Genomic DNA, 221,186 nt, shown 5'->3' on the forward strand with positions numbered 1-221,186 from the left:
GGCGTCGGTCACGAGAGGGAGGCCGAGGCGGTTCGCCACGGCGGGCGCGTAGTCGAGACCGTTCACCGAGTTCGGCGCGAGGACGTACTGCGGGTCGAGTTCGTCCGCGAGGGCGCAGACGACCTGCGTGTACACGTCGTGGTTGAACTCCTCGCCGTAGTCGACGGTGTGGATGCGGTCGACCCCCTCGAGGTCCAAGCGCGTCGTGAACTCGTCGATTCGTCCGCTTATCACGGCCAGGTGGAGGTCGCCGCCGGTCGCGTCCGCGAGTTCGCGCCCCGCGGTCACGAGTTCGTAGCTCACCTCGCGCACGTCGCCGCGGCGGTGTTCGGCCACCGCGAGCACGTCCGGACTCATTCCGCGCCCACCCCCTTCTCCCGCAGGGCCGTCGCGAGTTGCGACGCCTGCTCCCCGGCGTCGCCGTCGAAGTACGTCGCGTCGGACTCAGCCTCGGGTTCGTACATCTCGGTCAGGAACAGTTCGCCCGCGACGGCCTCGTGGTCGAGGCCGAGGTCCGAGAGGGTCTTGTGGGCTATCTCCTTCGACTGCGCCTGCCGGATGCCGCGGAGGCTGGCGTAGCGTGGTTCGTTGATACCCGTCTGGATGGTCAGCACCGCGGGGAGGTCGATTTCGGTTATCTCGTCGATGCCGCCCTCTAGCTCGCGGTGGACGTGCGCGACGCCGTCCGCCAGGACGCCCTCGATGTCGAGATGGTTCACGACCGCGCCCCACTCGAAGCCGACGGCGTCGGCGAGGGCGACGCCCGTCGCGCCGAATCCGGTGTCGTTCGCCTGCACGCCCGTGAGGACGATGTCGGGGTCCTCCTCCGCGACGACGGCTTCGAGGAGGCGAACCTTCGAGGCCACGTCGAGGAACTCGGCCGCCTCCACGTCGTCGTCCCAGACGCGGACCGCCCGGTCGACGCCCTTCGCGAGGGCCATCCGGACGGTCTCCTCGCTTCGCTCGGGGCCGATGGTCGCCGACACGACTTCGACCTCTTCGTCGGCCGCCTCGGCGAGTTGGACCGCCGCCTCGACGGCGTACTCGTCCCACTCGTTCAGGTCGTATTCGAGGTACCGCGGGTCGATATCGAGGTCGGCTATCTCGAAGTCGTCCTCGACTTCGGCCACCTCCTTGACGGTCACGAGAACCTTCATCATCGTTCCTTCCTTCAGAGACCGGTAAATCCTTTCGGAACCCTCACCCGAACCGACGGCTGTCCGTCCGGAGGCTACCTCGCGTCCGCGCTCCCGTCTCTGTCTCCGTTCCCGTCGTCCGCGCTGTCGCCGCTTCCGCCCCCGTCCTCCTCCGGCAGGGAGATGAGGTTCTCCCGGCCGAGGCGGAGTTTGTCGACGCGCCCCTCCTCGGCCATCGCCGACAGCAGTTGCGAGACTTTCGCGTCCGACCAGTCCGTCTCCGCGACGATGGTCGCCTGCTTCATCCGTCCCCCGTTCCGTTCGAGCAGGTGCTCGATCCGCTCCTCGTCCGAGAGCAAGGAGAGGTCGACCGCGGGTTCCTCCGCTTCGGCGGCGCCCTCCTCGGACGTCGGGGCGGCCCCCGCGCCCTCGCCCGCCGCGGCGGGTCCGGCGCTGACGCCGCCGTTCGTCGTTTCCCCCGTCGCGCCGGACACCGCGTCGTCGGGTCGCCCGCCGCCCCCGCTCGGACGTTCTCCCGCCCCGGACTCGGTCCCCGTCGCCGTTCCCGTTCCGCTCTCGCCCCCGGTCCCCGACCGCCAGCGGAAGAGGACCACGGCCAGGAGAACAAGGAGGGCGATGACGACGCCCCCGCTGACGACGAGCGTCCACGGGATGCCGCCCGGGTCGGTGATATTCGTCGGCCGGTACGTCACCACGAGCGCATCCTCGCCCTCGAACGCCGATGGCCCGTCGAGGATGATGGCGTTGTTCCGCTGGAGCACCTCGATGCTCGTGGTGTCCGTCGCGTACCCCGGCGGCGTCTCGACGTACAGCCGCTGGTCCTCGCTCAGAAGCGACAGCCACGACTCGGGCTCCCCGTCGCTCGGCAGTCGGAAGGCGTCGCCCAGCGCGAGGTTGCCGTCCTCCATCTGCCGCAGGAAGTTCGTCCAGACGAACTCGACGGTGAGCGTCCCCGTCCCGGCCTCACCGTCGACGCTGTAGTCGTACGTCGCGTTCTGAATCTCCATGTCGCGGCCGGTCGCTTCGCTCGTCCGCGCGGCGATTCGCTCGAACAGGTCGGCGCGGACGCCGACGTCGGTGTTTCCGTCGACGTACTCCTCGCCCAGGCGTCTGAAGGCGTCGGACTCGTTCGGCGAGTCGAACCGGTAGTGCATCTCGACGCGCCACTCCGCGTCGCCGTCGTCGCCGAGGCCGATGCGTATCACGGTTCGCGGGTCGCCGTCGAACGGTCCGTCGATTTGGGGGCTGACGGCGGTTCCCGGCGCTTCGACCCGGGGAGCGCCGCTCTCGGCGTCGGCCGCCGCAGCGGTCGCGGGGACGACGCCGGAGAGCACGAGGAGGAGGGCAACGGCCAACGCGGATATCCGCATTAGCTGGTGGTTGGACGTGGAGCGCTCAAAATCCTTTCCATGCCGGGAGAGTCGAGAAAACGGCCCGTTCGGCGGTTCCGAACGAGCAAGACGTTTTAGTAGTCGTCCGCAGTAGGTGTCGAACATGAGAGCCCTCCCCGCCGTGTTCGTCGCGGTCCTCGTGCTTTCGACCGTCGTCGGAGCGGCGGCGCCGGGGGCGACCCCGGTCGCGGACGGGACCGGCGTCGCCTCCGCTACTCCCGCCGCCCCTGCCGCCGCCGACTCCGACTCCGCTCCCGCAACCGTCGGCGCTCCCGCCGCGGGCGCGTCGGCGCAGGTCGGCGTCCCGACGACGCAACTGGCCTCGAACGAGACGGCGAGCAATGCGACCCTCCACGTGCTCGGGGTTCCGCCCGACCGGGTGAACCGAAGCTCCCTGGAGGGGCGAACGGTCGACTTGGGTCCGGCGCTCGCCTTCGAGGACAACGAGACGAAGCTGACCATCGAGACGCTCGCGGCCGTCGAGCGGATTCGGTCGGCCGACACGGAGGACCGCCGACAACAGGTGATTCTCCAGGAACTGACGACCATCGAACAGCGCATCATCTCGCTGCGCTCGCGCCAGCAGGCGGCCATCAGCGCCTACGGGGCAGGGGACCTGACGCCGCGGCGCTTCCTCGTCCGCCTCGCCGTCATCGACCTGGAGGCGCGAGCGCTCGACGAGCGCAGACAGCGAATCGACGCCTCAGCCGAGTCGATATCCGACTTCTCGGTCGAGTCTCGGTCCGCGACGCTCGAACGCGAACTCGACACGTTCACCGGACCGGTGCGACAGCACGCCGTCAGCGTCCTGCAGGGGGACGCCGAGCGCGCGCGCTTCTTCCTCCAGACCGGCCCCGACAGCGTTGTCGCCACCACCATCAGAAACGAGACGTACGTCCGCGAGGCGTACCGCGAGGACCTGCGAGCGCGCGGCACCGGAATCATCACGCTCGACGAGGCCCTCAACAACACCACGCAGGCGTACCCCTACATCAGCGCGCTGGGACTGCGCGAGAGCGGAACCAGCGTCTCCGGCACCCGACAGGGCGACAACAGCGTCCTCGTCCGCATCCAGCACGAACGCGGACAGTTGTACGCGTTCGTCGACAGCGGCTCGAAGCAGGTGTTCAAGGAGTTCCAGTACCGCCCGCTCGACACCCTCCGGACGACGCCCACCGACGGCGCGGTGAAGGACGGCCTCGAACTCACCGCCCACCAGACGTACGCCGGCGGTCCCGTCCGCATCCAACTGAACCGGACCGACTCCGACCGACCCGCGAACGCCCGCATCACCGTCGGCCCGCAGAACGGACAGAGCGCCGTCGTCGGCGAGACGGGCGACGACGGAACGCTGTGGACGATGGCGCCCGGACGGACCTACCAGGTGACCGCCATCAGGGGGAACTCGGTCGTCGTCCTGACCGTCCGGCCCGAGGCCCCGCCGCTCGTGAACCAGACGACGAGCGGCGCCGAGAACGCCACCGCGTCGCAGGCCCCCCGGTCCCCGTCCGACGCCTGACGCCCGACGGCGTCCGACCGTTCGGAACGCCTCCCACCGTCCGAACCTTCTTATCGGAGTGCGCGGCCAGCGTCCTCGTGACCGACCGCGCGCTCTCGCCCGTCGTGGCGACGTTGCTGCTCGTCGTTCTCGTCCTCTCGATGGCCGTCGTCGTCGGGGCGGCGAGCGACGCCCTCGTCACCGACGCGTCCGCCCGCGCCGCGGCCGCCGGCCCCGACCCCGACCCGAACCTCGCGCCGACGGCGTTCTCGCTGTCGGCCGTCGGCGACGAACTGGTCGTGACGTACGAGCGCGGCCCGACGCTCGACGCGTCGTCGCTCCGACTCCGCGTCGCCGTCGACGGCGACCCGCTGGCGTTCCAGCCGCCGCTCCCGTTCTTCGCGGCCCGGGGGTTCCGCTCGGGTCCGACCGGCCCGTTCAACGTCGCCGCCGACGGCGCGTGGACGGCGGGCGAGACGGCGACGCTCGCGGTGGCGGAGACGAACGACCCCGAACTCAAACCGGGTCGGACCGTCACGGTTCGGCTCTTCCGGGGGTCCTCGTCGCGCCCGCTGGCGACGCTGACGGCGTCTGTGAGCGCGGCTCCGGGATAACTCGGCGAGACGGGGAAAAACGCGGGAGCGGACGGGTCGGCGAGCGCTCGCTTCGGCGTCCCGTCGGGGTTCGTCCGACGTTCAGGCTTCCAGTTCGGTCTCGGCGTCGGCGTCGGCCTCGGCGTCGGTCTCCGGCACGCGCGCGACGGTGGTGATGGCCCGCGGCGTCCCGGGGGCGGCCTGCTGGATGTGGTGTTCGACGTCCACGAAGCCGGCCTCCTCGAACATCCGCTGGGCCTCGTGCTCGTCGTAGAACAGCATGATTGCGTCGGCGAGGTGCTGGAACGGCCCCGTCTCCGGGTAGTCCGGACCGACGACGAGGACGCGGTGGCCCGGCTTGACGACCCGGCGGAACTCTTCGAGGGCGTCGACCGGATTGGGCCAGTACTCGATGGACCCGGAGGACCACAGCACGTCGAAGGCGTTCTCCTTGAACGGGAGGCGCTCGGCGTCGCCGCGGTAGAAGCGTACCCGGTCGTTCCGCCCGAACTTCGCGAACGCCTTCTGCATCTGGTGGATGCTCTGGTCGAGAGCGTGGACGTCGTCGGTGTACCGCAGGAGTCCCTCGGTGGCGAACCCGGTGCCGGACCCCACGTCGAGTACCCGGTCGCCCGGTTGGATGTCGAGGAGTTCGAGCGCCTCGTCGCGCATTTCCTCGTTCCAGATGAAGGGGTTAATCCGGTCGTACACCTTCGAGAGGTACTTGTAGAACAGGCGCGCCCGTGACTTGTTCTCGAGGACTCCCATCGTCCGGACGTTCGGACCGGGCGGTGATAACCGTGCGGATTCGCCCCGAGAGACGGTCGGGACGCCCCTGTCGCCCCGAGAGATTTCCGCAAACACCTTATACGGCCGTGGTGCAACTTTCTGACGATACGAGTATGCCGAGACCAGAGGTTCTCGAACGGATCAAAACGGCCGAATCCGAGGCTGACGATATCGTCGCCGAGGCTGAGGCGGACCGCGAAGAGCGGATCGCCGACGCGCGTCAGGAGGCCGAAGAGATCCGTCAACAAGCCGAAGAGGAGGCACGTGAGTACGAGTCCGAGCGTCTCGAAGAGGCTCGCGAGGAGATCGAGGAGGAGCGGGAAGCCGTCCTCGAAGAGGGCGAATCGGAGCGCAGACGACTCATCGAAGAGGCGGAGTCGAACGTGGAGGAGGCGGTCGAGTACACCATCGACCGGTTCGAGGAGGCGGTGAATGCTCAGACCTGAGCAGATGAGCAAAGTCTCCGTGACCGGGTCCAAGCGCGTGATGGACCCCGTCATCGAGACGGTCCACGACCTCAACCTGCTTCACGTGACCGAGTACGACAACTCGTGGGACGGGTTCGACCCGGGCGACCCCGTCGCGGGCGCCGAGACGGCGTCGGACAAACTCGTCACGGTCCGTTCCCTCGAGAGCATCCTCGACGTCGACGAGGAGGACGCGGGGCCGACCCGCATCGTCACCGACGACGCGTTGGAGGCCGAACTCGAAGAGATCCGCACGAAGGTCAACGAACTCGACGACGAGCGACAGGCGCTCCGTCAGGACCGCCGCGAGATCGAAGAGCGCATCGACGCGATGGAACCGTTCGAGGACATCGGTATCGACCTCAATCTCCTGTCGGGGTACGACTCGATACAGGTCGCCGTCGGGCGGGGCAACCGCGACGCGATAGAGCGCGCCGTCGTCGACTCCGACCACCTGGTCGAGTACGAGATATACGAGGGCGACGACGCGCTCGCGGTGTTCGCGCGACCGGCGTCCGGCGCCGACGACTCCGCGCTCACCGACGCCCTCGTCAGCGCCGACTTCGCCACGCTCGAAGTCCCGGACGCGAAGGGAAGTCCGCAGGAGTACATCCGCGAACTCGAACACGAGCACCAGCAGATCTCCTCGGAGCTTGAATCCGTCGAGGACGAACTGTCGAACATGAAGCTCGACGCGGCGGGCTTTCTCCTCGCGGCCGAAGAGAAACTCTCCATCGACGTCCAGAAGACCGAGGCGCCGCTGTCGTTCGCGACGACGGAGAACGCCTTCATCGCCGAGGGCTGGATTCCGACCGACCGATTCACAGAGTTCAAGGCCGCGCTGAAGGACGACATCGGCGAACGCGTCGAAGTCGAGGAACTCCAGCGTGCGCAGTTCTCGAAGGACGGGAGCGACCACGTGCGCGAGGACCCGGCCGCCGGCAGCGGCGGGACCGGGAAGCCGGCCGCCGCCGACGGCGGTCACGCGAGCGACTCCGCGTCGGAGTCGTCCGACAACGAGGCGCGCGCCGACGGCGGGGCCGTCGTCATGGACGACGACGAACCGCCGACGATTCAGCGGAACTCGGGGCCGGTCAAACCGTTCGAGGTCCTCGTGCAGGCGGTCAGCCGACCCAGCTACTACGAGTTCGACCCGACGGTCATCCTCTTCTTGACGTTCCCGGCGTTCTTCGGGTTCATGATCGGTGACCTCGGCTACGGGCTCATCTACACCGCAATCGGCTACTTCCTCTACGCCAACTTCGACGACCGTCCGGCGTTCAAGAGCATGGGCGGCATCACCATCGCGGCCGGCCTGTTCACGACGCTGTTCGGCATCCTCTACGGCGAAGTGTTCGGACTACACCTCATCGCGACGTACCTCTGGGAGGGCGTCGTCGGCCTCTCGCACGCCCCGATAGAGAAGGGACTGTCGCCGGCCACCTCCGAGTGGGCGCTCGGCTGGCTGGTCGTGAGCGTGCTCGTCGGCGTCATCCACCTCAACATCGCGTGGATATTCGACTTCTTCGAGAACCTCGAACTCCACGACGCCAAGCACGCGGTCTACGAGAGCGGGTCGTGGCTCCTGATGCTCAACGGCCTCTGGATCTGGATCTTCAGCGACGCCCTGCGCGGTACCGCCCCCGAGTTCCTCTATGAGACGTTCTCCGCCGACGGCGTCATTCCGCTCGGGTTCTCCAGCTTCCCGGCGATGGAGCTGTTCACCATCCCCGGCCTGGGTCCGTTCACCCTGCCGCTGCTGGTGTTCGTCATCGGGTTCGTGCTACTGTTCGTCGGCGAACCCGTCGAGGCGGTCGAGTTCCTGAACGTGCTGGTGAACGTGCTGTCGTACACGCGTCTCGCTGGGGTGCTCCTGGCGAAGGCGGGGATGGCCTTCACGGTCAATCTCCTGTTCTTCGGCGTGTACGTCGACGACCACGGCGGCTGGCACTTCGGCCTCAGCGGAATGCCCGACGCCGCCGCCGTTGCGGCGCTCGGTCCGGGCGAGACGCTGAGCTATCACGGCTACCAGGTGACCGAAATCATGTTCGGCGGCCTCGTCCACGGCGGGGCGGCGACGATTCTCGTCGGCCTGCTCGTCCTCGTCGTCGGCCACATCGCGGTCCTCGCACTCGGCGTGACCAGCGCCGGTCTGCAGGCCGTGCGTCTCGAGTACGTCGAGTTCTTCAACAAGTTCTTCGAGGGCGGCGGCCGCGACTACGAACCGTTCGGCTACGACCGCCAGTTCACCACCGAGGACTGAACCCCCTCGTCTCGGTACGCTCTTTTCGATTCCGTTCCATCCGTTTCGGCCGTCCCGCTCCCCCCTCGCGCCAGTATAAACTCCCCTCGTACACAACCCGCGCGTTGAGGGGGTTCGTCGGACCAGTAGGTTGCGTCCGTCGGGGCGGGCCATCCGGCGCATTCCACGGAGAATCACTCACTCTCGGTCCGCCCTCCGACGGACGCTATCCGACTCCCGTCGTGTGCCGGACCGCAGATAGCTTCTCGGACGCCCGGTTCCTCGGCGTCGCCGTCTGTGTCCCCCGTTCGCATCCGCCGGCATCTTTTTGCGGCCGGCGCGAATATGTCCCAGTTGGGACAACTAATTCCGTAGTGTGCGGTCTCACCGTGACCACGGGACCCAGTCACGCCCGCCGGCGTCGTCCGGCGGGACGGGCGCATACCCGACGCACGCATCCCACGAGGCTGCTACCATGCACGAGACCACGTTACTGCGGACGCGACGAGCAGGTACCGAGTCACGACGGCGCCGAATGGGTCCGACGGCGCCCGGTCCGCGCGACGACGGCGCGACACGGGAGGACGGACGATGAGCGCGTTTTTGGACTTCACCGTCCCTCGAGAGGCGTTCGTCCTCGGGCAGGTGCTGGACGTTGACCACGTCGGCTACATCGAACTCACCCAGTTCGTTCCCGTCGGCGAGTCGCTGGTCCCCTTCTTCTGGGCCGAGACGGACGACGCCGAGGCGTTCGAGGCGGCGGTCACCGATTCCCCCCGCGTCGCCGACCTCGTCGGACTCGACGGCGTGACCGGACAGACGCTGTACCGGGTGCAGTGGGAGTCGGGCGTCGACGGTCTGCTCGACGCCCTGCAGGCGCACGACATCGCGGTATTGCACGCCAGCACCCGCGACGGCGACTGGTGGTTCAAGACCGTCGCGGCGGACCGCGAGGTGTTCACGCGGTTTCAGGCCGCCTGTCACGAGAAGGGTCTGCCCATCGAGGTCCGCCGGCTCTCGAACGGTCGGACCCGCGAGCGTGCGCTGTACGGTCTCACCGAGAAACAGCGGGACGCGCTCTTGCTGGCCTACCGAGCCGGGTACTTCGAACCCGGAACGGACGTGCGGTTGGGGGACATCAGCGAACGACTCGAAATCAGCCAGCAGGCGCTCGGCGGACGACTCAAACGGGGGACGCACGCGCTCGTCCGCAACACCATCGCGTTCGGCGACGCGTGACGGCGCACACGCCGACTCGACGGCGCGAACTCGGTCGTGAGTTGCTTCAAACTTCGCCGCAACTCGGTTTCTTTTTATCTGTTGGGCTCCAACCGCGTCGGGTCGGCATTTCTGCGATTATCCGGGCGTATTGAGGCCCCTTCTCACCGTTTTACGAAGTCGGTTTGGGAAGCTTTATGAGATGCCCCCGGTGACATAGGCGTGTTCGGAGACACAATCCGGTACTAAGAGGACACAACACAAATGCTCGATAACATGCTACTTCAAGCTCAGTCCAGTGGTCCGGCTATCAGTCAAGGTGCGGCGGCGGCTCTCGCGGTCGGTCTCGCCGCCTTCGGTGCGGGATACGCGGAACGCGGTATCGGGGCGGCGGCGATGGGCGCTATCGCCGAGGACGACAGCCTCTTCGTCAACGGTCTCATCCTGACCGTCCTGCCGGAGACGCTCGTCATCCTCGCGCTAGTCGTCGTGTTCATCGGCTAAAGCACCCCCCCTCTCCCTTTCCATCATATGAGTTTGGACAACGTCGTCGAAGACATACGAGACGAAGCCCGCGCGCGTGCGGAGGAGATTCGCGAGGACGGAGAACAACGCGCTTCCGAGATCGTCGCGGAGGCCGAGTCCGACGCGCAGGACCTCCGCGAATCGCGCAGGAACGACGTCGAACGTCAGGTCAAACAGGAACGCGAGCAGGCGCTCTCCAGCGCGAAACTCGAGGCCAAGCAGAAGCGCCTCGAAGCGCGCCGGGACGTCCTCGAAGACGTCCGCGAGGAGGCCGAGTCGGAACTGGCCTCGCTCTCCGGTGACCGTCGCGAAGCGCTCACCCGCTCGCTGCTCGACGATGCGGCCGAGGAGTTCGACGCCGGCAACGACGTCGTCGTCCACGGTCGCGCCGCCGACAAGGCGCTTCTCGAAGACATCCTCGAAGACGAGACGTACGACGGGTACAGCTACGGGGACAGTTACGACTGTCTCGGCGGCGTGGTCGTCGAGAGCACGCAGTCACGCGTCCGGGTGAACAACACGTTCGACTCCGTTCTTGAGAGCGTCTGGGAGGACAACCTCAAGGAAGTGAGCGCGCGACTGTTCGACCAATGAACGCCTCCGGCGGTTCCAACCCCGAGTACGTGAACACGCGCGTCCGGTCGCGCCAGAGCCAACTGTTCAGCGACGAGGACTACCGCAAGCTGATCCGGATGGGGCCGGCCGAGATAGCCCGATTCATGGAGGAGTCGGCGTACGAGGCGGAGATAAACGCGCTCGGGTCGCGGTACTCGGGCGTCGACCTCATCGAGTTCGCGCTCAACCGGAACCTCGCGAAGCAGTTCAACGATATCCTCAAGTGGGCCGAAGGACGGCTGTACGACCTCATCGCCCGCTATCTTCGCAAGTTCGACGCGTGGAACGTGAAGACAATCATCCGCGGCATCTACTCGGACGCCGGTCGCGACTCGGTCGACGTCGACCTCATCCGCGCCGGCGAGTTCGACGACCGCTTTCTCGACCGGTTGCTCGACGCGACCACCATCGAAGAGGTCGTCGAGCGTCTCCACGGGACGATGTTCGACGTGGGTCTCGTGCAGGCCTACGAGGACTACGAGGAGACGGACGTGCTCGTTCCCCTCGAAAACGCCGTCGACCGCGCCTACTACGAGAACCTGCTCGAAGGGCTCGTGGTCGACGAGGCGACCGAGCAGTACCGCGAGTATCTCGAAGCGGAGATCGACTTCCGGAACGCCCGGAACGCGCTCCGCCTCGCGCGGAGCGGTGCGGACATCGACCCCGCCGACTACTACATCGAGGGCGGGTCGCTGTTCTCCGCCTCGGAACTCGTGACGCTGTCGCAGAACACCGACGAACTCGTCTCGAAGATACGCGACTCACAGTACGGCGACGAACTCTCCACCGCGCTCGACGAACTCGAATCGGTGAACAGCCTCATTGGCTTCGAGCGTGCACTAGAGACTGCGTTGCTCGAGTACGCTGACAGCCTCGGTAACGTCTACCCGCTGTCGGTGAGTCCGGTCATCTCGTACATCCTCTCGAAGGAGCAAGAGGTGGACAACATTCGGGCCATCGCCCGCGGCCGCGAGGCCGGGCTGTCGGAAGACGAGATAGAGGAGGAGCTGGTCATCCTATGAGTCAGGAGATAGCCGTCATCGGCAGTCCGGACTTCACGACCGGGTTCCGACTCGCGGGGGTTCGGAAGTTCGAGAACGTGCCCGACGAACAGAAGGACGAACAGCTCGACGAAGCCGTCAGCCGGACGTTGGAGGACGAGGACGTAGGCATCATCGTGATGCACAACGACGACCTCGACGACCTCTCCCGGCAGGTCCGCCAGTCCGTCGAGACCAGCATCGAACCGACGCTGGTCACCCTCGGCGGCGGCGCGGGCGCAGGCGGCCTCCGAGACCAGATCAAACGAGCCATCGGTATCGACCTGATGGAGGAGGACGAAGACTAACATGAGTCAGACACAACAGACCGTCCGTGAGGACGGCATTATCGCAAGCGTGAGTGGTCCCGTGGTGAGCGCCCGCGACCTCGACGCCCGGATGAACGACGTCGTCTACGTGGGCGACGAAGGCCTGATGGGCGAGGTCATCGAGATAGAGGGCGACATCACGACGATTCAGGTGTACGAGGAGACCTCGGGCGTCAGTCCCGGCGAACCCGTCGAGAGCACGGGCGACCCGCTGACCGTCGACCTCGGTCCGGGCCTGCTCGACACCATCTACGACGGCGTCCAGCGCCCGCTGGACGTCCTCGAAGACAAGATGGGCAGCCCGTACCTCGACCGCGGCGTCGACGCGCCCGGCATCGAACTCGACAAGGAGTGGGAGTTCGTGCCCGAGGCCGCCGAGGGCGACACGGTCGAACCCGGCGACGTGCTGGGGGTCGTCACCGAGACAGTCACCATCGACCTGAAGGTCATGGTCCCGCCGGACTACGAGGGCGGCGAAATCACCGATATCAAATCCGGCTCCTACACCGTCACCGAGCCGATTGCGACGCTCGACAACGGTGAGGAGATTACGATGCGACAGGAGTGGCCGGTCCGCGAGGCCCGACCCTCCGAGACGAAGAAGACGCCCCGGAAGCCGCTGGTGTCCGGACAGCGCATCCTCGACGGCCTGTTCCCCATCGCGAAGGGCGGGACGGCCGCGATTCCCGGTCCGTTCGGGTCGGGCAAGACCGTCACGCAGCACAGCCTCGCGAAGTTCGCCGACGCGGACATCATCGTCTACGTCGGCTGCGGCGAGCGCGGCAACGAGATGACGGAGGTCATCGACGACTTCCCCGAACTCGAAGACCCCTCGACGGGCAACCCGCTCATGGCCCGGACGTCGCTCATCGCGAACACGTCCAACATGCCGGTCGCCGCCCGCGAGTCCTGCGTGTACACGGGTATCACCATCGCGGAGTTCTACCGCGACATGGGGTACGACGTGGCGCTCATGGCCGACTCCACCTCCCGGTGGGCCGAGGCCATGCGCGAAATCTCCTCGCGGCTGGAGGAGATGCCCGGCGAGGAGGGCTACCCCGCCTACCTCTCCGCGCGCCTCTCGGAGTTCTACGAGCGCGCCGGCGCGTTCGAGAACATCAACGGCTCCGAGGGTTCCATCTCCGCCATCGGCGCGGTGTCGCCGCCCGGCGGCGACTTCTCCGAGCCGGTGACGCAGAACACCCTGCGCATCGTCAAGACGTTCTGGGCGCTGGACGCGGACCTCGCCGAGCGGCGTCACTTCCCGGCCATCAACTGGAACGAGTCGTACTCGCTCTACAAGGAGCAGCTCGACCCGTGGTTCCAGGAGAACGTCGACCCCGACTGGCCCGAGGAGCGCCAGTGGGCGGTCGACGTGCTCGACGAGGAGGGCGAACTGCAGGAAATCGTTCAACTCGTCGGTAAGGACGCGCTGCCGGAGGACCAGCAGCTCACCCTCGAAGTGGCGAGATACCTCAAGGAGGCGTACCTCCAGCAGAACGCGTTCAACCCGAACGACATGTACTGTTCGCCGGAGAAGACGTTCACCATGCTCACCACCATCCATTACTTCAACGACGAGGCGTTCCGGGCGCTCGAAGCCGGCGTCCCCGTCGAGGAAATCATCGACATCGACGCCGCGCCGCGGCTGAACCGGATGGCAGTCCAAGAGGACTGGAAGGAGTACATGGCCGACCTGCGAGACGACATCGAAACGCAACTGCGGGAGCTGTACTAAGATGAAAGAGTATCAAACGATATCCGAGATCAGCGGTCCGCTGGTGTTCGCCGAGGTCGACGAGCCGATCGGATACGACGAAATCGTCGAGATCGAGACGCCGGAGGGCGAGACCAAGCGCGGTCAGGTGCTCGAATCCTCCGAGGGCGTCGTCGCCATCCAAGTGTTCGAAGGCACCACCGGCATCGACAAGAACGCGTCTGTCCGGTTCCTGGGCGAGACGCTGAAGATGCCCGTCACCGAGGACCTCCTCGGACGGGTCCTCGACGGTTCCGGACAACCCATCGACGGCGGTCCGGAGATCGTTCCCGACGAGCGACACGACATCGTCGGCGCGGCCATCAACCCCTACTCCCGCGAGTACCCCGAGGAGTTCATCCAGACCGGCGTCTCCGCCGTCGACGGGATGAACACCCTCGTCCGCGGGCAGAAGCTCCCCATCTTCTCGGGGTCGGGGCTGCCGCACAACGACCTCGCGCTCCAGATCGCCCGTCAGGCGACCGTCCCCGAAGAGGCGGCCGAAGAGGGCGAGGACGCCTCGGAGTTCGCCGTCATCTTCGGCGCGATGGGCATCACGGCCGAGGAGGCCAACGAGTTCATGGACGACTTCGAGCGCACCGGCGCGCTGGAACGCTCGGTCGTCTTCATGAACCTCGCGGACGACCCCGCCGTCGAGCGGACGGTCACGCCGCGGATGGCGCTGACGACCGCCGAGTACCTCGCGTTCGAGAAGGGCTACCACGTGCTGGTCATCCTCACGGACATGACCAACTACTGCGAGGCGCTGCGCGAAATCGGCGCCGCCCGCGAGGAGGTCCCGGGCCGCCGTGGCTACCCCGGATACATGTACACCGACCTGGCGCAACTGTACGAACGCGCCGGTCGTATCAAGGGCCGCGAGGGGTCGGTCACGCAGATTCCCATCCTCACGATGCCGGGGGACGACGACACCCACCCCATCCCGGACCTGACCGGCTACATCACCGAGGGACAGATCATGATGGACCGCGACCTCAACAGTCAGGGCGTCCAGCCCCCGGTCAACGTGCTGCCGTCGCTCTCCCGACTCATGGACGACGGTATCGGCGAGGGCCTGACCCGCGCCGACCACGCCGACGTCTCCGACCAGATGTACGCGGCGTACGCGGAGGGTGAGGACCTGCGCGACCTCGTGAACATCGTCGGCCGCGAGGCGCTCTCGGAACGCGACAACAAGTACCTCGACTTCGCCGACCGCTTCGAGGACGAGTTCGTCGACCAGGGTTACGACACCAACCGCTCCATCGATGAGACCGTCGAAATCGGCTGGGACCTCCTCTCGGAGTTCCCGAAACAGGAACTCAACCGCATCGACGAGGAGTTCATCGAGGAGCACTACCGAGAAGACGGGGCGGACGAAGAGACCGAAGAAGAAGTCACCGCCGACTGAGACGAACTCCGTCGTGCGGTTTTTTCCGTTGTTTCCGCCGTCCGACCACGAGCGCCGTCTCCGCGCACAACCGATAACCGTTCTGCGGCCCTGCAGAGGGTATGCCGGACGAACGTCGCCCGCGACTTCTCGTCGCCGTACACGACGACGACCTGTTCGACCGAGTCGAGCGATGCCTCCGGTCGACCTTCGACGGCGACTGCGGCATCGTCCGACGGCACGGGGACGTCGAGGCGGTCGACTTCGACTCGTTCGACTGCGTGGTCGTCGCCGACGACCTGCCCGACACCGACCCCGAGGCCGTCACCGCCGCCGCCGGCGACGTTCCGGTCGTCGCACTTCTCAGCCCCGAGGGCGACCACTCGGCCGAGTCCGTCCTCGCGGCGGGCGCCGCAGACGTCGTCCCCGTCACCGACACGAACCTGTTCGACCGCCTCGGCCGTCGGACCGCGAGCGTCCTCGCGTGGCGAAGCGACTACGCCACGGCGGAGCGACGAGTGACCGAGGACCTCAAGGAACGGGCGATGGACGAGGCGCCCGTCGGTATCACCATCGCGGACGCTTCGCTCCCCGACGACCCTCTCGTCTACGTCAACGACGCGTTCGAGTCGCTGACCGGGTACGACGAGTCGGAGGCGCTGGGACGCAACTGTCGGTACCTGCAGGGTCCCGGAACGGACCCCGAACCGGTCGCCGAACTCCGCCGCGCGGTCCGCGCCGAGGGGAGCGCGTCGGTCGAACTGCTGAACTACCGGCGCGACGGCGAGACGTTCTGGAACCGCGTCGACATCGCGCCCATTCACGGCCCCGAGGGTGACCTGAGCCACTACGTGGGGTTTCAGACCGACGTTACCGACCGGGTCCGGGCCGAACGGGCGGCCGAACACTACGCTTCGGTCGCCGACAGGGAACGCACGCGTCTCCGGGGACTCGTCGACCAGGTCGAAAACCTCCTCGTCGACGTGACGGAGGTTCTCGTGCGCGCGGAAACGCGCGCGGAACTCGAACGCGAGGTGTGCGAACGGGTCGCGGACTCGCCCTCGTACGCCTGCGCGTGGGTCGGGGACTGCGACCTCTCGCCGGACGCCATAGTGCCGAAAGAGTGGGCGGGAGAGGCCACCACCGCGGTCGTCGGACTCCGGATCGACCGGCGGGCGGTCGACGACCCCGTCGCCCGCGCGGTTGCGACCCGGTCCGTCCAGACGATGTCGGACCCCGACGGCCGGTTTCACCCCGGCGTCGTCCTTCCGTTCGGGAGCGTCGTCGCCGTACCCTTGGTGCATTCCGAGACGCTGTACGGCGTGCTCACGGTGTACCGCGAGGGCGACGCTCCCGGCGAACCCGAACGGGTGGCGTTGGAAGCACTCGGAAGCGCCGTCGCCGCCGCCATCGACGCGTTCGAGAGTCGCCGGACGCTCGTCACCGACAGTCGCCTCGAACTCCGGATTCGAATCTCGGACGCGAACACCCCGCTGGCTCGTCTCGCACTGGCGAACGAGTGTTCGCTGCGGTACCGGGGCTCCGTCGCCCGCGACGACGGGACGGTGCTGCTCTTCGTCTCGTCGACGCCGGCCGACGCCGAACTCGTCGCCGTCGACGTTCCCGGCGTTCAGCGGGTTGTTCGCCTCAAACGCGGCGGCGGCGACACCCTCGACGAGATTCACCTCGGCTCGGGGTCGCTGCTGTCGCTGGCCGCCGAACGCGGCGCCCGCCTGACCGACCTCTCGGTCACCGAGGACGGAACGGTCGAACTCCTCGTGACCGTCACCGACCGGTCGGCGGGGCGGACGCTCCTCGACGAACTGTCGGCCGTCGCCACCGGCGTCAGACTGGACGCGATTCGGGAACGCGCGGGGCCGGCGTCGACGCCGCGGGAGTTCGTCTCGACCGTCGAGAACGAACTGACGGACCGACAGCGGACGGCCCTCCAACTGGCTCACCTCGGCGGGTTCTTCGAGTGGCCGCACGGCGTCTCGGGCGACGAACTTGCGGCGGCAATGGACATCTCCCGGTCGACGTTCCACCAGCACCTCCGAGCGGCCGAGCGGAAACTCGTCGCCGCATTTTACCGGGAAATGCCCAACTAGTTGGGTACACCCGACTTGTCCGCAGACGCCCCAGTAACGGATGTAGTATGGCAACACCAGGCAGCGAAGCGATATGGCTGTGGATAGGCACGGCGGGGATGTTCGCGGGGACGATGTACTTCGTCGCCCGCGGGTGGGGCGTCACCGACCCGAAACAACAGTTGTTCTACGTCCTGAGCATCTTCGTGACCACCATCGCGTCCGTCTCGTACCTGATGATGGCCACGGGGTTCGGCCTGACGCAGGTCGAGGTGGGCGGCGTGATGTTGGATATCTACTGGGCGCGGTACGCCGACTGGATATTCACGACGCCGTTGCTGTTGCTCGACCTCGCGCTGTTGGCGGGGGCGAACCGTAACACGATGTACACGCTCGTGGGCCTCGACGTGCTCATGATCGCGACCGGAGCCATCGCGGCGTTCGCCGCGTCGGCACCCGTCCGCATCGCGTGGTGGGGGGTCAGCACCGTTCTGCTGCTGTTCCTCCTGTACTTCCTCGTTCAGGCGCTGAACGAGGCGGCCGACCGGCAGACCGAGTCGGTCCGCAGTCTGACCACCAGGTTGCGCAACATGCTCATCGTGCTGTGGTTGGCCTACCCGGTCGTCTGGATACTGGGGACCGAGGGGACCATCGGCCTCCTCCCCCTGTACTACGAGACGGCCGCGTTCATGGTGCTGGACCTCGTGGCGAAGGTCGGGTTCGGCTTCATCCTCCTGCGAAGCCACAGCGTGCTCGACCAAGTCGGACAGCGGAATCCCGCCGCGACCCCTGCGGACGACTGAGTCGTCCGCACGGGCGGGCTTTCGGGACTGAGAGACGACCGCAAGCGACTGTAACTCCGACCACCCGATGACAACACTTCACCGCGCCCACCGCCGGAGGCACCCGTGACGGCGAGACTCACGTACCTCGGCTTCCACGCCGTGTTCGTTCTCCCACCGCTCGCGGTCCTCGGACTCGTCGTCTACCGCCGCCGCGACCGAATCGCCGCCCGCGACTGGCGGGTCCGAGCGGTCGGCGCGGCCGTCCTCGCCGCCATCGCCCTCGTCTACACGACGCCGTGGGACAACTACCTCATCGCCCGCGGCGTCTGGTGGTACGGCGAGGGGACCGTCGCGGCGACGCTGTGGCGCGCGCCCGTCGAGGAGTACCTGTTCTTCGTCCTCCAACCCGTCGTCGTCGCCCTCTGGCTGTACGCCCTCCCGGCACCCGCTGGTTCCGTGGCGACGGACGGGAGAGCGGCGACGAACGGAGAAACCGTGACGGACGGGGGAGCGACGACTGCGGACGAGTCGGCGCGGGGCGGGACGCCGGCGACGACCCGGAGGTCGGCGACGACGGTCGGCGTGACGGTCCGCGACCGACTCCTCGGCGTCGCCGCCGGTCTCGCCGTCGGCGTCGTCGGCGTCGCCTGCCTCCTCGCCGGCGACGGGACGTACTACCTCGGCGCCATCCTCGCGTGGGCGGCCCCCGTGTTCGCCCTCCAGTGGGGGTTCGGGTGGCCGTATCTGTGGCGGGTCCGGCGGACGCTCGCGGCGGCCGTCGGAGTCCCGACGCTGTACTTCTGGGTCGCCGACGCGGCGGCGCTCGGACTCGGCGTTTGGCACATCTCGCCGGCGCACACCGTCGGTCTCGCCGTCGCCGGCCTTCCCCTCGAAGAGGCGACGTTCTTCCTCGTGACGAACCTGTTCGTCGTGCAGGGGCTGCTCCTGTTCCTGTGGGTGGTGGCGCGGTGGCGGTGACGACGTCCATCGCCGGCCCGGTCCGCCGGCGTCTCGCCCGTACCGTGTTTCCCCTCCCGTGGGCCGCCCTCGCCGCCGCAATCGTCGCGTCGCTGCTCGGCTTCGCCCTCGACGGCCCGGCGCGGTACGCGCCGCTGCTGCTCTCGGTCGTCGTGCTCGGACTGCCGCACGGGGCGCTCGACCACCTGACGCTCCCGCGCGCCCGCGGCGCGCGCCCGACCTCCCGCTCGCTCGCCGCGGTCGGCGCGCTGTATCTCGTCCTCGGCGGCCTCTACGCCGCGGGGTGGTTCCTCGCTCCCGCGGCCGCCTTCGTCGCCTTTCTCGCGCTCACGTGGGTCCACTGGGGGCAGGGCGACGTCTACTCGCTCGTCGCCCTCTCCCGGGAGACGCACCTGCGAACGCGCGGGCAGCGTCTCCTCGCGGCCGCCGTCCGCGGCGGGATTCCGATGGTGGTCCCCCTCGTCGGCTTCCCCGAAACGTACCGGGCCGTCGCGGCGACGACGGCGGGACTGTTCGTCTCGGGGGCGTCGTTCGCGTGGCTTCTCGCCCCGTCGGTTCGCCTCGTCGCCGGGGGAGCGGTAGCGCTTCTGACCGTCGCCTCGCTGTTGCTCGGCCGCGCGCGCGCCGACGACTCCGCGTCGCGCGACGCGTGGCGACTCGACGCCGGCGAGTCGCTCCTGCTGTGGGCGTTCTTCCTCGCGGTTCCGCCGCTCGTCGCCATCGGACTCTACTTCGCGCTGTGGCACTCGCTGCGACATCTGGCGCGACTCGCGGCCCTCGACCCGTCGCTCTCGCCCGCCCTCCGCCGCGGACGCCCGCTCTCCGTGGTCGTCGGCCTCGGTCGCGACGCCCTCCCGCTGACTCTCGGGGCGGTGATACTTCTGGCCGGCCTCGCGGCGGCCGTGCCGGCGGGCGTCGGGAGCGTCGACGCCGTCGCGTCCGTCTCCCTCGTCCTTCTCGCCGTGCTCACCCTCCCGCACGTCGTCGTCGTCTCCTGTCTGGACCGGGTGCAGGGGCTCTGGTGAGGCCGATTCGCGGCGGACGCGACGCGTCGCTCGCGAGGACTGAAAAGGATTAACCCCCTCCGTCCACAACGTTCCCGCAAGATGGCCGAAGACGTCAAACCGACTCGCAAGAACCTGATGGCGATCGAGGACCGCATCGAACTCTCCGAGCGGGGCCACGACACGCTCGAACAGAAGCGAGACGGTCTCATCATGGAGTTCATGGACATCCTGGACCAGGCGCAGGACGTCCGTTCGGAACTCAACGGCAACTACGAGACGGCCCAATCGAAGATCAACATGGCCCGCGCGATGGAGGGCGACGTGGCCGTCCGCGGCGCCGCCGCGGCGCTGAAAGAGCACCCCGAGATCACGACGCAGTCGAAGAACATCATGGGCGTCGTCGTCCCGCAGATAGAATCTTCGCGTGTGAAGAAGTCGCTCGACCAGCGCGGGTACGGCCTGCTCGGTTCCTCGGCCCGCATCGACGAGGCGGCCGACGCCTACGAGGACCTCCTCGAATCCATCATCCTCGCCGCCGAGGTGGAGACGGCGATGAAGAAGATGCTCAAGGAGATAGAGACGACGAAGCGCCGCGTCAACGCCCTGGAGTTCAAACTCCTGCCCGACCTCTACGAGAACAAGGAGTACATCGAGCAGAAACTCGAAGAGCAGGAGCGCGAGGAGATATTCCGCCTGAAGAAGATCAAGGCGAAGAAGGAAGAAGAGGAGAAGGCCGAACGCGAGGAAGCCGAACAGAACGAGACGTCCGTCGCCGAGAGCGTCCCCGCGGACGACTGACGGCGAACGCACGGTTCGACTGGCCCATCCGCGACGCGCGATTCGGTTCCGCCTCGCGCGGCCGTCGGTACGTCTTCGGCCGGCGTCCGACGCGACTTCCGTCTTCGGTTCTCTCACCTCCCAGCGACGGCGACCGGCGAACTTTCACGACCCGCACGCATCTCTTCCGCTATGGAATCCTGTTCAGTCTGCGACGAACCGCTCGCCCGCGCCCGCGTTCCGACCGACCTCCGCGAGTACGTCGACGGCGCGCCCGGCGTCGGCCTCTGTCCCGTCTGCCTGCGAACCGAACCGGTCGCGGACCCGCCCGACGCCGACGAGTTCGACGCGGCGGGCGAGTACTTCCCGAGAGGTGACGGCGGCGTTGCTCTCGCACTCGCACTCGGACTGCTCGACTCGCTGGCGCTCAACCGTCCGGCCGTCCAGTCGCTCGTCGAACGGGCCGAACGGGAGGGGGCGGACGTCCTCCTGACGCTCGACCGACTCGCCGAGGACGGGTCGCTGGACCCGCACTTCGACGTCGAACGCCGGCGGTCGCAGGTCGAGGGGTTCCTCTAACTCCCGCCGCCATCCGCTCCGCTCTCACTTCTGTCCGCGCCTCCGTCGCCCCCCTCGTCCTCGAACGTCACCGGGTCCTCCCAGCGGTGCTCCGGGTCGACGGGTTCGACGGCGTGGTCGAGTTCGGCCTCGTCGTACTCGACGTCCGAGAGCGCCATGTTGAGCCGTTGCCAGCGCGCGCTCTGTGCGTCCTCGCCCTCCGGACCGACGCGCGCGCCGAAACGCTTGAAGAAGCCCTCGCCGCGGTCCCGTCGAGACCCTTCGGCGGTGTGTTTGTCGAATATCACGTCGTACGGACCGTCCGGGTCGAGGTCCGCGACCGGGAAGTCGACGGCGGGGTCCTCGTCGGTCCCGCGGACCTCGGCGCGGGCCGCGGCGGCGTTCCGGAAGAACTCGTCGGCGTTGGACGCTTCACGGGACGACTGCGCACGCGCACACGCGAGGGCGGCGTGAATCGCGCACAGGCGCCCTTTCCACGACTGGGGGTCCCAGCGCTCGGTCGCCAGCGTCTCGTACCGCTCGACGAGGAGCGCGACGTCCTGTCCCGCCCGGAGGTCCTCGACCACGTAGAGGTGCAGGCGGTCCCAGAGGTTCCACGCGTACCCCGACCGCGCGAGTTCCCACGCCGCCCACGCGGCGACCTCCTCGTCGGAGCGGCGGACGGCCTTCTGTAGCAGGCTGGAGACGTCGTAGCGGTTGTATCCGCCGTCCGTCTCGCCGTCGCCCTTCGGTTCGCCCCAGTCGGTCGTCCCCTCGCGCGCCTCCGGCGGCGTCTCGGTGTCGAGACTCCCGTCGGACCCGAACGTGGCTTGGCGGTCCTCGTCCATGCTCGCGGGTGACGGCGGCGTCGGTCAAGTGTGGTCCGGTCTGCGACCGTCCGCGCGGTTCGGGAAGCGGCCGTGCCGCCGCCGGCGGGTGATCGCGTTCGGCCGTCCGAACCGCTCTCGCTCTCACTCGGGGAGCGCGGTTTCGTCGATTCTGTCGTAGAGTAGTTCGCGTATCCACGCCGCGAACCCGTGGTTGTGTCCGTTGGACCACACCGCCGTCTCCTTCGTGATACCCGGTAAATCGCTCTTTTCGACGCCGCTCGCCAGAACCGCCTTGTGGTCTACCATCATCAACTGCCCCGGCCACTTCTCGACGACTCGGTGCGTCTCCCGCAGCCCCTCCGATATCTCGACGCGAGCGCCGGGAACCGTTTCTCGGATGTCCTCCGCCGCGCGTTCGGACGGCACTTCCACGACGACGGTCACGCCCCGGTCGCAGGCCGCCGCCAGTCGGTCGGCCACGCCGTCCTGTAGCGTCGTCTTGTCCGCGAGGAGGAAGTGCACGTGTTCCGTCGCCTCGTCGAGGAGTGTCTCCATCCGGTCGCTCACGTGGTCGCTGTCCGAAATCGCCCACATCCCCTTGTCCTCCTGCGTCTCCGCCGATTCGACGGTCTCGAAGGCGTCCGCCGCCGCTTCGATGCTGTCGTCGTAGTCCCGGCGCAACCGCTCCAGCGCGTCGTCCGTCGAGACGGCCCGGTACCGCCGCGGTTCCGATTGCTGTACGTCCACCAGCCCCCGCTGGTGAAGCCGTTCGACCGTATCGTACACCCGAGAGCGGGGAACCTCGGACAGTCGACTGATCTCTTTGGCGGTCCCCCGACTGATCCGGGTGAGCGCGACGAAGCACTTCGCCTCGTACTCGGTCAATCCCAGTTGGATCAACGCGTCGGCGGCAGCACTTTCGTTGGGCACGGGCACGCTACTCCCCAGACACGTCTTAGTTTATCGGTGGGTCACGGGGTCACAGCAGGACGTCCGTCACGTCGTCGAGGAACGCCCGGACGCGCTCGCCCTCCGGCGTGAGCGAGACATTTCCCCGTTCCCGGGCGTACTCGACGACCTCCCAGTCCGCCAGTTTCGGAAGGTGAAGATGGTGCAGCGATATCAAAACGCGCTCTCGCTCTTCGTCGGAGACGTCCGCGAGCGGAGCGGCGTGTTCCCGCGCCGCGACTTCGTCCGCCAGGTCCGCGACCGCCATCGGCGTCTGGCACTCGCCGAGCGACTCGACGGCGTACCGACGGCGTCGGTCCGCGAGCACGTCGTAACATGCGTCCTGCGGGGGCGAGTCGAGCGCCGAACCGGACTCGGAGGGCGGCGCACTCGTCTGTTCCGGTCGACTATCGGTCATTGCGATAACTACGGCAGGCGTCTATTTATGTAGCTCGTGAGTTTCGAGGGAGTACTCGGTGATTTACTACCGCAGTAACAACCGAACTCGGACGGTAGAGCGTCTGTCGACCGTGACGGGTCGCGTTCGCGTCTGCGGCCGCAGGGAGTTCACGCGTACCCGAAACGCGCGCGGCGGGCGCCCGGCGTGCCGACGAAGCGACGGAAGCCCGGCGATTTCCGCCGTTCGGCCGAAGGAGGTTTTCGGGTCGCGGCCGAACTACCTCGTTGGTCGGTACCATGGACGACTCAGACACCGCGACGGTCGAACTGTCGAAGAGCGAGGCCAGAGAGGTCGTCAACGCGCTCTCGTCGTATCGGACGCGACAGACGGGACGCGACGAACGGCGCGCGATGAACGTCGAGGAGTTCCTCCAGCGCGAGTTCGACTTCAAACGGGAGGAGACGGGTCTCACCGGCGACATCGGCGAGGAGTTCGCGTCGTTTCTCGACGGCAGCGGTACAGACGAACACGAGGTGCAACTCTCCCGCATAGAGGCCGAAGAGGCGGTCGAGGCGCTCTCGGAGCACGGGAGCGAGTCGTCGACCGACGCGGAGACGGTGCGAGAGGTCAGACGTCGGTTCGAGGAGGCGTTCGACCTCGACGCACGGTCCGGGAACTGAGCGGCGCTCGGGTTCTCTACCGCTTTAGACGCCCGTCGAGTACCGCAGGATGCCGGCGACGCCGCCGAAGGCGTCGTACAACTGTTCGCCCTTCTCGAAGTCCGTCGAGATGAACTTGGTCTCCGTTCCGCGCTGCTCGGCGATTCCCATCAGGTGCTCGATGACGTCGTCGCGGTCGGTCTTCTCGGCTTCCTCGCCGCACTCGGTGCACTGGTGGCCGGGGTCGCCGTGGCGTCGGTCCACTACCTCGTACTCCTCGTGCCCGTTGGGGCACTCGTAGACGACCACGTCCGAGCGGAGGTCCTCCGACAGCAGCAGTCGGTCGACCGACCCCATGATGAGGTTCTTCCGGGTGGGACCGAAGCCGTAAGTGGCCTCCTCGCCGGTGTGGAGTTTCTCGAAGAACTCCTCCATCTGGGATTTGTCCTTCATCACCTCCTGGTCGGCCAGCACCTCCTGGGCGGCGTCGACTAGGTCGTTCAGCCCCGACTCGTCCGTGTAGGAGACGTCGAACTTACCGACGACGAGGTCCTGGAGTTCGTGGTGGAAGTAGCCGCCGTCGAGGAACTCGTCTTTCGTCGGCGACGGACCGCCGACGAGGATGCCGTCCATATTGTGACGCTCGGGGACGAACAGGTCGTCGGCCATCCCGGCGACCTCTTGGTAGAAGTTGTCGATGGCCTCCAGTCGCAGGCGGGCGAACCGCTGGGCGGACTGACCACCTTTGCGCTGCTTGCCGGGGACGAGCGACGACGCGGACTTGACCGCCTCGACGCGCTTGCCCTTCAGCCACCCGACGTTCGCCTCGCGGCGGTCGAGGACGACGAGGCCGAACAGCCCCTTGTCGGTCAGCATGTCCTCCAACGGTTGCGTCAGGAAGTTCGAATCGCAGTGGTAACGGAACGACTGGATGGGTTCGGGCGGACTGTCGAGCACCCGGGTGACCATCTCCGTCTGGCCGCCGCCGGAGTTCACTGCGCCGGAGAAGATGACGATGCCGTTGTCCGGCGGGAACGTGTCGTAGTAGCGCAGGCGGTCCTTGATGGAGGTGAGCGCGTCCTGCACGTTCGTCCGCGTCTGCTTGGACTTGATGTTGGACGCCTCCGAGTGCTCCTGGGTGACGTGCGCCACCACGTCGGAAATCTGCTTGTCGTCCGGGATGTAGATGGTGACGAGTTGCGTGCCCGACCCCTCGTAGTCGTCGAGTTCCTCGATGACCTTTCGGAACTCGTACTTCCTCCTGTCGGAGTTCTCCTCGGCCCCGCTTTGCGTATCCGTGTCCGACATGGTTGTTGCCTAGAACAAGACGACGGAGACGGTTAAACTACCGCAATCCGCGTGTGGTGGCGGACCGACCGGAGGCTGAGAACACCCATCAAAGGGAAGTACGCCGCGGCCGACGGGTCGAATCCGTCGGTATCCCGGAATACCTTTATATGCTCGACGTGGGAGAGTCCGAACGATTAGATATGGGACGGGTGTACGCAGTCGTCAGTGCGAAGGGGGGCGTGGGGAAGACCACGACGACGACCAACCTCGCGGCGGCCTTAGCCGCCTCGGGGGCGGACGTGGCCGTCGTCGACGGCGACCTCGGGATGGCGAACCTCGCCGGGTCGCTGGGCGTCGACTCCGGGGGAGCGACGCTCCACGACGTGCTCGCGGGCGAGGCCGACCTCGCGGACGCGACACGCGAGGGACCGCACGGGATGACCGTGATTCCGGGGTCGCCGGACCTTGACGCGTTCGCCCGCGCGGACCCCGAGGGCCTGCGTGGCGTACTCGACGCCCTGAGAGCGCAGTACGACTACGTGCTGCTCGACACGGGCGCCGGACTCAGCAACGACACCGTCGTCCCCCTCACGTACGTCGACGAGGCGCTGCTCGTCTCGACCACCGGTCGGGACGCTCTCGGCGACACCGAGAAGACGCGGCAGGTCGCAGAGCGCCTCGGCATCCACGTCGCGGGCGCGGTCATCACCCGCGCCGAACCGGATAGCCCGCAGAACGCCGCGGTCGGGGAGACGTTGAAGACGACGGTGCTCTCTTCGATTCCGCGTTCGGACGTGGTTCGGGACGCCGGCGACGCGGGCGAACCGCTCACGACGTACGCGCCCGGCAGTTCCGCCGCGGCGGCCTACCGCGCCCTGGCGGCCGACCTGACGGGGGAGTCGGTCCGAACGCGCGGCGCGGACGAGGCGGATGAGGCGGGCGAAGCGGACGACACGGACGCGACGGACAAAACAGACGAAACGGACGGCGACGACGCGCCCGACGCGTCATCCGAGGAGGAACCGCTCGTCGCGGTGGACGTGAGCGGGGGGGCGACTCCGACCCGGGAGGACGCCGACGACGACGGCGACGCGGCCGCGGACGACGACCCCCTCATCGAGACGGCGGACCCCGACGAGATGGTCGAGGAGGGCGGGACGGACGCCATCGACACCGACGACGCGAACGGCGACTCGACGGAGGACAGAGAAGAGACGAGCGAAGCGAACGTGGCCGCGGACGACGATGTTCTCGGCGCCGACGCGGACGACGCCGACGCGAACGTCGCCGGGGAGGCCCCCGACCCCGACGCCGACGCCGATGTCGACGCTGATGCGGGTGCCGGTACCGGCGGCGCCGAGAGCGGGGGCGACGGCGACGCGGCCGAGGCGGACGGCGAGGAGGGCGTCTACACCACCTCGCTGACCGACGAGGACGAGGACGACGAGAAGAAGGAGAAGAAGGGACTGTTCGGTCGCTTCCTCGGGTGAGTACCGGCGCGGACGCCGTCAGCCCCACCAACGCGAAACAAGAAGTTCTTTTACTCGTCTGTGAGGATTCGACGGTATGGCAGATACGAGTACGAACGTCCCGTTCTGGTGGATTCTCCTGTTCGTCGTTCTGGCGCTCGGCGCGGGTGCAGCAATCGTCGTCGCCGTCGGCGGGTCGCTGATTTCGAGTCCGGGCGTGCTCCTCCCGCTCCTCGGCCTACATTGAGTCGGGCGCCTCGATTCCGAGCACGGAGAGCGCGTTCGCCACCGTGTGCTGCGACGCCTCGACGAGACCGAGGCGGGCGGCGGCGACGTCGTCGTCCTCGGCGTTGAGAACCGAACACTCGCGGTAGAACCGATTGAACGTCTCGGCGAATTCGCGGACGTACGTCGCGACCGCGTGCGGTTCTAAGTCTTCTGCAGCCTCTTCGATCACCGCCGGGAAGCGGGCGATTACGCGGAGGAGGTCCCGTTCCGCGTCGGTTTCGAGCAGGGAGACGTCCGTCTCCGCCTCGATGCCCGCCGACTCGGCCTCGTTCAGGATGCCGCAGCAGCGCGCGTGAACGTACTGGACGTACGGCGCCGACTGCGCCTCGAAGTCCAGCGCTCGCTCCCACTCGAACGTGATTCCCTTCGTCGGCTGTTTCGAGACGATGTCGTAGCGGACGGCGCCGATGCCGACCTGCCGGGCGATGCGGTCGATGTCCGCTTCGCTCAGGTCGTCGTCGCGGATGCGGGAGTCGAGGCGCTCTTCGACCTCCTCGCGTGCGCGGGCGACCGACTCGTCCAGGAGGTCGTCGAGGTCGACGCCCGTTCCCTCCCGTGTGGACATCCCGCCCTCGGGGAGGTTGACCCACGAGTAGAACGTCTGCCGCAGGTCGCTCGTGTCGTTGCCCAGGATTTCGAGGGCGGCGTCCAACTGCTCGGCCTGTAGTTTGTGGTCCTCTCCGAGCACCGTCACGGCCTCGTCGTAGTTCTCGAACTTCCACTCGTGGTGCGCCAGGTCGCGCGTCGTGTACAGCGTCGTTCCGTCGGACCGAAGAAAGACGAGGTTCTTCTCGAAGCCGAACGACGAGAGGTCGAGTTGCCAGGCGTCCTCCTCGTAGACGGCGTACTCGGAGTCCTTCAGGCGACTGACCACGTCGTCGGCCTCGCCGCCCCGGATAAAACTCGTCTCTTTCACGAACTCGTCGAACTCCGCCGGGAGGCGTTCGAGCGAGGTCCGCATCCCGCCGAGCACTTGGTCGACGACCACGGCGACGCGTTCGTACGTCGCTTCGTCGCCCGCTTCGAGCCCCTGCATGATTTCGGCTATCTTCGCCTCCGCTTCGGCGACGTCCTCCTCGTCGGCGTCTTCGAGGTAGGCGTTCCCCCGGCGGTAGTAGCGCACGAGGTCGTAGTCCGAGCGGTCGCGCTCGGGGTCCGGAAGGTCGGCGTCGTCGAACGTCTCGTAGGCCCACGTGAACACCGCGACCTGCCGACCGGCGTCGTTGACGTAGTAGTGCCGCTCGACGTCGTTGCCGGCGAAATCGAGGAGACGGGCGATGGCGTCGCCGAGGATAGGGTTGCGGGCGCGGCCGACGTGGACCGGTCCCGTCGGATTCGCGGAGGTGTGCTCGACCACCACGTCTTTGCCGGTGTCCGGCAGACGGCCGTACTCGGCGTCGCGACCGGCGGCGGCCGTCTCGGCGTAGTAGGCATCGCTCACGAAGAAGTTGACGTAGGGACCCTGCGGTTCGGCCGATTCGACGTAGTCGTACGGCGTCGCGTCTATCTCTTCGGCGATGTCGACGGCCACCTTCGGCGGCGGCGCGCCCACCTCGCCGGCCAATCGGAAGGCGACGCTGGAGGCGAGCACCGCCGGTACGTCCTCCGGAGGCGTTTCGACGCCGAGGTCGTCGGTCGGCAGGCCGAGCGAAGAGAGCGCGGTCTCCACCGCGTCCTCGACCTCCGAGCGGAGTTCTCTGAACATATCCCACCGTTCAGGAGGTGCGGCTAAAGGCCTTTCCGAACGCCGTCGGCCGGCTTCGCGGCTTCGCGACGGCCTCGTCGCGGACGCGGCCGACGGGTGCCGCGACCGACGCACTTACGCCGCGAGCGACCCGAATCTGATCCGACCGTCCGACGGCCGTCCCGCCCGCCGTCTCACTTCTGATACGCTTCTCACATTCGGTACACTTATCGGGTCGTGCCGCCAACTACGGGTAATGTCCGAATCGGTTCTGACCGCCGTCGGGTACGACGAACTGGCCGCGCTGAAGTTCGTCGCGCTCGAAGGGGGCCGCGCCGGCCCCGCGAAAGTCTCGTGTTCGGGTCTCGCCGACCGCCTCGACGCGTCGACGCAGACCGCCTCCCGCCGACTCCAGCGTCTCGACGAAGCCGGCTTCCTCGACCGCGACGTGGGCTCTGACGGCCAGTGGGTCTCGCTCACCGAGGAGGGCGAGGCCGCCCTCCGCCGCGAGTACGCCGACTACCGCCGCATCTTCGACGACGGCGACGCCGACACGGTCGAACTCGGCGGCACCGTCACCAGCGGGATGGGCGAGGGCCGCCACTACATCTCCCTGCCCGGCTACATGGAGCAGTTCGAGGAGCGACTGGGCTACGAACCGTTCGCCGGCACGCTCAACGTCGAACTCGACGAGGAGAGCGTCCGCCGCCGCGCCGCAATGGCCTCTCTCGACGCCGTCGGCATCGACGGCTGGGAGGACGACGACCGGACGTTCGGCCCGGCGACGTGCTACGTCGCGACGGTCGAGTACGGGGAGGAGTCGTTCGCCCCCGCGCACATCATCGTCCCCGAGCGAACCCACCACGACGAGTCGAAGGCGGAGATAATCGCGCCGAACAAGCTCAGAGACGAACTCGGTCTCGAAGACGGCGACGACGTGACTGTCGTCGTGGAGGCGGCGTGATGGCGCAGCGAACCGACGACGCCGTCTCCCGCGCCCTCGCGGCGTTCCGCGCGGGCGAACCGGTCCTCGTCCACGACTTCGACGACCGGGAGGGCGAAACGGACATCGTCTACCCGGCGGGTGCCGTCGGCCCCGCGGACGTTGCCCGACTCCGCAACGACGCCGGCGGCCTCGTCTGCGTCGCCCTCTCGCACGACGTCGCGGAGGCGGTCGACCTCCCGTTCCTCGACGGCGTCATCGACCACCCGACGGCGGCCGACCACGACTTGGCGTACGACGACCGCTCGTCCTTTTCCCTGCCCGTCAACCACCGCGACACGTTCACCGGCATCACCGACGAGGACCGCGCGCTCACCATCTCGGAACTCAGCGGCGCGGCCGAGGCGGCCCTCGCGGGCGGCTACGGCGCCGCCGACTTCGCCGCCGACTTCCGCTCGCCCGGCCACGTCAACCTCCTTCGCGGCGCGCCGAATCTCCTCGCGGACCGAAAGGGACACACCGAACTCGGTCTGGTTCTCGCCGACGCCGCCGACCTCCCGGCGGCCGTCGTCGTCTGCGAGATGCTGGACGACGAATCGGGCGCGGCGCTGTCGCCCGCCGCCGCCCGCGACTACGCGCGCCGGAGCGACCTCGTCTACGTCGAGGGCGAGTCCATCGTCGAGCGGTTCGCCTGAGGCGGCCCGCCCGGTCCCATCACCCGCCGCCGCTCACCGCCAACTCTTCTCGGGTTCCCATCCGAGCATTCGCTCGGCCTTCTCCGTCGAGATGAGCGCCTCGTGCCCCTCGAACGATTTTCCCGGTTCGACGCCCGGGTACAGTTCGTCGACCAGTTCCGCGGTCGGCACGTCCATGCTCGTATCCGCCGCCGCGGCGAAGAAGCGCTCGTGCCCCTCGAACTCCGCCTCGACCGCCGACCGGACGAGTTCGGCGGCGTCCGACCGCGCGAGGTAGGAGAACAGCGTGTTGCGCGCCGTCTCGAAGTGTCCCGCCTCGCGGAGCGCCGCCGGCGTCCGCTCGGCCCGCGCGAACGTCTCGCGCATCTGCTCGTCGGTCGGCATCCACGGGAAGCGCAGCGAGGAGATGGTCCGCGGGCCGTCTGCTCGGAGGGCGAACCCGTCGGCGGTGACTTCGAGGACGTGCTTGCCCATCCCGTAGGGGTTCGACGGCGTCACCGGGTGAGCCTCGTCTAGAGGGAGGTCCGACACGCGGATGGGTTCGGGTTCGAAGGAGGCGCCGAACGCGGAGAGACTGGAGGCGAGGACGACGGTGTCCACGTCGAGCGCCTCGGCCGCCTGAAGGACGTTGTACGTGCTCATCACGTTGCTCTCGAAGACGACGTGTCCGGGGTCGTGGTCGGGCGTCGAGAGCATCCCGAGGTGGACGACGGCGTCGGCGTCGGCGGTGGCAAACGCGCCGTACGTCTCGCCGGCGTCGACCATGTCCGCCCGCAGGTCCGCGTCCGCCTCGGTGTCGCCGCCCGACCGCGAGACGTTGACGACGCGGTACCCCGCCTCGTGGAGGGTCCGGACGACCGTCGGGCCGATGCGCCCGGTCCCCCCTGTCACGACCACCGTCTCTGGTGTCCCCGAACGTTCCTCCGTCACCGCCGTGTTCCCGTCGGACTCTGACATTCGTTCGCATCCGACGCGTACCGACGAAAAAAAGCCAGCGGGCCGTTCCGCGTCGCCTACTGTTTTATGATGTGCCGTGAAAACCACGAGATATGGGATTTGACGAGATGGACGTCGACACCATCTGGATGGACGGCGAGTTCGTGGACTGGGACGACGCCCAGATTCACGTGCTCACCCACGGACTCCACTACGGGACGGGCGTCTTCGAGGGCGTCCGCTGCTACGACACCGAGAAGGGTCCCGCCGTCTTCCGCTGGGAGGAACACCTCGACCGGTTCTACGACTCCACGAAACCGTACGACATGGAGATTCCCTTCAACCGCGAGGAACTCACCGAGGCGATGCTGGGCCTCCTCGAACGGCAGGACCTCGAAGCCGCCTACATCCGCCCCATCGCCTTCTACGGCTACGACACCCTCGGCGTCTCGCCCGGCGACTGCCCGACGCAAGTCGCCATCGCGGCGTGGCCGTGGGGCGCCTACCTCGGCGAGGACGCCCTGGAGAACGGCATCGAGGTGATGGTGTCCTCCTGGCGCAAGCACGCCTCCAGCCAAATCCCGACGAACGCGAAGACGACGGGGCTGTACGTGAACTCGATGCTCGCCGGAGAGGAGGCCCGCCGCAACGGCTACGCCGAAGCCATCGTCCTCAACAAGGAGGGCGACGTCGCGGAGGGCCCCGGCGAGAACATCTTCCTCGTCCGCGACGAGACCATCTACACGCCCGGTCTGAGCGAGTCCATCCTCGACGGCATCACCCGCAACACCGTCATCGAACTCGCCCGCGAACGCGGTTACGAGGTGCAGGACACCGCCTCTATCAGTCGCGGCGAACTCAACACCGCCGACGAACTGTTCTTCACCGGCAGCGCCGCGGAGGTCACGCCCATCCGCAAGGTGGACAACGTCGTCATCGGGAACGGCTCCCGCGGCCCCGTCACCGAGGAACTCCAGCAGGCGTTCTTCGACCTCGTGGAACGTCGCACCGACGACCACGACGAGTGGTTCACCTACCTGTAGAACCCCTGTAGCGCCCCCATCACACCGTCCGCTTCCCCGCGCTTCTGTATCCGATTTCCCGCGTCTCTCCGTCCTTCCGTCTCCGCTCGCGTCGACGGCTCCCGACTACCGCGTTCGCTCGCGTTCGTCGTCGACGTCGATGTCGATGGCCGCGGTGGACTCGTCCTCGGCGAATCCGGCCGAGAGGATGCGCGTCAGCGCCTCTTCGACCTTCTCGTCGGTCTCAGTCAGGTCATCGGGGTCGACTTCCATCACGAACCCGGTGGTGATGTTCGGTGCCGTCGGCATGAAAATTACCTCGCGCCCGTCCGGCGTCGTCTTCCCCGTCTTGAAGCCCGTCATCCGAATCCCCGGCCACACCTCCAGTCTGACGGGCTTTTGGAGGTCCTCGGTCCCCGTCAGCGCCGTCTCCACGGCGAGTTTCGACGCGTTGTACAGCACCCGAACGAGCGGAACGCGGTTCATCGTCCCGTCGATGGCCGACTCGAACAGGCGTCCGGCCGTCGTCCGCATCAGGTAGCCCACCGAGAACACGAGCATCACGAAGACGAAGATGGCGACGAAGAATCCGAACGGGGCCTCCAGTTCCTTGATGAGAGGGAGCCCGGAGATGTTGCTGTAGAGGATGCCGAGGACGTACAGGATGACGAGGATAGGGACGAGTACGACCAGACCGCTTGCGAAGTCGCGTCTCCACGAGGACATTTATCGGTGAGTAGGTGACCACGGAGACTTAAGAGGGCTTCTGTCCGCGGCGGTCGGTTTCAGACGCCGGCGACCGCCCGAAGTGCGAACAGGAGGTTCTCCTTTCGCTCCCGAACCCGCCGGGAGAAGTACGACAGCCACTTGTCGCCGTACGGCGCGTACTGCCACACCGTCCTTGGAGGAATCACACACCGACGTAGGGGGGTCCGATAATCAGAATTTTCGTTCGTCCGACGGGACCCCTCGACCGCGCTCCGGAATCGCCGAGATTTTTGTCCCCCGCTTCGACGCCGGGGTATGGTCATCGAACTCGTCGTCGGCGCGTTCTGGGCGATGCTTCCGGCGTACGTGCCGAACAACGCCGCGGTCCTCGCCGGCGGGGGCCGGCCCATCGACGGCGGGCGGACGTGGGGCGGCCGGCGCGTCCTCGGGGACGGCAAGACGTGGCGCGGAACGGCGGTGGGGACGCTGGTGGGGTTCGCCCTCGCGTTCGTCTGCAACGCCGTCGCCGGCCCACTCGGCGCCGCCCTCGGCGTCTCGCTGCCCCGATTCTCGGTGCTCGGCGCGTTCGGCCTCGCCCTCGGCGCGATGCTCGGCGACGTCGGCGCCTCCTTTCTCAAGCGCCGGTCGGGGCGCGAACGCGGCGCGGCGTTCCCCGGCCTCGACCAACTCGACTTCGTCGTCGGCGCCCTCGCCCTCGCCGCCCTCCTGGACTTCGAGTGGTTCGCGGGGACGTTCACGCTCCCCGTCCTCGCCGTCGTCCTCGTCGTCACGCCCGTCCTCCACGTGGGGACGAACGTGGGGGCGTACTATCTGGGGCTGAAGAACGAGCCCTATTAACCCACCTTTTTGCAGATTCGGGTTTCCTCGCGAGCCTTCGGCTCGCTGCGGGAACCCTCATCGCAAAAAGCTGGACCAAAAACGTTCCGCGAGGCGGAGCCTCGCGGTACGACTCGGTGTTCTCTCCGCTCCGCCTCCGCTCCGCACCGCTTCCGCTCCGCCTCCGCACCGTCCCCACTCAACCCGGAACCAACCCGTTTAAGCGCCTCCGAGGGACCTCTCGAAACGAGATGGCGAACGACGAACTCATCGAGGCCCTGCGCGCGGCGGACGCCGTGCGGTTCGGCGAGTTCGAGTTGTCCCACGGCGGCACCTCGAACTACTACGTCGACAAGTACCTGTTCGAGACCGACCCCCACTGTCTCCGCCTCATCGCCGAGGCCTTCGCGAAAAAACTCGACGGCGTCGAGAAATTGGCGGGCGTCGCCCTCGGCGCCGTCCCCCTCGTGGCCGTCACGGCCGCCGAGACGGACACGCCGTACGTCATCGCCCGCAAGGAAGCCAAGGAGTACGGCACGGCCAACCGCATCGAGGGGCGACTGGAGGAGGGCGAGGAAGTCGTCGTCCTCGAGGACATCGCCACCACGGGTACGAGCGCCCTCGACGCCGTCGAGGCCCTGCGGGAGGCCGGCGCCGTCGTGAATCGGGTACTGGTCGTCGTCGACAGGAACGAGGGCGGCCGCGAACGCCTCGCCGAGGCCGACGTGGAACTCGACGCCCTCGTCACCGCCGAAGACCTGTTGGCCGACGCCGGGGGCGACGTCGACGCGGACGCCGATGCGGGCGCCGCGACGGACGAGTGATACCGCCGGCCGACGGGCCGCCGACTCCGCACGCGTTCCGCGCGTAGCCGTACTCATTTCCTGCTGCCGTCTTCCGCCGCCTCTCCCCTCCGAATCGGCACGTCCGTGCTGAATCCTCCGTCCGAACCGTATCGACGTATTCATACTTGTGCAAGCGCGAGCAACAGGGTATGAACAGAGCGGAGAAAGCGGCCCTCCAACTGCAGGCCGTCGCCGTCCTCCGGGTGCTCAAGGAGACCCGAACGTACGACGAACTCGCCGACCTCACCGGACTCCCGGCCGGCGACCTCAACCGCTACGTCAACGGCCACGTCCTCCCGGGCGTCGAACGCGCCCGCGACGTCGTGCAGGGCGTCGGCCGCGACGCTCTCGCCGCGGAGTTGGAGAGTCGCGTCGAGTTCGACGACGAGGGGTACGTCGACAACTCCGGCGTCGTCTTCGACCAGTCGTTCTTGGACCTCGTCGCGCCCGTCGCGGCGAACACCCTCGGCTTCGAACGCCCGGACGTGGTCCTCACCGCCGCCACCGACGGCATCACGCTGGGGGCCGCGATGGCCAGTTACTTCGACGCCCGCGTCGCCTACGCCAAGAAGTCGAAGGAGACGGCCGTCGAGGAGTTCGTCGAGTCCCGCCAGCGACTCGCCTCCGGTATCGAACTGACGTACTACCTGCCCGCGCGGGCCCTCTCCTCCGGCGAGAGCGTCCTCATCGTCGACGACCTCATCCGGTCGGGCGAGACGCAGGAACTCCTCCTCGACATCGCCCTGCAGTCGGAGGCGAACGTCACGGGCGTGTTCGCGCTCATCTCCGTCGGCACCGAAGGCATCGACCGCGCCGCCGAGATAACCGACGCGCCCGTCGGCGCCCTCACCACGTTCGACGCGGAGTGACGGAGGCGGGCCGCCCGCGGCCCGTGCGGGGCGTGCGGCGCGGCGCGTCTCCGTTCTCTCGGTCCTTTGATGACTGTTTTGTGCTCGAACGTGCATACCTTCGGCGGCTGAGACCGTCATACTCCCAACACTTAAGCACGTTAGTGGATAGAATACGCCTCCGAGATGGTAACGCTTATGCTCGGATTCGTGATTATGCACAAGCGTGAATTATGGGGCTCACTGAAACGCTGGACGAGTACTTCGACGTACAAGAACACGGGTCGTCCGTTCGGACCGAACTCGTCGCGGGCGTGACGACGTTCCTGACGATGTCGTACATCGTCGTCGTCAACCCGGACATCCTGACGGCCATCCCCGACGTCAAACCCGGTATCGCCATCGCGGGCTACTCGCCGGGACAGGTCGAGTCGATGATAGCCGTGGTCACCCTCCTCGCCGCTGCCGTCGCCACGTTCGTGATGGCCGTCTACGCCAACCGACCGTTCGGACAGGCGCCCGGTCTCGGACTGAACGCGTTCTTCGCGTTCACCGTCGTCGGCGCCCTCGGCGTGCCGTGGCAGACGGCGCTGGCCGCCGTCGTCGTGGAGGGAATCGTCTTCATCCTCCTCACCGCCGTCGGCGCCCGCGAGTACGTCATCCGACTGTTCCCCGAACCGGTGAAGTTCGCCGTCGGCACCGGTATCGGACTCTTCCTCGCCATCATCGGTCTGCAGGCGATGGGCATCGTCGTCGACGACACGGCGACGCTCGTCACCCTCGGCGCCGTCGCCGCCGACCCCGTCGCCATCCTCTCGGTTCTCGGTCTGTTCCTCACGTTCGTCCTCTACGCTCGGGGCGTCCCGGGGTCCATCCTCGTCGGCATCCTCGGCACGTCGCTCGTCGGATGGCTTCTGACGACGTTCGGCGTCGTCTCGCCCGACGCGGGCCTCGTCGCGGGGTCGACGACGACCACCTACGACATCACGCCCCTCGCGGGCGCGTTCGTCGCCGGTCTCGGCAGCGTCGAGGCGTTCTCCTTCGCGCTCATCGTCTTCACGTTCTTCTTCGTCGACTTCTTCGACACCGCCGGGACGCTCGTCGGCGTCGGGCAGGCCGGGGGCTTCCTCGACGCGGACGGCAACCTCCCGGACATCGACAAGCCGCTGATGGCCGACGCCATCGGCACCACCGTCGGCGGAATGCTCGGCACCTCGACGGTGACGACGTACATCGAGTCCGCCGCCGGCGTCGAGGAGGGCGGTCGGACGGGTCTGACGGCGCTCGTCGTCTCCGTGCTCTTTCTCGTCTCGCTCGCGTTCGTCCCTCTCGCGGCCGCGATTCCGCAGTACGCCTCCCACATCGCCCTCGTCGTCATCGGCGTCGTGATGCTCGGCAACGTCGTCGACATCGACTGGAGCAACATCACGAACACCATCCCCGCGGGGATGACCATCCTCGTCATGCCGTTCACCTACTCCATCGCCTACGGCATCGCGGCGGGCATCGTCTCCTATCCCGTCGTCAAGGTCGCGGCCGGCGAGTACGACGAGGTGCGCCCCGGCCACTGGGTGCTCGCGGCCGCGTTCGTCGTCTACTTCTTCGTCCGCACGAGCGGCATCATCCAATCGCAGGTCTGAGGCGTCGCGCCGCCTCCGACCAGTCTTCCCGGTCGCCGCCGCAGACCGCAAGAGATTCGTTCCCCTCCCCGTTCCACTCGAACGATGGATACGCCCTCCCGGTCGACGGCGGTGCGAATCGTGGCGTTCGTCCTCGTGGTCGCGCTGTTGACTCCCTCGGCGGTATCGGCGCTCACCTACGACCCCAGCGAGGAGCGCACGCTCACGCGGGGAACGGTGACGAGTCCGGCCAACGGGTCGACTATCGTCAGCGTGCAGGGGTACACCTTCCAAGGCAACACCAACCGGAAGAAGCCCGCGCGCCTCATCTCGGTCGGCGAACGCGGGCAGACCCAGTGGGTCCACAACGACGAGGTCGGTTCGGGGGCGTGGTTCTTCGACGTCGACCCGATGGACAACGGTAACCTGCTCGTCTCCTCGCCGCGGAGCGGCAAGACCGTCGTCTACGAGTTGAACCCCGAGACGCAGGAACGCGTCTGGGAGAAGACGTTCAACATCACGGATACGCACGACGTCGACATGCTGAGCGAAGACGAGATAGTCGTCGCCAACATGCGCGAGTGGAACGAGTCGGCGCAGGTCAGCGACGACCGGATATTCGTCTACAACCGCACGACTGGAGAGGTGACGTGGGAGTGGTACTTCAAGAACCACTACCCGGCGAACACCGACGGCGGCTACAACAAAGACTGGACGCACGTCAACGACGTCGACCCCATCGGCGACGGGAAACTGCTCCTCTCGCCGCGAAACTTCGACCAGGCGATCGTCGTCGACATGGAGACGAAGGAGATCACTCGACGCCTCGGGAGCGACGGGAACCATTCGGTGATGAACGAACAGCACAACCCCGACTGGATACTCAGCGAGAACGGGACGCCGACGATTCTCGTCGCCGACAGCGGGAACAACCGCGTCGTCGAGTACGCCTACGAAGATGGTGAGTGGGTCCGGACGTGGACCGTCGGGGCGGACACGCTGAACTGGCCACGCGACGCCGACCGCCTGCCGAACGGGAACACGCTCATCGTCGACACGCTGAACCACCGCGTCATCGAAGTGACGCCGACGGGCGAAGTCGTCTGGGAGTACTACGCGACGTGGGGACCGTACGACGCCGAACGGGTCGCCCACGGCGACGAGTCGTCGGGACCGACCATCCGCGACATGAACGCCAGCGGCACCTACGCCATCACCGGCAGCGCGAACCTCACCGCCGGGGCCGGCGACGGAACCGGGTTCGCCTCGCAGATTCGCGCGACGTTCTCCGGGACGGCGCTCGAAGCGCCGATGAACGAGTTCGCCACGCGGTGGGCGCACGTGACCCCGTGGCTCCGCCCGGTGTGGATGTCCGGGTGGGATTTCGTGTGGGCCATCGCCGCCGCCGCCGTCGTCCTCTTCTGGGGGGCGACCGAACTGGTCCTCGGCCGTCACCGCATCGTCGGCGCCGCCCGGAGCGTCCGCGGACGCTGACCCCCCGACCTTCCTCGACCCGCGCTGTGCGCTCGGGGCGCACGCCACCACCGGACTCTTTATCGGCCGACCCGTACCGAACGCTGATGGCGAATCTCACGCTGTACGAACTGGAAGGCTGCCCCTACTGCGCGAAGGTGAAGGACAAACTCGCCGACCTCGACCTGGAGTACGACTCCGTCATGGTCCCGCGGTCGCACGGCGAGCGAACCGAAGTCGAGGAAGTGAGCGGACAGACCGGCGTCCCCGTCCTCGTCGACGAGGAGCACGGCGTCGAGGGGATGGCCGAGAGCGACGACATCGTCGAGTACCTCGACGAGACGTACGGCGACGCGGCGAGCTAACGGCCCGGACTCCGCTCTCTCGGTTGTCGAATTTCGATTTTTTCCGACCGTGATTCGACTTCGCAGCGACGGCTCCGACCGGCCCGAGGGAGTCTCAGGCTTCGCTCGGTTCCTCGGCGCGTTCGCGGATGAGGTCGCGAATCGCGTCGGGGTCGTCGATGGAGGCGAGTTCGTCGCAACTGACGAGCGCCGTCCCCTCGACGGCGTCGCGCTTGGACTGCTCTTTGGTGAAGTACACCGACCGCGTCCGGGTGACCTCGCCGAGCGAGGACATGATGCGGGCGCGCTTCTCCGCGCTGGGGGTGAACGAGGAGTGGCCGGTGAGCATGGGAATCTGGTCGGAGCGCCGGTCGTCGTCCTCGCTGACGGCCTTGAACGGCGCGCGGGCGGTCGGGTGGACGGTGAAGCCCGCCCGCGTGAGGATGTGGACGACGTGCTCGTCGTCCGGGTCGGCGTCGGGGTCCTCCGGCGTCGGTTCGGCGCTGCGGACTTCCTCGGCGCCGTCGAGCACGGAGACGGGACTGGAGAACGGCTGGTCGAACATCTCTTCGAGGTGGATGGCCACCTCGATGCTGGCGTTCATGCCGTCCTCGTACTTCGAGACGGTCCGGCGCGAGACGCCGAGTTCCGTCGCCAGTCGGCCGAGACTCCACCCGCGTCGCTCCCGTTCGTCCGCCAGCAGGTCGCCGTCGAGGTTGACGTAGAGACCCCCGGGCGCGGCGTAGATGAGCGGCGGCATCCCTTCGAGGAACAGGTCCATCGCGGTGTCGGGATTCATCACCGGCACGCCGTGACGGAAGTACACCACCTCCGGCTTCAGGTCCTCGTCGCGGGTCCGTAGGCCGATGACCATCGGCGTCGCCGAGAGGTAACTCCCGAGGCGACGCATCTCGGCGCCCGTCTCGCCGTCGAACGCGTCGATGTTGCCGAGCACCTTCAGAAGCACCAAATCGTCGCCGCGGCGGGCGGCGAGGTCGAAGCTCTTGGGCCGGATGGCACAACGGTCGCTGACGGCGAACCCCGCGTCCTCCAGCATCGCTGTGATGTTTCCAACCAGAGCTGACCGAGACATACCGGGAGATAAGCGATTTGAGACATATAGCTGTTGTGCCACTCTTTCCGCGCCCCGTCCGCCGATTACGCTCCGTAACCACCGACATAGTTATATAGAACCTCGCTGGCGCGATAACGACTCGAAAGGGGTTACTCCGCCGAGGCGCTACCGACGCCCATGACGGTCCTCGGCCTCGACGACACCGACTCGCGCGAGCGTGGGATGTGTACGACGTACCTCGCGACGCTCGCGGCCGAGGCCATCGAGGCGGCCGGCGGGACGGTTGAGCGCCGTCTCCTCGTCCGCCTCAACCCCGCTGTCGAACACAAGACGCGGGGGAACGCCGCCCTCGCCCTCCACACCGACCTCCCGCCCGACGAGACGCTCGAACTCGCCGTCGGGGAGTTGGAACCCCTCGCCGAGACGGCCGACCCGCGGACCAGTCCGGGCGTCGTCGTCGCCCCCGGCGACCCCTCGGCCGTCCCGAACGCCGTCTCGGCGTTCACTCGGCGCGCGATTCGGTCGTTCGTCGATACCGACGAGGCGGTCGAACTCGCCGAAGAATCGGGTTACCGCCATCGCGGGTGGGAGGGCGGCCGCGGCCGCATCGGCGCTCTCGCGGCCGTCGGTGCGTGGGCCGCCCTCGACGAGTGGACGTACGAGCACATCGCCTACCGGGAGTTCGACCGCTGCGGGACGCCCCGAGACGTGAACCTCGACTCGGTGTTCGCCGCCGCCGAGGCGCACTACCCGGACGCGTGGGACACCGTCGACACCGTCGAGGGGCAGGCCGTCTGCGTTCCGAACGCCCCCGGTCCCATCCTGTACGGCATCCGCGGCGACGACCCCGGCGCGGTGCGGTCGCTGTCGGCCGCCGTCGACTCCGAACCCGTCGAGCGCCGGTCGACCTTCCTCACCAATCAGGGAACGGACGCTCACCTCCGCGACGGGGAACTCGGGTCGCTCGCCGACGGCGGCGCGTACCGCGTCGGTGGCGTCGTCACCTCGGACCCGGAGACGCGGCGCGGCGGTCACGTCTTCTTCGAACTCGGTGCCGGCGACTCGGCGGCCGACGCCGATGCCGCCGACGCGGCCGGAGCGACCGTCGCTTGCGCCGCCTTCGAACCGACGAAGCGGTTCCGCGACCGGGTGCGCGCCCTCCGACCGGGCGACGAACTGACGGTCTGCGGCGAGTTGTCGGAGGGAACGCTGAAACTGGAGAAGTTCGCCGTCCGGTCGCTGAACCGCACCGAGTCGCGGACGCCCGTCTGCCCCGACTGCGACCGGACGATGGAGAGCGCCGGTCGGAACCAGGGCTACCGGTGCCGCGACTGCGGGACGTCCGCGCCCGGCCGGGTCGACGTCGAGGTCGACCGCGAACTCGAACGCGGGTGGTACGAGGTACCGCCGTGCGCCCGCCGGCACGTCGCCAAACCGCTCGTTCGCGGCGGCTTCGACGCCCCCGTCCACCCGGAGCGTTGACCGGAATCAGCCGTCGCGGCTACTCCTCGATCACCAGTATCTCCGTGTTGCTCCGGCGGTCGACGAACTGGCTGCCCGCGGGCGGTTTCACGTCGACCGCTATCGTTCCGTCCTCCTGATTCGGCCGGAGCGACGCCGAGACGGTGACCGTCGCCGTCCCGTCCGCGCCGCTCTTCGCGTTCGGGACGCCCTCGACGTCCGCCGTCCCGTCGGTCACGACTACCGTCGCCCCCTCGACGGGGTCGCCGTCGGCGTCGACGACGAGGAGCGATAGCTCCCGTTCTCCCGGCGTCACAACGTCGGGCGACGGTTTCACGTCCAACTCGGTCACCGCGAGGCCCTGCACGCCCGACAGCATGTTCAGCATCACGCTCATCGTCGCCACGCCGACGACGAGGGCGACGACCAGTCGGATAGGCAGGCCCTCGATGGCGCGGTCGTCGGCCGCGAACCGCCGGAGTTCCGCGGGGAGAGATTCGTCGAACACGGGGTGGCTGGTCCCCTCTCGGTAGATAAACCTCCGTGCGAGGGTTCAAACGTGAGGGGAGGACCAGACGACCGCGTGAACCCCGACGTACTCGGCCGGCGCGACGGAGCGGACGAATGCGGGCGCGGTCCCCTCGCCCGTCTCGGCCGCCACCGCGCCCGCGACGGCAGCGACGGCGCGCCCGTCGCAGTCGACCTCGACCGCCCGCACGCCGCCCTCGTGGTCGGCAAACGGGGCTACGGCAAGTCGTACACGCTCGGCGTCCTCGCGGAAGGGGCGGCGCGCGCCTCGGGTCTCGCGCCCGTCGTCGTCGACCCGATGGGCGTCTTCGACGGCCTCGCCGAGGGCGACGACTTCGACGCGCGGGTCGTCCGGTCCCCGACCGTCCGCGCGGACGCGGTCCCGCCGTCGGAGTGGCCCGCGCTCGTGGGTTCGGCCCCCGACTCGCCGGTCGGGTCGCTGGTGTGGCGCGCCGCGAGCGACTCCGAGACGCTGGCGGAGATGCGCGCGTTCGCCGCGGTCCCCGCCGAGTCCTCGCGCGTCGCTCCGGAGACGGCCCGCGCGGCGCGAAACCGACTCCGGCGAGCGTCGTCGTGGGGCGTGTTCGACCCCGAGGGACTGGACGCCGCGGCCCTCTGCGGGGCCGAGGCGACCGTGCTGGACTGCTCCGGTCTCGACCCCGCGCCGGCGAACGCCGTCGTCCACGCCGTCGGACGAGCGCTGTACGACGCCCGCCTCCGCGGGTCGGCCGCTCGCTTGCCGTGGCTCTTCCTCGACGAGGCACACGTCTTCTTCGACGGTCTCGCCGCGCCTGCTCTCCGCGCGATACTGACTCGCGGGCGCGCGCCGGGCGTCTCCCTCGTCGCGGCGACGCAGCGACCGAGTGCGCTCCCCGAGGTGGCCCTCTCGCAGTCGGACCTCAGAGTCGTCCACCGGCTCACCGCCGGGCCGGACGTGCGGGCGCTGACCGCCGCCGAACCCACGTACCTCCGCGCCGGCGTCGAGGCGCGGATGCCGACCCGGCCGGGGGAAGCGCTCGTCGTCGACGACGCGGCGGAAGCGGCGTACGACGTTCGTATCCGCGAGCGAGACACGCCGCACGGCGGGGATAGTCCGCGGGCAAGCGAGGTCGAACGCGCCGACCCGGCGACCGACGCGGCCGCAACCGAAACCGCCGAGTAGTCCGACGGCGACCGATAATCGATGGCGAACAGGGGAGACCCCCTCCTCGTCGCCGCCGGCGGGTTCGTCGGCGCGGCACTGAGATACGGTGTCGACGCCTCGCTACCGGGCGTCGGCGGGACGCTGGCGGCGAACGTCCTCGGGAGCTTCCTGCTCGGCGTTCTGCTCGCCGCCGTCCGCCGTCCGCGAGTGCGCGTCCTCCTCGGTACGGGACTGCTCTCCTCGTTCACGACCTACAGCACGTTCGCCGTGCAGACGGCGTCGCTCGGGCCGGCGTGGGGGCTGGCGAACGTCGGCGTCACCTACGTGCTCGGCTTCGCCGCGGCCGTCGCCGGCCTCTCGGCGGGAGGGCGGCTCCGGTGACGGCGCTCTCGCACCTCGCCGCGCTCCCGACCCCGGTTCTCGTCGGTCTCGGCGGTACGCTCGGTGCCCTCTCACGGTACGCCGTCGACGTCGGCCTCTCGGACGGCCGTCGGAGCACCCTCGCGGTGAACGTCCTCGGGAGCGCCGCCCTCGGGGCTCTCGTCGCGTCGTCCCTCCCGACGGCGGCCGAGACGGTGTTCGGAACGGGCTTTTGCGGCGCGTTCACCACGTTCTCCTCGTTCGCGGTGACCGTCGTCGAGGACGCCGGCGACGGGAATCGGCGGGCGGCCGCCGGCTACGCGGCGGGGACGCTCCTCGCCGCCCTCCTCGGCGTCGCTCTCGGCGGTGCGCTGGTGGGACTCGTGTAGTCGGTCGAGATGCTGACGCTCGGCGATAAAACGCCTCGCTGAGGAAGTAGAGTCGGGAGAACGCCCGGAGCGGGATTTGAACCCGCGTCACGACCGTGACAGGGTCGTATGATGGGCCACTACACCATCCGGGCAGGCGTACTTAGAGCAATCAGCGCCCGGAGCGGGATTTGAACCCGCGTCACGACCGTGACAGGGTCGTATGATGGGCCACTACACCATCCGGGCCTGCTCTACTCTTTCGTTGCCCCGTTCACTAATTAAGACTTATCATATACGCTCCGCGTGGTAGCCCCTACCGCGTGACGCGGTACTGTTCGCCGGACGGCGGTGGGACGGTCGCGCGCCCGGTCTCTCCGCTCCGGTTCCGGTTCTCGCGGCGGTGAGTGTCGCGGTCGCCGGAAGGCATTTATCGGCTTCTTGCGTTGTCGGGTGCAACGCGAGTGCCGTCGCGCCGCCCGCGAACACTTCACGCGCCGACCGTCGATGGACGCGGTCGGCCCCGCACGCGGGCGGAAACGGGGCGACGGGACTGCTCGTGGCGAAGAGCGACGCTTCTCGAACCCAGTTGACAAGGGTTAAATGGATGCCTCCCGAACGAGCCTGTAGTATCTCGTGAGAACTTCTTCCCCCACCCATACATGGTAGACGTAAGCCAACACAAACTCGTTCCAGAGCACACACTCCTCGAGGAGGAGGAGGTCGAGGAGGTGCTGGAAGAGTACGACGTGAAGCGTACGGACCTTCCGAAAATAAAGCGGACCGACCCGGCGGCGCCCGACGGCGTGGAGACGGGTGACGTGGTGAAGATCGTCCGCGACTCCCGGACCACGGACAAAGCAGTCACATACCGACTGGTGATCGAATGAATCGACAGGACCGACGCGCGGTATCGCGACAGTACTTCTCGCAGGAACGCCTCGCAGAGCACCACTTCCGGTCGTTCAACAACTTCCTCGAACGCGGCATGCAGGAAGTCGTGACCGAGAAGGAGACCATCGACACGGACATCGGCGACAAGGAGGGCGAGGAACCCGTCTTCGTCGAACTCGGGGACATCCGCGTCGAGACGCCGCGCGTCCGCGAGGCCGACGGGAGCGAGGAACTCCTGTTCCCGCAGGAGGCGCGCCTCCGCAACATCACCTACGCCGCGCCGGTGTTCATGGAGATGTCCATCGTCCGCGGCGGCGAGGAGGAAGAGGAAGTCGTCGTCGACACGACGGAGACGAAGGTGGGTCGGATGCCCATCATGGTCGGCTCCTCGAAGTGTAACATCAGCAACCTCACCGACGAGGAACTCGTCGAAATCGGCGAGGACCCCGTCGACCCCGGCGGCTACTTCATCGTCAACGGCTCCGAGCGGGTGCTGATGACGTCCGAGGACCTCGCGCCCAACAAGATTCTCGCCGAGTACGACACGAAGTACGGCGACGAGATTCAGGTGGCGAAGACGTTCTCGCAGCGCCGGGGCTACCGCGCGCTCGTCCTCTGCGAACGGAACCGCGAGGGCATCCTCGAAGTGTCGTTCCCCTCCGTCTCGGGCAGCGTCGAGTTCGTCACGCTCGTCCGCGCCCTCGGACTCGAATCCGACGAGGAGATCGTCCACCGGGTCAGCGACGACCCGGAGATTGTCAAGTTCATGCTGGAGAACTTGGAGGAGGCCGAGGTGCAGACCGAGGCCGAGGCCATCGAGACGCTCGGAAAGCGCGTCGCCAGCGGACAGGGCAAGAACTACCAGCTCAAGCGGGCGAACTACGTCATCGACCGCTACCTCCTGCCGCACCTCCACGAGGACGGCGTCGAGGAGGAGGACGTGCGCATCAACAAGGCGTTCTACCTCTGCCGCATGGCCGAGGCGTGCTTCGAACTCGCCCTCCAGCGCCGCGATTCGGACGACAAGGACCACTACGCCAACAAGCGCCTCAAGGTGTCGGGCGACCTGATGAAGGACCTGTTTCGGACGGCGCTGAACAAGCTGGCGCGTGACGTGAAGTATCAGCTCGAACGCGCGAACATGCGGAACCGTCAGCTGACGGTCAACACCGTCGTCCGCTCCGACGTGCTGACCGAGCGCCTCGAACACCCCATCGCCACGGGCAACTGGGTGGGCGGTCGCTCGGGCGTCTCGCAGTTGGTCGACCGGACCGACTACATGGGAGTTCTCTCTCACCTGCGCCGCCTCCGCAGTCCGCTCTCGCGGAGCCAGCCGCACTTCGAGGCCCGCGACCTGCACGCGACCCAGTGGGGTCGCATCTGCCCCTCCGAAACGCCGGAGGGACCGAACTGCGGGCTCGTGAAGAACTTCGCGCAGGCGATGGAGCTCTCGCAGAACATCGAGGACGAACAGGGACTCAAACGGGAACTGGCGTCGATGGGGGTCGAGGGCATCCCCGGCATCGAGGGACCGAACCCCACGAACACGCCCGCGGACGACTAATACATGGCTCAGACACAGCAACGCGAAGCGAAGGTGTACGTCAACGGAAGCCTGGTCGGGACGCACCCCGACCCCGAACAGCTCGCAAACCAGATTCGAGAAGCCCGCCGCCGCGGCGACGTGAGCGAGATGGTGAACGTCTCCGTGAAGGGGCGCACCCGCGAGGTCATCATCAACGCCGACGCCGGCCGCGCCCGGCGTCCCCTCATCGTCGTCGAGGACGGGGAACCGCTCCTCACCGACGAGGAGATAGAGGCGGTCAAGAACGACGAGGTGTCGTTCGAGGACCTCGTCGAACGCGGCTACGTCGAGTTCATCGACGCCGAGGAGGAAGAGGACATCTACGTCGCCGTCGACGAGACGGACCTCAACGACGAGCACACGCACCTCGAAATCGACCCGCAACTCATCTTCGGTATCGGCGCCGGGATGATCCCGTACCCCGAACACAACGCCAGCCCGCGCATCACCATGGGCGCGGGGATGATGAAGCAGTCGCTCGGGCTGCCGTCGGCGAACTACCGCATCCGTCCGGACACGCGTCAGCACCTGCTGCACTACCCGCAGCTCTCGATGGTGAAGACGCAGACGACCGAACAGATCGGGTTCGACGAGCGGCCCGCGGCACAGAACTTCACCGTCGCGGTGATGAGCTACGAGGGGTTCAACATCGAGGACGCCCTCGTCATGAACAAAGGCTCCGTCGACCGCGCGATGGCCCGCTCGCACTTCTTCCGGACCTACGAGGGCGAGGAGCGCCGCTACCCCGGCGGACAGGAGGACCGCTTCGAGGTTCCCAGCCAGGACGTGCGCGGCGCCCGCGGTGAGGACGCGTACACGCACCTCGACGAGGACGGACTCGTCAACCCCGAGACGGTCGTCGACGAGAACAGCGTGCTCCTCGGGAAGACTTCGCCCCCCCGATTCCTCGAAGAGCCGGACGACATGGGCGGCCTCTCGCCGCAGAAGCGCCGCGAGACGTCCGTCACGATGCGCTCGGGCGAGTCGGGCGTCGTCGACACGGTGACGCTGATGGAGGGCGAGGACGGCTCCAAGCTTGCGAAGGTCTCCGTTCGGGACCAGCGCGTCCCCGAACTCGGCGACAAGTTCGCCTCCCGCCACGGCCAGAAGGGCGTCGTCGGCCACCTCGCGCCGCAGGAGGACATGCCCTTCACCGCCGACGGCGTCGTCCCCGACCTGGTGCTCAACCCGCACGCGCTGCCGTCGCGCATGACGGTCGGCCACGTGCTGGAGATGCTCGGCGGGAAGGTCGGAGCGCTCGAAGGCCGCCGCGTCGACGGCACCGCCTTCCAGGGCGAGGACGAGGAGGAACTCCGCGGTGCGCTCGAAGACCACGGATTCGAGTCCTCCGGCAAGGAGGTCATGTACTCCGGCGTCACCGGCGAGAAGATCGAGGCCGAGATATTCGTCGGCATCATCTTCTACCACAAGCTGTACCACATGGTGAGCAACAAACTGCACGCCCGCTCCCGCGGGCCGGTGCAGGTGCTCACCCGCCAACCCACCGAGGGTCGCGCCCGCGAGGGTGGGCTTCGGCTGGGCGAGATGGAGCGCGACACCGTCATCGGGCACGGCGCCGCGATGGTTCTACAGGAGCGCCTGCTCGACTCCTCCGACAAGGAGACGGTGTACGTCTCCGCAGACACCGGGATGGTCGCCGTCGAGGACCGCGACCAGCGCCGCATCTACGACCCCGTCACCGGCGACGAGGACAACATCCACGAGATAGAGATCAGCTACGCGTTCAAGCTACTGCTGGACGAGATGATAGCGCTCGGCATCCGACCGCGCCTGAACCTCGAGGACGCAGTCTAACCCCACAACAATGTCAATGCAGACACCGAAGGAGATCGGAGCCATCCAGTTCGGGCTGATGGACCCGGAGACGTACCGAGATATGTCCGCGACGAAGGTCATCACCGCGGACACCTACGACGACGACGGCTATCCCATCGACATGGGGCTGATGGACCCCCGCCTCGGCGTCATCGACCCCGGCCTGGAGTGCCGAACCTGCGGTTCGCACTCGGGGTCGTGCAACGGGCACTTCGGCCACATCGAACTGGCCGCACCCGTCATCCACGTCGGTTTCACGAAGCTCATCCGCCGGCTCCTGCGCTCGACGTGTCGGGAGTGCGGCCGCCTCTCGTTGACCGACGAGGAGTCCGAAGAGTTCCGCAACGGTCTCACTCGTACAGAAGAACTCGGCGACGACTGGACGGACGTGCTGAAGGCGGCGGTCCGGCAGGCGCGGAAGGCCAAGCGCTGCCCGCACTGCGGCGCCCCCCAGCACGACATCAAACACGAGAAGCCGACCACCTACTACGAGGTGCAGGACGTGCTCGCGGGCGACTTCTCCGAGCGCATCGCCTCGGCGATGCAACCCGACGAGGACGAGGAGGACGACGCCGGTATCGCGCCCGCGACGCTCGCCGACGAGACGGGCATCGCGCTCCAGCGCGTCAACCAGATTCTTTCGGGCGAGTTCCGACCGGTCGGAGACGACCGCAAGAAACTCGAGAAGGCGCTGGACGTCGACCTGACCGAGGAGGACATGAACAAGCTGATGCCCTCGGACATCCGCGACTGGTTCGAGGACATCCCGGACGAGGACATCGTCACGCTCGGAGTCGACCCGTCCCGCGCGCGCCCCGAGTGGATGATACTCACCGTCCTGCCGGTGCCGCCGGTGACGGCCCGTCCCTCCATCACGCTGGACAACGGCCAGCGCTCCGAGGACGACCTGACTCACAAGCTGGTCGACATCATCCGCATCAACCAGCGGTTCATGGAGAACCGCGAGGCCGGCGCTCCCCAACTCATCATCGAGGACCTCTGGGAACTGCTGCAGTACCACGTCACCACCTTCATCGACAACGAGATTTCGGGCACGCCGCCCGCGCGGCACCGCTCCGGCCGCCCGCTGAAGACGCTCAGCCAGCGGCTGAAGGGTAAGGAGGGCCGCTTCCGCGGCTCTCTCTCCGGGAAGCGCGTGAATTTCTCCGCGCGAACCGTCATCTCGCCGGACCCGACGCTCTCCTTGAACGAGGTGGGCGTCCCCGAACGCGTCGCCCGCGAGATGACGCAGACGATGAACGTCACCCAGCGGAACCTCGACAACGCCCAGCAGTTCGTGCGTCACGGCCCCGAGGGTCACCCCGGCGCCAACTACGTCAAGCGACCGGACGGCCGCCGCCTGAAGGTCACGGAGAAGAACTGCGAGGAACTCGCCGAGAAGGTTGAGGCCGGGTGGGAAGTCAACCGCCACCTCATCGACGGCGACATCATCATCTTCAACCGGCAGCCGTCGCTGCACCGGATGTCCATCATGGCCCACGAGGTGGTCGTGATGCCGTACAAGACGTTCCGCCTCAACACGGTCGTCTGTCCCCCGTACAACGCCGACTTCGACGGGGACGAGATGAACATGCACGCCCTCCAGACGGAGGAGGCCCGCGCCGAAGCGCGCGTCCTCATGCGCGTGCAGGAGCAGATTCTCAGCCCGCGCTTCGGGCAGAACATCATCGGCGCGATTCAGGACCACATCTCCGGGACGTACCTGCTGACGAACGGCAACCCGCACTTCTCGGAGACGCAGGCGCTCGACCTGCTCCGCGCGACGAGCATCGACACGCTCCCCGAGGCCGCGGGCGAGGAGGAGGACGGCCGGCCGTACTGGACCGGTCGACAGCTGTTCAGCGAACTCCTCCCCGACGACCTGAACCTCGAGTTCACCTCCTCGACGGGCGACGCCGTCGTCATCGAGGACGGCCAACTCGTCGAGGGGACCATCGACGAGGACGCCGTCGGCGCGTTCGGCGGGGAAGTCGTCGACACGCTGGCGAAGGTGTACTCGAAGACGCGAGCGCGCGTGTTCATCAACGAGGTCGCCTCGCTGGCGATGCGCGCCATCATGCACTTCGGCTTCTCCATCGGCATCGACGACGAGTCGATTCCGGGCGAGGCCAACGAACAGGTCGACGAGGCCATCCAGAGCGCCTACGACCGCGTGCAGGAGCTCATCGACATCTACGAGGCCGGCGACCTGGAGTCGCTGCCGGGCCGTACCGTCGACGAGACGCTGGAGATGAAGATCATGCAGCAACTCGGCAAGGCGCGCGACTCGGCCGGCGAAATCGCCGACGACCACTTCACCGACGACAACCCGGCGGTCGTCATGGCCCGGTCCGGGGCGCGCGGGTCGATGCTGAACCTCACCCAGATGGCCGGCTGCGTCGGGCAGCAGGCCGTTCGCGGCGAGCGAATCAACCGCGGCTACGAGGGCCGCACCCTCAGCCACTACCAGCCGGAAGACCTCTCCGCCGAGGCGCACGGCTTCGTGGAGAACTCCTACCGCGGCGGGTTGACGCCGACGGAGTTCTTCTTCCACGCGATGGGTGGTCGGGAAGGGCTGGTCGACACGGCCGTCCGGACGTCGAAGTCCGGGTACCTGCAGCGCCGGCTCATCAACGCCCTGACCGAACTGGAGGCGCAGTACGACGGCACTGTCCGCGACACCTCGGGCACCATCGTGCAGTTCGAGTTCGGCGAGGACGGTACCTCGCCGGTGAAGGTGTCCTCGAACGAGAAGGACGGTATCGACGTCGAGAACATCGCGGACCGCGTCCTCGACTCCGAGTTCGCCTCCCAGGAGGAGAAAGACCAGTTCCTCGGCCGCCGCGAACCGCCGACGAACCTCTCGGAGTACGCCGGTCCGGGGCTCGACAAGGCGCAGAGCCCGGAGGTGCAGTCGGATGACTGAGTACGAACACGTCAGCGAGGACGTCGAGGCGCTGGTCGAGGACCGCGACATCCCGCGACGGCTGAAGCTCGACATCTACGACACTATCGAGAAGCGCGAGGGCGTCTCGCCCGACCGCGCCGACGAGATCGCGCAGGCCGTCGAGGCGCGCTACCTCGACACCCGCGTCGACCCGCTGGACCCCGTCGGCACCGTCTCCGCGCAGTCCATCGGGGAACCGGGGACGCAGATGACGATGAACACGTTCCACTACGCGGGCGTCGCCGAAATCGACGTCACGCAGGGGCTGCCGCGCCTCATCGAACTGGTGGACGCACGGAAGACGCCCGACACGCCGATGATGACCGTCTTCCTCAAAGGCGAGTACGCGACCGAACGCGAACGCGCCCACGAGGTCGTGTGGTCGATGGAGGCGACGAAGATACTCGCGCTCGGCGACGTGTCGACGAACGTGGCCGACATGGTCGTCCGCATCGACCTGAACGAGGAGACGCTCCTGGAGCGGTGGCCGACGGTGGACAACGTCGACACCATCGCCCAGGAGGTGTCCGAGACCATCGAGGACGCTCTCGGCGTCGCCACGCAGCGCTCGGGCACCGTCGTGGAGTTCGGCCCCGAATCGCCGAGTTACCGGCGCCTCCTCCAGTTGGTCGAAGAACTGCGCGACATCGTCTTCAAGGGCATCGAGGAGGTCACCCGCGTCGTCATCCGCAAGGAGGACAACGAGGAGACCGACGGCGAGGAGTTCGTCCTCTACACCGAGGGGTCGGCGTTCGGCGACGTACTCGCCATCGAGGGCGTCGACGCCTCGCGCACGACGAGTAACAACATCCACGAGATATACCGCAACCTGGGGGTCGAGGCGGCCCGCGAGTCGATCATCGACGAGACGATGAACACCCTGCGCGAGCAGGGTCTCGACGACGTGAACGTCCGGCACCTGATGCTCGTCGCGGACATCATGACGAACCGCGGCGAAATCGAGTCCATCGGTCGGCACGGCATCTCCGGGTCGAAGGACTCCGTGCTCGCCCGCGCGGCGTTCGAGGTGACGGTGAACCACCTGCTCGACGCCGCCGTCCACGGCGAGGAGGACGACCTCAACGGCATCATCGAGAACGTCATCGTCGGGAAGCCCATCGCAACCGGTACCGGCGACGTGGACCTGCGGATGGGGTCCATCGAAGCGCCGACCGAGACGGACGCGCCCGCGCCGGAGCCGTCGGACGACTGACGGATGACGGTCACGCTGTCGGACACGGCGCGGCAGTTCATCGCCCTCTTCGAGGACGAGACGGACGCGGTCGCACGCGACTGTCTCGTCCTTGAGGACCGCGTGGTCATCCTCGTCGCCGCGGGGCAGATGGGACAGGCCATCGGTCCCCGGGGACAGCACGTCCACGCCGTCGAGGAGAAACTCGGTCGTTCGGTCGAACTCATCGAGGACGCCGACACCACGGAGGCGTTCGTCGCGAGCACGCTCGCGCCCGCCGCCGTCCGGCACGTGACCGTCTCCGAGCAGAACGACCGGGTCGCGTACGTCGAAGTCGCCGACGAGGACCGCGGCGTCGCCATCGGTAAGGACGGAAAGAACATCGAGACGGCCCGGACCCTCGCCGAACGGCACCACGACATCGACGACATCCAGTTGACGTGAGGTAGCGCGGCGCCGGCGCCGCGGCCCCGACGCACTTCCCTTCGGCCCTCGAACCGACGAGCGACCGCAATGTTCGCCGCTCCGCTCGACCAGGTCGCGACGTTCGCCTCGGAACTCGACCCCGCCGTGAGGCGGGCCGCCGCCGCCGTCACCGCCTTCCTCGCCGTCTCGCTCGTCGGTCGCTTCCTCGTCGTCCCGGCCGCCGTCCGCGTCGTGCGCCGCCGGAACCGCGAGAACCCGACAGTGCAGGAGGCGACCGACCTCTACCTGCGAATCGCCGTCCTCGTCGCCGCCGTCGTCGCCGCCGTCCTCGCGGCGGGGTACGGGCGGGTGCTGACGCGCTCCGCGCTCGTCGTCGCGGCGGCGACGCTGGTCATCGGCGTCGCCGGGCAGGAGGTGGTCGGTAACCTCGTCAGCGGGATGTTCCTCGTCACCGACCCCAACTTCAACGTCGACGACTACATCGAGTGGAACGAGCGGGCGGGCACCGTCGAGGCCATCGGGTTCAGAACGACGCGCGTCCGAACCGCCGACAACCGCGAGGTGACCGTCCCGAACACGGAACTCGCAGCTAACCCCGTCGACAGACCGTACAGCCGCAGCCGCGTGCGCGAGACGGTTCGGCTCCCGTTCGACTACGACGCCGACGTCGACCGGATCGAGGCGGCGCTCGTTCCAGTCCTCGCGGAGATGGACGACATCCGCGAGGAGCCGGCGCCGTCGGCCACCGTCGACGAGTTCGACGCCTCGGCCGTCTGGGTGGCCGTCGTCTACTGGGTGGCGAACCCGATGGAGACGGACGTCCCGACGGTGAACGCGGACGCGATGGGGCGGATAAAGACCGTCTGCGACGAGGAGGGGTTCCCGCTCGGTCCGCCCGGTTACCAGCACCTCTCGGGCGCCGTCTCGGTTGCGGACGCCCGCGAGTGACCGGGCGGCGCGCGGAGACGGCCTCTCAGAACCGTTCGACTCCTGCGCGGTCCGCAGAAGGCGTAACTTCGAACGCAAAACGGCCTCAGAATCGTCCTTAGGGGGTGCTAACCCGACCTGCGGCCGTTTCGCCGGATTCGAAAAGGGAGGCTTAAGTAGCTCCGTCGGGAAGTCCGTGTTACTATGGCGAACGGCAAATACGCCGCGCGCAAACTCAAACAGGACCGGCAGAAGCGACGCTGGTCCGACTCCGAGTACGCGCGCCGCGAACGCGGTCTCCGCAAGAAGTCCGACCCCCTCGAAGGCGCCCCGCAGGCTCGGGGTATCGTCCTCGAGAAGGTCGGAATCGAGGCAAAGCAGCCGAACTCGGCCATCCGAAAGTGCGTCCGCGTTCAGCTCATCAAGAACGGGAAGCAGGTCACCGCGTTCTGTCCCGGTGACGGCGCTATCTCCTTCATCGACGAGCACGACGAGGTCACCATCGCCGGTATCGGCGGGGCGAAGGGCCGCGCGATGGGCGACCTCTCGGGCGTCAACTACAAGGTCGAGAAGGTCAACGGCGTGTCGATGATCGAACTGGTTCGCGGTAACGCGGAGAAACCGGTCCGATAATGTCCGAGAGCGACCAACCCGAGCCGGACGCGCCGGCCGACTCCGAGGAAGCGACGGCGAACGCGCAGTTGTTCGGCGTCTGGGACATCGTCGAGATGGAGTACGCCGACCCCTCCACCCAGCGCTACATCAACGTCACGCCCATCGCGCACACGATGGGCCGCCACGCCTCGAAGCAGTTCAAAAAGAGCGAGATCAGCATCGTCGAACGGCTCGTCAACCGACTCATGCAGTCGGACGAGAACACGGGCCAAAAGCAGAAGGCGATAAAGATCGTCCAGGAGGCGTTCGAGCTCGTCCACGACCGGACGGACGAAAACCCGATTCAGGTGCTCGTCACCGCCGTCGAGAACGCCGCTCCCCGCGAGGAGACGGTCCGACTCAAGTACGGTGGCATCTCCGTCCCGCAGGCCGTCGACGTCGCGCCCCAGCGCCGCGTCGACCAGGCGCTGAAGTTCCTCGCCGACGGCACCGCCAGCGGCTCCTACAAGTCCACGACGAGCGCCGCCGAGGCGCTCGCCCAGCAACTCGTCGGCGCGTCGAACTACGACGTGCAGACGTACGCCATCAACCAGAAGGAAGAGCGCGAACGCGTGGCCGAAGCGGCCCGATAAGCCCGGTTCCGTTCTCTCTCGTCTCTCTTCGTCTCCTCTCCGATTTCGAACTGCCGAGCGACGGCCGAGTCGGTCTCTCGAAGACGTCTCCAAGACGAGGCGTCGCCTCAGTCGGCCGCCGCGGACCCGCCGCTCGTCTTCGTCCCGACGGCGTAGGCCCGCGTCACGTCCACGAGCGCCTTCCGGTAGTCGCTCTCGGTGGGGTCGGCCGCCAGCGAGCGGAACCGCCGCTTGAAGGCGGGGAGTTCCACGCTCGGGGCGTCGTCGGCGGCGGCGTGGGCCAAGTCGTAGATGCGGTGGTCGTCGTCGATGAGGTCGTGTCGCTCCACCAGCGCGAGGGCGAACGCGGCGTTGACGGCGGTTATCTCGGGGTCGGCGTCCGCGGTGACGAGTCGGGAGTCGGGCCACGGCGACGGGCCGGGGTTGGCGGCGACGGCGCGCGCGAGTTCGGATTCGAGGAAGTGAACGAGTTTCTCCGCCGGCGCCAACGACAGCGTGATGTCGTCGGCGTAGATGTCCTTCATGTGGTTCGCTATCTGGTAGCAGTGCGCGAGCTTCCTGCGCTCGACGGAGTTCCCGGAGAGCGCGAGGTAGAGCGCCTCCTCGGTCGACTGGACGTGCGAGGCGTGGCGCTCCTCGTTGCGGGCCATGTGAGAGAGTTCGTGGAGGACGAGTTCGCGGGCCATGGCGCTCGTCGCGGCCTGCCGGGAGATGTTCAGGTCGTGTCTGTCGTCGTAGTGGGCCGCCCACGTCCGTTCGTCGGGGTCGTCGCGGACGGAGACGTGAACGGGCTTCTCCAGGTCGTACTCAGTCTCGAAGAGGTCGACGGCGCTGAGAAACGGATCCGGCGGCGCGGACCCGAGCACTCGTATATCCATGCGTATCGGTATCACGGCGTCTGCGACAAAGACTCTTGTGCCGACCGACGGATTCGGTCCCGGCCGCGCGGCGGCCGTCGGGGCGCGACCCGCCGATATCCGGTATCGTGGGAAAAAGAGTCATACCGCGGCGAGAGCGCCGCGCAGCGGCCGTTTCGCCACCGGCAAAACACTACCCTTTTGACCCTCCTACCAGTACGAACCGGTATAATGGGCCGACGAAAGAAAATCGTCCAAGAATGTGAGAAGCTGATGGACAAGCCGGAGCAGATCCGGAACATCGCCATCGCCGCTCACGTCGACCACGGGAAGACCACCCTGACAGACAACCTCCTCGCCGGCGCGGGTATGATCGCCGACGAGGGCGAGGCGACGCGCCTCATGATGGACACCGAGGAGGACGAACAGGAACGCGGTATCACCATCGACGCGGCGAACGTGTCGATGACGCACGAGTACCAGGACAACAACCACCTCATCAACCTCATCGACACGCCGGGCCACGTCGACTTCGGTGGCGACGTGACGCGCGCGATGCGCGCCGTCGACGGCGCACTGGTCGTCGTCGACGCCGTCGAGGGTGCGATGCCGCAGACCGAGACGGTCGTCCGGCAGGCGCTCCGCGAGGGCGTCAAGCCCGCGCTGTTCATCAACAAGGTCGACCGCCTCATCTCCGAACTGCAGGAGGGTCCCGAGGAGATGCAGCAGCGTCTCACCGACGTCATCGGCGACGTCAACGAACTCATCCGCGGGATGACCGAGGACAGAGACGACATCGACGACTGGACCGTCTCCGTCGAGGACGGCACCGTCGCCTTCGGGTCCGCCCTGTACAAGTGGGGCGTCTCGCTCCCGTCGATGCAGGAGACGGGCATGTCGTTCGGCGACATCATCGAACTCGAACAGGACGGCAAGCGGCAGGAACTCCACGAGCGCACGCCCCTGTCGGACGTCGTCCTCGACATGGTCGCCAAGCACTTCCCCAACCCGCTCGACGCCCAGCCCCGTCGTATCCCGCGCGTCTGGCGCGGCGACGACCAAACCGAACTCGCGCGGCAGATGCGCGAGGTCGACGACGACGGCGACGTCGTCTTCATGGTGACCGACATCTCGATGGACCCCCACGCGGGCGAAATCGCGACCGGTCGCCTGTTCTCGGGGACCATCAAGAAGGGTCAAGAGCTGTACGTCTCGGGCACCGCGGGCAAGAACCGCGTACAGTCCGTCGGTATCTTCATGGGCGGCGAACGGGAGGAGTTGGACCGCGGCGTCCCCGCGGGGAACATCGCGGCCGTCACGGGTCTCCGCGACGCCATCGCCGGTTCCACCGTCTCCTCCATCGAGATGACGCCGTTCGAGTCCATCGAGCACATCTCCGAGCCGGTCATCACGAAGTCCGTCGAGGCCAAGAGCATGGACGACCTGCCGAAACTCATCGAGACGCTCCAGCAGGTCGCAAAGGAGGACCCCACCATCCGCGTCGAGATTAACGAGGACACCGGCGAGCACCTCATCAGCGGGCAGGGCGAACTCCACCTCGAGGTCATCACCCAGCGCATCCAGAAGAACCAGGGCATCCCGGTCCAGACCGGTGAGCCCATCGTGGTCTACCGCGAGGCGCCGCAGGACGCCTCCCGCGAGGTCGAGGGCGTCTCTCCGAACCGCCACAACAAGTTCTACATCACCGTCCAACCCCTCTCTGAGGACATCGTCGAGCAGATTCAGCTCGGCGAGGTGTCGATGGACATGCCCGAACTGGAGCGCCGCGAGGCGCTGCAGGAGGCCGGCATGGACAAAGACTCCTCGCAGAACGTCGAGCACATCCACGGGACGAACATCCTCCTCGACGACACGAAGGGTATCCAGCACCTGAACGAGACGATGGAACTCGTCATCGAGGGCCTCGACGAGGCGCTCGACGACGGTCCGCTGGCTGCCGAACCCGTACAGGGCGCGCTGCTGCGCCTGCACGACGCGCGACTCCACGAGGACACCATCCACCGCGGTCCCGCGCAGGTCATCCCCGCGGTCCGCGAGGCCGTCCACCGCGCGCTCATCGACGCCAACATCAAGATGCTCGAACCCATCCAGAACGTCCGCATCGACGTTCCGTCCGAGCACATGGGGTCGGCATCCGGCGAGATTCAGGGTCGACGCGGCCGCGTCGACGACATGTACCAGGAGGGCGACCTCATGGTCATCGAGGGCATCGCGCCCGTCGAAGAGATGATCGGGTTCTCCTCGGACATCCGCTCGGCCACCGAGGGCCGCGCGTCGTGGAACACGGAGAACGCCGGCTTCCGCGTGCTCGCGGACAACCTCCAGCGCGACATCATCATGGAGATCCGAGAGCGCAAGGGAATGAAGCTCGAACTGCCGCAGTCCATCGACCAGTTCTGAGCTGAGAGACGCGACGGCGGCGCGTCCGTCGCCGCGTCACCGCTTCCCCCGCCGTCGGCCCGCTCCGTTTCGTTATCTTTCTCGATAATTAACACTGAGAATACCTGTTCTCGCGCCCCGTCCATTCGGACGTATGCTCACGAGAGTTCTTACGCTCGCGGAGCGCGTCGGGTTCGGGTCGCCCCCCGAGTCCGCCGTGCGGCAGTCGACCTCTGCAGTTCGCGTCGCCGCCAGCGGCCTCGTCGCGCTGACCGGTTTCGTCCTCCTCGTCCCGAACCTCGCGCCGTTCCTCCGCGGCGCGGACGACGGCCTCGTCGTCGCCCTCTCGCTGCTCGGGTCGGCCGTCTCGGCCGGACTCGTCGCCGCCGGCGGCCTGCTGTACCGGAGTCGCTTCAGCGACCGCAACGCCGCCCGTATCGCCGTCTGGAACCTCCTCGGCGTCTCGTCCTCGGAAGCGTCATGGCCGCGCACGCCGCCGCGCAGGGGGTGTTCGCGGGCGGCGTCGACGCCGCGGCGTTCACCGTCGGCAATCTTCTAGCTATTGGCGCGGCCGCGCACGTCATCATCGGCGTCTACGACGCCCGCCGGGTCCGCGCGGAGCAACTCGCGCGACAGCGCCGGCAGACGGCCGTGTTGAACCGCGTCCTCCGGCACAACCTCCGCAACGAGGCGCAGGTGCTCACCGGGCACGCGGACATCGTCGCCGGCGCCGCCGGCGATGACGGAACCCTCGCGCGGTCGGCGGCGGCGCTTCAGCGGAGTTCCGGCGCGGTCAGCAGCCTCGCCGACGGCGCGAAGGCCATCACGCAGGCGCAAGAGCGCGAGGCGTCCGAGTACGTCGAAACCGACCTCTCGGCCGTCGCGCGCGCGCCGCCGACGCCGCCCGCGGGCGCTACCCGGAGGCGACCGTTCGCCTCGACGCCGAGGCCGGCCTCGACGCGACGGTGCTCGGTAGCGCGGGCGTCCGCACGGCGCTGGACGAACTTCTGAAGAACTCAGTGGAACACGGCGGCTCGGCCGTCGACGTGGGGGTCTACGTCTCGCCCGACGCCGTCGAACTCCGCGTGAGCGACGACGGGCCGGGCATCCCGGCCCACGAACGCGACGTGGTCACCGGCGACGCCGAGATAACCTCGCTCACGCACGGCAGCGGCCTCGGCCTGTGGGTCGTCGAAGCCGTCGCCGCCTCGCACGGGGCGACGCTGACGTTCGCCGACCGGGAGGACGGCGGCGCCGTCGTCTCCCTGACGTTCCCGCGGGCGTAGGCGCCCCTCGACGCTTTCTCCTCCCCGCCGGCCGCCCGGACCCGACGCAGTTCGCCCGCTGACGCCGAGCGGTTCGTGCGGTTCACGACCGCACGCTCCCGGTTCCGGGATACCGCTGTTTCCTCATCGGTAACGCAGGACACGCCTCGCGGTCGCGGACGGCGGACAGATTTGCAATCGACGAAGGCTTATAACGCGCGCACCGAGTGCACGATAGTATGCTGACGGGGTCACACCGCCCGGCACGCATCGGTACGGAGCCACAGCGCGATTCCTCCCTGCCGACGACACCGGCGCCGGGTGTCGCGGGGGTGGCGCGATGACGGGCGCCGGGGCCGGGGTCGAACCCGAATCCGAGTCCGAGGCCGCTCCCGAGACTGACGGCGGTGAGCAGCCGAAGCCGCACACGATACGGCTGGAACTCGCCGACGAACCGGGGCAGCTCCTCGACGCGCTCCGCCCCATCTCCGAGAACGGCGGCAACCTCCTCTCCATCTTCCACGAGCGGGGGAACCTCACCCCCCGCGGCCGCATCCCGGTCGAGGTCGACTTGGAGTGTCTGCCCGAGCGGTTCGAGACTATCGTCGACGCCCTCCGCTCGGAGGGGGTGAACGTCATCCAGGCGGGCGCCGAGCACTACGGGGAGACACTGACGGTCCTGCTCGTGGGTCACCTCGTCGATACCGACCTCTCCGATACGCTCCGGCGCATCGAGCAGTGCTCCTCGGCGTCGCTGACGAACGTCTCGCTGAGCGCGCCCGAGGGCCGCGACGACGTGTCGAGCGCCAGCCTCCGGTTGGCGACGCACACGGGTCGGACCGAGGACGCCCTCGAAGTCGTCCGCGACGTGGCCGCGGAGAAGGACCTGCACGTCGTCGAACCGCTCACGGAGGCGGGCCAATGAGCGGCAAGCGCCTCGCCGTCGTCGGCGCCGGCGCCGTGGGCGGGTCGGTGGTCGAACTCGCCCGCGAGTACGGCCACACCGTCACGGCGTTCGCGGACTCGTCTTCGGCCGTCGTCGACGCCGACGGCATCGACGTCGACTCGACGCTCTCGCGCAAGGAGTCGGAGGGTCGCGTCGGGTCGGCCGACCCGGAGGCGGCGCTGGACGCCGAGTACGACGTGCTCGTCGAGGCGACGCCGACGACGCTCGGCGACGCCGAACCGGGCTTCTCGCACCTGCGGACCGCGCTCGAACGCGACCGACACGTCGTGCTGGCGAACAAGGGGCCGGTCGCCGAGCGGTACGCGGACCTGACGGCGCTCGAACGCGAGAGCGCGGGCGAGGTGCGCTTCGAGGCCACCGTCGGCGGCGCCATCCCGGTGCTCTCGACGGTCGAGGACCTCACGCCCGGCCACGTCACCGCCGCGCGCGGCGTTCTCAACGGGACGGCGAACTTCATCCTCTCGCGGATGGCCGCGGAGGGACTCGGCTACGAACACGTCCTCGCGGAGGCGCAAGACCTCGGCGTGGCCGAGGCCGACCCCGCCTTCGACGTCGAGGGGACGGACGCGGCGCTGAAGTGCGTCATCCTCGCGAACGTCCTCGCGGAGGGCGACCGCGAGTACACCCTCGCGGACGCAGACGTGGAGGGCATCCAGAACGTCCCCGGGAGCGCCCTGGAACTCGCCGCGGAGGACGGACAGACGATACGCCTCATCGGCGAGTGCACGCCGGAAGCGGTTCGGGTCAGCCCCCGTCTCGTGCCGCAGAACGCGGCGCTCGCCGTCACCGGCACGCGGAACATCGTTCAGTTGGAGACCGAACACGCCGGTCAGTTGAACATCAGCGGCCGCGGCGCGGGCGGCCCGGAAACGGCCTCGGCGGTGCTGGCCGACGTCGGTCGTCTCGACTAGCAGACCGCCGACTCGCGCGCTCTCTGCGCCGAAACTGACGGGTCGTGACACGCGCTCGCAGTCGTGCGGTGCGCTCGCATAAAACGCGGTACGCGGCCGTCTCGGCGCGTATACGTATCGAAATGGTTTTAGGTCCATCTGGCTAAACACGCCAACACAGAGCGCCTTAGCGCGTGACCTACCCATGAGTGACAAACCGCACCAGAACTTGGCCATCATCGGCCACGTTGACCACGGCAAGAGTACGCTGGTCGGACGACTCCTGTTCGAGACAGGATCCGTTCCGGAACACGTAATCGAGCAGCACCGAGAAGAAGCAGAGGAGAAGGGCAAGGGCGGCTTCGAGTTCGCCTACGTCATGGACAACCTCGCCGAAGAGCGAGAGCGCGGTGTCACCATCGACATCGCCCACCAGGAGTTCGACACGGACGAGTACTACTTCACCATCGTCGACTGTCCTGGCCACCGCGACTTCGTGAAGAACATGATCACGGGGGCCTCGCAGGCCGACAACGCCGTCCTCGTGGTCGCCGCCGACGACGGCGTCGCACCTCAGACCCGAGAGCACGTCTTCCTGGCCCGCACGCTGGGTATCAACGAGCTCATCATCGCGGTCAACAAGATGGACGTCGTCGACTACAGCGAGGACACCTACAACGAGGTCAAAGAGGAGGTTCAGCAGCTCCTCAAGCAGGTCCGTTTCCGTTCGGACGACGCGACCTACATCCCCATCTCGGCGTTCGAGGGCGACAACATAGCCGAGCGCTCGGACAACACCGACTGGTACGACGGCGAGATCCTGCTCGAGGCTCTCAACAGTCTGCCGGAGACGGAGCCGCCGACGGACGCGCCGCTTCGCCTCCCCATCCAGGACGTCTACACCATCTCGGGCATCGGTACCGTCCCCGTCGGACGTATCGAGACCGGTACGCTCAACCCCGGTAACAACGTCTCCTTCCAGCCCTCGGACGTGGGCGGCGAAGTGAAGACGGTCGAGATGCACCACGAGGAAGTCGACAGCGCCGGGCCCGGCGACAACGTCGGGTTCAACGTGCGCGGCGTCGGCAAGGACGACATCCGCCGCGGCGACGTCTGCGGTCCCGCGGACGACCCGCCGTCGGTCGCCGAGACGTTCAAGGCCCAGATCGTCGTGATGCAGCACCCCTCGGTCATCACCGCGGGTTACACGCCGGTCTTCCACGCGCACACCGCGCAGGTCGCGTGTACCATCGAGGCCATCGACCAGAAGCTCGACCCCGCGTCGGGCGAGGTCGCAGAGGAGAACCCCGACTTCATCAAGTCCGGCGACGCGGCGGTCGTCACCGTCCGCCCGCAGAAGCCGCTTAGCATCGAACCGTCCGGCGAGATTCCGGAGCTCGGTTCCTTCGCAGTCCGCGACATGGGTCAGACCATCGCGGCCGGGAAGGTCCTCGAGGTCAACGAGCGATAGATGCAGCAGGCACGCGTTCGTCTCGCCGGGACCAGCCCGGACGACCTCGACGACATCTGCGACGACGTCCGCGAAATCGCGAACAAGACGGGCGTCAACCTCAGCGGACCGATTCCGCTGCCGACGAAGACCCTGGAGGTTCCCACCCGCAAGTCCCCCGACGGCGAGGGGACGGCGACGTGGGAGCACTGGGAGATGCGCGTCCACAAGCGTCTCATCGACATCGACGCCGACGAACGCGCCCTGCGTCAGCTGATGCGGATTCAGGTGCCGAGCGACGTCAGCATCGAGATCGTTCTCGAAGACTGACTCGCTTCCCTGCCGCATCGACTCGCGTCGTCCACGCGGACGACGAACCGGCGCGCGTCTGGCCGCTCGACTCGAAGCCACGACGCTAAGGCGCACGCGCCGCTTTCTCTCGCGTTTCTCGCTCCGGTGAGCGGCTGCTTTGTTTCGCCCTCGCCGTTCGTCGGCCTGCGGAGACCGCACGACTGCGGTCGTGTCCCGTGTCAGTGCCTCTCTCGCCGGCTGCGAAACAGAAGGTACAAATGACCGGACGCCTTCGAACGAAGTGCGGGCTCGTAGATCAGTGGCAGATCGCTTCCTTCGCAAGGAAGAGGCCCGGGGTTCAAATCCCCGCGAGTCCACTACATTCTCTCGACACCACCGACGAGCGAAGCGAGTCGCGTGTGTCGAGTGCTGACGTGTACTGTCCGAGCGGAGATTTGAGCAGCGAGCGAACGTAGTGAGCGAGTGAGTTCAAATCCCCGCGAGTCCATTTCCTTTCGCTCACTTCGTTCGCTCCAGTCGATGGACTCGCTTGCTGCTCGAAAATCTTCGATTTTCGGCATGACGAGACGGCTTCGCCGTCTCGAACCACCCCGCTCGCTTCGCTCGCGGGGACCCCGCGAGTCCACTAACTTCTCTCGACACCGTTGATGAGCGACCTACGCGCCGACACCTCGCACGCCACTCGTCCAAACCACTGCAACCGCAGATTTTTCTAATCTGACAACGGTGACACGAGTAGGAAACGCCGCGATTCGCGCGACGCGAGCGGCGAGGACAACCAATGACGAAACAGACCACCTCCACCGGGCCGGACGGACGCTCGATACCAGACCTCTCCTACGACGAACTGGCGAACGAAATCGTCGGCGTCGTCGCCGAAACGAAGGGCTGCGACCCGACGACGCTGCGTCCGGTCTCCCAGGTGATGGACGCCGAGGCGGCCGACAGAGTGCTCGAAAACCCGAACACGGGTCTCTCGGTCGCCTTCGAGTACGAGGATGGCGTCGTCCGCGTGGACGACCACGAAGTCCGATTCGAGATGTCGAAGGAGTAGCGACCGGCCGCGTCCGCGTCGGTCGGGGCCGGTTGAGCGACTTACCGCCGTTCGTCGGTCGGTTTCTCGAACACGCGTTGGAGTTCGTCGCCGATACCGTCCTGCCACTTCCGACCGCACTCCTCGCAGACGTAGTCGGCGCCGTCCGCGCTGTGCGGGTCGGGGTCCGCTAGCGTCTCGCCGCAGTTAGGACAGTCGGTCACGTGAACGACGAGGGCACCCGCGCGCATGAGTGTGGTGGCGCTCTCGGAGGGCGCGCTCGACGGCCCCCGTCCTCTCTCCCGACGAGAATCAGCCGCCGCGTATACTCCCTCCGAGCGCCTCCCTTCGCTCGAACACATGTCCGCCACGTCCGAATCCTCGTCCCGGAGGCTCGCCCGCGCACCGCGACTGCTCGGTCCGCTCGCCGCCTGGGCGCTGATGGCCGTCGTCGCTGTTCTCAATGGGGTCTTCCGCGAGACGGTGCTCGTCCCGCGCATCGGCGAGTACGTCGGCCACGTTCTCAGCACCGGACTCCTCGCGGCCGCGATTGCAGCCGTCTCGTACGCCTTCTTCGCGACCACCGACGCCGAGTACGCGCGCGGCGAACTGTTGGCGGTCGGTACGGGGTGGACCGTCCTGACCGTCGGCTTCGAGTTCCTCGTCGGCTACGTCGAGGGGACGCCCGTCTCCGTGACGCTCGGACAATACGACGTCCTCGCGGGACAGGTGTGGATTCTCGTGCCGCTGACGCTGTTCGTGACGCCGCTGCTGTTCGGTCGCCGGTTCCGCCGGTAGAGGCTCGCGCCGCCGCGCGCCCCTGCGAGGATTCTCCGGGCCGTCGGCGCTACCCTTATGGACCGACCCCTCGACGTACGTCCATGGAGGATATTTTCGTCGCGCGCCTGATGTCGACATCGACGCACACCGTCTCGCCCGACACGCTCGTCGAGGACGCCGCGCAGATGATGATGGAGGAGGGCATCGGTTCGGTGATGGTCGTCGACGACGACAATCAGGTGGTCGGCATCCTCACCAACACCGACTTCGTGAGAATCGTCGCCGAACGCAAGCCGAAGGACCGCACGCCCGTCTCCGAGTACATGACCGAGGACGTGGTGACGACGACGGCGCAGGTGTCCATCCGCGACGTGGCCGACACGATGATGAACCACGGATTCCACCACGTGCCCGTCGTCGACGAGGAGGAGGGCGTCATCGGCATCATAACGACGACCGACCTCGCCGCCTACCTCTCGACGGCCGAGGCGCCCAGTCCCTCCTGAGGACGGACGCCGAACCGCACGACCGACCGCTCTTCTTCGCCCGTCGCTTCCGACGTGCTCATCGGTACCACTAAGCGTTCCCTCTGCGCACGGAGGGTATGGACGACGCGGAGTACGACGAACTCACCTCCTCGTTGACGCCGAACGAGGCCGTCGACGGGGTCACGACGTACCGCAACACCGTGAGCATCGCCTGTCCCGCCTGCGGGGACCCGTTCGACGACTTGGTCGTCTGCGAGGGCGAGTACAGCAGCCTCGAACTCAGCCGTATGCTCGACCTCTGCGTGTCGACGCACGAGGACGAGGTCGTGCTGTTCACGCACAAACAGTAACAAAAAATCCGGCGGCGAACCGTCCGCCTGCGCCTACGCCTCTTCTTCCGGCGGCAGACCGTTCTCGTCAACGACCTCGCCGTCGTCGTCGACGGTGACGATGCCGCGGTTGTTCACCGCGTAGGGGTCGAGGCCGACCTCTTCGAGGAACTGTTTGTACAGTCGCTCGGCCGTTTCGGCGTCCTTCTGCCGGTCGGAGGCCCGGTCGCAGAGTTCGATGAGGTCCTCGGGGACGTCGTTCTCGTGGACGATCCAGTGGTTGATGAGGTCCGAGAGCCGACGGATGGGCGAGGTGAAGTGCCCGTAGATGTCGAAGTTCAGGGCGTGGTGCCCGCCGAAGGGGTCGTTCATGTACTTCGCGCGCGGCATCACCTTCAGTACGGCGCGCTGAATCTTGTTCAGGGCGCGGCCCGGCGAGTCTTCCAAGGCGGCGTTGACGGCCTTCCGCGGGTCGTCGAACGACGCGCTCGGGATGGAGACGCCGTCGAGTTCCATGATTTCGCGCAGCGCCTTGTCCCACTGGTCGGGCGTCGGTTGCGGGTGGACGCGGTACATCGCCTCGACGCCGCGACCCCACATCAGTTCGTGCGTGACGGCCTTGTTCGCCTTCAGCATGCACTCCTCGATGATGGTGTGCGCGCGGTCGCGACTCGGATTCAGAACGAGAGAGCCGTCTTCCTTCCGCTGTTCGTGCATTCGGTCGGCGAGTTCGTAGACGAGCGTGCACTCCTCGTGGAGGGCGGCGTCCTCGTCTTCGAGGCGCTTCTCGGCCTGCGAGTAGGTGAGCCGTTCGTCCGACTCGATGACGGACTTGTAGATATCGATGGTCTCGAAGGAGAGGTTCTCCTTGTCTATCTCCATCTCGACGGTGTGCGCCAAGCGGTCCTCGTTGGGGACCAGCGAACACACCGTCTCCGCCAGCGTCGGCGGCAGCATGTGGATGGTGTAGGCGGGGAGGTAGACGGTGTTGCCCCGCTTGACCGCCTCGGCCCACATCTCCGACCCGGGGTGGACGTAGTGGGTCACGTCGGCGATGTGGACCCACAGTGTGTACGTCTCCTCGTCCTCCGCGATGGAGATTGCGTCGTCGAAGTCCTGCGCGTCGATGGGGTCGGTCGTCCACGTTGTCAGTTCCCGGAGGTCCTGCCGTTCGTCGACCTCCTCTCGAATCTCCGCCTGTACGTCTTTCGTGCGCTCTCTGGCCTCCGTGAGGACGGGGCCGGGGAACGCGTCGCGTATCTCGAACTCCTCGAAGAGTTCTTCGCGCTTCTCCTGCAGTTGCCGGGCGACGTCGGGACTGATCTCGACGGGGCCCTGCCCCTCAGCCGTCCCGGCCTGCGCCTGCGCGTCGTTCGACATGCCCTCGACTAAACGCGAGAGGTAGTTAGGCGTGTCGCACTATCCGATTCGCGCTCGCCTCGGAGAAGCGCCGCCGTCCGACGTCGAGACGGGCCGCGCGGCTACCGTTCCCGCTCCGTCTCCTCGGCGGGACCGTATCGCTCTTCGACGGCGTCGACGTACCGCCGCAGGAACTCCGTTTGCTGCAGGCCGTCCGCCTCGATGTCCACGAGGAGCGACTCCAGTTCCGCGCGCGGTTGGTGGCACAGTCCGCGGTAACACTCCTTGCAGAGGTGCTCGAACTCCTTGCCGCGCCGGTTCCAGCGGTCTCCTTCCTTGTCGTACTCTCGCGCCTCTCCCCGAAGGATCGACGTCCCGCAAGCGATACAGACGACCGTCTTCTGACCCCGGTTGGTCCGGGAACGCCACATAGAAGCCAGCATGAACCCGCGTTACTTAGCGTTTGTTCCGCGTCCGCACCCGACGGGCGCCGCTCACCCGCGGACGCCTGACGCTGCCCCGGATAGCGGTCGATTTATTCACCGCGGTCGCGTGGTCGGGGGTATGAAGGTCAAGTCCCGCCACCACCTTCGCTCGGACGAGATTTCGGAGTTGGAGGACGCCATCGCCGAACAGACCGGCGTGGCGCTGGACGGCGACACCTACGAGATGGTCGAACTCGCCGACGCCGACTTCGACGTGGTCCTCGTCGACGGCGACCCGGTGGTCGTCTATATGGACGACGAGCGCCCCTTCCTCACCGTTGCGGGCGCCAACGGCTACGAACCGACGTCGAACGTCGTCACCGTCGACGCGGGCGCCGTCTCGTTCGTCAGCGACGGCGCAGACGTGATGCGCCCCGGCATCGTCGACGCCGACGACGGCATCGAGGCGGGCGACCTGGTCCTGATAGCCGAGGAGACGCACGGCAAGGTGCTCGCTGTCGGCCGCGCCCTCGAAGCCGGGTCGGAGATGGTCGGCGACTCGGGCAAGGTCGTCGAATCGCTCCACCACGTCGGCGACGACCTGTTCCAGTTCTCCGTCTGAGCGGCGTCGTCGCCGCCGCCCGCTCACTCCTGATACTTCTCGACCGCCGCCTCGTACCCCTCCCGGGCCGTCTCGTACGTCTCTCGAAGGTCCGAAACCGGCGTCCGCGTCGCGTCGACGCGCAGGTCGTCGTAGTACGGCCGCGGCGACAGTTCCTCGGTGGTCTCGACCACCAGCGCGGCGCTCTGCACTTCCAGGTCCTCGCGCTTGTCGCCGCCCGCCTCGTGGCCCGCGTCGAGGGCGTCCACCAATCGCTTCGCCAGCGGTTCGTCCCGGTTCCCGGACTCGTACGCCTCGGCGGCGGCGTCGAGGACGGACTCGCCGACGAGGAGGTTGCCCGCGACGGTGTAGTTCTCGCCGACGCGGTGACCGAACCAGCCCTGACACTCCTCGCCGGAGAACGCGAACTCCCCCTCCGACCCGACGCCGTGCAGTTGTCGCTGCTCGCGCCCGCCGTCGGCGTTCAGGAGGGCCTGCAGGGCGTCGTCGACGGCGAGGCCGTCGTCGAGGTAGGCGATTCCCTTCTGCCCCAACTCGACGTTCACGAGGCTCTGCGTCGCCACCGCGCCGTGCTCGGAGGCGAACGGACAGAGCGTCCCGACGCCCGGCAGGCGCGTCGTGACGGCGACGCCGAACCGCGTCTGCTCCTCGCCCAGTTCGTCCTCGTACCGCTCGCGGACGCAGATGCTGAACGTCACGTTCGCGGGTCGGCCGCCCGGCGCAAAAACCCCGGTATCCCGGCTCGTCGCGCCCGTTCTGTCGGACGTCTGACGAGCGTCTGACGTAAGAACTATCCCGGCCGTAGCGGTTGTAGCCGACATGGGAATCATGAGCAAAATCCTCAGCGGCGGTGAGAGTCACACCACTGAGGACTACGTCGAACTCGACTTGGACGACTTCGACACCGCTCGCGGCGAAGCGGGGATGAGCGTCCGCATCGCAAGTATCGGCGGCAAGCAGGACGTCGTCGCCATCAAGGACGCCGTCTACGACGGCAACCTCGTCATCGCGGACATCACGCGGCACACCACCTCCGACAGCACGATGGAACACATCGTCGACGACCTGCGACAGGTGGCCGACGAGGTGGACGGCGACATCGTCCAGAAGGGCGACGACCAGATAATCATCGCTCCCACGGGCGTCACCATCGCCCGCGAGAAACTGTCGTAGTCCGTCGCTCGCGCCCGCCCCGACGCGACCGCGAACCGCCGCGCTGAGGTGTGCTATCCTACCACAACCGATGGGTTTAGCCGTCCGCTCACCTTAGCCGAGCGTAGATGAGCAAGGACTTCATCGAGGTGCGAGGCGCCGAAGAACACAACCTCAAAGACCTCGACGTCCGGATTCCCCGCGAAGCGTTCACCGTCGTCACCGGCCTCTCGGGGTCGGGCAAGTCGTCGCTCGCTTTCGAGACGATTTACGCCGAGGGACAACGACGGTACATCGAGTCGCTGTCGGCGTACGCCCGCAACTTCCTCGGGCAGATGGACAAACCGCAGGTCGAGGCGGTCGAGGGTCTCTCGCCCGCCATCTCCATCGACCAGAAGAACGCGGCGAACAACCCGCGTTCGACCGTCGGCACGGTGACCGAACTCCACGACTACCTCCGTCTGCTGTACGCCCGCGTGGGCACGCAGTACGACCCCATCACGGGCGAGGAAGTCGGCGAGCAGTCCGCACAGGACATGGTGACGCAGATTCTCTCGCTGCCGGAGGGGACGCGCGCGAAGATTATCGCGCCCGTCGTCCGCGACCAGAAGGGGGCCTTCGAGGACCTGTTCGACGACTTGGTCGCCGACGGTTACGCCCGCGTCGAAGTCGACGGCGAGGAGTTCGACCTCACGGTCGAGCGACCGGACCTCGACAAGAACTACGACCACACCGTCGACGTGGTGGTCGACCGAGTGAAGATACGCCCGGAGGACCGCTCCAGAATCGGCGACAGCGTCGAGACGGCGTTGGAGGAGGCCGACGGTATGCTAAAACTCGTCGTGCCGGACCCGCCCGAGGACGTGCCGTTCGCGTCGAACACCCGCTCTACGGGTGACCTCGCGGGCGAGGGCGACGACCGACTCGTCGTGCAGTTCTCCGAGGAACTGGGCAACCCCAACTCGGAGTTCCAGTTCTCCGAGATAGAGACGCGGTCGTTCTCGTTCAACAGTCCGCACGGCGCCTGTCCGGCCTGCGAGGGTCTCGGTCAGACGAAGGAGGTAGACGAGGAACTCGTCGTCGTCGACCCCTCGAAACCCATCAAGGACGTCTTCGAGCCGTGGTCGTACAACCGCTCGTACTACCGCACGCGCCTCGACTCGGTGGCGGCGCACTTCGACGTGAGCGTCGACACGCCGTTCGAGGAACTGCACGAGGCCGTTCAGGGCGCGTTCCTCTACGGCACCGACGAACAGGTCGTCTTCGAGCGACAGACGCGCAACGGGACTCGGCGAAAGGAGAAGCGCTTCGAGGGCGTCATTCCGAACCTCGAACGCCGCCACGTCGAGACGGACTCCGACTCCACGCGCGACCACATCGAGAAGTACATGGCGACGACCACCTGCCCCGAGTGCGACGGCACGCGCCTGAAAGAGCAGTCCCGGCACGTCCTCGTCGCCGACACCGCCATCACCGAAGTCAACCGGATGAGCATCGGCGACGCCCTCGAACACTTCGAGGGATTAGAGGCCGAACTCGGCGAGCGAGAACTGACCATCGCCGAGGAGATTCTCAAGGAGATTCGCGCCCGCCTCGGCTTCATGGAGGAAGTTGGGTTAGAGTACCTCACCTTGGACCGCGAGGCGGCCACCCTGTCGGGCGGGGAGAGCCAGCGCATCCGCCTGGCCACGCAGGTCGGGTCCGGTCTGGTCGGCGTCCTCTACGTGCTCGACGAACCGTCCATCGGTCTCCACCAGCGGGACAACGACCGCCTGCTAAACACCTTGGAGGGTCTCAGAGACCTCGGGAACACCCTCATCGTCGTCGAACACGACGAGGAGACGATGCGCCGCGCGGACACCGTCGTGGACATGGGTCCCGGTCCGGGCAAGCGCGGCGGCGAAGTCGTCGCGCAGGGCGACTTCGACGACATCTGCGCGGCCGAGGAGTCCCTCACGGGCGAGTACCTCTCGGGCCGACGGGAGATTCCCGTCCCCGAGGAGCGCCGCACCTCGGAGGGGGCGCTCACCGTCCGCGGCGCGCGCCAGCACAACCTGAAGAACCTCGACGTCGACCTACCCATCGGGCAGTTCACCGCCATCACCGGCGTCTCCGGGTCGGGTAAGTCGACGCTGATGCACGAGATACTGTACAAGGGACTCGCGCGGACGATGAACGACAACACGTCGGTTCACCCCGGCGAACACGACGCCATCGAGGGCACCGAGCACATCGAGACGGTGCGCCTCATCGACCAATCGCCCATCGGTCGGACGCCCCGGTCGAACCCCGCGACGTACACCGGCGTGTTCGACTACATCCGCGAACTGTTCGCGCAGACGAAACTGTCGAAGCAGCGCGGCTACGAGAAGGGCCGCTTCTCGTTCAACGTGAAGGGCGGGCGCTGTGAGGCCTGCGGCGGGCAGGGGACGGTGAAGATAGAGATGAACTTCCTCTCGGACGTGTACGTCCCCTGCGAGGAGTGCGGCGGCGCGCGCTACAACGACGCGACGCTGGACGTCACGTACAAGGACAAGACCATCTCGGACGTCCTCGACATGGAAGTCGCGGACGCCTTGGAGTTCTTCGAGTCGAACCGCCAGATTCGCCGCCGACTCCAACTCCTGAAGGACGTCGGCCTCGGCTACATGACGCTCGGCCAGCCCTCCACCACCCTCTCGGGCGGGGAGGCCCAGCGCGTCAAACTCGCCGAGGAGTTGGGGAAGAAGCAGACCGGCGAGACGCTCTACCTCCTGGACGAACCGACGACGGGCCTGCACAAAGAAGACGAGCGAAAACTCATCGACGTGCTCCAGCGACTCACCGACAACGGCAACACCGTCGTCGTCGTCGAACACGAACTCGATCTGGTGAAGAACGCCGACAACATCGTCGACTTGGGTCCCGAGGGCGGCGAGCACGGCGGCGAAATCGTCGCCGCCGGCACGCCCGAGGACGTCGCGCAGGTGGAGGAGTCCCACACGGGGCGGTATCTCCGCGACCTGCTCCCCGACGTCGACATCGAGGGACCGCGCTCGGACCGTCGCAAGCCGGCGAAGGCGCCGAGCGACGACTGACGGCTGACGGCTGACGGCTGACTCGCGACCGCGGTCGCGTCCCTCGCGGAGCAGTCGCCGGTCTCCGGCGGCGTTCGTCGCTCCGCTCGCTTCCGCTTCGGTTCTCGAAGTTGATTTCCCGACGTTCTCGAAGAGCGTCTCGCGCTCACTCCACCGTCGCCAACAGCGTCGCGGCGGCTACCAAGGAGACGGCAAGCGCGAAGATGCCGATGCTTTTCGTCGCCGTGGCGGCGTTCGGGCTTGCGGCGGCGGCGCTGTCGACCGATAGGAGGAACCCCGCGAGCCAGAATCCGCCGACGGCGACGCCGCTCATTCCCAGTGCGTATCTCGCCGTCCAGTTCGCGGACATACATCGGCTCTCTCGTCGGTGACAAAGAAACTGACCCTCCGGTTATCGAATTGGATACTTGGGCGCTCCGCAGTCGGCGGTCGACGTCCGTGCTCGGTGCCCGTGCGTACCCACGCAACCGTCAAGGCCGGCGGTGCGTTACGTTCGCGTATGACGACCTGCTACGTCGCGATGGCGGAGGACGTCCTCGTCGTCGGGGACGCCGAGACGGAGTCGCCGACGGCGCGCCGGACGTTCGAGGGGCACGAGGTGGAGTGTCTCGCCGCGGGCGACGACGCGCCGGCCCGCGCGTTCTGCGGGACGTTCGAGTCGGGTCTTCACCGGACCGACGACGCCGGGGAAACGTGGGACCGGGTCGGCGCCGACGCGATTCCCGAATCCGTGACGAGCGTCGCCGTCTCGCCGCACGACCCCGCCGTCGTCTACGCCGGGACGGAACCGAGCGCGGTCTTCGAATCGACCGACGCCGGCGAGACGTGGACGGAATTCGACGGCCTCGCGGACCTGCCGTCCGCCTCGGAGTGGTCGTTCCCGCCGCGCCCGGACACCCACCACGCGCGGTGGGTCGAACCGGACCCGGCGGACCCCGACCACCTGTACGTCGGCGTCGAGGCGGGTGCCCTCGTCCAGACGCGCGACGGCGGCGAGACGTGGGAGGACCGCGTCCCCTCGGCCCGGCGGGACACCCACTCGATGACGACGCACGGCGACGAACCGGGCCGCGCGTGGGTCGCCGCCGGCGACGGCTACGCCGAGACGCGCGACGGCGGCGAGACGTGGACGCACCCGCAGGCGGGACTGGACCACCGGTACTGCTGGAGCGTCGTCGTGGACGAGGCGGACCCCTCGCGCATCCTCCTCTCGTCGGCGTCCGGACCGCGCTCGGCGCACAATCCGGCGTCCGCCGAGTCGTACCTCTACCGACGCGAGGGCGGGACCGGTGACGACGGCGGCGCGTGGGAGCGACTCGACGACGCCGGGATTCCGACCGGTTCGGGCGTCGTCCGCGCGGTGCTCGCCCGCGGGCGTGACGCAGGCGCGTTCTACGCGGTCACCAACCGCGGCCTCTACCGCACCGCCGACGGGGGCGACTCGTTCGACCGCCTCGACGTGCCGTGGCCGGACGCCTACGAGGGGCAGACGCCGTCCGGCCTGGCCGTCGTCGGGGAGGCGAACCGCTGAACGGTCTCACGCCCCGATACTCGAATCGCCGGCGTGCATCCGTCGGAGTCGCGCCTCCCCCTCGGCCGCCAGCAGGGCGAGAACCAGCGGGAGAACCCAGCCGACGGCGTACAGCGCGCCGAACGACAGGCCGTCGCCGGAGGGGACGACGAGGACGAACCCGAGGCCGGCGCCGACGACGGCGGCCGGGGAGAGGCGACTGGTCTTGACGGCGACGTAGACGGGGACGGAACCGACGAGGACGAGTCCGACCGTGACCCAGACGGCGAGTCCGACGGTCGCGGGGTCGAGCGTCCGGAACTGGAGTCCGGAGAAGCCGACGACGACGGCGGCGTGGAGGACCCCGGCGGCGAGGGCGCCGACGCCCGTCTCGCCGTCGAGAGCGTCGTTGACGCGGGGGTGTCTGAGCGCGAGGTACTCGACGGCGGCGAGGGAGACGATGACCGCCTCCGCGAGGGCGACGCCGACGAGGAAGTCCGGGGCGACGAGCGAGTCGGGGGCGACGCCGCCCCGCCCGGTCCCGAGGCGCGGCCCGAACCCGATCCACGGCACCAACAGCAGCAGCGACGTGGTGATAGGGAGCGGAGTGAGAAGTCCGAGGTGATGTCCGACGACGACCACCAACCCGGCGGCGGCGAGCAAGACGACGAACAGTAGGGCGGTTCGAGCGTCGCCCATCGCGCCCGAGACACCCAAACTGAGGAGATAGCTCGTGAACGCGACGGGGGCGATGACGGCGGCGAGGAGAGCGTCCCGGCGCATACGTCCTTCTTCTCTATGCGTTGACTTATCACTACGCCCCGGCGTCAGTCTCTGCGCTCGCTCCGAAGTCGTGCAGACAGCGAAGGTATTTGTTCGCCGGCGGCCGAACCCGTAGCAAATGTATGATTTTGCCGTCGTCGGCGTCGGCCCCGCGGGCGCGCGCTTCGCCCGCCGGGCCGCGGCGGCCGGCCACGACGTCATCGCCTTCGAGAAGGGCGAGGTCGGCACGCCCCTGGCCTGTTCGGGCCACGTCAGCACCGACATCTGGGAGTACGTCCCTGACGGGGCGAAAGAGCGTCTCCTCCAAAACCGCGTCTACGGCGCGAACTTCCACGTCGGCGGCGCGGACTCGAACTCCTATCCCTTCTACAAGACCGAGGAGGTGTCGAACGTCATCGACCGCGTCGAACTCGACCGGACGCTCGCCGACTGCGCGCGCGAGGCGGGCGCCGACGTGCGGGAGCGACACACCGTCACGAGCGTCGAGGAGTTCCACGACCGCGTCGAACTCACCGTCTCGGCCGCCGGCGAGGAGGAGACGGTCGAGGCGAAGATGGCCGCCGGGTGTGACGGTCCGGTCTCGCGCGTCCGCCGGCAGGTCGGCCTCGACGAACCCGAGGAGATTCTGCACGGCGTCCTCGCGTTCGACGAAGCGCCCGACGACGGCGACTTCGTCGACGTCCACCTCACCGTCCCGCGCTTCTTCGCGTGGCGCATCCCGCGCGGCGACGCGGGCGTCGAGTACGGCCTCGCCGCGCCGCCGGGCGCGGAGGTCAACGAGATGTTCGACGTGCTCACCGACCAGTACGACGTGGAGACGACGCACTTCTGTTCGGGCGGCATCCCCATCGGACCTCCCGAACGCGTCACCACGCGCCGCGTCTTCCTCCTCGGTGACGCCGCCGCGCAGACGAAACCGTTCACCGGCGGCGGAATCCTGTACGGCATGACGGCCGCCGACCGCGCGGTGGAGACCGTCGACCCCGACGACCCGGCGACGCTCCGCGACTACGAGTCCGCGTGGCGGTCGGAGCTATCGAAGGAGATATCGATGGGTCGCTGGGTCCGCCGGGCGTACTCGCTCCCGGAACGGGTCCAACATCTCGGTCTGCGGTCGCTCTCGGGCGAGATTGCCGTCCACATGGACAAGCCGACGTCGTTCTTCTCGCGGGAGCACCTCGGGACGCTGTTGGGTCGCTGAGGCCTCTGAGGTCCCCGTCGGACTACTGGTTCCCCATCGCTCGCTTCGCTGACGGATTTTCCCCGTCGAAAAGTATTTGTTCGCTATCGGACTGTTCTCTCGTATGGTTGACATAGGCGGCGGTGACGACTCGTGGCCGGTGCCGCAGGTGTCCGAGGGTGAGCGAGGGTCCTCCGAGAACCGCTGGGACGTGTTTTGGTTCCTGCTCCCGGTCGTCCTCGTCTTCGTCGTCTTCGTGGCGGCGCTGTACGTCTGGTAGCGTTCGGTCGTCGGTTCCGATTCCGCTCGTCGCCCCGCCTATTCGCGCTCCAGATACGTCGGTAGCCGCCGCGACGTGTCGCTCCCCTCTACGAACGGGAGCGCCGTCACCTCGGCGTCCACCTCCTCGCCGTCGACGCGGACCGTCACGTCGTCCGCGCCGAGGTCGAAGTCCACCAGCGCCAGTGCGATGGGCGCTTCCAGCGACGGACTCTGCACGCCGCGCGTCACCTCGCCGACCGAGGCGTCGCCCGCGAAGACGGCCGCGCCCGACTCGGGGACCTCCTCCGGGAGCAGACCGACGAGGCGCTTGCTCGGCTGTCCTCGATTCTCGACCTTCGAGACGACCTCCTGGCCGACGTAACAGCCCTTCTCGAAGTCGAGGGCGTTCCGGAGGCCGAGGACGTTCGGGACGTTCCCTTCCAGTTCCGAATCGAACAGCGGCGTGCCCGCCTCGGCGGTGAGCGTCTCCCACGTCGCGTAGCCGAACGGCGGCGCGTTCATTCCGTTGGTGAGGAGCGTCTCGAAGACGCGCGCGGCGTCGTCGGCCGCGCAGACTACTTCGTACCCCTCCTCGCCCGCGAGGCCGTCGCCCGCGATGACGGTGACGCCCTCGTCGCCCATCGACCCGCGGACGAACGTCAGCGCGGGTTCCGGCGCGGCGGCGCCGTTGAGCACGCTCGCCACCTTCTCGGTCGACTGCGGGCCGTGGACGCCGAACACGCCGAAGTCGGTGGAGGCGTTCCGAATCGACACGTCCTGGATGAACACCTTCCCCGACCAGTCTTCGACCAGCGGTTCGGCCCGTTCGGGCGGCATGAAGCAGAGCAGTCGCTCGCCGGCGTTGTAGACGTACATATCCGTCTCGATTCGGCCCTGCGGGTCGAGCAGGAGGGTGTAGACGCCCTCCCCGTCGGCGTCGGGCACGCGGTTCGACACCGCGTTGTCGACGAACTCGACCCGGTCGTCGCCCTCGACGACGACGACGCCGTAGCCCATCTCCATCACCGCCGCGCCGTTGCGGACCGCACGGTGAGTCCGCGCCGGGCGGCCGTAGTCGCGGACGACCCGCCGGCCCGCGCGGGTCTCGAACGTCGCCCCGTACCGCTCGTGCATCTCCTCTACGACGGTCATTACTCCACTCTCCGCGCTCGGGCCTGAAAACGTCCACGTCACGCGGCCGTCTCGAATGCCCCGTTTCCGCTTACGCGCGCCGAGTCACAGCCCGAACTTCTCGCGGACGGCGTCGATGAAGCTCTGCTCCCCCTCCGGTTCCGCCGTCGGGTCCGGGACGACTCGGTCGGCCGGGAGGATGACGACGCGGTCCTCGCCGCTGTCGACCGAGATGAGTCCGTCGGATTTCAGCGCCGACAGGGCTTCCTCGATGGTGTCGATGTCCGCGTCGACGGCCGCGCGCAACTCGAAGACGGTCATGCCCTCCTCGGCCCGGTCGACGAGTGCGTCGAGGAGGTCGACCTCTACATCCCGCCGGTTTCGAAACTCCCGCCGCGCTCTCATGGTCGGTACATCGTCCGCGGTCGGTTTATACTGTCCCCCAGCCGTGCTCCCGACTGGCACACCGGACGACCGGCGTCGGACGGCGAGGGGGTACATTTTAGTCGCTGAGTTTCCGAACACCGGGTAATGGGACTCAAGTGCCGTCTACTCGGGCATCAGTACGGGGACCCCGAGATAGAACGCGACCGTGAGGAGCGGGGCGACGAAGTCGTCGTCACCATCCGCGAGATTCAGGTGTGCCAGCAGTGCGGGGCCGAACACGTCGTTAGCGAGAACAAGGAGGTCACCACCATCCGAAGCGCGCAGGAGGTCGGACTGGACCGCCAATCCGACGCCGCGCCCGAGGCGGCCGACCCCGCGGCCGCCGACGACGCCCCGGCCGGTCCCGAGACCTCCCCCGTCGACGACCCCGACGCCCGCGTCCCTGAGGCCGAGTCGGAGGGCGACGCTCCGAACCCGTTCTCGCCGGAGGCCGCGGGCGACGTCCCCGACTCGACCGAGACGGCCGACGCCCCCGACGCCGCCCCGGACCCCGAGGCGGAGACCGACGCCGACTCGGAGTCGTTCAACGACGACGACTTCGAACCCCCGTCGGACCCCGAGGAGGACGACGCGGTCATCCTCGGCGAGGAGGACACCGAACGCGACGAGACGCAGTGGCCCGAGGACGCGGGCGCCGACCCCGCGACGGCGGCCCGAGAGTCGGCGGCGGGAGACCCGCCGGCGCGGGACCCGACGGCGCGGGACCCGACGATGCAGGACGCCGCGGCCGAGGAGTCCGCGGACGGACAACCGGTCCCGACCGACCCGCCCGCCGAGGAGGACGAACCCGTCACCGACGACGCGGAGTTCATCGACGCCGACGAGGAAGCGGCCGACATCCCCGGTGACCGCGGCCACGGAGAGTGGCCCGAACGGACCGACCTCGAAGAGCGACAGACCACCTGGCCCGTCCAGAACGGCGAGGACGAGGGTTTCGACGCGGAACCGTCCGACGGTGCGCCGGCGGAGGTGTCGTTCGGCGGACTCGCACCCGAGGCGAACGGCCGGTCGTCCGACGGAGCCGACCGGGGGAGTTCCGACGCCGGCACCGCCGCCGCCGACGAATCCACCAGCGCGGAGCCGCGAGAGGACCGACCCGACGTGCCCGACGACCGGGTCGAGTTCTACTGTCCGAACTGCGGACACGCTCGCGGTGCGGGCGTCTCCTCGATGCGCGCGGGCGACATCTGCCCCGAGTGTCGACAGGGGTACATCGGCGAGCGCCGACTGTAGTTCGACTCGCCGCCCTCACTTGTAAACGTCTTATAGGGGCGCGAGACGCTTTTATACGGCATAAGAAGCGACGAGGGACGAAACAGGTAAACCGTCCCCTGTCAAACGACGGGCCATGAAGGAGTACAAGATGCGCCGCGGCGAGACCCTCGACGAGCGAGTACCCGACATGGAGTCGTACGTCGAGGAGATGTTCGGACCCATCACCGAGACGATGGACTACAAGGGCAGCGACCTCTACGTCGTCGGCGAACCCTCGAACCCCGTCTTCGAGAAGATCGTCGCCGGCGCGGTCGAGTACAGCGGCAAGAAGGACAAACTCGCCGTCGAGTTCCACGAACGCGACCCGACGGAACTCGGCCCCGACGAACTCGAAGCGGCCGGCGACGCCGTCGACGCCAAGAACACGTTCCTCCTCGAGGCGACCGGCCGGGACGCCAAGTCGCGCCGCGACTCGCTGAAGCGGTCCGTCGAGGACGAGTCCCCCGACTACTGAACCGAGCGAGTCCCTTCTCCGCGCGAGCGACGCCTTCGTCCGCGCCGTCGGCCATCCCGGAGCGACCGTCTCCCGCCGCGAACGTTCCGATCAGAGCCGTTCGGGGAGCCATCCCCCGTCGACTTCGACGTTCTCGCCCGAGAGGTACTCCGACCCCTCGTCCCAGAAGAAGGAGACGGCGTGGGCGACGTCGTCGACGGTCGCCCACCGGCCTCGGGGGGCGTCCTCGGGGAACTCGTCGGACGTCTCGACGACGTACGGCGAGACGGCGTTCACCGTCACGCCGTCGTCCTGCGTGTCCGCCGCGAGCATCCGCGTGAACATCAACACGCCCGTCTTCGCCACGAAGTACGGGAAGTTTTTCGGGTGGACGAGCGCCTTCTCGCTGCCGGCGTAGCCGACGTTGACGATGCGCCCCCACGACTGCTCACGCATTCCCGGGAGCGCGCGCTTCGAGCAGAGCACCGTCCCGTAGAAGTTCGTCTCGACGACCCGCCGCCACGTCTCGAACGCTATCTCCTCCCAGTGGGCGGGCGCGAAGTCGCCGACGTTGTTCACCAACACGTCGACGCTCCCCAGTTCCGCCTCGGCGGCGTCGAACATCGCGTCGACGCCGTCGGGGTCCGTCACGTCCCCCTGCACCGTCGTCGCGGCGGGAGCGCCGAGTTCGCGGGCCTCGGCGGCCGCCTCTGTGGCCGCCTCCTTGCTGGAGTGGTAGTGTATCGCCACGGACGCGCCGGCGGCGGCGGCGCGGAGGGCTATCGCCCGACCGATACCGCCCGAACTCCCGGTGACCAACGCGACGCGATCGTCCAACTCTGGTGAAAGCACGTCCGCCCCTTAGAGGGAAACCACATTACGCCGTCGCCCGGGAACCGGCGGCCGTCGATTTTCCGACCGACCCGCCCGCGTCGTTCCGGAGAAAGCTACATGGCAGTCGCACGTGATGTGAGGCCGTAAGCCACGACCGGTAGCGACCCGCTTGAAGATTTATCTCGAATCTGGGTAAATAATCGTTACAGCTAAGTCGTCGGGCGGTGATGTCGGAGCCATGGCCATCAAGACCATCCTGTTAGCCATCGGCCCGGGAGACGCGGACCGACTCGACCGACTCGCCGAGGAGACGATAGACGTCGCCGGACCGACCGGCGCCCGCGTCATCCTCGGACACGTCTTCACGCGCGAGGAGTATGATTCGGCCCTCGACAACCTTGACTTCGACCGGACGGCAGACGAGGTGACCCCGGACGACGTGGCGACGCGACACTCGACGGTCCGCGAACTCGTCGCGAAACTCGACGAGGCCGGCGTCGAATACGGGATTCGCGGACGCGTCGGCGAGCACGGGGAGTCCATCGTGAACCTCGCGAAGAACGTCGACGCCGACCGCGTCATAGTCGGCGGCCGCCGCCGGTCGCCCGCCGGGAAGGCGGTCTTCGGCAGCGTCGCACAGGAGGTCATGCTCTCTGCGCCCTGCCCGGTCACGTTCGTCCGCGCGGACACGAAGTGAGTCAGGACGTGACCGCACGCAGGGGTCGCGTCCCCGACGCGTGCGACGCCTTCGGTGCGTGCAAATCGAACTCGGATTCGTGTGAGAAACCTCTTAGTTAAGTGCGGGGCAAACGGGTATCGGTACAATGGCCTACTACGTGGGTGTCGATCTCGGGGCGACCAACGTCCGCGCGGTCGTAGCCGACGAAGACGGCACGGTCCTCAGCAGTCGCAGCGACGGGACGCCTCGCGGTCCGACCGGTATCGCCATCACGGAGGCGATCCTCCGAATCGTCCGCGAGGCGTGTTCGGACGCGGACATCGACCCCGGCGAGGTGGTCGCCGCCGGCGTCGCCTCCATCGGTCCCCTCGATCTCGCCGAGGGCGCCGTCGAGAACCCCGCGAACCTCCCCGACACCATCGATAGAATCCCGCTCACGGGACCGCTCTCGGTCCTCCTCGACACCGACCGCGTCTACCTCCACAACGACACGAACGCGGGCGCCATCGGCGAACGGTTCCACTCCGAACGGAACCCCGACGACATGGTGTACGTCACCATCTCCTCCGGCGTCGGCGCGGGCGTCTGCGTCGACGGCAACGTACTTTCGGGGTGGGACGGCAACGCCGGCGAAGTCGGACACATGACGCTCGACCCGCAGGGCGAGCTCACCTGCGGATGCGGACACGACGGTCACTGGGAGGCGTACTGTTCGGGGAACAACATCCCCCGGTACGCGAAGTTCCTCTACGAGGAGGACGGCAGCATCGACACCGTCCTCCCTATCGAAGACCCCGACTTCTCGGCGGTGGATATCTTCGAACACGCCGAGGACGACGAGTTCGCCCGCTACGTGGTCGACCAGGTCGGCCACTGGAACGCGATGGGCATCGCCAACATCGTCCACGCGTACGCTCCGCTCACCATCTACGTCGGCGGCGCCGTCGCGCTCAACAACCCCGACCTCATCCTCGACCCCATCCGCGAGCGAATGGACGAGATGGTGATGGTGAACGTCCCGCAGATAGAACTGACGACGCTCGGCGACGAAGTCGTCGTGCAGGGCGCGTTGGCGAGTGCGCTGACCGGGGGCACTGGTGACCGTTCGCGCCTGTAGGGCGCGAAAATTCACGAGTGGTCCCGCAGGTGGGACCGGCGACCGGTCTCGTCTGTAGGGCGACGATTCGAACGGACCCGGTCGCTCGAACCGCCGACTTATCCCGCTCGAACTCCGAACGGGCGCATGCGCCGCCGCGACTTCCTCCGCACCGGGGCGCTCGCCGGTGCGACCGCCCTCCTCCCCGCCGCCGCGACGCCGACGGCCGTCCATCCCGGCCCGTACCAACCGTACGGCCACGTCGACGTTCCGGGGACGAAGGAGGCCGTCACTTCGCCGGACGGGAACGTCGCCTACCTCGCCACCAGCACCGGGTACGCGACGGTCGACGTCTCCGTTCCCGACCGCCCGGAACTCCTCGCCGACGTGCGCGAACCCCTCGCGGACCACGAGTCCGGACCCCTCCGCGGAATCTACGACGTGAAACTCGACGCGACGGACTCCGAGACGCTGGTCGTCGTCGGCCCGGCGAACCCCCTCCCCGGCGCCGTCGCGGGCGTCCTCGTCGTCGACGTTACCGACCCCGCCGCGCCCGAACGCGTCGCCTTCCACGAGACCGACTATCCGATTCACAACTGCTTCGCGCGCGACGGCCTGGCGTACCTGACGAAGAACGACGGCGAGACGAACGCCCTCGTGATACTCGACCTCGACTCCGGCGAGACGCTCTCGGAGTGGACGCTCACGGACGTCGACGGCGCGTGGGCGGACGTGCGCAACGGGCGTCGGTCCGTCCACGACGTGTACGTCCGCGGGGACGCCGCCTACCTCGCCCACTGGGACGCGGGCACGTGGATTCTGGACGTGTCGGACCCGGCCGCCCCCGAACGCGTCGGCGGCGTCGCGGTTCCCGACCCGACCGAACTCGCGGCCTCGACAGCCGAGAACGGGCGCGGAGGTATCCTCCCGCCCGGCAACCACCACTACGTCGCCACCGACGAATCGGGGACGCTCCTCGCCGTCGGGAGGGAGTCGTGGGCGCGACGCGTCGGCGGGGGCGACGGGAGCGAAGAGTCCGAGTCGCGCCTCGTCGGCGGCCCCTCCGGCATCGACCTCTGGGACGTGTCGGACCCCGCCGCGCCGGAGAAGCTATCGACCATCGACCCGCCGCCGTCACCGGACCCGACGTACGGCGGCGTCTGGACCACCGCGCACAACTTCGAGCTCGCCGACGGCCGCCTGTACTCCTCGTGGTACCGCGGCGGCGTCAAGCGCCACGACGTCTCGGACCCGCGGAACCCCGAACAACTGTCGCGGTGGCGGATGCCCGACGAAGCGTCGTTCTGGACCGCCCGCCTCGCGAAACCCGGCGCGCAGGAGGGTTTTTTCGTCGGGGCGAGTCGCGGCGTCGGCGACGTGCCGGGCCGCCTGTACACGTTCCCCGACCACGCGGGCCAACAGGCCTCGGCGCCGTCGCTCGCCCCCGAGAGAGCGAGCGAGACGGAGTCGCTCGTGGTGACGGGGACGGAGACAGAGACGTCGTCAGACGGACGCGCCGCAGAGACGGACGACGGCGCGTCGGCGTCCGCACCCGGATTCGGCGCGGGGGCCGCCGCGGGTGCACTCGGCCTCGCCGCGTGGCGACTCCGCCGGCGCGTCCGGCGGGAGTGACCCCAACGCCCGAATCCGAGCGATAGAACGTGAGAGACATCCGTCCGCGCGCCGAGCGTCTGACGGTAACCGGAAGGCATCAAAGTGTGGGGCGCGAAGAGGGAGGTATGACCGACGACGGGGACTCGCTGAAACGGCGTATCGAGGACTGGATGGTCGGCCAGATGCCCATCATCCAGATGCACGGCGGCGACAGCGTCGTCCGCAAGGCCGACCCCGAGTCCGGCGAAGTCGTCGTCGAACTCGGCGGCGCCTGTTCGGGGTGCGGCATCTCGAACATCACCGCGAACAACATCAAATCCGACCTCATCATGGACTTCGAGGACGTGACCGACGTGCAGGTGAAGGTCCCGAGTTCCGGCGACCACGGGGCCAGCACGGTCGAGGGCGGCCGCGGCGGCGAACTCCAGTACGGCGAGGAAGACACGGGGCACTTCTAAACCCACCTTTTTGGCGGGGTCCTCGACGACGGCGAAGCCGTCGCCTCGACCCCCGCCAAAAGCCTGGAGGGAAAAAGCCGCGACTCGCTTCGCTGGCGCTCGCTCGCCGCGGTACGACCGCTCGGAGTCTCCATTAGCCGCCGCTTCTCGCCGAAATCCACGGCGAGCGTGCAATACGGAATTCGGCTACGTTGAAACGCTCGGTTGCTGATAGTTTGCTAGGGCTGTGCTGAATAGAGAGCGCAAATCGGTCACGGACTCGGCACCTGCTGTAAGAGAATTGAATCGCTCAGAATAGGGGAGGTACGAATCGTTCGGTGAAGAAAGGTTACTTACCAGTACAATTCGTACAGACAGCCAATGAACGGGGCTTCTACTCTTCCCACCAAGTGTCCTGAATGCGGGGCAATTGAGTCCTATGTGAGGCGATTTGAGACTGGCGGAGGTTGGCGGTCCGTTTATCGGTGTTCAAACTGCGGACGGCAACATGTTCCATCGGACGGAGACACTGTTTCTTTCTGAATACGCACGTCTCTACTGAACGGCTGTTTCGCAATCAACGGCGTGAAACGAATCGCAGTGGCGTGCTGAATACGTCCTCTGTAGTCAACACGCGGTCTGTGTCAAGTACCACTGATTGCAACAGAAATAGATCTTCGGCTCGCTAACCGCTCTCCACCTCCGATTCGCCCGCTCACACTTTCACGAACTGCGCGCGTCCGCTCTGTCCGACCGTGATGCGGTAGCCCTCGTAGGTGAACGTCACCTCCACCTGCGCCTCCGGCGCGGGCGGGTTCGAGAACAGGTGGTCCAGCATGTGGTCGATCTGCGTATACGTCGGTTCGAGTCGGTCCGCAGCGGTTCCCTCCAACTCGGCAACGATTTCGGCCACCTGTACCGCCGGCTCCTCGGCGCTCGTCCGTAGCTGTCGCTGAATTATCGCGTCGTCCGGCGTCTCATCCATCCCACTAACTCCTCGCAACCGCCCGACAAATAATTCGCGTTCGTTCGTCGTTCCCGCGACCGACTCTCACTTCGAGAGCGCGTTCTCCAGACTCGACGCCACCGACCGCGCCTTCTCGGCGAGGTCCTCGCCGACGTTCCCCGCTTCGACCGCCGCGTCCAGTTCGTCGTCGTCGACGCGTTCGACCGTCCCGTCGGGGTGTTTTATCACGTCGACGTGCAGGTCGACGTAGCGCGCCTCGTCGGGGAAGCACTCGACGGGCGTGCAGACGTTCACGTACGTCCCCTTCAGGTCGCCGTCGGCGCTCCGGTAGACGGTCGGATACCACCACCGACCCTCGCGGAACTTCGTCAGGGCGGTGTCGCCCGACTCCCGCGGCGTTCCGAGGGCGTCGTACGTCCCGCCGCCGGAGAGCGACCGCTCCACGGAGAGAGTTCCGTCGGCGTCCCACTCGACCACCTCGCCCCGGCCCAACTGGAACGCCCGCCCGTCGGGCTTGCCGTGCCCGATGGCGACCCTGTCACCCTCGACGGGACCGAACTGTCGCGTCACCACGCCGAACGGGAACTCCCCCGAGGGAGCGCACATCGCCTCCACGAAGTCCACCCCGGCGCTGGCGGCCTCGCAGGAGGCTTTCGTCCGGTGGTGACCCGGCATCGTCGTCTCCACGTCCCGCCGGTGCTCGTCCAACGCGAAACGCGACTCGCGACCGAACCAGACCCACCGGCCCGCCCCGGGAACGGCGAGTCGCCGGAGCGGTTCGGGGTCGTCGTCCGCGTCCGCGAGGGCGTCGTCCATCGCTTCGGCGCGGTCGACTGCGCGTTCGAGGGCCGCGCCGAGGGCGTCCATGTCGGCCTTCGTGGCCGCGTGCGACCACTCGATGCCCCATCCCTCCGGTAGGTCGACGGAGAGGAAGTCGGTCATGCCGACGAGTTCGCGTCCGGCGGCGTCGTCGCGGGTGTCCACCGTGACGCCGTCGCGTCCGCGAACCAGCGTCGCGAGTCCCGCGCCGGCGCGCACGCCGGTTCCGAGCGACGCTCTCCGGTCGCTCCACGGCGGTTCCGGGTCGCGAACCTGCACGCGGACGGCGTCGCCCTCCTCGATTCGTTCGTCCGCCTCGCGGAACGGGAGGAAGCCCTCCGACTCACCGAGCGAGCAGACCGCTCCGGAGCCTTTCGTCTCCGTCACGCGGGCGTCGAAGACGGCGCCCGGCGGCGCGGGGTCGGCCCAGACGAACGTATCGATACCGACGGCTCCGAGTAGGTCCGTCACGGACCCGACGGCGTCGGCGTCGCCGTGGACGCCGACTCCCCGCCGGTCGTCCGTCGTCGCCGCCGTCACCTCGTGGTGGCCGTCCTCGAACTCCGCCTCAAAGCGGTCGCGGATGGGTTCGGAGGCCTGCACCACCTCGTGGCCGGCCTCCAACAGGAGGCGTGTCAGGGCCGTCGTGTAGATGCCGCGGACGCGGACGCGCGCGGACTCGGGTTCGGGTTCGGAGGCGGGCCCGGATTCCTCCTCGCTCATCGCAACGAGTCCGGGTCGCGGGCAAACCGGACGCGGGCGTCGACGGTCGGTCCGAGCGACAGTTCGACCGTCTCGTCGTTCAACACTCGTCCGCCCTCGACGGGAACGCCCCACGAGTCGAAGCGGAGGTAGCCCCGCAGGTCGCTGCCGTGCGTGAACAGGTCGACGAACTCCACCTCGTGTTCCTGTATCTCGTCGGCGCTGTGGGCCATCTCCATGTCGGAGTACATCGTTCCGCCGTCCTCGAAGAACGCGCGGATGGTCTCGGCGTCGCGTTCGACCGCGTCGGCGACGGCGTCGGAGGCGGTTCGAATCTCCTCGGTCGTGAGGCCGGCGTCGCGGAGGGCGGCCTGCGTGCGTTGGTCGAAGTGCATGTCGTCGGGAGTAGGTTCCCACACCCTTTCAAGCGCCCGTTTTCGGCCGCCGACGCCGCGGTCGGCCGAAGACGTTACGGGGTGCCCATTGTATTGTCAGGGCGAGATGGCAGAGAGACGAGACCCGGTCGAACGAGCATCGGAGCCCTCGACGGACCTCTACGACGTCTCCACGTGGGAGGAGCGGACGTCCGTCGACGGTCTCGCCGTGGCGCTGTATCGCCTCTTCACCGCGTCGGCCCGCATCGTCGTCGTCCTCCTCGCCCTGATACTCCTCCTCGCCATCGGCGGGTTCGCGGCGCTCACCACCCCCGAGATAGGCCTGCTCACGGCCCTCTCGGCGATTCCCGCGCTGGGACTCGCCGGCTACGTCTACTACACCGACGCGACGACGAACGAACCGCTGTCGCTCCTCGTCGGGACGTTCCTCCTCGGCGTGCTGACCGCCAACTTCGCCGCCGTCCTCAACGGCGCCCTCCAGCAGTACTTCCAGGCGCTCGGCGGCCTCGGCATGATACTGTTCTTCTACCTCGTCGTCGGCCCTGTCGAGGAGACGGTGAAACTCCTCGCGGTGCGCCTGTACGCCTACACCGACGACCGGTTCGACGCCGTCGTCGACGGCGCCGTCTACGGTGCGATGGCGGGTCTCGGCTTCGCGGTCATCGAGAACGCCCTCTACATCACCCGCCAACTCCCGCAGGGCGGCGACGGACTGGAGTTCGGCCTCGGCCTCATCGGCGCCGGCGGCGGCATCACGGCCGTCCGCGCCCTCGCGGGTCCGGGGCACGTCATCTACTCCGCCATCGCGGGCTACTACCTCGGACTCGCGAAGTTCAACCGCGAGAACCGCGGCCCCATCGTCGTCAAGGGCCTGCTCATCGCGGCGTTCGTCCACGCGACGTACAACGCCACCGTGAGCATCGGCGCCGGACTCATCCAGACGTTCACGCCGCTCAGCGGTCTCTGGGCGTTCCTCGCGTACGTCCTCATCTACGACAGCATCTTCGGCCTCTACCTCATCCGGAAGATTCGACGGTACCGGCAGGCGTACCGGCGGGCGCACACGCCGATGCAGGACGACGGGTCGATCCAGTCGGAACAGACCGAGTTCGAGTAGTCGGGTCGGTCGCCTCGGCGTTCTCGGTCGTTTTCAGTCGCTTCGGAGCGCGTCGGCGTACCCCGACACCATGTTCTCGACGTACTTCGCCACCACGTCCACCTCGACGTGGACGGGGTCGCCCACCGACTTCTCCGAGAGCGTCGTCACCTCGTACGTCGTCGGGATGACGGCGACGGCGAAATCGCCCTCGTGGCGGTCCGCGACGGTGAGGCTGATGCCGTCGAGACAGACGGAGCCCTTTCCCACGACGTAGTTCGCTATCGACTCGGGCAGGTCGAACTCGAAGTACCAGTCGTCGCCGACGCGTTCGATTCCGGTCACCGTCGTCGTCGTGTCGACGTGCCCCTGCACGATGTGGCCGTCGAGGCGGCCGTCGGCCCTGAGAGCGCGTTCGAGGTTGACCCGGTCGCCCTCTCCCACGTCTCCGAGATACGTCTTCTCGACCGTCTCGCTGGCGAGAAACACCTCGAACCAGCCCCCCTCCCCGTCCGCGCCGACCGAGAACTCCTCGACGGTGAGACAGACGCCGCCGACGGCGATGGACTGGCCGTGGCGGAGGTCCTCGAACGCCGCTTCGGGGGCGATGCGGAGGCGCCGGCCGCCCTCGTCGTCCGTCGCGGCGACGACGACGCCGGTGCACTCGACGATTCCGGTGAACATACCTCCCGTCGCGTCCCGCGCGTGAAAAGCATCACGAGTTTGGTCCGCCGCGGGCCGCCGTCGGCGGGTGAATCGCGGTCGACGTTCCGGGCCCGCACACTCTCAGGCCGGGATACGCTTTTGTCGTCACTCGCCAACGCATCTCACAATGACGCTCCTCTCACGGCTCCGAACCAGTTTCATCGCGGGGCTGTTCCTCGTCGCACCGCTGGCGGTGACGGTGTTCATCCTCGATTTCGTCTTCGACCGCCTGACGGCCATCATCCTCAACCCCATCGTGAACACGGCGGGGTTGACGAACGTGACCGGCGACGAGTTGCTGCTCGCGCAACTGCTGGCGGCGATGCTGCTCGCCGTTTCGCTCGTCGCCGTCGGCCACGTCGCCTCGCGCGAACTCGGCCGCCGCCTGTTCGGGGGGTTCGAGCGCGGCGTCAGCCTCATCCCTCTCGTCCGCACCGTCTACTTCGGGGTCCGACAGGTCTCGGAGTCGCTGTCCAGACAGAGCGACGGCTTCGACCACGTCGTCCTCGTGGAGTACCCTCGCGAGGGTCTGTACGCCATCGGCTTCGTGACGAACGACGCTCCCCGGTCAGCCGAGTCGGCGACCGACTCCGAGGAACTGCTCACGGTGTTCGTCCCGCACAGCCCCAACCCGACGGCGGGGACGCTGGTGATGGCGCCGCCCGAGGAGGTGTTCGAGGTGGACATGTCCGTCCGGCGCGGCCTCCGCCTCGTCGTCACGACGGGCCTCGGCGTCGAAGAGGAGAAGTTGCCCGAGGGCGTCGTCAGGTGACCTAAAGTCCCCAGTACAGCGCGATACCGGCGGAGGTGACGACGGCGAGCAGCAGTTGCAGGGGCGCGCCGACGCGGACGTAATCCGAGAAGCGGTAGCCGCCGGGGCCGTACACCATGAGGTTCGTCTGGTAGCCGACGGGCGTCGTGAACGCCGTCGACGCCGCGAACGTCACCGCGAGGGCGAACGAGAACGGGTCGGCGCCGGCGCGGGCGGCCGTCGAGACGGCGACGGGTAAGAAGAGGACGACGCTGGCGACGGGCGTGATGACGTTGGCGAACGCGCCCGTCAGCAGGTAGAACAGGGCGAGGACGACGACGGGCGCGAGGCCGGCCGTCGCGACGACGAGCGAATCGGCGACGAGCGCCACCGCCCCCGTCTCCCGGAGGGCGATGCCGAGGGGGACGACGCCCGCGAGGAGGAAGACGACGTTCCAGTTCACCGCGTCGTACGCCTCGTTCGGCGAGAGGACGCCCGAGACGACCATGGCGACGACGCCCGCGAGGGCGGCGACGGCGATGGGAAGTACGTCCAACGCGGCGAGGGTGACGACGCCGAACAGGACGGCAAAGGCGGCGACGGCGGTCCGACTCACGCCGCCCTCGCGCGCCCGCGCCATCACCTCGTCGAACGCCTCGTTCGTCACGACGAAGTCGTCGTTCTCCGCGAGGAACTCCGCGGCCCGCTCGGTCGTCTGCATCAGGAGGGCGTCGCCGCCGCGCAGTTCCGTCGCGCCGATGCCGTCGCGGACGAGTTCGCCCCCGGCCCGTCGGACGGCGAGGACGGTGGCGTCGTAGCGCTCGCGGAGGCGGGCGCTCTCGACCGTCTCGCCCTCCAGCGCCGACTCCGGCGGGACGGCGAGTTCGATTAGCGTGCTGCGCTCGGGATTGTCGAGTTCGGCGTCCGTGACGGCGGCCCGCGGCAGTCGGCGCAGCGAGGCGAACTCGACGAACCGCTGGATGGTCGCGGGGTCACCTCGAACGGTGAGGACGTCCCTACTTTCCAACTCCCTGTCGGAGTCGACGGCGACGAAGTGCTCTCCGCCCCGCACAACGTCCAGCACGTCCAGTCCCAAGTCGCGACGCGCGTCCTCGGCGACCGTCTGCGCGAACGCGCCGACCAGCGGTGACCGCGAGGTGACGAGGACGCGCGCGAGGTACGACTGCACCTCGTATCGCTCGGTGCGCGATCCCGGCGGGACGCGGGCGGGCAACAGCCACTTCCCGACGGTGAGCAGGTACGCCGCGCCGACGAGGAAGACGACGACGCCGAGCGGCGTCAACTCGAAGACCCCGAACGGCCGGCCGATGAGTTCGGCCGATAGTTCGGAGGCGACGAGGTTCGTCGCGGTGCCGAACAGGGTGAGCGTCCCGGCGAGCATCGACGCGTAGGAGAGAGGGATGAGCAGTTTCGAAGGGGAGACGCCCGCCTCGTTGGCCAGGTCGGTCACCATCGGGATGAAGACGGCGACGACCGGCGTGTTGTTGACGATGCCGGCGATGGGGCCGGTGAGACCGATGACGGCCGCGAGGAGTCGGTTCTCGCTCCCGCGCGTCAGATGGGCGACTTCGACGCCGAGGCGGCGCACGACGCCCGTGCGTTGGATGCCGTCGCTCAGGACGTACATCGCCATGACGGTCACCGTCGCGGAACTCGAAAACCCCGACAGCCCCGCCGCCGCCGACACCCCCGTGTACGGTTCGAGGGCGACGAGGACGACGATGACGGCGATGGCCGTCACGTCGGGCGACACCGCCTCGGTGACGAACAGGGTGACGGTGCCGAGGAGGACGGCGGCGACGACGAGGACGCCGAGAGGGAGGTCCGCGCCGAGGAGTCCGACCGGGGGTGCCGTCGGTACCATATCCCCATCTCTCCGTCCGCCGGGTTAGCCGTGTCGCCGCGTCGCCGGTCGGTCCGGACGTCGATTCGGCGTGTCGCGTCGGTTCTGTTCCCTCCGTCTCCGGTGTGACGCGGACTCGCTCGCGCGCACCGAGACGCTTTTTCCCCCGGCCGGCCATCGCTCGGACGATGCGATTGGGAATCATCGGGACGATTCAGCTCGCGGCGACGCTGATATTCGCCGTTCCGCTCGGTATCTTCGGGCTGAACGCGTTCCTCGACGGGCAGCGACTGCTCGGCGGCGGCCTCCTCGCCGTCGCGGTGCTGATGGTCGTCCTCCCGCGCATGGTGACGACGCCCGGCGACATCCCCTCGAAGGTGGTCGAATCGGTCGTCGGAAAAGCCGTGAAGACGCCCGACGACGACGAGAAGTGAGCGCGGGCGGGGCCGGACGGCCCCGCGTTCGGTCCCCTACTCCGCCCGCGGCGCGAACGACCGCGGGTACTCGTGGAGAATCTCGTACCCCTCCGCCGTGACCGCGACCAACTCCTCCAACCGAACGCCGCCCTGCTCGGGGTCGTAGACGCCGGGTTCGACGGTGAACACCATTCCTGCGTCCAGTTCGACGGCCTCGCGTAGCGACGGCGCCTCGTGCAGGGAGACGCCGACGCCGTGGCCCGTCCCGTGCGTGAACCCGGCCGCGCCCTCGTCGGCGTTCGGGTCGAAACCGTGGGCGGTGAGTTCGGCGGCCGCCTCGCGGTGTACGTCGTTGGCCCGCGCGCCGGGTTCTATCTCGTCCAGCGCGGCCCGCAACGCGGCTTCGACGGCCACGTAGGCGCGGCGCTCCCACCCGCCGTCGCTGTCGACGACGTAGGTGCGCGAGAGGTCGCCGTAGTAGCCGTGCGGGCCGCGCGGCGAGAGGTCCAACAGAACCGTCTCGCCCGGTCGGAGGACGGCAGTGCCGGTGTAGTGTAAGTCGGCCGCGGTCGGCCCGGCGCCGACGACGGTGTTGCCCGCGTCGCGGACGCCGTAGGCGGCGAACTCGGCGTTCACCTGTCTTCGAAGGCGTTCGGTCGACAGCGGCGCCCCCTCCCACAGCAGTTCGTCGCCGTCGGATTCGGCCGCTGCGAGTATCTCCTCGGCGCGGGCCATCCCGCGGACGGCGGCGCGTTGGACTCGCCGGAGGCAGTCGAGTTCGGCGTCGGTCTTCACGAGGCGGGCGTCGGCGACGGCCGTCGTCGATTCGAGGTCGTAGCCCGCGCGTTCGAGGTGGACCGCGGCGTCGTGCGGAATCCGCCGCGGGACGAGCACCGTCCCGGAGTCGACGCCGAGGGCGGAGAGCGCCGCCGCCGCGCGGACGCCGGCGGGGTCGGACTGACTCTCCGTCCGTACCGTCCCATCGAACTCCCGTTCGGCCTGTTCGGCGAACAGGCTCGGTGCGCAGAGGACGGCCTCGCCCGCCGCGCGGACGAACGCGTAGTCGCGGTCCGGTCCCGAAAAGCGCGTGAGATACCGCAGGTCGTCGTCGGAGCGGCCGCCGACGGCGACGAACGCCGCGGCGTCCGCCGCCGAGAGCGCCCCGTCGAGGAACGAGACGTCCGTCGACGGGGCGGGAAGCGGGTCGGATTCCTCCATGCCGTCTCGGCTACGGGTCCGGTTCGGGCGCCGGCGTGTCGCCGGTCTGGGCCTCTTCGAGCAGTTCCTTCAGCGGCGTGTCCCGCACCTCGTTGTGCAGGAGGACGCTCACGGGGAGCGTCGGCGCCCCCTTGACGAGGTTCTCCAGGATGACGAGGCGTTCGCGGGCCCGCGACATCCCGACGTAGAACACGCGGCGTTCGTTGTCGGTGAGGATGGGGACGGGGTCCGTCGTGGAGGTGAACTCCTCGACGCCCTCGACCTCCTCGTCGTCGACGGAGGCGGCCATCTGTTCGACCACCTTCTCGGTCAGGTCCGTGGAGACGAACACGTGGTCGGCCTCTCGACCCTTCGCGGAGTGGATGGTGCCGACGCGGACGCGGTTGGGGTCCATCCCCTGATACTCGCCCTCGAAGTAGGCCTCGACGGACTTGCGCTGGAACGAGGTGACCTTGCGGACCATGTCGCCGGCGGCGGCGCCGTCGGGGACGAACGGGGCGTGGTCCTCGATGGTCTCCGGCGTCACTTCGAGGTCGGTCAGGTCCTCGACCCCTTCGAGTTCCTGCAGGTCGTCGATGTAGTCGAACAGGTCGTCACGCTCGTTCGATCCGAAGGCGGAGTCCTGCAGCATGTCGGCCAGACGCCGCGCCTCCAACCCGGTGATGTTCTCGTCCCGGTCGAGTTTCTCGATGGCCTCGACGTACTGGGTGAGTCGGTCGGTCCACATCCGCTGGTCCGTGAGGACGGAGAAGGGGACGCCCAGCGGCAGGAACTCGTCGATGAACTGGAACATCTGGTAGCGCGCGCGGAACAGCACCATGATGCTCTCGCCGTCGTCGTCGTTCTCGATGGTGTAGCGCACGTTCCGCGCGAGGTCGAGCATCGAGGGATTGGCGACGCCCTCGACGACGCCGCCCTCCTTGCGCGGGTGGAGGTCCTTCTCCTGGCGCTTCTCGATGTGGCGAATCTCCTTGTTCACCACGTCCAGAATCTTCGAGGGAAGCCGATAGGAGTTCGGCAGCACCACGTCCTCGTCGCGTTCGGTGTCCAAGAGGAGGTTCGGGTCAGCGCCCTGCCAGGCGTAGACGACCTGGTCGTCGTCGCCGGCGATGAGGGCGCCCTTCAGGTGCGGGAGCCACTCCTGATAGACGTCGTACTGCAGCGTCGTGATGTCCTGGAATTCGTCGATGACGAGGTAGTCGACGTTCGGGACGAGCGAGCGCTGCTTCACCCGTTCGAGCATGTCGGCGAAGCCGACGAGGCCGTTGTCCCCCTTGTACTTGCGCCACCCGCGGATGACGCTCGGCACGTCGATGCGGTCGTCGTCGGAGGGCCACGTCGGCGTGTACTTGTTGCCCTCCTGGGCGTTGGGGTCGACCTCCGGCGGGAGGCGGACCTCCTCGACGTCCCAGTTGAACGGCACGTCGTACCACTCGGAGACGTCCCGGCGGGTCCGCTGAAGCCACTGGCTCGTGGCGATGATCTTGTTGCCGATGGTCGTCGACCGGGCGGTGCGGCGGCCGGCGCCGCCGTACTCGTCTTCGAACTCGACGCCGAAGTCGTCGCAGAACTCCTCTTTGTCCTTCTCGCCGACTACGTCGTTGCGCGAGAGGTCGAGCAGTTCGTACGCCTTCGCGTGCATCGTGGAGACGTTGCCCTGCAACGCCCGCGGGGAGACGTCGAGTCGCTCCGCGAGGCGTTCTCGAATCTCCGCGGCCGCGGCGCGGGTGTAGGAGACGACGAGGATGTCGCGAATCGTCACGTCGTCGTCTTCGAGAATCTCCTCGACTCGGTCGAGAAGCGCCGTCGTCTTCCCGCTCCCCGGACCCCCGAACAGACGGGTGACTGTCGCGTCGGAGTCGCTCATTGTACCCGTTCACGCTCTAGTCCCTCATAAACTGCCTGCTTTCGGGGACCGCTCTCATCGTCGGAAAACGCGAGTCAGAAGTCGATTCGCGGAGGTCGAGCGGGGGCCGTCAGGCGCGCGGGTCCCACCCGCAGACGGTACAGTCGACCGCCGCCTCGTCGTGGAGCGCACCGCAGTCCGGACACTGCTTCTTCTTATAAGATGTCTCCCAGTTTTGCGGTTCGGATACGTCGTGACCGCGGTCGTCCAAGAACTGGTCGAACAGCGCCTCGTCGGAGTCGGGTGCTGAGGCCATACATGGCATGCTACGGCGTACCATCACTTAGTCCTGTTGACGGTGCCCACGCCTTGGGAGCGGTCGATAGTTTCCGGAGACGGAAGGACACCGTTTCGACTCGAACGGCCGCCTCAGAGCCCGTACAGCGACTCGAACTTTTCGGTCGCGTACGCGCAGAACGTGTCCGCGGAGAGCGGTTCGCCCGTCGCCTCGACGACGAGTTCGTCCGTCGGGTACCGCCGTCCGTGTCGGTGGACGTTCGCACCCAACCACTCGTGTATCGGCCCGAACTCGCCCGCACGAATCAGACCGTCCACGTCGTCGACGTCCTCGCGCATCGCCGCGTCCAACTGCGCGGCGAGGACGCTCCCGACGGTGTAGTTCTGGAAGGCGGCGAGGTAGCCCGCCGTCCAGTGGATGTCCTGCAGACAGCCTTCCGAGTCCGTCTCGGGTCGCACGCCGAGGTACTCCTTCATCTTGTCGTTCCACACTGCGGGCACCTCCGACACCTCGATGTCGCCGCCGAGGAGGGCTTTCTCCGTCTCGAAGCGCACGAGGATGTGGAGGTGGTAGGTCAACTCGTCCGCCTCGACGCGGACGAGGGTATCGGGCTTCACGCGGTTGACCGCGGCGTACGCCGACTCGGCCGTGGCGTCGGAGCCGAGTCGGTCGTTCACGGTGCCGACGAACCCCTCCCAGAACGGTTTCGACCGCCCGACGTGGTTCTCGAAGAATCTGGATTGAGACTCGTGGACGCCGTGACTGCCCGACTCGCCCAGCGGCGTCGCGTAGTGCTCGTCGGGCAGGCCGAGGTTGTACGTCGCGTGCCCGAATTCGTGAACCGTGGAGGTGAGGCCGGCGAGGGGGTCCGACTCGTCGAAGCGCGTCGTCACCCGGCAGTCGAACTGGTTCCCGAAGGTGAACGGGTGCGCGGCGGTGTCGAGTCGGCCGCGGGTCCAGTCGTAGCCGAGGCGGTCCAAAACGTCCTCCGAGAGCGCCGTCTGCGACGCCTCGTCGTACGTTCCGTCGAACGGCGTCGGCAGTTCCTCGGCGGCGCGAATCTCCTCGACGAGGGGCACGAGCGTCGCCTTCAGGTCCTCGAATATCTCCTCGACGGTCGAGAGGGGGAGAAACGGTTCGGAGTCCCCGTAAATCGCCTCGAACGGGTGCTTCGAGGCATCGAGGTGTTCCGCCCGCTCGCGGTACAGGTCGACGATGCGTTCGAGCGTCGGCGCCAGGGCGTCGAAGTCGTCCTCGGCCTTCGCGTCCACCCACGTCTCGTGGGCGCTCGACTCGACGCGGGCGATGTCGGCGACCACGTCGTCGGGTACGCGAACGGCGCGTTCGTGCTGGCGGCGAATCTCCCTGACGGCGGCGCGTTCGGCGTCGCCGGTCGCCGCCTCCGCCGCGCGGTCCAGCAGTCGTCCGAGTTCGTCGTCGGCGAGCAACTCGTGTTCCAGCGAGGAGAGCGTCGAACGCTGTTCGGCCCGGGCGGGAGTGCCGCCGGCCGGCATCGTCGTCTGCTGGTCCCACATCAGTATCCCGTCGGCCTGCCGGAGGTTCGAGACCCGGCGGTAGTAGTCGAGGAGGGCGTCGTAGGCGCCGTCGCCGCCGGCCGTGTCGGTCGATGACATACCCGCGGGTCGACTCGGACTCGTATCAAACTCCGTCTGCCGGCAGTCGGCGAAAAAGTCGGTCATCGGGGGTAGCTCGCGCCCTCTACGCGTCGATGTCGTACAGGTCGCCGTACTTCTCGGTAACGTAGTCGGTGAACGCCTCGGCGGTGAAGTCCTCGCCCGTCGCCCCCACCACGAGGTCGTTCGTCTCGTAGCGCGCGCCGTGTCGGTGGACGTTCTCGGTCAACCATTCGTGCAGCGGTTCGAAGTCGCCCTCCTCGATACGTCCTTCCAAGTCGTCGATATCGTCCTCGGCGGCGTCGTACAACTGCGCGGCCATGACCGACCCGAGCGAGTACGTCGGGAAGTAGCCGAAGTTGCCGTGGCTCCAGTGGATGTCCTGCAGACAGCCTTCCGAGTCCGTCTCGGGACGGACGCCGAGGTACTCCTCGTACTTGTCGTTCCACACCTCGGGCACCTCCTCGACGTCGATGTCGCCCGCGATGAGCGCTCGCTCTATCTCGAAGCGGACGATGATGTGGAGGTGGTAGGTCAACTCGTCCGCCTCGACGCGGATGAGGTTGTCCTCGTACACCTGATTGGCGGCCTCGTAGGCCTCCGCTACGGTCACGTCCTCGGCCTTCGGGAAGTGCTCTTTGAACGTCGGGAGCAGCACGTTCCAGAACGCCTTCGACCGGCCGACGTGGTTCTCCCAGAGGCGCGATTGGGACTCGTGGACCGACAGGTCGCGCGACTCGCCAAGCGGCGTCGCGTAGTGCTCGTCAGGCAGGCCGTGGGTGTACGTCGCGTGCCCGAACTCGTGGACCGTCGAGAGCAGCGACCCGAGGGGGTCGGACTCATCGAAGCGCGTCGTCACGCGCGAGTCGAACGTCGTCCCCGAGGAGAACGGATGCGAAGATGTGTCGAGGCGGCCGCGCTCCCAGTCGTAGCCGAGCGTCGAGAGCACGTCGCGGCAGAGTTCCTCTTGGTCCTCCTCGGGGTACTCGCCCGCCTTCGTGAACGCGTCGGTGGCGATGTCGTCGCCCGATTCGCGAATCTCCTCTATCATCGGGACGAGCGTGTCGCGGAGTTCTTCGAGGATGGACTCGGCCTGTTCGAGGGGGAGGCACGGCTCGAAGTCCTCGAACAGCACCTCGTAGGGGTCCCGGTCGGGGTCGATGTGCTCGGCGTACTCGCGCTTGAGTTCGATGTGCTTCTCCAAGTGGGGCGCGAACGTCGAAAAGTCGTCCTCGGCCTTCGCCTCCTCCCACGCGGGCAGCGCCTCCGAGGAGGCGGTCGATATCTCCTCGACCAACTCGGAGGGGACGCTGACGGCGCGGTCGTACTTGCGCCGAATCTCGCGGACGACGGCGGCCTGCTCGTCGGTCAGGTCGGCGTCCGCCAGTTCGTTGAGTCGCTCGCCCACCTCGTCGTCGGTGAGCAGTTCGTGCGACAGCGAGGAGAGCGTCGACAACTGCTGGGAGCGCGCGGGGGTGCCGCCCTCGGGCATCATCACCTGCTGGTCCCACGAGAGCAGTCCGGCCGCGTTCTGCACGTTCGAGACCCGCGTGTACGTTTCGAGGAGTTCCGCGTAAGCGTCTGGCGCCGACTCGGCGTCGGCCCCGGCGGCGTCGGTAGCCATATCGAATCGAAACACCTCCCGCGTTATCAACTATGTGCATGCGGAGGGTCGCCGCGCCGCGGGCGCTACGCCGCCGGCCAAGACTCGGCCGCGTCGCGGTATATCTCGTAGCACCGTTCGAGGACGGAGAGGGAGACGCTCTCGGTCTTCGTGTGCGCCTCGCCCGGTTCCGAGGCGCCGCAGACGACGCACGTCGTCCCCGCCCCCGCCAACCACCCGGCGTCCGTGGCGTGCGGCTTCGTCACGAGTTCGGGGGTCGACTCCTGCGCCCGCGTGGCCGATTCGAGGACGGCCTCCGCGAACGCCTCGTCGTCACAGCCCATTGGTGGCAAGTCCTGTTCGACCGCCCACTCGACGCCCTCGACCGCCTCGACCCGTTCGAGGGCCGCGTAGTCGCCGGGGACGGTCCGCTCGTCCACGGTCACCTCGCAGCGCTCCGGGACGACGTTCCACGCCGACCCGCCGTCCACCTCGGTGACGACGACGCTCCCGGAGAGGCGTTCGCCGAACACGTCCGCCTCGGGCGCGTCGAGGTCTCGGATGACGTCGACGGCGTCGCAGGCGCGGTAGACGGCGTTCTCGCCCGCCTCGGGTTCGCTCGCGTGCGAGGCGATGCCGCGGGCGACGACGGTGGAGGCGCGCCGCCCCTTGTGCGCGACGACCACGTCCGTCACGTTGTCGCCCGAGTAGTTCGTCGACCCCTCGCCGACGACGGCGTAGTCGGGCGCGAACCCGTCCGCGATGGCGCCGCGGGCGCCCTCGCCGCCCACCTCCTCGCCGACGAACGAGGCGAAGACGAGTTCGCCCGCCGGGTCGGCGTCGCGGAAGGCGAGCATCGACGCCGCGACGGCACCTTTCATGTCCGCCGTCCCGCGGCCGTACAGGCGGCCGTCGCGTTCCTCGACGACGTACTCGCCGTTGTCCACCTGCGAGTCGTCCGGCGGCACCACGTCGTGGTGCCCCACGAGGGCGAGCGACGTCCCCGCGCCCCGCCGGGCGAGGACGTTGCCGTGTCCGTCCCGCGTCACGTCGGCGTCCGTCTCCCCGCGGAGCCACGACTCGACGACGTCGCCGCAGGCCGACTCGTCCTCGTGGCTCGGCGTCGAGACGAGTTCTCGGGTGAGTTCGCGCAGTTCTCGCATGCGCGGAGATATCCCGCGAGCGGTATAAGTTCCGACGGCTCGGTGTGCGTCACCGGTCCGGACCGTCCGCGTAGGCGGTCATCACGCGGCGCTCGATTCGCTGGAGGCGGTCGCTCACGGTGCCCGCCGCGACGCCCAGTCGGTCGGCGAGCGCGCGGTGCGTCGTCTCCCGGGGGACCTCGTAGTACCCCTCCTCGACCGCGAGTTCGAGCAGCGCCGCCTGCCGGTCGGTCAGGAGGGGTGCCGATTCGGTCCGCGACTCGAACCGGCCGACCTGTTCGACCGAGAGGCCGACGGCGTCCGGGACGGCGGCGGCCGACCGACGGATGCCCGCGCCCGTCCCGATGACAGTGAACCGAATCTCGGACCCCGCCTCCGTCCGCCGGTGTTCGATGGGCCAATCGAGGACGATGTCGTTGCGGTAGAGGATGGCGAGGAGGTCGCCGACCGGGCCGACGCTCCGGTAGTGGGCGTAGACGATGCCGTGCCCCGCGGCCCCGGCCACGTCGTACCGGAGCACCCCGTCGCCGTCGGCCAGCAGGTCGCGGGCGACGCCGAGGTCGCCACGCAGGTCCGACAGGCCGACGTACTCCCCGTTCTCGACCGGACCGAGATACCGAGTGGCCTCGACCCGGACGGACGGGGAGCGATCGAACCGGTCGAACACGGGCAGTTGGACCGCCCCGGAAAGCGTGAGCGTGGCGTAGCGGAGACTGTCTGCGGACATGGTTCGGTGTCCCCGTCGTACGCCGGACGGACGGATAGGAATAACCGGTTCTAGCATGCTGGAAGGAATCCTCAACCGAGCGGCCGGCGTACGTTTTCTCGATGAGCGACGACGAAACCGCCGTCGAGTTCCCGCCCGGCCCCTCGGGGCTGCCGGTGGTCGGTTCGATGGTGCAGGCGAACCTCGGCGGCTTGGAGTTCAGAGAGCGCATGGCTGAAGAGTACGGCGACGTCGTCCACTGGAAGAGCCCCGACGGTCACGTCTACCAGCTCAACCACCCGGAGGACATCGAACGCGTGCTGGTCCACAACAACGCCAACTACGTGAAGGGCGAGCAGTTTCAGCGCGTGCTCGGTCCGCTGCTCGGCAACGGTCTCCTGAACAGCGAAGGCGAGGAGTGGCGGCGCAACCGCCATCTCGTCCAGCCGTCGTTCCACCCCGATCGGATCGAGGTGTACGCCGAGATGATGACGGACCTCACCGAGGAGGCGATAGCGGGGTGGGCGGACGGGCAGACACGCGCGATCCACGACGACATGATGGAGTTGACGCTCCGCATCGTCGCGCGGGCGCTGTTCGGCGTCGACATCGGCCGCTACGTCGACGACATCGAGGGGGCGATCAACGACTTCCTGCCGGCGACGACCAGCCTCCCAAACCTCCTGCTGCCCGACGAGGTCCCCCTCCCGTCCCGGCGGAAGATGGCGCGCGCGAGGGAGACGCTCGACGACGTGGTCGACGACATCATCCGACGGAAGCGGCGGGACCCCGGCGAACACGACGTGGTGTCGATGCTCCTTGACGCGCGCGACGACGACGGAAACCCCCTCTCGGAGGAACAGATCCGCGACGAGGCGATCACGCTGATCACGGCGGGCCACGAGACCACCGCGGTGTCGCTGACGTACACCGCCTACCTCCTCGCCCAGCACCCCGAGGTCGAGGCGAAACTGGTCGCGGAACTCGACGCGGTGCTCGGCGGCGACGCCCCGACGATGGCCGACCTCTCCGATCTCACCTACACGGAGAAAGTCGTCAAGGAGTCGATGCGGCTGTTCCCGCCGGTGCCGGGGATCAGCCGCGAGGCGAGGGCGGCCGACGAGGTCGGCGGCTACGCGATCCCCGCCGGCGCGCGGGTGTTCATGAATCAGTGGGTCGTTCACCGCGACGCCCGCTGGTACGACGACCCGCTGGCGTTCGACCCCGGGCGCTGGACGCGGGAGTTCGAGCGCTCGCTACCCAACCTCGCGTACTTCCCGTTCGCGGCGGGACCGCGGCGCTGCATCGGCGACCGGTTCGCGATGCTGGAAGCCCGACTCATCCTCGCGACAATCTATCGGAAGTACCACCTCGAACTCGTCTCCGACCGGAATCTGGAGGTGGTCCCGACGATCACCTCGCGCCCGAAGGAGGAGGTGTCGATGGTGGTCCGCGAGCGTTCGGGCGGGGGCGGGGGCGCGGCCGCCCCGAGCGACTGACCGCCCGCCGCGGCCGCCACGAGTCACAAGCGGCCGGCATATACAGGTAATGCGCCCTTCGGGCTCTCGCCCCTACCTCGATCCGCATGACCGACGACGACACCGACGCCGAGAAGGAACAACAGGAACAGTACGGCGGCGGCGAGGGCGACGTCGACGCCGTCGAACAGACCGAGGCTCTCGGCGACGGGGACTTGGACTCGGATTCGGACTCCGACGACGAGAGCGAGGCCGACGCCGACGAAGAGGAGTGGGAAGAAGCGGAGCACGAGAACCCCGACGACCGCGAAGACTGATACTGACTGCGTTCACTATTCACCGGTGATCGCGACCCTCAGTCCCGTCGGTCACCGGTAAGAGACGAGAGCAGTCAGTATGAAGCGTCGCTCCTGACGCTCTTTTCAGCGAGAACTCCGACCCGAATCAGTTCCGGTCCGGGGCGCTCATCCGAGAGCGGCGCGACCGACGGACGCGGCGTCCGTCGTCAGTTCACTTCGTTGTACATCTCGTCGATGACCTTCTCGACGTTCGGCGGGCCGCCGTCGGGTTGCTCGGACGTGTAGGAGTACTCCGACTTCCCGTCGTGGGAGGTACCGGTCGTCCACGGCTGTTCGGGGTCCGCGCGTTCCTCGCGCATCGTGGACATGAACGTGTAGTTGTAGTCCTGGTTCTCCTTCTCCTGCGGGAAACTCGCGGGGACGGGGAGGTGCTCGTCGAAGGAGTCGATGACCGAGTGCCACTGGTTCTGGTGCATCGTGTCGCGGGCGATGAGGTACTCAAGCATGTCCTCCATACCCGGGTCGTCGGTGAACTCGTAGAGGCGCGTCGCCAGTGTGCGGCCGGTGGACTCGGCCATCACGTTGGCGTACATGTCGGCGGCGAGGTTGCCGCTGGCGACAACGTAGTTGCCGGTGAACGGCACGCCGTTGCTGTCGACGGGCATCGCGTGCAGACCGGCCGAGAGCGCCTGTCGAGGCTGACCGCTGCGCATCATCTCGTCGATGACGGCGTCCTCGCGGGCCGACTCGCGGGCCTCGGGGGAGGCGCCTTCGAGGTTCTTGGCAACCGCCGTCGCCAGCATCTCGATGTGGCCCATCTCCTCCATCGCCGTCTCCATGAGGAGCGTCTTGTACTCGCTCATCTCGCTGGGCACGGCGAACGACTGGAACATGTACTGCAGGGCGACGCGCATCTCGCCCTCGGCACCGCCGATGGCCTGCTGGAGCATCTTCGCGAACTGCGGGTTCGGGTCCTCGACTTCGACCTCGTACTGGAGGCCGTTTTCGTGGTAGAACATCGTTACAATTTCTCCGAGAAGCGGTGTACTAAAATAATTTTTTGCCGACAGCCAAGTTCTGTGACGATGCGGAAAAAGGGAGACCCATAATCTTCAAAAACAAAGTCTCACTTCGCCGTCATTCCGGTACTCGGATACTATAGTAGCGTCTGCAAGTCATCACTCACTCGACCGCACGACGGCGCGCGGTCGGATGAGAAGACAGTTGCAGACGTTACTATATTCACCGAGGCATCACGTCGCCGGGGGCGGCCGGTCGTCGGTCCGCCGTGATACGTTCTTTTATCCGTCTCCCACGCCAAGCCGGGGCCATGAAGCTAGTGCCGGACACGAGCGCGGTCATCGACGGTCGCGTGTCCGAGCGAGTCGAGTCGGGCGGCGACGTGGAGACGGTCTGCGTGCCCGAAGCCGTCGTCGGCGAACTCGAATCACAGGCGAACAGCGGTTACGACACGGGCTGGGAGGGGCTCTCCGAACTCCAGCGCCTCACCGAACTCGCCGACGAGGGGTCGGTGACCGTCGAGTACGTCGGTCGGCGGACGAAACCGAGCGAGGCCACCGGCGCGCACGAGGGTGACATCGACGCCGTCATCCGCGACATCGCCGAGGAGCACGGGGCGACGCTCCTGACGAGCGACCAGGTGCAGGCCGAAGTCGCCCGCGCGAAGGGCATCGACGTGGAGTTCGTCGAGGCTCGCACCCGCGGGTCCGGCGGCCTCGTCATCGAGGAGTTCTTCGACGACGAGACGATGTCCGTTCACCTCAAGACCGGCACGAAACCGAAGGCGAAACGCGGCGCCATCGGCGAGATGCACTACCAGACCATCAGCGAGGAGGTGTCCGACGAGGAGACGATGAAGGCGTGGGCCGACGACATCGAGAACTCCGCCCGCGCGAGTCCCGAGGGCTTCGTCGAACTCTCCGAACCGGGCATGAGCATCGTCCAGTTCCGCGACTACCGCATCGCCCTCGCTCGCCCGCCGTTCGCCGACGGCATCGAGATAACCGCCGTCCGGCCCATCGTCAAGACCGACCTCGACGACTACGAGTTCGCCGACGAACTCCGCGACCGCCTCTCGGAACGTCAGCGCGGCGTCCTCATCTCGGGGGCGCCCGGCGCCGGGAAGTCCACGTTCGCGCAGGCCGTCGCAGAGTTCCTCAACGACAGCGACTACGCGGTCAAGACGATGGAGAAACCGCGCGACCTGCAGGTCGGCCCCGAGATAACCCAGTACACCGCGCTCGACGGCCAGATGGCGAAGACGGCCGACTCGCTCCTCCTCGTCCGCCCCGACTACACCATCTACGACGAGGTGCGCAAAACCGACGACTTCGAGGTGTTCGCCGACATGCGCCTGGCCGGCGTCGGCATGGTCGGCGTCGTCCACGCCACGCGCGCCATCGACGCCCTCCAGCGACTCGTCGGCCGCGTCGAACTCGGCATGATTCCCCAAGTCGTCGACACCGTCGTCTACATCGAGGACGGCCGCGTCGACACCGTCTACGACGTGCGGACGGAGGTGAAGGTGCCCGAGGGTCTCACCGCCGAGGACCTCGCCCGGCCCGTCATCCAGGTCACCGACTTCGAGACGGACACGCCCGCCTACGAGATTTACACGTTCAACCGGCAGGTCGTCACCGTCCCCCTCGGGGACGAGGCGGAGGGCCGCGACGAGACGGGCGTGAGCCGACTCGCGCGACAGGAGATAGAGCGGGAGATTCGCTCCATCGCCCGCGGTCACGTCGAGGTGGAACTGCAGGGTCAGGAGAAGGCGACCGTCTACGTCGACGAGGACGACATCTCCTACGTCATCGGGAAGGGCGGCGGCAGAATCTCCGACATCGAGGACCGCCTCGGAATCGACATCGACGTGCGGACCCACGAGGACAACCCTGCCCAGTCGTCGGCGTCCGACGGGTCGGGCGGGTCGGGCGGTGACGATGGCGACGTCGTCACCCCCGAAGTGACCTCCCGGCACGTCGTCGTCCGGATGGACGACCACGTCGGCGAGACCGTCGAAGTGCGCGCCGACGGCGACTACCTCTTCACCGCGACGGTCGGCCGCGGCGGTGACATCCAAGTCTCCCGGGGGAGCGCCATCGCCGACGAACTCGAACAGGCCATCGACCGAAAACAGAAGATTACGGTCCACCCGACGTAGACCGTTCTCTCTCCTCGTCTCCGTCCGTTTCGCCGTCACCGACGTTTCGCTCCTCGCGCGTGGTAGTCACTCCCAAGGGCGTGTGATACAAGCAGGCGGCGGTCGTAGACCGGAGTACGATGTCGAGCGAGTCACCCCGCCGACTGTTACTCGTCGTCGCCGCGGTCGGTATCGCGGCGATTGCGCAGGCGTACAGGCTCTTCCTCGGCGAGGGCGGTGCCTGGGCGCTCGTCGCTCTCGTCGGCTTCTCGTTGGTCGCTCTCGTGTCGGGGTGGCAACTGTGGTCCGTTCGTCGCTCGGGAACACCCCGTCGCTGAGGAGCGTTCTCACTCCGCTTGGCCGCACCGAACGCCGTCGCTCGCCGAGCGGAAAGAGAGAAGGTTAGTTTTCCACGCCGTCGCGGAGTGGTCGTATGTCGGTGCGCGCGTGCGGTGAGCCGGTGACGGTGCGACGGAGCTACTCCGCGCAGCAGGCTTCCGCCTCGTCGGCGTCGCCCTCCGAGGGTCGCTTCGGGGCCGCGTCGGTGAGTTGGTAGAGATTCTGCCGCGCGTCCGCGAAGTAGACGTCCTCGTCGACGACGCCGATTCCCTCCAGCCGTTCGAGCGCGTAGCGAACCGTCCGGGCCGACAGCATCGACTCCTGAACGATTCCCTTCTGCGTGAGCGGGCCGTTGTATTCGAGTACTTTGAAAACTAACTTCGCACTCGGGGGGAGGTCGTCGAGACTCTCCTGTTCTTGTTCTGCCTCTGCCATCGTTACGAATCGAAACGTGCAAACGCCATAAACCTTCGTGGACGGCCGCGGCCGAACGATTCAACTTCGACGCGTATCGCGGCGGAGCGCGCCGCCCCCGCGTGCGGGAACGAACGCCTTTTGATGCCGGGTATCGGAGTCGTACCCATGGCAACGGAAACGCAGACGGGCCTCTCGGGTCACATGCGGGGGGTCACGGTCACCACGCTCGCCTGCCTCGCCGGCGTCGCGGCCGCGTTGGCGTCGGGCACGCTCGTCGGACTGGGGTCGGTCCCCGTGTCCGAGGCGGCGACGAACCAGCAGGCGCTGGCGGTGCTGGGGGCGGCCGTCCTCGCGCAGTTTCCCCTTCTGAAGGTCGTCGGCGTCGACGTCTCAGAGTTCGGCGCGAAGGACTACCTCTACATCGCCTTCATGACGTTCACCCTCTGGTTCATCGCGTTCGGCATCCTGCTCACCTCGGGAGCGACCCTGTAATTCATGGCGGAAGACAGCATCGCGGTCGTCGACCTCGACCGGTGTCAACCGGACCGCTGCAGTTACGAGTGCGCCAACTACTGCCCGCCGAACCGAACGGGTAAAGAGTGCATCGTCACGCGCGGAGAGTACTTCGAGGAGGACGAACCGTACGACGGCGGCCCCGACCAGATACGCATCTCCGAGGAGGTCTGCCTCGGCGAAACGTGCGGCATCTGCGTCGAGAAATGTCCGTTCGACGCCATCGAGATAATCAACCTCCCCACGGAACTGCAGGAGGACCCCGTCCACCGCTACGGCGACAACGCCTTCGCCCTCTACGGCCTCCCCGTGCCCGAGTCGGGCGGAGTGACGGGTATCCTCGGTCCGAACGGTATCGGGAAGACGACGGCCGTCCACGCCCTCGCGGGCGAAATGGTCCCTAACCTCGGGAACTACGACGAGGAGGCGACGTGGGAGGCCGTCCTCGAACGCTACCGGGGGACGGAACTCCAGAACTACATCGAACGCGTCCGCGAGGAGCAGGTCTCCATCGCGCGCAAACCGCAGTACGTCGACCAGATTCCCAAGCAGTTCGACGGCGTCACGAGCGACCTGCTGGCCGCGACGGACGAACGCGGGAAACTCGACGAGTACGTCGAGCGACTCGGCATCGCCCCCGTCGTCGACCAACCGCTCGACACCCTCTCCGGCGGCGAACTCCAGCGCGTCGCCCTCGCAGCGACGATGGCCCGCGACCGCGACTTCTACTTCCTCGACGAGATAACGCCGTACCTCGACATCGGTCAGCGCGTCACCGCGGCGCGACTCATCCGCGAACTCGCCGAGGAGGAGGACAAGGCCGTCCTCGTCGTCGAACACGACCTGGCCATCCTGGACCTCCTCGCCGACACGCTCCACATCGCCTACGGTGAACCCGGCGCCTACGGCGTCGTCACCGACCCGAAGTCGGTGCGCAACGGAATCAACGAGTATCTCAAAGGCTACCTCTCGAACGAGAACATGCGCATCCGGCCCGACGAGATACAGTTCCACCAGCACGCGCCGCGCGAGACGAGCAAGAGCGCCCCCCTCGTCGACTATCCGGACCTCTCGAAGTCCTACGGCGACGGGGAGTTCTCCCTCGACGTCGAGGGCGGCACCATCTACCAGTCGGAGGTGCTCGGTATCGTCGGTCCGAACGGCATCGGGAAGTCCACCTTGGCGCAGATGTTCGCGGGGTCGCTCGAACCCGACGAGGGCGAACTCGACTTCCGCCTCGACATCGCGTACAAACCGCAGTACATCGAAATCGACCAGCCGATGCGCGTCGACGCGTTCCTCTCCTCCATCACCGAGGACTTCGGCACCTCCTACTGGAAGACCGAAGTCGCCAATCCGCTCCAACTCGGCCGCATCATGGAGCGCAACCTCGACGACCTCTCGGGCGGGGAGCGTCAGCGCGTCGCAATCGCGGCCTGCCTCTCCGAGGACGCCGACCTGTACGTGCTGGACGAACCCTCGGCCCACCTCGACGTGGAACAGCGAGTGCAGGCGACGACGGCCATCCGCCGCTACGCCGAGAACCACGACGCGACGGTGATGGTCATCGACCACGACATCTACATGATCGACCTGCTCGCGGACCGCCTGATGGTGTTCGACGGCGAACCCTCGGTACACGGTCACGCCGGAACGCCGCAGGAGATGCGCGCCGGGATGAACGACTTCCTCTCGGACCTCGACATCACGTTCCGTCGCGACGAGCGCACCCAACGACCCCGCATCAACAAACCGGGCTCGCAACTCGACAGCAAGCAGAAGCGCTCGGGCGAGTACTACTACTCGTCGGACTGACGGCTCCGTCGAATTGAGTTCGAGTTCGAGTTCGGATTCGACTCCGCGTTCCACCCGCTTTTTCCTCGGATTCGGCGATTCGGCCTCAAACGTTAACGGCCTCGACCGTCGATACGGAGTACATGAAACAGCAAGTGCTGAAGCAGTTCCTCGGTTCGAAGAAGTCGCGTCAACTCGGCGTCGTCATCCCGCTGGTCCAGGCGGCGCTCGCACTCCTCAAGAAGAAGCCCAAGCGGGCGCTCCTCCTCGTCGGCGTCGCCCTCGTGTCGAGTCGGTCGACGAAACTCGGCACCGTCGCGCAGGTCCTGCTCAAGGTCTTCGGCCGCCGTCTCGACGCCTAGCTGGAGCGCTTGACGCGACTGACCGCCGTCCGCGGCCCGCTCGATTCTTCGCGGCGTCCGACTACTCTCGCAGCGGTGCGGACGCCACCGCGCCCTCGTTTCCCTCCGCTATCTCCAGTTCGTAGCCGAACGCCCGTATCACCGCGGCGTTCGTTCGCACGTGGTCGGTGACGCGCGGTAGCCGCACCGCGCCGCCGGCGAGAGCGACCCACGGGAGCAGTTGGTCGCCGAGGTGCTCGTCCACCGGCGCGCCCGTCGCCCGCCACCCGCGGAACGCCTCGACGGCCTCCTCGGCAACCGACTCGGAGGGAACGCCGCGTTCCCCGAGGACGCCGAACCCCGCCCGCGCGTCGCCGCAGTCGGCGACGAGGGTGAGGACGGCGCCCGGCGACGCCGTCTCGGCGTACGTCGCCGTCGTCTCCGTCGGCACCGCGGTCCGGTCCGCGACGGCGTCGGCCATCCGCTCGGCCACCGACGCGGATTCGAGAGACTCGGCGGCGACGGCGCGCGCGGAGAGTCCCCGAACCGGGCCGCGTTCTCGGAGGCGCAGTCCGGCGACCGTCGACGGGCGGACGGTCAGCGAGAGCGTCCCGCCGCCGGCGGGGTAGAAGCCGCGCCGTTCGACCGAGACGTCGGCGTCGACGTCGAGGCCCCGCAGGAACGGGAGTTTCGCGTGCAGGAGGTAGTCCGCCGGCGGCGACCACTTCACGTCCGTGCCGCCGCGAACGCGGACGGTCAGCGGTTCCTCGAGGACGACGGCGAGGGGGAGGAGGGCGTCGCAGACGAGCGTCGCGCTCCCGGCCGTGCCCACGTCGACGGCGAACTCGCCGCCCGGCGGGGCGGTCGGTTCGAAGGTGAACGCGTCTCCGCCCGCCTCGGCGCCCTCGACGGTCGCCTCCGTCGCCGCCGCCACGGCCTCGATGGCGGCGACGTGCTGGGCTTTCAAGCCGGGGTCCGGTCGCTCGGCGCGGACGTTCTCGACGCGTATCGACCGCCCCTCGACGGCGGCCAAGGAGAGGGCGGTTCTGACCTGCTGGCCGCCGCCCGCGCGTCCGTCGACGTCGAGCATCTAGCGGACCACGGTCACCGGGACGGCGGCGTTCGCGACGAGGCGCTTGGCGACGCTTCCGACCATCCCCTCGACGCGGTCGGAGAGGCCGCGGTGACCGACGACGATGCCGTCGACGCCGTTCTCGGTCGCGTACGCCGCGATGGTCTCGACGGCGTCGCCGTACAGCAGAACCGCCTCGGCGTCGACGCCGTCCTCGACGGCGCGTTCTGTCGCGTCGGCGACGACCCGTTCGCCGCGCGCCTCGGCGTCGTCCGGGTCCTCGGTGTAGAGGCTGTCGTCGCCGTCCGCGTTCTCTTCGACGGCGTTCGGTTCGACGGCGTGGACGATCGTCAGCGACGCGTCCAGGGCCGTAGAGAGCATCACCGCGTGGTCGAGTGCTCTGTCGCTCGGTTCGGATCCGTCGACGGCGACGAGGTAGTGCATCTTTTCACCGTCCGTACTACGCCCCGGAGGCGGTTAGCTGTGGCTGTGACGTTGGGGTTCTCGGTGGGGACATCGCCTCGTGGTCCGGGGTCCTCAGTGGACCAACCGACTGCAGGTGCCGCAGAGGTTCTCCTCTTTGACGTCGACTTCGCGGACCGTGGGAGAGAAAGACATGACGCATTTGGAGTTGTCGCAGTGTTCGAGACCGAGGGTGTGGCCGATTTCGTGGACGACCTCTTTTCGGACGCGGTCGGCGAACACCTCCGATTGGGGCTTGGTCGTAATTCCGCCGTCGGAAGACGTTTGGAGGCGGTACGTCGAGATGACGGAGCCGTTGCCGTTCAGGTACGCGAGTCCGAAGACGTAGTTCCGGCGCCGGTAGTAGAGGTCCTGTGCGGTGATGCCGATGTTCTTCTCGCCGCTGCCGACCCGACTCGCGAGTTCGATGAACTGCTCGGCACGGTACTGGTTGCGCCCGCGGTCGAACGCGCCCTCGGGAATCGACTGCTCGTTGTGAACCGTGACGTCGCAGTCGTAGACGCCGCGGAGGGCCGCAGATGCCTCGCGCTTGACCTGCGCGGGAAGGTCCCCGATGGGCACGATGTCGACAAGCATGAAAGTTGTTAAGCAGGGCGGTGCCATAAATATCCCGCCGTGGAATCCGAGATTACGGCGGCTCTCGCTTCGCGTCTCGGACGTTACAAGGCGCTGACAGAGGTCGGCGTCGGCCGACGTCCGGCGGTCGCGCTCGCACTTCGGCGCGCCGGACGGGACGTGACCGTCACGGACGTGCGCGCCGTCGACGTCCCCCCCGAACTCCGCTTCGTCGAGGACGACGTGGTGGCTGCGAGCGAACGCGCCGACCCCGGCGACGCCTACCGCTCGGCGGCCGTCTACGCGCTGAACCTTCCGGAAGAACTCCACCGCCCCGCCCGCGACGTGGCCGCCGCCGTCGGCGCGGACTTCCTCTTCACGACGCTCGGGTTCGACTCCCCGACGGTCCCCTGCGAGTCGGAGACGCTGGCCGGCGGGCGGGAGACGCTGTACGTCGTCGAGGTAGTCGACGGTCCGAGCGGGCGCCGAGGACCCGACGGCCGCCGTTCCGAAGGACAACGCTAACGGTGCCGTGCCGCCGTCTTCCGGTATGCACGCAGACGCAGTCGTCCTCGACGTGGACGGCGTCCTCGTCGACGTGGCCGACTCCTACCGGCGCGCCATCGTGGAGTCGGTCGCGCGCCTGTACGACCGGACCGTCGACCGCTCGGAGATTCAACTGTTCAAGGACGCCGGCGGCTTCAACAACGACTGGGAACTGACGTACGCCGCCGCGCTGTACGTCCTCGCGGACGACCGCGAACCGCTCGACATCCGCGAGTTCACCGACCAAATCGCCGAGCGAGGCGGCGGCCTCTCCGCCGCCGAGGCCGTCGTCGACGGCCATCTCTCCGCCGCCGACCACAACGCCGTCCGCGAGGCGTGGGACCCCGACGGCCTCCGCGCCGTCTTCCAGGCGCTCTACCTCGGCGCGGACCTCTTTCGGGACCTAGAGGGCGGAGCGCCGCCGTTCGAGGCGCCGGGCTACATCCACGACGAACCCGTCTTGGTGGACGGAGAGACGCTGGACTACCTCACCTCGCGGCACCGCGTCGGTGTCCTCACGGGTCGCCCCGCCGCCGAGGCGGACATCGCCCTCTCGCGGGCGCACCTCGCGGTTCCCGAGCACCACCGGTTCACGATGGACGACTGGGAGGAGGGGAAACCCCACCCGCGCGCGCTCACGACGCTCGCCGAACGACTCGACGCCGACACCGTCGTCTTCGTCGGCGACACGCTCGACGACGTGCGGACGGCCGTCAACGCCGCGGAGGCGGACGGTTCCCGGACGTACCGCGGAATCGGCGTCCTCACCGGCGGCCTGACGGGCGAAACGGGGCGCGAGAAGTTCGAGTCGGCCGGCGCGTCGGCCGTCCTCGACTCGGTGAACGACCTGCCGGAACTCCTCTCGAACGAGGAACACGCTTAGGTCGTCCGCGCTCGACATCGCACCACATGGACGCGCTCCGACTCGAACGACTCGTCTGGTCCGTCCTCTTCGGCCTGTTCGTCGGGACTACGGTCACCCTCCTCTTCGCACCGAACCCGACGGGCCTCGTCGCGTTCGCCCTCGCGGCCGTCGCCTTCGCCGTCTCGGCCGCCGTCGCGTTCCGCGTCTTCGCGTTCTCCGAGTCGCCGACGGCCGAAGCGGGCGACATGAGCGTCCGGTTCGTCGCCTTCCTCCTCGTCGCGACCGCCCTCCAGTTCGGCCTCGCAGCCGTCGGATTCGACGGATTGGCGGGACGAGTCGCCGGGTTCGCGGGCGGGTGGCTGGCGGCCCACTACGCCTCGGCGCGGCTGAATCCCCGTCGATGGGGAAGCGGGGGTGTCGCCCCGTGAGAGACACCCTGCAACACCTCTCGCGGTTCCTCACGGTGATGCTGCTCGTCGACTTCCTCGGCCTCGGCGTCTGGGTCATCCTGCCGGCGTCGGCGGGGTTCAGACGGTACGTCCTCTTGGGGACGCTCGTCGTCGCGCCGCTCATCGCCCTCCTCGTCACCTACGGCCCGGAGTTCGGGGACGTCTGACCGCTCGCGCCTCCGTCCGCGACTGCGGCAGGCGTTCGCGGTCACGCAACGCTTTACCCCCCGCCGTCCGCACGCGGTAGCATGCGAATCGCACTCCTCGGTGGGACCGGCGACATCGGCGAGGGACTCGCCCTGCGCTGGGCCTACCACACCGACCACGAGGTCGTCGTCGGGTCGCGCGACCCCGAGAAAGCCCGCGCGAAAGCCGACGAGTACGAGACGGAACTCGACAGCCGCGGCCGCGAGGTGAAGGTCAACGGCTTCACCAACGAGATGGCGGCCGACCGCGCCCGCGTCGTCGTCCTCGCGGTGCCGCCGTACCATATCGCCGACACCATCGACGCCGTCGCCGACGGACTCGACGAGAACGACATCCTCGTGACGCCCGCCGCCGGCATCAAGCGCGAGGACGACGGCTTCCACTACCATCCGCCGAACGTCGGCAGCGTCACGCAGTTGGTCGACGACGCCGCCCCCGACGGCGTTCCCGTCGTCGGCGCGTTCCACAACCTCGCGGCGGGCCGCCTCGCGGACCTCGACGCCGAGTTAGACATCGACACGTTGCTGGTCGCCGACGACTACGACGCCAAGGACATCGTATCGCGACTCGCCGAGGACATCGACGGCCTCCGCGCCCTCGACGCCGGCGGTATCTCCAACGCCGCGGAGGTCGAATCGGTGACGCCGCTTCTCATCAACGTCGCGCAGAACAACGAGGGGATGCACGACCTGGGGATTCAGTTCCGTTGAGTCGAGTCGAACGGGCTCACAGCTCCGAGCGCGGAGCCGTCGCCCTCTCCCCGTACAGCGTCCGCGCGACGAGCATCCCGACGAGAACGACGAGGGCGACGCAGGCGAGATACTCGACGCGGAAGCCGACGAGTTCGACTAAGGGCACCGCCACGAGGGGACCGAGCGTCGACCCCGCGTCGCCGAACACGTTGTAGACGCCGCCGAGTTTCCCCACGTCGTCGGCCGGGCTGAGGTCGCCGAGGTAGGCGAGCAGCGGCGGGTTCGACCCGCCGACGCCGACGCCGATGAGCGCGACGCCCGCCAGCGCCGAGTGCAGCGTCGGTACGAGCGCCAACAGCGCGTAGCCCGCGGCGAGGACCCCCAAGGCCGGCAGCGTCAGCGCCGCGCGGTTCGACAGGCGGTCGGAGTACCGCCCGACGACGAGCGTCGTGACGCTGGAGGCGACGACGCCGACGGCCATCACGAAGCCGCTGACGCCCGTCTCGGAGAGCGCGCCGACGGTGATGTCGTACTCCGCGGCGTACAGCACGGCGGTCGAGAGCAGGACGCCGGCGAACAGAAAGCGGACGGTGAAGTTGACGGCGCCGACGGTGAAGATGCGCGCGTCGGCGGCGACCAGTCGCGGCACCTCTCGGAGCGAACTGGCCGCGTCCACGTCGGTGTGCACGTCCGGGAGCACGGACGCCGCGACGAGGGCGGCGAACAGACCCGCACACCCCGCGACGACGAACGCCGTCGCGTAGCCGAACGCGTCGGTGACGAGGCCGCCGACGACGAGGCCGGCGGGGAAGCCGAGGCTCTGCCCGCCGCGCATGTAGCCGACCCATTTTCCTCTATTTTCGGCCGTCGTGACGTGCGTGATGGTGCTGAACGCGCCGACGAACACGAACGCCGACCCGACGCCCCAGCAGGCCCGCGACAGCAGGAACACCGTGGCGCTGTCGAGGGGGACGGGACCGGGGTCGAGTCCGAGGACGTAGCCGAACGGCGCCAGCCCCTGCACGAGGAAGCCGGCTATCATCGGTCGGCGCGTCCCCATGGTGTCGAGCACCTGCCCGGCGGGTGTGTTCATCACCAGGCGAGTGAACCGGTTCGTCGAGAGGATGAGACCGACCAGAAACGGCGAGATGCCGAGGATGGGGCCGAGCGTCGGCAGCGTCGGGAAGGCGACGCCGGCGCCGACGCCGCCGAAGAAGACGCCCGCGATGAGGCTCCCGGCGACGAACTCCACGGAGGGCTCCTCGCCGCCGAACAGTCGGCTCACGCGGCGGGACTCCGACGGTCGGGCGGTCGAGGGCGGACGGAGAGAGCGGACGGCATCCTGATTCGTGGGGCGTACACGGACGGGTACGCTGTCGTGAGCGCACACCCTTGGCGCTTTGCAATCGGGCGCTCCCGTCCGGGAACGGCGGCCGACGTCGCTACTTCGACCGGAGCGCCTGCTCCAGATTCTCCGCCGCCGCCTCGTCCTCCGTCATCAGGACGAACTCCCCGTTCCACTCGCCGTCGGCCATGTCCGTTGCGAGGTTCCGCGCGATTCCGAACCGGCTTCGCTCCTCGCCGTCCCGCCGCAGGACGAACTCGAACGCCTCGGGCCTCTCGTTGACCCCGGCGGCGCTCAGGTCGTCGCCGATGCGCTCCGTCGCGTCGTCGTCGAGCGTTATCGGCAGCCCGTACGACGTCTGATAGCGCTGCGCCTCGCCGACCCGCGCCACGTCCGCACCGGTGAACAGCACCCGGTCCGTCTCGGGGCCGACGAGTCGCATCTCGAACGCCGCGGGCGCGCCGGCCGTCCCAGACGGTTCGGCGTCCGTCTCCGCACCCGAATCCGGCCCGGCCGTCGACTCGACCGCGTCGCGGGTTTCGGTCGGATTCGGGCTTCCATCGGCCGCACAACCGGCGATGAGGGCGACCGTCGCGCTTCCGAGCAGTCCGAGCGTCGCGCGTCTGGAGGGCGACATACGTTCAGATTGTCGACATGTGAGCAAAGCTCTTGTGCCGCCGGTCGGCGCCGTCCCCGCTCAGAATCGGTCGCGCAGTTCCGCCCGCAGGTCGTCCAGCGAGACGCCCTTCATCGCCAGGAGGACCAGAAGGTGATACGCCAAGTCGGCGCTCTCGGCCAGCAGTTCCTCCCGGTCGTCGTCTTTGGCGGCCAGAATCACTTCCGTCGCCTCCTCGCCGACCTTCTCCAGCACGTAGTTCTCGCCCTTCTCGTGGGTAAACAGCGACGTCGTGTAGGAGCCTTCGGGCAACTCGGCCTTCCGCGACTCGATGGTCGAGAACAGTTCGTCCAACACCTCGTCGGTGGGCGTGTCGGCGTCCATGCTCACAGGTGAGACGACGCGGGGAAAAACACGTCCGGTTCCTCCTCGACGGTCGCGCGTGTGGTCTGCGACACCGCGGGTCGGTTCTCTCGCCGACTCAGTCGGCGGCGTCGGCTTCCACTCGGTCGAAGAACGCCAAATCGTGCAGGCGGCTGTCGGTGGTCAACTCGGGGTGAAAGGAGGTGCCGACGACGGGGCCCTGCCGGACGGCGACGGGCGTGCCCTCCCACTCGGCCAGCACCTCGACGCCCTCGCCCACCTCGTCGATGAGGGGCGCGCGGATGAACACCGCCGGGAACGGTTCGTCCATCCCGGTGACGTCGAGAGGGGCCTCGAAGCTGTCGACCTGCCGGCCGAACGCGTTGCGGTCGACGGTCACGTCTATCAAATCGAGCGTCTCCACTCGCTCGTCCTTCGCGTCTACGGACGCCACGATGAGGCCGGCGCACGTCGCCAGCACGGGTTTTCCCGCGGCGACGTGTTCGCGTATCTCCTCGTCGATGCCTTCTCCTCGCAGGAGACGGGAGATGGCCGTCGACTCGCCGCCGGGGACGAGAAGCACGTCGCAGTCCGGGACGTGGCCCGACTGCCGAATCTCGACGACTTCGACTTCCTCACCGTGGGCGGCCGCGGCGCGGCGGATGGCCGCGGCGTGTTCGGATACGTCGCCCTGAACGGCGACGACGCCTGCGCGTAGCATACGTGTCCGTCGGTGGCCCGGGGTGAAAAACCGAGCGTTCGGAGGACTCGTTCGCCTCAGAAGGCGACCGAGTTCAGGACGATGACGAGGACGCCGAAGAGGAGGCCGAAGGCGACGATGGTCTTGGGGTCGATGCGGATGGCGTTGCGGTCCTCGGCGTCGAAGTACCGAACGAGACCCGCACTAGACATCAAGCCGCCGCTGTTCTGTCCACTGCTCATGTCATCTTCTGTGAGTTCCCCCGTCCTAAACGTTTCGACTCCGCGCGAACCCGGCGGGGTTGAGAAACCCTTATGCGCGGGGACAGGCTATCACACGGCGGACACTATGACCGTTCGACTCAAGGATTTCTACGCCGATTGGTGCGGCCCGTGTAAGACGCAGGACCCCATCCTGGAGGAGTTGGAGGCCGACTACGCGGACGTCGAGTTCGAGAAGGTCGACGTGGACGACGAGCAGGACGTGGCCAACGAGTACCAGGTTCGCTCGCTCCCGACGCTCATCGTCGAGAACGACGACGGCATCGTGGACCGCTTCGTCGGCGTCACTCAGCGCGAAGACATCGAGTCGGCGCTGCAGAAGGCGGGCGCCTGAGACGACGGCACGACTTCTCGTCGGTTCTCCGCTTCCGAGAGCGGCGGCGCCGGTGTCCCCCGTCTCGCAAGCGTTATACGGACGGCTGGGGAAACGTCCTGCATGCCCAGCAACGAATCCGCAACGAAGCGAACGCTCGAAAAGCAGATCTGTATGCGTTGCAACGCGCGCAACCCGCCGCGAGCGGACAGTTGTCGCAAGTGCGGCTACAAGAACCTCCGTCCGAAGTCGAAGGAACGCCGCGCCGCGTAATCGAGCGACTTCGCCCTACTCCTCGGGATACTTCGGTTCGCGACGCTCCGCGCGCATCAGCGCCCGCTGTATCACCTCGCGCACCGAGTCGCCGTCCGGTTCGTTCCGGAACACGTCGCCGTGGCCCGCGTACAGTTCTTCGACGGACTCGGGCGTCCGTTCGAGGAGCGTATCGAGGCTCTGGACGAGTCGCTCGCGCGACTGCCCGGACATGTCCGTGCGGCCGAAACTGCCGTCGTCGAACGCGCCGTCGTTGTACACCACCACGTCGCCGCTGAACAGGCGCGTCTCGCTCACGAACGAGACGTGGTCGGAGGCGTGTCCCGGCGTGTACACCACCTCGAACGTCTCCTCACCCATCGTCACCTCGTCGCCGTCTTCGAGGGCGCCGTCGCGGCGCGGGTGCTCCGCGTAGGCGTACAGGTCGGCGTCGAACCGGTCCAACACGGCGTCGAGTTCCGCGACGTGGTCGGTGTGCTGGTGCGTGAGGACGACTGCGTCCACCTCTTCCGTGTGCTCGGCGACGACGTCCTCGACGCCGGGCATCGCGCCGGCGTCGACGAGAACGGTCCGGTCGCCGACCACGAGGTACGCGTTGCAGGTGAACTGCTCGGCGCCCTCGGTCACCGCGAATATCTCCATACCGTCCGGTGCATCCCCGCGACGGAAAAAGTCCCCCGAGTCGGCAAGACCCTAGGCGGTCGAACCCCACGGATCGGGCAAAATCGTATATTTCCTACGTTCAGGCACCGAACAAAATCCCGATTAGCGTATCACTTTTCCGTCCGAACGTGCTATGTGGAAGTGTATGGGATTTGGGAGCTACGACGAGTCAGAACAAGAGAGTCAGGACTACGACCAAGATCTCGACGAGAACGACGGCGTCGCGACCTCCGAGAGCGACCACAAGGGCGAGGTGAACTTCGAGAACGGGGCCTCGAACGACGAACTGCTGGACCGCCTCAAAGAGATCAAGGACGACTGACGACCCGTCGTGACGCCGACGCTGAAGTCGGGCACGCGGGCACTCGGCGTAGCGGAGTCGTACGCTGATCAACGGTCGCCGAAGGGTCGGGGCGTCGACGCGAGCGAACGGCCCGACGCGGAGAGCGTGCTGTGCGGCGCGGTCGTCCGCGCGGACCGCGTCGTCGACGGCGCGGCCTACGGTACCTGCGCCGTCGGCGGCACGGATTCGACGGACGCGATACGTCGGCTTTTCTCGGACCTCGGACGCGAAGACGTGCGTCTGCTGTTCGTCGCGGGGGTCGCCCCCGCGTGGTTCAATCTCGTCGACCTCGAACGACTCGCCGACGCCGTCGAGCGACCCGTCCTCTCGGTCTCCTTCGAGGGGAGTTCGGGGCTGGCGTCGGCGCTCCGCGAGCAGTTCTCCGGCGACGCACTCGACGCCCGCCTCTCCGTCTACGAGTCACTTCCGCCGCGGCGACCCGTCGACGTCGGCGACGACACCGTGTTCGTCCGCGCCGTCGGCATCGACGACGAGGCGGCGGCGCGCGCCGTCCGCGCGTACACCCCCGAGGGGAGCGGACGTCCCGAACCCCTCCGAGTGGCGCGCCTCCTCGCCCGGTCCGGCCGGCGGTGGCGCGAGGGGTAGGAGTCGGAGCAAAGCGCAGGGCGCGCCGACCGACCGCCGCCGCTAAGTCGGACCGGCCCGCCTCTCCGATATGAGCGACGACGCGATGGACGGCCTCTGCGTCCGCGAGTGCGAGCGCTGTCCCGCCCTCGTCGAGTCCCGGAGTCGAATCGTCAACGGCGTCGGCCCCGACGACGCCGACCTCCTCTTTCTCGGCGAGGGGCCGGGGGCCAACGAGGACGAACAGGGGGAACCGTTCGTCGGGCGGTCGGGGAGCGTTCTCGACGACGCTCTGCGGGAGGTGGGTCTGGCCCGCGCCGACGTCCGCATCACGAACTGCGTCCGGTGTCGACCGCCGGAGAACCGCGACCCGACGAAGGAGGAACTGGGGAACTGTCGCGGCTACCTCGAAGCAGAACTGAAACGCGTCGCCCCGGACCTCGTCGTCACCCTCGGGAAGGTGCCCTCTGAGCACCTGCTCGACCGCTCGGTGGCCGTGACGAAGGAGGCGGGCGACGTCGTCGACGTGCGCCTCGGGGACCGCTCGCAGCGAACGCTCGTCTCTGTCCACCCCGCGGCGACGCTGTACGACGGGAGCCAGAAGGAGGCGTTCTTCGACGCCGTCGCGAAGGCGGCCGACCTCTCCGGTCTCGCCGACGGCGGCAACGGGCAGTCCAGTCTCGGCGACTTCTGAGCCGTTCTCACCCGCGCTCTTCTCCGGGTCGTCGACCGTCCGGGGCGGCCGAATCTACCCCGAGGGAAAGCCACTTGACCGCGCTCCTCCCATCTCTGGTATGAGCACGACGACGGCCGAAACGCGGGAGACGGTGGCCTCGGTGGTCATGGTCGACTACGGCCTCGGCAACCTCCGGAGCGCGCGGCGCGGCCTCGAACGCGCGGGCGCGGACGTGACCGTCTCCGACGACCCAGAGACGTTCGCCGACGCCGACGGCATCGTCCTCCCGGGCGTCGGCGCGTTCTCCGAGGGGATGGAGAACGCCGGCCCGTTCCGGGAGGCCCTCGCCGAGGCGGCCGACCGCGGCCAGCCGATATTCGGCATCTGCCTCGGGATGCAGATGCTCCTGACAACCTCGGAGGAGGCCGCCCACGCCGGCGAGGGGGACGTCGAGGGTCTCGACCTGATTCCCGGTCGCAACGTCCGCTTCGACCAGGGACAGAAGGTGCCGCACATGGGCTGGAACGAACTGGACGTGGAGCGAGAGCACCCCCTCGTCGAGGGGGTAGACGGACAGTACGCCTACTTCGTCCACTCCTACTACGCCGTCCCCGACGACGCGGACGCCGTCGTCGCCTCGACGGACTACGGCGTCGAGTTCCCGGCTATCGTCGCCAACGAGGCGGGCAACGTGTTCGGCACGCAGTTCCACCCCGAGAAGTCCGGCGAGACCGGACTACAGATACTCCGGAACTTCGTCGACTTCTGCGCGGAGCGGTAGGGAAGGCGCTCAGGACAGCGTCACGTCGTCTATCGTCCGGGCCACCTCCGTCTCCCAGACGACGCTGATGCCGACGGCGACGATGCCGACGTCCTCGGCGTCCACGTCGTACTCGTATCGGCTCCACCCGGCGCGGTCCTCTATCGCCCGTTCGGTGTCGAACTCCTCCTCGCGCAACCATCCGCGCTCGGGCCGCGGACCGGCGTAGGCGGCGAGTCTGGTGATGGTGTTGAACGACTCCTCCGGCGAGTGAACGGACACCGAGAGCGTGTCCACCTCGTCGAAGCGAGCGGCCTGCTGGGCCCAGATGACGCCGTCGTCCTGCAGACCGTTGATGAAGAACTGGAGGGCGGCGTCGCCCGAGGCGACGGGGTCGTCGACGACCCTCGCGGCCGATTCGACCGGGAGGCCCGTGTTCGGGTCCGTCGGCAGGTGACGGCCGATCAACCACCCTCGGAGCCCCGACTCGAATCCCGGATTGACGACCTGTGCGCTCGGGTCCGTCGTCCCGTCGTCGACGACGGGCGCGTTGCACCCTGCGAGGGCCGCCAGACCGGCGCCGCAGGCGGCGAGGTAGCGTCTTCTGTTCACGGACTCCACCCACGCCCGCGGGGGATATCATACCACCCGTCGACGGCGGAGCGCTCGGAGCGTCCGCGACGAGCGGACCCGAGAGCCTTTTACAGAGGGGTAGAGAACGTCGGCCCATGCAGGCAGTCACGCTGGGCCCGGCCGGGACGTACTCACACCGCGCGGCGCGCGCCGTCGCCGACGACGTGGCGTTCCGCGAGTCGGTGTCAGCCATCGTCGACGCCGTCGACGCCGGCGAGTACGAACGCGGCGTCGTCCCCATCGAGAACAGCATCGAAGGCAGCGTCACGGAGACGCTGGACGCCATCGCCTCCGCGAACATCGCCGTCACCCGCGAAATCGTGACGCCCATCCGGCACGCCCTCCTCGCGCAGTCCGAGGAGTTCTCCGTCGTCGCCTCCCACTCGCAGGCCCTCGCGCAGTGTCGGACCTACCTGGAGACGAACTACCCCGAGATGAAACTGGAGGCCGTCGCCAGCACGGCCCGCGGCGTCGAACGCGCCCGCGAGGACTCCTCCATCGCCGGTATCGGCCACCCCGACAACGCCGGCGAGGGACTCTCCGTCGTCGCGGAGGACATCCAAGACCAGTCCTCGAACGCGACGCGCTTTTTCGTCATCGCCCCCGAATCCGCCCGGTCCGACGCGGGCGGGAAGTCCACCGTCGTCGTCTATCCGAACGCGAACTACCCCGGATTGCTGCTCGAACTGCTCGAGGCGTTCGCCGAACGGAACATCAACCTCTCGCGCATCGAGTCCCGCCCCAGCGGGAACCGCCTCGGCGACTACCTGTTCCACGTCGATTTCGAGGCCGGCCTGTACGAGGAACGCGCCCAGGAGGCCCTCGACGCGGTCGAAGAGATCGCCTCGCGCGGGTGGGTCAAACGCCTCGGCTCGTACGACAGCCAGCACGTCCTCTACTGAACGGCGACCGGCCGTCCGTCGCGCCGCCCTCGCGCCCGCAAAAACCTTGATGCCGGGACGGGTCGAACTGCCACACGGCCATGGCGCGTCAGAACCCCTTCGACGAGATAGAACAGTTCTTCAAGCGGATGGGACGCGAGTTCGAGGAGTCCGGCCTCGCCTCGCTTCGGGACGTCTCCGTCGACGTCTCCGAGACGGACGACACCGTCGTCGTCACCGCCGACTTGCCCGGCTACGAGAAGGACGACATCGACATCTCCGCGTCCGGGCGCGAACTAACCATCAGCGCCGAGCGAAGCGCCTCGGACGAGGAGTCGGGCGACCGGTACATCCGCCGCGAGCGCACCCGCAACAGCATCAAGCGCTCGCTGACGCTCCCCGAGGAAGTCGTCGCGGAGGAGGCGTCCGCCACGTACAACAACGGCGTCCTCACCGTCACCCTCCCGAAGGAGTCGGTGGACGAGGACGAAGAGTCGACGGACATCGACGTTATCTGAACGGGCTCGGACGTCTTCGACTCGACTGTCGAAAGCGGAGTATTTTCGGGGCCAGAGGCTCCTACCGTGCGAATTGTCGTCTCGCATCCCGCGGTATTTATCTCCTCGAACGGCGTTATAGCGCTCGGTGAATTACCAATGATGCGACGTTCTAACCCCTTCGAAAACATGGAATCGATGTTCGAGCGAATGTCCCGACAGTTCGACGAGATGAGCCGTCAGTTCGACGACTCCCAGTGGACCGGTTCCTCGACCCGGGGCATGGAAGTCGACGTCCGCGACGGCGACGAGGAGTTCGTCGTCGTGGCCGACCTGCCCGGGTTCGAGAAGGAGGATATCGACCTCTCCATCACCGAACGCGCGCTGACCATCTCCGCCTCCCGCGAGACGGAAACCGAGACCGACTCCGGTGAGGGCGCCGACGGCGGCGAGTACCTCCGCCGCGAACGGCGCCACGAGTCGATGCACCGCACCTTCCGCCTCCCCGGCGACGTGACGGCCGAGGACGCCGCCGCCTCCTACAAGAACGGCGTCCTCACTGTCACCCTCCCGAAGGTGACCATCGACCGCGAGGACTCCCGCCACATCGACATCGAGTGAGCGGCCGACCGGGACCGCACACCTCGAACGCGTACCGCCGCCACCGAGGCCTTCGGGCCTCGACGTTCAGGTCTCGACGCCTTCTTTCGCTTCTTTACCGTTCAGCCGTCCGACCCGCCTACCCGTCGGACTCGGCCGACGCCGTCGATTCGGATTCGGCTCCGTTCTCGCGCCCTTGTTTCCCCTCCCCGTTCTCGGCGTTTTCGCCGCCTTCGCCGCTCTCCTTCTCCCCCCGCTTCGTCTCCGCCGCCTTCGCCGCGAACGGGTGCGCCCGCAGAATCGCGCCGTCCTCCGGGCTCGAATTGGCGAAGTTACAGACGAACAGGTCGCTCCGCTGTCGCGGCGTCACGCCGAACAGTACGTCCGACGGGAAGACGAGGCCGTCGTCCGCGTCGGCAACGATGTCGACGCACCGGTCGGGCGCCACGCGGACGACTCGGTTCCGCGAGTTGGCGGCGACATACACGTCCGGCCCGTTCGTGGTGACGCCGTCGGCGCCGAATATCTCCGGCGATTCGAGGTACGTCTCGGACTCGCCCGCCCGGCCGTCCGCCTTGACGGCGACGCGGACGAGTCGCCCCACGTCCTCCCCCTCGTCGCTCCTCGCGCGCGTGACGGCGACGTACAGGGAACCGTCGCGGGCGAATGCGAGGCCGTTCGCTCCGAAACTCTCCGTCTCCAGCGCGGCCGACTCGAACCACACGTGCGCCGCCGGGTCCTCCTCGCTCAACGGCACCTCGTAGACGGCGCCGCCCGTCGACTCCGTGACGAGGAGTCGGTCGAAGTCCGGGTCGTACAGCACGTCGTTCGGGAAGCCCGAGATGGACGCGACCGGTCGCGGGTCGCCGCCGTCGCGCGGCACCTCCCAGACGCCGGTGTCGTCGCCGCCCGTCGAGGAGGCGACGTATATCGACCCGCAGGGGACAACTTCGACGCCGACGACGCTGCCGGGGAGCGTCGCCACCCGGGTGAGATGCTCCGGTATCAGCCCCGTCTCCTGCGTCTGCGCGTTCGTCACCTCCCACACCTCCCCCGCGGTGATGCCGAAGTACAGCGTGCCGTCCCAGTCGAGAGCGAGGTTCTCCGGCACCGGTTCGCCCGGTATCTCGACGACCGTCTCCACCGGCGCGCCGGCGCTCCCCTCTCCGTCGTCCGCGCCGTCCCGACCCTGACCCGTCTCGTCGCTCTCCTCGTTCGCCTTGCCGTCCGCCATCGCGCTCCCCGGAAGCGCCGAGAACGCCAGTCCAGCCCCGAACAGCCGTAGTGTCGAACGCTTGGTAATCTCTGTCACGTCTCGGCTAGGGAGGTTCCGAACATAGTAGTTGTAGGTCGTCGTGGTGAGTGTCGGCCGAACTGTTCTGTCTCCGTCCGCACGAGTTCCCCGCTTCTCCGCCCGAGCCGTGTTCTCCTGTGACGCGTCACCATTCACCACGGATTCTCTTGGGACCGGACGGCCCCGAAAGTCGGGTATAGGAGTTAATTTATGCGCGCATCCTGTTCTCACAGACATGGAATACGACCCGCAGGAACTCGAGGAGCGCTGGCGGGAGCGGTGGGCCGAGAGCGGTCGGTACGAGGCCGACCCCTCTGAGGCCGACGAGGACCCGACGTTCATCACGGTCCCCTACCCGTATCCCAGCGGCGGGATGCACATCGGACACGCGCGAACCTACACCGTCCCCGACGTGTACGCCCGCTACCGCCGACAGCAGGGGGACAACGTCCTGTTCCCCATCGCGTGGCACGTCACCGGCACGCCCATCATCGGCGCCGTCGAACGGCTGAAGAAGGGAGAAGAAAAGCAGCTCTCGGTTCTGCGCGACACGTACAACGTCCCCGAGGAGACGCTGACGGACCTGGAGACGCCGATGGGCTTCGCCCGCTACTTCATCGAGGAACACTACAAGAGAGGGATGCAGTCGCTCGGCCTCTCTGTCGACTGGCGCCGCGAGTTCACGACGAACGACGAGCGCTACTCGAAGTTCATCACGTGGCAGTACGAGACCCTGCGAGAGCGCGGTCTGCTGGAGAAAGGTCTCCATCCGGTCAAGTACTGCACGAACGAGGAGCAACCGGTCACGACGCACGACTTGCTCGAAGGCGAAGAAGCGGAGTTCCAAGAGTACACGCTCGTCCGCTTCGGCCGCGGCGACAGCGTCGTCCCGATGGCGACGCTGCGCCCCGAGACGGTTCGCGGCGTGACGAACGCCTACGTGAACCCCGACGGCGACTACGTCTACGCCGACGTCGACGGCGAGGAATGGTTCGTCTCGGCGGCCGCCGCCGAGAAACTGCGCCTGCAGGCTCACGACGTCGAGGTTCGCGAAGAAGTCTCCGGCGCCGAGTTGGTCGGCGAACGCGTCACCAACCCCGTCACCGGCGACGAGGTGCTGGTCCTCCCGGCGGACTTCGTCGACCCCGAGAACGCGACGGGCGTCGTGATGTCCGTCCCGGCGCACTCGCCCGACGACTACGTCGCCCTGCAGGAGGCGAAGGACGACGACGCCCGGATGGAGGAGTACGGCATCGACCCGGCCGACGTGGAGGCCATCGAACCGATTCCGATTCTGACCGTCGAGGGCTACGGCGAAATTCCCGCGCAGTCGGCCGTCGAAGAGGCGGGCGTCACGAGTTCCGACGACCCCGCCCTGGAGAAGGCGACGAAGGACCTCTACAACAAGGAGTTCCACGCGGGCCGCATGAACGACGACTACGGCGAGTTCGCCGGCGAACTCGTCGAGGACGTGAGAACGCGATTCCGCGACGCCCACCGCGAGGAGGGCGCCTTCGGGACGATGCAGGAGTTCTCCGAGGACGTCGTCTGCCGGTGCGGCGGCGACGTCGTCGTCGCCGAACAGGACACGTGGTTCCTGCGCTACGACGACGAGGACTGGAAAGCGAAGGCCCACGAGGTGGTCTCCGAGATGGACGCCGTCCCCGAGAACACCCGCGGCGAGTACGACCACACCATCGACTGGCTGAACGAGTGGCCGTGCATCCGCAACTACGGACTCGGAACCCGCCTGCCGTGGGACGAGGACTTCGTCATCGAACCGCTGTCGGACTCTACCATCTACATGGCCTACTACACCATCGCGCACCGCCTGCAGGACGTGCCGGTGGAGGAGTTAGACCGGGAGTTCTTCGACGCCCTCTTCTACGGACCTGAGGCCGTCGACGACGCCCCCGAACGCGCGGTCGACCTGCGCGAGGAGTGGGACTACTGGTACCCCGTCGACTACCGCTTCTCGGCGAACGACCTCATCTCGAACCACCTGACGTTCTACCTGTTCCACCACGCCGAACTGTTCGACCGGCCGAACTGGCCGCAGGGCGTCGTTATCATGGGGATGGGGCTGTTGGAGGGCGAGAAGATGTCCTCCTCGAAGGGACACGTCGTCCTCCCCGGCGCCGCCATCGACGACTACGGCGCCGACACGGTGCGCTTCTTCCTGCTCAACTCCGCGGAACCGTGGCAGGACTACGACTGGCGCGACGACCAGGTCGAGTCCGTCCGGAACCAACTGGAGCGCTTCTGGACCCGCGCCGACGAGATACTCGAATCGGACGCGCCCGCGGAGCGACCCGAACTGGCGCAGGAGGACCGCTGGCTTCTGTCGAAACTGCAGGCGACGGTTCGGGAGGTGACCGAGGCGATGGAATCCTCGGAGACCCGAAGCGCCAGTCAGACGGCGTTCTACGACTTCGAGGAGCAACTGCGCTGGTACCGCCGCCGCACCGACACCGACCGCCCGGCCGCGCGGTGGACGCTCCGCGAGGTCTTGGAGACGCGCCTGCGCCTCCTCGCGCCGTTCGTTCCGTTCATGACGAACGAACTGCACGAGCGCTTGACCGGCACGCCTGCCGAGGACGCGCCGTGGCCCGAACCGGACGAGTCCCTCGAGAGCGAGGCCGTCGAGGCGAGCGAGTCGCAGATAGAGCGGCTGACCGAGGACATTCTGGGTATCCAGCAGTCGCTGGCGAACGCCGACGAGAACGTGCCGGAGGCCGACCCCGACAGGATAGTCGTCACCGTCGCCGCCGACTGGAAGCGCGAGGTGTTCGACGCCGTCGCCGCGGAGGGAGGCGACCAGGGCGCCGTGATGAGCACGGTGATGCAGAACCCCGACCTGCGCGAACGCGGGAACGAGGTCAACGACCTCGTGGGCGAACTCGTGGAGTTCGCTCGCGGACACGACGACGACGAGGTGGCCGCACTCGCGGACCTCGACGAGTACGAGACGTACGAGGCGGCGACCGAGTTCCTCTCGCGGGAGTTCGACGCCGAGGTGGAGATTCGACTCGAAGGCGACGACGCCGAGGCGACGAAGCGGGCGATTCCGCTCCGTCCCGCCGTCGAACTCGAAGTCGAGTAGCCGCCCCGCCCCCGCCCCGAGTGCGGAGCGACGGGCGAACGGACGCGCCGGCGACCGTTCTGAACGGCCGACGACGAACGGGTTTTTGTGCCGGGGAGCGTAGCGGCCGGTATGGCAGACGAAGAAGAATCTCCGGACGCACTGCGACGCGTCTACCGGACGGTGACGCCGGGGTACAAATCGCACACCGACAGCGGCATGAACTCCGTGGGTTGGATCATCTTCCTGGTCCTCCTCGCACTGTTTCTCCCCCTGCTCCCGTTCTTCCTCGCCGTCTGGGCCGTGACGAAACTGCTCGAGTTCCTCGCGGCGCAGCGAGGACCGAGCGAAGAGGACGAGACGTAGATAGCCGACCGATTCAGCGCTCGCTTCGACCCTGACCGGCGAGTCCGAGCAGGTCGAACTCGTAGCCGTTGTCGTTCTCGTCGGCGTGTTCGTAGACGACGTGCGCGGCGGCGACGTCCTGAATCGCGAGGCCCGTCGAGTCGAAGACGGTGATGCCGTCCTCGGCGGTGCGGCCCGCCTTCTCCCGGACGACTATCTCGCCGATGGCGCCGTAGATATCCTCGTCGGTGAGGGTGCCCTCGCCGTATGGGACGTTTATCTCGCCCGAGTGGGTGGTCTGCTCGTGGTCGTCGATGACGAGTTTCGAATCGAGGAGCACCTCGTCCGCGAGTTCGTGTTTCCCCTCGGCGTCCGCGCCCATCGCGTTGATGTGCGTGTGTTCGCCGACGGCGTCCCGGGGGACGATGGGACTTTCGACGGGCGTCACCGTCGAGAGCACGTCGCAGGCGGCGGCCTCCTCGACGGACCCCGCCCGAACGTCGAACTCGTCCTCGAAGGCGTCGAGAAAGCGCGCGACGCGTTCCTCGTCGAGGTCCGAGACGACGACCTCTTCGATGTCGCGGACGGTGGAGATTGCCTCCAACTGCGTGTACGACTGGACGCCCGCGCCGACGATTCCGAGAGACGTCGCGTCCTCGACGGCGAGGTGGTCGGTGGCGACGGCGGCGGCCGCGCCCGTCCGCTTCATCGTCAGTTCGGTGCCGTCCATGATGGCGAGGGGGAACGCCGTCTCCGGCGAGGAGTACACCATCGTCCCCATCACGGTGGGCAGGTCGAACTTGTCGCCGTTGTCCGGGTGGACGTTCACCCACTTGATGCCCGCGGCGTCCCAGTCGCCGGCGTCCATGTACGCCGGCATCGACCGGAAGTCGCCGTTGTACTGCGGCAGGTCGACGTAGGACTTCGGCGGCATCTGCGCGTCGCCGCGTTCGAAGGCGGCGAACGCCTCCTCGATGGCGGGGACGAGGTCCCCCATGTTCGCGTTCTCGTGGACGTCGTCGCTGTTCAAGAGCAGCGTGTACATCTTACCACCCTGTTCCGCGGTGCGTTACTTAGTTCATGCTGAATACGACCGAACTCTCACGAGTTCGTCGCTATTTGGATGAGGTACCTTTCCAAGGAGAATTTTGAGAGATAGATAGAACTACCTCGTTCGGGCTGGCCGCCGAATCCGCGCCCGCCGACCGGTTCGCCCGTAACTTCAACCATACATCACTTGTGCGAATTAGAGCGTCCCGACGGTCTGAAACTCCCGAAATGCGCAGAAGAGGCTTTCTACGCGTCCGGTCATCATACCTCGATGTCAGATCCAAACACCACCCCCGACGGCCGGACGGATGCGGAGACGACCGACGCGCAGAACGCGTTCGCCCTCCGGCGTCGGACCCTCGTGCGGGCGGCCGGTATCGGCGCCGTCGCCGCCGGCGGCGTCGGCGCGTGGGGGATGACCGCGGCGGCCGACGAACACGCCGACGAGACCACCGACGACGGGGCGGGCGAGGAGACGGACGGGACGAACCAACCCCCCTCGGCCGACCCGGTGTTCGGATACGCGTCCATCTCTCCGGACGTGACCCCGCCCGTCGAACCCGACCACGAGGTCGAGTTGCTCGTCCGGCCGGTCGAAGGCCGCGAGATTCCGGAGTTCTTCTACGACCCCTGCGGTCTGTACGTCGTCCCCGGCGACACGGTGAAGTTCTCCTACACGACGCCGCACCACACCATCACGGCGTACCACCCGGCGCGCGGCGAGATGCGGCGAGTTCCCGAGGGCGTCCCGCCTTTTTCTTCGCCCGTGTTGAACGCCGGCGCCTACTGGCTCTACACGTTCGAGATACCCGGCGTCTACGACCTCTACTGCGGGCCGCACGAGGCGTTCGGTCACGTGATGCGCGTCGTCGTCGGGACGACCGAGGGGTACGAACCGCTCCCGGACCCCTGTGCGGCGCCGCCGGCGGAGACGGAAACCGAGACGGAGATGCCGACGGCCGCGGCTCCCGAAACGGCCACGCCGACCGCGACTGAGACCGAAACTGACACTGAAACTGAGACCGCTACGGACGCGACGACGGCGGCACCGACGGAGACGAGGACGGAGATTCCGACCGAATCCGAGACGCCGACCGAGGACGGGGGCGAGGGCGGCGAACCCGAACTGCGCCTCCCCCTGTTCACCGGGCTGACCGTCCTGCGCGACCCCGCGCTCGACCCGGAGAACATCGTCGCGGACGGCGAGATTCACTGGGACGACCTCGCGGCCGAGAGCAAGCAGTTGTTCCTTCGCGTGGAAGGCTTCCCGCCCTGCTTGACCGACGAGGAGAGCGAGTAATCGCACTGCTCGGCTCGTCTTTTTTCGTCTCGCTCGCTCGGAGCAACCGCTCTTCGACGGGGCACCGAAAGAAAATCGGGTTCGGCCTGCGGGCCGACGGTCGCGCGGCGATTCGAGGTCGGGACGGAGTGTGAGTCGGGCGGTTCCCTACTTCACATCGCGCCGCCCATGCCGCCCATGCCGCCCATGCCGCCGGCGGGGGCGCCGCCCTCGTCGTCGCCGCCGCTGGTGCTCAGGTCGCCCGCGGCGATGATGTCGTCGATTTTGAGGACGAGGTTCGCGGCTTCCTGTGCGGAGGAAATCGCCTGCTCCTTCGCGTGGGCGGGTTCGACGACGCCCGCCTCGAAGGTGTCCTCGACCTCGCCGGTGAAGACGTTCAGCCCGGCGTGCGTGTCGCCGTCCTCGTGGGCCGAGCGCAGGTCCACGAGCGTGTCGATGGAGTCCAGCCCGGCGTTCTCGGCGAGAACGCGGGGGACGAGTTCGAGTGCGTCCGCGAACGCCTCGACCGCGAGCTGTTCGCGGCCGGAGACGGAGTCAGCGTAGTCGCGGAGGCGCGAGGCGAGTTCGACCTCGATGGCGCCGCCGCCCGCGAGGACGCGGCCGTCGGAGACGGTCGTGGCCACCACGTCGAGGGCGTCCTCGACGCCGCGTTCGAGTTCGTCGACCACGTGGTCGGTGGAGCCGCGGAGGAGCATCGTGACGCCGTGGCGCTCGTCGCCGAGGCCCTCGACGTAGAACAGGTCGTCCTCGTCGTCGCGGCGGACCGAGGCCGTACCGAGGTCGCGGTCGGTGAGACTGTCGAGGTCGGAGACGATTGCGCCGCCCGCGACGTTCTTCAGGAACGTCATGTCGGACTTCTTCGTCCGGCGGACCGCGAGAATGCCCTCCTTCGCGAGGTAGTGCTGGGCCATGTCGTCGATGCCTTTCTGGCAGAACACGACGTCGGCGCCCGAGTCGACGATCTTCTGGACCTTGTCCTTCAGCTGTTTTTCCTCTTGGTCGAGGAACTTCTGGAGCTGGTCCGGCGAGTCGATGCTGACCTGCGTGTCGACGTCGGCCTCTTCAACCTCGATGGGTTCGTTGAGGAGGAGCACGTCGGCCTCGTCGAACTCGGTCGGCATGTCGTCGTGGACGGGGTCCTTGTCGATGACCGCGCCGTTGAGCAGTTCGGACTCTCCGGCGGAGCGACCCGTCTGCGTCTCGATGGAGACGTTCTCCAGGTCGACCACGTGGGAACCGTCGTCGGCCTCAACGGTGACGCCGTTGACGGCCTCGACGATGAGTTCGGCGAGAAGCTCCTTGTTGAGTTCGGAGCTCTTCCCGGTCATGGAGGTTTCGGCGACCTTCTTCAGCAGTTCCTCGTCGCCGGGGTCGACGTTCTCGGCGACGTTGTCGACTTCCTCGCGAGCCTTCTGGCTGGCGAGGTGGAAGCCCTTGATGATGGCCGTCGGGTGGATGTCCTGTTCGAGGAGGTCCTGTGCGTTCTTCAGGAGTTCGCCGGCGATGGCGACGGCCGTCGTCGTCCCGTCGCCCGCCTCGTTCTCCTGCGTCTCGGCGACTTCGACGATCATCTCGGCCGTCGGGTTGTCGATGTCCATCTCTTGGAGGATGGTGACGCCGTCGTTCGTGATGGTGACGTCGCCCATCGAGTCGACGAGCATCTTGTCCATCCCTTTCGGGCCGAGTGTGGAGCGTACCGCTTCAGCGACGGCACGGGCGGCGTTGATGTTGTACTCCTGCGCGTCGCGGTCCTTCACGCGCTGAGCGTCCTCTCCCATGATTATCATGGGCTGTCCCTGCTGCATTCGCTGACTCATAGTCACCGCAGGATTGTTTGTGATTCTATATAAAAGCTTCGCTACGACTTACCGTGCGGGGTGTCACCACGATTCAGGGAACGTCCCGAAAACCACCCCGCGTGTCGCGTTTCCGTCGTCGCTGTCGTCCGTCCGACGCGCGTGCGAACGCGGAGTCGAAACGCCGTTCGTGGGGTAGTTTATATACTCTCGGACGGTGGAACGAACCCGCGGTTCGGCCGTGGCCGTCGCCGTCGAACGATAGTCACCGAGCGGAGCAGCGCCGCCGCTCGGGGGTTGAGATTCCAAAAAATCGCGCGAGGGAGGCCGACGGCCGGTCAGCGGCCGTCGGGGAGTTCGTCGGCGAGGAACTCTGATTCGCGGGGTCGGTCCGACTCGAACGGTGGAAGCTCGTCTTCTGTGTCGAGGGCGTCCATCTCTTCGGTATAGAGGCTCTCTTGGAGCTGACTTCGCTTGTTACGACCCTTGCGCTCCCTGCCGTTCTTTGTGTCTGGCATTGTCAAACACACCTACTCGCGGCACGCTCATCAATCTTTGGGAGAAGTTCGCACGGTGAAGTCGCTGCTGTTTCGCCACACGGTCCGTGTGATTTCTCTTCGACGCTGTGACCGTATCCCGGACGCCACCGTCGCTCGGCGATGAAACGCCTCGCTCGGGGACTGAAATCAGCAGAACGCCGGGACAGGGATTTGAACTCACTCGCACCGCTTCGCGGTGCTCGCTGCTCAAATCCCTTCCTAGTCGTTTCGACGCTCACGGTGGTGAGCACACGCTACGCGGTGCTCGTCGGGTAGTTCGCGTCAGAAACGCCGGGCAGGGATTTGAACTGCGGTCGCTCGCTGCGCTCGCTCCCTGATTCAAATCCCTTCGTAACCGTTCACGGATTCCAGTCGCGTACGCTCGACGATAAAACGCCTCGTTCGGGGACTGAAATCAGCAGAACGCCGGGACAGGGATTTGAACCCTGGATCCCAAAGGGAACACGCTTTCCAGGCGTGCGCCTTACCACTCGGCCATCCCGGCTCAATTCGAGGTAGCCCGGTGATGCGTTTAAGTCCTTCCTTTCGCGCTGAGACGGTGTTCGGTGGCGTACGCCGTGGCGGTGACCACGAGTCCGACGAGGACGGCGACGGCGGCCGTCGCACCGAACCCGATGTTCAGGGTTCCGACGAGGAGGCGGTACCCCTGCACGAGGACGAGAAACGAGAGCGTCCCCACGAGACCCCACAGCACCGCCGACCGGGTGCGCGGCGTCACTCCCCCGACACGTCGGCGATAGCCTCTATCTCGACGCTCGCTCCCTTCGGCAGGGCTCCGACTTCGAGGGCGCTCCGTGCCGGCGGTTCCTCCTCGAAGTACTCCGCATAAGTCTCGTTCATCTCCTCGAAGTCGTCGATATCGTCGAGGTAGACGTTCACCTTGAGCACGTCCGAGACGCCAGCGCCTTCCGATTCGAGGATGGCCACCACGTTGTCGAGCGACTGCTCCGTCTGCGTGGCGACGTCTTCGTCATCGAGGAGTTCGCCGTCCGGGGTGAGAGGAATCTGTCCGGCCGTGAACAGGATAGAGCCGTTCGTCGTCGCCTGACTGTACGCGCCCACCGCCGCGGGAGCATCGTCCGTGCTGATGGTTCGCTTCATACGCGGATTCTCAGCTCCCCCCGACTTAAAACTGAGAGAACTGCGGTCCTTCTCTCCGCCGTCGGAGTCGCTCGCCCGCTCAGACGAGCACTTCGACCGCGTAGCCTCGGTCGCGGAGGGACGACAGCAGGTCCTCGACGTGGTCGTGCCCCCGCGTCTCCAAGTCGAGTTCCACGTCCGTCTCGTTCATGCCTATCTCCCGGGACGTCCGGTCGTGTCTGATGGCGTAGATGTTCGCCTGCGCGTCGGCGATGACCGACAGCAGGTCGCGGAGGGCGCCCGGTCGGTCCCGGAGTACCGTCCGAACCTTCAGATACCGACCCGTCTCGACGAGGCCGCGCATGACGACGGTGGTGAGTTGGTTCATGTCGATGTTGCCGCCGCAGAGGGCGGGGACGACCACCTCGCCCTCCTCGTAATCGAACTTCTCGAACACGAGGGCGGCGAGAGCGACGGCGCCGGCTCCCTCGACCAGCGTCTTCGACCGTTCGAGCAGGTAGGTGAGCGCCACGGCTATCTCCTCGTCGGAGACGGTGACAATCTCGTCGACGCGCTCTCGGATGACCTCGAACGGTTTGTCGCCCACACGGCGCGTGGCGATGCCGTCGGCGATGGTGTTGACGCTGTCGAGTTCGTGGACCGACCCCTTCCGGAGCGACTCGGCCGCGCTGGAGGCCCCCTCGGCCTGCACCCCGACGACGCGCGCGTCGGGCAGTTGCGCTTTCACCGCGGTGGCGATGCCGGAGATGAGGCCGCCGCCGCCGATGGGGACGACGACGGTGTCCACGTCGGGGCAGTCCTCGACGATTTCGAGGCCGATGGTGCCCTGCCCGGCCATCACGTAGTCGTCGTCGAACGCGTGGACGTAGGTGCGGCCCTCTTCGGCCTCTATCTCGTGCGCCCGCGCCTGCGCCTCGTCGTAGTCCGCCCCGTGCAGCACCGCCCGCCCGCCGTACCGGCGCGTCGCCTTCACCTTCGAGATGGGGGCGTGCTCGGGCATCACGACCGTCGAGTCGACGCCCGCCCGGGTCGCCGCGAGGGCGACGCCCTGCGCGTGGTTGCCGGCGCTGGCGGTCACGACGCCCGCCTCCCTCTCCTCCTCGGAGAGCGTCGCGATGCGGTTCATCGCGCCGCGTATCTTGAACGACCCCGTGCGCTGGTTGTTCTCCAACTTCAGGTGGACCGCCGCGCCGGTCATCTCCGAGAACGTGTACGAGTAGTCCAGCGGCGTGTGCTTTGCGACCTCCTCCACCCGGTCGCGCGCCGCCTCGACGTCGGCAAGCGATATCATACGCCGCGATTCCGCGGCCCGCCGGGTAAGCGTTCGCATTACGCTTTCGAACGCGTCAATTTGTGCGCCGCCGGAGAGTCGCCGCGGCCTCTGCTCCCGGGCGCCGCGGCTCGGAGAAGTGTAAGGGGGAATGCACGCGTATGACGTGCAGTTGTTCTACCGACCGGCTACTACATAAACATCATCCAGGCGCGGTGAAAGTGAAACCGGGAGACGGGAGCGCCCCGAACGGCGCGTCAGACGGTCGTCGTTCGACTGTCTTATCCTGACTCTCTCGGTTCGACCACAACGCTGTTCTCTGACAGATACCGCTCGACGCGGGTTCGGAGGTCACCCTCGCCGGGCCACTCGGCGTCCGCGTTCAGGCGGCCGGCGTCGCCGACGTAGGCGTACGCGCTTCCGCCGTCGGCGCGCGGGAGTTCGACGCGGACGTACAGGCCGGAGTCGACGCCCTCGTAGGTGTCCAGCGTCGCCGTCTCGTCGGTTTCGAGCAGGCGTCCGGAGACGGACCCGCCGGGCGCCAGCGTCGGGTAGCGTCCCTCGGCGCGGTGCAGTCCGTCGACGCGCGCGTCGGGGCCGAACGACCACTCGTTGAGGAGTCGGGCCACCTGTACGGAGTCGGTCAGCGTACCGTAGACGAAGAACGGCGGCATGAGCGGACCGTTCGACGCCGAGGCACCTTCCGTTTCCGGTACCGTCAAGCGCGCCCCGCGACTCGTGGCCGCATGGACTCCGGGCGACTCCGCGGCGTCTGGCGACGCGTGTTCTCGCTGGCGTGGCCCGTCATGGCCGAGCAGACGACGCGGACGCTGATGCGCACCGTCGACGTGCTGGTGACCGCGGCGCTGTCGCCCGCCGCCGTCGTCGCCATCGGCCTCGCGGACCTGTTCGCCCGCTTTCCCCTCCGCATCGGCCTCGGACTCGGCGGCGCCGCCATCGCCCTCTCCAGTCAGGATACCGGGAGCGGTGCCGACGCCAACCGCGACGAGGCGGTGACGCAGGCGATACTCGTCGCGTTCGCCGTCGGTCTGCCGTTCGTGCTCGCCGGCCACTTCCTCGGCGACGCCCTCGTCGGTCTGTTCCCCGCCAGCGACGACGCCGTCCGCCTCGGCGGCACCTACCTCGCGGTCATCTTCGCCACTGCGCCCGCGCGACTCGTCGTCCTCGTCGCCGCGCGCGCCCTGCAGGGCCTCGGCGACACCCGCACCCCGATGTACGTCAACGTCGTCGCCAACGTCCTCAACGTCTCGCTGTCGGTGGGTCTCGGGTTCGGTCTGGTCGGCCTCCCGCGACTCGGCGTCCTCGGCGTCGGCCTCGCCACCTCGGCGGCGAACGTTCTCTCGGCCGCCCTCCTCCTCGTCGCGACTTACCGACCGTCCTCGCCCGTCGCGTTCGCGCGGCCGACGGACCCCACCGTCGGCGCGCAACTCGTCCGCGTCAGCCTTCCTCGGATAGCCGAGGGGTTCACCGCCGAACTCGCGGAGTTCCCGTTCAACGCCCTGCTGCTCTCGTTCGGGGATATCGCGAACGCCGGTTTCCAAATCGGCCGCCGCGTCTACCAGCAGGTGACGGGACCGCTCGTCCGCGGCTACAACGTCGCCGCGAGCGTCCTCGTGGGACAGGCGCTCGGCCGGGAGGACCCCGCGACGGCCCGGTACGAGGGGTGGGCGACGGCCGCCCTCGCCCTCTGCACCGTCGGCCTCATCGGTCTCTTGCTCGTCGCGTTCGCGGACCCCGTCGTCGCCGCCCTCGGTTTCGGCGGGTCGACCGCCGCGCTCGAATACGCCGCCGAGTTCGCCGTCGTCTACGGTCTCTCGGCCCCGCTCCTGGCCCTGTTCGTCTCGCTGTCGGGCGCGTTGCAGGGCGCGGGGGCGACGCGACTTCCCTTCCTCGCGCGACTGACGGGCATGTTCGGCTTCTTCGTCGGGTTCTCCTACCTCGCCGTCTACCGGCTTGAGATGGGTCTGTTCGGCGTCTACGTCGGCGTGTTCCTCGCGTACGCGTGGATGAGCCTGTTCGTCCTCGTCGCCTTTCGGTACGCCGACTGGGCGGGGACGGCGGCCGGCCTCCTGCGCGAACGGGGGAGCGTCGAGGGCGACGACTGAGCGCCGCGGCGGGACTTGCGTTCCCGACGCGACCGAATGGATTTTTCCGCGAGCGTCTGTAGCCGAACGCCATGGACGATTCACCGGACGACGAGACGGTTCGACAGGCCATCGAACACTCCCGGCGCGGCGCGCCCGCCGTCGGCGGCGTCGTCAGAGACCAGTTCGAGACCCACGAAGTGTTCCAGCGAATCGTCGCCGCCGCGGACGAGGAGGCGACGACGGGCGTCCGGGAGCTGTTCTTCAGCGCCCTCGCCGCGGGGTTCGCCATCACCGTGACCTACCTCTTGTACGCGTCGATGACGGCGGCGACCGGCGGCGACCCGGTGTTGAGCGCGCTCCTCTACCCGCTCGGGTTCGTGTTCATCATCATCGGGGGGTACCAACTGTACACCGAGAACACGCTCCCGCCGGTCGTCCTCGTTTTGGAGCGACTGGCGAGCGTCCCCCGACTGCTCGCCATCTGGTCCGTCGTCATCCTCGGCAACTTCGTCGGCGGCGGCCTCGGAGCGCTCATCCTCGCCCGGACCGGCGTGCTCTCGACCGACGCCGCGGCCGCGGCCGCCTCCCTCGCGACGAAGGGCGTCGAGACGCCGTTCTGGGACCTCTTCTACAAGGCGGCGTTCGCCGGCCTCATCGTCGCGGGCGTCGTCTGGTTGGTGTACGCCGTCAACGACAGCACCACGCGCTTTCTCGTCGTCTACGTCGCGTTTCTCGCGATACCGTTCGGCAACCTCTATCACTCCGTCGTCTCGTTCACGGAACTGACCTACCTCGCCCTCGTCGGGCAGGTGGCGTTCCTGCCCGGTCTGGTCGGGTTCGTTCTCCCCGTCCTCCTGGGGAACACCCTCGGCGGCGTCGTCCTCGTCACCGTCGTCAACTACTTCCAGACGACCGAAGAGCGCCTCGACATCGCCCGCAGGGACGGCGCGGAACGGAAGCTATCGACGAGAGAGTGGCTCTTCGGACGCGGAAACGGTCGGTCGTACGTCCCGGTTCAGAACGAGGGCGAGGACGAGTAACGCGACGAACGGCCCTTACCGCTCGTCGACGGGCGCGAACGTGCGGTCCTCGTCGCCGACGTAGCGGGCGCGCGGGCGGATGAGGCGGTCGACCTGTACCTTTTTGCCGCGCTCGCTCCGCTCGCTGGCAAAAAGCTACGCCAAAAAGCCTCCTCCCTCCCGGTGGTCGGTCGTCGGCCCGCTCCCGCCTTCGGCGCTCGCGGTCCTAGGGCCGGTTATCGCTCGTCGACGGGCGCAAACGTGCGGTCCTCGTCGCCGACGTAGCGGGCGCGCGGGCGGATGAGGCGGTTGTCCTCGTACTGCTCGATGACGTGGGCGACCCACCCGCCGACGCGGGACATCGCGAAGATGGGCGTGTAGATGTCGACGGGGATGCCCATCTGGTAGTACGTCGACGCCGAGTAGAAATCGACGTTCGGCGCGAGGCCTTTCTCTTCGCCGATGTACTCCTCGATGGCGACCGAGTAGTCGTACCACTTCATGTCGCCCGCGGCCTCGCCGAGTTCCTCGCTTTTCTCGCCGAGGATGACGGCGCGCGGGTCCTTCACGTTGTAGACGCGGTGGCCGAACCCGGGGACGCGGCGGCCGCCTTCGAGGGCGTCCTGCACCCACTTCTTGGGGTCTTTATCGCTGTCGTCTATCTCCTTGAGCATGCTCATCACGTTGGCGTTCGCGCCGCCGTGCAGCGACCCCGCGAGCGTCCCGACGGCCGAAGTGACCGCGCTGTGCATGTCCGACAGCGTCGACGCGGTGACCATCGCCGAGAACGTCGAGGCGTTCAGCCCGTGGTCGGCGTGCAGGACGAGGGCCATATCGAACGTGTCCGCGAGCACCTCGTCGGGTTCCTCGCCGTTGAGCATGTAGAGGAAGTTCGCGGCGTGTCCGAGGTCCTGCCGGGGGCTCACCACGTCCTCGCCGTTTCGCAGGCGGTTGAACGCCGCCAGCGCGGTCGGTATCTTCGCCGTGATGCGCCGGCCCTTCCGGACGTTCGCTTCGAGGTCCGTCACGTCCTCGTGGTCGGCGTCCTCGTCGTACGCCGACAGCGACGAGACGACGGTGCGGAGCGCCGCCATCGGCACCTCGTCGGCCTCGGCGAGTTCTCGAATCTCCGCCAGCACGCCGTCGTCGAGTTCGCGCTCCTTCGACATCTTCTCGGAGAACTCGTCCAGTTCCTCGCGCGTCGGGAGTTCCCCATGCCAGAGGAGGTAGACGACTTCCTCGTACGACGCGTCGGGCGCGAGGTCCTCGATGGCGTACCCGCGATACACCAACTCTCCGGCGTCCCCGTCGATGTGGCTCAGTTCCGACTCAGCAACGAGAACGCCTTCGAGACCCCGCTTTAACTCGTCTGACATACTGTTACGGTTCCCGTCCGTCTCAAAAAAGCGTTATCGTTCACCCCAAGATATTTTCGACGATCGTCGACCAATCGTTCGACGGAATCGCCGTCAGTCACCCGTCTGTGAGCGATTCACTGCCGCTCTCGCGAAGCGGTCCGTCCGATTCGAGGCGTGCCGAGGACTCGCACGCCGATACGCAGATATCGGCGCTCCGCGTACGGGGTTCGACAAACGTTGTCGCTAACAAACCTTTTCACACGACGGGCAGAACATCGTCCCATGAACCCCGAGGACGTGGAGTACGAACCGGTCAGCGTCAAGGCGGTGCTGGCCGAGATGAAGGACACCGCCGAACTCCTCATCGACCTCTCGTTCTCCGCGGTCCTCAACGGGAGCGACGACATCGCCCGCGAGGTGCTCGAACTCGAAGCCCGCATGGACGTGCTGCAACTGCAGGGTCGGATGAGCCTCCTCATGGCCGCGCGGACCCCCGAGGACGCCGAACAACTCGCCCCCGTTCTCGGCGTCATCAGCGCGGCGGAGAAGATATCCAACGCCGCGGGCGACATCGCGAAAGTCGTCCTCGAAGACATCGGCCTGCCGGACGCCATGCGCTCGGCGCTCCCGGAGGCGACGGAGATGCTGGTGCGCGCCACCGTCGACGACGCCTCGACGTACGCGGGTCGCTCGCTCGCCGACATCAACATGGAGACGGAGACGGGCGTCCGCGTCATCGCTATCCGCCGCCGGTCGGCCACCGGCAAGCGCCGGTGGATCACCAACCCCCACCACGAGACGACCGTCGAGGGGGGCGACATCCTCCTCCTGCGCGGCCCCCAGAGCGGCGTCCGGACCGTCTTCGAGGCGGCCGCCGGCGCCCCGTTCGAACTCCCCGAGACGCACGACGAACCCATCGAGGACCTCGAACGCGCCGTCGACTCCATCATCCTGATGAAGGACATGAGCGAACTCGCCGTCGACCTCGCGTACGGGTCGGTGCTGTTCGACTCCGAGGACGTGGCCGAGGAGGTGTCCGAACTGGAGGCCGAAGTCGACGCGCTCAAATCGCGGTTCGAGGCGTGGGTGCTCCGCGCCGCCGAACGCGTCGAGGACCCCGTGCAACTCCGGGGCCTCTTCCACATCGCCTCCGCGACGGAGGTCATCTCCGACGCCGCCCTCGAAATCTCCGAGGGCGTCCTGCGCGGCATCGACGCCCACCCCGTCGTCGCCGCCGCCGTCGAGGAGTCCGACGAGATAATCGTCCGCTTCCGCGTCGGCCCGGACAGTTCGCTGGCCAACGAGACGCTGGGCGACCGGATGGTCAAGACCGAAACGGGGATGCGCGTCATCGCCGTCCGCCGCGCCGACGGCAGCGAGTGGGTCGTCCAACCCGGTCCGACCACCGCCCTCCGCCCCGAGGACGTTCTCATCGCCAAGGGGACCCGCGCGGGGGCCGAACGCCTCGGCGAACTCCTCGACGACCCCCAGCAGTTCGAGGGGTGAGACCTCGACGCGGGGCCGGACGCCGACGCCGCGCCCTTCTCAGACCTCCTTCGAGAGCCTGTAGGCCGAGACGGCCGTCAGCGCAGCGGTCACGAGGAGTGCCGTCGACGACGCGAGGACGAACGCCAGCACGGCGAACCAGCCCTCGGCCCCGAGCAGCGGGTACCGTTGCGTGCCGGCGAACGGGCCGAGCAGTTCGAGGACGCGGAACAGATAGGCGAGGCCCGCGAGGAGGACGCCGACGGCGGCGCCGACTTTCGCGTTCCGCGGGACGTGCAACGCGTGGGCGAGTCCGCCCTGCGGCGGCCGCCCGGGAACCTCGTCGCTCACACTCCCCCGTTATCGCCCGGTTCGCATAGCCTCGTCGGAACGCGCCGCCCTCAGGTGTAGGCCTCGAACTCGCGGCCGAACGCGAGGAAGTAGCCCGTCCCGAGCACTCCCACCGCCGTCGCGACGAGGAACGCCGTCTCGGGGTCTCTGGCGTAGAGCCACCCGCCGACGGCCGCCGACGGGATGGTGACGGCGTTGCGGACGAGGTAGTAGGAGCCGACGACGCGCCCGCCGGCGTTCTCCTCGGCGGGGCCGACGATGAGCGCCTTGTGCGCGGGCAGGCCGGCGAACCGGAGCCCCGAGAAGGCGAACAGCAGCGTCACGACGAGTGCGCTGTCGGGGGCGTTGACGAGGAGCACCGGGAATATCGCGTAGACCGCGAATCCGACGGCCACGACGGGCTTGAGGCCGACCCGGCGGGCGAGTTTCGCCACCGGTACCATCGTCAGCAGGGCGACGGCCATCTCGACGGCGAGGAGGACGCCGAAGAAGGCGTCCGGCGAGAGCGTCACGCCGAGCGACGGGACGGAGAGGCCGACGCCGAGGAACTCGACGACGACGATGACGAAGAAGACGTACACCATTCCGTTGGCGAAGCGGACCAGCGTGTCGCCGACGAGCAGGGGTCGGAGGGCCGCGGGCATCCCGCGCAGGTCCGAGACGACGGTGGCGACGCCCTCGAGGGACTTGCCGACGCCGTCCTCGCTCGCGTCGTAGAGGACGTGCTGGGCCACCGTCGCGACGGCGGCGAACAGGGCGGCGACGACGAGAACGATTCGAAATCCGCGCTCGAAGGCGAACAGCGAGAGGACGCCGGCGGCGAACAGGGGGCCGAGGAGGAAGGCGGTGCGCCGGAACGTCTCGGTGCTTGCGAACCCCGTTGCGAGGCGGTCCGGGGGAACGCTCTGCTTCACGATGGCGAACGTCGCGCCGAGGCCGAACGACTTCCACGCCTGCGCCAATAGCAGGCCGAGGAAGATGCCGACCGGGAGCAGCACGGGGTCGACGCCGAACGCGCCGAGGGAGAACCCGGGCAGGGTCACCGTCCCGAAGGCGTCGGCGAACGCCCAGACGAGGAAGCCGACGGTGGAGGCGAGGCCGAACGCGGTCAGCGACGCCCGCGACCCGATGCGGTCCGAGAGCGCGCCGCCGGGGTAAGGGTAAACGGCGCTGATGAGGTTGCCGAAACTCCCGTACAGACCGATGACGACGCTGCCGGCGCCGAGGACGCTCAGGTACCGCGGCATGTACCGCCCCGTCATCTGGAAACCGAGGCTGAACGCGAACATCGCCGCCGAGAGGACGAGCACGTCGCCGTCGAGGGCGAAGAACTGGCGGAACGTCGAGAGCGCGTCCGGGTCGTCGGTTTCGCCGCGTGCCATACGGCCGTATTCGAGCGCGAGAAGAAGTCTTTCCCGGTCGTGTGGAACTCTCCCGGTGTGTGCTAAACGTTGACTAACGGGGCGTTCGGTACGCCTCTACAGGTGGAGCCAGCGGGTCGACCCGTGCTCCGGGAGGTGCCAGCGCTGGTATATCTTGTCGTCCTCCGCGCGGACGTCGACCTGCGCGTCGCAGGACGCCGCGAGCGAGTCCCGGAACGGGGTGTCGTCGGCGTCGACGTGGTAGTAGGCCATCCCGCGGACGCCGACCACGGAGTCGGTGACGCCGCCGAGGAGGTCGACGGTCCGGTCGTCGCCGACCGTTTCGGTGAGTTCCGCCATCGAGTCGACGCTGAGGCGGAGTTCGCCGGGTCCCAGCGACCCCGACGCGCCGAACGTGTCCACGGCGTCGCAGACGGTGTCGCACAGGCCGTCGGCCCCGGCCTGCGGCGTCGACGCCTCGTCGAGGATGTTCCGGAACCCGACGACGGAGACGGAGTCGCTGCCGACGCCGACGCCGCGGGGGAGTCGTTCTCCCAGCGTCTCGTCGTCTTCCTCGGCCGTCACGACGACCCGCGGGTAGTCGGGGAGCGACCCGAGCGTCCGACGACTCGCTCGCTTCGTACATAGGTCGTCCTCGCAGCTAACGAGAACAGAACAACCGCCCTGCTTCATTCGGAGAAGCGCTCGTCGGAACGTCTCCGGTTGCAATTCCGCGGACATAGTGTCGGTATATACCCATATTTTTCAGGGCTTCTCATCTTGTTATTATCTATGGACACGGATAACTGTTGTTTCCGAATGGGTACCGCTTTTGATTTAACGGGTGAAGAGAACCTCCGCTCCTCGGTACGGGTCTCTCCCTGTCGACCCGTCCGCCGCCCCGCGGACGTGAAGCGATACCGAACGGATAAAGGGCGGCGCATCCGACCGTCTTAGTAATGATTTCGCTCGGCAGTGCGAGTGCGGCCCCCGGCGAGGCGGACACGGGCCGCCTCGAAGTGGGTGAGATGCGCGACGGGTCGCCCGTGGGGCTTCCCTGCGCCGTCATCAACGGCGCCTCCGACGGGAAGACGCTCTACCTGCAGGCGGCCTCGGACGGGGACGAACTGAACGGCGTCGGCGTCGTCCAACGGTTGTTTCCGCGCCTCGCCCCCTCGGAACTCTCCGGTCAGATATTCGTCGTCGGCATCGTCAACTTCCACGCCTTTCAGGTGGCCCAGCACCGGAACCCGATAGACGATACGAAGATGAACCGGGCGTACCCGGGCGACAGCAACGGCACCTCCTCGGAACGCATCGCGGCGGCGACGTTCGACGTCGCCCGGGAGGCGGACCTTATCGTCGACCTCCACCAGGGGTCGACCTCGCAGATGATCGACGAGGTTCGGGTTCGATGCGGCCGCCACCACCGCCTCCACGGCGACTGTCTCTCCCTCGCGAAGACGTTCGGGTGCGGCTACGTGTTGGACCAGAAGGGACCGGACGGCCAACTCGCCCGCGCCGGCCCCGACGAGGGCGTCCCGACCATCGACCCCGAACTCGGGGGCTGCGTCGGGTGGGACGAGGAGAGCATCCGCAAGGGCGTCCGCGGCGTCGAGAACGTCCTCCACGGCTACGGCTTCCTCGACGGTTCCGTCGAGACGGAACGGCAGACCCGCGCGACGGGGTTCGACCAGTACGGCGCGCCCGCCGGCGGCCTCGTCCGTTTCCAGAAGAGCCTCGGCGAACGGGTGTCGGCCGGCGACGTGGTGTTCGAGGTGACGGACGTGTTCGGCAGCCTCAAAGCCCGCGTCACCGCCGACGGGTCGGGCATCTTCTGGCGCTCCCGCCGCCTCCCGCAGGTCGCCACCGGCGAGTACGTCTGCTCCGTCGGCACCGACGTCGACAGCTACTGATGTCCCTCTCTTCGCTCTCCCTCCGGTGCTCGGCGTGCGGCGAGACGTACGAGTCCGCGTGGACGTGGCGCTGTGACTGCGGCGCCCCCCTCGACTTCCTCGCGGACCCACGCCCCTCGCGCGACGCCCCGGACCCGCGCGGATTCGACGACCGGCGCGGCCTCTGGTCGTTCGCGGACTTCCTGCCCGTCGGCCCGCACGTCACCCTCGGCGAGGGGATGACGCCCCTCGCCGACGCCCCCGAGTGGGACGCCTCGTTCAAACTGGAGTACGTCTTCCCCACCGGGTCGTTCAAGGACCGCGGCGCGACGACGACGCTCTCCGTCGCCGCGGAACTCGGCGTCGAGACGGTCGTCGAGGACTCCTCCGGCAACGCGGGCGCCGCCATCGCCACCTACGCCGCCCGCGCCGGCATCGACGCCGAGATATACGTCCCGGCGTCGGTGAAGGCGTCGAAACTCCGGGCCATCGAACGCGCCGGCGCGACGCCGGTCCGCGTCGAGGGGTCCCGCGAGGACGTCACCGACGCCTGCGTCGACGCCGTCGAACGGGGGGAGGGCTGGTACGCCTCCCACGCGTGGAACCCGGCGTTCTTCGCCGGGACGGCCACGTTCGCCCACGAGGTGGCCTATCAGCGCGGGTGGTCCGCGCCCGACGCCGTCGTGACCCCCCTCGGCCACGGGACGCTCTTCCTCGGCGCCTACCGCGGCTTCCGCGCCCTCCGCGACGCCGGGTGGATAGACGAGATGCCGAAACTGCTGGGCGCGCAGGCGGCCGGCTACGCCCCCGTCGCCGAGGAGTTGCACGGGCCGAGCGAGGGGACGAACGAGGCTGCGGACGGCATCCAGATACGCGAACCGGCGCGCCTCGGGCAGATTCTCGCCGCCGTCGACGCCACCGACGGCGACGCCATCGCGCTCTCGGAGTCGGCGGTCGAAGGGGAGCTAGAAGAACTCCACCGCCGCGGCTTCTACACGGAACCCACCTGCGCCGTCGCGCCCGCCGCCCTCCGCGAGTACCGCGAGCGCGGCGTGCTGTCGCCGGACGACGACGTAGTGGTACCGCTCACGGGGAGCGGCCTGAAGGGCTGAGTTCGCTTCCGCGCGACCGACGACGAAACCGACGAAAAATCGAGTTAGCTCGGCCGGCCGGCGTCCCGGCCGGGGGTCTCCGCGTCCGTCTTCGCCTCACCGCGGTACGTGTCGATTCCGAGTGCGCGGTTGAGCGGGCACTTCTGCGTGATGCCCGTCACCGCGAGGACGGAACCGACGACGAGGGCGATTCCCGCGAGGGCGAGACCGAGCGTCCCGGCCGCGACGGTGATCACCCCGCCGAACGCCGCAGCACCGAAGACGACGAGGAGCGGTCCGACGACGAGTCGAGCGATGCGGTCGTAGCCACCGACGTTCTTCTGCATTTTTCCTCGTGGTTCCCTACGCCGCGCGAGCGCATAACGGACGCCGCTGTTTCCCGAAACCGGAGAATCGAGCTATCGCTCGTATCGTCGCCGTCGTCCGCTCAGCCGCTCGTCCCAGTCGATCCACTCCTGCTCCCACCCGGTCGGCGCGAAGTAGCCCGTCTCGTCGCTGTCGAGTTCGGCGTCCTCACGGGCCGTCCGGTTGCGGGCGAGGCCGCTCCGCTGTTCGCCCTCGACGAGGAGGGGTTCGAGGGCGACCGGACCGTGCTTTTCCACCACCTCGCCCGCGTCGTCGACGCTCACGAGCGTCTGTTTGGGGCCGCCCATCGGGAAGACGAGTCGACCGTCGGGCGCCAGTTGCGAGACGAGGCGCTCCGGCGGGCCGATGGCAGCCGCCTCGACCAGAATGCGGTCGAACGGCGCGTACTCGGGGAGTCCCTCGGCGCCGTCGCGGCAGTCGACGAGGACGGCCGAGGCGTCCGCGGACTGGAGGTTCGAGCGGGCCGCGTAAACGAGCGTGCGGTCGATGTCGACGGCGTGAACGTGCGTCTCGCCGACGATTTCGGCCAGCAGCGCGGCGGTGTAGCCGACCCCCGCGCCGACGACGAGCACGTCCTCGTCGGGGTCCGCCGAGAGCGCCGAGAGGAGTCGGGCGACGTTCGCCGGCGAGAGGACCGTCGAGCCCTCGTAGTCGCCGTCGCGGTTCTGATACGGGGCGTTCTCGACGAACTCGTGTCGCGGGACGGTTCGCATGGCGAGGGCGACGGACTCGGCCACGTCCATCCCGTGTTCGAGGCCGTCGACCATGTCTTCTCGCAGTACCGCGGGGTCCATACCTCCTCTCGGAATCCCGCACTAATCAACCGCACGCTCGGGGCGGCGCGCGACGACGGCCGAGCGGTCGTCGCCGGGTACCGGGCGCACCGTCGTGTCGACGAACCCGGCCGCATCGAGCCACGAGCGGTACGTCTCCTCGGGGTAGGCGTCGCCGCGGCCGACGCCCAGCGCGCGGACCCGCGCTCGGACGGCCGCGGGCGACCCGTCGCGTAAGGCGTCCACGACGACGAGCGTCCCGCCCGGTTCGAGGGCGTCGAACGCGGCCGACAGGAGCGTCCGGTTCTCCGCGGGGTCGAACCGGCTCGTCGCCTCCGCCGCGAACGCGAGGTCGAACGGCCCGCCGGCCTCGAAGTCGGCCGCGCCGGGCACGCCGGCCGCGACGGTCCGAACGTCCCGGTGGGCGAGCATCGGCGCCGCGGCGTCGACGGCGGCCGGTTCGTCGACGAGCGTCGTCTCGAACCCGCGGGCGGCGAATTCCGTCGCGTACGCGCCCGAGGCGCCGCAGACGTCGAGGACGCGGTCCGCCGCGGGCGCCTCGCGGACGGCGGCGGTGACGCGCGCCCGCACCCGCGCCTCGTCCGTCGCGGCGTGCGCCCCCAGTCGGTTCCGCGTCCACTCCGCGGGCGGGTCGGGCGCCTCGCCCGTCCGCATCGTCTCGGGGAGGGCGGTCCAGTAGTCGAACAGGTCCAACGCGTGCGGCAGGCGGCCGATGGAGCGCACGTCGCGCTTGGCGAGGAAGCCGAGGGCGCGGTTCGTTATCTCGTACTCGCCGCCGACCCGGCGGAGGTAGCCGAGGTCCGCGAGCGACTCGACGAGGGCGCGCGCGGCGGGTTCGGCCACGCCGGCCTCGGCGGCCGCCGACTCGGCCGTTCCTGCGGTGTCGAGGAGCGCCCCCAGGACGCCGCTCCGCCGGGCGGCCCACAGCACGAACAGTTCCTCCCAATCGAGCGACGACCGGTCTCGCGTCGGCATACGTTTCCCGACGGGAGGGCGGGTGAAAGCGACTCCGCTCCGCCCCGATTTCGCTCGGTGACCCGTCGAAGCGTGGCCATAACATTCTTTAGTAGAGAACTGTTTCGGACCGTTTCACGCCCGAAATCGGCAGACAGCGACCGGGTTCGTCGAACTCGTTCCAAATCGTTACCCAACGGAACGTACGGGATAGTTAATACATCACTGGCGGTATCTTGCTCTCACGATGGGTGCCCGAGAAACCTCCGCACACGACTCGGCGTACGACACTCACACCTCCGCGACCCGAACCGACGGCGACCGCTCGGCCCGGCGTGCGCGCATCTCGCGCGACGACGCGTTCCACGTCCTCCAAGACAGTCGTCGTCGCGCGGTTATCCGTTTCCTCCTCGCCGAGGGAACGGACACCCCGACGCCGCTCTCGACGCTCGCCGCGTTCGTCGCGGCCGTCAAGCACGACGACAGCGAGTCGACGGCCGTCGGCGAAATCGGAGAGCGGGTACGCGTGGCGCTTCACCACTCGCACCTGCCGATGCTCGCGGACCACGGACTCGTCACCTACGACCACGCGACGCGAACGGTCGAACCGAAACCCCTCCTCGCGGCCCTGGAACCGTTCCTCGACGACGGACTCGGCGCCGAGTCCGACCTGACGGTCGACCCGGACCGAGTCGACGGACGCGACGTCGGCGACGCTCGCTAACCGCGCTAGCCGGGTCGACGTTCGTCTCCGACGGCCGCCGCACCGGTCGGTATCCGGTGGGCCGCTCAAACCCCTTGAGCGTCGGCGTCGGCCGCCGCTACCGGACCCGTTCGGTCACGGTCACCAGGCCGACCACGCCGAGGTGGTCTTGTCGGTGCCGTACAGGCGGTTGACGTCCTTCGCGTACACCATGTCGCCGTCGTGGTCGAGTTTCCCGTGGCGGTACTCCGGCGCGTCGTCGCGGACGTGGAGGGCCTTCACGAGGAACTCCTCGTCGCCGAACGACTCCGTCTCGCCGACGGTGAACTCGTAGTCGCCGGGAACGTTCACCTTGAAACTCCGCGTGTTCTCGCGGTAGCCCGTCCCCTCCTTCGGGTTGACCGTGACGTTCACCGAGACGTTGTCGACGGCGCGGGTCCAGATGGTCTCGGCGTCCTCGACGGTGGCCTCGTCGACGCGTTGCTCCGGGCCGACTTCGATGCCCGTGATGCGCACGAGCATGATGGCCTCGGGAGTGTCGACGATGAACTCCTCGCCGGCGGCGACGGTCTCGGTCGGCGATGCGTCCACCATCGTGGTGAACGACTCGCCGTCCTGCGAGATGACGACCTTCCGCTCGACTTCCGTCTCCTCTTCGACCCGCACTTTGTGGACGTGACTGCACTCCGTACAGCGAACCGTGGCGTGGCCGCCCGGTTTCAGCACCTCGTGCACCGTCTCCTCCGCGGGCGAACAGGAGGGACAGTCGACCGCGATGCGGTCCTGCGTGTTGCTCATACGGCCCGTTATCCCGTCACGCCGTAAAAATCCGCGCTTCCGCCGCTCCCGTGAGACGGGTTCTCTGTCACGGCCGAACGGGACGGTAGTTTGACAGCTACGGCCGACGATCGACGGATATGGTCGCTCCCGATACGAAAGTCACCGCCGCGTTCGTCGTCCTCTCCCTCCTGTTGTGGCTCCTCGCGGGGCAGTTCACCGATAGCTCGTGGATACTGTTGGGAATCCTGCTCGGCGTCGGCGTGGTGGTACCGACGCTGGTGAACGAGGTGCGAAGTCGGTAGTTCGGGTCGCCGACTACTCGGCGCTTGGGAGTTCCACTTCCTCCCCATCTGCATAGACTGTCGGGTCCTTGATGATGCCGTCCAGATGGAGGGGCGCCTCGGTGTCGCCGCCGATGCCGGCGTCGTCGCCGATGGCGACGTGCACCGTGCCGGCCGCCTTCTCGTCTAAGAGCACCGAGCCGACGAGGTGGTCGACGCCGACGTTCGTGCCGATGCCGAGTTCGGCGAGGTTGTAGGCGTCGCGGCCGACCTCTTCCGCGCCCGCCTCGACCTGTTCGCGCACGCTGTCGTCGGAGATGTCGGTCACGTAGCCGTCCTCCACGTCGAATCGGAGCTGTTGACCCCCCTCAAGCAGGCCGTGCGGCATCATCGTTCCGTCGACGACGTAGGTGCCGTTCGCGTTCTCGGGGGAGACGAACACCTCGCCCGCCGGGAGGTTCGAGAACCCGCCCGCCTCGTGGACGATACCGGTGTCGGCGCGCCACTCCCGCGCGCCGGGTTCGAAGGTGATGTCGGTGCCCGAGGGCGTCTCGACGCGGACGACGCTGGCCTCCGTCACCTGTTCGAGCACGTCCAGACAGTGCCGGGAGATGGCGTCGTAGTCGGCGTCCAACCCGGCGAGGAACACGTCTTCGGTGATACCGGGTAGCGTCGCGCCGCGCGCGCCGCTCTCGCAGGCGTCGCTGCGGGCGCGGGTGTGACTCAGGCTCTTCGTCGTCGGCGCGAGGAACACGTCCGCCGCGGCCATTGCGGCGGCGACGGCAGTGGGCGGTTCCTCGCCGTGCTGATTCCCCGGCGGGTAGCGCAGGAGCGTCGCGTCGTCGGTCACGTCCGAGGCGGCGTCGTAGAGCGCTTCGCCGATATCGATGCGCTCGTCGTCGGTGACGACGACGCAGGATTCGTCCGCTCCGATGGCCATGCACTGGCCGATTGCCGTCTCCGCGGCGTCGCGCAACTCGTCGTCCGTCATGCAGCGAACTGGGTCGGCCGGCCGGTTAGTCGTTCCCATCCGACCCCCGTCTCGCGGTACCGACCGAGTTGACGAACCCGCGAGGAGTAACTCGCGCTCGTACGAATCCTCCGCGTTACTCGCCGCGGAGTTAATTTCTCCCAAAAAATCCCCGAAATAACTATTGTCCTCGGCCGTCGACACCTCACCGATGATACGAGTGGGTGTCAACGGCTACGGCACGATCGGCAAACGCGTGGCCGACGCCGTCGACGCACAACCGGATATGGAACTCGTGGGTGTGGCGAAGACCCAACCGAACTTCGAGGCTCACACCGCCGTTCAGCGAGGATACTCGATGTACGCCGCGATCCCCGAGCGGATGCCGCTGTTCGCCGAGGCGGGTATCGACGCCGAGGGCGCCGTCGACGAGATGGTCGCCGACGCCGACGTCGTCGTCGACTGCACGCCGTCGGGAATCGGCGCGGATAACAAGGCCCTCTACGAGTCGCACGACACGCCCGCCGTCTTCCAGGGCGGCGAGGACGCCGACATCGGCGACGTGAGTTTCGTCGCCCGCGCGAACTACGACGACGCTCTCGGCGCGGATTACGTCCGCGCGGTCTCCTGCAACACGACCGGCCTCTCGCGGATCGTCGCCCCCCTCGAAGAGGAGTACGGCGTCGAGAAGGTGCGCGCGACGCTCGTCCGCCGGGGCGGCGACCCGGGTCAGAACTCCCGTGGTCCCATCAACGACATCCTCCCGGACCCGATCGACATCCCGAGTCACCACGGCCCCGACGTGCGGACCATCTTCCCCGATCTGAAGATAGACACGCTAGGTCTGAAGGTGCCGGCGACGCTGATGCACGTCCACAGCCTCAACGTCACCCTGGAGGACGACGTGACGGCGGCGCACGTCCGCCAACTCCTCGAAGCGGAGTCGCGCGTCTTCGTCATCTCCGAGGGGATGGGTATCGACGGCGCGGGCAAACTGAAGGACTTCGCGCACGACGCCGGCCGCCCCCGCGGCGACCTCTGGGAGAACTGCGTCTGGGGGGAGTCCATCGCCGTCGAGGGCCGCGACCTCTACTTGTTCCAGGCCATCCACCAGGAGTCCGACGTCATCCCCGAGAACGTCGACGCCATCCGCGCGATGACCGAGTCGGCGAGCAAAGCCGAGAGCGTGGCGACGACCGACGAGTACCTCGGCGTCGGCATCACGGGCGACCCCTCGGGGTTCGGTGGCGAGGACCGCTCGGACCGCGTCCCCGGGACGGAACTCGCGGACGACTGAGGACCGAGACTCACACCTCGTAGAACGCCACCTCTTCCTCCTCGGTGTCTAACAGCGCGACGTGATAGGTGTCGTCGGCGCCGGGAATCGGGAGTCCGCCGGGGTTGACGTGGACGGTGTCGCCTCGCTCCTCGTAGGTCCGCTGGTGCGTGTGTCCCCGGAAGACGTAGTCGTACGTCCCCGCGTCGACGAGTCCGTCGACCAGCGTCTCGTTCGTCCCGTGGTACAGCGCCACCGACGCGCCGTCGAACTCGAACGTCGCGCAGTCGCCGTGGTAGGTGCCGAACGACTCGATTACCGATTGCAGGTTCCACTCGCCGTCGTTGTTACCGCGGACGGCGTGGAACTCGAAACCGGAATCGAAGACGTTCGCCGTGAACGGTGAGACGACGTCGCCGCAGTGAAGCACGGTTTCGACGCCGGCGTCCTCGAACGTCTCGACGGCGCCGCGCGCGAGGTCCAGATTGTCGTGCGTGTCCGAACAGATTCCCACTCTCATGGCCCCGTGTTCGGCGGACGCGCGCAAGAAAGTTGGCGCGTCGGAGACGCCGGTTCGTCGCAGGTCCGACCGTCTCAGTTCTGTTCGAGCATCTCGACGCCGACCAGCGAGGCGCCCGTCAGCGCGCGGATGTAGGCGCCGCCGGCGATGGAGACGTGGCCGAAGTCGTCCTCGTCGAGTCCGTACATCTCGATGGCGCGGGAGGTGTCGCCGCCGCCGACAACGGAGAAGCAGTCCGTCTCGGAGATGGCTTCGAGAACGCCCACCGTGCCGTTCGAGAACCGTTCGTCCTCGAACAGTCCCAGCGCGCCCTTCACGAAGACGGCCTCCGAATCTCGAATAACGGGGTCGTACTCGGCGACGGTGTCCGACCCGACGTCGAGGTATCCCTTGTCCTTCTCGTCGATGTCTTCGACCGATATCTCGGCGCGTTCGTCGTCCTCGTCCTCGTAGGCGAGGTCAACCGCGAGGGAAATCTGGTCGCCGCGTTCGTCTATCAGGGATTCGATGGTCTCGTGGTTCTCCTCCCACTGGTCGTCGAAGAGGTCCATCTCGCCGACGTCGAAGCCCACGTCGTGGCCGGCGGCGCGAAGGAACAGTTCGCCCGCGATGCCGCCCAGCAGGAACTGGTCCACCGTCTCGCCGAGGTTGTTCATCACGTCGATGACGTCCGTCGCCTTCGTCCCGCCGACGACCATCGTCACCTGTCCGTCGAACTCCCGCGTCGCTATCGAGGAGTTGGCCTCGTACTCCGTTTCCATCACGCGCCCGGCGTAGGCGGGCAGTTCGAGGGGGAAGCCGACGAGCGAGGCGTGCGAGCGGTGCGCCGCCGAGTAGGCGTCGTTGACGTAGGCGTCGAACAGCGGTGCGAGCGTCTGGACGAACTCCGTCTTGGCCTTGTCGTCGGGGTGCTCTTCCGGCAGTTCGTCCTCGCACATCCGGGTGTTCTCCAAGAGGAGTATCTCCCCGGACTCCAGCGACTCGATGGCCTCCGTCGCCTCGTCGCCGTACGTGTCGGCGACGAACGCCACGTCGCGGCCGACGTGTTCGGCGAGGATGTCGGCGTGCTGGTCGAGCGAGACGAAGTCGTCGTCGCCGGGGCGGCCCTGGTGGGCCATCAGGACGACGCGGTGGCCCGCTTCGGCGAGTTCGCGGACGGTCTGGGCGTGGCGCTCGAAGCGTCGGTTGTCCTGCACCTCGCCGTCTTCGACGGGCGAGTTCAGGTCGAGGCGGACGAGGACGCGCTGGTCGGAGTCGAGGTCGTCGAGAGTCTTGAACGTGGACATGGGTGTGCGTGTGTCGTCGAAAGACGGAGAGCGGTTACTTAGTGGTGAGTGGACCGCGAGTCGGACCGGACGTTCACTCGTAGGTGACGAACTGCGCCACGTCGAGCATCCGGTTCGAGAAGCCGTACTCGTTGTCGTACCAGGTGAGAATCTTGTACAGACCGCCGTCGTTGACCATGTTGGTCGACTGGAGGTCGACCGTCGAGGAGAACGGCAGGCCGACGATGTCCGAGGAGACGACTTCGTCGTCGGTGTAGCCGAGGACGCCCGCGAGGGGGCCGGAGTCGGCGGCGTCGCGGAAGGCATCGTTTATCTCCTCGACGGAGGGCGCCTCGTCGAGGGAGACGACGAGTTCGGTGATGGAGCCGTTCGGCACGGGGACGCGCATCGCCATCCCGTCGAGTTTCCCCTCCAACTGCGGCAGAATCTGAGTGGCGGCTTGCGCGGCGCCCGTCGACGTGGGGACGATGTTCTCGGCGGCGGCGCGGCCGCGGCGCTTCTTCGATTTGGGGCCGTCGATGAGGTTCTGGGACCCGGTGTAGGCGTGGACCGTCGTCAGGAGGCCCGAGTCGATGCCGAACTCCTCGTCGAGTACCTTCGCGACCGGCGTGACGGAGTTCGTCGTACAGGAGGCGTTCGAGACGACGTCCTCGCCGTCGTACTCGTCGTGGTTGACGCCGTAGACGATCTGTTTGATCGGGTCGTCGCCCTTCGGCGGCGCGGAGATGAGCACCTTGTCGGCGCCCGCCTCGAGGTGCGCGGAGGCGTCTTCCTTCGTGCGGAAGATCCCCGTACACTCGAGCGCCACGTCGACGTCGAGTTCGTCCCACGGCAGTTCGGCGGGGCTCTGGACGTTGTAGAGGGGAACGGAGCTATCGCCGGCGACGAGTTTCTCGCCGTCGAGCGAGACGTCGTCCAGCCGACCCATGACGGTGTCGTACTTCGCGAGGTACTCCATGTCCTCGAAGTCCATCACGTCGTTGACGCCGACGAGTTCGACGCTCGGGTTCTCCATCACTGCGCGGAACACGTTCCGCCCGATGCGACCGAACCCGTTCAGTCCGACGCGAACGACGTCGTCCGCGTCTTCAGCCGAGCCGAAGTTCGACTTTTCACTCATATCCGAGTATCGGCGGGCGAGATACTTGAATCCCTGTGTCTCCCGTCAGCGACGAAGATGCCCGAAATCGGTGTCGTCACTCTTCGCAACTATCGTTTCCGCCTGAACGATGATTGAGGTCACCGCGCGACGACGCACGTCTACGTGCGCAGAGACGAACAGTAACGCTCATCATCGTGCAACGGGCGATTCGACGCGCACCCGATTGCCCGCGCGCCGCCGCCGGGGGGAGAAGGCTTTTGATGAGAACACACCAACGAACTCTTGCATGAGAGATGAGCGCGACGATCCGTTCGACAACATCTTCGACGAGATCGAACGGATGATGAGCGAGATGACCGGTGGGGACACCACCGGATTCGCCTCCGAGACCCACATCGACGTCTACGATGAGGGCGAGGAGGTTCGACTCGTCGCGGATTTACCCGGAGTGGAGAAGGACGCCATCGACCTGAAGTGCGACGGCGAGACGCTCACTGTGAGCGCAGCGAGCGACCGGCGCGAGTACGACGAACGGATTCGTCTCCCCGTTCGCGTGGACGAACACTCCGCGTCGGCGTCGTTCAAGAACGGCGTCCTCCAGGTCACATTCCAGAAGGCAGAGGACTCCGCAGCCATCGACGTCGAGTAGCGGCGACCGCTCGACGCGATTCGACTCGGATTTTCACACGCTCCGTCGAGGCTCCTACCGCTCGGTCCGCCCCGCCGTCCGCCGTATCAACGCCGCCAGTCGGTCCCAGAAGTCCTCGTCGTACTTCTCGTGGTCTATCGTCGGCCGGGCGTTCGTCTCCGAAACGAGCGTCCGGTCAGGGGAGACGAGCAAGTCGACGCCGAGGTAGTCGATTCCGAGCGTCTCGGCCACCGACTCGGCCAGGTCGCGGTGCTCGTCGGGGACGTCAACCGCCGTCGCCGCCGCGCCCCGGTGGACGTTGTGCTTCCAGCGCCCCTCGCCCAATGACTCCGGGAGTCTGCGCTCGACGCCGCCGACCACCTCGCCGTCGACGACCATCACGCGGTAGTCGCGCGCGTCGGCGACGAACTCCTGAATCAGGTAGGATTTGTCGCCCGTCGACCGGAAGTCGTGGACGAGGTTCAGGTAGTCGACGACGCCGAGCAGCGAGTCCGCGTCGGCCACCTTGGCGACGCCGACGCCGCGCGTCGCGGAGTTGGGTTTGACGACGAGGGGGAACGAGAGGTCCGCGACGGCGTCGAGGACGACGTCCTCGTCCACCGGGTTCGACAGCATGCGCGTCTCAGGAACGGGGAGTCCCGCGCGCGCCAGTTCCGCGACGACGCCGCCCTTGTTCCGCGAGGTGAGCACCGCCTCGCGTCCGTTCACCCACGGCATCGGCGCGCGCGCGTCCAGCGCGCCGCCCTCCATCAGCCGCGTCGGGTAGACGAAGCCGACGTCGAACGACTCGCCCGCCCCGGTCAGCCGAATCGACCGCTCCTTCGCCGGCAGGTGTTCGACGGCGATTTCGCGCGCCGCCAGCGGGTCCCGCATCCGCTCGAACGTCTCGCTGTCCGTCGTCACCGCCAGTCGGAGCATCTGCTACGGAATCGGCGCGACGAAAGTAAAAGTGGCCGGGTCTCGGCTGTTCGGAATCGAAGGTGCGCGCCGAGTTACGAGACGAGCAGTTCTTCGCCCTTCTCCACGTCGATGCGGCAGGGCGGCGACATCTTGTTGTAGGCGCGTCGGAGTGCGTCCTTCGCGATGGCCGCGTCCTCGACGCTACAGTAGATGGTGAAGACGCGTTCGTTCTTGTGGATGCGCGCGGCGGTTCCGACGACCTTTCCGAACGACTGGCGCATTCCGTCGGAGACGCGGTCCGCGCCCGCCCCGGTCGCCTGCTTGTTCTCGCGCAGGACCTGGTGGGGGAACTTGCGGAGCACCATCTTGTAGTTCTCCTGTCCGACCTGCTTGAGCATCACGCGGTTGGCGGACAGACGCGCCGATTCGAGCGACCCGTGGCGGACCTGACAGTCCTCCTCGAGACGGAGGCTGATCTGCACGGGGTAGTCCTGGGGGCCCGTCTGCAGGTTGCCCATGTTGTGCTGTGCGATCTTCGAGCCGGGAATACCGGTGATGTACTCGCGTCGGGTGTACGACGGCTTGTCGATGTTGCGGTACATCGAGGCGGGCTTGTCTGCCATGGTTACTTGTGCGGAAGAACGGTCATGCGGCCTAAAAGCGCTTCGAACATCGACCGCCTCGACGGCCGTGTGCTCCGTTCGCACTCGGAACCCCCGTCACCGACGGATTCTCCTCGCGCGCCGACGTGGGTCACGCACGATTCTCGTCTTGGAAAACGAGGTGGACCCGCCGACGCGCTACTTCGTCCCCGAGATCCGCCGCCTGCTCGAAGCCGCTCAGGCCTCTTCGTCCCCGTCCGTCGCCACGGGGTCGACGGCGACGAACGACAGACCCTTCTCGTCCAGCAACTCCTGTGTCCGGTCGGTGACCGACGGCGCGACGAGTATCCCGCGCACGCCCTCGTCGGGGAACTCGGCGTCGACGGCCTCCACGTAGCGCCGGAGTTGGCTGGCGGCGGAGGGGCCGACCCGCCGCCGCTTCAACTCCACGACGAGGGGACGCCCCTCGGCGTCCTCGCCGAACACGTCCACCGGTCCCGCCGCCGTCTCGCGTTCGGTCGCCCGCGGGACGAACCCCTCCTCGACCAAGGCGGGGTCGTCCAGAATCCGCTGTCGCAGGTCCTCCTCGCTCCCGGTGAGACGCAGGTCGCTCCGGTCTGTCACCTCGTAGGCCGACACCTGTTCGAGCCGTTCGAACCGCACGTCGAGGCGCTCCGTCGGCGTCGAACGCTCGCTTCTGACTCGTAACCGACCGTCGCGGACGCTCGCGCGGTGGGTACACCCCGGCGGCTGCCAGTTCACCGGCTTGCGCTGCTCGTCGGTGTGGACGAGGATGGTCCCGTCGGGTTTGCAGACGACGAGTCGGTCGCCCGGTCCGAGACTCGACTCCGCGCGGCCGTCGTACTCGACCGTACAGCGCCCGAACATCGTCACCATACGCCCGTCGCCGAACGCCTCCTCCAAGAGGGCGAGGGCGTCGCGGTGCGTCGGGCGGTGGAGCGTCGTGACCGTCATCGAAACTACGTCCGCCCTTCGCCGCCGTCGCGTAAAAAGCGCGCGTCGACGGCGCGTTGTGGACGCCAACGGCCGAGTCGCCGACCTCCCGCCCGAGAAAGGCCACAATATTTGCCGACACAAGTCGTAGTAGGAGACATGGTCGTGAGAGACACGGACGAGTTCGAACCGCTCCAGGGCGACCCGATGGACCACGACGAGGTGGATGAGTTCCTGCGGGAACACGGCGTGGGCGTCCTCTCGCTCGCCGACGAGGGAGAGGCGTACGGGGTGCCGATATCGTTCGGATACGACGGCGAACACCTCTACTTCGTGTTCCTCCGCGGGGAGACCAGTCGAAAGGAGACGTTCGCCGAGGCGACGACCCGCGCGACGCTGACGGCGTTCGACGTGGCGGGGCGCCACGCGTGGGAGAGCGTCGTCGTCGCGGGACGCCTCGAAGCCGTGGCCGAGGACGAGTGGGACGCGGTGGTCGACGCGATGGAGGACAACGCGTGGTTCCCGAGTCTCTTCTCCGAGTCGGAACCGATGCGGGGTATCGCCGGGTGGGTGCTGGAGATAGACGAGGCGACGGGCCTCCGCAGTCGACCGTAAGCGTCCCTCGGTGCCCCTCGCCGGTCGGCGGGAGGCGCCGGCGCCGTCCGTGCGGTCTGAAGGTTCAGACGGTCCGAACGTTAACGTTGCCCCTGTCAGTCGGGCTGACTCGCCAGAGAGCGCCTGATGGCGGCGTACGCCGCCGCTCCGACTCCCGCGCCGACGGCGTTCGCCGCGGCGTCCGCGAGTCCGGCGTGGCGCGCCGGCAGCGTCGCCTGCAGGAGTTCCACGCCGCCGCCGAGGGCGACGGCGACGAGGGCGGCGAGTCCCACTCGCCGAACGTCCCGCGCGCGGAGGGCGAACGCCGCGAGGTACGCCGCCACCGCGTACGCGCCGAGATGGACCCACTTGTCGACGCCGAGTCCGAGCGGACCCGCGGCGCCCAGTCCGTCGCCGGGCGGCGTCGCGGCGGAGGCGACGACGACGCAGAGGCTCCAGACGATGAGGGGGGCGACGCGGCGGAGTCGCTCGGGAACCATGAAGGCTCTCGTCGCCGCGGCCGCCTGAGCATTTCTCTTTTCGTCTCTCCTCCTCTTCCGCCGACTACCGCAGCATCCCCTTCACCATCGACGCCCCCGTCTTCAGCAGCGAGGGGCGCGTCACCTCGTCAACCTCCTCGCGGCTGAGTTTGAAATCGAAGATGGCGAGGTTGGCCGCGAGGTGGTCGCGGCTGGTGGATTTCGGAACGACGGCGACGTTCCGGTGCTGGGTGGCCCAGCGTAGCGCCACCTGCGCCGGCGTCTTGTCGTACCGCTCGCCGATTTCGCGGAGCGTCCCGTCGTCGACGACGTCGCCCTGCGCCAGCGGACTGTACCCCGTCAGCAGCAGGTCCTCGGACTGGCAGTACCGGAGAAGCTTTCGCTGGGGCCGGTGGGGGTGGAACTGCACCTGATTCGTGAGTACCGGCACGTCGGACACCTCGCGGGCCTTCTTCAGCATCGGGACCGGAAAGTTGCTCACGCCGACGTGGTGGACGCGCCCCTCGTCGACCAGTTGCTTCATCGCGTCCATCGTCTCCTCGACCCTGACTAACGGGTTCGGCCAGTGGAGGAGCAACAGGTCGACGTACGGGGTGTCGAGGCGGTCGAGACTCGCCTTCGTGGACTCGACGACGCTGTCGCGGCCGGCGTTCCGGGGGTTCACCTTCGTCGTCAGGAACACGTCCCGCCGGTCCGCGTCGGCGTCGGCCAGCGCTCGCCCCACCTCGGTCTCGTTGTCGTACATCTGCGCGGTGTCGACGTGGCGGTAGCCGAGTTCGAGCGCCGTCGACACGGCGTCGTAACACTCCTCGCCGGACAGTCGCCACGTCCCGAGACCGACCTTCGGGACGTGCGCGCCCCGCACATCGCAGTACTCCATCTCGTCGGACATGCCGGAGTCTACGGCGGAGGGGGGCCTGAACGTACTGGCTGGCGATGTACCTGCCGACCGAACCGCACGGCTCAGAAAGATAGGTAGTTCAGAGAACTGCCGCATACGGACCGAACTCAATCGACCGCGGCGTCGTCAGCCTCCGTCCGCTACGTTCTGGATGTCTGCGTCGACTTACAGGCGGGTGACGTTCTTCGCTCGGGGACCCTTCGGGGCGTCCTCGATCTCGAACTCGATCTCCGTACCCTCTTCGAGGTCCGGGCCGCCGACGTCTTCCATGTGGAAGAAAACGTCCTCGTCGTGGTCCTCGGTCTCTATGAATCCGTAGCCGCCCGTGTCGTTGAAGAAGTCGACTTTGCCTTTTGCCATAGCCTCTGGATTAAGCCGCGCCCCACTGATAACCCTTCCGAGACCGAACGCTCGGAACCGGAATCGGAAAACGTGCCCGTACGGGTCTGTAGCGGCCTCGAACGGCAGAATCAGGGGGTTCTGAAGTGTGGTGGCCAACCGCACGGTTCGCGGACGCCTCGCGGTCGCCGTGACCGCCGCGGCGTCGGAAGGGGTTGCTCCGCGCGTTCGCCTCACGCCGCGGCGTCGACCGGGCGGAGTCGAACCTGCAGGACGCCGTTGTTGAACGTCGTACTAGCCACGTCGACGGGGTCCCACGGGAGCGAGACCCGTCCGGCGACGCGCCCGCTGACGGCGACGACGAACTCGCCGCGGTTGGGGTCGATGCCGGCGGTCACGTCCTCGTGCGCGGCGTCCGCGAGGTCGGCAACGATAGTCAGTTCGTCGCCCTCGCGGTGGTGGTCGACGCGGTAGTCGGCCCGCGCGTCCGTCTCTTCGCGGTCGGCGGTCCCGCCCTGTCGCCGTGCGCCGGGAGCCGCGCGACTCGGTCGACCGCTCGGTCGCTCGCTCAGCGACCGGCGGTTCGAATCCCGCTTCGCCTCGCTCAGGAGGTCGCTCAGGAGGTCGGTCACTGAGAGGTTGATGTCGATGCGCGTCCGCGGTCGCTCGTCGTCGGGTCCGTGCTCGTCGTCGTCGTCTCGGTGTGAACGTGTCATGATGTCGAGCCTCGCCGACCGCGCTTCGAACGCTCGTAGGCCCCGCGAGCGGATAAGCGCGATGCCCATTGACGAGGGGCGCGGACAACCGCGTCGAGGGCGGCGAGAGCGGTGGAGTCGTCCGGTTCGGGTCCGGCCACCCGACGTGTGTAGCCCCAACCGATAGGCGACGCGGAGCGGTACCGACGCTTATGCTCGGAACCATCCGCTCGGCGCTTCGCGGCGTCATCAACCTCATCATCGCCATCATCACCTTCCCGCTCCGACTCCTCCGGTCGCTCCTGTAGCGCCCGTCGCGCCCGGACGCTCCCATCGATTCCGGAGCGACCTATATAGCGTCTGCACGTCATCACTCACTCCACCGCACGACAGCGCACGGTCGGATAAGTCGACAGTTGCAGACGCTACTATATCTCCATCCCTACTCTTCTCCCTTCCAGCCGTTCCTCTCTTCAGAAGCGGCCGCTCCGTCCTCTCCTTCGCGACCCGTCCGTTACGTCTCTTCGCCGACGCACTTTTTATAGAATTGCGCAATTCTCACAAGCCTTATTCCGCCGGGAGGCGAATCCCGGGACGAGATGTACGCGAAGATATCCGCTCGCGAACTCGCGGACGCCATCGACCGAGGAGAGGCGGGAACGATACTGGACACGCGCCCGGCGGACAGTTACGAGGCGTGGCGCGTTCCGGGCGCGGTGAACGTCCCCTTCGGACTGAACGAGACGCTGGACGACGAGCGGGAGTCCGAGATAGCCGACCTCGCCGACGGCGGACCGGTCACCGTCATCTGCGGGAAGGCCGCCACCTCGTCGACGCTGGCCGCGGAACTCGATGCGGCCGGCTACGAGGACGTGCGGGTCGTGAAGGGAGGGATGCGCGACTGGAACGACCTGTACGAACGCGCCGAGGTGGCCGTCGGCGGTGAGAACGACGGGGCCGAGGACGGCGACGGCGACGTCGACGTCGTGCAGTTCCAGCGACGCGGCAAGGGCTGTCTGAGCTACCTCGTGGGGTCCGACGGCGAGGCGGCCGTCGTCGACCCGGCGCGGCACGTCGAGCAGTACGTCGTCGCCGCCGCGGAGCGGGGATGGGAGATAACGCGCGTCCTCGACACGCACGTGCACGCCGACCACATCTCCGGCGGGCGCGAACTCGCCGACCGACTGGACGTCCCCTACCATCTCGGCGCCCGCGCGGCGGACCGGGTCGAGTTCGAGTTCGACCCCGTGGAGGACGGCGACGTCGTCCCCGTCGGCGACGTCGACCTGACCGCCCTCGCGGCGCCCGGTCACACCACCGAGATGGTCGCCTACCGCGTCGGCGACGGGGCGGTTCTCACCGGCGACTCCCTGTTCCTCGACTCGGTGGGCCGGACCGAACTGGAGTTCGGCGAGGAGGGGGCCGAGCGGGGCGCGGAGATGGCGTACGACACGCTCCACGACGTGTTCTCCGAACTGCCGGACGACCTGACGGTCCTCCCCGGCCACGTCACCGTCGAGAGCGACGGGCGGTACGCGAACGGGTCGCCCGGCGAACCGGTCGCGGCGTCGCTCGGCGAGGTGACCTCCCGCCTCGACCTCCTCGGACTCGACCGCGAGGCGTTCGTCGAGCGCATGGTGGAGAACGTCCCGGAGAAGCCGGCGAACTACGAGACGGTCATCGCCATCAACGCCGGCCGCGAGGAGTACGAGAACGACCGGGACGCGGCGCAGTTAGAGACCGGCGCGAACAACTGCGCGGCCTAAAGTCGAACCGCTTCAGGTCTCGAACACGCGCACCTGAAACGGCGCCAGCGACACCGTCGCCTCGCCCGCTTCGGGGTCGAACTCGGGCGGCGATCCGCGGAGCGACTCGCCGCGTTCCGTCGCGTCGTCCCACTCCCACGGCAGTTCGTACCCCTCGAACTCCTGCGGACCGAGGTTGGCGACGACGACCACCTGCCCCTCGCTCCCGAGTTCGCGGTCGGCGGTTCGGCAGTAGGCGAACACGCGGGGCGCGTCCGGGTCGTCGAACGCGTGGTGGGTGTAGAAGAGGTCGGTCTCCCCGCGCTGGAGCGCCTCCGTCGAGGTCCGCAGGTGAATCAGGTCGCGAACGCTCGACAGGAGGTCCTCATGGCCCGGGTACTCGCGGCGGTGCCACCGGATGGGGTCCTCCATCTGCCGTTGCCAGTGGCCGTAGTCAAGGTCGTGTATCTCCCCGAACTCCTCGCCCGCGAGGAACATCGGCACGCCGACGGACGTGAGGAGGAGGGCGAACGACCCGCGAACCCGGTCGAGCGCCTCCGTGTGGGCGTCCATCCGCACTCTCGGTCCGGCGGTGGCGACGTCGTCGAGGAGGTACTGGACGTTCTCGACGGAGCCGTCTCCCAACCCCTCCGACTCGACGAGGTCGCCGAAGAAGAGGTTCATCAACCGCCGCTCGTGCGGTTCGCCGATGTCGTGCGAGGTGAGGTAGTTGACGGCCGTCGAGAGGTCGCCGAACCCGTCCTCGAACGCCCGCTCTTGGTCGTCCCACGTCCGGTCGCCCGTCACGAGGGCGCGGACGCGGTCGGTTCGCGTCGCCTCCTCGGGTTCGCTCTCCACGCCGTCGCGGAGGAACCGACGGGCCTCGTCGCGGTAGTCGAAGTTCCACATCCCGTCGACCACGCTCCGGTCGTCGGGGTTGGCCTCGTCGTCGCGGACGATTTCGGTCCGTCCCCACGAGTCCTCCGCGACGACGAAGAACGGGCGGTCCGGGAACGCCTCCTCTTGCACCGCCCACGCCCGGTCGCGGAACTCCTGAACGAACGCGCGGTGGTCCATCCCCTTGAACTCGTCAATCCGGAAGCCGTCGACGTGGTACTCCTCGATCCAGAACGCGGCCATCCGGTGGCAGAACTCCCGTGCGGGGTGGTAGCCGTCGACGGTCGCCTCGAAGTCGAACCGGCGGCCGCCCCACTGAGGTCGGTCGGGGTCCTCCTCGGGGTCGAGGAAGAACCGGTCGCCCGCCAGCGTCACCAGCGGCGTCTCCGTCGCGTGGTTCATCACCACGTCCATCAGCACGCGGATGCCGCGCCGGTGGCAGGCTTTGATGAGGAACTTCGCGTCGACGGGGCCGCCGAAGTCGAGGTCGGGCGCGAAGAAGAAGCGCGTCCCGTATCCCCAGTTGATGCTGACGGGGGCGTCCTGTATCGGCAGCAGTTCGATGGCGTTGACGCCCATGTCCGCGAGTCGGTCGAGGTGGTCGGTCAGAAGCGTCTGAAAGTCGCCGTCGGGCACGTCCCGCCGGTACTCGCCGGAGACCGACGCCGCCCAGCGGAGCGGCAGTTCGTAGACGACCAGTTCCTCGTTCGCCGGGAGCGAACGCTCCTCGTCCTCCTCGCCGTCCGGCGGGACCAGTTCGTCCTCCCAGGAGAACGGCGGGCGGAACCGCTCGCCGTCCCTGATGCGGAACGCGCCGCGGTGCCCGCGGAAGCGGGTTATCTCCTCGGCGAACGGGTCCGCCGCGACGACCGGTTCGTCCTCGCCCTCGCGGTGGACGACGAACTCGTACTCGTAGCGCCCGTCCGCGAGGTCGAGGTCGGCGAGGTCGATTCGGTACCACTCGTCCGCGTCGGAGTCGGCCGAGAGGTCCTCGCGGCGCCACTCGCCGGGGTCGAACCGGTCGCGAGCGAGCACCGGCGCGAACCGCATCTCGACGCGCTCGGCGTCCAGCGCCGGAACGCGGAGGACGCTGCCCTCTCGAACGTCGGGAAATTCACTGCTCATGTATCCAATCCCTCGTAACTACCCGGAAACGGGGAAAAAGTATGCCGGCCGACCTGCTCGGCGCAGACGCGCTGAAACCGATTCTAACACGTTCTTTCGGGTCAAACGGCTCGTTGAGCGAGCTAAACTCGTAGTTAAGGATTTTGACCGTTCGGATATGTAACTAGTAACTAACAGGTCATATCATGGCGGTTAGGGTATCGGTAACCGCGTCGGGTCGGCCCTCGCGGTTCCCGAAACCAACCCAACCCATGTCCAACGAATCCTACCCCGCGTCCGCACCCGCAGACGGTGCCGGCCGGTTACACCGCACAGTCTCGGAACACTACGGCCGATTGAGAGACGTCCTCGTCTACAGTTCGCTCTACCTCGTCGTCATCGCGATGGTCGAGGTGCTGACCGTGATGATGGCGCTCTCGCTTCCGCTGAGTCCCGCGCCCCTCGTCGTCGGCCTCGTCACGTTCGCCGTCTACGTGGGCGACCGAGTCGCCGACGCGGACACCGACGAACTGTCGAACCCCGAGCAGTCGGCGTTCATGCGCCGACACGCGAAGACGCTCTCGACGCTCTCGGCGGCGGCGTACGGACTGGCGCTCGCTATCTCCATCGTCGGCGGACCGCTCGCCCTGGCCATCACGCTCCTCCCCGGCGCGTTCTGGGTGCTGTACGCCTCCGATTGGCTCCCCTCCGCGGGTGCGCACTTCAAGCGACTGAAGGACGTACTCGTCGTCAACTCCGCCGTCGTCGCGGGCGCGTGGGCCATCGCGGTGCTCTTTCTCCCCCTCGCCTTCGCCGACGCCGCGTTCACCCCGACGGCGGCCGTCGTGCTCACGTACTTCTTTGTCGACACGTTCGTCAACACGGAGATACCGAACGTCGGCGATAGGGAGGCCGACGCCGCCATCGGCGTCTCGACGCTCCCCGTCGTGTTCGGCGTCGACCGGACCCGGCGCATCCTCTACGGCATCGACGCTTTCCTCGTCGCCTTCGTTTCGTGGGCGTTCCTCGACGGACTGCTCTCGGCGGCGCTAACCGCGGGCATCCTCGTGGGCCTCGCGTACGCCTTCGTGTTGGCCTCGTTCGTCGGCCGGAGCGAGAACTACGGCCGTCTCTCCATCGCCGGCGAGGCGAAACACCTCGTCGTCATCGCCGTCGTCCTCGGTATCGCCGTCGTCTGAGTCCGCCGCGCGTTCGGCCGGACCTCCTTTCTTCGGACTACACTAACACATAAGAATAGTATCAACTCACCACCGCTGACGTTCTCTTTTTGACGGATGATTCATATGGGCTGAACGAGTTACGTGCGGTATCGACGTTCCCGTGAATCCGCTCGTGGTGATGCTGTTCGTGTCGGTCGCCGTCGGTTCAGCGGCGGCGATACGGGCGTGGCGGGAGCGACCCGAGCCGGGGGCGACGCCCCTCGTGGCGATGCTGTCGGGTCAGTGCTGGTGGTCGGCGTGCATCATCTTCAAGCTCCAGGCGGCCGGCATCGCCGAGAAACTGCTCTGGACGCGCCTCGGGTGGCTCGGCGTCGTGGTCATCCCCGTCGCGTGGCTTCTGTTCGCCCTGGAGTACACCGGCCGCGACCAGTTCGCCCACCCGCGCCACGTCGTCCTCCTCTCGGTCGTGCCGGCGATAACGGTCGTCCTCGCGGCAACCGGCGACCACCACCAACTACTGTACGTCCAGTCGTACCTGGTCGACGCGAACGGAATCGTACAGGTCCACCAAGGCGGTCACTGGTACTGGTTTGTCGCGGGTTACACCTACCTCCTGGGGCTCTCCGGCGTCATCCTGCTCGTCGACCTCCTCGCCAGCGAGTCGGTCACGTTCCGCACGCAGGGGGTCGCGCTCGTCGTCGGTCTGCTCGCGCCGTGGGTCACCAACGCCCTCTTCATCGCCGGAGCGCTCCCCTCTTCCAGCATCGACCCGACGCCCGTCGCGTTCTCGCTGTCCGGCGCCATCTACCTCGGCGCGCTCACCCGGTTCCGCCTGATCGGAACGAGTCCGGCCCCGCGAAAGCGCGCTCGGCAGTTCCTCTTCGACCGGATGCAGGAGGGGGCCGTCGTCGTCGACGTCAATCACCACGTCGTCGACATCAACGACGTCGGCATCGAAATCCTCGGCGTGGACGCCTGCGAGGCGCTCGGGTCGCCCGCGAGCGCCGTCATCCCGGAGTACGACCGGTTCCCCGAGGAGGGGGCGCTGTCCGGGTACCTGACCGTCGGCGACGAGGGCGGCGGCCGCTCGTACGACGTGACGGTGACGCGCATCACCAACGTCCGCGGCGTGCCCATCGGCCGGGTCGTCACGTTCCACGACGTCAGCAGGCACCTGCGTCAACAGCAGCGACTCGAAGTGCTGAACCGCATCCTCCGGCACAACATCCGCACGGAGACGAACGTCATCCACGGCTACGTCGACCGGTTCGCCGACCACCAAGACGCCCGCGTCGTCAAGCGCCGAGCGCTCCGAATCGAGGAGATCGGTCGGAAGGGCCGCGAGGCTATCGAACTGTTCGACGAGGGACACGAGGACGCGGAGGCGAAACCGCTCGCGGACCTGCTCGGACCCTGCGTCGACGGCCTCCGCGAGTCTCACCCCGACGCCGTCGTCGACTACGACCCGCCGGACGAGGATATCGCCGTCGCGGGACTTCTCAAACCCGTCTTCTCGAACGCCCTCGCCAACGCCGTCGAACACAACCCTTCCGACCGCCCCCGCGTTCAGGTGACGACCCGCGTCGAGGGTGACCGCGTCCGCGTCTCGGTCGCAGACGACGGTCCCGGTATCGACGACTACGAACTCCGGGCGCTGACGGAGGGCACCGAGAGCGCGCTGGTGCACGGGAGCGGTCTCGGACTCTGGATCGTCAAGTGGGGCGCCGAAATCGCGGGCGGGGAGGTCCGCTTCGCCGAGAACGACCCGACCGGGTCGGTCGTCACCGTCGACGTCCCCCTCCTCGACCGGAGCGCGGACGGTCGAGTCGCCGGGAAGGTGTCCCCGAGAGAGTGAACGGTTATGCCGTCATGCGGCATCCTCAGTGGTATGCAACCGACCGCGCGGTCGACCGGCCCCGCGCGGCGCCGCAGACGGTTCCGCGCCGCCGCCGAGGGCGTTCGCAGGCGACCGCCGACGCCACCCGCCCGGCGAGGGGACCCGGAACTGCTGGCGCTCTCGGCTGAGCCGTACGCCGACGCCGCCGAGGCGCACGACCGACTGCGGGCGCTCTGTACGGCCTTCGAGGTGCGCGGGGATCGCCGGGCGGCGTTCCTCTCGGTGTACGTGCGGATGACGGGCGCCGTCGCAGCGCGTATCCGACGCGGGGCGTTCGAGGACCCCGAGTGGGTTCACGACTACCTCGTCGCCTTCGCGAACCTCTACCGCGTCGCCGTCCACGACTACGAGTCGGGGAACGTCGCGTCGCTGGCCGACCCGTGGCTGCTGGCGTTCGACGCCGCCGAACGCGGTGACTCGCTCGTCCTCCAGGACACGGCGCTCGGCGTGAACGCCCACATCAACTACGACCTCTCGCTGGCCGTGGCCGCCGTCGGCGTCGACCCCGACCGGGCGACCAAGCGCGCCGACCACCGCGCCGTCACCGACGTCATCCGCGACGTCGTCGACGAGACGCAAGACGCGCTGGCGGCCCGGGACGCCGCCGGACTCCGGGCGCTCGACGAATCCTTCGGACCGTTCGACGAGCGATTCCTCGTGTTCACCATCGACGAGTGTCGCGACAGCGCCTGGCGGACGGCCGTCGCGCTCCGGTCGCGCTCCCGGGTCCGACGACGGTTGGCGCGCTGGACGAACGCCGTCACCTCGACGGGCGCGGCGCACCTCATCCGCTCTTCGCGGGCGAACGACCGACTTCACGAGTCGCTCCGGACGCTCGAACGCACCGCTGGCGAGGAGCGTTAACTGCTCTCACAGCGTTCGTCCTCCGAGACGGTGGGTTCTCGACGGTCCGTGGCCGAGCCGTTGATATGAGTGCGGTGTTATGGTCCGATACTTGAATGTCTGGTTCGGACTCATCCACCCCGTCCCACTCGAATGCGAAGGAGGCCGGCGAATCCCTCTACGAAGGAACGCTCGACGTGCTGATGCGCGGTATCGGTATCATCATCCCGTTCATCGTCACGCTGTACATCCTCAACGTCGCGCTCGAGTTCGTCACGAACGCGCTCCGCCCAGTTATCGACCTGTTGCAGTGGCTCGGCGTCATCTCGTTCATCAAGAGCGCCGGATTCATCCAGCTACTCATCGAGCTGGAGCTTTACTCGGTCGTCATCGACTTCTTCACCGAACTGATCGCGGTTCTGGTCCTCCTCGGTGTCATCGTCGTCGTCGGCTCCGTCGGTCGAAATCACTACGGCGAGCAGGTCATCAGCTTCGTCGACCTCGCTATCTCCTCCATCCCCGGTCTCGGGACCGTCTACAAGAGTTTCCGGCGGATGGGCGACGTGATGCTCGACCAAGAGGCGGAGAACTTCCAGGAGATAAAGCTCGTCCAACTGCTCGGCGACGACGTCTACGTCATCGGCTTCGAGACGGCCCAGTCGCCCACGACGGTCGAGGAGACGACGGGTCACGACGAGATGGTGACGATGTTCGTCCCGCTCGCGCCCAACCCCGTCACCGGCGGTTTTCTCACCCACGTCCCCCGGAGTCAGGTGTACGACGTCGACATGACCATCGAGGAGGGCGTCCGTAGCATCCTCACGAGCGGCGTCGCCACCGGCGACAACAGCCAGCAGAAGACCGAACTGGCGATGGGCGACTTGGAGAAGATAACCGACATCGACAACCTCCAAAACGCCATCGCGCGCGACGAGGAGAACGCCGAGAGCGGGAGCGAAGACGGTACCGGAGACGGAACCCGCCGAGACGGCCCCGACTCGAACAGTCCGTAAGCCTGCGGGGTTTCTTTTCACCAACGCCCTTGTGTGTCGAGTGCCAACTCGAACCATGGGAGTGTTGGATACCGTCCGGGACATGCTGTTCCCAGACACCGAGCGAGGCGTCCGCTACCAGTGTACCGCCTGCGGCGAGGAGTTCGAAACCGCTCGGGGCGACTGCCCCGCGTGCGGGTCGACGGACGTCAAGGAGGTGGAGGGGTTCGACGTCCGGCCGGACACCTGAGCCGACGGTTTCGAGGCGAACGCTACGGAGAATCGTCCGCTGGGTCGGATGCCGGCCGCGTGTATCGCCACGCCCACAGCATCAGGACGCCCTGGAGCGGGAGTCGCACCCACGCCGCGACGCGGGCGATTCCACGGAACCGGTCGGGGACGACGTCGCCCAGCGTGTCGTTGGTCGCCATGTAGACGTTCGCCGGGAAGACGGCGAACAGGAGCGCCACGAGGCCCCACGCCGACTGACGGCGCGTCCGTCGCGGGAGGACGCCGACGCCGAGAACCACCTCCGCGACGCCGGAGACGTAGACGAGGGCGCGCCGCCGAGGGAACTGCGGCGGAACGACGCGTTCGTACGCCTCCGGCGCGACGAAGTGCATCACGCCGGCGAGGGTGTAGAAGGCGCTCATCACGTACAACAGCGGTCGTCGGTATCGAGCGTGTGAACTCATCCTGGTTCGTCCGGGTATCGGGGCGACCGGGGAAGAGCGTTGTCGAAGGCCGCCGGTCGGACCGCGTCCCGGCGGTCGAGACCGGACCCGACGGAGACGACCGCCTCGAAAGCCCGCTACTTCATGTCCGCGAGCGGTCCGAAATCGTCGACGGGCAGTACGGAGTAATCGACCGTCAGCGTGTCCTTCGTCGCTCGAATCTTCCCGACGAACGTGGAGATGTTTTCGAGCGACCCTTCGAGGACGAACAACTCCATACAGTGGTGGCCGCCGACGTGACTGTGGAAGTTCGAGGCGACGAGGTCCTCGTGTTCGTGGCGGAGGTGCATCATCTTCTCCTCGACGCTCGTCGTCTCGTAGTCGAAGACGACCGTGACGACTCCCATCAGTTCGCGACCTTCGAGCTTCTTGTCCTCGAACTCGCCGAGGAGGTTTCGGCTCGCTTCCCGGATCACTTCGCTTCGGCCCGTGTACCCGTGCTCCTCGGAGAACTCGTCGATTCGCTCGAGCAACTCTTCCGGCATCGACACGCTGACGACGGTCATATAACAACTCAGCCGCGGTCAGCTGTTAAAGATTGATATGCCTCGGAGGTCGCCGCGGCGCTCGACCCGGAAAGCCGTCGTCCGAGTTCGAACCTCCGGCGGCTCACTGGCGCCCGATTCTCGACGCCCTGTTCGCCGTGCTCTCAGGAGCGAGGACGGCGTAATCGGTCGATTCAGACTGTTACCGAGCGTATATGGCGTAGAATAGAGCGCACGTTCACCGCTCGCGATTCGGCCGCTCCGCTCTCCCGGTAGTTTGCAGGAAAATGCCGCCTCCCGGATTTGAACCGGGGACAGCTCGATCTTCAGTCGAGTGCTCTCCCAGTCTGAGCTAAGGCGGCGCGTTTCGAGAGAGGCCGATGATTCAAAAAAGGGTTTCGATGTGTACCGCCGCGCCCTACGCGACTTTTCGGCGCTCGGTGAACGTCTCACTGCCGCCGTTCCACGCTACCGTCGTGACCGCGGCCACCGACCCGCCGTTTCGCTGGACGCGGTAGGCGTCGAGCGGTCCCAGTCGCACGCGCTTCGTCACCGTCTTCGACTCGCCGGGCTTCAGCGTCCGCGCGGCGTCGTTCCCGCGCCAGATGACGCTGTTTCCGGCTTTCAGACGCGAATTGACGCGCACGTTCCGCACCGGTTCGTCACCGATGTTCGTGACTCGGACGGTCACGTCCCGGCACGCGACTCCGCAGTTCGACGTCCGGACGAGGTCGAAGTCGAACTGCTGGTCGTCGTTTCGTTTCGCCGCCGCGGCGTTCGTTCCGCCTGGTTGTCGGGGTGCCTGCTGCGCCGCGAGCGTCGAATCGTCACTCGACGGGGCGGGGGACGCGGCCGCGACGGACGCGACGCCGCCGACGCCCGACGCGACGAGGAGGAGCGCAACTCCGAGAGCGAGTGATCGGTGCATACGCGTTCGGGTAGAATCCCGTGACGGGTGTAGCTGTCGGCTGTACGTCAGATCTGGCGACTGTAGCGCGCGTCCGTATGTCCCGTTGCGTTGATTCCGAGGGCTCGGACGGAGTCGAACCACTCCGTCAACCTCGCTACGCTCGGTTGCCGCAAGGTTTGCTCCGCCACTTCCGTCACGGAAATCCTGCTCGCCGTCGTTCGCAGATTTCAGTGGGCTCGGGCGGAGTCGAACTATCGTCGTTCCGCTCACTTCGTTCGCTCCACTCCCGAGTTCGACTCCACGTCGCCATTTCGATGCCACGGACGACTCGCTTCGCTCGTCGCTGCGTGTCGTCAGAAATGGGCTCGGGCGGAGTCGAACCACCGATCTCTTCCTTGTAAGGGAAGCGTCATAACCACTAGACCACGAGCCCGCAACACGAACGAGTCCGCACACGCGGATAACGGTTTCCAATCGCCGCGCGCGGGGGAACCGTTAGGTCGGCCGCGTCCGTTTCTCCGGCTATGGTCGCTTCTCGGTACTCGCTTGGGTCGGCTCTCCTCGCCGCCCTCGTCCTCGTCTCGGTCGGTGCCGTCGTCGTCGCCTCCAACCCGGCGCTACTCCCCGGCGGCGACGACTACAACCGGACGTCCGTCGCAATCGTCTCCGACGGCGAGGTCCTGACGGAAGTCGACGTCCGCGTTGCCGCCACCTACGAGAAGCGCTATACGGGGCTCAGCGACACCGAGTCGCTCGGCGCCGACGAGGGGATGCTGTTCGTCCACGACTCCGAGGGCGAACACGCCTACGTGATGCGCGAGATGGCCTTCCCGCTCGACATCGTCTTCGTCGATGCCAACGGCACCATCACCCGGATACACCACGCCGAACTCCCGCCCGAGGGCTCCGAGGACGACCTGACGCGCTACCGCGGCACGGGGAAGTACGTGCTCGAAGTGCCGTACGGCTACACCAACGAAACCGGCGTCGACGTGGGCGATACCGTCAGAATCGGCGACTACTGACGGTTCGACCGCTCGCGTCGCTCTGTCCGCGTCGCTCGGCGCTCGGAAGCGAAACACCGAGGACCGCCGAACACGAACGTCGGAATATGAGCGACGCCGCAGACGCCGCCGCGTTGGCTGATTTGGAGGGATGGCGCACCGAGGGATTCGCCGCTCGCGTCCACTACCGCGGCGCCGGCGACCGATACAGCATCGAGTACTACGAACCCTCCGCGTGCGTCCTCTACTGGAAGGTGAAGGGCGACGGCGAGACGGCGGTCCCCGTCGGCCGCGACACCGTCCCCGACCCCCTCCGCGCGCGCGTCCGAGCGGACCTCTCCGAGGCCGGCATCGACCCCGAGGTGGAGTCGAGACAGCTCTGAGATACGAATGCGAGTTCGACCCGACGCGGCGCGACGTCGGTTTCCCGGCGTGTTTCGGTTCGTAACGAACGCTTTAGTGCGACCGTCCCTTGAAAAATGTCAATGGCTCCTCCTGTAGACGAAGACGACCCTTTCGAGGACCAACGGGCGAACGTCGACAACCCGATGCGTCGGCTGTTCGCCGAGTACGGACGCGAGAACTCGTTCGCGTTCGTCGTCGGTCTCTTCTCCAGCGTCGCCGCCCGCCTCCTCGACCTCATCCCGCCGGTGCTGCTCACCGTCGCCGTCGACGCCATTTTCCTCGACGAGCGGACGTTCGATCTCTGGTTCGTCCCCGACGCGTGGATACCGAGCACGCAGACGGGACAGCTCTACCTCTCGACGGCGCTCATCGCCGCCGCCTTCTTCGGCGGCGCGGCGTTCCACTGGTCCCGCAACTGGGGGTGGAACTCCTTCTCCCAGCACATCCAACACGCCGTTCGAACCGATACCTACGACAAGATGCAGCGGCTCAACATGGACTTCTTCGCCGACAAGCAGACCGGCGAGATGATGTCCATCCTCTCGAACGACGTCAATCGATTAGAAAGATTCCTCAACGACGGGATGAACTCCGCGTTCCGCCTCGGCGTGATGGTCATCGGCATCGCCGCCATCCTCCTCTACTGGAACTGGCAGTTGGCCATCGTCACCTTACTCGTCGTCCCCCTCATCGGCTACTTCACCTACCAGTTCATCCAGATCATCCAGCCGAAGTACGCGGACGTCCGCTCGTCGGTCGGCCGCGTCAACTCCCGCCTGGAGAACAACCTCGGCGGCATCCAGGTCATCAAGACGTCCAACACCGAGAGCTTCGAGTCCGACCGCGTCGAGGACGTCTCGGGCGACTACTTCGACGCCAACTGGGACGCCATCGGCACCCGCATCAAGTTCTTCCCGGCGCTTCGCGTCATGGCGGGCGTCGGCTTCGTCCTCACCTTCCTCGTCGGCGGCGTCTGGGTGCTCACCTACCAGGCGACCGATTCGGCCCCGCTCTTCTTCAGCGGGTCGCTCACCCCCGGCGAGTTTGTCGGCTTCATCGTCTTCACGCAGCGCTTCATCTGGCCGATGGCCCAATTTGGTCAAATTATCAATATGTATCAGCGAGCGAAGGCCTCCAGCGCCCGCATCTTCGGGCTGATGGACGAACCCTCCCGGATAACCGAGGACCCGGACGCCGACGAACTCGCCGTGGACGAGGGCGGCGTCGTCTACGACGACGTGACGTTCGGCTACGACGAGGGCGAGACCATCGTCGAGGACGTCTCCTTCGAGGTCGGCGGCGGCGAGACGCTCGCTCTGGTCGGTCCCACGGGCGCCGGGAAATCGACGGTGCTGAAACTGCTCCTCCGGATGTACGACGTGGACGAGGGCGCCATCGAAATCGACGGCACGGACGTCCGCGACGTGACCATCCCGAGTCTCCGGCGGGCCATCGGCTACGTGAGCCAGGATACGTTCATGTTCTACGGCACCGTCGCGGAGAACATCAAGTACGGGTCGTTCGGCGCCACCGACGAGGAAGTCGTCGAGGCGGCGAAGGCCGCCGAGGCGCACGGCTTCATCTCGAACCTTCCGGAGGGGTACGACACCGAAATCGGCGAGCGGGGGGTGAAGCTCTCGGGCGGGCAGCGCCAGCGACTCTCCATCGCTCGCGCCATCCTCAAAGATCCCGAGATTCTCGTCCTCGACGAGGCCACCTCGGACGTCGACACCGAGACGGAGATGCTCATCCAGCGCTCGTTGGACCGCCTCACGGAGGACCGGACGACGTTCAGCATCGCTCACCGCCTCTCGACCATCAAGGACGCCGACACCATCCTCGTGCTCGAAGACGGCCGGGTGGTCGAGCGCGGTGGACACGACGAACTACTCGCCGAGGACGGTCTCTACGCGCATCTCTGGGGCGTGCAGGCCGGCGAGATAGACGAACTGCCGGAGGAGTTCGTCGAACGCGCGAGTCGCCGCGCCTCGCGGACGACCGTCGAGTCCGAATCCGGCGACGACTGAGAAAAAAGCGTCCGACCGTCCGAACTCAGAACGACTCGGTCTCTTCGTCGGGTGCCGTGCCGGCGCCGCGGTCGCTGTGGCCCTCGTCCGCCGCCTCGCCGCTGACCATCATCATCACCGTCTCGTACACCTCTTCGGCCGACTGGAACTCCTCGACGCCGACGCCTTCGAGGACGTCGCCGAACGATTCCTCGCCGTCGTTGTACTCGACGGTCTCGTCGCCGAACTCCTCGCGCAGTTCCTCGGGCGTCGCCGGGTAGTCGTAGTTCTCGATGTCGTCCTCTACGTCGCCGAAGTCGACGCCTTGGCTTCGTTCGTCACTCATACCCGAGCGTTCTCAGGCCCGCCTGAATGGTCTTTGGGCCGCCCCGTCGTTCGGTCCCATCTCGCACGCTACCCGACCGCCGCCCCCGGTTCCCGCCGGTTACAAGCGACTCTCGGGGGCGACGCGGACGGACCGTATCGGACCCCGCGGTCGAACGCCGATATCGCCTATCTGCCGTCGGCAGCACCGAACAGCACGGCCCGCACGCACCGCTCGGAACGGACGCGTTCACCGCCGAGGCCGTCGTCGAACGGGACGTCTCGCGGCCCGACTGACGCGAGTGAGGCGGCTTCGAGGACGCGAAGCGAACCGGCGTCAGTCGTCCGCTTCGGCCTCGTCCGCGGATTCCTCGTCGGCGTCGACGTCCGCCTCCGCTTCTTCCGCTTCTTCTTCGTCGTCCGCCTCGGCTTCGTCCTCCTCGGCCGCCGCTTCGGCGGCGTCCTCGGCCTCCTGCAACTGACTCCGCAGTTGCGGCATCGTGCTCGTGAGTTCGCCGACGAGTTCGCCCGCCTCGCGGACGGAGTCGAGCAGTTCGGTCATCGACTCGATTTCCTCTTCGAGGTCGTCGGCGTCCTCGAACGCGTCGGCTCGCTGGCCGACGATGAACGTCTTCTTGGCCTGCCGCAGGTGGTCGTCGGCGTCGCCCACGTCCAGCGAGGAGCGCAGGCCGTTCAGGACGCCGAGGACGTTGTCGGCTTCGGCGTCCCAGACGTCGTCGGCGTCCGGAAGCGCGTTCCGGGCGTCGTCGAGATGGTCTTCCACCTCGGCGCGCATCTCCTCAGCAGCCTCTCCGAACAGGTCGTCATCAGCGAGTGTGCTCTGGCTACTCATACCCGTCGCTTCGACGCGGAACGGTTTAAATACACGCCCGAAAGTGAAAGTGAAATCCGGTTCGAGGGGACGTCTCGACGCGGATTACCCGTCGACGGCGACGAGTTTCATCAGCGGGTAGCCGTCCTCCATCTCCATCCGCGTCTCCACGCTCAGCCCCTCGTACTCGATGTCCATCTCGACGTCGAGGAACCGTCCCGTCAGTTCGGTGTAGTCGGCCGTCGACGCCGCGAGTTCGGTCTCTAGTTCGTCTTCGAGCACCGTCACGCGCACGTCCTCGCAGTGGGGTTGGTTCTCTATCGACTCTTCCATCGCCCGCGCGAGGCTGTCGGCGCTCTCGGGGCTGACGGGCGTTCCGGCGAACTGATGGTACAGCGAACCGAACTTGATTCCCGCCTCGAAGCAGGCGTTCTCGGCGTCGGTGGGCATGTCCGAGGCTCCGGGTGAGCGGCCATAGGCGTGTCGCCTCGCCCGCGGTGCGAATCGGATATTTCTTAGCCGTCCTTCGCACAGTAGCTATCGAATGGACGAACCGGTTCTGCTGACAGGGGCTGGCGGGCGTGTCGGACAGGCCATTCTCCGGCACATCGGGGACCGATTCGAGTGGCGACTGCTGGACCGCGAACAGCTAGGTGAGGAGAAACGACCGGACTCGGTGGGCGAGGACGACGTGTTCGCGACGGATATCACCGACGAGGCAGGCGTTCGCGAGGCGATGGACGACGTCTACGCCGTCGTCCACCTCGCCGGCGACCCGCGTCCGGAGGCGCCGTGGGACAGCGTCCTCCGGAACAACATCGACGGCACGCACACGCTCTTTCAGGCGGCGGTGGACGCCGGCGTCGAGAAGTTCGCCTTCGCGTCGTCGAACCACGCCGTCGGCGCCTACGAGACGACCGACCGGAAGCCGGACCTCTACCGGCCCGAGGACGAGTTCCGCCTCGACGGCACCGAACCTCCGCGGCCGAGCAACCTCTACGGCGTGAGCAAGGCGACCGGAGAGATTCTCGGCCGCTACTACCACGACCACCACGACCTCTCGGTCGTCAACGTCCGCATCGGCAACCTCACCGAGGGGCACCCGCCCATCGACTACGAACGCGGACAGGCGATGTGGCTCTCCTACCGCGACTGCGCGCACCTGTTCGAGCGCTGCGTCCTCGCCGACTACGACTACGAAATCGTCTACGGAATCAGCGGCAACGACCGCCGGTACTACTCCATCGATCGCGCGCGCTCCGTCCTCGGCTACGAACCCACCGACAACTCCGCCGAATATGAAGATGAGAGCAAAGACGAACACGGAGACGGCACCGACGACTGACGACTTCTCACTCGAACAGTCCGGAGACGTCTTCTTCCCGTCCGCGCCGCCGTTCGGTGTGCTCTCGCAACCGCTGATAGACGAGGCCGCGCCGTTCCCCCCCGACGAACTCGAACAGCAGGGCGACGAACCGCGTCGTTGAGGCTCCCGACTCGACCTCCTCGCGACCGTAGCGCGCGGCGTCCTCGACCACGTTCTCATCCCAGCGTTCCCCGTCGGCGGCGAGGATTCCCGCCGCCTCTGCGGCCTCCTCGAACGAGAGGTCGTCGGCGCGCACGGCGACGCCGCCGACGGTCAGCGGGAGGGGGGACGCTCGCTCGGCGAACTCCGGGTCGGCGGCTAGACGGCCGAGGTACGTCCGGACCGCTTCGACGTTCACGTCGCGGTAGTCCGGTGCCACCTCGTGGAGATACTCGCCCGCGCTCTCGGCCAGCCCTCGTGCGCCGCCCCAGTTGCGGTTCCGCGCGTGATACACCGCCGCGGTGTACTGGATAAGTCCGTGCAGCAGTCGCTCGTCGGACGTCTCCGATTCGAGCGGAAGCCACTCGTCCTCCCACGCGTCGTGGGCGGCGTGGTGGTCCCCCTCGTTGAACACCGCCGCGCCGACGCGGAGCGCTCGTTCCATGCGTCTTCGAGGGCCTTCCGGATTCAAATACCTCACGCGAGCCGACCGCCGTTCATTCTCGGTGACAAGCTTATCTACTCTCGGGACATATGTGTATTGATAGCATATGAACAGACTCCGACCCTCGACTCCCGCGGGGGACGTCGGATGAAACGACTCAGCACCTCCACCTGCGTCGGGTGCGGCGACCCGTACCTCTTCACGAGCACCTACAAGGGCAACTACTGCGCCGACTGCCACGAGACGTGGTCGACCCGACGGTCCGACCGCGGGCGTCCGAAACCCCGCCCGATGCGCTCGCGGGTCGTCTCCTCGGTCCGACGTATCGTCGACGAGGACGACGCGCCCTCGCGGTACGACCGGGAGTAAACGGCGTCGACTCCATCGTTTTTTGCTCGTCGTGTCGCGTCTCGTAGACTCGCCTCTCGTCGTGTGAGCTTCGGGTCCAGTCGCTGCACTCACGACGTCGCACGCTGAACACGTCCTGACGGAGTCCCACGCGAGCGGACGCGAGCGTGGGGCAAGTCAGGTCATGAACAGCGCGGGACCTTCGGTCCCGCGAGCAACCGGAAGCTTCGCTTCCGGTGATGAAATGAGCGTCCTGACGGAGATTTGAACCCACTCGCTCACTGCGTTCGCTCGCTGCTCAAATCTCCGCGGTGGAGTTTCGCGAGACGTAGGCTCCTCGCTGCGCTCGTCGCGTAACGCCTCGCAGAAACGTCCTGACGGAGATTTGAACTCCGGTCCCTGGCTCCGCAAGCCAGGAGGATAGTCCACTACCCTATCAGGACTCATGCTTCGATACAGCGCATCCACTTAAGACGGTTACGATGTCATTGGTGCGTTTCCGAGACGACGAGATACCGAGTCACCTCGCAGAACGCTACGTGGACGGAACGAGCCCTCACTATCGGCATACTGGTTCGGAAGGAAGCGGATACGCATCGAAAACTCTCGTGCGGCGTTCTCTGCGACGACCGCCGTCCTCGTATCCAACTTTGCTCACTCTCACCCGTTCACCGAACGATGTGTGGAGGAGTCGGGAAAGTACGACTCGCCGTGGACGCGGTATAAGTGGGTTATACGGTTAAGATACAAACCGATGCGGTTACGGGTCGTCTTTCAATCTGTATGCCACAGCGAACCCCCGTCGGCGAGCGGACCGGAGAGACCGAATTGAAAATTTACCCTCCCGCCGGGTCCGACCCGTCGTTCGTCACTAGTCGATTGGAGACGATCTGGAAGATGCTTTTCACCCACGGGGCTGAATATAGACATAGCCGTGGACGAACGCGTTGAAACAGTCGGTTCGGAGGAAGACTACGTTGCCTTCCGGCCGACTAACCCGGTCCGCTCGACAGACGTGAGACGCGGGGCGTCGACCAGGTGCCTCGTATTCGCGACCCGTGACCGGCCGGCGCCGGTAAGCCGCTTCACGGCCAGTGCTCCGACTTCGGTAGCAAGCACCGCGATACCGGGTCTCGTCGGGCGCCTCGAAAACCTTCGCGTGACATTCGACGCGGTAAAATCGAGATTCCAGAGAACATGACCGACGTCAAAGCGGTCGTCCGAGCCGAGCATTCAGACATCGTCCTCACACAGACCGTCGCACACGACAGAAGCTCGAAAGTGAAGTCGGTGTCCGAGGCGGGAACCGACCCGACGTCGGGGAAGTTCTTCTATCAGATAGAGTCCTCCGACTTCTCCCGGTTCGAGGACGGGTTGCGGGACGATAGCACCGTTCGCGAGTACGAACGAGTCATCGAAACGAGAGGCGAGAAGGCTATCTACAGCTTCGAGTATACCGACGAAGCGAAGATTCTCTCGCCGGTAATCTCGGCCGCCAACGGTGTCGTCCTCGACATGGAGAACGACGGAAGCGCTTGGATACTCACGGTGTGGATTCCCGAGCGAACGGACTTAGTCCACCTCTGGGACTACGCGCAACAGAACGGCATCGACCTCGATCTCCTGCGCGTGAACGAGTACGATAGTTTAGGGAGTACGGACGCCGGATTGACCGACAGCCAACGAGACGCACTCCTCGTCGCACTCGAAACGGGGTACTTCGAGGAACCACGGGACGCAACTCTCGGCGAGGTCGCCGCCGATCTGGATATTTCTCAACCCGCAGCCAGCGGTCTCCTTCGACGCGGAATCAGACGACTCATCGTGTCGTCTCTGATGGACGACAGCGAAGCACCGGATTGATGGACTATCGGTCGATGGAAGCGGTGCACAACCCGGCGCAGGGTCCTCGCTTCGCTCGTCGTGTCGCGCTGATAAAACGGGCGTACGGAGTGAGTGTGAGGCACGTCAGGTCGCGAACAGCGCGGGACCTTCGGTCCCGCGAGCAACCGGAAGCTTCGCTTCCGGTGATGAAATGAGCGTCCTGACGGAGATTTGAACCCACTCGCTCACTGCGTTCGCTCGCTGCTCGAATCTCCGCGGTGGAGTTTCGCGAGACGTAGGCTCCTCGCTGCGCTCGTCGCGTAACGCCTCGCAGAAACGTCCTGACGGAGATTTGAACTCCGGTCCCTGGCTCCGCAAGCCAGGAGGATAGTCCACTACCCTATCAGGACTCACTCGACTGTAACCGCCACCCCTTGAAATCGGTTCCGATACGGCGTCCGCGCGCGCCGTGCCACCCCGCCGCGCGGAACGGCGCCGGTCGTCTCTCCCGGAACGCGACCGCCCACCGAACGCGCGGTGGCTCTAACTCCGCTGAGCGCGTTGGACCGCCCATGACCGACGACTCGACGGACGGCGCGGGCGAGGGGCCGACGGTTCGGTCCGCGACGCTCTCGGCCCGCGAGGACTGCCCCGACGCGACGATAGAGACGCGCGACGGCACCGTCGTCTGCCGCGGACACGTCCGCGGGCGCGACGGCGCCGCCATAGTCGCCCTCGACGGCGCGACGTACGACGCGGGAACGAACGAACTCCGGGTGGTCGTCGTCACCGAAACGGACCCGGACGCGGGACCGATGAGCATCCAAGCGCTCGTGAACCTCGGCTACGAAGTCGCCGTCGAACTCGACGGTGGCTTACCGGAGTCGGTGACGCTCGTCGAGGACGACGCCGACGGGCGACGGGAGGCGCTCACCGCGTCGTTGTGAGCGGGGGGAAGCGAACGTTTTTGTCGGGTGAGGAGGCCAGTCCCGCCGTGCCAGACCGAGACGCCGAAATCGGGGGACAGCGGCCGGGTACTCCCGACAAGACAACGCTTAAGCGCGGGCCTACCTTGAACCCGTGTATGATTGTGGTCGCTCCGCTCCGAACCCCGGACAGTGCCGTCCGGACCGAAGTGCGTCGCCGATACCGCGACGGGGGTGCCGCGTAGATGGGTGCCATCGAGGAGGTGTACGACGACCTCGACACCGACGTGCCGTTCGAGGAGTTCGAGGCCGCCGTGAACGACAAGGTCGAACAGATGGGCGGCCTCGCCGACGAGGAGACGGCGGCGATGCTCCTCGCCCACGAACTCCGCGACGAGGAGGTCGAGGGCATCGCCGACATCGAACCCGGCATGGACGACGTGAAGTTCCTCGCGAAGGTGATGAGCGTCGGCGAACTCCGCACGTTCGAACGCGACGGCGAGGACGAGGACGGCCGCGTCGTCAACGTCGAAGTCGCCGACGAGACGGGTCGTATCCGCATCTCGATGTGGGACGCGATGGCCGAGGACGTCGTCGAGAAACTCGAAGTCGGACAGGTCCTCCGCATCGCCGGCCGGCCCAAGGACGGTTACAACGGCGTCGAGGTCAGCGTCGACAAGGTCGAACCCGACTCGGAGGCCGAGATAGACGTACAGACGCAGGATAGCTACCGCGTCGAGGACCTCTCGCTCGGCCTGTCGGACGTGAACCTGAAAGGGCGCGTCCTCAGCACCGACAGGGTCCGCACGTTCGACCGCGACGACGGTTCCGAGGGTCGCGTCGCCAACCTGACGCTGGGCGACCCGACCGGTCGCATCCGCGTGACGCTGTGGGACGAGAAGGCCGACCTCGCCGAGGAGTTCGACGCCGGCGTCACCGTCGAAGTCGTCGACGGCTACGTCCGCGAACGCGACGGCAGTCTCGAACTGCACGTCGGCAACCGCGGAACCGTCGAAGAACTCGACGAGGACGTGGAGTACGTCCCCGAGACGACCGACATCGCGTCGCTCGAACTCGACCAGACGGTCGATATCGCCGGCGGCGTCATCGAGACTGACCCCAAGCGGACGTTCGACCGCGACGACGGGTCGGAGGGGCAGGTCCGAAACGTCCGCGTGAAGGACGGTACCGGCGACATCCGCGTCGCCATGTGGGGCGAGAAGGCCGACGCCGACATCGACCTCGCGGACTACGTCGTCTTCACCGACGTGGAGATACAGGACGGCTGGCAGGAGGACCTCGAAGCCTCCGCGGGGTGGCGCTCGACGGTCACGGTGATGGACGAGGCGCCCGAGGGCGCGGCCGGCACCGACGCTGGCACCGACGCGGGCGGCGAGAGCGGAGGCGGCGGGCGGCAGTCGCAGTCGCGCGGCCTCGACGCGTTCGAGGACGGAGCCTCGTCGGGTAACGACGGGACGGAGACAGCTACGAGCACGAACGCCGACGAGACAGAGACGGATGCGGGCGGCGCGGCCGACGACCCCGGCGACGGCACCGTCGAGGAGTTCACCGGCACCGTCGTGCAGTCGGGCAGTCCGGTCGTCTTGGACGACGGGACGGAGACGCGGAGCGTCGAGACGACCGAGAGCCTCCAACTGGGCGCCGAGGTGACCGTCCGCGGACCGGTTCGGGAGGGCCGCATCGACGCCACCGAAGTCAAATCGGTCACGCGCTGACGGCGTTTCGCCGCTCCGCGAACCCGCTCGTTCGGCGCTCGACCTGTCGTGTTCCCGACCGTTCGACGTGCGTTTGGCGAGCGGACGCGCCGCCACGCCCGCGGAGAGACGCCGAGAGCCGTTACGGAAAGGATTATACGCCGCACGCCCGGCATATGTGGGTATGAGTGTCGAGTTACCGTTCGCGCCGGTCGACACGATCATCCGTCGCAACGCCGGTGACCTTCGGGTCAGCGCCGACGCGGCGGAGGAACTCGCCCGCCGCATCCAGCGGCGCGGCTCGGAACTCGCAATCGACGCGGCCGAACGCGCCCGCGAGGACGGCCGGAAGACCCTGATGGCGTCGGACTTCGGCGTCGAACAGGTCGTCCCGCGGAACGAACTCGAACTCCCCATCGCCCCCATCGACCGCATCGCACGCCTCGACGTCGACGACCGCTACCGCGTCTCGATGGACGCCCGCATCGCCCTCGCGGACATCCTCGAAGACTACGCCGACAACGTCGCCGGTGCCGCGGCGAAACTCGCTCGACACGCCGACCGCCGGACGATACAGGCGGAGGACATCGAGACGTACTTCTCCCTCTTCGAGTAGATGCAGTTCGGCTACAGCGAGACCTGTCTCGCACACGACACCGGCAAGCGACACCCCGAGACGGCCGACCGTCTCCGGGCCATCCGCCGAGCGCTGGCGAAGCGACACGGCGCGGAGTACGTCGACCCGTCGCCCGCCACCGACGAGGACGTCGCGTCGGTCCACGACGACGACTACGTGGCCGAGATTCGGGAGTTCTGCGAGTCCGGCGGCGGCAACTGGGACCCCGACACCGTCGCCTCCGACGACACGTGGGACGCCGCCCTCGCCTCGGCCGGCCTCTCCCAGTGGGCCGCACGCACGGCCGTCGAGGGCGCCGACGCCCGGAACACGCCATTCGCGCTCGGCCGCCCGCCGGGGCACCACGCCGTCGAAGACGACGCCATGGGCTTCTGTTTCGTCAACAACGCCGCCGTCGCCGCGCAGACGGTCCTCGACGCCGACGCGTTGGACGTCGACCGGGTCGCCATCTTCGACTGGGACGTCCACCACGGCAACGGCACGCAGGATATCTTCTACGACCGCGGCGACGTCTTCTACGCCTCGGTCCACGAGGACGGTCTCTACCCCGGCACCGGCGAGGTAGACGAACGCGGCGCGGGCGACGGTGAGGGGGCGACGCTGAACGCCCCGCTGGCGGCCGGCGCGGGCGACGCCGACTACCAACTGCTCGTCGAGGACGTGCTCCGACCGGCGATAGCGCAGTTCGACCCCGACCTGTTCATCGTCAGCGCCGGGTTCGACGCGCACCGACACGACCCCATCTCGCGGATGCGCGTCTCCACCGAGGGCTACGCGCGGATGACCGACGGCGTCCGGAGCATCGCGGACGACGTCGACGCCGGCCTCGCGTTCGTCCTCGAAGGCGGCTACGGCCTCGACACGCTCTCGGAGGGCGTCGCCATCGTCCACGAGACGTTCGACGGCCGCTCGCCGTTGGAACTGGAGGAAGAACCCGACGAGGAGACGGTCTCGCTCGCCGAGGACCTGCGCGACGCGCACGGACTGGACGACTGACGTCTCACCCTACGGCCGCGGGTCGAAGTACCGCGCGAGTTCGACGCCGAACTCGTCGGCGAGTTCTCCGACCGCTTCGCCGGCCAGTATCTCGTATCCGTCCGTCAGCGACGACTCGACGTGCGAACCGAGACCCACCTCGAACAGCGCGCTGCTCTCCAGCAGTTCGACGGCGTCGGTGAATTCGCGTTCGCGCTCGACGGCGTAGCGGTCGTCGTCGAGGAAGGGACCGTAGGTGTCGCTGTCGTCTGTGTCGCTGCCGTCGGTGTCATCGGCCGCGTAAGTCTCGTAGAACCCCTCGGCGTGCTCGCGGACGTGGACCGGCGGTCCACCGTGGCGCTCGACGTTCGGGAGCCGTCCGGTGACCAACTCGACGAACAGTACCGCCCTATCAGCCGCGAACGTCGCCGTTCGCATCGGCTCGAACCCGCGGCGTTCGAGTTCCGACGCGACGCCGGAAATCGACTTGTACAACTGCGGGTAGAGCTGGTCTTCGACGACGTCGGGGGCGTCGAAGACGACGGCCACTGGGTGGGTTCCGCGCCGGCGGACGTGTTCTCGGACTCCCTCGGGCGAGAGCGGGTCGGGGTCGCCGCCGAAGAACGTCTCGACGTTCGGGTCGGCGAGGAGTTCGCGCGCGTAGTGCTGTAGGCGAGCGACGTTCTCCGCCGAACAGACGGCGGCGACGTTTCTCGTCGGATCCGTCGGGTCGACGACGACGAGGGGGTCGTCGAAGGACCGCGTCCCGTGGTCCTCGGGGTCGAACTCGACCGGCGGATGCCAGTCGACCGCAGCGCGGAGCAGCGGTTCGAATCCACCGTGTTCGAGCACGAGCAACTCGGTGAGATAGCCGGAGAACCCTCGCGTTCGCAGGTTGCTGCCGTAGGCGCCGATGCCCTTCAGGAACCGCTTGAACACCCGGACCTCCGCGGCGAGTTCGTCGTCCAGCCGACTCTTCAGGTAGTCGTTGTGGTGCGGCGTCCGGTCGACGGCCGACCGAAGGGACGCGCCGTCCTCGACGTCGAAACAGGGGACGAGGTCCACGTCGAACCCCTCGAACTCGCCGGTCACGTAGGGGTGTTCGGCATACTCCTCTCGCCCATCGGGGAGGACGGCGTCGCCGACGGCGAGTCCGTAGCGTTCCAGCGATTCCCGGTCGGTCTCTGCGGGGAAGCGCACGAACAGGTCGATGTCTCGGTCGCCCGAGAGCCACGTCCCGCGCGCCGTCGACCCTACTTGCACGATGTCGGCCACGACGCCCAACTCGTCCAGCGCCGCCTCGACACGGACCGAGAGCGCGTCGACGGCCTCGGAGAGCTCCGACCGCTCGACCGCGTCCGGGTCGATTCGCTCGCGGACGCGGGCGACGACGCGCGATAGCTCCTCGGAGTCCGACTCGGGCATGTCGCTCGCGGCTTGTCCGTCGGCGGGCGAAAGCGTGTCGGTGCGAACCGCCTCGGTCGCACGCTCACACCCCGCATCCGTCGGGTAAAAACGAAAGCCCTATCAAACTTCCTCGGTGTACAACTGAGTGCAGACGCACGCCCGAGCCGTCGTAGCTCAGTTGGTAGAGCACCTCGCTGTTAACGAGGTGGTCCCAGGTTCGAGTCCTGGCGACGGCGTCGTTTCCTGTCGAACTCGCCCCCGAAGCGGCCGCTCCGTCATGCGGTCGGCCGACGGCAACGGTAACGCTAAAGAGGCGCCCCCGGGAACGTGAGGACGAATCGGGCCCTTAGCTCAGTCTGGTTAGAGCGCTCGGCTCATAACCGAGTGGTCGATGGTTCGAATCCGTCAGGGCCCATAGAAACGACGGAGGTTCTTCGAGAGCCTCTATCGATACTTCTGTGGCCTCCGCTCGGAACTCGTGAGACCGTCCTCAACAGCGTTCGGTACGTTCCTCAGTGCTCGTCGTCACCGCATGGAGACCAAAAATGTACGAGCTCAAACGAGACGACGTATTAGACGATTACAGGCGGTTTCTCAAAGTCGAGCGCGGCCTGAGTGAGAAGACGATCCACCAGCATGCGACGATGCTGCAGGTGTTTCTCGACCGCTACGAGCAGATCCGTCCGCCGCAGGAACTCGCCAAGGAATTCCAAGAGCACCTGATGGACGAGGACTATTCGAACAGCCACGTCAACAACACGATGAAGGCGATTGATTACTACTACGAGTTCCACGGCCAGGAGTTCGACTTCAACCGCCTCAACCGCCCCAAGAAGCTGCCCGAGACGCTCAGCGAGAATCAGGTGAAGCGCATCTTGTACGCGTGCGACACCTACCGCGACTACGCCATCCTGAAGACGCTCACCTCGAGCGGCGTGCGCGCGTCGGAGCTGTGCGATCTGGATGTCGTCGACGCGGACCTGGACAACCGGACGCTTCTCATCCGTCAGGGGAAGTTCGACAAGGACGGCTTTGCGAAGATATCCGATACCTGCGCCGAGGCGATCGGGCAGTACCTCGAACGACGGAACGACGACGCCGACCCGCTGTTCCTTTCTCGAACGGGTGACCGCCTGACTCGGAACGGATTACTCCAACTCGTCAAGCGACGGGCGGAGTCGGCGGACATCGAGCAGAACGTGACGGTCCACATGTTCCGTCACTACTTCGCGACGAAGATGATCGAGAACGGTGCGGACATCTCGATCGTAAAGGAGCTGCTGCGCCACGACGACATCGCCTCGACGATGAAGTACCTGCACATCAGCGGGGAGGCGCTGAGTACGCAGTACGACCGGTACGTCGATGACGTCTGAATCCGGTGGCGCGGTTCGACCCGGATTCTCTTCGGGTTGGCTTGTCCGGGGGTCGCGCAGCTGTGGAGCCGGTTGTCTGGGGAAGCGGTACTCGACAGTCGGAAGCAAGAGGTGGCGACCGTGAGTCGAAAGCCAACCGAGAGGGCCTGTCACTGTTCCAAGGATCTGGCCCTCGTCGGTCCACTGCTCCACTTGGGAGCGCGCCGACCACGCGAGGTGGTCCGGCGTGTCTAACGACTCGGGTGAACGCATTGAGGGTTACGCCGCCGAGACGACGGTCGAATCCTCGCCCGCCGAGGCTTTGGAACACCTCGGTCACCGGCAGGTTTGCTTCTGTCGGGGAGGTCGACCGTGAGACTCGTCGAACCGAGTTGGCACGAGGTATCCGCCAATTTCCTCTACGACGAGCACGGGCTCGCCCCGTTCTTCGCCGCCGACCGCAGGGTCAAGCAGGGTGGTGGCTCGCAGACCGCCGAGTTCCGCGACGACGGCGAGCGTTGGGTCGTGCGACTCTACTACCAGAACTCAGGGATTGTACATCCCGGTCCGAGAACGCCGACTGGAACTGAGTTCCGTCTTGACGAGATGCGTGAGTATCGGCTCGCGGTTTCTCGTCACGCCGAAGAGGATCCGACCGGTCAGCAGTCGTTCAACGCGCACCTCGCTCCGCGCTGGTCGGGCATGGAAGTCGAGAACGCGCGTGGTCAACACCGTACGCTCGACGTCCCGATTCAGGAGGGGATCAACGTCAAAGTCAGCGGGTCGAATATCGACATCTTCCGCTATGAGGAGCTTCTGCGTCAGGCCGCTGAAGCAGTCGGTATCAACGGCCGGTACTTCGAGGAACCGCACGAGTACTCGAATGTTCAGGACGCCGAGCGGTACGTTCGAATCCACTGTGACGCGTCGGGACCGGTCCACGCACGCGACGGTCCGATAGCGAAGATGGGCCACCTGCTCGAACACGACCGCACGGGATACCGCAAGGTCGTCCAGAACGACGACGATTCGCACGGCCGAAATCTTCCCGGCTACTACCACACCGTCACGCTGGGTCCGCGACGAGTTCGAGAAGCATTCCCCTCTCACCGATTCCCGGTCGAGGTGAAGCACTACTACGCTCGCGAGGCCCGGTCGAAGTCGAAGGACGACTCGCTTCGTCACCCGAAGGTCGGCGTCTCGTATCAGGTTAGCCGATGGGATGGGAAGATCGGTGTGACCGACGAGGACTTGGAGGAACTCCGACGTCAGTTGGACCGGACGCTTCACTCAGTGCTCATCGACGCGGGTCTCAATCCAACGCCGAGTAGCGACGGGGCTGATGCAACCTACGTACCTGACCCCTACTTCCCAGCAGATGTCGACGAGGACGCCGAGGAGCCACCGAGTCTCGATCTTAGTCACATCCGCCATGAGCAGGAGAGTATCGTCGTTCGGGCTCTCACGGACGGTCTCTCGCCCGTCGAGTGGGAGTCGCTGAAGACGCTGGTCTCTGATGGCGGAACGGTATCGCCGAAGGATATCGCGGCCCGTCACGGTCGCCACGAGGAGAGCGTCCGACGAGCACTCAGACGAATGAGCGAGATGGTCGAACGCGAGTACGGGTCCGTCTCGCTGAAGAGTACCTACGTCGCGGAGTTGGTCTACGACGCGGTGCAGGAGGCGGAGGCGTCTCGTGAGTCGTTCAAGCGAGCGGCCGAGACCGCAGGGAAGGCGCTCGCGTCGGCGAAACGGGGACTCGATGAACGGACGAGCGCGCTTCTCGCATGGTGCGCTCGCTACGACGTCGAAGTCGACAGCCGCGGCGACGCGGTCCAACGAATCCGTCTCGGCGAACTAGATCGGGATTCCGACGCTGACCCAGCGATGCTCGTGAAGCGCGCGTACGAACTCTGGACCGACGCGAGGCAGGACGTCGCGGCGTTCCGTTCTGCCGTCGTCGAGTATCGGCGGCCTGAGGACCGCGGCGTGCGGACGGTCGAGGCGTGGCGATTGCTGAGACGGTAGTTTCCCCGGTCGGGTTGCGATAGGCGACCTGTCCGGGGTAGTGGTAACGCTGTCAGGTCTCCCTTTTCCCGGATAGATTCGCCTGCTGTACGGCCCTGCTATACCTCTCATTGCCGACGACGAGGTGTCGAGAGAAGATGTTCAGGCTCGGCAGCCGAAGGGGAGCCGAACGAAATCGAACGGCAGGGGTTTCGTTCTCTGTTAGAGGTGTGGCTAAGGCCACTTGATCAAAATACTCCGCACCACCGCACCGCTCTGCAGTTAAAACAGTCGAACCAGATGTTTGAATCGCGCGAAAAATCACGGCTGAAGGAGGTCTACCTGCACTTTTGTTCGTCAGCCGTATGCAAGTGCACCGAAACTCGCTGTAAGAACCATTCCAAGTAAAAATGAAATCATTTGAATTCCGCTGAATACCCGAATAGGAGTTCCATAGATAGTTGGAGTCCTATCCATCTCTGATTCGGGTGAATCTCGTCCCAGAGCTCCTGTTAAAGCCATCATCGTAAGGATTCCTCCAAGTAGCGATATAAGAAACGAAGCCCACGCTAACCATAGGACCGCTTGCGTAATCCCATCAGCAGTTGAGATCACATCTGTAAGAAATGTAACAGTCAACGCAACTAGACCAGTGGACAACGTAATCAGCTGTTTAGTTGTAGTAAGAGCGAAGTTGAACGATTGTTCTCTACTACCCATAGTTATCGTCTCAACAAATTGGCCATAGAGGGCAGAGATCCCGTGCTGCGGCAAATGAGGAATTATCTAATGGAGTTTGACCATGACCGTAGGCTTCCATATCCATTCGTTCAACAAACTTAGCGATGTTCTCTTCTGCTTCCTGAATTCGCAACTCATCATTTTCAACCCCCTCTGACTCCATACGTTCCGCACCTTGACTAATCAGAGACCGCAATCGGTTCTCAGCGACTGGGCCGATTGGCCTTCCTACCTGATTGGCTGCCCGTTGCGCCGCCTCCCAAAGACGATCTTCTAGGTCACTCATTTTAAATGCTTATAGTTGACCTTTCTAATCTTAGGTTCTGGTTGCGGGTGAATACACAGCGGGCATTTCCAAATATCATGACCCTTGAATTGTACCTCCACCAAGCTGATGGAGAAATATCATGTTTGTCTATTCTCAAAACTAGAATATAAATGTTCTAGCTGGAATGCGTTCTTAGTAAATATCTGCTGAAGAGTCTCCGCAGGGTAGATTCTCAAGAGCCAGCTCTGTATCTATTCAAACTACAGAATTATAAAAAACATTTCTAATAGCAAACATGAATACCTGCCTACGTCGAGGCAGACACTTGAGAGTTAACATAAATTACAGATATCCATGTAATTCTTTAAACTGTAAAATTTCGATAGCAGGCTCCTCGTCGTCGACTGAGGCCGTTTGCTTGGATATTGACTTTTTGGGCAGTGTGGGTCGAAGAGAGACTGGTATCCTCTGGCGCGTGTTTTAGGAGATAGTGCTTGTACCACGATTTGCGGTCAGTAAACTCTTAGTCGTAACATTCGAGTCTTCAAGCAACGATAACGGATAGATGGGGAGCCAGACGCTGGTTGTTTTTTGGTTCAGGTATGAACATTTCCATCGGGAAATAAATGCTGTCGCTCTTCGATTTACTATCCATTCCTGGAAATGCCAACCAGAATGATTGAATCTCTCGGAGTTAAGACGCATTCTCTGTAGATGGTCAATCATAAGACTTGAGGAACATATCTACCGTATAATAACGTACAGATGAAAAAACAATTGAGGCGATACTGGCACTATCCACGTAACCTCAAAGAGGTAGGTCAACAACTGAGACGTTCGAGACACTACATTTGGAGCCGTAAGGGTGTTTTGTTAGGATATTCTGTACTTATTCTGTCTCTCTTACTCACTGTTGCTGAGATACAGGGTCGTATTAATCTTGTTCCTGCAGAACCGAACAGTGAACTTACGCAAGTTGCACAGATTGTTGGTGCATTCGGATCTATAGCACTGTCTTTCAGTTTATTGGTTCTCTATGGAAGACAAACCCGAATTCTTGAGCAACAGTACCAGCCGTATCTTACAGCAGAGATTGACAGCAGAAGCCCAGTCACAGCTCAGTTTGTTGTTCGAAATTCAGGATCAGACTTTGCATATGATATAAGAGCGGACTGGAATATTGCGGGCGATAAGAGAATATGGGAAGTACCGAGTCTTGGACCGGGAGATACAGCTGGATTCCCAATTGTTATTGACGATGATAATAGGTGGATATTGAATACTAGCCAGATAATTGATTATCTTGAAGAAAATGAGGATTCTTCCAGAGTTGAATACAATATTCGCTGTGAAGATCAATTCCGCATCCCACGATCATTCACTGGAGAAGTAAACATAAATTCTCTGAAAAAGAGACAAGAATCTAATGAGATTTGGGACACTGATCCTTTGGACTCTTTAGCGAATAGTGCATCCAGCATCGAAGCATCAATTGATTCGATTGCATCGGATATTGACGATCGACGGGATGAAGAAGAATGGATGGATAGATTATCAAAAGACAGGGCGATAGTAAGTCTAGTTCAAGAACTAGGAGAGGTTGATATGGACGTACTGACTCGTATACTCAAAACTCAGAAAGGGTCTCTTGAATACCGACTGTCAGAGTTGGAAGCAGCAGGATATCTCGAATATAACAAGGAACAGGGAACAGTCGTTAAAGCGACTGAATCTGGCGAAAATTACGAACTGACGGATTTCACATGAAGACTAATCCTCTGGCAGAAGTAAATCAGGATCAATTTTGCGCACATTGTGGGGCTGGAAGTATACAGAACCAAGTTTTTCGCTTCATTGGAAGAGAGAGTCGTAGTATAAATTTATGCAACACATGCGTTATCAATCTGCGACGGAGAGCTAGCGATCCAATTCTCTGTGCATTTTGTGGGGCACACGCAAAGTATGCGACTTGGAAGTTGGAAACTACTAGAGGGATGGGTGATATGACATTTTCTGCTGGAAATAACCTTCCTGAATTCTGGTTGCTTTGTGAGGTGCATTTTACGTACCTATATAGGGCAAGCCAGATGAGGAAAAAACAACTTCAACTCCATGAATTTAGTCAAGACGGTAACAGCGACATAGCTTAATCTGTCGTCTCCACTCATACGGTCGAGGGTATTCATTCTCAGTCTTTTAGACCCCTACCTACTATTCTCTCACACTACCCACCGGTTTTACGCCGATCCACGAAACTGCACACGCCCAACGAGACGACGTATGTAAAACCGGAGCAACAGGTCGGTCTCTCAAAGGATCTCTGGGATGTCGGCACAATCGAGCTGCCAGACTCGCCTTTCTTTAACTAGTCTCTCGAAATGAGTAACCGCCTATAGCTCGGTTTCGGGAAGATGTGTGCAAATACGACTCAGAATGACTGACAAGTACGAACACTGCCTCGGCACTCTGACTGATGCGCTCGACGAGAACACCAAGTCGAAAGCTATCGACCGGGCGATAGTGTTTACACTACAGATACGGGAGGACTTGGTCGCTCATCCGACCGGGAAGTTCGACGAGCTGATAGAGACTGCCGAAGAGCGAAGAAGCCTCACCGGTGAGGGATTATCAAAACACTCGATATCCGAGATATTCCAGTTGAGTACGAGTCTCAGTGGTCCGTCGGGAACTCTCTGAATGAGACACTCTCCTCGAAACAGGACGACATCAACTTACCAACGGTATCTCGCCAGTGGCATCTTACCGACGGTAAGATTATACGTGCTCTATACATACTGTATACCGATGAGTACCGACCGAAAATCTGTCCCGGTGTCGCTCCCGTCAGAGCTCGCTGCCGAGTTGGACCGACTTGTCGAAGAGGGTCACTTTGGGTCGCGCTCCGAAGCGCTCCGCTATGGAGCCCGACTCGTCGTTCGTGAGGAGCACCAGAAGCGACTCCACGAACTCACATCCGAACGTGCTGAAGAGGACATCAAAGAACGGTTGGACCGCAAGCGTGTACCTTGACACCGACGTTGTTCTCGCCGTTCTGAAGGCCGATGACTGGCTAAGTTCCGTCGTCGACCTCGATGTAATCGACGATCCGAAGACGTCCGTCTCAACGTGCATCGAAGTACAGTACGCCATGCAGGACGAGTGGAGTCGCGAGCGCCTCACGACGGTCCACGAAGCACTCCAAGAGGAGGGAATCGAACTCGTTCCGCTCGAAACCGAACACGTCGCTGCAGGCGGCGCGCTACAGCGGCGCTACGACCGACTGAATCTCTTCGACGCTATTCACCTCGGAGCGGCGGACGTGCTCGGTGAGACACTCGTTTCAACGGACACGCTCTACCCGACTATCGAGGAGATCGATACCGTGGACCCGCGAGATTTGCGGGACAGTGAGGAGTAGAGCACGACTGAGTATTTTGGTTCTACATCACCCGATTGGTTAGAATAGTTGTTCAAGTAATTTTAGCAACCTCTCCCGAATAGAGACAACTTCTGAATGAAGTATGTCGCCTGACTTATGATGGGCCATCCATCGGCGCTCTGTTCGATTCATTTCTTCGATTCTTGACAGAGTTTTTTGATCGACTGTAGCACTCTTCTTCAGCTGTGAAATAACGGAATCATCTCTCCCTGCAAAGTAGTACAAACGATTTCCTTCTGTTTCTTCTTCAATGACATCGATGTCCGCTTCTGATTGAAGATAGGCAATTGCAGCCCACTCGATAGCATGGATATACGAGCTGAGAGCAGGATATAGTAGCTCACTGTCGAAGCACTGGTCACCATCCGACAAGTGAGTTAGAACTTCATTCCCATATTTGATCTCATTTAGCTTATTCACAGTCTCAGACTCAACTTCAGATAGTTCAGATGAAGGGTCACTCTGTAAGCGTGATTTTACTTTCTCTGCATACGACTGGAGTTGTTTGAGATTTTCTCGATCGTCCGGAGAGTTATATTGAGTGACCTTGTAGTAAGGTATCACCGGATTTTCGCCGCTCATAGTCTCGACAATGATTCGGTTCCATTTAGCATAGAATTGGAGATGGTTGATCTCTTTTTTCGTCTTGTTTCGGCGGTCATGATAATGTCCCACTGAAAGAGAGATATCGAAACGGGCTGTTTCTTCGGATTGTGTTGGCTTGTCTCTAGTGATAAAATCTAACAGGTCTACTAATTCATCTGTGGAGTGAGGTGTTCCGTATACGTATACAGAGTAGCTGGTTCCCACGGTATCCTCCTTTCTAACTGTTGTTTTTATCTCAAATGAGGGCTTTTCAAAGTCAATCTCTATATCAACTGTATGAGATTTGTAAGGGCGTGACTCGAAGCGGTCATGGCCCGGTATGAATTCATCTGAGTCAAGGAACAGTTGTTGACTACCGCTCATATATCCTCACAGCCCAATTCGTTCATTTGAGAAGCATTTAGTTTTGTCATTAAGAATCCCCACTTCTGGTTTCCCGCGAACATCAGAGGTTTCCGACGACACCGGTCGTCAATGAAGCGAGTCTAAGTCGTCAGCACCCTGAATAACTGCCTGGTGGTAGGCCCGTTCACGGTCGATCTCGCTTAGGGTAAACCGATACATTAGCAGCATATCAAATAATCTGAATATGAACCTTCGCACTCACGAGTAACAGACTGTAACGTACGTTCTTGGCAGTAGAACGGTGGTTCAGGAGATCCCGAAACGTGGATACACAAATCGAGCCGTTACACCCTGTTACCTCCGCCTGACAGGCATGAATGTGATTTGGCCTATCTCTACCACTACTGGCGGGGTGGTATGTCGAGGATGCGTTATCGATCCGGTCCTCTTGGATTTCTATATCACGAGCTAGTTGCTGTTCCTGATCTGGTGGAATCGTCATCGGATGAGCTATCGACTGTTCTGAGATCTAGCTAACGACGGTCCCAATCTACGGATACTGTTCTGCTGGTGTCTCTGCAGAATCCCGTTCATGCCATAGAGCATCTAATCGGGATTCCTGATCTGGTCCAATTGATTGGTCCTCTTTGAGTCCTCCTACCATTTCCCGAACCACTCCCGATCTAATTTCTGCTTACTATCCGTCTAAGCGACCATAGGACTCTGAATTATTGAATAGGACCCAGAATTGGGAGGTGAGTATTCGAATCGGCACTTGTGATTGGTGTCGGTAACGCCGAATTCACTCAGTGAGCTGAGAGAGTGTAGATACTGTTATCGTAATCACAGCCAGTACCGAAGCACTGTCTACTCGATGACTTAAATTGGGGAACACCAATTCACCAATTACCAATTCTAATGGTCCGTATATGTACTCGACAACGTATCTTGGAGAGTATGACGTCAAAAACGTCAGAGGCCTTCGCCGGTCGGCTCCCCGCCGACGAAGCGGCCCTCCTGAAAGCAGCAATCGAAGAATCGGCCGAAACAGAGTCTGAGATCGTACGGCGCGCCCTGCGCTTCTACATCCGGAAAAACCCGGATTACCTCAAGGCACTCCGGTCCCCAGACTTTCTAGAGGGATGGTTCTGATGAGTACTACTGATGCATCCCCTCCGATAGAGGACTCGAACCCGATCGACGAGTACGAACTCACGGAGCGGTTAGACGAGTTCGCCAGTTACCTCCGCGTCCGCCAGTCTCTCTCGAAGAAGACGGTCGACCAGCATCGGTGCATGGCACGAGCCTTCCTGAGAGAAATCCGGCTGCTTGACCCGGAGCCCTCCGACGCGTGGGCACACAAAGAGCAGATGATGGACGAGGGGTACTCGAACAGCCACATCAACAACACGATGAAAGCGGTCGAGTACTACTTCGACTACCTGGGCCGAGGCGACGAACTCGCCACGTCCGAACGTCGAAACCTTCCCCGCAAGCGCACGGAACCGAATCCGTTGACTGCGGACGAAGTGCGCGAAATCCTCGCTGCTGCGAGGACGTACCGAGACACAGCAATCTTCCGAGTGTTGGTCTCCTCCGGAATTCGGAAGTCGGAGCTCGCGAATCTCGACATCGACGACGTGGATCTCGAACGGCGACGACTGACGATACGGGAGGGTAAGGGGAACAAAGACCGAACCGCGATCATCTCCTCGGAGTGCGCCGATGCAATTAGCGCGTATCTCCTCCGTCGCGAAGATGCTGAGACCGGCGCTCTGTTCCTGTCACGCTACGGAAACCGGTTGACGCCGAACGGCGTGTATCAACTGGTCAAACGGACGGTCGCCAGAACCGATATCGAGCGTAACGTGAAGGTGCACACTTTCCGCGCGACGTTTGCCCAGCGACTCAAGGAGAACGGAGCAGACATCTACCGGATCAAGGAACTCCTCGGTCACGATGATATCCGCTCGACGATGATCTACTTGCGGATGGAGCCCGACGAGTTGGGGCGCGAGCACGACAAGTACTACATCGATTACTAACCCGGATCGTCGGTGGACCACTGATCCGCTATTCCCATTCGATGGCGGCCAGGACCGTCGACCCGACGTCGATCGGATGATGCGATTCTAGCGTGAGATCCTCGACCTCCTCGCCGGCCGGTGGTCGATGAAAGTGTACTCGTGCGTTGTGGGGATTCGGGTGGCGGTCCCATCGACACTCCCAGCGTTCGCCGTCGCTCACGGTTTCGACGTAGTGGAGAGAGAAATCGCCCGTCGTGAACCAGCGGAGGTCTAACCGCGCATTTTCAATCGCGGGTGGGTACCGATCGTGATCGAACCAAACTCGCAGCCGTCGCGGTTCGTAACTGTCTGGCTCGTACTCTGTTGTGGCTACGAGAGGATCGTCGGACAGGATCCGTTCGAGGAGTCGAAGCGTCTGTCGATCCGAGGGGCCGGTAAACGGCGAGTCGTCCGATGGTGGAGTCATCTACGCGGGCAGAATGTGACCGTCGTTTTCGGCCATCCGGCGTGCGAGTTCGTAGAGACGGACGTCTCGGTCGATTGCCTGCCACTCGCTGACGGCGGCCATCCGCTCGTGAATTGCGTCGTGGTCCTCCTGCTCGAACACCGAGACAGACGACGGATCGCTCGTCTTGAAGCGTTCCTCGAACTCCTCGCGTCGCACCTCGAGTCGCTGCACCCGGTCGATGATCTCTTCGACTGAGAGCTCGTCCGCGATGCGGCTCGCTTCCTGCCACTCGAGGTAACTGTCGTTCCGTTCGTATCGCGCAGGTCGGCTCTCTCGGTCGGCGCGAGCGATCCCCATCTCCGCGAGCCGATCGAGGTGTTTCTTCGCCGCGTTCGGCGAGCAGTCGGCGACGTTCGCGATTTCGGTATACGATGTGAGTTCGGTGATGCCGAGCACGGTGTCGTAGACCCTGCCGAACGTGTCGGTCGTCTCCCGCCAGTGTCGCCGTCCCGGGTCGGTCTCCTCCGAATTGGATACCGGGTCGAACTCGGCCATATCTGTCTCTACGCGGTTGTCTACAATATATTTTCTCTTATTTCAGATATTTGCGCCATTCGATCGATGGCGGTCCTTTCGTCGCCCTTGTGACCGTCGATATCGTCGGGTACTGGATGAGTCAAGATACTGTCGAGGGTTCCGAGAGTTCTCGGGTTGAGCATATCTAAGAGCCGCTCGTTCGTACACGAAATGAGATGACGAGGAACGGCACTCAGAGGCTCGGCGATAGCATCCCGGAAGATCCGGAAAGTCTGCTCCCGGAGGAGAGCGTCCTCAGCCTTGAGGAGTACCTCGGGATGCACGCTGCCGTTGGACACTGTACGAGATACGAGATCCTGTATCGACTCGTCCATAGCGGAGACATGAGCCCCAAGGAACTGAAGAGACGATAGATATCGACGACATCATCCTGCATTACCACCTCAACAAGGTCATCGACGTCGGTCTCGTCGAGAAGCGTCAGCGGACCGAGCGAGGACAAGACGGACTGCACACGTACTACCGAGCGACGGGTTTCGGAGAGGTAGCGCTCACGGAGGGTGTGGACGAGTTGATCCGCCGGCGAAAGAGAGATCGAGAACAGGTACGACAGTTCCGACGAAGCGTAACCTCTGAGTATTACTAAGACGGCTTTGCTGAACCCGTTTGTTAACACTGTACTGAATACAGGGGGAGGGCAAGGGGAACAAAGATCGGACGCGATTATTTCCCCGAAGTGTACCGACGATTAGCGCGTATCTTCTCCGTCGCAAAGACGTCGAAACCGACGTTCTATTCTTATCGCACTACGGCAACCGGTTGACGCCGAGCGCCGTATGTTAGTAACATTACCTCAGTCGACAAAGGTCAACAAACAGCTATGTGTGTTCGTGTAGTTAGAGTACTCAACTACGATGGAAGATTCAGCAAATGACTCCTCCGAATCACTATCGTTGGTAGAAATTGATTCTCACCGCAATTCGGAGGAACGAGCTCGTAATGGGAAATCCGGTGATATTACGTACCTCTTGAGGTATCACCGGAAAAACGACGTTAAAGCAATAAGAGGAAAAGCTGTTGAAATTGGGGAATTGACGAACTGTAACCACATCGATTTAGAACCCCTGTCTAACCAGGGATACAGTCATTATGGGATTTTTCGTGTTGAAGACAGATCTACCACAACACTCGTTCAAGACACAGATAATTCCGTATTTAAGATATTTTCGTTCAGCCGAAACGATGTGAAAGTCTCTCATCCGGTTACTATCTCTATAGAGGCGAACGAGTAGATCACCGGTTGAAGAAAAGTTGTATTTATACTATTATTTTATTAAAAACTATATCGATGTCCTATCACCAGCGATCCAGTCATCCCCTGTATAGTGAACGCTCCCCGAATTCTACTGTTTCTTCCAAGCCTCCTCGTCGAGCTTGTTCGAGCCGAAGGTACATCTTGGCAGGTTCAGCAGTTTGCTGAAAAGCGGCGAACATTTCTGCCCCCAACTCTTCGGCCGTGATTTCCGTGTCACGGTACGATTCTAAAAATTGCTTCAGACTTCGGCTTTCCAGGCAGTGTTTGTCCGGAACATACCGGAGCTCAAACTGATAATAGTCCGGTCCCCCAAAATCAAACGGACATTGTGCCGTGAGTTCGGATGTTTCGAAGGTATACACCTGACTGGTATTTGAATCTGGAGCGTCAAATATTTCCAAGATCGTCTGTCGTTCCGTTGGTGAAGACTGAGTTGACATGAATAAGTCCAGTAAGAAGGTGGATATAAAGACTGCTATTAGTTGATCCGACGCTGCATTTGATACATTTCTCGACCGCCTTTTGTTTGGTACTGATCGACTTGATGGAATCCGCACGCTTTCCAGAACCCGACTGCTGATGCGTCAGCAGCAACGTCCGCAATCATTGTTGATTTCTCCCACACCTTTGCAAATTTGATAGCACTCTTCACAAGGTATCGACCGATACCGTATTCGCGATATGCTGGATGAACTGCGACTAGTCGGATTTGTGCTTGGTGATCCTCCAGAACCCGTGATTCGCACCACACCATTAGCCCCCCGAGAATTTCATCGAACGGTCGATAATAGTACAACTTCCGATCGTTTCGTACTGCGGCTCTTTCCAGCGTATCACGGTGTGTGAACCAGTGTAGCTCTGATTTGATCTGCGGCGAATTGAAGAAATCGTTCAGTTGTCCCAGCCTATCTGATTCTTTGTCTACTGTCTTAACAAGAAAATCAGATAGTGTAGGATGTCGATCCTCCTCATTTGGGGATGATGACTTAGTAGGTGGCTGTTGATCTACCAGAGTCATGCTTCGCCACCTCCATGTTTGCTCTTCCGGGGTCGCATCTTTACCATTTCAACCGTCTCCTCATCGTCATCCACATAAACAGCTTCACCAACGTTGTCGATCTGTCTGACGTAGGTTTTCAGGTTGTTCCCCATGTAGTCTTGGCTGAGTTTGTCAAGTGATTGAATATCTTCTTTAGTAGTGATCTTATGACAGAGGATAATGTCACACTGGGACAACACGTTGCTATCTATCGCTGACGGTTGCTGTGTTGCAACTACGATGGACAAACCGGGCTGCCGCCCCTCTTTCACCCACCGGATAATGGTGTCTTTGGCAAGTGATGATGACCCACTCGGAACAAAGTTGTGAGCTTCATCGATAAATAACCAAACTTTCGGGATCTCTACCGATAGGCCCATCTCTTCACGGCGACGGGCTTCCTGACGTTGCCGGAATAATTCTTTTCCGAGCACTTCAACGACGAGGTTCCGGAGCCCGTACCGGCCTGGATCGATGACGCTCATATCCAGTACGTTGATCCTGTCCTCATCGAAGGTGCGCCACAGATCCTGGTAGTGGTCAGCAAAGATTCCCCAATCATTGGCCATTTCCAGCCGATTCAAAAGAGCTTCCTTAGTTCGGTCTGATGAGCCTCCGTCGCGTTCGATTTTCTGGATAATATCTTCCAGATAAAACTCTGCATCTTCTTCGCTCAACTCTCGAACAGAGCGATAGAGAGCAATTCCCATTGGCTTGTTGATGTTTAGGTCGAAGAGGTCACACCATCCATCTGGTGTCATATCCGACGGATTGAGGAGTAGCGGGTTCACGTCGATGCCACGACTCTCAAGCTCCTGCAGGACTTCGTCACCGAATCTTTCTTCGGGAGTACCTGGAACAAGTAGGTTTACCGGGAATCCTTGTTCGGACATTCCCCAATCCCATATGAGATCACGTTGCCGGTCGTTTTCCTCGGTCATCGTCCAATAGATTCCCATGGGATCGATAACGAGCGGAACTATATCGTCGGTCTCTGTGTGGATTTCCTCGATAATGTTCCCCATTGTGTAACTCTTCCCAGTACCTCGTTTACCGCATGCAAGGATGGAACGAGCCGACGATGCGTCGATATACATTTCGTTACCGTCGTCGAGACTTTCACCAATGAACAAATTCACTTTGAATCACCATCTTTGTGTTTGCTAGCAAGTTCGATGAGTGGTACGACGGACTCATAGTACGAAAATCCGCCGTGAACGCCCCACTCGGTATGTTTGAAATCGCGGGCGAGATAGGGGTATGCAAGCCCAGACACGATTTCTCCCTCTGAATCCGTGAGCGTCATACTGTGTGGAACTTTTTCACGACCAGTCACATATCTGGGCTGATGCTTATAGTCATCTATGACTACGTTTGGTCTGTCCGGTAGTTGTGTCCGCCAAAGGATACCATGATCTGATGTTGCGAATATCTTGTAGCTTCTCTCTTGCTTAGACAGCTCCGATTCAAGCTTCCGAATGTCTTCAACGATATTCTCTATGACGGCTTCCTGATTGGGTGCCTCTTTTTTGTTGTGAGATTCTTGGTCGAGACCCATCCGCGTGATTTGGATGTACGTGCGGTTGGTGAGTGGGGAATTGTTTGAGAGATATTCAATAGCCTCAGAGAAATCTCGGATACGGCGGATGTCGTTGCCCATCGAGGCATGGAGATCTGTTGAGAGCTCTTCTTGTCCTCGAGCCCAGTATGTGAATCCGAGTTTATTAGCGAAATTTTTCTTGTGAAGAAGTTCGCTGTATAACGAGACATTGTCATTTCCATAGATGATACGCTTGAAACCTGGCTCCGTCGTTGTGATCCCGTCTACAATTACCGGTTGTACAGGGAGATTCGTCGTGCGAATTGATTCGTAGGAGAGCCCATCAACGATAAGAAGCACGACGACGGTTTCGCCGATCACGTTGCGGAGAATGTAGTCTTTAAGACCAGACTGGGGCAGTAGTTCTCGTCGAAGCCGGTCATGATGTTCTCGGTCACTCCAATCAACGACCTCATTCAGTTGTGGTGAAACAGGCTCTTCATCACAACTCAGACGCACATAGTCTGGATGATGTTCGTCTGTATCGATCACTACGTCCTCTTCAAAGCGGTAATCAGGGTCGTATAGATCGTGATGAAAGTTATCAAGTGAAGTATAGACGGCAAGGTCGTCAAGGTAAAAACTCGCAAGCTTCGGTAACGAACAGACCACTGGACTGACTTTTGCGTGCTCAGCGATTTCAGTGAATGTAGGCATGGTTACCTCCCGCGTCTGCGGGCGATCTGGATATCTATTTGGTTATGCTTGAACAGCTGATCCATCCGGCTGAGCAGTTCGTCTGGTGAGAGATCTTCTCCATCTTCGTGGTACTCCATGAGAAGTTCCTTGAAATCCACCTGTCGGTGGTCATTGATTCGTTCTAGCAACTCCTGGACTGCTTTATTATCAGGTTCGGACTCACGACGGAATTCACCTGAAGCCTCTCGAAGCTCTTGGGCGCTTTCCAGCACCGTCTGTCCTTCATTGCCTAACTCGGAACAGAGCTCGCTATCATTTTGAATGTCTGTGAATGTAAACCGAGACAGTTTTGATTCTAAACTAGAGACCTTTGCTTCGGTGTGCTCGATTCGTTCACCAACTTCATTCGGGTCTGCATCCGCCCCGGAATCAACACCAACAATACGGGCGTACTCGATCTCTTGGAATGCCTTCGTCAGCATTTCGCTGGCCTTCTCGATGACCTGTGAGCGGTACTCCTCCTCAAAGTCTTCTACAAGACCGCGACGCGCTTCATCAGGGTTCTCGATGAATGGATATTGAGCCCGTCTGAGACCGCGAGAGGAACCACCGGTCGCTTCATCGAGAATACTTTTCAGGATCTCTAGTTTCTTCTGGAAGACCTCCCGCCGATTCGCACGTCGGGCTTCGTACGATTCTTCGATTCGGTCGAGTTGTTCTTCGAACCCCTCTCGGTTCTGAAGGGCTGCCTCCCAGTCATTTGTGAAGTGCTCAGAGACTTGTCCGATGAAGTTCTCGATCTGTTCTGCTTCATCTACATCTTCCTCGAACGTTCGAGCGTAGTCCATGATCTTCCGTCGAACGTTCGCCACTTGGTCAGCGAAGATTCCCCATCGTTCAACGGCATCTGCGAGGTCTTCGAGGCTTTTTCCATCATCGCTTTCGGAAACTTCTTTTCGAATCTCATCCAGTTCAGCGCGGGCATCCGTCGATTTTTGGTAAAGTTGCTTCGTGTTCCCTATTGTCGGCTCATCGTACTGAGCAACCGCTGTTTCTAGGTCGTCACTTATCTCTCCAATTCGCTGCTTGATATCTTGATATTCTGCACGGAGTTCTCGTCGAGCGTCATCTAGTACGCCAACGAACTCTACACTCCCTTCAATCGGATCGTCAAGATGGTCTGGATTGATCCGACGGCGTTCCCGGTTAGCTTCTTTCTCGACGTCCTGACATTCAGAGAGATACCGCTGGTGAAGCGATTCGACTTGCTGAGCGAGTCGTTCCCGTACGTGACGAGCACTGACTTGCAACGACTCCAGCTTTTCTCCATCGTCAGGATGTGCCTCCTCTAAGTCTCCCTCGACAGCGTCTAACTCCTCTGTTACCCCTTCCGGCATGAAGTCCGCGTCAAGTGAGATAACCGCATCATGGAGTTTCTTACACTCTCTGAATGTAGTCTGCACATCACCAATACTGACATCCGTTTCAAGAAGTGTGAGTGCCGCATCTGAATCAGCTTTTTCGACGAGTCCTCGCTGCTGGAGGAACTGCAGGATAACGTCAACTTCCTCCTCACGGTATCCGTATTTGGTTGCGAACTTATCGATTTCCTGTATCGAGATTTGTTCGCCGTTACTTTTCTCTAGCCTATTCAGAATTTCTTCTTCAAGTGGGTGAAGGTCAGCACGAACGATGAAATTATCCGAATCACTGTCCTCAACGGTGAGGATGTCACTGTAGTGTTGACTAATCCGACCGTCGAAAGGTGAGGTGTTTTTCAGGCCAAACAGTGCTGCAATGTCCTTTTTCGTACCCTCAACTGTATTCGATCCCCGGCGTTTGGAGGTAGTTTCGAGCGCACTGAGGAAGTCTAAGTAGTCGTCCATCATCGTCTCGTACTGCGTGCTGGTGATGATGGTGTGGTACTCGGGATAGATCTCTTGCATCGCTTCTGTGAACACCCCCTCGACTGCTCGTTTCCCTGCTCGTTGTAATTCGAATGGAGCGTTGTCGATGAGCTCTTCATCGAACAGAGACTTCAGCGCTACGCTGAGGAGTTTGTCACTAAAGTGTTCGACAAGGTTCTCCTCTTGCGCGTCCATTTCCGTATCGTCCTGCTCTAGATACGCTACGAGCGCAAGCATCAAGAACGGAGTGACCGCATTCGGATCCATCGCATCCCGCAGGAAATCGAGGGTCTCGGGCAGAGAGTCGAATGTCTTCCGACCGTTAACTATGAACGTGTATTCTCTCTCAGATTCCCGTTCAATACGCGGTGTGACTGGATTTTCCTCACTCTCCCACCCCATAACGAAGTTAAACGCGATATCGGGGGTTCCGTATCCTTTGCCTAGGTCGTCGTGGTTTCCGATCTCCTCTTCGTGGGCTGGATCGGTGGCGGTAAGGCTGGCGATCCGCTTGGGATAGCGCGTATTGAAAGTTCCCCGTAAGTCACTACGCTTGTACAGTGTCGGCTCGTAGTTGTTGAGTCCGTCTCCGACTCCCCATCCTCGGAGCTTCCCACGAATGGGTTCAAAGATTTCGCCGCAGACGAGATCATTAGCGAACGCCTCCATCGCATAGGTGGCGTTGACGTGCTCGGTGTCGTACTGCCGCCAGAAGTCACGGATAAGTTGCTGAACGATGTCATCCGGGCCCTCTCTGGCAGTAACGTCAATCAGCGTGTATCCTTCTGCAACGACTTTGATGACCTCACCATGCAGGGCTTTGGAGAGATCTTCTCTTGCCTCTCTGAGGCCCCAGGATTCGACGACTGAGTCCGGAATCCCTTCCTCAGGGAATACTGCACAGATGCGAATAAATTGCGATTTCTTTTCTGAGTCAACGATAGAATGATCGAGAGCATCCTGAATGGCTGACTGGATCTTTGTCGACGACCCTTGGTAGCGGACTTCGCCTTCATAGAAGGCATCGGCGAGGTCGAGAACCGTGAAACATTCTCCCGCAGTCTGGTACTGCTTGATTGCGATACGGAAAATATCGATAACAGTTCGCGGACCGTTGCTGAGATCTTCACGGGAACAGATTTCACCAATAGCCTTCAGTGCAGGCTGACTGATGACATCATGTTGCCGGTCTGCGAATCGGTATTCTTGCGCATATCTATCCCAGAGTTCAGACGGGAAGTCCTTCCCATAAACATTCTTGAGATTAAGCGTCAGATTATCGCGTTCCAGACGATTTAGCACGTCACCGGCATGAGCGTCGAGAGTACTCTTCGTTTGTTCGGGCATCGAGATGAACAGTCCGAACTCATCCTGCACCTTCGCACCCGCTTGCAGCCCGAACACGAGATTTCGGAATCGTGATTCGGCGTCTTGCCGGTTATCTGCGCTTTTGAAGTATTGCTGGAATTCGTCACCGAGGACAAGAAGCCCGTCAAAATCAGCCCTCAGGGCGAGGTCAGTACACTCACTGAAGAAGTCGATGAGGGTGTCCGCTTGGATACTGAGGTCTAGGTCGTTGTTACGCTCCATCTCGTGGAACATCTCCACGAGTTGGTCCTTGTCTTGGAATTGGTACTCATCTTTCTTCTTCTCAGCGTACGCTTCCAACTCTTGATTGATGTATCGGTCCTTTATCTCCTCTAATTCATCGACGTACCCCGGGGCCTTGTTGCTTAGTTCGTATCGCATCCACCCATGGGTTGCACGCATGATCGCTGTGAACGAAGTGAGGGTGAACGGAGGAACAGCAATAACATCGTTATCAGTTATTTCCTTCCAGATACTGACTGATGTACTAGTTTTGCCGTAGCCAAATGGGCCGTACAGGTAGCCTTTCGTCGGTTTTTCGTTATTGACGAGTGACTCATAAACTCGATCCTCAAACCCATCTGTATCTCCGAGAGAGATATGAGTATCTGCGAATCGCTCGTATTCGGCTTCAACTGTTTGTGGTTCCTCTGCGACTTCGTTTGCGCTGAACGTTGAGATAATGCCCTCGCTCTTTCTAACGAGGTCAAACACTTCGCCAACGCTGTCAGTGAGTTGTTTTCCGCTCATTGGTGTACCTGATTTGGTGCATGTTCGACTGGTAGTCCCAGCGACTCCCAGTTCGATTGTACAGTTTCGTAGTGATTCTCTTCGGGGGCCAATTCGACTCTTGGGAAGACCTCTTCTGCCGGCTTCTGGGTCACGTAGACGGCTGTCGCAAGCCCGTTGATGCTGGCATGCGTCCGTAACTTTCGTGTTGCCATACGGTCAGCATCTCCATGGTCATAGATGACTACTGGTTCGTCAGCTGTATCCGGCATTTGCGGATGATACTCCCATCCTTCCGATCTCTGAAGTGTCCAACAGAGGAACGTTTTCCCGGCTTTCTTCGGGCCGTACAGGTTGATGAACCGAGCATCGTCTTCTCTGTATTCTCGGATTTGGTCTACTGCTTCCCTCTGAATAGTCGAGAGTTTCTCAACTGATACAGCGTCTTTGAGGGCGTTCATTCGCTGGAGGAGTGGTGCATTAGGCGAGGTCATTGAGATTCACTGGCTCTGATAGCCGGACGTGCATGGTGTAATCGGCCTTGAGACTCAGTCGACTATCCATTTTCACTGCCTGTTCGACCACATCGGAGAGAGAGTCTTCCTGCACCAGACAGAGGGTCTGTAGTGCCTCGGCAGGAGCTCCACTCAAGCTCATCAATCCCCCGTAGTCCTGTGATCCAGCGAAGTCTGTTCGGTAGAGGAGATCAATCGAAGCCACTACCAACTCCGACGGGACAAATTCCCGCAACACAAATTGTCCCTCCTGGAGTACTGGTGGTTCTAACTCGTCGATAAACCTCCGATAATTGTTAATACTCTTCTTACTCAGCGTGCCGTAATTATCGAACCCAGTAGTAGCCTCGTTCTCGGCAGTTTGTAACACAGCCTCTACGATTTCCTGCTTGGCGTCGTTGAAGTCGACAGGCGCCCTCTCACAGTATTCACGAGTGATTTGGTAGTAAGACCATGAGATTAACCGCTTAGGATCTGGATTCCGATAATACGCGGATGCGTACACAAAGTGTAGCAAGTCATAGAAACGCTGTTCGTTGTGGATGAGGACTTCCACAAGCTCCTGACCGAATTCTGTAAGTGCCAGCCGGTTATCCTCCTGCACGAGTCCGAGTCGTGCTAATGTATTCGTCATATCTTTTGTGTTGATATGTTGACCTGCCTGGGTGGGGTGACTAAGCCCGAATTCGTGGTAGGCATCACTCATCACACTTTCAACAGTGTCGTAATCACGCCGATCAAGGAGGTCGAGGTAGCGCTTGATTGCCTCGGGTCGTCCTGCACTCCCGACAATGTGGAGTTTGTTGCTCATGTTAAGATTGACCTCCTAACTGGCTTGATCTCCTGAACGGATTCGAGTAGTTTCCGGTACTGTGAGTTGGAGTCCATTGCCTCGATTGTCTCTTCGGTGGTCATCCTCTCCATTTGATGCGTCATTTCGTAGATGACGAGCAGATTATGGATAATGCGGTCCCACCGATTGTTTCGGAGATCATTGATATCCTCACAGAATGGACACTGGTGATCGGTCTCTGCTCGAAGGTGGGGGAGTTCACTTCCGGTGAGGACGTTCCCTCCGCGGTTCTTCCGGTGAGAGGCGTTGAACCGACTCTTGAAAGGAAAGAATACATTTCCGTATCCGCTTGATCGCATCCAACTCGTTGTGTCGAATGAGTCGACGCCCGCTTCATACAGGAGCGGGAGACTGGTTGGCCCACCAACGCCGAATGCGTGAACCGATAGTCCTTCTTCGTGCGCGCGGTCAACGACCGTCGAGAGGTTTTGGAAGGTTTCTGTGGTGAGCATATTTACGCCGTTGCTCACTCCACTCGTTCCGAAGCTTCCGAAGCCAATGTGTTGGAGGCCATCTAGCTGGCTGTACTTGTTGAGACATCGGTACAGCTGGTCTGTGGTGTGGCCCTGAACGACGGCGACAGCCTTAGATTGCCGATCTTCGGAGAGCCGGCGGAAGCACATCTCAGTCGCGCTCAGGGTTTCGTCAACCTTGCGGTTCACAACTTCGGGAGGGTCATCGGAGAGCGGCACATTATCAGGGAGAACGTATCGGTGTCCCCAACTGTTCTCTCCGTAGAAGTTAATTAAATATGAGTATAGGTCGTCGAATTCCTTGTTTCCGACCTGGACTTCGTACCCTCCAGAATCGAACATCACGTTGAGATCGAACCTCTCAGTAAGTGCCTGGATCGATCGGTGTGCTCCCGGTCCATTTGAGATCGGGGTAAACATGATGTTTCGGAGCGGTTCTAAGGACCCATATCCATCCTGAAGCCGAGCGAACGTATTCCGCATCGAACTGGGGGAGACACTCATCGCAGCATAGAATGAGAGAGTCATTGCTCTGAATGGGTTTGAGTAAGCCCTGCGATTCTGGTGGGCTGGTTTTTGGAGATCTCCGATTCGTCCCAATAACCGTATTTAATCATAGCGTCAGTATCAAATCCCCCACACGCATCAGATTCAGAATATAATTGGTATGGATACATATCTTGTCTGTAGTTTCCCCTGGACCTTCATTTCGTCCGCTACTAATAAATGCTACCCTCGTTATCGCTGTACCCTCCTTCGGTCTACAAGTGAAGCGTAGGGCGGCCTCGTAATTCAAACATACTGGTCTTTATCTCTAGATTTAATGTTGGTATAAGAACAATATTCTCATCGCGACACTAGTCTCTGAAACTATCGACACCCGCCGAGTAGTCGTGAAATTCCCTCTTCGGCACCACAAGGCATCATACTTTGTTCAGCAACTCATATAACTGAGGTCCTCGAAATCATCGGTATCGGTGGCTGTGAGCACCGGAAGGATGTCGCCGAACGTCTGTGTCGGGGACTGGCCTCATAACCGAGTGGTCGATGGTTCGAATCCGTCAGGGCCCATACCTGTTCCTCGCTCGTAGAATCGACAGATTGCTCTGCTGTTTTAAATAGTGACTTTTGGCTTCGTAAACCGAATCCAACCATTGAGTGAATGCGCATCATTGCTGTCTGTCGATTGAGTTGGGCTCTTTATTCCGTTCGAACTTAGCTGTATCTGACAAACAGAAGCGGAAGCGTCCGTACGCGAACGTTCGTTTCCGCTGATTGGGCGATCCGAGTCGGCGAGCACTACTCGTCGGTCACTTCGTACTCGACGCCCGCCTCGCTCACCCGCACGAGTCCGCCCTCGTACTCGAATCCGAGCGAGATGCTGACCTCCGGGTTCGAGAGGACGGTCTCGACGGCCTCGGTGTTCATCACCTCGGCGATGGGGCGCAGGGACGTCGGGTCACAGCCCTTCGCTTCGGCGACCGTCGCGACGATTTCGTACATGATGTTCTCGCTGGAGGTTCGCGGACTGGGCGTGGCCGTCGAGTGATTGTCGGACATCGGAGGGGGTTCAGGAACGGGGTACGTCTCCCGACGCACCTCGGAGGGTAGTCTGTGCAGGCTATAGTAGCGTCTGCAACTGTCTACTCAGCCGACCGCGCGCTGTCGTGCGGTCGAGTGAGTGATGACGTGCAGACGCTACTATAGAGTAGTAGGTCCGCGAAAGCGCTTTGGGCCGCCCGGACGCACCCCGACCGATACGCTCGCCCGCCTCGCCGGAGCCACCGGATACTTGGGCGAGCGCCCGATACGAACGGCAATGCCACCGGACCACGGCGGATTCGAGCGCGTTCGCGACAACGTCGACGGCCACCCGATGGTGAGCCTCCTCGCGTACGCGCGAACGTACTGGGTCCGGCTGACGTTCGGCGTCCTCGCCGCGTTCCTGACGCGGTTCGCGCGACTCGTTCCGCCCATCGTCGTCGCGGCGGCCATCGACCGCGCCATCCGCCAGTCGGGAGAGACCGGGATGCTGACCGACCTGGGCGTCCTCCCGGCGGCGCAGATAACCACGCAGGCGGCGCGGCTCGCCCTCCTCGAACGACTCGTCGCCGTCGCCGTCCTCGCGTACCTCGTCCGGTCGGTGAGCCGGTTCGTCTCGCGGTACCTCCTGCAGGCGACGGCGCAGAAGGTCCAACGGGACCTCAGAAACGACACCTACGACCACATCCAACATCTCTCGATGTCCTTCTTCGTCGACCACCAGACCGGCGGGCTGATGTCCATTCTCAACAGCGACATCAACCGGCTGGAGCAGTTTCTCAACACGGAGTTCCGCCAGCTCATCCGCGTCATCGCCACGGTCGGCGGCATCGCGTTCGTGCTCTGGACGTACTCGCCGAAACTCGCCCTGGTCGCGCTGGCGCCCGTCCCGATAATCGGCGTGGCGAGCGGCCGCTTTCTCACGTGGATCGAACCGCGGTACAAGTCCATCCGCGAGACGGTCGCGCGGCTGAACACCCGACTGGAGAACAACCTCGGCGGCGCGGCGGTCATCAAGGCGTTCGACCGTTACGACTTCGAGCGCGACCGGGTCGCCCAACAGAGCGAGGCCTACCACGACGAGAAGGTGTCCGCGCTGCGAATCCGCCGGGGCTTTTTCGCGGCGCTCCGACTGCTTACGGGCGTCGTCTTCGTCATCGTGCTGTTCGTCGGCGGCACCGACATCATCACCGGCGTGCCCGGCGAGAACGGCGCGCTGACGCTCGGAGGGTTCACGCTCTTTTTCCTCCTGCTCCGTCGGCTGTACTCCCCGATGCGTCGGGTCGGCAAATCCGCGAACAAGTACCAACTCGCCCTGTCCAGCGCCGAGCGGGTGTTCGGCCTCCTCGGGCGCGACCCCGAGGTGACGAGTCCCGAGTCGCCGCACCGCCCCGAGACGGTCGAGGGCGACGTCGAGTTCGACTCGGTCACGTTCTCATACGGCGACCGCGACCCCGTCCTCCGGGACGTCTCCCTCGACGTGCCCGCCGGCGACACCGTCGGCCTCGCGGGGCCGACGGGCGCGGGGAAGTCGACGCTGCTGAAGCTCATCGCCCGCTTCCACGACGTCGACGGCGACGGCCCCGCCGACGGCGCCGTCCGCGTCGACGGCGTCGACGTCCGCGACTACGACCTCCAGGCGCTCCGCGACGAAATCGGCATCGTCGAGCAGGACCCGTACCTGTTCTCGGGGACGGTGGCCGAGAACATCGCGTACGGCGACGTCGACGCTCTGGAGGCCGAGTGGTACGAGAGGGGCGACGACGAGGCGACCCGCGAACGGGTCATCGCGGCGGCGGAGGCGGCGGAGGCCGACGCCTTCGTCCGCGACCTCCCCGAGGGCTACGACACCCGCGTCGGCGAGCGGGGGGTGAAGCTCTCGGGCGGCCAGCGACAACGCATCGCCATCGCCCGCGCCCTGCTGAACGACCCCGCCATCATCGTCTTCGACGAGGCCACCTCGGACGTCGACACCGAGACGGAGGAACTCATTCAAGAGAGCCTCGACCGACTGGTCGAAGAGCGGACCGCGTTCGTCATCGCCCACCGCCTCTCGACCATCCGCGACGCCGACCAGATCATCGTGCTGGAGGAGGGCGAAATCACCGAGCGGGGCACCCACGACGACCTCGTCGCCGCCGACGGCGCGTACGCCGACCTCTGGGGCCGGCAGGCCGACGCGGCGGCGCCGGAGGCGACGGCGGACGACTGACTCCTATATGTCTTTTAAACTCGCATCATAGTCTTCTTCATAGGGATATGTAATATTGATCTCTGGCATTCTCTCTCTGAGGAAATCCATAACAGAATTCCAGATTCTAATCTTCACTCCTGAAACCGGCGGTGCACTCCTGAAGGCGTTAATTCTCTTCCCAGACCTATTCATCTCTGTCAAAACCCCATGCCCATCAACCAACTTTTCAGAATATGTCGTTGTCCCGACGATATCTCTGTAATTAGCAGTCACATCAACAATTAGAGGAGGCTGACCCGGGAGTTTCTTTCTATCAACAATCTCTGTCAGACCAAATATGGTACCGGTTTCTACCGGGAGAGATTCAGAGCCACCCTTTCCTTCTTTCTCGTAGTAATCCATCAGATATTCATATGTATCTTCATTTATTATTCCACTATCTACCAATGCTTCTTGGCTATGGTCTCCGCTTCGCCGGATGTATTCTTGGATTGTCGTGTCACTGAGTTCGGTAAAGAAACGGGGTTCAACAACGATTGAATCTCCTGAATCAGTAGTAAACTTCTGATTTGGGGGAAGTGACTGTTGAAAATGGAGTATATATTGATACCGTTCGCCTATAGAGTCAAACCCACCGACATCCGGATAGACATCTACCTTTATACTAATATCCCGTGCAACTCCAAGACCTCTATTCGCAATAATCAACTCCATAGAATCTTCAGCCCATATCTGCTTTATATCCAACTTTGGAGCATAGGCGGCTTGAGTTGCCTCTGTTTGTTTCTCCGTCTTGCTGAGCAGTTTGTGCGTTGATTGAGCATACCATATCGTGATAACAACTAGCGTAGCACTGGATAGTACACTGGCAAATTGGAGTGTAAGCCCTTTCTCTATATACGTCTGGTATAAGACGTATGATAGGAATGTGATCAGGATAATTGAAGCCGCTAACACCACGTAATAAGATAGTCCCCGGTGTCCATCGTTCATCTCAAATTCTAATTCACTGACGGATCTGTTAGCAGTTGCTGTATCTTACTATAACGTAAGTCACTCCACGGCTTCGTACGGGACCACGGCGACGCCTTCGCCGGCCGAGAGCGCTTCCCGGGTCAGGACGACGCCGTCGGCTAAGGCGACGCGCGTGCTCGACGCGACGCGCCCCGGCGCGAACCGCTCCTCGTACAGCGAGAGCGACGAGGCGGCGTGTCCGAGGGGGGTCGCCGTCGGCGGGTCCGTCGACCCCGCCTCGTCGTCCAACGTCACCGGAACCGCGTACTCCATCTCCGTGCCCTCGTCCCGTTCGGGGAGCGTCACCCGCGCGGCGGACGTCGCCTCGACGGTCGACAGTCGCTCGCGCCCCGCGAAGTACGGTCGGAGCACCAGCGTCGCCGCCGCGTGGGCGGCCATCGGTTTCCCCGGCAGGGCGAACACGGGCGTCCCCGCCACCGTCGCCGCGGCGACCGGTCGGCCAGGTCTGAGCGCGACGCCGCGAAACAGCATCTCGTGCTCGGCGAGCACCCCGACGACGTGGTCCGCGTGTCCGACGCTCGTGCCGCCGGTCGTCAGGACCGCATCGTGCCCTGCGGCGGCCTCCCCGATTGCTCTCCGAACGGCCGCTTTCTCGTCGGGGACGGCGTCGAGAATCTCCGCGCGGTGCCCCCACCGGCCGACGAGACCGACGAGCATCTCCGAGTCGCGGTCCGGTTGCCGCCCCTCGCGAATCTCCGTCCCGGTGGCGAGGACGCCCACGTTCAGGGGCCGGTACGCCGTCACCCTGTCGACGCCCACGTCCCGGAGGAGCGCCGCGTGTCGCGGTTCGACGGTCTCGCCCGCCGAGAGCAGGCGCTCGCCGGCGGCGGCCGTTGCGCCCGCGGGGTAGACGTGGGTTCCGGGCGACAGCGAGGGGCCGGATAGCCGTCCGTCCTCGACGGTCGCCTCCTCGCGCATCAGCACCGCGTCCGCCTCCGGGGGGAGCGGGGCGCCCGTGGCGATTTCGACGGCCTCGCCTGCCCGTATCGACGGCGGGTCGTCCTCGGGGAACACCCTGCCGACGACGGTCAGGGGGTAGTCGTCGTCGGCCGCGAGGGCGAACCCGTCCATCGTCGCCCGGTCGTACGCGGGCACGTCGTATCCGGCGGCGACCGGTTCGGCCAGCGTCCGACCGGCGGCCGCGACCAGTTCGACCCGCTCGGTCGGCGCGTCGGGCCGCGCGGCGCGCAGTTCGAGCAGTCGGTCCGCGGCGACCGACCGCCGGAGCGGTCCGGGGGCGTTCATCGTCCCCTCCGCGTCCGGCCGGGCGCGCTTCGTCCGGGTCGTCGCTCGCTCGCGTCGCCGCCGCGTCGCCGGATTTTGGATTCCATATGACCTTATATAATCATAAGTGCAAACCATTATTAATACACGGTCGAACCGTTTCTGTGGACTATGATGACACGTGCCAAGAGGTGGCGATATGGAGTTTAGCGGGACGTTCGAACTCGACGGCTCGTCCGTCGAGGAGGTGTGGCTCGCCCTCTCGGACCCCGTCCTGGTCGAGGAGTCGCTCCCCGGCTGTCAGTTCTTGGTCGAAGTCGACGACGCGGACCCCGATTTCGGCGCCCTCCGCGAGGAGACGGCCGACCGGGACGTCGAACTGACCGGCGACCCAGAGGTCATCGCCGAGCGAGCGTTCGAGGAGGGGAACCACTACGCCGCCCTGATGCAGATAAGCGTCGGCCCCGTGAACCCGACGTTCGAGACGGTCGTCACCATCGACGACCGCGACTACCCGGAGATGTCCGCCGTCGGCGAGGGCTCCTCCAGCAACAGTTCCTTCGAGATGTCCTCCGGGATGACGCTCTCGGAAACCGAGGACGGCACCGCAGTCGACTGGGAGACGGAGGCGGACGTGTTCGGCAAGGTGGCGCAGATGGGCCAACGGGTCGTCAACCCCGTGGCCAACCGCGTCGTCAAGCGCTTCTTCTCGTCGGTGGAGGACAAACTCGACGAACAGCGACTCTCGGACGCCGATGTCGAGGGCGACGGGGCGGAGTCGGACGGAACGGACGGCGACCGCGGACTCGTCGACCGGGTGCTCGGTCGGTCGAGCGACTCAGACTAATCATGGCAGAACACGACATCACGCTGACGGTCAACGGAACGGAACACGAACTCGAGGTCGAATCGCGGACGCTGCTCGTCCACGCCCTGCGGGACGAACTCGGCTACACCGGCGCGAACGTCGGCTGTGAGACCAGCACGTGCGGCGCGTGCACGGTCCACCTCGACGGCGACGCGGTCAAGTCCTGCACGCTCCTCGCGGTACAGGCCGACGGTGCGTCGGTCGACACGGTGGAAGGACTCGCCGAGGGCGGCGATTTCCACCCCATCCAGACGGGCTTCCAACAGGAGCACGGCCTCCAGTGCGGCTACTGCACGCCGGGGATGATGATGACGGCGACGGACCTCCTCGAAGAGAACCCCGACCCCTCCCGCGAGGAGATTCGGGAGGGCCTCGAAGGCAACCTCTGTCGCTGCACGGGCTATCAGAACATCGTCAACGCCGTCGAGAACGCGGCCGAGACGATGGGGTCGGGCGCCGTCGCCGACGGCGGTTCCGTCGAAGAACACGCGGACGGCGACGCCGGGTGCGCGTCCGGGTCGAGTCCGGGCGCGGAGACGGCCGACTCCTGCGACGTGCGCTGGCCGGACGAGGGTGAGCGCAGATGAGCATCGACTCGCTGGACCCCGACGACGTCGACGCCGCGGACATCCTCGGGTCGGCCATCGAACGCCGGGAGGACCCCTCGCTCCTCACGGGCGACGCGGAGTACACCGACGACATCCAACTGCCGGAGATGCTCCACATGACGATTCTCCGGAGCCAGCACGGCCACGCCGAAATCGAGGACGTCGACACGAGCGCCGCCGAGGAGATGGACGGCGTCGTCGCCGTCTACACCCACGACGACGTGGCCGACGAGTCGGTCTCGCGCGACGGGTCGCTGCTCATCCCGACGGGGTGGCTCCTCGACAGTCTCAGACAGGTCGACCACCCGGTGTTAGCGAAGGACCGAGTGCGGTACCAGGGTGACGCCATCGCCGTCGTGGTCGCCGAGGACCGCTACGTCGCCCACGACGCGACGGACGCCATCGACGTGAGCTACGACCGCCTCGACGCCTCCGCCGACCCGGAGGCGGCGCTCGACGGCGAGGCCGGACAACTGCACGACGACGCCGAGGGTAACGTCGCCTTCGACTGGGAAATCGGCGACGAGGAACGGACGGAAGAGGCGTTCGACGACGCGGCCCACACCGTCTCGCTCGACTTGGAGAACCAACTCCTCATCGCCAACGCGATGGAACCGCGCGCCGCGGTGGCCGACTACCACCCCGGTTCCGACGAACTGGACGTGTTCATGACCTCGCAGAACCCTCACCTGCACCGCCTGCTCATGTCGGGAGTCATCGGTCACCCCGAGCACAAACTGCGGGTGAAGGCGCCCGACGTCGGCGGTGGGTTCGGCTGTAAGATACACCACTACGCCGACGAGGCCCTCGTCGCGTTGGTCACCCGAGACCTCGAACGGCCGGTCAAGTGGACGTCGACGCGGACGGAGGGGTACAAGACGGACGCCCCCGGCCGCGGCCACGTCACGACGGCCGAGTTGGCGATGGACGACGACGCGAACATCACGGGTCTGCGCGTGGATACGAAGGCGAACCTCGGCGCGTACCTCTCGACGTTCGCGCCCGCCGTCCCGACGTACCTGTACGGGACGCTCCTCTCCGGGCAGTACGACATCCCGGCCATCCACGCCTCGGTGACGGGCGCGTACACGAACGTCCCGCCGGTCGACGCCTACCGCGGCGCCGGCCGCCCCGAGGCGTCGTTCCTCGTCGAGCGACTCGCCTCGCTGGGGGCGCGGGAGGCGGGCGTCGACCCCGCGGAATTCAGACAGAAAAACTTCGTCTCCGACGACGACTTCCCCTACCAGACGCAGGTGGCCGTCGAGTACGACAGCGGCGAGTACGGCAAGCCGATGGAGAAGGCCTTAGAGGCGGTCGATTACGACGCCTTCCGCGAACGGCAGGAGGAGGCCCGCGAGGAGGGTCGCTACCTCGGCATCGGCTTCTCCTGTTACATCGAGGCGTGCGGGCTCGCCCCCTCGGAACTCGCCGGGCAACTCGGCGCACAGGCGGGCCTCTGGGAGTCCAGTCTGGTCCGGTTTCACCCCGGCGGCACCGTCACCGCTTTCTGCGGGACGTCCGGGCACGGACAGGGTCACGGGACGACCTACGCCCAAATCGTCGCCAACGAACTCGGCATCCCGTACGAGGACGTGGAGGTCGTCGAAGGCGACACCGACGAGATACCGCAGGGGATGGGCACCTACGGCTCTCGCTCCGCCGCGGTCGGCGGCAGCGCCCTCGTGAAGAGTTCGCAGAAACTGGTCGAGAAGGCCCGCGAGATAGCCGCCCACCAACTGGAGGCCGACCCGGCCGACGTGGAGTTCGCGGGCGGGGAGTTCACCGTCTCCGGCACCGACCGCTCGCTCGGAATCGCGGAAATAGCCCAGCAGTCCTACCTCGCGCACGACATGCCCGACGATATGGAACCCGGACTGGAGGCCACCTCCTTCTACGACCCGGACAACTTCGTCTTCCCGTTCGGCACGCACGTCGCAATCGTGGAGGTCGACCCCGAGTCGGGGGAGATCGAGTTCGAGAAGTACGTCGCCGTCGACGACGTGGGCAACCAAATCAACCCGAAGATAGTGGAGGGACAGATTCACGGCGGCGTCGCGCAGGGCATCGGACAGGCGCTCTACGAGGGCGCCGTCTACGACGGCAACGCGCAACTGCTGACGGGGTCGATGCAGGACTACGCGGTGCCGAAGTCGCTGCACATCCCCGACATGGAGACCGAATCGACGGTCACCCCCTGCCCGCACAATCCGCTGGGCGTGAAGGGAGTCGGCGAGGCGGGCACCATCGCCGCGCCGCAGGCCGTCGTCAACGCCGTGACCGACGCCCTCCAACCGTTCGGCGTCGACACCGTCGAGATGCCGATGACCGCAGAGCGGGTGTGGAGTGCGGTCAACGGACAGGCGACGGCGGACGGCGGCGACGAAGGCGAGACGGACGCGAACGCGGATTCGGACGCCGCCGCGGAGACGGGAGGTGAGCGCTGATGTTCCCCGACGAATTCGACTACTACGAGGCCGAGTCGGTCTCGGAGGCGGTCGACCTGCTCGAGGAGCACGCGATGGCGGAGACCGAACTGCTGGCGGGCGGGCACAGCCTGCTCCCGGCGATGAAGACGGGGCTGTCCAGCCCTGACGTCCTGATAGACATCAGCGGTATCGAGGAGTTGCGCGGCGTCTCCGCCGAGGGCGACACGCTCACCGTCGGCGCGATGACGCGCTACAGCGAGGTGCTCGACGCGGACGACGCCCGCGAGCACGCGCCGGCGCTGACGGCGGCCATCGAGCAGTTGGGCGACCGGCAGGTCCGAAATAGAGGAACGGTCGGCGGCAACCTCTCGCACGCCGACCCGGCGTCGGATCTGCCGGGGCCGGCGCTCGTCTCGGACGCGACGCTCGTCGTCCACGGCCCGGACGGCGAGCGCTCCGTGCCCGCCGAGGAGTTCTTCTTCGGCATGTACGCGACGGATCTCGGCCCCAGCGAACTGCTGGTGCGCGTGGAACTGCCGTCGGCAGACGGCGCCGTCGGGACGTACGCCAAGAAGCCGAGTCCGTCGTCGGGCTACCCGATGGTGGGCGTCTCGGCGCTCGTCGCGACGGACGGCGACGCCGTCTCCTCGGTCAAGGTGGCCGCCAACGGCGTGATGGACCACGGCGTCCGACTCGAACCGGTCGAGGACGCCCTGACGGGTGAGACGCTCGACGACGACGCCATCGAGGCGGCCGCGAGTCGCGCCGCGGACGACTTGGACGAGGCGATGATGATGGACGACCTGCAGGCGTCGGCGGCGTTCCGCGCGCAACTGCTGGAGGTGTACACGAAGCGGGCGCTACAGGACGCGAGCGAACGCGTTTCGGCTCCCGCCGCGGCCGACTGAACGAACATCCGGACCCGGTCCCAGACTCGGACCGTCGCGGGCGAAAACGGGGACGCCCCCCCGAATCGCTCGCGGCCGCCGCGACGACTCACCTCTCGCGGGGAGCGCCGCCGCGGCCCGGACCCGACGCGAAGTACGCAAGAATCGGCGACCCGACGAACGACTACGACGCCACGACCATGACCACCCACCCACCGACGAGATGACCGACCGACCGACGACGGCGTTCGCCGACGTGACCGAGGCGGAGATACGCGCGGCGTTCGAGGCGGAGGACTACGTCGCCGAGGACGACATCGTCACGACGGTGCTGTTGGCGCTCCGCCTCGGCAAGCCCCTCCTCGTCGAGGGCGAACCCGGCGCGGGGAAGACGGAACTCGCCAAGGTGCTGGCCGCGCGCTTCGGCTCCGAACTGGTCAGACTCCAGTGCTACGAGGGGTTGACGGCCGAACACGCCCTCTACGAGTGGAACTACGCGAAGCAGTTACTCGCGGTCCAGTCCGGGGGCGCCGGACCGGGCGGGGGAGGGAACGCCGCCACCGACGCCGACCTCGGACCCGGACCCGACGCCGACCCGCGAGACCCGTCCGTCTTCACCGAGGAGTACCTGCTCGAACGCCCCCTGCTGCGGGCGCTTCGTTCCGACGCCGACCGACCGCCGGTGCTCCTCGTCGACGAGATAGACCGCGCGGACGACGAGTTCGAGGCGCTGCTCCTCGAAGTCCTCTCGGACTTTCAGGTGTCGGTGCCGGAACTCGGCACCGTCCGGGCGGCGCGCCCGCCCGTCGTCGTCGTCACCTCGAACCGCACCCGAGCGCTGAGCGACGCGCTCAAGCGGCGCTGTCTGTACCTGCACGTCGCGCCGCCGTCGTTCGAGAAGGAGACGACCATCCTCGAACGGAAGGTGCCCGAACTGGACGGACTGGTGGCGAGCGAACTCGCGGCGATGGCCGCGCGACTCCGCGAGGAACCGCTCCGGAAACCGCCGGGGGCGGCCGAGACCATCGACTGGGCGCGGGCCGTCGCCGCCCTCCGAGACGGTGGCGGCGGGGGAGACGCCGGCGGGGTCGGTGCCGATATCGCCGACAGCGCCGCCGAGGACGGCGCCGACGAGGAACTGTCGCCCGAGACGGTTCGCAACACGCTCGGCTGTCTGCTGAAGGAGGTCGAGGACGTCGAACGGGTGGACGACCGCCTGCTGGAGGAACTGCTGGCGGCGGCCGAACGAGCGAGGTCGGAGGCGTGACCCGACCCGACGGCGGCCCCCGCGCCGACGCGAACGGACGACTCGAAGACGCGGTGGCCGACCACCTCCGAGTCGAACTCGTCCGGTTCGTCAGGGCGCTCCGCCGGGCGGGCGCGTCCGTCCCGGCGAACGCGGCGACGACGGCCGGCCGCTCGCTGGCCGTCGTCGGCCTCGGGGACCGAGACCGGGTCCGCTCGGCGCTCCGGGCGGGCCTCCTCGCCGACCGCGCGGACTTCGAGACGTTCGACCGACTGTTCGCGGAGTTCTGGCGGCGACTCGCGGCCGGCCCGGGCGACGGCGACTCCCCGCTCGACGACGTGGACGGGGCGCTCGCGCCGTTCGCCGACCCGGCCGACGAGGCGGAGGAGTCCGACGACGCTACGGACGGCGACGACGGCGGCGAGACGGACGGCGACTCCGCCCGTTCGCTGGCCGAGTCGTTCGCTGCGGCCGTGACCGACGAGAGCCCCGACGGCGGCGACGAAGACGAGGAGGCGGCGGCGCGGTACAGCCCCACCGGCGCGGCCGAGGCCGTCGACGGTGGCTTCCCCCTCGACTCTGCCGACCTCGACGATACCTTCGCCGCGTTGACGCGTGCGCTGGCCGACGTGCGGGGGCGACGGTTCGGACCCGGCGACGACGACCCTGACGTCCGCCGCGCGCTCAGAACCAGCGCCGCCACCGGCGGCGCCGTCCTCTCGATACCCCAGCGGGAGCGGCGGCGAACGGCCGTCAGGGCGCTGTTCGTCGTCGACGTGAGCCGGTCGGTGCTGGACGCCGTCGACCGGGGGTTCCTCGTCGACTTCCTCCGGCGCGCCCGCGCGGCGTGGGATGACAGCCGGGTGTTCTTCTTCGACGAGGACGTTCGGGAGGTGACCGACGCGGTGGACGCCCACACCGCCGCGGCGGCGCTGGACGCCCTCGACGCGGCGGAAGCGAGGTGGGGCGGCGGCACGCGCATCGGCGACTCGCTCGCGCGCCTGCGCGAGACCGCTCCCGAGGCCGTCGACCGCCACACCGTCGTCTTCGTCGTCAGCGACGGGTTGGAGATGGGCGACGTGGCGGGCCTCGA

General features: G+C 65.8%; 230 protein-coding genes, 10 tRNA genes and 4 pseudogenes (2 of these 244 running past the window's edge). 139 read left to right on the plus strand and 105 right to left on the minus strand.

Annotated elements, in window-relative coordinates; all coding sequences use genetic code 11:
- The 3 genes from NDI76_RS02280 to NDI76_RS02290 form a co-directional block, all read right to left on the minus strand.
- A protein-coding gene (locus tag NDI76_RS02280; protein WP_310922386.1) for an electron transfer flavoprotein subunit alpha/FixB family protein crosses the window boundary here: on the minus strand, nt 1-357 show its 5' portion. It extends 600 nt beyond the left edge of the window; 357 of the gene's 957 nt are visible here — the first part of the coding sequence; it begins with the start codon at nt 355-357; its stop codon lies beyond the left edge, outside the window.
- Nucleotides 354-1,157 carry an electron transfer flavoprotein subunit beta/FixA family protein gene (locus NDI76_RS02285; RefSeq protein WP_310922387.1) on the minus strand — a complete coding sequence of 268 codons (804 nt, stop codon included), beginning with the start codon at nt 1,155-1,157 and terminating at the stop codon, nt 354-356. Before NDI76_RS02285 ends, NDI76_RS02280 begins: the two co-directional genes overlap by 4 nt.
- A gap of 74 nt (nt 1,158-1,231) precedes the next feature.
- On the minus strand, nt 1,232-2,527 hold the full coding sequence (locus tag NDI76_RS02290) for a helix-turn-helix transcriptional regulator (protein ID WP_310922388.1): 1,296 nt from the start codon (nt 2,525-2,527) through the stop codon (nt 1,232-1,234).
- A gap of 124 nt (nt 2,528-2,651) precedes the next feature.
- Here NDI76_RS02290 and NDI76_RS02295 point away from each other — a divergent pair, with 124 nt between their 5' ends.
- Together NDI76_RS02295 and NDI76_RS02300 are read left to right on the plus strand one after the other, a co-directional pair.
- The gene (locus tag NDI76_RS02295; protein WP_310922389.1) at nt 2,652-4,067 is read left to right on the plus strand and encodes a DUF7096 domain-containing protein; all 1,416 of its coding nucleotides are present in this window, start codon (nt 2,652-2,654) and stop codon (nt 4,065-4,067) included.
- Between the two features lie 77 nt (nt 4,068-4,144).
- The gene (locus NDI76_RS02300) at nt 4,145-4,660 is read left to right on the plus strand and encodes an archaellin/type IV pilin N-terminal domain-containing protein (protein ID WP_310922390.1); all 516 of its coding nucleotides are present in this window, start codon (nt 4,145-4,147) and stop codon (nt 4,658-4,660) included.
- Nucleotides 4,661-4,741: 81 nt separating this feature from the next.
- Here the strand turns inward: NDI76_RS02300 and NDI76_RS02305 are convergent, their stop codons facing one another.
- On the minus strand, nt 4,742-5,407 hold the full coding sequence (locus NDI76_RS02305) for a methyltransferase domain-containing protein (protein ID WP_310922391.1): 666 nt from the start codon (nt 5,405-5,407) through the stop codon (nt 4,742-4,744).
- Nucleotides 5,408-5,541: 134 nt separating this feature from the next.
- On the opposite strand from NDI76_RS02305, the gene ahaH reads away from it, so the two are divergent.
- From ahaH to NDI76_RS02380, 15 genes are all read left to right on the plus strand, one after another.
- Nucleotides 5,542-5,874, plus strand: coding sequence for an ATP synthase archaeal subunit H (ahaH, locus tag NDI76_RS02310; RefSeq protein ID WP_310922392.1), 333 nt, complete (start codon nt 5,542-5,544; stop codon nt 5,872-5,874).
- Nucleotides 5,861-8,158 carry a V-type ATP synthase subunit I gene (locus NDI76_RS02315; protein WP_310922393.1) on the plus strand — a complete coding sequence of 766 codons (2,298 nt, stop codon included), beginning with the start codon at nt 5,861-5,863 and terminating at the stop codon, nt 8,156-8,158. The genes ahaH and NDI76_RS02315 overlap by 14 nt, the downstream gene beginning before the upstream one ends.
- A 570-nt stretch (nt 8,159-8,728) precedes the next feature.
- Nucleotides 8,729-9,376, plus strand: coding sequence for a helix-turn-helix domain-containing protein (locus NDI76_RS02320; protein ID WP_310922394.1), 648 nt, complete (start codon nt 8,729-8,731; stop codon nt 9,374-9,376).
- Nucleotides 9,377-9,619: 243 nt separating this feature from the next.
- Nucleotides 9,620-9,859 carry a hypothetical protein gene (locus tag NDI76_RS02325; protein WP_310922395.1) on the plus strand — a complete coding sequence of 80 codons (240 nt, stop codon included), beginning with the start codon at nt 9,620-9,622 and terminating at the stop codon, nt 9,857-9,859.
- Between the two features lie 27 nt (nt 9,860-9,886).
- The gene (locus tag NDI76_RS02330) at nt 9,887-10,474 is read left to right on the plus strand and encodes a V-type ATP synthase subunit E (RefSeq protein ID WP_310922396.1); all 588 of its coding nucleotides are present in this window, start codon (nt 9,887-9,889) and stop codon (nt 10,472-10,474) included.
- Complete coding sequence (locus tag NDI76_RS02335) at nt 10,471-11,517, plus strand: V-type ATP synthase subunit C (protein ID WP_310922397.1); 1,047 nt, start codon at nt 10,471-10,473, stop codon at nt 11,515-11,517. The genes NDI76_RS02330 and NDI76_RS02335 overlap by 4 nt, the downstream gene beginning before the upstream one ends.
- Nucleotides 11,514-11,843 carry a V-type ATP synthase subunit F gene (locus tag NDI76_RS02340; protein WP_310922398.1) on the plus strand — a complete coding sequence of 110 codons (330 nt, stop codon included), beginning with the start codon at nt 11,514-11,516 and terminating at the stop codon, nt 11,841-11,843. Before NDI76_RS02335 ends, NDI76_RS02340 begins: the two co-directional genes overlap by 4 nt.
- Nucleotide 11,844: 1 nt before the next feature.
- The gene (locus NDI76_RS02345; protein ID WP_310922399.1) at nt 11,845-13,602 is read left to right on the plus strand and encodes a V-type ATP synthase subunit A; all 1,758 of its coding nucleotides are present in this window, start codon (nt 11,845-11,847) and stop codon (nt 13,600-13,602) included.
- 1 nt (nt 13,603) lies between these two features.
- Entirely contained in the window at nt 13,604-15,031 is a 1,428-nt protein-coding gene (locus NDI76_RS02350) for an ATP synthase subunit B (RefSeq protein WP_310922400.1), read from the plus strand.
- Between the two features lie 101 nt (nt 15,032-15,132).
- Nucleotides 15,133-17,118 carry a bacterio-opsin activator domain-containing protein gene (locus tag NDI76_RS02355; protein WP_310922402.1) on the plus strand — a complete coding sequence of 662 codons (1,986 nt, stop codon included), beginning with the start codon at nt 15,133-15,135 and terminating at the stop codon, nt 17,116-17,118.
- 47 nt (nt 17,119-17,165) lie between these two features.
- On the plus strand, nt 17,166-17,900 hold the full coding sequence (locus tag NDI76_RS02360; RefSeq protein ID WP_310922403.1) for a bacteriorhodopsin: 735 nt from the start codon (nt 17,166-17,168) through the stop codon (nt 17,898-17,900).
- A 105-nt stretch (nt 17,901-18,005) separates the two neighbouring features.
- On the plus strand, nt 18,006-18,860 hold the full coding sequence (locus NDI76_RS02365) for a lycopene cyclase domain-containing protein (RefSeq protein WP_310922404.1): 855 nt from the start codon (nt 18,006-18,008) through the stop codon (nt 18,858-18,860).
- Nucleotides 18,836-19,885: a Brp/Blh family beta-carotene 15,15'-dioxygenase gene (locus tag NDI76_RS02370; RefSeq protein WP_310922405.1), complete on the plus strand. Its 1,050-nt coding sequence runs from the start codon at nt 18,836-18,838 to the stop codon at nt 19,883-19,885. Before NDI76_RS02365 ends, NDI76_RS02370 begins: the two co-directional genes overlap by 25 nt.
- A gap of 81 nt (nt 19,886-19,966) precedes the next feature.
- Entirely contained in the window at nt 19,967-20,665 is a 699-nt protein-coding gene (locus NDI76_RS02375) for a V-type ATP synthase subunit D (RefSeq protein ID WP_008386931.1), read from the plus strand.
- Between the two features lie 171 nt (nt 20,666-20,836).
- Entirely contained in the window at nt 20,837-21,223 is a 387-nt protein-coding gene (locus NDI76_RS02380; protein WP_310922407.1) for a DUF6276 family protein, read from the plus strand.
- Here the strand turns inward: NDI76_RS02380 and NDI76_RS02385 are convergent.
- From NDI76_RS02385 to NDI76_RS02395, 3 genes are all read right to left on the minus strand, one after another.
- On the minus strand, nt 21,220-22,050 hold the full coding sequence (locus NDI76_RS02385) for a hypothetical protein (RefSeq protein WP_310922408.1): 831 nt from the start codon (nt 22,048-22,050) through the stop codon (nt 21,220-21,222). The genes NDI76_RS02380 and NDI76_RS02385 overlap by 4 nt on opposite strands.
- A gap of 123 nt (nt 22,051-22,173) precedes the next feature.
- Nucleotides 22,174-22,962 carry a TrmB family transcriptional regulator gene (locus NDI76_RS02390; RefSeq protein WP_310922409.1) on the minus strand — a complete coding sequence of 263 codons (789 nt, stop codon included), beginning with the start codon at nt 22,960-22,962 and terminating at the stop codon, nt 22,174-22,176.
- Nucleotides 22,963-23,011: 49 nt separating this feature from the next.
- Nucleotides 23,012-23,398 carry a DUF7344 domain-containing protein gene (locus NDI76_RS02395; protein ID WP_310922410.1) on the minus strand — a complete coding sequence of 129 codons (387 nt, stop codon included), beginning with the start codon at nt 23,396-23,398 and terminating at the stop codon, nt 23,012-23,014.
- A 278-nt stretch (nt 23,399-23,676) separates the two neighbouring features.
- On the opposite strand from NDI76_RS02395, the gene NDI76_RS02400 reads away from it, so the two are divergent.
- Complete coding sequence (locus NDI76_RS02400; RefSeq protein ID WP_310922411.1) at nt 23,677-24,060, plus strand: hypothetical protein; 384 nt, start codon at nt 23,677-23,679, stop codon at nt 24,058-24,060.
- A 24-nt stretch (nt 24,061-24,084) separates the two neighbouring features.
- Here NDI76_RS02400 and prf1 read toward each other — a convergent pair whose 3' ends face one another.
- Nucleotides 24,085-25,347, minus strand: coding sequence for a peptide chain release factor aRF-1 (gene prf1 / locus NDI76_RS02405; protein ID WP_310922412.1), 1,263 nt, complete (start codon nt 25,345-25,347; stop codon nt 24,085-24,087).
- A 149-nt stretch (nt 25,348-25,496) separates the two neighbouring features.
- Between prf1 and minD the strand changes: the two genes are divergently transcribed.
- Nucleotides 25,497-26,819, plus strand: coding sequence for a cell division ATPase MinD (gene minD, locus NDI76_RS02410; protein WP_310922413.1), 1,323 nt, complete (start codon nt 25,497-25,499; stop codon nt 26,817-26,819).
- Nucleotides 26,820-26,895: 76 nt separating this feature from the next.
- Nucleotides 26,896-27,045, plus strand: coding sequence for a hypothetical protein (locus tag NDI76_RS02415; protein ID WP_310922414.1), 150 nt, complete (start codon nt 26,896-26,898; stop codon nt 27,043-27,045).
- On the opposite strand, the gene argS is transcribed toward NDI76_RS02415, so the two are convergent.
- Complete coding sequence (gene argS, locus NDI76_RS02420; protein WP_310922416.1) at nt 27,037-28,791, minus strand: arginine--tRNA ligase; 1,755 nt, start codon at nt 28,789-28,791, stop codon at nt 27,037-27,039. The genes NDI76_RS02415 and argS overlap by 9 nt on opposite strands.
- A gap of 235 nt (nt 28,792-29,026) precedes the next feature.
- On the opposite strand from argS, the gene NDI76_RS02425 reads away from it, so the two are divergent.
- Both NDI76_RS02425 and ribB read left to right on the plus strand, forming a co-directional pair.
- Nucleotides 29,027-29,734, plus strand: coding sequence for a DUF120 domain-containing protein (locus NDI76_RS02425; RefSeq protein WP_310922417.1), 708 nt, complete (start codon nt 29,027-29,029; stop codon nt 29,732-29,734).
- Nucleotides 29,734-30,408 (plus strand): 3,4-dihydroxy-2-butanone-4-phosphate synthase, encoded by a 675-nt coding sequence (gene ribB / locus NDI76_RS02430; RefSeq protein WP_310922418.1) that lies wholly within the window; start codon nt 29,734-29,736, stop codon nt 30,406-30,408. Before NDI76_RS02425 ends, ribB begins: the two co-directional genes overlap by 1 nt.
- Nucleotides 30,409-30,441: 33 nt before the next feature.
- Here the strand turns inward: ribB and NDI76_RS02435 are convergent, their stop codons facing one another.
- Nucleotides 30,442-31,365, minus strand: coding sequence for an NAD-dependent epimerase/dehydratase family protein (locus NDI76_RS02435; protein WP_310922419.1), 924 nt, complete (start codon nt 31,363-31,365; stop codon nt 30,442-30,444).
- A 92-nt stretch (nt 31,366-31,457) separates the two neighbouring features.
- On the opposite strand from NDI76_RS02435, the gene NDI76_RS02440 reads away from it, so the two are divergent.
- Nucleotides 31,458-32,387, plus strand: a complete 930-nt coding sequence (locus tag NDI76_RS02440; RefSeq protein ID WP_310922420.1) for a branched-chain amino acid transaminase — start codon at nt 31,458-31,460, stop codon at nt 32,385-32,387.
- Between the two features lie 105 nt (nt 32,388-32,492).
- Here the strand turns inward: NDI76_RS02440 and NDI76_RS02445 are convergent, their stop codons facing one another.
- Nucleotides 32,493-33,092 (minus strand): DUF502 domain-containing protein, encoded by a 600-nt coding sequence (locus NDI76_RS02445; protein ID WP_310922421.1) that lies wholly within the window; start codon nt 33,090-33,092, stop codon nt 32,493-32,495.
- A 59-nt stretch (nt 33,093-33,151) separates the two neighbouring features.
- Nucleotides 33,152-33,262: pseudogene (locus tag NDI76_RS02450) on the minus strand (proline dehydrogenase family protein); the annotation flags it as partial.
- Between the two features lie 127 nt (nt 33,263-33,389).
- On the opposite strand from NDI76_RS02450, the gene NDI76_RS02455 reads away from it, so the two are divergent.
- The 6 genes from NDI76_RS02455 to NDI76_RS02480 all read left to right on the plus strand — a co-directional run bounded on the left by NDI76_RS02455 (nt 33,390) and on the right by NDI76_RS02480 (nt 39,061).
- Nucleotides 33,390-33,932: a CDP-2,3-bis-(O-geranylgeranyl)-sn-glycerol synthase gene (locus NDI76_RS02455; RefSeq protein WP_310922422.1), complete on the plus strand. Its 543-nt coding sequence runs from the start codon at nt 33,390-33,392 to the stop codon at nt 33,930-33,932.
- A gap of 230 nt (nt 33,933-34,162) precedes the next feature.
- Entirely contained in the window at nt 34,163-34,735 is a 573-nt protein-coding gene (gene pyrE / locus NDI76_RS02460) for an orotate phosphoribosyltransferase (protein WP_310922424.1), read from the plus strand.
- A 170-nt stretch (nt 34,736-34,905) separates the two neighbouring features.
- Complete coding sequence (locus NDI76_RS02465; RefSeq protein WP_310922426.1) at nt 34,906-35,625, plus strand: phosphoribosyltransferase family protein; 720 nt, start codon at nt 34,906-34,908, stop codon at nt 35,623-35,625.
- A 212-nt stretch (nt 35,626-35,837) separates the two neighbouring features.
- A complete protein-coding gene (locus NDI76_RS02470; protein WP_310922427.1) occupies nt 35,838-37,244 on the plus strand; it encodes an NCS2 family permease in 1,407 nt (468 codons plus the stop codon).
- Between the two features lie 84 nt (nt 37,245-37,328).
- Entirely contained in the window at nt 37,329-38,717 is a 1,389-nt protein-coding gene (locus tag NDI76_RS02475) for an aryl-sulfate sulfotransferase (protein ID WP_310922428.1), read from the plus strand.
- A gap of 86 nt (nt 38,718-38,803) precedes the next feature.
- Nucleotides 38,804-39,061, plus strand: a complete 258-nt coding sequence (locus tag NDI76_RS02480; RefSeq protein WP_310922429.1) for a glutathione S-transferase N-terminal domain-containing protein — start codon at nt 38,804-38,806, stop codon at nt 39,059-39,061.
- Between the two features lie 94 nt (nt 39,062-39,155).
- On the opposite strand, the gene NDI76_RS02485 is transcribed toward NDI76_RS02480, so the two are convergent.
- On the minus strand, nt 39,156-40,133 hold the full coding sequence (locus NDI76_RS02485; RefSeq protein WP_310922430.1) for a transcriptional regulator: 978 nt from the start codon (nt 40,131-40,133) through the stop codon (nt 39,156-39,158).
- A gap of 159 nt (nt 40,134-40,292) precedes the next feature.
- On the opposite strand from NDI76_RS02485, the gene NDI76_RS02490 reads away from it, so the two are divergent.
- Nucleotides 40,293-41,597 carry a TiaS agmantine-binding domain-containing protein gene (locus tag NDI76_RS02490; RefSeq protein ID WP_310922431.1) on the plus strand — a complete coding sequence of 435 codons (1,305 nt, stop codon included), beginning with the start codon at nt 40,293-40,295 and terminating at the stop codon, nt 41,595-41,597.
- Between the two features lie 19 nt (nt 41,598-41,616).
- On the opposite strand, the gene NDI76_RS02495 is transcribed toward NDI76_RS02490, so the two are convergent.
- The gene (locus NDI76_RS02495) at nt 41,617-42,084 is read right to left on the minus strand and encodes an Ig-like domain-containing protein (RefSeq protein ID WP_310922432.1); all 468 of its coding nucleotides are present in this window, start codon (nt 42,082-42,084) and stop codon (nt 41,617-41,619) included.
- 75 nt (nt 42,085-42,159) lie between these two features.
- Between NDI76_RS02495 and NDI76_RS02500 the strand changes: the two genes are divergently transcribed.
- From NDI76_RS02500 to NDI76_RS02510, 3 genes are read left to right on the plus strand one after another with little or no spacing between them, the layout of a single operon-like run.
- Nucleotides 42,160-43,266 carry an ATP-binding protein gene (locus NDI76_RS02500; protein ID WP_310923852.1) on the plus strand — a complete coding sequence of 369 codons (1,107 nt, stop codon included), beginning with the start codon at nt 42,160-42,162 and terminating at the stop codon, nt 43,264-43,266.
- Nucleotides 43,267-43,287: 21 nt separating this feature from the next.
- Complete coding sequence (locus NDI76_RS02505) at nt 43,288-43,629, plus strand: CrcB family protein (protein WP_310922434.1); 342 nt, start codon at nt 43,288-43,290, stop codon at nt 43,627-43,629.
- Nucleotides 43,626-43,997, plus strand: coding sequence for a fluoride efflux transporter FluC (locus tag NDI76_RS02510; RefSeq protein WP_310922435.1), 372 nt, complete (start codon nt 43,626-43,628; stop codon nt 43,995-43,997). Before NDI76_RS02505 ends, NDI76_RS02510 begins: the two co-directional genes overlap by 4 nt.
- 61 nt (nt 43,998-44,058) lie before the next feature.
- On the opposite strand, the gene NDI76_RS02515 is transcribed toward NDI76_RS02510, so the two are convergent.
- Together NDI76_RS02515 and NDI76_RS02520 are read right to left on the minus strand one after the other, a co-directional pair.
- Nucleotides 44,059-44,131: transfer RNA gene (locus NDI76_RS02515), tRNA-Asp, on the minus strand.
- Between the two features lie 21 nt (nt 44,132-44,152).
- A tRNA-Asp gene (locus tag NDI76_RS02520) sits at nt 44,153-44,225 on the minus strand.
- A gap of 413 nt (nt 44,226-44,638) precedes the next feature.
- On the opposite strand from NDI76_RS02520, the gene NDI76_RS02525 reads away from it, so the two are divergent.
- The 9 genes from NDI76_RS02525 (at nt 44,639) to NDI76_RS02565 (ending at nt 55,030) form a co-directional block, all read left to right on the plus strand.
- On the plus strand, nt 44,639-44,866 hold the full coding sequence (locus NDI76_RS02525) for a DNA-directed RNA polymerase subunit H (RefSeq protein WP_310922436.1): 228 nt from the start codon (nt 44,639-44,641) through the stop codon (nt 44,864-44,866).
- The gene (locus NDI76_RS02530; protein ID WP_310922438.1) at nt 44,863-46,434 is read left to right on the plus strand and encodes a DNA-directed RNA polymerase subunit B''; all 1,572 of its coding nucleotides are present in this window, start codon (nt 44,863-44,865) and stop codon (nt 46,432-46,434) included. The genes NDI76_RS02525 and NDI76_RS02530 overlap by 4 nt, the downstream gene beginning before the upstream one ends.
- 3 nt (nt 46,435-46,437) lie before the next feature.
- Complete coding sequence (gene rpoB / locus NDI76_RS02535) at nt 46,438-48,270, plus strand: DNA-directed RNA polymerase subunit B (RefSeq protein ID WP_310922439.1); 1,833 nt, start codon at nt 46,438-46,440, stop codon at nt 48,268-48,270.
- 16 nt (nt 48,271-48,286) lie between these two features.
- Nucleotides 48,287-51,217 (plus strand): DNA-directed RNA polymerase subunit A', encoded by a 2,931-nt coding sequence (locus NDI76_RS02540; protein ID WP_310923853.1) that lies wholly within the window; start codon nt 48,287-48,289, stop codon nt 51,215-51,217.
- The gene (gene rpoA2 / locus NDI76_RS02545; protein WP_310922440.1) at nt 51,210-52,451 is read left to right on the plus strand and encodes a DNA-directed RNA polymerase subunit A''; all 1,242 of its coding nucleotides are present in this window, start codon (nt 51,210-51,212) and stop codon (nt 52,449-52,451) included. The genes NDI76_RS02540 and rpoA2 overlap by 8 nt, the downstream gene beginning before the upstream one ends.
- Nucleotides 52,452-52,454: 3 nt before the next feature.
- Entirely contained in the window at nt 52,455-52,874 is a 420-nt protein-coding gene (locus NDI76_RS02550) for a NusA-like transcription termination signal-binding factor (RefSeq protein WP_310922441.1), read from the plus strand.
- Nucleotides 52,875-52,943: 69 nt separating this feature from the next.
- Nucleotides 52,944-53,804: a mechanosensitive ion channel family protein gene (locus NDI76_RS02555; RefSeq protein ID WP_310922442.1), complete on the plus strand. Its 861-nt coding sequence runs from the start codon at nt 52,944-52,946 to the stop codon at nt 53,802-53,804.
- A gap of 183 nt (nt 53,805-53,987) precedes the next feature.
- Nucleotides 53,988-54,416: a 30S ribosomal protein S12 gene (locus NDI76_RS02560; RefSeq protein ID WP_008386999.1), complete on the plus strand. Its 429-nt coding sequence runs from the start codon at nt 53,988-53,990 to the stop codon at nt 54,414-54,416.
- Complete coding sequence (locus NDI76_RS02565) at nt 54,416-55,030, plus strand: 30S ribosomal protein S7 (protein WP_310922444.1); 615 nt, start codon at nt 54,416-54,418, stop codon at nt 55,028-55,030. The genes NDI76_RS02560 and NDI76_RS02565 overlap by 1 nt, the downstream gene beginning before the upstream one ends.
- A gap of 107 nt (nt 55,031-55,137) precedes the next feature.
- Here NDI76_RS02565 and NDI76_RS02570 read toward each other — a convergent pair whose 3' ends face one another.
- A complete protein-coding gene (locus tag NDI76_RS02570; protein ID WP_310922445.1) occupies nt 55,138-55,908 on the minus strand; it encodes a DUF5781 family protein in 771 nt (256 codons plus the stop codon).
- Between the two features lie 210 nt (nt 55,909-56,118).
- Between NDI76_RS02570 and NDI76_RS02575 the strand changes: the two genes are divergently transcribed.
- From NDI76_RS02575 to NDI76_RS02620, 10 genes are all read left to right on the plus strand, one after another.
- The gene (locus tag NDI76_RS02575; RefSeq protein ID WP_310922446.1) at nt 56,119-58,308 is read left to right on the plus strand and encodes an elongation factor EF-2; all 2,190 of its coding nucleotides are present in this window, start codon (nt 56,119-56,121) and stop codon (nt 58,306-58,308) included.
- A 133-nt stretch (nt 58,309-58,441) separates the two neighbouring features.
- Entirely contained in the window at nt 58,442-58,846 is a 405-nt protein-coding gene (locus tag NDI76_RS02580) for a hypothetical protein (protein WP_310922447.1), read from the plus strand.
- Nucleotides 58,768-59,298 (plus strand): hypothetical protein, encoded by a 531-nt coding sequence (locus NDI76_RS02585; protein WP_310922448.1) that lies wholly within the window; start codon nt 58,768-58,770, stop codon nt 59,296-59,298. The genes NDI76_RS02580 and NDI76_RS02585 overlap by 79 nt, the downstream gene beginning before the upstream one ends.
- Nucleotides 59,253-59,573 carry a sensor histidine kinase gene (locus NDI76_RS02590; protein ID WP_310922449.1) on the plus strand — a complete coding sequence of 107 codons (321 nt, stop codon included), beginning with the start codon at nt 59,253-59,255 and terminating at the stop codon, nt 59,571-59,573. Before NDI76_RS02585 ends, NDI76_RS02590 begins: the two co-directional genes overlap by 46 nt.
- Before the next feature lie 319 nt (nt 59,574-59,892).
- Nucleotides 59,893-60,477, plus strand: a complete 585-nt coding sequence (locus tag NDI76_RS02595; protein ID WP_310922450.1) for an amino acid-binding protein — start codon at nt 59,893-59,895, stop codon at nt 60,475-60,477.
- Nucleotides 60,474-61,430: a homoserine dehydrogenase gene (locus NDI76_RS02600; RefSeq protein ID WP_310922451.1), complete on the plus strand. Its 957-nt coding sequence runs from the start codon at nt 60,474-60,476 to the stop codon at nt 61,428-61,430. The genes NDI76_RS02595 and NDI76_RS02600 overlap by 4 nt, the downstream gene beginning before the upstream one ends.
- Nucleotides 61,431-61,614: 184 nt before the next feature.
- Nucleotides 61,615-62,880 (plus strand): translation elongation factor EF-1 subunit alpha, encoded by a 1,266-nt coding sequence (gene tuf, locus NDI76_RS02605; RefSeq protein WP_310922452.1) that lies wholly within the window; start codon nt 61,615-61,617, stop codon nt 62,878-62,880.
- Entirely contained in the window at nt 62,881-63,189 is a 309-nt protein-coding gene (rpsJ, locus tag NDI76_RS02610; protein ID WP_008387011.1) for a 30S ribosomal protein S10, read from the plus strand.
- A gap of 266 nt (nt 63,190-63,455) precedes the next feature.
- Nucleotides 63,456-63,527: transfer RNA gene (locus tag NDI76_RS02615), tRNA-Ala, on the plus strand.
- Between the two features lie 425 nt (nt 63,528-63,952).
- Entirely contained in the window at nt 63,953-64,225 is a 273-nt protein-coding gene (locus NDI76_RS02620) for a HalOD1 output domain-containing protein (RefSeq protein ID WP_310922453.1), read from the plus strand.
- Nucleotides 64,226-64,266: 41 nt separating this feature from the next.
- On the opposite strand, the gene NDI76_RS02625 is transcribed toward NDI76_RS02620, so the two are convergent.
- Nucleotides 64,267-64,428 (minus strand): hypothetical protein, encoded by a 162-nt coding sequence (locus NDI76_RS02625; protein WP_310922454.1) that lies wholly within the window; start codon nt 64,426-64,428, stop codon nt 64,267-64,269.
- Between the two features lie 136 nt (nt 64,429-64,564).
- Between NDI76_RS02625 and NDI76_RS02630 the strand changes: the two genes are divergently transcribed.
- The 3 genes from NDI76_RS02630 (at nt 64,565) to NDI76_RS02640 (ending at nt 65,822) form a co-directional block, all read left to right on the plus strand.
- The gene (locus NDI76_RS02630; RefSeq protein WP_310922455.1) at nt 64,565-65,002 is read left to right on the plus strand and encodes a hypothetical protein; all 438 of its coding nucleotides are present in this window, start codon (nt 64,565-64,567) and stop codon (nt 65,000-65,002) included.
- Between the two features lie 83 nt (nt 65,003-65,085).
- Nucleotides 65,086-65,490: a CBS domain-containing protein gene (locus tag NDI76_RS02635; RefSeq protein ID WP_310922456.1), complete on the plus strand. Its 405-nt coding sequence runs from the start codon at nt 65,086-65,088 to the stop codon at nt 65,488-65,490.
- 98 nt (nt 65,491-65,588) lie between these two features.
- A complete protein-coding gene (locus tag NDI76_RS02640; RefSeq protein WP_310922457.1) occupies nt 65,589-65,822 on the plus strand; it encodes a DUF7385 family protein in 234 nt (77 codons plus the stop codon).
- Between the two features lie 33 nt (nt 65,823-65,855).
- Here NDI76_RS02640 and NDI76_RS02645 read toward each other — a convergent pair whose 3' ends face one another.
- Both NDI76_RS02645 and NDI76_RS02650 read right to left on the minus strand, forming a co-directional pair.
- A complete protein-coding gene (locus tag NDI76_RS02645) occupies nt 65,856-67,181 on the minus strand; it encodes a ribonuclease catalytic domain-containing protein (RefSeq protein ID WP_310922458.1) in 1,326 nt (441 codons plus the stop codon).
- 101 nt (nt 67,182-67,282) lie between these two features.
- A complete protein-coding gene (locus NDI76_RS02650) occupies nt 67,283-67,591 on the minus strand; it encodes a DUF7562 family protein (protein ID WP_310922459.1) in 309 nt (102 codons plus the stop codon).
- A gap of 133 nt (nt 67,592-67,724) precedes the next feature.
- On the opposite strand from NDI76_RS02650, the gene NDI76_RS02655 reads away from it, so the two are divergent.
- A complete protein-coding gene (locus tag NDI76_RS02655; protein ID WP_310922460.1) occupies nt 67,725-68,207 on the plus strand; it encodes an RNA-binding protein in 483 nt (160 codons plus the stop codon).
- Nucleotides 68,208-68,230: 23 nt separating this feature from the next.
- Here NDI76_RS02655 and NDI76_RS02660 read toward each other — a convergent pair whose 3' ends face one another.
- Nucleotides 68,231-68,905: a DUF1028 domain-containing protein gene (locus tag NDI76_RS02660; protein WP_310922461.1), complete on the minus strand. Its 675-nt coding sequence runs from the start codon at nt 68,903-68,905 to the stop codon at nt 68,231-68,233.
- A gap of 121 nt (nt 68,906-69,026) precedes the next feature.
- Between NDI76_RS02660 and NDI76_RS02665 the strand changes: the two genes are divergently transcribed.
- Both NDI76_RS02665 and uvrA read left to right on the plus strand, forming a co-directional pair.
- Complete coding sequence (locus tag NDI76_RS02665) at nt 69,027-69,380, plus strand: cell division protein SepF (protein WP_310922463.1); 354 nt, start codon at nt 69,027-69,029, stop codon at nt 69,378-69,380.
- Nucleotides 69,381-69,487: 107 nt separating this feature from the next.
- Nucleotides 69,488-72,436, plus strand: a complete 2,949-nt coding sequence (gene uvrA / locus NDI76_RS02670; RefSeq protein WP_310922464.1) for an excinuclease ABC subunit UvrA — start codon at nt 69,488-69,490, stop codon at nt 72,434-72,436.
- Nucleotides 72,437-72,581: 145 nt separating this feature from the next.
- Here the strand turns inward: uvrA and NDI76_RS02675 are convergent, their stop codons facing one another.
- Nucleotides 72,582-72,785, minus strand: coding sequence for a hypothetical protein (locus NDI76_RS02675; protein ID WP_310922465.1), 204 nt, complete (start codon nt 72,783-72,785; stop codon nt 72,582-72,584).
- Between the two features lie 171 nt (nt 72,786-72,956).
- Between NDI76_RS02675 and NDI76_RS02680 the strand changes: the two genes are divergently transcribed.
- Complete coding sequence (locus NDI76_RS02680) at nt 72,957-73,967, plus strand: WD40/YVTN/BNR-like repeat-containing protein (protein ID WP_310923854.1); 1,011 nt, start codon at nt 72,957-72,959, stop codon at nt 73,965-73,967.
- Nucleotides 73,968-73,973: 6 nt separating this feature from the next.
- On the opposite strand, the gene NDI76_RS02685 is transcribed toward NDI76_RS02680, so the two are convergent.
- The gene (locus tag NDI76_RS02685) at nt 73,974-74,729 is read right to left on the minus strand and encodes a hypothetical protein (protein WP_310922467.1); all 756 of its coding nucleotides are present in this window, start codon (nt 74,727-74,729) and stop codon (nt 73,974-73,976) included.
- Between the two features lie 118 nt (nt 74,730-74,847).
- Between NDI76_RS02685 and NDI76_RS02690 the strand changes: the two genes are divergently transcribed.
- Nucleotides 74,848-75,930, plus strand: a complete 1,083-nt coding sequence (locus tag NDI76_RS02690; protein ID WP_310922468.1) for a geranylgeranyl reductase family protein — start codon at nt 74,848-74,850, stop codon at nt 75,928-75,930.
- 103 nt (nt 75,931-76,033) lie between these two features.
- Entirely contained in the window at nt 76,034-76,189 is a 156-nt protein-coding gene (locus NDI76_RS02695; protein ID WP_310922470.1) for a hypothetical protein, read from the plus strand.
- 38 nt (nt 76,190-76,227) lie between these two features.
- On the opposite strand, the gene ygfZ is transcribed toward NDI76_RS02695, so the two are convergent.
- Nucleotides 76,228-77,322, minus strand: a complete 1,095-nt coding sequence (gene ygfZ / locus NDI76_RS02700; protein WP_310922471.1) for a CAF17-like 4Fe-4S cluster assembly/insertion protein YgfZ — start codon at nt 77,320-77,322, stop codon at nt 76,228-76,230.
- An 84-nt stretch (nt 77,323-77,406) separates the two neighbouring features.
- A complete protein-coding gene (locus NDI76_RS02705; protein ID WP_310922472.1) occupies nt 77,407-77,706 on the minus strand; it encodes a DUF6432 family protein in 300 nt (99 codons plus the stop codon).
- A gap of 126 nt (nt 77,707-77,832) precedes the next feature.
- Here NDI76_RS02705 and NDI76_RS02710 point away from each other — a divergent pair, with 126 nt between their 5' ends.
- Nucleotides 77,833-78,981: a DUF7093 family protein gene (locus tag NDI76_RS02710; protein ID WP_310922473.1), complete on the plus strand. Its 1,149-nt coding sequence runs from the start codon at nt 77,833-77,835 to the stop codon at nt 78,979-78,981.
- Nucleotides 78,982-79,096: 115 nt separating this feature from the next.
- Nucleotides 79,097-79,477 (plus strand): DUF5611 family protein, encoded by a 381-nt coding sequence (locus NDI76_RS02715; protein ID WP_310922474.1) that lies wholly within the window; start codon nt 79,097-79,099, stop codon nt 79,475-79,477.
- A 90-nt stretch (nt 79,478-79,567) separates the two neighbouring features.
- Here NDI76_RS02715 and NDI76_RS02720 read toward each other — a convergent pair whose 3' ends face one another.
- Complete coding sequence (locus tag NDI76_RS02720) at nt 79,568-80,308, minus strand: SDR family NAD(P)-dependent oxidoreductase (RefSeq protein ID WP_310922475.1); 741 nt, start codon at nt 80,306-80,308, stop codon at nt 79,568-79,570.
- A 220-nt stretch (nt 80,309-80,528) separates the two neighbouring features.
- Here NDI76_RS02720 and NDI76_RS02725 point away from each other — a divergent pair, with 220 nt between their 5' ends.
- From NDI76_RS02725 to NDI76_RS02740, 4 genes are all read left to right on the plus strand, one after another.
- On the plus strand, nt 80,529-80,987 hold the full coding sequence (locus tag NDI76_RS02725; protein ID WP_310922476.1) for a universal stress protein: 459 nt from the start codon (nt 80,529-80,531) through the stop codon (nt 80,985-80,987).
- Between the two features lie 127 nt (nt 80,988-81,114).
- Complete coding sequence (locus NDI76_RS02730; protein WP_310922477.1) at nt 81,115-82,086, plus strand: ROK family protein; 972 nt, start codon at nt 81,115-81,117, stop codon at nt 82,084-82,086.
- A gap of 126 nt (nt 82,087-82,212) precedes the next feature.
- Nucleotides 82,213-83,697, plus strand: a complete 1,485-nt coding sequence (locus NDI76_RS02735) for an LVIVD repeat-containing protein (protein WP_310922478.1) — start codon at nt 82,213-82,215, stop codon at nt 83,695-83,697.
- Nucleotides 83,698-83,804: 107 nt separating this feature from the next.
- Nucleotides 83,805-84,137 (plus strand): NifU family protein, encoded by a 333-nt coding sequence (locus tag NDI76_RS02740; RefSeq protein ID WP_310922479.1) that lies wholly within the window; start codon nt 83,805-83,807, stop codon nt 84,135-84,137.
- Between the two features lie 694 nt (nt 84,138-84,831).
- On the opposite strand, the gene NDI76_RS02745 is transcribed toward NDI76_RS02740, so the two are convergent.
- From NDI76_RS02745 to NDI76_RS02755, 3 genes are all read right to left on the minus strand, one after another.
- Entirely contained in the window at nt 84,832-85,101 is a 270-nt protein-coding gene (locus tag NDI76_RS02745; RefSeq protein ID WP_310922480.1) for a HalOD1 output domain-containing protein, read from the minus strand.
- Nucleotides 85,102-85,167: 66 nt separating this feature from the next.
- Entirely contained in the window at nt 85,168-86,625 is a 1,458-nt protein-coding gene (locus NDI76_RS02750) for a ribonuclease FAU-1 family protein (RefSeq protein WP_310922481.1), read from the minus strand.
- A complete protein-coding gene (locus NDI76_RS02755; protein WP_310922482.1) occupies nt 86,622-86,999 on the minus strand; it encodes a DUF7532 family protein in 378 nt (125 codons plus the stop codon). Before NDI76_RS02755 ends, NDI76_RS02750 begins: the two co-directional genes overlap by 4 nt.
- Before the next feature lie 106 nt (nt 87,000-87,105).
- On the opposite strand from NDI76_RS02755, the gene NDI76_RS02760 reads away from it, so the two are divergent.
- Nucleotides 87,106-88,116, plus strand: coding sequence for a PrsW family intramembrane metalloprotease (locus tag NDI76_RS02760; protein ID WP_310922483.1), 1,011 nt, complete (start codon nt 87,106-87,108; stop codon nt 88,114-88,116).
- 33 nt (nt 88,117-88,149) lie between these two features.
- On the opposite strand, the gene NDI76_RS02765 is transcribed toward NDI76_RS02760, so the two are convergent.
- Complete coding sequence (locus NDI76_RS02765) at nt 88,150-88,779, minus strand: riboflavin synthase (protein WP_310922484.1); 630 nt, start codon at nt 88,777-88,779, stop codon at nt 88,150-88,152.
- A 148-nt stretch (nt 88,780-88,927) separates the two neighbouring features.
- On the opposite strand from NDI76_RS02765, the gene NDI76_RS02770 reads away from it, so the two are divergent.
- Nucleotides 88,928-89,572 (plus strand): DUF502 domain-containing protein, encoded by a 645-nt coding sequence (locus tag NDI76_RS02770; RefSeq protein ID WP_310922485.1) that lies wholly within the window; start codon nt 88,928-88,930, stop codon nt 89,570-89,572.
- Between the two features lies 1 nt (nt 89,573).
- Here the strand turns inward: NDI76_RS02770 and NDI76_RS02775 are convergent, their stop codons facing one another.
- Entirely contained in the window at nt 89,574-91,436 is a 1,863-nt protein-coding gene (locus NDI76_RS02775) for an SLC13 family permease (protein ID WP_310922487.1), read from the minus strand.
- 167 nt (nt 91,437-91,603) lie between these two features.
- Between NDI76_RS02775 and NDI76_RS02780 the strand changes: the two genes are divergently transcribed.
- The gene (locus NDI76_RS02780; protein ID WP_310922489.1) at nt 91,604-91,849 is read left to right on the plus strand and encodes a DUF7533 family protein; all 246 of its coding nucleotides are present in this window, start codon (nt 91,604-91,606) and stop codon (nt 91,847-91,849) included.
- 36 nt (nt 91,850-91,885) lie between these two features.
- Here the strand turns inward: NDI76_RS02780 and NDI76_RS02785 are convergent, their stop codons facing one another.
- The 7 genes from NDI76_RS02785 to NDI76_RS02815 all read right to left on the minus strand — a co-directional run bounded on the left by NDI76_RS02785 (nt 91,886) and on the right by NDI76_RS02815 (nt 100,320).
- Nucleotides 91,886-93,049, minus strand: coding sequence for a M24 family metallopeptidase (locus tag NDI76_RS02785; RefSeq protein WP_310922490.1), 1,164 nt, complete (start codon nt 93,047-93,049; stop codon nt 91,886-91,888).
- Nucleotides 93,050-93,059: 10 nt separating this feature from the next.
- Nucleotides 93,060-94,916, minus strand: coding sequence for a UvrD-helicase domain-containing protein (locus NDI76_RS02790; RefSeq protein WP_310922492.1), 1,857 nt, complete (start codon nt 94,914-94,916; stop codon nt 93,060-93,062).
- A gap of 109 nt (nt 94,917-95,025) precedes the next feature.
- Nucleotides 95,026-95,211: an HVO_0416 family zinc finger protein gene (locus NDI76_RS02795; protein ID WP_310922493.1), complete on the minus strand. Its 186-nt coding sequence runs from the start codon at nt 95,209-95,211 to the stop codon at nt 95,026-95,028.
- 113 nt (nt 95,212-95,324) lie between these two features.
- Nucleotides 95,325-96,827 carry a carboxypeptidase M32 gene (locus NDI76_RS02800; protein WP_310922494.1) on the minus strand — a complete coding sequence of 501 codons (1,503 nt, stop codon included), beginning with the start codon at nt 96,825-96,827 and terminating at the stop codon, nt 95,325-95,327.
- An 85-nt stretch (nt 96,828-96,912) separates the two neighbouring features.
- The gene (locus NDI76_RS02805; protein ID WP_310922495.1) at nt 96,913-98,451 is read right to left on the minus strand and encodes a carboxypeptidase M32; all 1,539 of its coding nucleotides are present in this window, start codon (nt 98,449-98,451) and stop codon (nt 96,913-96,915) included.
- Between the two features lie 65 nt (nt 98,452-98,516).
- A complete protein-coding gene (locus NDI76_RS02810; RefSeq protein ID WP_310922496.1) occupies nt 98,517-99,593 on the minus strand; it encodes a M20 family metallopeptidase in 1,077 nt (358 codons plus the stop codon).
- Nucleotides 99,594-99,642: 49 nt separating this feature from the next.
- Complete coding sequence (locus tag NDI76_RS02815) at nt 99,643-100,320, minus strand: helix-turn-helix domain-containing protein (RefSeq protein ID WP_310922498.1); 678 nt, start codon at nt 100,318-100,320, stop codon at nt 99,643-99,645.
- Between the two features lie 101 nt (nt 100,321-100,421).
- On the opposite strand from NDI76_RS02815, the gene NDI76_RS02820 reads away from it, so the two are divergent.
- Nucleotides 100,422-101,798: a cytochrome P450 gene (locus NDI76_RS02820; protein WP_310922499.1), complete on the plus strand. Its 1,377-nt coding sequence runs from the start codon at nt 100,422-100,424 to the stop codon at nt 101,796-101,798.
- Between the two features lie 86 nt (nt 101,799-101,884).
- Nucleotides 101,885-102,094, plus strand: coding sequence for a hypothetical protein (locus NDI76_RS02825; protein ID WP_310922500.1), 210 nt, complete (start codon nt 101,885-101,887; stop codon nt 102,092-102,094).
- 188 nt (nt 102,095-102,282) lie between these two features.
- Here the strand turns inward: NDI76_RS02825 and NDI76_RS02830 are convergent, their stop codons facing one another.
- On the minus strand, nt 102,283-103,095 hold the full coding sequence (locus tag NDI76_RS02830) for a manganese catalase family protein (protein ID WP_310922501.1): 813 nt from the start codon (nt 103,093-103,095) through the stop codon (nt 102,283-102,285).
- 311 nt (nt 103,096-103,406) lie between these two features.
- Between NDI76_RS02830 and NDI76_RS02835 the strand changes: the two genes are divergently transcribed.
- Together NDI76_RS02835 and NDI76_RS02840 are read left to right on the plus strand one after the other, a co-directional pair.
- On the plus strand, nt 103,407-105,257 hold the full coding sequence (locus NDI76_RS02835; protein WP_310922502.1) for a PINc/VapC family ATPase: 1,851 nt from the start codon (nt 103,407-103,409) through the stop codon (nt 105,255-105,257).
- A 119-nt stretch (nt 105,258-105,376) separates the two neighbouring features.
- The gene (locus tag NDI76_RS02840; RefSeq protein WP_310922503.1) at nt 105,377-105,574 is read left to right on the plus strand and encodes a hypothetical protein; all 198 of its coding nucleotides are present in this window, start codon (nt 105,377-105,379) and stop codon (nt 105,572-105,574) included.
- 139 nt (nt 105,575-105,713) lie between these two features.
- On the opposite strand, the gene NDI76_RS02845 is transcribed toward NDI76_RS02840, so the two are convergent.
- Nucleotides 105,714-106,010, minus strand: a complete 297-nt coding sequence (locus NDI76_RS02845) for a MarR family transcriptional regulator (RefSeq protein ID WP_008387089.1) — start codon at nt 106,008-106,010, stop codon at nt 105,714-105,716.
- A 147-nt stretch (nt 106,011-106,157) separates the two neighbouring features.
- Between NDI76_RS02845 and NDI76_RS02850 the strand changes: the two genes are divergently transcribed.
- The 3 genes from NDI76_RS02850 to NDI76_RS02860 all read left to right on the plus strand — a co-directional run bounded on the left by NDI76_RS02850 (nt 106,158) and on the right by NDI76_RS02860 (nt 108,661).
- Entirely contained in the window at nt 106,158-106,484 is a 327-nt protein-coding gene (locus tag NDI76_RS02850) for an EMC6-like membrane protein (RefSeq protein ID WP_310922505.1), read from the plus strand.
- Nucleotides 106,485-106,487: 3 nt separating this feature from the next.
- The gene (locus NDI76_RS02855) at nt 106,488-108,320 is read left to right on the plus strand and encodes a ribosome biogenesis/translation initiation ATPase RLI (protein WP_310922506.1); all 1,833 of its coding nucleotides are present in this window, start codon (nt 106,488-106,490) and stop codon (nt 108,318-108,320) included.
- Nucleotides 108,321-108,442: 122 nt separating this feature from the next.
- Entirely contained in the window at nt 108,443-108,661 is a 219-nt protein-coding gene (locus tag NDI76_RS02860) for a hypothetical protein (RefSeq protein ID WP_310922507.1), read from the plus strand.
- A gap of 61 nt (nt 108,662-108,722) precedes the next feature.
- Here the strand turns inward: NDI76_RS02860 and rtcA are convergent, their stop codons facing one another.
- The 3 genes from rtcA to NDI76_RS02875 form a co-directional block, all read right to left on the minus strand.
- Nucleotides 108,723-109,730: an RNA 3'-terminal phosphate cyclase gene (rtcA, locus tag NDI76_RS02865; protein WP_310922508.1), complete on the minus strand. Its 1,008-nt coding sequence runs from the start codon at nt 109,728-109,730 to the stop codon at nt 108,723-108,725.
- Complete coding sequence (locus NDI76_RS02870; RefSeq protein WP_310922509.1) at nt 109,731-110,156, minus strand: universal stress protein; 426 nt, start codon at nt 110,154-110,156, stop codon at nt 109,731-109,733. It abuts the gene before it with no gap.
- A 93-nt stretch (nt 110,157-110,249) separates the two neighbouring features.
- Nucleotides 110,250-110,771 (minus strand): archaemetzincin family Zn-dependent metalloprotease, encoded by a 522-nt coding sequence (locus NDI76_RS02875; protein WP_008387095.1) that lies wholly within the window; start codon nt 110,769-110,771, stop codon nt 110,250-110,252.
- 39 nt (nt 110,772-110,810) lie between these two features.
- Here NDI76_RS02875 and NDI76_RS02880 point away from each other — a divergent pair, with 39 nt between their 5' ends.
- From NDI76_RS02880 to npdG, 5 genes are all read left to right on the plus strand, one after another.
- Entirely contained in the window at nt 110,811-111,275 is a 465-nt protein-coding gene (locus NDI76_RS02880) for a UPF0146 family protein (protein WP_310922510.1), read from the plus strand.
- Between the two features lie 25 nt (nt 111,276-111,300).
- Entirely contained in the window at nt 111,301-112,179 is an 879-nt protein-coding gene (locus NDI76_RS02885; protein ID WP_310922511.1) for a TIGR01548 family HAD-type hydrolase, read from the plus strand.
- A gap of 26 nt (nt 112,180-112,205) precedes the next feature.
- The gene (locus NDI76_RS02890; RefSeq protein ID WP_310922512.1) at nt 112,206-112,589 is read left to right on the plus strand and encodes a hypothetical protein; all 384 of its coding nucleotides are present in this window, start codon (nt 112,206-112,208) and stop codon (nt 112,587-112,589) included.
- A complete protein-coding gene (locus NDI76_RS02895; protein ID WP_310922513.1) occupies nt 112,586-112,777 on the plus strand; it encodes a hypothetical protein in 192 nt (63 codons plus the stop codon). Before NDI76_RS02890 ends, NDI76_RS02895 begins: the two co-directional genes overlap by 4 nt.
- A gap of 81 nt (nt 112,778-112,858) precedes the next feature.
- Nucleotides 112,859-113,527: an NADPH-dependent F420 reductase gene (gene npdG / locus NDI76_RS02900; protein ID WP_310922515.1), complete on the plus strand. Its 669-nt coding sequence runs from the start codon at nt 112,859-112,861 to the stop codon at nt 113,525-113,527.
- 16 nt (nt 113,528-113,543) lie between these two features.
- Here the strand turns inward: npdG and NDI76_RS02905 are convergent, their stop codons facing one another.
- The 5 genes from NDI76_RS02905 to NDI76_RS02925 all read right to left on the minus strand — a co-directional run bounded on the left by NDI76_RS02905 (nt 113,544) and on the right by NDI76_RS02925 (nt 116,775).
- Nucleotides 113,544-114,794: an MFS transporter gene (locus NDI76_RS02905; RefSeq protein WP_310922517.1), complete on the minus strand. Its 1,251-nt coding sequence runs from the start codon at nt 114,792-114,794 to the stop codon at nt 113,544-113,546.
- 157 nt (nt 114,795-114,951) lie between these two features.
- Nucleotides 114,952-115,491 (minus strand): preprotein translocase subunit SecD family protein, encoded by a 540-nt coding sequence (locus NDI76_RS02910; RefSeq protein WP_310922519.1) that lies wholly within the window; start codon nt 115,489-115,491, stop codon nt 114,952-114,954.
- 60 nt (nt 115,492-115,551) lie between these two features.
- Nucleotides 115,552-115,854, minus strand: coding sequence for a phosphoribosyl-ATP diphosphatase (gene hisE / locus NDI76_RS02915; protein WP_310922521.1), 303 nt, complete (start codon nt 115,852-115,854; stop codon nt 115,552-115,554).
- A gap of 97 nt (nt 115,855-115,951) precedes the next feature.
- On the minus strand, nt 115,952-116,554 hold the full coding sequence (gene pdxT, locus NDI76_RS02920) for a pyridoxal 5'-phosphate synthase glutaminase subunit PdxT (protein ID WP_310922522.1): 603 nt from the start codon (nt 116,552-116,554) through the stop codon (nt 115,952-115,954).
- Between the two features lie 56 nt (nt 116,555-116,610).
- Nucleotides 116,611-116,775: a preprotein translocase subunit Sec61beta gene (locus NDI76_RS02925; protein WP_310922523.1), complete on the minus strand. Its 165-nt coding sequence runs from the start codon at nt 116,773-116,775 to the stop codon at nt 116,611-116,613.
- A 106-nt stretch (nt 116,776-116,881) separates the two neighbouring features.
- Here NDI76_RS02925 and NDI76_RS02930 point away from each other — a divergent pair, with 106 nt between their 5' ends.
- Complete coding sequence (locus NDI76_RS02930; protein ID WP_008387116.1) at nt 116,882-117,148, plus strand: thioredoxin domain-containing protein; 267 nt, start codon at nt 116,882-116,884, stop codon at nt 117,146-117,148.
- Nucleotides 117,149-117,250: 102 nt separating this feature from the next.
- Nucleotides 117,251-117,400, plus strand: coding sequence for a 50S ribosomal protein L40e (locus NDI76_RS02935; protein WP_310922524.1), 150 nt, complete (start codon nt 117,251-117,253; stop codon nt 117,398-117,400).
- Nucleotides 117,401-117,415: 15 nt separating this feature from the next.
- Here NDI76_RS02935 and NDI76_RS02940 read toward each other — a convergent pair whose 3' ends face one another.
- Nucleotides 117,416-118,042, minus strand: coding sequence for an MBL fold metallo-hydrolase (locus NDI76_RS02940; RefSeq protein WP_310922525.1), 627 nt, complete (start codon nt 118,040-118,042; stop codon nt 117,416-117,418).
- Nucleotides 118,043-118,208: 166 nt separating this feature from the next.
- Here NDI76_RS02940 and NDI76_RS02945 point away from each other — a divergent pair, with 166 nt between their 5' ends.
- From NDI76_RS02945 to hisH, 4 genes are all read left to right on the plus strand, one after another.
- The gene (locus NDI76_RS02945) at nt 118,209-118,385 is read left to right on the plus strand and encodes a DUF5786 family protein (RefSeq protein WP_310922526.1); all 177 of its coding nucleotides are present in this window, start codon (nt 118,209-118,211) and stop codon (nt 118,383-118,385) included.
- A gap of 21 nt (nt 118,386-118,406) precedes the next feature.
- The gene (locus tag NDI76_RS02950; protein WP_310923855.1) at nt 118,407-119,012 is read left to right on the plus strand and encodes an endonuclease dU; all 606 of its coding nucleotides are present in this window, start codon (nt 118,407-118,409) and stop codon (nt 119,010-119,012) included.
- A 70-nt stretch (nt 119,013-119,082) separates the two neighbouring features.
- On the plus strand, nt 119,083-119,685 hold the full coding sequence (locus tag NDI76_RS02955) for a uracil-DNA glycosylase (protein ID WP_310922527.1): 603 nt from the start codon (nt 119,083-119,085) through the stop codon (nt 119,683-119,685).
- Between the two features lie 100 nt (nt 119,686-119,785).
- Nucleotides 119,786-120,448 (plus strand): imidazole glycerol phosphate synthase subunit HisH, encoded by a 663-nt coding sequence (gene hisH, locus NDI76_RS02960; RefSeq protein ID WP_310922528.1) that lies wholly within the window; start codon nt 119,786-119,788, stop codon nt 120,446-120,448.
- 9 nt (nt 120,449-120,457) lie between these two features.
- On the opposite strand, the gene NDI76_RS02965 is transcribed toward hisH, so the two are convergent.
- Nucleotides 120,458-121,039, minus strand: coding sequence for a hypothetical protein (locus NDI76_RS02965; RefSeq protein WP_310922529.1), 582 nt, complete (start codon nt 121,037-121,039; stop codon nt 120,458-120,460).
- A gap of 116 nt (nt 121,040-121,155) precedes the next feature.
- Here NDI76_RS02965 and pheA point away from each other — a divergent pair, with 116 nt between their 5' ends.
- From pheA to NDI76_RS02980, 3 genes are all read left to right on the plus strand, one after another.
- Nucleotides 121,156-121,962, plus strand: coding sequence for a prephenate dehydratase (gene pheA, locus NDI76_RS02970; RefSeq protein ID WP_310922530.1), 807 nt, complete (start codon nt 121,156-121,158; stop codon nt 121,960-121,962).
- 80 nt (nt 121,963-122,042) lie between these two features.
- Nucleotides 122,043-122,459 carry an archaeal heat shock protein Hsp14 gene (hsp14, locus tag NDI76_RS02975; protein WP_310922531.1) on the plus strand — a complete coding sequence of 139 codons (417 nt, stop codon included), beginning with the start codon at nt 122,043-122,045 and terminating at the stop codon, nt 122,457-122,459.
- Nucleotides 122,460-122,597: 138 nt separating this feature from the next.
- Complete coding sequence (locus NDI76_RS02980; protein WP_310922532.1) at nt 122,598-123,059, plus strand: Hsp20/alpha crystallin family protein; 462 nt, start codon at nt 122,598-122,600, stop codon at nt 123,057-123,059.
- A gap of 118 nt (nt 123,060-123,177) precedes the next feature.
- Here the strand turns inward: NDI76_RS02980 and NDI76_RS02985 are convergent, their stop codons facing one another.
- The gene (locus NDI76_RS02985; protein WP_310922533.1) at nt 123,178-124,350 is read right to left on the minus strand and encodes an SMP-30/gluconolactonase/LRE family protein; all 1,173 of its coding nucleotides are present in this window, start codon (nt 124,348-124,350) and stop codon (nt 123,178-123,180) included.
- 217 nt (nt 124,351-124,567) lie between these two features.
- On the opposite strand from NDI76_RS02985, the gene leuS reads away from it, so the two are divergent.
- Both leuS and NDI76_RS02995 read left to right on the plus strand, forming a co-directional pair.
- A complete protein-coding gene (gene leuS / locus NDI76_RS02990; protein ID WP_310922534.1) occupies nt 124,568-127,435 on the plus strand; it encodes a leucine--tRNA ligase in 2,868 nt (955 codons plus the stop codon).
- Nucleotides 127,436-127,546: 111 nt separating this feature from the next.
- A complete protein-coding gene (locus NDI76_RS02995) occupies nt 127,547-127,780 on the plus strand; it encodes a DUF7535 family protein (RefSeq protein ID WP_310922535.1) in 234 nt (77 codons plus the stop codon).
- 13 nt (nt 127,781-127,793) lie between these two features.
- Here the strand turns inward: NDI76_RS02995 and NDI76_RS03000 are convergent, their stop codons facing one another.
- The gene (locus NDI76_RS03000) at nt 127,794-128,804 is read right to left on the minus strand and encodes an ornithine cyclodeaminase family protein (RefSeq protein ID WP_310922536.1); all 1,011 of its coding nucleotides are present in this window, start codon (nt 128,802-128,804) and stop codon (nt 127,794-127,796) included.
- Between the two features lie 276 nt (nt 128,805-129,080).
- Here NDI76_RS03000 and NDI76_RS03005 point away from each other — a divergent pair, with 276 nt between their 5' ends.
- The gene (locus NDI76_RS03005; protein WP_310922537.1) at nt 129,081-130,109 is read left to right on the plus strand and encodes a cupredoxin domain-containing protein; all 1,029 of its coding nucleotides are present in this window, start codon (nt 129,081-129,083) and stop codon (nt 130,107-130,109) included.
- Between the two features lie 152 nt (nt 130,110-130,261).
- Here the strand turns inward: NDI76_RS03005 and thsB are convergent, their stop codons facing one another.
- The 7 genes from thsB to NDI76_RS03040 form a co-directional block, all read right to left on the minus strand.
- Nucleotides 130,262-131,896: a thermosome subunit beta gene (gene thsB, locus NDI76_RS03010; RefSeq protein ID WP_310923856.1), complete on the minus strand. Its 1,635-nt coding sequence runs from the start codon at nt 131,894-131,896 to the stop codon at nt 130,262-130,264.
- A 347-nt stretch (nt 131,897-132,243) separates the two neighbouring features.
- Nucleotides 132,244-132,423: a hypothetical protein gene (locus NDI76_RS03015; RefSeq protein WP_310922539.1), complete on the minus strand. Its 180-nt coding sequence runs from the start codon at nt 132,421-132,423 to the stop codon at nt 132,244-132,246.
- A 445-nt stretch (nt 132,424-132,868) separates the two neighbouring features.
- Nucleotides 132,869-132,949, minus strand: a tRNA-Ser gene (locus tag NDI76_RS03020).
- Between the two features lie 27 nt (nt 132,950-132,976).
- Nucleotides 132,977-133,183, minus strand: a complete 207-nt coding sequence (locus tag NDI76_RS03025) for a DUF7981 family protein (RefSeq protein ID WP_310922540.1) — start codon at nt 133,181-133,183, stop codon at nt 132,977-132,979.
- A complete protein-coding gene (locus NDI76_RS03030; RefSeq protein ID WP_310922541.1) occupies nt 133,180-133,566 on the minus strand; it encodes a Rid family detoxifying hydrolase in 387 nt (128 codons plus the stop codon). The genes NDI76_RS03025 and NDI76_RS03030 overlap by 4 nt, the downstream gene beginning before the upstream one ends.
- Nucleotides 133,567-133,645: 79 nt before the next feature.
- Nucleotides 133,646-134,857 (minus strand): threonine ammonia-lyase, encoded by a 1,212-nt coding sequence (gene ilvA / locus NDI76_RS03035; protein ID WP_310922542.1) that lies wholly within the window; start codon nt 134,855-134,857, stop codon nt 133,646-133,648.
- A 260-nt stretch (nt 134,858-135,117) separates the two neighbouring features.
- On the minus strand, nt 135,118-135,510 hold the full coding sequence (locus NDI76_RS03040) for a gamma-glutamylcyclotransferase (protein ID WP_425498345.1): 393 nt from the start codon (nt 135,508-135,510) through the stop codon (nt 135,118-135,120).
- 72 nt (nt 135,511-135,582) lie between these two features.
- Between NDI76_RS03040 and NDI76_RS03045 the strand changes: the two genes are divergently transcribed.
- Both NDI76_RS03045 and NDI76_RS03050 read left to right on the plus strand, forming a co-directional pair.
- Nucleotides 135,583-136,962, plus strand: a complete 1,380-nt coding sequence (locus NDI76_RS03045) for an MATE family efflux transporter (protein ID WP_310922544.1) — start codon at nt 135,583-135,585, stop codon at nt 136,960-136,962.
- Nucleotides 136,963-137,033: 71 nt separating this feature from the next.
- Nucleotides 137,034-137,975: pseudogene (locus NDI76_RS03050) on the plus strand (formate/nitrite transporter family protein); the annotation flags it as partial.
- A gap of 224 nt (nt 137,976-138,199) precedes the next feature.
- Here the strand turns inward: NDI76_RS03050 and citZ are convergent.
- Nucleotides 138,200-139,339: a citrate synthase gene (gene citZ, locus NDI76_RS03055; RefSeq protein WP_310922545.1), complete on the minus strand. Its 1,140-nt coding sequence runs from the start codon at nt 139,337-139,339 to the stop codon at nt 138,200-138,202.
- Between the two features lie 264 nt (nt 139,340-139,603).
- Between citZ and NDI76_RS03060 the strand changes: the two genes are divergently transcribed.
- Nucleotides 139,604-140,827, plus strand: coding sequence for a potassium channel family protein (locus NDI76_RS03060; protein WP_310922546.1), 1,224 nt, complete (start codon nt 139,604-139,606; stop codon nt 140,825-140,827).
- Nucleotides 140,828-140,866: 39 nt separating this feature from the next.
- Here NDI76_RS03060 and NDI76_RS03065 read toward each other — a convergent pair whose 3' ends face one another.
- From NDI76_RS03065 to NDI76_RS03075, 3 genes are all read right to left on the minus strand, one after another.
- Entirely contained in the window at nt 140,867-141,157 is a 291-nt protein-coding gene (locus tag NDI76_RS03065) for a DUF7536 family protein (protein WP_310922547.1), read from the minus strand.
- A 50-nt stretch (nt 141,158-141,207) separates the two neighbouring features.
- Nucleotides 141,208-142,539 carry an MFS transporter gene (locus NDI76_RS03070; protein ID WP_310922548.1) on the minus strand — a complete coding sequence of 444 codons (1,332 nt, stop codon included), beginning with the start codon at nt 142,537-142,539 and terminating at the stop codon, nt 141,208-141,210.
- A gap of 96 nt (nt 142,540-142,635) precedes the next feature.
- Nucleotides 142,636-143,259 (minus strand): DUF7504 family protein, encoded by a 624-nt coding sequence (locus tag NDI76_RS03075; RefSeq protein WP_310922549.1) that lies wholly within the window; start codon nt 143,257-143,259, stop codon nt 142,636-142,638.
- Between the two features lie 218 nt (nt 143,260-143,477).
- On the opposite strand from NDI76_RS03075, the gene NDI76_RS03080 reads away from it, so the two are divergent.
- Both NDI76_RS03080 and NDI76_RS03085 read left to right on the plus strand, forming a co-directional pair.
- On the plus strand, nt 143,478-144,434 hold the full coding sequence (locus NDI76_RS03080) for a succinylglutamate desuccinylase/aspartoacylase family protein (RefSeq protein WP_310922551.1): 957 nt from the start codon (nt 143,478-143,480) through the stop codon (nt 144,432-144,434).
- The gene (locus NDI76_RS03085; protein WP_310922552.1) at nt 144,434-145,525 is read left to right on the plus strand and encodes a pyridoxal-phosphate dependent enzyme; all 1,092 of its coding nucleotides are present in this window, start codon (nt 144,434-144,436) and stop codon (nt 145,523-145,525) included. Before NDI76_RS03080 ends, NDI76_RS03085 begins: the two co-directional genes overlap by 1 nt.
- Nucleotides 145,526-145,569: 44 nt before the next feature.
- On the opposite strand, the gene NDI76_RS03090 is transcribed toward NDI76_RS03085, so the two are convergent.
- The 3 genes from NDI76_RS03090 to NDI76_RS03100 all read right to left on the minus strand — a co-directional run bounded on the left by NDI76_RS03090 (nt 145,570) and on the right by NDI76_RS03100 (nt 147,660).
- Complete coding sequence (locus tag NDI76_RS03090; protein ID WP_310922553.1) at nt 145,570-145,851, minus strand: YgaP family membrane protein; 282 nt, start codon at nt 145,849-145,851, stop codon at nt 145,570-145,572.
- A 72-nt stretch (nt 145,852-145,923) separates the two neighbouring features.
- A complete protein-coding gene (locus NDI76_RS03095) occupies nt 145,924-146,685 on the minus strand; it encodes a protein-L-isoaspartate O-methyltransferase family protein (RefSeq protein WP_310922554.1) in 762 nt (253 codons plus the stop codon).
- 21 nt (nt 146,686-146,706) lie between these two features.
- Nucleotides 146,707-147,660, minus strand: coding sequence for a methyltransferase domain-containing protein (locus NDI76_RS03100; protein ID WP_310922555.1), 954 nt, complete (start codon nt 147,658-147,660; stop codon nt 146,707-146,709).
- A 226-nt stretch (nt 147,661-147,886) separates the two neighbouring features.
- Here NDI76_RS03100 and NDI76_RS03105 point away from each other — a divergent pair, with 226 nt between their 5' ends.
- Complete coding sequence (locus NDI76_RS03105; RefSeq protein WP_310922557.1) at nt 147,887-148,363, plus strand: DUF7344 domain-containing protein; 477 nt, start codon at nt 147,887-147,889, stop codon at nt 148,361-148,363.
- 120 nt (nt 148,364-148,483) lie between these two features.
- Here the strand turns inward: NDI76_RS03105 and NDI76_RS03110 are convergent, their stop codons facing one another.
- The gene (locus tag NDI76_RS03110) at nt 148,484-149,140 is read right to left on the minus strand and encodes an HVO_0476 family zinc finger protein (protein ID WP_310922558.1); all 657 of its coding nucleotides are present in this window, start codon (nt 149,138-149,140) and stop codon (nt 148,484-148,486) included.
- Nucleotides 149,141-149,259: 119 nt separating this feature from the next.
- On the opposite strand from NDI76_RS03110, the gene NDI76_RS03115 reads away from it, so the two are divergent.
- The gene (locus NDI76_RS03115) at nt 149,260-149,424 is read left to right on the plus strand and encodes a DUF7987 family protein (RefSeq protein WP_310922559.1); all 165 of its coding nucleotides are present in this window, start codon (nt 149,260-149,262) and stop codon (nt 149,422-149,424) included.
- A gap of 13 nt (nt 149,425-149,437) precedes the next feature.
- On the opposite strand, the gene NDI76_RS03120 is transcribed toward NDI76_RS03115, so the two are convergent.
- Nucleotides 149,438-150,394 (minus strand): aminopeptidase, encoded by a 957-nt coding sequence (locus NDI76_RS03120; RefSeq protein WP_310922560.1) that lies wholly within the window; start codon nt 150,392-150,394, stop codon nt 149,438-149,440.
- A 190-nt stretch (nt 150,395-150,584) separates the two neighbouring features.
- On the opposite strand from NDI76_RS03120, the gene NDI76_RS03125 reads away from it, so the two are divergent.
- Entirely contained in the window at nt 150,585-151,670 is a 1,086-nt protein-coding gene (locus tag NDI76_RS03125; protein WP_310922561.1) for a type II glyceraldehyde-3-phosphate dehydrogenase, read from the plus strand.
- A 10-nt stretch (nt 151,671-151,680) separates the two neighbouring features.
- Here NDI76_RS03125 and NDI76_RS03130 read toward each other — a convergent pair whose 3' ends face one another.
- The 3 genes from NDI76_RS03130 to gap all read right to left on the minus strand — a co-directional run bounded on the left by NDI76_RS03130 (nt 151,681) and on the right by gap (nt 154,575).
- The gene (locus tag NDI76_RS03130) at nt 151,681-152,169 is read right to left on the minus strand and encodes a metallophosphoesterase family protein (RefSeq protein ID WP_310922562.1); all 489 of its coding nucleotides are present in this window, start codon (nt 152,167-152,169) and stop codon (nt 151,681-151,683) included.
- A 74-nt stretch (nt 152,170-152,243) separates the two neighbouring features.
- Nucleotides 152,244-153,455: a phosphoglycerate kinase gene (locus tag NDI76_RS03135; protein ID WP_310922563.1), complete on the minus strand. Its 1,212-nt coding sequence runs from the start codon at nt 153,453-153,455 to the stop codon at nt 152,244-152,246.
- Nucleotides 153,456-153,528: 73 nt separating this feature from the next.
- On the minus strand, nt 153,529-154,575 hold the full coding sequence (gene gap, locus NDI76_RS03140; protein WP_310922564.1) for a type I glyceraldehyde-3-phosphate dehydrogenase: 1,047 nt from the start codon (nt 154,573-154,575) through the stop codon (nt 153,529-153,531).
- A gap of 268 nt (nt 154,576-154,843) precedes the next feature.
- On the opposite strand from gap, the gene NDI76_RS03145 reads away from it, so the two are divergent.
- Nucleotides 154,844-155,206, plus strand: a complete 363-nt coding sequence (locus tag NDI76_RS03145) for an Hsp20/alpha crystallin family protein (protein ID WP_310922565.1) — start codon at nt 154,844-154,846, stop codon at nt 155,204-155,206.
- Between the two features lie 54 nt (nt 155,207-155,260).
- Here NDI76_RS03145 and NDI76_RS03150 read toward each other — a convergent pair whose 3' ends face one another.
- The 3 genes from NDI76_RS03150 to nucS all read right to left on the minus strand — a co-directional run bounded on the left by NDI76_RS03150 (nt 155,261) and on the right by nucS (nt 157,683).
- Nucleotides 155,261-156,124, minus strand: a complete 864-nt coding sequence (locus NDI76_RS03150; protein WP_310922566.1) for an ATP-grasp domain-containing protein — start codon at nt 156,122-156,124, stop codon at nt 155,261-155,263.
- A 74-nt stretch (nt 156,125-156,198) separates the two neighbouring features.
- Complete coding sequence (locus NDI76_RS03155) at nt 156,199-156,729, minus strand: 50S ribosomal protein L16 (RefSeq protein WP_310922567.1); 531 nt, start codon at nt 156,727-156,729, stop codon at nt 156,199-156,201.
- Between the two features lie 216 nt (nt 156,730-156,945).
- On the minus strand, nt 156,946-157,683 hold the full coding sequence (gene nucS / locus NDI76_RS03160; protein ID WP_310922568.1) for an endonuclease NucS: 738 nt from the start codon (nt 157,681-157,683) through the stop codon (nt 156,946-156,948).
- A 138-nt stretch (nt 157,684-157,821) separates the two neighbouring features.
- Here nucS and NDI76_RS03165 point away from each other — a divergent pair, with 138 nt between their 5' ends.
- On the plus strand, nt 157,822-158,277 hold the full coding sequence (locus NDI76_RS03165; RefSeq protein ID WP_310922569.1) for a pyridoxamine 5'-phosphate oxidase family protein: 456 nt from the start codon (nt 157,822-157,824) through the stop codon (nt 158,275-158,277).
- Nucleotides 158,278-158,372: 95 nt separating this feature from the next.
- On the opposite strand, the gene NDI76_RS03170 is transcribed toward NDI76_RS03165, so the two are convergent.
- The 4 genes from NDI76_RS03170 to gvpH all read right to left on the minus strand — a co-directional run bounded on the left by NDI76_RS03170 (nt 158,373) and on the right by gvpH (nt 160,712).
- On the minus strand, nt 158,373-158,756 hold the full coding sequence (locus NDI76_RS03170; protein WP_310922570.1) for a VanZ family protein: 384 nt from the start codon (nt 158,754-158,756) through the stop codon (nt 158,373-158,375).
- A gap of 64 nt (nt 158,757-158,820) precedes the next feature.
- Nucleotides 158,821-159,636 (minus strand): aldo/keto reductase, encoded by an 816-nt coding sequence (locus NDI76_RS03175; protein ID WP_425498346.1) that lies wholly within the window; start codon nt 159,634-159,636, stop codon nt 158,821-158,823.
- A gap of 186 nt (nt 159,637-159,822) precedes the next feature.
- Nucleotides 159,823-160,017 carry a cold-shock protein gene (locus NDI76_RS03180; protein WP_008387196.1) on the minus strand — a complete coding sequence of 65 codons (195 nt, stop codon included), beginning with the start codon at nt 160,015-160,017 and terminating at the stop codon, nt 159,823-159,825.
- Between the two features lie 212 nt (nt 160,018-160,229).
- Nucleotides 160,230-160,712 carry a gas vesicle protein GvpH gene (gene gvpH, locus NDI76_RS03185; protein WP_310922572.1) on the minus strand — a complete coding sequence of 161 codons (483 nt, stop codon included), beginning with the start codon at nt 160,710-160,712 and terminating at the stop codon, nt 160,230-160,232.
- A 578-nt stretch (nt 160,713-161,290) separates the two neighbouring features.
- Between gvpH and NDI76_RS03190 the strand changes: the two genes are divergently transcribed.
- Complete coding sequence (locus NDI76_RS03190) at nt 161,291-162,457, plus strand: MBL fold metallo-hydrolase (RefSeq protein ID WP_310922573.1); 1,167 nt, start codon at nt 161,291-161,293, stop codon at nt 162,455-162,457.
- Nucleotides 162,458-162,469: 12 nt separating this feature from the next.
- On the opposite strand, the gene NDI76_RS03195 is transcribed toward NDI76_RS03190, so the two are convergent.
- Nucleotides 162,470-164,458, minus strand: a complete 1,989-nt coding sequence (locus NDI76_RS03195) for an alpha-amylase family glycosyl hydrolase (RefSeq protein WP_310922574.1) — start codon at nt 164,456-164,458, stop codon at nt 162,470-162,472.
- Nucleotides 164,459-164,709: 251 nt separating this feature from the next.
- Between NDI76_RS03195 and NDI76_RS03200 the strand changes: the two genes are divergently transcribed.
- The 5 genes from NDI76_RS03200 to NDI76_RS03220 all read left to right on the plus strand — a co-directional run bounded on the left by NDI76_RS03200 (nt 164,710) and on the right by NDI76_RS03220 (nt 169,600).
- Nucleotides 164,710-165,636, plus strand: a complete 927-nt coding sequence (locus NDI76_RS03200) for a UbiA family prenyltransferase (protein ID WP_310922575.1) — start codon at nt 164,710-164,712, stop codon at nt 165,634-165,636.
- A gap of 142 nt (nt 165,637-165,778) precedes the next feature.
- On the plus strand, nt 165,779-167,473 hold the full coding sequence (locus NDI76_RS03205; RefSeq protein WP_310922576.1) for a histidine kinase N-terminal 7TM domain-containing protein: 1,695 nt from the start codon (nt 165,779-165,781) through the stop codon (nt 167,471-167,473).
- 33 nt (nt 167,474-167,506) lie between these two features.
- Nucleotides 167,507-168,379 (plus strand): DUF5995 family protein, encoded by an 873-nt coding sequence (locus NDI76_RS03210; protein ID WP_310922577.1) that lies wholly within the window; start codon nt 167,507-167,509, stop codon nt 168,377-168,379.
- Nucleotides 168,380-168,561: 182 nt separating this feature from the next.
- The gene (locus tag NDI76_RS03215) at nt 168,562-169,371 is read left to right on the plus strand and encodes a DUF502 domain-containing protein (protein WP_310923857.1); all 810 of its coding nucleotides are present in this window, start codon (nt 168,562-168,564) and stop codon (nt 169,369-169,371) included.
- A 55-nt stretch (nt 169,372-169,426) separates the two neighbouring features.
- Nucleotides 169,427-169,600, plus strand: coding sequence for a hypothetical protein (locus tag NDI76_RS03220; protein WP_310922578.1), 174 nt, complete (start codon nt 169,427-169,429; stop codon nt 169,598-169,600).
- A 22-nt stretch (nt 169,601-169,622) separates the two neighbouring features.
- Here NDI76_RS03220 and NDI76_RS03225 read toward each other — a convergent pair whose 3' ends face one another.
- From NDI76_RS03225 to NDI76_RS03245, 5 genes are all read right to left on the minus strand, one after another.
- Nucleotides 169,623-170,045: a DoxX family protein gene (locus tag NDI76_RS03225; protein ID WP_310922579.1), complete on the minus strand. Its 423-nt coding sequence runs from the start codon at nt 170,043-170,045 to the stop codon at nt 169,623-169,625.
- Between the two features lie 116 nt (nt 170,046-170,161).
- A complete protein-coding gene (nikR, locus tag NDI76_RS03230) occupies nt 170,162-170,590 on the minus strand; it encodes a nickel-responsive transcriptional regulator NikR (RefSeq protein ID WP_310922580.1) in 429 nt (142 codons plus the stop codon).
- A 267-nt stretch (nt 170,591-170,857) separates the two neighbouring features.
- A tRNA-Phe gene (locus NDI76_RS03235) sits at nt 170,858-170,931 on the minus strand.
- A 56-nt stretch (nt 170,932-170,987) separates the two neighbouring features.
- Complete coding sequence (locus tag NDI76_RS03240; RefSeq protein ID WP_310922581.1) at nt 170,988-171,497, minus strand: hypothetical protein; 510 nt, start codon at nt 171,495-171,497, stop codon at nt 170,988-170,990.
- A gap of 342 nt (nt 171,498-171,839) precedes the next feature.
- Nucleotides 171,840-171,912: transfer RNA gene (locus NDI76_RS03245), tRNA-Val, on the minus strand.
- A gap of 91 nt (nt 171,913-172,003) precedes the next feature.
- Between NDI76_RS03245 and NDI76_RS03250 the strand changes: the two genes are divergently transcribed.
- The 3 genes from NDI76_RS03250 (at nt 172,004) to NDI76_RS03260 (ending at nt 174,915) form a co-directional block, all read left to right on the plus strand.
- Nucleotides 172,004-172,504, plus strand: a complete 501-nt coding sequence (locus NDI76_RS03250) for a DUF192 domain-containing protein (RefSeq protein WP_310922582.1) — start codon at nt 172,004-172,006, stop codon at nt 172,502-172,504.
- 86 nt (nt 172,505-172,590) lie between these two features.
- Nucleotides 172,591-172,866: a DUF7538 family protein gene (locus NDI76_RS03255; RefSeq protein ID WP_310922583.1), complete on the plus strand. Its 276-nt coding sequence runs from the start codon at nt 172,591-172,593 to the stop codon at nt 172,864-172,866.
- Nucleotides 172,867-172,968: 102 nt separating this feature from the next.
- Entirely contained in the window at nt 172,969-174,915 is a 1,947-nt protein-coding gene (locus NDI76_RS03260; protein ID WP_310922584.1) for an ABC transporter ATP-binding protein, read from the plus strand.
- Nucleotides 174,916-174,940: 25 nt separating this feature from the next.
- Here the strand turns inward: NDI76_RS03260 and NDI76_RS03265 are convergent, their stop codons facing one another.
- A complete protein-coding gene (locus tag NDI76_RS03265) occupies nt 174,941-175,240 on the minus strand; it encodes a DUF5789 family protein (protein ID WP_310922585.1) in 300 nt (99 codons plus the stop codon).
- Nucleotides 175,241-175,416: 176 nt separating this feature from the next.
- On the opposite strand from NDI76_RS03265, the pseudogene NDI76_RS22560 reads away from it, so the two are divergent.
- Nucleotides 175,417-175,512 (plus strand): annotated as a pseudogene (locus NDI76_RS22560) (creatininase family protein); the annotation flags it as partial.
- Between the two features lie 43 nt (nt 175,513-175,555).
- Here NDI76_RS22560 and NDI76_RS03275 read toward each other — a convergent pair.
- Nucleotides 175,556-176,071 carry a DUF5790 family protein gene (locus NDI76_RS03275; protein WP_310922586.1) on the minus strand — a complete coding sequence of 172 codons (516 nt, stop codon included), beginning with the start codon at nt 176,069-176,071 and terminating at the stop codon, nt 175,556-175,558.
- Nucleotides 176,072-176,155: 84 nt separating this feature from the next.
- Nucleotides 176,156-176,500, minus strand: coding sequence for a dihydroneopterin aldolase family protein (locus NDI76_RS03280; protein WP_310922587.1), 345 nt, complete (start codon nt 176,498-176,500; stop codon nt 176,156-176,158).
- 94 nt (nt 176,501-176,594) lie between these two features.
- On the opposite strand from NDI76_RS03280, the gene azf reads away from it, so the two are divergent.
- Nucleotides 176,595-177,395: an NAD-dependent glucose-6-phosphate dehydrogenase Azf gene (azf, locus tag NDI76_RS03285; RefSeq protein WP_310922588.1), complete on the plus strand. Its 801-nt coding sequence runs from the start codon at nt 176,595-176,597 to the stop codon at nt 177,393-177,395.
- A 7-nt stretch (nt 177,396-177,402) separates the two neighbouring features.
- Here the strand turns inward: azf and NDI76_RS03290 are convergent, their stop codons facing one another.
- The gene (locus NDI76_RS03290; protein ID WP_310922589.1) at nt 177,403-178,020 is read right to left on the minus strand and encodes a DUF309 domain-containing protein; all 618 of its coding nucleotides are present in this window, start codon (nt 178,018-178,020) and stop codon (nt 177,403-177,405) included.
- A 147-nt stretch (nt 178,021-178,167) separates the two neighbouring features.
- Here NDI76_RS03290 and NDI76_RS03295 point away from each other — a divergent pair, with 147 nt between their 5' ends.
- Entirely contained in the window at nt 178,168-178,389 is a 222-nt protein-coding gene (locus tag NDI76_RS03295; protein WP_310922590.1) for a DUF7564 family protein, read from the plus strand.
- A gap of 349 nt (nt 178,390-178,738) precedes the next feature.
- Here the strand turns inward: NDI76_RS03295 and NDI76_RS03300 are convergent.
- Nucleotides 178,739-178,811: transfer RNA gene (locus NDI76_RS03300), tRNA-Arg, on the minus strand.
- Between the two features lie 754 nt (nt 178,812-179,565).
- On the opposite strand from NDI76_RS03300, the gene NDI76_RS03305 reads away from it, so the two are divergent.
- Nucleotides 179,566-180,231 carry a helix-turn-helix domain-containing protein gene (locus NDI76_RS03305; protein ID WP_310922591.1) on the plus strand — a complete coding sequence of 222 codons (666 nt, stop codon included), beginning with the start codon at nt 179,566-179,568 and terminating at the stop codon, nt 180,229-180,231.
- A gap of 298 nt (nt 180,232-180,529) precedes the next feature.
- Here NDI76_RS03305 and NDI76_RS03310 read toward each other — a convergent pair.
- Nucleotides 180,530-180,602 (minus strand) — tRNA-Arg (locus tag NDI76_RS03310).
- Between the two features lie 162 nt (nt 180,603-180,764).
- Here NDI76_RS03310 and NDI76_RS03315 point away from each other — a divergent pair.
- From NDI76_RS03315 to NDI76_RS03330, 4 genes are all read left to right on the plus strand, one after another.
- The gene (locus NDI76_RS03315; RefSeq protein ID WP_310922592.1) at nt 180,765-181,139 is read left to right on the plus strand and encodes a hypothetical protein; all 375 of its coding nucleotides are present in this window, start codon (nt 180,765-180,767) and stop codon (nt 181,137-181,139) included.
- 224 nt (nt 181,140-181,363) lie between these two features.
- Complete coding sequence (locus tag NDI76_RS03320; RefSeq protein WP_310922593.1) at nt 181,364-182,854, plus strand: single-stranded DNA binding protein; 1,491 nt, start codon at nt 181,364-181,366, stop codon at nt 182,852-182,854.
- Between the two features lie 163 nt (nt 182,855-183,017).
- Nucleotides 183,018-183,449, plus strand: coding sequence for a histone family protein (locus NDI76_RS03325; RefSeq protein ID WP_008387242.1), 432 nt, complete (start codon nt 183,018-183,020; stop codon nt 183,447-183,449).
- Nucleotides 183,450-184,466 carry a histone deacetylase family protein gene (locus tag NDI76_RS03330; protein ID WP_310922594.1) on the plus strand — a complete coding sequence of 339 codons (1,017 nt, stop codon included), beginning with the start codon at nt 183,450-183,452 and terminating at the stop codon, nt 184,464-184,466.
- Nucleotides 184,467-184,475: 9 nt separating this feature from the next.
- On the opposite strand, the gene cca is transcribed toward NDI76_RS03330, so the two are convergent.
- The gene (gene cca, locus NDI76_RS03335) at nt 184,476-185,870 is read right to left on the minus strand and encodes a CCA tRNA nucleotidyltransferase (protein ID WP_310922595.1); all 1,395 of its coding nucleotides are present in this window, start codon (nt 185,868-185,870) and stop codon (nt 184,476-184,478) included.
- Between the two features lie 145 nt (nt 185,871-186,015).
- On the opposite strand from cca, the gene NDI76_RS03340 reads away from it, so the two are divergent.
- From NDI76_RS03340 to NDI76_RS03370, 8 genes are all read left to right on the plus strand, one after another.
- Nucleotides 186,016-186,088: transfer RNA gene (locus NDI76_RS03340), tRNA-Asn, on the plus strand.
- A gap of 104 nt (nt 186,089-186,192) precedes the next feature.
- Nucleotides 186,193-186,267, plus strand: a tRNA-Ile gene (locus NDI76_RS03345).
- A gap of 130 nt (nt 186,268-186,397) precedes the next feature.
- Nucleotides 186,398-187,228: a site-specific tyrosine recombinase/integron integrase gene (xerA, locus tag NDI76_RS03350; RefSeq protein WP_310922596.1), complete on the plus strand. Its 831-nt coding sequence runs from the start codon at nt 186,398-186,400 to the stop codon at nt 187,226-187,228.
- Between the two features lie 351 nt (nt 187,229-187,579).
- A complete protein-coding gene (locus tag NDI76_RS03355) occupies nt 187,580-189,235 on the plus strand; it encodes a DUF7845 domain-containing protein (RefSeq protein WP_310922597.1) in 1,656 nt (551 codons plus the stop codon).
- A 1,753-nt stretch (nt 189,236-190,988) separates the two neighbouring features.
- Nucleotides 190,989-191,990, plus strand: coding sequence for a hypothetical protein (locus tag NDI76_RS03360; protein ID WP_310922599.1), 1,002 nt, complete (start codon nt 190,989-190,991; stop codon nt 191,988-191,990).
- Between the two features lie 666 nt (nt 191,991-192,656).
- Nucleotides 192,657-192,920, plus strand: a complete 264-nt coding sequence (locus NDI76_RS03365) for a hypothetical protein (protein WP_310922600.1) — start codon at nt 192,657-192,659, stop codon at nt 192,918-192,920.
- Entirely contained in the window at nt 192,921-193,253 is a 333-nt protein-coding gene (locus tag NDI76_RS22565) for a ribbon-helix-helix domain-containing protein (RefSeq protein ID WP_425498317.1), read from the plus strand. It abuts the gene before it with no gap.
- Nucleotides 193,141-193,641, plus strand: coding sequence for a type II toxin-antitoxin system VapC family toxin (locus NDI76_RS03370; RefSeq protein WP_310922601.1), 501 nt, complete (start codon nt 193,141-193,143; stop codon nt 193,639-193,641). The genes NDI76_RS22565 and NDI76_RS03370 overlap by 113 nt, the downstream gene beginning before the upstream one ends.
- A 39-nt stretch (nt 193,642-193,680) precedes the next feature.
- On the opposite strand, the gene NDI76_RS03375 is transcribed toward NDI76_RS03370, so the two are convergent.
- Complete coding sequence (locus NDI76_RS03375) at nt 193,681-194,631, minus strand: hypothetical protein (protein WP_310922602.1); 951 nt, start codon at nt 194,629-194,631, stop codon at nt 193,681-193,683.
- A gap of 939 nt (nt 194,632-195,570) precedes the next feature.
- Between NDI76_RS03375 and NDI76_RS03380 the strand changes: the two genes are divergently transcribed.
- Both NDI76_RS03380 and NDI76_RS03385 read left to right on the plus strand, forming a co-directional pair.
- Nucleotides 195,571-195,765: a hypothetical protein gene (locus NDI76_RS03380; RefSeq protein ID WP_310922603.1), complete on the plus strand. Its 195-nt coding sequence runs from the start codon at nt 195,571-195,573 to the stop codon at nt 195,763-195,765.
- A complete protein-coding gene (locus NDI76_RS03385) occupies nt 195,765-196,658 on the plus strand; it encodes a tyrosine-type recombinase/integrase (RefSeq protein WP_310922604.1) in 894 nt (297 codons plus the stop codon). The genes NDI76_RS03380 and NDI76_RS03385 overlap by 1 nt, the downstream gene beginning before the upstream one ends.
- Nucleotides 196,659-196,686: 28 nt before the next feature.
- Here NDI76_RS03385 and NDI76_RS03390 read toward each other — a convergent pair whose 3' ends face one another.
- Entirely contained in the window at nt 196,687-197,106 is a 420-nt protein-coding gene (locus NDI76_RS03390) for a toxin-antitoxin system TumE family protein (protein WP_310922605.1), read from the minus strand.
- Nucleotides 197,107-197,643: a DUF7342 family protein gene (locus tag NDI76_RS03395; protein WP_310922606.1), complete on the minus strand. Its 537-nt coding sequence runs from the start codon at nt 197,641-197,643 to the stop codon at nt 197,107-197,109.
- Between the two features lie 197 nt (nt 197,644-197,840).
- Here NDI76_RS03395 and NDI76_RS03400 point away from each other — a divergent pair.
- Nucleotides 197,841-198,254 (plus strand): annotated as a pseudogene (locus NDI76_RS03400) (ArsR family transcriptional regulator).
- 742 nt (nt 198,255-198,996) lie between these two features.
- Here the strand turns inward: NDI76_RS03400 and NDI76_RS03405 are convergent.
- The 9 genes from NDI76_RS03405 to NDI76_RS03445 all read right to left on the minus strand — a co-directional run bounded on the left by NDI76_RS03405 (nt 198,997) and on the right by NDI76_RS03445 (nt 209,623).
- Entirely contained in the window at nt 198,997-199,380 is a 384-nt protein-coding gene (locus NDI76_RS03405) for a hypothetical protein (RefSeq protein ID WP_310922607.1), read from the minus strand.
- 38 nt (nt 199,381-199,418) lie between these two features.
- Nucleotides 199,419-199,958, minus strand: coding sequence for a GNAT family N-acetyltransferase (locus tag NDI76_RS03410; RefSeq protein ID WP_310922608.1), 540 nt, complete (start codon nt 199,956-199,958; stop codon nt 199,419-199,421).
- Nucleotides 199,955-201,118: an ATP-binding protein gene (locus NDI76_RS03415; RefSeq protein ID WP_310922609.1), complete on the minus strand. Its 1,164-nt coding sequence runs from the start codon at nt 201,116-201,118 to the stop codon at nt 199,955-199,957. The genes NDI76_RS03410 and NDI76_RS03415 overlap by 4 nt, the downstream gene beginning before the upstream one ends.
- Nucleotides 201,115-202,236, minus strand: a complete 1,122-nt coding sequence (locus tag NDI76_RS03420) for a PglZ domain-containing protein (RefSeq protein WP_310922610.1) — start codon at nt 202,234-202,236, stop codon at nt 201,115-201,117. Before NDI76_RS03420 ends, NDI76_RS03415 begins: the two co-directional genes overlap by 4 nt.
- Nucleotides 202,237-202,238: 2 nt before the next feature.
- Nucleotides 202,239-206,243: a hypothetical protein gene (locus NDI76_RS03425; RefSeq protein WP_310922611.1), complete on the minus strand. Its 4,005-nt coding sequence runs from the start codon at nt 206,241-206,243 to the stop codon at nt 202,239-202,241.
- The gene (locus NDI76_RS03430) at nt 206,240-206,683 is read right to left on the minus strand and encodes a hypothetical protein (protein WP_310922612.1); all 444 of its coding nucleotides are present in this window, start codon (nt 206,681-206,683) and stop codon (nt 206,240-206,242) included. Before NDI76_RS03430 ends, NDI76_RS03425 begins: the two co-directional genes overlap by 4 nt.
- Before the next feature lie 19 nt (nt 206,684-206,702).
- On the minus strand, nt 206,703-207,548 hold the full coding sequence (locus NDI76_RS03435) for a hypothetical protein (RefSeq protein ID WP_310922613.1): 846 nt from the start codon (nt 207,546-207,548) through the stop codon (nt 206,703-206,705).
- Nucleotides 207,545-208,483, minus strand: coding sequence for a tRNA guanosine transglycosylase family protein (locus NDI76_RS03440; protein ID WP_310922614.1), 939 nt, complete (start codon nt 208,481-208,483; stop codon nt 207,545-207,547). The genes NDI76_RS03435 and NDI76_RS03440 overlap by 4 nt, the downstream gene beginning before the upstream one ends.
- An 879-nt stretch (nt 208,484-209,362) precedes the next feature.
- A complete protein-coding gene (locus NDI76_RS03445; protein ID WP_310922615.1) occupies nt 209,363-209,623 on the minus strand; it encodes a HalOD1 output domain-containing protein in 261 nt (86 codons plus the stop codon).
- A 259-nt stretch (nt 209,624-209,882) separates the two neighbouring features.
- Between NDI76_RS03445 and NDI76_RS03450 the strand changes: the two genes are divergently transcribed.
- Nucleotides 209,883-211,817 (plus strand): ABC transporter ATP-binding protein, encoded by a 1,935-nt coding sequence (locus NDI76_RS03450; RefSeq protein ID WP_310922616.1) that lies wholly within the window; start codon nt 209,883-209,885, stop codon nt 211,815-211,817.
- A 3-nt stretch (nt 211,818-211,820) separates the two neighbouring features.
- Here NDI76_RS03450 and NDI76_RS03455 read toward each other — a convergent pair whose 3' ends face one another.
- Together NDI76_RS03455 and NDI76_RS03460 are read right to left on the minus strand one after the other, a co-directional pair.
- Entirely contained in the window at nt 211,821-212,792 is a 972-nt protein-coding gene (locus NDI76_RS03455; RefSeq protein WP_310922617.1) for a hypothetical protein, read from the minus strand.
- A gap of 60 nt (nt 212,793-212,852) precedes the next feature.
- A complete protein-coding gene (locus NDI76_RS03460; RefSeq protein ID WP_310922618.1) occupies nt 212,853-214,079 on the minus strand; it encodes a molybdopterin molybdotransferase MoeA in 1,227 nt (408 codons plus the stop codon).
- Nucleotides 214,080-214,257: 178 nt separating this feature from the next.
- Between NDI76_RS03460 and NDI76_RS03465 the strand changes: the two genes are divergently transcribed.
- The 6 genes from NDI76_RS03465 to NDI76_RS03490 form a co-directional block, all read left to right on the plus strand.
- The gene (locus tag NDI76_RS03465) at nt 214,258-214,905 is read left to right on the plus strand and encodes an SRPBCC family protein (RefSeq protein ID WP_310922619.1); all 648 of its coding nucleotides are present in this window, start codon (nt 214,258-214,260) and stop codon (nt 214,903-214,905) included.
- Between the two features lie 2 nt (nt 214,906-214,907).
- Complete coding sequence (locus tag NDI76_RS03470) at nt 214,908-215,513, plus strand: (2Fe-2S)-binding protein (RefSeq protein WP_310922620.1); 606 nt, start codon at nt 214,908-214,910, stop codon at nt 215,511-215,513.
- Nucleotides 215,510-217,978 (plus strand): xanthine dehydrogenase family protein molybdopterin-binding subunit, encoded by a 2,469-nt coding sequence (locus NDI76_RS03475; protein WP_310922621.1) that lies wholly within the window; start codon nt 215,510-215,512, stop codon nt 217,976-217,978. The genes NDI76_RS03470 and NDI76_RS03475 overlap by 4 nt, the downstream gene beginning before the upstream one ends.
- Entirely contained in the window at nt 217,978-218,868 is an 891-nt protein-coding gene (locus tag NDI76_RS03480) for an FAD binding domain-containing protein (RefSeq protein ID WP_310922622.1), read from the plus strand. Before NDI76_RS03475 ends, NDI76_RS03480 begins: the two co-directional genes overlap by 1 nt.
- A gap of 202 nt (nt 218,869-219,070) precedes the next feature.
- Nucleotides 219,071-220,114, plus strand: coding sequence for an AAA family ATPase (locus tag NDI76_RS03485; protein WP_310922623.1), 1,044 nt, complete (start codon nt 219,071-219,073; stop codon nt 220,112-220,114).
- Nucleotides 220,111-221,186 carry the 5' portion of a VWA domain-containing protein gene (locus NDI76_RS03490; RefSeq protein ID WP_310922624.1) on the plus strand. The gene runs 328 nt beyond the window's last position, so 1,076 of the gene's 1,404 nt are visible here — the first part of the coding sequence; it begins with the start codon at nt 220,111-220,113; its stop codon lies off the right edge, out of view. The genes NDI76_RS03485 and NDI76_RS03490 overlap by 4 nt, the downstream gene beginning before the upstream one ends.

Origin of the sequence: Halogeometricum sp. S1BR25-6 (assembly GCF_031624495.1) — an archaeon.
In the GTDB taxonomy this organism is placed as follows: Archaea; Halobacteriota; Halobacteria; order Halobacteriales; family Haloferacaceae; genus Halogeometricum; species Halogeometricum salsisoli.

Coding starts and splice junctions, on each gene's coding strand:
- NDI76_RS03405 (WP_310922607.1), bottom strand. CDS start 199,380: ATGTCAACTCAGTCTTCACCAACGGAACGACAGACGATCTTGGAAATA.
- NDI76_RS03110 (WP_310922558.1), bottom strand. CDS start 149,140: ATGAGCAACACGCAGGACCGCATCGCGGTCGACTGTCCCTCCTGTTCG.
- NDI76_RS03225 (WP_310922579.1), bottom strand. CDS start 170,045: ATGAGTTCACACGCTCGATACCGACGACCGCTGTTGTACGTGATGAGC.
- ilvA (WP_310922542.1), bottom strand. CDS start 134,857: ATGATATCGCTTGCCGACGTCGAGGCGGCGCGCGACCGGGTGGAGGAG.
- NDI76_RS02290 (WP_310922388.1), bottom strand. CDS start 2,527: ATGCGGATATCCGCGTTGGCCGTTGCCCTCCTCCTCGTGCTCTCCGGC.
- NDI76_RS02730 (WP_310922477.1), top strand. CDS start 81,115: ATGGCCTACTACGTGGGTGTCGATCTCGGGGCGACCAACGTCCGCGCG.
- NDI76_RS03305 (WP_310922591.1), top strand. CDS start 179,566: ATGACCGACGTCAAAGCGGTCGTCCGAGCCGAGCATTCAGACATCGTC.
- NDI76_RS02825 (WP_310922500.1), top strand. CDS start 101,885: ATGACCGACGACGACACCGACGCCGAGAAGGAACAACAGGAACAGTAC.
- NDI76_RS02400 (WP_310922411.1), top strand. CDS start 23,677: ATGGACGACTCAGACACCGCGACGGTCGAACTGTCGAAGAGCGAGGCC.
- NDI76_RS03115 (WP_310922559.1), top strand. CDS start 149,260: ATGGTCGCTCCCGATACGAAAGTCACCGCCGCGTTCGTCGTCCTCTCC.
- NDI76_RS03045 (WP_310922544.1), top strand. CDS start 135,583: ATGGACTCCGGGCGACTCCGCGGCGTCTGGCGACGCGTGTTCTCGCTG.
- NDI76_RS02350 (WP_310922400.1), top strand. CDS start 13,604: ATGAAAGAGTATCAAACGATATCCGAGATCAGCGGTCCGCTGGTGTTC.
- NDI76_RS03265 (WP_310922585.1), bottom strand. CDS start 175,240: ATGAGTGACGAACGAAGCCAAGGCGTCGACTTCGGCGACGTAGAGGAC.
- NDI76_RS02360 (WP_310922403.1), top strand. CDS start 17,166: ATGGCAACACCAGGCAGCGAAGCGATATGGCTGTGGATAGGCACGGCG.
- leuS (WP_310922534.1), top strand. CDS start 124,568: ATGGAATACGACCCGCAGGAACTCGAGGAGCGCTGGCGGGAGCGGTGG.
- NDI76_RS03460 (WP_310922618.1), bottom strand. CDS start 214,079: ATGAACGCCCCCGGACCGCTCCGGCGGTCGGTCGCCGCGGACCGACTG.
- NDI76_RS03325 (WP_008387242.1), top strand. CDS start 183,018: ATGAGTGTCGAGTTACCGTTCGCGCCGGTCGACACGATCATCCGTCGC.
- NDI76_RS02745 (WP_310922480.1), bottom strand. CDS start 85,101: ATGGATGAGACGCCGGACGACGCGATAATTCAGCGACAGCTACGGACG.
- NDI76_RS02565 (WP_310922444.1), top strand. CDS start 54,416: ATGTCCGAGAGCGACCAACCCGAGCCGGACGCGCCGGCCGACTCCGAG.
- NDI76_RS02345 (WP_310922399.1), top strand. CDS start 11,845: ATGAGTCAGACACAACAGACCGTCCGTGAGGACGGCATTATCGCAAGC.
- NDI76_RS02785 (WP_310922490.1), bottom strand. CDS start 93,049: ATGGAGGAATCCGACCCGCTTCCCGCCCCGTCGACGGACGTCTCGTTC.
- NDI76_RS03255 (WP_310922583.1), top strand. CDS start 172,591: ATGAGCGACGCCGCAGACGCCGCCGCGTTGGCTGATTTGGAGGGATGG.
- thsB (WP_310923856.1), bottom strand. CDS start 131,896: ATGATAATCATGGGAGAGGACGCTCAGCGCGTGAAGGACCGCGACGCG.
- NDI76_RS03000 (WP_310922536.1), bottom strand. CDS start 128,804: ATGTACACGCTGCTCTTGAACAGCGACGACGTCCACGAGAACGCGAAC.
- NDI76_RS02890 (WP_310922512.1), top strand. CDS start 112,206: ATGGACGCGCTCCGACTCGAACGACTCGTCTGGTCCGTCCTCTTCGGC.
- NDI76_RS03360 (WP_310922599.1), top strand. CDS start 190,989: ATGAAAAAACAATTGAGGCGATACTGGCACTATCCACGTAACCTCAAA.
- NDI76_RS03455 (WP_310922617.1), bottom strand. CDS start 212,792: ATGAACGATGGACACCGGGGACTATCTTATTACGTGGTGTTAGCGGCT.
- NDI76_RS02775 (WP_310922487.1), bottom strand. CDS start 91,436: ATGGTACCGACGGCACCCCCGGTCGGACTCCTCGGCGCGGACCTCCCT.
- NDI76_RS03450 (WP_310922616.1), top strand. CDS start 209,883: ATGCCACCGGACCACGGCGGATTCGAGCGCGTTCGCGACAACGTCGAC.
- NDI76_RS03220 (WP_310922578.1), top strand. CDS start 169,427: ATGGGAGTGTTGGATACCGTCCGGGACATGCTGTTCCCAGACACCGAG.
- NDI76_RS02600 (WP_310922451.1), top strand. CDS start 60,474: ATGAGCGGCAAGCGCCTCGCCGTCGTCGGCGCCGGCGCCGTGGGCGGG.
- NDI76_RS02585 (WP_310922448.1), top strand. CDS start 58,768: ATGGCCGCGCACGCCGCCGCGCAGGGGGTGTTCGCGGGCGGCGTCGAC.
- pdxT (WP_310922522.1), bottom strand. CDS start 116,554: ATGCTACGCGCAGGCGTCGTCGCCGTTCAGGGCGACGTATCCGAACAC.
- NDI76_RS03465 (WP_310922619.1), top strand. CDS start 214,258: ATGGAGTTTAGCGGGACGTTCGAACTCGACGGCTCGTCCGTCGAGGAG.
- NDI76_RS02330 (WP_310922396.1), top strand. CDS start 9,887: ATGAGTTTGGACAACGTCGTCGAAGACATACGAGACGAAGCCCGCGCG.
- NDI76_RS02835 (WP_310922502.1), top strand. CDS start 103,407: ATGAAGCTAGTGCCGGACACGAGCGCGGTCATCGACGGTCGCGTGTCC.
- NDI76_RS03190 (WP_310922573.1), top strand. CDS start 161,291: ATGTACGCGAAGATATCCGCTCGCGAACTCGCGGACGCCATCGACCGA.
- ygfZ (WP_310922471.1), bottom strand. CDS start 77,322: ATGACCGTCGTAGAGGAGATGCACGAGCGGTACGGGGCGACGTTCGAG.
- NDI76_RS02805 (WP_310922495.1), bottom strand. CDS start 98,451: ATGGCTACCGACGCCGCCGGGGCCGACGCCGAGTCGGCGCCAGACGCT.
- rpsJ (WP_008387011.1), top strand. CDS start 62,881: ATGCAGCAGGCACGCGTTCGTCTCGCCGGGACCAGCCCGGACGACCTC.
- NDI76_RS02325 (WP_310922395.1), top strand. CDS start 9,620: ATGCTCGATAACATGCTACTTCAAGCTCAGTCCAGTGGTCCGGCTATC.
- NDI76_RS02770 (WP_310922485.1), top strand. CDS start 88,928: ATGACGCTCCTCTCACGGCTCCGAACCAGTTTCATCGCGGGGCTGTTC.
- NDI76_RS03095 (WP_310922554.1), bottom strand. CDS start 146,685: ATGGACCCCGCGGTACTGCGAGAAGACATGGTCGACGGCCTCGAACAC.
- tuf (WP_310922452.1), top strand. CDS start 61,615: ATGAGTGACAAACCGCACCAGAACTTGGCCATCATCGGCCACGTTGAC.
- rpoB (WP_310922439.1), top strand. CDS start 46,438: ATGGCTCAGACACAGCAACGCGAAGCGAAGGTGTACGTCAACGGAAGC.
- NDI76_RS03120 (WP_310922560.1), bottom strand. CDS start 150,394: ATGACGGACGACGAGTTGCGCGACGCCGCGGAGACGGCAATCGGCCAG.
- NDI76_RS03085 (WP_310922552.1), top strand. CDS start 144,434: ATGTCCCTCTCTTCGCTCTCCCTCCGGTGCTCGGCGTGCGGCGAGACG.
- NDI76_RS02530 (WP_310922438.1), top strand. CDS start 44,863: ATGAATCGACAGGACCGACGCGCGGTATCGCGACAGTACTTCTCGCAG.
- NDI76_RS02285 (WP_310922387.1), bottom strand. CDS start 1,157: ATGAAGGTTCTCGTGACCGTCAAGGAGGTGGCCGAAGTCGAGGACGAC.
- NDI76_RS02715 (WP_310922474.1), top strand. CDS start 79,097: ATGAAGGAGTACAAGATGCGCCGCGGCGAGACCCTCGACGAGCGAGTA.
- NDI76_RS02635 (WP_310922456.1), top strand. CDS start 65,086: ATGGAGGATATTTTCGTCGCGCGCCTGATGTCGACATCGACGCACACC.
- NDI76_RS02925 (WP_310922523.1), bottom strand. CDS start 116,775: ATGAGCAGTGGACAGAACAGCGGCGGCTTGATGTCTAGTGCGGGTCTC.
- ahaH (WP_310922392.1), top strand. CDS start 5,542: ATGCCGAGACCAGAGGTTCTCGAACGGATCAAAACGGCCGAATCCGAG.
- NDI76_RS02540 (WP_310923853.1), top strand. CDS start 48,287: ATGCAGACACCGAAGGAGATCGGAGCCATCCAGTTCGGGCTGATGGAC.
- nucS (WP_310922568.1), bottom strand. CDS start 157,683: ATGACGGTCACGACGCTCCACCGCCCGACGCACCGCGACGCCCTCGCC.
- NDI76_RS02435 (WP_310922419.1), bottom strand. CDS start 31,365: ATGTCAGAGTCCGACGGGAACACGGCGGTGACGGAGGAACGTTCGGGG.
- NDI76_RS02830 (WP_310922501.1), bottom strand. CDS start 103,095: ATGTTCTACCACGAAAACGGCCTCCAGTACGAGGTCGAAGTCGAGGAC.
- NDI76_RS03145 (WP_310922565.1), top strand. CDS start 154,844: ATGAGAGATGAGCGCGACGATCCGTTCGACAACATCTTCGACGAGATC.
- NDI76_RS02845 (WP_008387089.1), bottom strand. CDS start 106,010: ATGGCAGAGGCAGAACAAGAACAGGAGAGTCTCGACGACCTCCCCCCG.
- NDI76_RS02935 (WP_310922524.1), top strand. CDS start 117,251: ATGCCCAGCAACGAATCCGCAACGAAGCGAACGCTCGAAAAGCAGATC.
- NDI76_RS03060 (WP_310922546.1), top strand. CDS start 139,604: ATGAACCCCGAGGACGTGGAGTACGAACCGGTCAGCGTCAAGGCGGTG.
- NDI76_RS02945 (WP_310922526.1), top strand. CDS start 118,209: ATGGGATTTGGGAGCTACGACGAGTCAGAACAAGAGAGTCAGGACTAC.
- hisH (WP_310922528.1), top strand. CDS start 119,786: ATGAGCACGACGACGGCCGAAACGCGGGAGACGGTGGCCTCGGTGGTC.
- NDI76_RS03315 (WP_310922592.1), top strand. CDS start 180,765: ATGACCGACGACTCGACGGACGGCGCGGGCGAGGGGCCGACGGTTCGG.
- xerA (WP_310922596.1), top strand. CDS start 186,398: ATGTACGAGCTCAAACGAGACGACGTATTAGACGATTACAGGCGGTTT.
- NDI76_RS03125 (WP_310922561.1), top strand. CDS start 150,585: ATGATACGAGTGGGTGTCAACGGCTACGGCACGATCGGCAAACGCGTG.
- NDI76_RS02465 (WP_310922426.1), top strand. CDS start 34,906: ATGAACAGAGCGGAGAAAGCGGCCCTCCAACTGCAGGCCGTCGCCGTC.
- NDI76_RS22565 (WP_425498317.1), top strand. CDS start 192,921: ATGAGACACTCTCCTCGAAACAGGACGACATCAACTTACCAACGGTAT.
- NDI76_RS02335 (WP_310922397.1), top strand. CDS start 10,471: ATGAACGCCTCCGGCGGTTCCAACCCCGAGTACGTGAACACGCGCGTC.
- NDI76_RS02550 (WP_310922441.1), top strand. CDS start 52,455: ATGACGGTCACGCTGTCGGACACGGCGCGGCAGTTCATCGCCCTCTTC.
- NDI76_RS03150 (WP_310922566.1), bottom strand. CDS start 156,124: ATGCTCCGACTGGCGGTGACGACGGACAGCGAGACGTTCGAGCGGATG.
- NDI76_RS02665 (WP_310922463.1), top strand. CDS start 69,027: ATGGGAATCATGAGCAAAATCCTCAGCGGCGGTGAGAGTCACACCACT.
- NDI76_RS02690 (WP_310922468.1), top strand. CDS start 74,848: ATGTATGATTTTGCCGTCGTCGGCGTCGGCCCCGCGGGCGCGCGCTTC.
- rpoA2 (WP_310922440.1), top strand. CDS start 51,210: ATGACTGAGTACGAACACGTCAGCGAGGACGTCGAGGCGCTGGTCGAG.
- NDI76_RS03330 (WP_310922594.1), top strand. CDS start 183,450: ATGCAGTTCGGCTACAGCGAGACCTGTCTCGCACACGACACCGGCAAG.
- NDI76_RS02800 (WP_310922494.1), bottom strand. CDS start 96,827: ATGTCATCGACCGACACGGCCGGCGGCGACGGCGCCTACGACGCCCTC.
- NDI76_RS02955 (WP_310922527.1), top strand. CDS start 119,083: ATGAGCGACGACGCGATGGACGGCCTCTGCGTCCGCGAGTGCGAGCGC.
- NDI76_RS02695 (WP_310922470.1), top strand. CDS start 76,034: ATGGTTGACATAGGCGGCGGTGACGACTCGTGGCCGGTGCCGCAGGTG.
- NDI76_RS03195 (WP_310922574.1), bottom strand. CDS start 164,458: ATGAGCAGTGAATTTCCCGACGTTCGAGAGGGCAGCGTCCTCCGCGTT.
- pyrE (WP_310922424.1), top strand. CDS start 34,163: ATGGCGAACGACGAACTCATCGAGGCCCTGCGCGCGGCGGACGCCGTG.
- NDI76_RS02760 (WP_310922483.1), top strand. CDS start 87,106: ATGGCAGAGAGACGAGACCCGGTCGAACGAGCATCGGAGCCCTCGACG.
- NDI76_RS03445 (WP_310922615.1), bottom strand. CDS start 209,623: ATGTCCGACAATCACTCGACGGCCACGCCCAGTCCGCGAACCTCCAGC.
- NDI76_RS03390 (WP_310922605.1), bottom strand. CDS start 197,106: ATGACTCCACCATCGGACGACTCGCCGTTTACCGGCCCCTCGGATCGA.
- NDI76_RS03100 (WP_310922555.1), bottom strand. CDS start 147,660: ATGCCGACGCGAGACCGGTCGTCGCTCGATTGGGAGGAACTGTTCGTG.
- NDI76_RS03440 (WP_310922614.1), bottom strand. CDS start 208,483: ATGTTTACCCCGATCTCAAATGGACCGGGAGCACACCGATCGATCCAG.
- gvpH (WP_310922572.1), bottom strand. CDS start 160,712: ATGACACGTTCACACCGAGACGACGACGACGAGCACGGACCCGACGAC.
- NDI76_RS03385 (WP_310922604.1), top strand. CDS start 195,765: ATGAGTACTACTGATGCATCCCCTCCGATAGAGGACTCGAACCCGATC.
- NDI76_RS03070 (WP_310922548.1), bottom strand. CDS start 142,539: ATGGCACGCGGCGAAACCGACGACCCGGACGCGCTCTCGACGTTCCGC.
- azf (WP_310922588.1), top strand. CDS start 176,595: ATGGACGAACCGGTTCTGCTGACAGGGGCTGGCGGGCGTGTCGGACAG.
- NDI76_RS02650 (WP_310922459.1), bottom strand. CDS start 67,591: ATGTGGCGTTCCCGGACCAACCGGGGTCAGAAGACGGTCGTCTGTATC.
- gap (WP_310922564.1), bottom strand. CDS start 154,575: ATGAGTGAAAAGTCGAACTTCGGCTCGGCTGAAGACGCGGACGACGTC.
- NDI76_RS02810 (WP_310922496.1), bottom strand. CDS start 99,593: ATGCGAGAACTGCGCGAACTCACCCGAGAACTCGTCTCGACGCCGAGC.
- NDI76_RS03380 (WP_310922603.1), top strand. CDS start 195,571: ATGACGTCAAAAACGTCAGAGGCCTTCGCCGGTCGGCTCCCCGCCGAC.
- NDI76_RS03135 (WP_310922563.1), bottom strand. CDS start 153,455: ATGTCCACGTTCAAGACTCTCGACGACCTCGACTCCGACCAGCGCGTC.
- NDI76_RS02680 (WP_310923854.1), top strand. CDS start 72,957: ATGGCGGAGGACGTCCTCGTCGTCGGGGACGCCGAGACGGAGTCGCCG.
- NDI76_RS02675 (WP_310922465.1), bottom strand. CDS start 72,785: ATGTCCGCGAACTGGACGGCGAGATACGCACTGGGAATGAGCGGCGTC.
- NDI76_RS03030 (WP_310922541.1), bottom strand. CDS start 133,566: ATGAAGCGAACCATCAGCACGGACGATGCTCCCGCGGCGGTGGGCGCG.
- NDI76_RS02735 (WP_310922478.1), top strand. CDS start 82,213: ATGCGCCGCCGCGACTTCCTCCGCACCGGGGCGCTCGCCGGTGCGACC.
- NDI76_RS03480 (WP_310922622.1), top strand. CDS start 217,978: ATGTTCCCCGACGAATTCGACTACTACGAGGCCGAGTCGGTCTCGGAG.
- NDI76_RS02385 (WP_310922408.1), bottom strand. CDS start 22,050: ATGGACGAGGACCGCCAAGCCACGTTCGGGTCCGACGGGAGTCTCGAC.
- NDI76_RS03290 (WP_310922589.1), bottom strand. CDS start 178,020: ATGGAACGAGCGCTCCGCGTCGGCGCGGCGGTGTTCAACGAGGGGGAC.
- NDI76_RS02340 (WP_310922398.1), top strand. CDS start 11,514: ATGAGTCAGGAGATAGCCGTCATCGGCAGTCCGGACTTCACGACCGGG.
- NDI76_RS03275 (WP_310922586.1), bottom strand. CDS start 176,071: ATGAGTAGCCAGAGCACACTCGCTGATGACGACCTGTTCGGAGAGGCT.
- NDI76_RS02570 (WP_310922445.1), bottom strand. CDS start 55,908: ATGGATATACGAGTGCTCGGGTCCGCGCCGCCGGATCCGTTTCTCAGC.
- NDI76_RS03430 (WP_310922612.1), bottom strand. CDS start 206,683: ATGAACGCCCTCAAAGACGCTGTATCAGTTGAGAAACTCTCGACTATT.
- NDI76_RS03015 (WP_310922539.1), bottom strand. CDS start 132,423: ATGCCAGACACAAAGAACGGCAGGGAGCGCAAGGGTCGTAACAAGCGA.
- NDI76_RS02475 (WP_310922428.1), top strand. CDS start 37,329: ATGGATACGCCCTCCCGGTCGACGGCGGTGCGAATCGTGGCGTTCGTC.
- NDI76_RS02685 (WP_310922467.1), bottom strand. CDS start 74,729: ATGCGCCGGGACGCTCTCCTCGCCGCCGTCATCGCCCCCGTCGCGTTC.
- NDI76_RS02490 (WP_310922431.1), top strand. CDS start 40,293: ATGACGGTCCTCGGCCTCGACGACACCGACTCGCGCGAGCGTGGGATG.
- NDI76_RS02560 (WP_008386999.1), top strand. CDS start 53,988: ATGGCGAACGGCAAATACGCCGCGCGCAAACTCAAACAGGACCGGCAG.
- NDI76_RS02425 (WP_310922417.1), top strand. CDS start 29,027: ATGTCCGAATCGGTTCTGACCGCCGTCGGGTACGACGAACTGGCCGCG.
- NDI76_RS03210 (WP_310922577.1), top strand. CDS start 167,507: ATGCAACCGACCGCGCGGTCGACCGGCCCCGCGCGGCGCCGCAGACGG.
- NDI76_RS03200 (WP_310922575.1), top strand. CDS start 164,710: ATGTCCAACGAATCCTACCCCGCGTCCGCACCCGCAGACGGTGCCGGC.
- NDI76_RS02710 (WP_310922473.1), top strand. CDS start 77,833: ATGGGACTCAAGTGCCGTCTACTCGGGCATCAGTACGGGGACCCCGAG.
- NDI76_RS03250 (WP_310922582.1), top strand. CDS start 172,004: ATGGTCGCTTCTCGGTACTCGCTTGGGTCGGCTCTCCTCGCCGCCCTC.
- NDI76_RS02380 (WP_310922407.1), top strand. CDS start 20,837: ATGGAATCCTGTTCAGTCTGCGACGAACCGCTCGCCCGCGCCCGCGTT.
- NDI76_RS02505 (WP_310922434.1), top strand. CDS start 43,288: ATGGCGAACAGGGGAGACCCCCTCCTCGTCGCCGCCGGCGGGTTCGTC.
- NDI76_RS03155 (WP_310922567.1), bottom strand. CDS start 156,729: ATGGCAGACAAGCCCGCCTCGATGTACCGCAACATCGACAAGCCGTCG.
- NDI76_RS03475 (WP_310922621.1), top strand. CDS start 215,510: ATGAGCATCGACTCGCTGGACCCCGACGACGTCGACGCCGCGGACATC.
- uvrA (WP_310922464.1), top strand. CDS start 69,488: ATGAGCAAGGACTTCATCGAGGTGCGAGGCGCCGAAGAACACAACCTC.
- NDI76_RS02725 (WP_310922476.1), top strand. CDS start 80,529: ATGGCCATCAAGACCATCCTGTTAGCCATCGGCCCGGGAGACGCGGAC.
- NDI76_RS02375 (WP_008386931.1), top strand. CDS start 19,967: ATGGCCGAAGACGTCAAACCGACTCGCAAGAACCTGATGGCGATCGAG.
- ribB (WP_310922418.1), top strand. CDS start 29,734: ATGGCGCAGCGAACCGACGACGCCGTCTCCCGCGCCCTCGCGGCGTTC.
- NDI76_RS02930 (WP_008387116.1), top strand. CDS start 116,882: ATGACCGTTCGACTCAAGGATTTCTACGCCGATTGGTGCGGCCCGTGT.
- cca (WP_310922595.1), bottom strand. CDS start 185,870: ATGCCCGAGTCGGACTCCGAGGAGCTATCGCGCGTCGTCGCCCGCGTC.
- NDI76_RS03105 (WP_310922557.1), top strand. CDS start 147,887: ATGGGTGCCCGAGAAACCTCCGCACACGACTCGGCGTACGACACTCAC.
- NDI76_RS02750 (WP_310922481.1), bottom strand. CDS start 86,625: ATGAGCGAGGAGGAATCCGGGCCCGCCTCCGAACCCGAACCCGAGTCC.
- NDI76_RS03005 (WP_310922537.1), top strand. CDS start 129,081: ATGTCAGATCCAAACACCACCCCCGACGGCCGGACGGATGCGGAGACG.
- NDI76_RS03040 (WP_425498345.1), bottom strand. CDS start 135,510: ATGCCGCCGTTCTTCGTCTACGGTACGCTGACCGACTCCGTACAGGTG.
- NDI76_RS02815 (WP_310922498.1), bottom strand. CDS start 100,320: ATGTCCGCAGACAGTCTCCGCTACGCCACGCTCACGCTTTCCGGGGCG.
- NDI76_RS02870 (WP_310922509.1), bottom strand. CDS start 110,156: ATGCACTACCTCGTCGCCGTCGACGGATCCGAACCGAGCGACAGAGCA.
- NDI76_RS02395 (WP_310922410.1), bottom strand. CDS start 23,398: ATGACCGATAGTCGACCGGAACAGACGAGTGCGCCGCCCTCCGAGTCC.
- NDI76_RS02470 (WP_310922427.1), top strand. CDS start 35,838: ATGGGGCTCACTGAAACGCTGGACGAGTACTTCGACGTACAAGAACAC.
- NDI76_RS03420 (WP_310922610.1), bottom strand. CDS start 202,236: ATGCCTACATTCACTGAAATCGCTGAGCACGCAAAAGTCAGTCCAGTG.
- hisE (WP_310922521.1), bottom strand. CDS start 115,854: ATGGACGCCGACACGCCCACCGACGAGGTGTTGGACGAACTGTTCTCG.
- rtcA (WP_310922508.1), bottom strand. CDS start 109,730: ATGCTCGACGTCGACGGACGCGCGGGCGGCGGCCAGCAGGTCAGAACC.
- NDI76_RS02855 (WP_310922506.1), top strand. CDS start 106,488: ATGGCGGAAGACAGCATCGCGGTCGTCGACCTCGACCGGTGTCAACCG.
- NDI76_RS03435 (WP_310922613.1), bottom strand. CDS start 207,548: ATGAGCAACAAACTCCACATTGTCGGGAGTGCAGGACGACCCGAGGCA.
- prf1 (WP_310922412.1), bottom strand. CDS start 25,347: ATGTCGGACACGGATACGCAAAGCGGGGCCGAGGAGAACTCCGACAGG.
- NDI76_RS03165 (WP_310922569.1), top strand. CDS start 157,822: ATGGTCGTGAGAGACACGGACGAGTTCGAACCGCTCCAGGGCGACCCG.
- NDI76_RS02940 (WP_310922525.1), bottom strand. CDS start 118,042: ATGGAGATATTCGCGGTGACCGAGGGCGCCGAGCAGTTCACCTGCAAC.
- NDI76_RS02575 (WP_310922446.1), top strand. CDS start 56,119: ATGGGCCGACGAAAGAAAATCGTCCAAGAATGTGAGAAGCTGATGGAC.
- NDI76_RS02315 (WP_310922393.1), top strand. CDS start 5,861: ATGCTCAGACCTGAGCAGATGAGCAAAGTCTCCGTGACCGGGTCCAAG.
- NDI76_RS03260 (WP_310922584.1), top strand. CDS start 172,969: ATGGCTCCTCCTGTAGACGAAGACGACCCTTTCGAGGACCAACGGGCG.
- NDI76_RS02795 (WP_310922493.1), bottom strand. CDS start 95,211: ATGGCCTCAGCACCCGACTCCGACGAGGCGCTGTTCGACCAGTTCTTG.
- NDI76_RS02790 (WP_310922492.1), bottom strand. CDS start 94,916: ATGAGCGACTCCGACGCGACAGTCACCCGTCTGTTCGGGGGTCCGGGG.
- NDI76_RS03395 (WP_310922606.1), bottom strand. CDS start 197,643: ATGGCCGAGTTCGACCCGGTATCCAATTCGGAGGAGACCGACCCGGGA.
- NDI76_RS02415 (WP_310922414.1), top strand. CDS start 26,896: ATGGCAGATACGAGTACGAACGTCCCGTTCTGGTGGATTCTCCTGTTC.
- NDI76_RS02860 (WP_310922507.1), top strand. CDS start 108,443: ATGAAACAGCAAGTGCTGAAGCAGTTCCTCGGTTCGAAGAAGTCGCGT.
- NDI76_RS03470 (WP_310922620.1), top strand. CDS start 214,908: ATGGCAGAACACGACATCACGCTGACGGTCAACGGAACGGAACACGAA.
- NDI76_RS03280 (WP_310922587.1), bottom strand. CDS start 176,500: ATGCCCACCGACGCCGAGAACGCCTGCTTCGAGGCGGGAATCAAGTTC.
- NDI76_RS02630 (WP_310922455.1), top strand. CDS start 64,565: ATGTCCGCCACGTCCGAATCCTCGTCCCGGAGGCTCGCCCGCGCACCG.
- NDI76_RS02320 (WP_310922394.1), top strand. CDS start 8,729: ATGAGCGCGTTTTTGGACTTCACCGTCCCTCGAGAGGCGTTCGTCCTC.
- NDI76_RS03215 (WP_310923857.1), top strand. CDS start 168,562: ATGCGCGGTATCGGTATCATCATCCCGTTCATCGTCACGCTGTACATC.
- citZ (WP_310922545.1), bottom strand. CDS start 139,339: ATGTCAGACGAGTTAAAGCGGGGTCTCGAAGGCGTTCTCGTTGCTGAG.
- NDI76_RS03080 (WP_310922551.1), top strand. CDS start 143,478: ATGATTTCGCTCGGCAGTGCGAGTGCGGCCCCCGGCGAGGCGGACACG.
- hsp14 (WP_310922531.1), top strand. CDS start 122,043: ATGGCGCGTCAGAACCCCTTCGACGAGATAGAACAGTTCTTCAAGCGG.
- NDI76_RS02840 (WP_310922503.1), top strand. CDS start 105,377: ATGTCGAGCGAGTCACCCCGCCGACTGTTACTCGTCGTCGCCGCGGTC.
- NDI76_RS03075 (WP_310922549.1), bottom strand. CDS start 143,259: ATGTCCGCGGAATTGCAACCGGAGACGTTCCGACGAGCGCTTCTCCGA.
- npdG (WP_310922515.1), top strand. CDS start 112,859: ATGCGAATCGCACTCCTCGGTGGGACCGGCGACATCGGCGAGGGACTC.
- NDI76_RS03320 (WP_310922593.1), top strand. CDS start 181,364: ATGGGTGCCATCGAGGAGGTGTACGACGACCTCGACACCGACGTGCCG.
- NDI76_RS02655 (WP_310922460.1), top strand. CDS start 67,725: ATGAAGGTCAAGTCCCGCCACCACCTTCGCTCGGACGAGATTTCGGAG.
- NDI76_RS02780 (WP_310922489.1), top strand. CDS start 91,604: ATGCGATTGGGAATCATCGGGACGATTCAGCTCGCGGCGACGCTGATA.
- argS (WP_310922416.1), bottom strand. CDS start 28,791: ATGTTCAGAGAACTCCGCTCGGAGGTCGAGGACGCGGTGGAGACCGCG.
- minD (WP_310922413.1), top strand. CDS start 25,497: ATGCTCGACGTGGGAGAGTCCGAACGATTAGATATGGGACGGGTGTAC.
- NDI76_RS03130 (WP_310922562.1), bottom strand. CDS start 152,169: ATGAGAGTGGGAATCTGTTCGGACACGCACGACAATCTGGACCTCGCG.
- NDI76_RS03365 (WP_310922600.1), top strand. CDS start 192,657: ATGACTGACAAGTACGAACACTGCCTCGGCACTCTGACTGATGCGCTC.
- NDI76_RS03295 (WP_310922590.1), top strand. CDS start 178,168: ATGAAACGACTCAGCACCTCCACCTGCGTCGGGTGCGGCGACCCGTAC.
- NDI76_RS02820 (WP_310922499.1), top strand. CDS start 100,422: ATGAGCGACGACGAAACCGCCGTCGAGTTCCCGCCCGGCCCCTCGGGG.
- NDI76_RS02305 (WP_310922391.1), bottom strand. CDS start 5,407: ATGGGAGTCCTCGAGAACAAGTCACGGGCGCGCCTGTTCTACAAGTAC.
- NDI76_RS02480 (WP_310922429.1), top strand. CDS start 38,804: ATGGCGAATCTCACGCTGTACGAACTGGAAGGCTGCCCCTACTGCGCG.
- nikR (WP_310922580.1), bottom strand. CDS start 170,590: ATGACCGTCGTCAGCGTGTCGATGCCGGAAGAGTTGCTCGAGCGAATC.
- NDI76_RS02295 (WP_310922389.1), top strand. CDS start 2,652: ATGAGAGCCCTCCCCGCCGTGTTCGTCGCGGTCCTCGTGCTTTCGACC.
- NDI76_RS02645 (WP_310922458.1), bottom strand. CDS start 67,181: ATGTCGAACGACGCGCAGGCGCAGGCCGGGACGGCTGAGGGGCAGGGC.
- NDI76_RS03425 (WP_310922611.1), bottom strand. CDS start 206,243: ATGAGCGGAAAACAACTCACTGACAGCGTTGGCGAAGTGTTTGACCTC.
- NDI76_RS03240 (WP_310922581.1), bottom strand. CDS start 171,497: ATGCACCGATCACTCGCTCTCGGAGTTGCGCTCCTCCTCGTCGCGTCG.
- NDI76_RS02875 (WP_008387095.1), bottom strand. CDS start 110,771: ATGCTTGTCGACATCGTGCCCATCGGGGACCTTCCCGCGCAGGTCAAG.
- NDI76_RS02705 (WP_310922472.1), bottom strand. CDS start 77,706: ATGAGAGCGCGGCGGGAGTTTCGAAACCGGCGGGATGTAGAGGTCGAC.
- NDI76_RS02355 (WP_310922402.1), top strand. CDS start 15,133: ATGCCGGACGAACGTCGCCCGCGACTTCTCGTCGCCGTACACGACGAC.
- NDI76_RS02850 (WP_310922505.1), top strand. CDS start 106,158: ATGGCAACGGAAACGCAGACGGGCCTCTCGGGTCACATGCGGGGGGTC.
- NDI76_RS02580 (WP_310922447.1), top strand. CDS start 58,442: ATGCTCACGAGAGTTCTTACGCTCGCGGAGCGCGTCGGGTTCGGGTCG.
- NDI76_RS03180 (WP_008387196.1), bottom strand. CDS start 160,017: ATGGCAAAAGGCAAAGTCGACTTCTTCAACGACACGGGCGGCTACGGA.
- NDI76_RS02455 (WP_310922422.1), top strand. CDS start 33,390: ATGGTCATCGAACTCGTCGTCGGCGCGTTCTGGGCGATGCTTCCGGCG.
- NDI76_RS02525 (WP_310922436.1), top strand. CDS start 44,639: ATGGTAGACGTAAGCCAACACAAACTCGTTCCAGAGCACACACTCCTC.
- NDI76_RS02485 (WP_310922430.1), bottom strand. CDS start 40,133: ATGTCTCGGTCAGCTCTGGTTGGAAACATCACAGCGATGCTGGAGGAC.
- NDI76_RS02620 (WP_310922453.1), top strand. CDS start 63,953: ATGACGAAACAGACCACCTCCACCGGGCCGGACGGACGCTCGATACCA.
- NDI76_RS02885 (WP_310922511.1), top strand. CDS start 111,301: ATGCACGCAGACGCAGTCGTCCTCGACGTGGACGGCGTCCTCGTCGAC.
- NDI76_RS02755 (WP_310922482.1), bottom strand. CDS start 86,999: ATGCACTTCGACCAACGCACGCAGGCCGCCCTCCGCGACGCCGGCCTC.
- NDI76_RS02995 (WP_310922535.1), top strand. CDS start 127,547: ATGGCAGACGAAGAAGAATCTCCGGACGCACTGCGACGCGTCTACCGG.
- NDI76_RS03090 (WP_310922553.1), bottom strand. CDS start 145,851: ATGCAGAAGAACGTCGGTGGCTACGACCGCATCGCTCGACTCGTCGTC.
- NDI76_RS02595 (WP_310922450.1), top strand. CDS start 59,893: ATGACGGGCGCCGGGGCCGGGGTCGAACCCGAATCCGAGTCCGAGGCC.
- NDI76_RS02740 (WP_310922479.1), top strand. CDS start 83,805: ATGACCGACGACGGGGACTCGCTGAAACGGCGTATCGAGGACTGGATG.
- NDI76_RS03375 (WP_310922602.1), bottom strand. CDS start 194,631: ATGAGCGGTAGTCAACAACTGTTCCTTGACTCAGATGAATTCATACCG.
- NDI76_RS02765 (WP_310922484.1), bottom strand. CDS start 88,779: ATGTTCACCGGAATCGTCGAGTGCACCGGCGTCGTCGTCGCCGCGACG.
- NDI76_RS03410 (WP_310922608.1), bottom strand. CDS start 199,958: ATGACTCTGGTAGATCAACAGCCACCTACTAAGTCATCATCCCCAAAT.
- NDI76_RS02445 (WP_310922421.1), bottom strand. CDS start 33,092: ATGTCCTCGTGGAGACGCGACTTCGCAAGCGGTCTGGTCGTACTCGTC.
- NDI76_RS02440 (WP_310922420.1), top strand. CDS start 31,458: ATGGGATTTGACGAGATGGACGTCGACACCATCTGGATGGACGGCGAG.
- NDI76_RS03370 (WP_310922601.1), top strand. CDS start 193,141: ATGGAGCCCGACTCGTCGTTCGTGAGGAGCACCAGAAGCGACTCCACG.
- NDI76_RS03485 (WP_310922623.1), top strand. CDS start 219,071: ATGACCGACCGACCGACGACGGCGTTCGCCGACGTGACCGAGGCGGAG.
- NDI76_RS02980 (WP_310922532.1), top strand. CDS start 122,598: ATGATGCGACGTTCTAACCCCTTCGAAAACATGGAATCGATGTTCGAG.
- NDI76_RS02640 (WP_310922457.1), top strand. CDS start 65,589: ATGGACGACGCGGAGTACGACGAACTCACCTCCTCGTTGACGCCGAAC.
- pheA (WP_310922530.1), top strand. CDS start 121,156: ATGCAGGCAGTCACGCTGGGCCCGGCCGGGACGTACTCACACCGCGCG.
- NDI76_RS03170 (WP_310922570.1), bottom strand. CDS start 158,756: ATGGTTCCCGAGCGACTCCGCCGCGTCGCCCCCCTCATCGTCTGGAGC.
- NDI76_RS02555 (WP_310922442.1), top strand. CDS start 52,944: ATGTTCGCCGCTCCGCTCGACCAGGTCGCGACGTTCGCCTCGGAACTC.
- NDI76_RS02910 (WP_310922519.1), bottom strand. CDS start 115,491: ATGTCGCCCTCCAGACGCGCGACGCTCGGACTGCTCGGAAGCGCGACG.
- NDI76_RS03175 (WP_425498346.1), bottom strand. CDS start 159,636: ATGGAGTACTGCGATGTGCGGGGCGCGCACGTCCCGAAGGTCGGTCTC.